Here is a 222,115-nt window from a genome sequence, read left to right as displayed (position 1 = left end):
CGGACGGACGTCCGATCTATGAAAGGAAAAACCCATGACGACCCTCTCCATCTCTCCCGCCCAATCCCGGCTTGCGTCCTTGCGCCGGCCCCTCCGGATCGCTGCCGCTGCGCTGACGGCCATTGCGCTGATTGCCGCCGCGCAGGAAGGAACGCGTCAGTGGACGCAGGCGCAGATGTCCCACGACGCGACCTTCGCCGGCACCGGAACGCATGATCTGCGGCTCCTCTGCACCGGTGCCGGTGAGACGACCTATGTCCTCGAGGCGGGCGCGACAGGTTTCGCCGAGACCTGGACCTGGGTTCAGGACGCGCTCGACGACGACGCGCGGGTCTGCTCCTACGACCGGGCCGGCATGGGGCTGAGCGAACCGTCGCCCGAGGGCTTCCAGCCCGGACAGACGGCGCGCGACCTGCACGCCGCCCTGACCGATGCCGGCGAGGCCGGCCCGTTCGTCGTGGTCGGCCACTCGCTGGGCGGGTTCTTCGTGCGCGATTTCGCGGCGCAGTTCCCGGCGGATACCGCCGCCGTCGTTCTGGTCGACTCGTCCCACGAGGACCAGCTTGCCGCCTTCAGCGACGACATGGTGTCAGAGTTCCGCGCTTTTCCCGGCCTTCTTTCCGTGCTCTCGGGGATTTCGATGACCGGGCTTTTGCACCTGTGGAACCCACTTGAAGCCGGAGCAACCGGGCTGGAGGGCCATGCGCTCATGGCGGCTCGCTCTTTTGCCGGCGACCGCGTTCACCTCGCGACCTCGGCCGAGGAACTGCGCCACTGGGACGCCATCACCGCTCGCGCCGAGGCGCAAGATTTGCCTGCGGATCTGCCGGTCCTCGCGGTAACGGCTGGCAGCGCTGTGCCCGGCTCTGAAGATTTTTCCGATCTCGTGGAACCGCTCCACCGGGAGATCGCACGCCGCTTCACGATAGGCGAGCAGGTCACGATCGAACGGGCCGACCACTTTTCAGTCCTGATGAACGAGGACCACGCCGGTATCCTCGCTTCGCTGATCCATGAGTATGTACAACGGGCTGGGGTGGCCGAATGATGGAGCCCGCAAGCATTCCTTGCAGCGCCCGCAGGTAGAGAAGCAATGGTTCGTCGTCCCGCGGCGGACCATCGGTCAAGATGAACGTCAATTCCAGCAACCGCAAAGAACAAGTGAGTGCCACTGCATTTGCCTAATGCGCAATCTGCATGACCTTCAGTGGGCGGAACTCGATGATCCGCTGATCAGTCGCAAGCCTCGCAATCGGTGTGGATGCGACCCTTCACCATCCCGCCACAGTACAGATCCTCGCTTGCTCGCGCATCACTGCGTAATCATTCAGCATCTCCGCGATCGCCGAACCCTCGAGCAACAGATCCAGCTCCTCTGCCGCGCGCGCGTGGAACTCCCTGCTGTACTCGACGACCGGCGGGCACGCCCCTGGCCCGCTACCGTCAGAACCGTCCGTCGCGCAGCCGCTCAGCAAGCTCGTTGCGATCACGAGGGCGGCGAGCTGCCGCCTTGAGTATCTGGCGCTGGACTTCATTGACCTTCTCCGTGGTTTCAAGGCGTTCGGCGAGGCGTCCCGCTCGCTCCCCGGAGCGCCGAAGCAAAAAACATGAACAGGAGCACTCGCGATGGCGCCGTAGCGCAGCGCCGCCCGCATCCATGGGCTCGTGGCGATCCCGGTGAGGCGCCCGCCGATCACCGCCGCCCCCGGCGCCAGTCATCGAGACGCGCGTAGATCGTGACCGCGATGCCACCGAGTGCCACGACGATGAACACCCAGCGGAGCGTATCGAGATACGGCACCAGCGGCAGGATCGCGGTCTGGGTCTCGGCCAACACGCTCTGCGCGACCTCAACGCCCGCAGCACCCAGTGTCGCTACTCCGGCCGCGCCACCGCCCTGCATGGTGCGGCTGTCGGCCAGAACTTCGCGCGCTGGTGGCGTTTCTTCGGCGAAGGCAGTCGCCCGGTCCGGGAACGGCTCGCCCCACTGCCGCGCGGGCCCAAGGTCGACATGAATGAAGCCCGAGCGCGGATAAAAGCCAAAGCCGATGAACCCGACCTCGCGCGCGTTCGACGGGTCGACGGTCCACCGGACCGTCGCCTACTCCGCCTCACCCTCGAAGGCCACCGGGTCGTGGTCCGTCATTGCGATGTCGAAGGCGGCGCCGTCGAGGTGCTTCGAGCGCGTGGCGCCGCCGACTGCGCGGTTGTGCGAAGAGTGCATCCCGATGGTGTGGAGACCATGCCCAACTCTGCCCGTTTGCATGCCGCCCACCCGTTTGATCTCGATCAGCGAAGACGCGGGCGAATTGAACGATGGTGCGGCCAATTCCAAAAATGACCGTCTCGAGAGGATTCACTTATGTCTTCCATCGCGATCAGACCGCAGTCGAGCCTCCCCTCCTACGCGCTCCTGTTCTTCGCCTTGCTCACCTTCGGCATCACATGGACCGTGATCGGCGGCTACATCTATTTCCCGCAACGGGCTGCCGCGATCTTCGGCGAGATCGGCGGCAGCCATCCCCTCTACTTCCTCGCCACCTGGGCGCCCGGCATCGCGGGCATCCTTCTGGTGCTGGCGTTCGGCGGGTTGCGGGGCCTGCGCGCCTTCTTTTCGCGTCTTTTCTACTGGCGCTGCGCCCCGGTCTGGTGGGCTTTCATCCTGATCGGCATCCCCGTCGTCTTTATGGTCGGGTCGCTGATCAAGGGCGGGCCGCTGCTTGCGCCGCTGCCACCCGAAGGCGTGGGCGCCATGGTCGCGCTCATGTTCATGATGCTGTTTCTCGGGCCGATGGAGGAATTCGGCTGGCGCGGCGTCGCGCAGCCGCTACTGCAGCGCCATGTTGCCCCGTTCTGGGCCGGGGCCATCATCGGCGCGGCCTGGGGGATCTGGCACCTGCCCGCCTTCTATCTGGCGGGTGTCGTCTACGAGAACTGGTCCTTCCTGCCCTTCTTCATCGGCAACGTCACCCTCGCGATCCTCGTGACGCCAATCTTCAACGCGTCGCGCGGCAGCCTGCTTCTGCCGATGCTGTTCCACTGGCAGCTGATCATCCCGTTCTGGCCCGATGCCCAGCCCTGGGACACCCGCATCCTGGTGGTGGTGGCCGTGGTCGTGGTCTGGCTGAACCGCAAGACGATATTCACCCGTGAAGGCGCGGTGACGGAGGTCATTCCGGGGGAGGTGCGGCCATGAAAGGCAAGCTTGTTGCAACTGCCGTCGCCACATCCCTCGCGCTGGCCGGCCCGGCGTTCGCCGAGCCGCAGCAAGACCGGCTACAGGGCCTGTTGGACAGCTTCCGGCAGGACTACGGCTTTCCCGGCGCGACGGCCGCCATGGCGCTTGCCGACGGCAGCGTCGTCATGGCGGAGACGGGTGTTGCCGATGACGAGACCGGCACGCCGATGGCATCCGACAGCCGGATGCTGGCCGCCAGCATCGGGAAAAGCTTCGTCGCGATGACGGCGTTGTCGCTGGAAAGCGACGGCGTCCTGTCCCAATCCGACCTTGTCTCCCGGCACCTTGGCGACCGCGACTGGTTCACGAGACTGCCGAACCACGGGACGATGACGGTGGGCGATCTGCTGCGCCACACGTCGGGCCTACCGGACCATGTCCACCTCGAGACTTTCCAGTCGGAGATGGCGGCGCGGATGGCCGGCGGCAGCGCTGCGTTCACGCCGGAAGAGGCCATCGCCTTCGTCCTCGACACGGATCCGTTGTTTCCCGCAGGGGAGTCATGGGGCTATTCCGACACAGGGTATCTGCTGCTCGGCCTCGTGATCGAACAAGCCAGTGGCGCGGCGTATTACGACCTCGTGGCGGAGCGCTTCCTGACGCCGCTCGGCTTGAGCGCCACGACCCCCTCGGATACGCCCATTCTGCCCGGTCTGGCGGCGGGATATGTGGGAGAGAATAACCCCTTCGGTCTGCCGCAGCGGACCATGGACGACGCGGGCCGTCTTCTGTGGGATCCGGCGATGGAATGGACGGGGGGCGGGCTCGCATCCAGTTCGCGCGATCTGGCGGTCTGGGGCCATGCTGTCTTCGGCGGTGCGGCCATGGCGGAGCCCTATCTCGACCGGCTGCTCGACGGCGTCCCCGTCTCGCCCGATGCACCGGGCATTCTCTATGGCGCCGGTGTTGCGATCTACGCCGACACACCGCGCGGTCCGGTCTACGGCCATGGCGGCTGGATTCCGGGATATGTCTCAAGCCTGCGCCACTATGCCGATCATGGCGTGACGGTGGCCTTCCAGATCAACACCGATGTCGGAATTGTGGACGACAGCACCGATCTTGTGCCGGCGCTGGAAGCAGCACTGGCGGATCTGGCGATCGGCCAAGGAAGTGGAGCGGGTCAGCCATGACAACCGATCGCAGAGCTTCTGCATGGTCCCTCTTGCAGGGTTCCGCCGTGGCTGGTCCCACTTTCAGGTTCACAGGGGGGTAGCCATGCGGCTCATGGGACGACGCAGGTTTCTGTTCGCGCTCGCCGGTATCGGCTTGGTCGCGTTGGGCATCAGAGGCGCGACACGGAGCCCCGCACTCATACTCATCACCTCCGCTTGCCAGGGAGACCCCCGCATGACCGACAGGATCCTCGTGGCCTACGCAACACGGACCGGCTCGACCGCCGAGGTCGCCGACGCCATCGCCGGTCGACTTTGCGAAGCCGGCCTTTCGGCCGAAGCACGATCCGTGAACGAGGTGACAAGCCTTGAGGGTTATCGCGGAGCCGTCCTCGGCAGCGCGGTGCGCTACGCGTCCTGGTTGCCGGAGATGACGGATTTCGTTTCGGCAAACCGCGACGCGCTGTCCGCCATGCCGGTAGCCTTCTTCACGATGCACATGCTCGCTCTCGGTGACGATCCCGCCGCCGTGGAAGAGCGCGCGAAATACACCGCGAAGGCGCGTGATCTGATCACACCTACCGACGAAGTCTTCTTCGAAGGCATGATCGACCCCGCACGCCTGTCTTTCCTCGACCGCCTCGCCGTGCGCCTCGTGAAATCCCCGGTCGGCGACAGGCGAGACTGGGAAAGGATCGCCGCCTGGACAGACGGGCTGGCGCCGCGGCTTGCGTCGGCACCGACATGACGACGCGGCGCACCCTTCTTCTGGGCCTCGGTGGGCTGGCGCTTGCCGGTGGCGGCTTTGCCGCGGGCGCTTTCCGCGAGGCGCGCATGCAGGCCGATAGCAGGCTGTTCGGGCAAGGCACCGTGATCGAGACAGGCGCGGGGCCGCTGGAATACGCGGTCGCCGGGGACGGCCCGCCCCTGATGATGATCCACGGAACCGGCGGCGGGTTCGACCAGGGGCTCCTCTTCGCGTCCGGGCTCCGCCGGAGCGGCTTCCGCATCGTTGCGCCCTCGCGCTTCGGCTACCTCGGCAGCGCCTTTCCCGAAGACGCCTCGCCCGTGCACCAGGCCGACACGTTGGTCACGTTGCTCGACCATCTGGGCATCGACCGGCTGCCCGTCGCCGGTGGCTCGGCCGGGGCGTTGACGGCGGCCGAGTTTGCGCTGCGCCATCCCGACCGGTGTTCGCATCTTGTCCTGATCGTCCCGGCTGCCAACCTGACGGATCGCGACCCGGTGGAGTTCACGGCACTGCAGCGGCTTGCCGTGGCCGCCGTGCTCGGCTCGGATTTCGCGTTCTGGTCCCTGTCGCGCCTCGCACCCGGCCAGATGATCCGCACGCTTCTGGCGACCGACCCAGACCTTCTCAACCGGGTCCCGGAGGCGGAGCGCCTGCGCGCCCGCACGATCCTCGACCAGATTTTCCCGATCAGCCGCAAGATCGACGGCCTGCGAACCGACGGCTTCTGGGCCGGAGCGCCATCGCCCACCGATTACGAGCGGATCACCGTGCCGACGCTGATCCTGTCCTGCGAGGATGACCTCTTCGGCACCGCGGACACCGCGCGCCTTCTTGCCGACCGCATCCCCGATGCGCGGCTGATCCTCTACCCCGACGGCGGTCACATCTGGCTGGGCCATGACGACGCCCTGACCCGAGAGATCGCCGATTTCGTGAGCCAGACGGGGCGGTCCTGACCCCGCAAGGAGAGACAAGATGCCCTATACCCGTGTCAGACTGAACGCCTTCGGCGGCCCCGAGGAACTGGAGCTTGAAACCGTCTCCGACCGGCCCGAGCCCGCGACGGGCGAGGTGCGCATCCGTGTGCTGGTGACCAGCGCCGCCTTCACCGACGTGATGATCCGCAAGGGGATGTATCCCGATGTGAAGGACAAGCCGCCCTTCACCCCGGGCTACGACATGGTGGGGATCGTCGACGCCACCGGCCCCGGCGCGCAGCGCTTCAAGCCGGGCGACCGGGTGGCGGACCTGACGACCATCGGCGCCTATGCTGAGTACATCTGTTTGCCCGAGGACAGGCTGACGCCGGTGCCAGAGGGCGTGTCGGATGTCGATGCGCTCGGCATGATCCTGTCGGCGGTCACGCCCTACCAGATGCTCACCCGCGTGGCGAAGATGCAGGCGGGCCAGAGCCTGCTCATCCACGGCGCGGGCGGCGCGGTCGGCACGGCCATGCTGCAACTGGCGCGCGATGCGGGGATCGCGGCCTTCGGCACCGATATTACCGCCAAGCACGACCTGATCCGCAGCCTTGGCGCGACGCCGCTGGATGCCGACGCGCCCGAGGCGGCAGTGCATGAGGCGACGGGCGGGGTTGATGTCGCCTTCGACCCGCTAGGCGGCGACAGTCTCGCGCGGTCGCTCCATGCGCTGAAGCCCGGCGGCATGCTGGTGGCGTTCGGCTTCCAGAACGAGGTGCTGGGCCGCGGCGGCTCGATCCCGATGGATTTCGTGAAGCTGAAACTCTGGGACTGGCTGCCGAACGGCCACGCGACCGCGTTCTATTCCATCGGCGCGATGCGGCGAAAGCACCCCGACTGGTTCCGCGACGACCTGACTAGGCTTTTCGAGATGCTCGCGACGGGCCGCATCGCCCCCGTGGTTGCCGAGGTGCTGCCGCTGGCCGAGGTGCGGCGCGCGCATGAACGGGTCGAGGCGGGTGAGGTTGCAGGGAAACTGCTTCTGAGGGTTACGGAGCAATGAAGTACGGTTTCAAGCTCCTTCTGGCATTGGCCCTGGCCGTCATCGTAGCGGCACAGGCACAGGCGCAATCCGAGACCCTGCTCCGCGACGTCACCATCGTTGACGTGATCGAGGGCACCCTCACCCCCGGCCAATCCGTGCTGATCCGCAACGGTCTGATCGCGGAGGTCGGCGAAGAAATCGCTTCGGACACGGCAACGCCCGTGAACGGTGCGGGCGGCTACCTGATCCCGGGCCTCTGGGATAGCCATGTGCACATCTTCTCTTCGACATCCGAACCCGAAACGGCGCTGCCGCTTTACCTGCTCAATGGCGTCACCGGCATCCGCGACATGGGCGCGCTTTGGCCCATCGCCGAGCAAAAGGCATTGCAGGCCCGGATCGAGGCGGGCGAGGTTCTGGGCCCGCGCCTGATCCTCGCCGGGGCCTGGGTTGATGCTCGCCCCGGGTCGTGGCCCGGCATGTTCTTGGCCGATACGCCAGACGAGGCACGGGGCGTCGTGGACCGGATCGCCGCAGAAGGCTGGGCCGCCGTCAAGGCCTATTCGATGCTGGACGAAGCGACCTATCTCGCGCTGGCCGAGGCGGCCCACGACGCTGGGCTGCCCTTCGTCGGGCACATTCCCGAACGGGTCGCGCTCGGCACCGCCATGGACGCCGGTCAGAACGGGATGGAACATTTCGGGCGGGTGGCCATGGCCTGCGCGACCGCAGAAGACGCTATGCTGGAGAGCTTGCGCACAGCCATGGCCGAGGGCGCGGAACTCGATCGTATCTTCGAGATCATGGCGGCGCGCAACCGGATGATCCTGGAAACCTGGGACGAAAGCCTGTGCGAGGCGGTGCTGGCGCGGATGGCGCAGGCCAAGATGCATGTCAGCCCGACGCTGGTCGTGGCCGATTTCTACACCGGCAACTGGCCCGCACCCGACGCGCCCCGGATGCGCATGATCCCGGCCGAGGTGCGCGCGGCCTGGGGTCGGCCCGACTTCAGACTGGAGGCGATGACCGACGAGGTGCGCGCTCTGGCCGGGGACAGCATCGCGCTCGACCGGCGGACGTTCCTCATGGCCCACAGGGCGGGCGTGCCGATCCTGGCCTCCACCGACGCCTCCTTCGCCAACCCCTACCTGTTCCACGGCTTCTCGCTGCTCGACGAACTGGACCTCTACGTTGCCATCGGCCTCACCCCCCGCGAAGCGCTCTACACCGCCACCGTGGCCCCGCCGCGCTTCTTCGGGCTGGACCATCAGGACGGCACCATTGCGCAGGGACGGCGGGCCGACCTCGTTCTGCTCGATGCCAACCCGCTGGAGGGCCTCTCGACGCTGCGCCGACCGCAAATGGTCATCGTCGGCGGACGGGTGCTGGATCGTGCGGCGCTGGACGGACTTGAAACCATGCTTCTGGACCGCGGACAGTAGGCATGGGATCTGTCGGGAAAGGCGCGCCGAGATGGCATCAAGAACCAGACGCCGGTCTCTCTTCAGCAGCTTCGGCCGGGCGATGACCGTTGCAGGGCTGATCCTTCTGACGGGCCTCGCCTTGGGCCTCGCCTGGCTCGTGGCCATCAGCCCCGGCCGACCGGACCCGCTGCGCGACGCAGGCGGAACCGTGATCCCCGGCAGCCTGTCGGAGCGTGTCACCATCGAGATCGGCGGCATCCCGCAAGGCATGATCATCCAGAGCACCGACCCCGCCAACCCGGTCCTGCTGTTCCTGCACGGCGGACCCGGCATGACCGAGATCTTCATGGACCTGGATTATCCGACAGGGTTGGAGCGTCATTTCACCATCGTCTGGTGGGAACAGCGCGGGGCCGGCATGTCCTTCTCGGCCGATATTCCGCCCGAGACCATGACCATGGAGCAGATGATTTCGGACACGATCGAAGTGGCGGACTACCTGCGCGACCGCTTCGATCAGGACCGTATCCTGCTTTTCGGTCATTCCTGGGGCAGCTACCTCGGCATACAGGTCGCCGCCGCAGCACCCGACCGGTTCCTCGCCTATGTCGGGATGGCCCAGATCGCCCATCAGCTGCGCTCGGAGGTCATGGCGCATGCCGAATTGCTCGACACCTACCGCGCACGCGGCGACACGGCCATGGTCGGCCGGCTGGAGGCCGCGCCGGTCAGCATGGAGGCGGGAACGTCGCCGGCATGGATGCGGCTGCGTGACGCGGCCATGCACCGGGCGGGCGTCGGGCATACCCGCGACATCGACTCCGTCATCACGGGCATCTTCCTGCCGGTCTGGCGGGTACGGGCCTATACGCTGATGGACAAGATCAACGTCTGGCGCGGCAAGCTCTGGTCGCGGCCCTTCTTCTGGGAGGACCTGCTGCGCGACGACTTGAGAACGCGGCTGACCCGGTTCGAACTGCCTGTCTATTTCTTCGTCGGCCGCCACGACCGGACCGCGCACCCGGACCTCGCGCGCGCCTATTTCGATGCGATCGAGGCGCCGGTGAAGGGGTTCTACGTCTTCGAGAACTCCGCCCACAGCCCGCTTTTCGAGGAACCCGAACGGGCCACGGACATCATGTTGAACGACGTGCTGCGCGGCAGCACGGAATTGGCGGATGCCGACGATTGACCCGGGATGACCTTCCGTGAAGTTGCCCGCCGCATACGCATCTCCGCGCGCCAAACCGAAGTGGTCTCTGATCTGCTCCGTGGTCGTTCTGGCGGGTCGGATCGGACGTCTTGTCGTCCTTCTGCTGGCAGCGATGCCCTCGCATCTGGCCGCGCAGGACGGGTCACCGCTGGCGCTCCGCCTGTCGCAGACTGTGCCCGAACGGATGGCCCGCGACGGTGTGCCAGGCGCGGTGATCGTGGTGATCGAGGGCGCCGCGCCGGTCTGGACCGGGTTCTTCGGCATGGCCGCCCCCGCAGCAGGCGCGCCGATGACTGCCGAGGCGCTGTTCCGGGTGGAATCGATCTCCAAGCCCGTCACCGCCTGGGGTGCGATGCGGCTGGCCGAGACCGGGCGGCTCGACCTCGACGCGCCCATCGACGATTGCCTGACGCGCTGGCGCTTGCCCGAAGGCGCGGATCCGATCACCCCCCGCGCGCTCCTGAGCCACAGCGCCGGTATCGGCCTCGGCGACTACGCCGCGCGCTTCCCGCCCCAAGGGCCGAAGCCCGGCTTGCCCGAACACATCGCGCAGGATTTCAGCCTGATCGCCACGCCGGGGTCCGGGTTTTCCTACTCCGATACCGGATACAACCTGCTCGAACTCGTGATCGAGGACTGCACAAGTGAGGATTTCGCCGCGCTCATGGTGCACGAGGTGCTTTCGCCCCTTGGCATGCCGGGGGCGAGCTTCGACTGGACCGGCGCGGACATGCCCGTGGGCCACGACCTGCGGGGACGACCCGTTTCCGCCTATGTCTATCCGGGGCGCGCCTCGGGTGGGCTGCATGCCACCGCAGCCGATATCGCGCGTTTCGCCATCGCCGGGATGGCGGGCGCGGAGCAATCTGTGCTTTCGCCCGAGGGCGTGGCCGGCCTTCACCGGGCCGAGGTCGCGGTCGGCGGACTGTTCGCCTTCGCCGCGGAAGGCTACGCGCTCGGGCACTTCACCGAAACGCTTTCCGACGGGCGGCATGCAGTCTGGCATGGCGGCCAGGGATACGGCTGGATGAGCCACATGCACCTCGTTCCGGAGACGGGCGACGGCATCGTGATCCTGTCGAACAGCCAGCGGGCCTGGCCGCTTTTCGCCGCGATCCTGCAGGACTGGTCGGACAGCCTCGGTGTTGAACCGGTCGGTATGTCGCGCGTCCTTCTGGCCGAGCGGGCGGCGCGTATCGGCATCGCACTCGGCCTCCTCGTCGGGGCGCTCGGCATCTGGATGGCGTCACGGACCGGAAGACGCCTCCGTTTTGCACGGCTCACGGCGGGCGGGGTCGGCGCAGCCCTGATCATCTGGCCCCTCTGGGCCACAGCGCAGGACTATCTCTTCCTGTTCTCGATCCTGCCGGGCCTCTGGCCCTGGCTTGGCGCGGCCTCGAGCCTTGCGGGGCTTGGCCTTTCCGCGTTGGCCCTCGCACCGGAGCGGCAGCGATGACCTTCCTGCGTCTTGTGCTGCTCGTCCTGATCGCGGCCGTTGCCGGCGGGCTGATCTGGAAATCCCTGCCGGCCCGCACCTCCTCCGTCGCCGGCCCCGACCCGATTGCAGAACTGGTCACGGCCGAGATCGGCGGCATGACGCAGTGGCTCCTGATCCGGGGCGCGGACCGCGCCAACCCGATCCTGCTTTGGCTGCATGGCGGGCCGGGCGCGGCGCAGATGCCGATCCATGGCCTGACGGGCGACCTGGAACGGGATTTCGTCGTCGTCCACTGGGACCAGCGCGGCGCGGGCAAGTCGAACCCGCCCGATTTCGACCCGGCGACCATGACGCTCGAGCGGTTCCTCATGGACGCGCGGGAGGTCACCGCGCTGTTGCGCGAACGCGTGGGCGAGCAGCCGGTGATCGTGCTCGGCCATTCCTGGGGCACGATGCTGGGCGCGCGCCTGGTGGCGCGCTGGCCCGAGGATTACGCTGGCTACATCGGGGTCGGCCAGCATGTGGACACGCTGCGCGGCGCGACCCTGACGCTCGACTGGCTACGCAAGGTTGCACCCTCCGATCTCTCGGGCATGGACGCGCAGGCCTTCCGCGATCACGATCTATACGTCCGTCTCATGCGGGAGGTCGAGGCCAATGGCGGCGGCATGAACGTCCCGCTCATCTCCATGTTGCCGCATGCGCTCGCCGCACCGGAATACCGCCTGCCCGACTACCGGCGCTGGTTCGACGGTGCCAACCGCGGCAGCGGGCCGATGTGGGACGCGTATCTCGCGCGCGACCTGATCGCCGAGGTGCCCCGAATGCCGGTGCCGATGCTGCTGATCGCGGGTGCGCAGGACTGGAATACGCCGGTCCCGCTGGTGCAGGAGTGGCTAGCAGTGGTCGAGGCCCCTCCGGGCACGCGGATGGAGGTTTTCGACGGATCGGGCCACGCGCCGTTCCTGACCGAGACCGATCGCTTCGTGGAGATGGTGCGCGGGTTCGCGGCCGACATCGAGGCGCGCCCTGAATGACCCTGCCATGGCTCACGATCTTCGGCGCCTCGCTGACGCTTTTGGCCGCGGCGACGAGCCTTGGCATGCTCCTGTTCCCCAAACGTTGGGGCATGCTCGAGGTCTGGGCCTATGGCGGCGCCCGGCGGCCGTGGCCGGTATGGGGTCTGGCGGCGCTGTTGCTCGCGCTCTGGGGACTTGGCGCGGTGGATTTCGCCTTGCGTTCTGACGCGGGCAGCACCCGGCCCGGCTGGGCGCTTGTCGCCGGTGTCCCGGCGCTCTGGGCAGTCAAGTCGGCCACGCTGGTCTTCAATCCGAGGGGGCGCGCGGCCGTGTCTTCCGTGTCCGACCCGAAGACATGGCGGCGGATCGGTCTGGCCCGGTTGCCGATCGTGCTGGTTTTGGCTGCCCTGACCTGGTTGTCCTGACCTGGTTGTCCTGCGGGACTGATCAGATCCGCGCGCCGGACAGACGATCGCCCCGCACCAGAAACCGGCCATCGATGCGAAGCCCAAGCGGATCGCCCGAGATCGGCGGCGCACCCTCGGGCGCAGGCCGTTGCGCGTGGATGTGCAGATGCGGCTCGGTCGAGGCGCCGGAATTACCGACCTCGCCCAGCCGGTCGCCCAGGGCCACCCTGTCGCCGGGCGTGACCGGGATGCTCCCTTGCCGCATGTGCGCCAGCACGATTTCGGCCGCGCCGCAGTGCAGGATCACATGGTTGCCGAGCCGGTTGACCGGGTCCTCCTGCGGCACCTCGAAATCGGGCCAATCGCCCTCGGCGGCGATCACCACGCCAGCGCAGGGCGCGCGCAATTTGGCCCCGAAGATCGCATAGGCCGCCGGATCGGCGGGCCGCCACCCGCGGGCCCGCAGGCCCCACGGGCCCAACCCGAAGAAATCCACCGCGTAGGATTGACCGCGCCAGGGCCGGAACCGCGCGACGCTGTCATCGAGCGTCCGCATATGCCCGTTTACCAGCGTATTGGAACCGCCATGGCCGACCAGATAGCGTCCGGGGCCGAATGGATTGGCGATATCCACGACCTCTACCGGCGGCAGACGCTGCCCCAGCATCGCCCGTGCCCCATAGCAGCCTCCGAGGCCGAGGAGCACAACCGACAAGGCGGCCACGACCCATCCGGCAGGCGCGTAGGGCAGCCAGGGCAGGCCGGAGACATCCTTGCGCAGGAGCGCGGCGCCGGTGAGCACGAGCCAGAGCGCACCATAGACCCACGGCAGCCACCAGACCGGAACCGCCCATTGCGCCACCCGCGCCAGCGCGAAGAGAAAGACAGCCGTCCCCGCAGCCTGAAGCAGGAGCCCGACCATGCTGCCGGCGGGCCAGAAGCCAAGCCAGGCCAACAGGGCCAGGGGCATCGCGACCTGTGTGAGCAGGATCAGCGCCGTCATGGCGAAGCCCTCCTTCCGAAACCGCGCGAGACGTGCATCAGATCGGCCCTCCGAAAGCGAGCCCCCAGCGCAGCAGGAGGCCCGCGAGAGCCGCCAGCGAAAGCGCGAAGAGCGTGTCGTGGAGGCGCCGCCAGGGGCTCCAGCCCGCGACGCACCAGACCGGGACAAGCGCCAGCAGGGCAAGGGCGGCCACGACCGCCACCACGTCGCCCATGGCAAGGAAAGCGTTGAGCGTCGGTTGCGGCTGGTCGAACAGGAACTGCGAGCCGAGTCGTGACGCCGCGAGGCCCGCCACAATGCCCGCTCCGATCAGCCCGATGACCGAGACCGCACCGGCCAGCGGAACGGCCGCGACCAGCGTGCCGGCGCTCGTGCCCCCGCGCAGACCATGCCGCCATGTGAGCCCAAGAAGGCTCGTCGCCGAGAGCAGCGCCGCCAGCCCCAGCCCCAGCCACAGCCAGACCGGATCGGCGAGGCCCCGCAGCCGTTCGTGGGTCTGCGCGCCCGTCCCGTCGGCGAGCCGCACGATCCGCCCTGTCTCATCCCGCAGAAAGGCCATCCGCGCGCCCTGCGCATCCTGCCAGATATCGGGCGCGAAGGGTTCGTGGCGCACGGGCCCCTGCGACAGAGGGGTCGGGATCAGGAGCGTGCCATCGGGCAGCGCGGTCACGGTCATGGGCGAAAGCGCCGCCAGAAGCTGACCTGGCCCCGAGAACGTCCGGCGGTTCGTCAGGTGGCGCCCCGCCGCCTCGGCGGCGCGGGCGGCGGCATCGGCCACAGGCTTTGGCGCGGCCGCCTCCAGCCCGGACCGCGCTGCCAGCACGCCGAGGATTTCCGTCGGCACCATTAGCGGCAGATCTGCGCCCTTGCCCCCGTTCTGCGAGAGGAACACTCCGGCGCCGATCTCGGGGATGAAAGCGAGGTTGGAGAGAAACTCGTTCACGCCGCCGCCATGGCCGTAAACCATGGTGCCGAACATGGGCCGCGCCTGAAACCCGTGCGCCATGTCCGCCGCCTGCGGCCGGTCGTCGAAGAGACGTGTGCGCAGGCGGACCATCGTCTCGGGTTGCAGGAGGCGCACCCCATCGAGCGCGCCGTCCCCCATGAGGAACCGCAGGAAGCGCGCCATGTCGGCAGCGGTGCTGGCGATGGCGCCGGCAGGTCCGAAGGCGCCGATATCGACCCGGAAGGCCGGATGCGCGACGCCGCCCTGCATGCGGTAGCTGCCGGCCAGCGGGGGCTGATCCGGCCGCCGCAGCCGCTCGGCCGTAGTCGTGTCGTCCATGCCGAGCGGACCCAGGATGCGCGCCTCGACGAAGCTCTCCCTCGGCTGCCCGGACACCTCCTCGACGACGTGCCCCGCCAGCGCCGCGCCCCAATTGGAATAGGAGGTGATCTCGCCGCGCGGAAAGACCTGGTCGGGCGCCGCGACCGACAGCGCCTCGGCACGGGGCAGCGTCGCCACGGCCGGATCGAAAATCGCGTAGCTCTCCTCGAAGCCGCCGCGGTGGCTCATCAGCTGCGTGAGCGTCAGCGGCTCGGTCCCCGGCACCTCCACCTCCGAAAGGTATTGCGCCACGTCCGACCCGAGGTCGAGACGCCCCTCCTCGACCAGCATCATGACCGCGATCCAGGTGAAGAGCTTGGTGATCGAGCCGATCTCGAAGCGTGTGTCGTCCGGACCGGCCGCAATCCCGCCGTCGAGATCGGCGATCCCATAGCCGCGCAGGATCACCGTGTCGCCGCTGACCACGGCTGCGATGGCGCCGGGCACCTGATCGGTCACCATTACAGCGTCGGCCAGCGCATCGAGCCGCGTGGCAATCTCCGCATCCTCGTCCGCGAGCGCTGCAACCGCGACGACCAGCCAGAGGGCCATAGCTGTGACGACAGACAGCGCGCGCCTTCGGGCCGTCCAGCTCATGGCTCCGCGCCGGGAAAGCTGATGGAGGTCACCTCGGCGCGGAAGAACGGGAAGTAGGCCTCCGTGCCATAGAGGTTGCCCGCCTCGACGCGGAACGGCAGGCGGTATCCGCCGACCTCGCGGAAGTCGGACATGGTCGCGCCGAAGGGCTGCAACCGGTGCTCCTTGTACGGATTGGCATTGCTCCAGCGTTGGAAGACGGCCGTGACGGGCCGGCCCTCGGCATCGACGGTGACATCCACGGCCTGTGCGAGGCCGCCATGCGCGACCGTTACGCGGGCGGTATCCTCGTCCATCGCCTCCCAGGTCACGCCGGGACCGGGCAGCACCGCGGCCGGTGACCAGATCACGGCCTCGCCCACATAGCGCCCATAGGCCGAACGCGTGTGGTCCGGATCGCCGCCGAGACGGGCCACCGGGATCAGTCCGAAGATGCGGAACCGGGTCCAGTGGCCGGAATCCGAGCCAGAGACGGGCATGCCGCCGGTCGTGCGCATGGCCCAGACGAAACCCTCCGGCGCCGCAAGGATCTGGCGCGCTTCCATGGGCTGGTAGTTCGGGGCCTCCTTCGTGCCAAGGCTGAACTGCCCGCGCATCTCGATCTGTGCCACCGGAAGGATCGATGTACCCGGTCGTATCGTGTAGGAGAAATAGCGCCGAGCCGGTTCGGGCAGGTCCGCCACCATCCGTGGATCGAATGGCTCGGGCGACGCGGGTTGAAGCGCGATCAGCCTTTCCCGCTCCAGGCGATCGGCGCGTCGATCCAGGAACAGCAGAAGCGCCAGCGAGAGGACGCCGAGACCGACGATCAGGACAAGAGCGATGAGGGCTTTCATGGCAGGTGTCGAGGTCCTTCTTCGTCTCCTGAGAGTCCGCTCGATGCGTGGAGCGAACAATCAGGTGAGAAGAATACCTCGAACGATATCCGAGGTCACAGGGGGTCTCCGGGTCCCGAGCGCGGGCATGTGCGACGGGATGTCTGACTGCAATCTGCCATGCCAAAAGGGGACGGCGGCGCGTGGCGTTTGGGAAGAGGCCGGGATCATGACGCGCCTCGTTGAAGGAGCAGGCGCAGGCAGAACGCCGTCTCGGCGAGGATCGTCAGTGCATAGGCCGGGACGAAAACAGCGGACCATTCCGGCACGAAGAACCGCAGGCCGCTGCCGATGAGATAGACCAGCCCGGCGATTGCGAGCCCCGCACCGAACACCTTCGCGAAGAGACCCGAGTGCCACACCAGCAAGCCAATGATCAGGCTGTTCACGCCGAAGAAGACAAGCCCGAGGTCGTAGCCGTGCGCGTGCAGATCGAGGAACACCAGTGCCAGCTTCGGAGCGTCAGACAGACCCTCGGCGCGGGACAGCACCAGCCAGGCGGTAAGCAGCGCCATTAGGCTGGCCGCGATCAGCACCGTCTGGATCAGGCGGAACACCATCGCCGACAGCGCGAGGCCTGGCGCCATGGTTCGGAAGATCAGGTAGAGCAGGATCGCAAGCCCGGCGTCGCTGAGCGCCATTACGATGTCCGCGGCGATGGCCAGGCGGAACTGGCCAGGAGAGCCAAGGATCGCGGCAGCGGTAGCCTCGGCATCGCCGAGGTCGATCAGCGGCGCCCGCAGGCCCAGTTCGGCACCGAGGCCGGTCACGATGATGATCAGGTATAGCAGGCCGGCAAGGCGTGCGTTCCGTCGAAGGTCCTGGGTCGGCGTCAAAGTGGTCATATTGAGAGTCCCTTCTTGAATGGCGATCAGGCGGTCGGCACAACCTTCGTGATCGGCCGTATCCCGGCGGATGGGCGGTTCGCCCGCTGCCCCATCCAAACCGATCCGAGGACAACGGCCGCGCCGAGCCCTTGCAATGGCGACAGGGATTGGCCCAAAACCACCCAGCCGAGCAGCACGGCAGTGAGCGGGCTCATCATGCCGAGCATCGAAACCGCGCCGGGCTCGATCCGGGCGACGCCCCGGAACCACAGCGCATAGCTGGCCGCCGCGCCTATGAGACCGAGCCACACGAGTCCGGCGAGGTTCATCGTCGTCAAAGGTGGCAGCGCAGGTTCCAGGATCAGCGCAAATGGTAGCAGTATCAACCCACCGGCGGTCAGTTGCCACGCGGTGAAGCTCAGCGCGGACACGGGCGGCTGCCATCGCCGGCTGAGCACCGTGCCGGCCGCCATGGACGCGGCACCTCCCAGTCCGGCCGCGACCCCCACCGAATCCAGAGCGGCATCGCGACCGATCAGCAGCAGCGCCACGCCCAAAGCGCCCGCCGCGGCCGCAGCGATCGCACCCGCCCGGATCGGCGTGCCGAGCCACCCGCGCGCCATGAGGATCACCATCATGGCCTGCAACGCGCCGAGCGTTGCCGCGACCCCGCCGGGAAGCCGGTAGGCGGCCACGAAGAGCAGCACCCAGAACAGCGCGAAGTTTAGACTACCAAGCAGGAAGGTGCGCCCGAGCCAGGCGCGGGGCGGCATGCAGCGCGTGAAGGCGAGCAGCAATAGCCCGGCCGGCAACGCACGCAGCGCCGCCATCGTGACGGGGTAGCCTGCGGGCAACGCCTCGGTGGTGACCAGATACGTGCTGCCCCAGACCGCCGGGGCGAGCGCCGTGAGAAGAATATCGGTGGTACGGGACATGGGTCATGCCTCCTGTCGGGGCTCACCAGAGCGGATGGAAGGGCAAGAGCGGGCGGTCCGGCCAGGGGTCGAGGCCGATGTCGCGCATCAGATGGGGCGGCAGATCGCGCGCCACGCCGCGCCGAATGCGGTGGCGGTGCAGGGCGGCGGTGCGGAGGAACGGGAGGTTCATGGCATTTTCTTTCAGGCGACGAGGCGGAGGGCGGCGCGCAGTTGCGCGGCCAGATCCTCGCGCGGTCCGTTGACAAGCCGGGCGCCGGTCTCGCGGACGATGAGGGTTGGAATGGACCGGACCTGGAGGGCACGGGCGTGGTGCCGGTCGGTCTCGACGACACGAAGGGTTTCCGGTTCCTCGAAGACCTTGGCGAAGGCGGCAGCCTCGAAGCCGAGATCCCGGGCGGCGTGCAGCACCGTTGCCGGATCGGCCACGTCCCGGGCCTCGGTCAGATGCGCGCGCTGCAGGCGGTCGAACATGTCCCAGTGGGCGGCCTGCCCGCCGAGCCGTTCCGCCGCCTTGCACCCCAGCGCGGCGGTCAGCCCGTGGGGATAGTCGAAGGGCGCGGCCCGCATCGCGTCGATATCGACCAACTCCGGCCGGTCGCTGACCCGCCGGCAGACCGCCCAGTGCCCGAGAATGGTCTCGCGGGCGTCCTCGGGCGTGCCCCAGCGCGCGGCCATCTCGGCGCGGCTGGCCTGCAGGACGAAGGTGCGGTGCCGGATGTCGAGCTCGAACTCCGCCGACAGGTCGCGCAGGCGCGACGAGATGTTGAAGCACCAGCAGCAGACCACGTCGTGGAAGAAATCGACGGTCAGGGCAGCCATCACGCGGCCTCCTCTGACAGGTTGCCGCCAGCCAGCCGCGCGGCGATCCGCGCGACATGCGCGCCCTGGAACCGCGCCCCGGCCAGGTCCGTCTCGGTGGGCGCGCGGGACCCGTCGGCGCCGGCGATCGTGCCCGCGCCATAGGGCGCGCCGCCGACGATGACCTCGGCCGTGGTCTGGCCGGCGAAGCTATAGGGCATGCCCGCGATCAGCATCCCGAAATGCTGCAGCGGGATCTGCGTGGACAGCAGCGTCGCCTCGTGCCCGCCATGCTGCGAGCCGGTGGAGGCGAAGACGCCAGCCACCTTGCCCACCAGCGCGTTGCGCGCCCAGAGCCCGCCCGCCTGGTCGAGGAAGGACTTCATCTGCCCGGCCATCATGCCGAACAGCGTCGGCGTGCCGAAGAGGATGGCGTCATAGGCTTCCAGATCGGCGGGGCTGGCGACGGGCGTGTCGTCGGCTGCGAAGCCGGCCTTCTGCCGCACCGCCTCGGGGACGGTCTCCGGCACGCGGCGCAGATCGACATGGGTGCCGGGGACGCTGCGGGCACCTTCGGCTTCGGCCTGCGCAAGAGCACGGACATGGCCGTAGCTTGAATAGTAGAGAACGAGAACGCGGGTCATGGGATCCTCTCTGGCGCTGGGTTTCGTTGCCGGAGAAGATCGAGGATCTGACGGGCCGGAATAACCAGCCCGCTGTCACTTCATTCTTTACGCCGGTTGATGAATGTCAGGGCCGGAGCGCGGCACGCAGGTGGTCGAGGAAGGCCGTAACCTTCGCGTCCATGCCCAGCCGCGAGGCCGTCACGGCGAAGATCTCCGGCGCGGGAAGCTCCCAGTCGGGCAGGACCCGGACAAGATCACCCCGCGACTCGGGCGCGTCCGAGACGAAGTCCGGCAAGGTGCCGACGCCCTGGCCCGCGATCAGAAGATCGCGCAGGACGAGGCTGTTGCCGACCCGGACCGGAGGGTCGAGGTCGACGACGATAGACCCGGAAGGGCCGCTCAGGGTCCATGAGGTAAGGTGGTCCGCAAGCAGGAAGCCGATGACCCGGTGGTGCGCGATGTCCTGCGGTGTCTGCAACTTGCCCGCCCTTTCCAGATAGGCAGGTGCCGCGAAGATTCGCTGCCGCATCGTCCCGATCCTGCGCGCCACCAGCGCCGAGTCCGGCATGGCGGGCCGGATGCGGATCGAGACGTCGAACCCGCCCTCGACCATATCCACGACCCGGTCGTCCATCGACAGCGTGAGGCGCAGATCGGGATGGGCCTCGAGAAACTCCGGCAGGGTTGGCGCGATGACAGTCTGTCCGAAGGAACTCGACGCGTTGACCTTCAGGTGCCCGCGCACGGCCCCGGCACCATCGCGGATGCGTGTCTCGACGTGGGTTACGGCATCCAGAATGCCTGTCGCCTCGTCGTAGTAGAGCCGCCCAGCATCAGTGAGCGACATGGAGCGGGTCGTCCGGGTGAGCAGCGTCGTGCCAAGACTCTCTTCGAGCAGTTTGATCTCGCGGCTCAGCAGCGCAGGCGACACGCCAAGATCCTCCGCCGCACGCGCGAAGCTGCCGCGTTCGACGATGCGGCGGAAGGCGTGCATGACGGAAAGCTTGTCCACTTGTCTCTCATTCCTTGCGGGCGCGATCCCGGCGGGTCGCCTGCGCCTCGACCCTATCACGGGTACGGCAAGGCGCGAACGGATTGCGTCCGCGCCCGCCGAAGGACCATGACCGCTGCCTAGGCCGCCTGCCGAACCGCAAGCCAGTTCAGCAATGCCGTATTGGTCTCAGCCGGTTTCTCCTGCTGGATCCAATGTCCGCACTCGAGGCTGAGCACCTCCACGTTCGGGACAAACTCCGCGAGGGTCTCGGATGGCGGGATCATGTCCTGCGCCCCGTAGATCATGAGTGCCGGCTGCCGGACGATGGGGTCCACATCCGCCAGAATGTGCCAATTGCGATCCATGTTCCTGTACCAGTTTATGCTTGCCGTGAACCCGGCTTCCTCGAAGGCCGCGATGAAGACCGCGAGATCCTCGTCGCTCATAACGGGATCGCCCAAGGGCGCCGCGGCCGTCGCGAGGTTGATCATCATCATGCCCGGCTCGGGCGGCTCAGCGGGCATGTTCTTGCGGAACAGGTTGCGCAGGAACCGGCCGGTGTTCGCATCGAGGACAGCGTCCGCGACACCGGGTCGGCGATTGAAATGGACGAAGTAGTTGTCGGGCCCGAACACGCCTTCCAAGAACTCGATCCACGGGATTGAGGTGCGGGGCTGGTAGGGCAGCGCCAGGTTGATGATCCGGTTCACGCGATCGGGATGCAGGAGCGCCATGCTCCAGACGACGTTCGCGCCCCAATCGTGGCCGACGAAGACGGCGTCCCGATACCCGAAATGATCGAGAAGCGCGGCCAGATCGCCCGTCAGGTGTGCGATGTCGTAGCCTTCCACCTTCGGCGGACGCGACGAATTCCCGTAGCCCCGCTGGTTGGGAACGATGACGTGGTAGCCCGCTGCCGCCAGCGCCGGCATCTGATGGCGCCAGGAATGGGCGTGCTCGGGCCAGCCGTGGCACAGCACGATCGGGTTTCCCCGGTTTTCCCGACCGGCCTCGAAGACCTCGAGTTGGATATCTCCGAGCGTGATCTTCGTCGGCGTGGCGAAATGAGCATTGATGGTCATGGCAGTCACTCCTTTTCTTGATTGCCTCGAGCTTCGCTTAGGCCAAAAACAATCCAAAAACTGACACCTTTGTGTGGTAGAGATCCACCATGAAGAGCCGCAATCGCCAAGACGCCATCGTGCGGACCCTGCGCCGCACCGGCACGACGACCATCGACGCGCTGGTCCGGGAGGTCGGTGCATCGCGAAGCACGATCCTGCGCGACCTCTCGGCTCTGCGCGACGAAGGTTACGTGATCCACGCCGAACAGGGCCGCGGCGGAGGGCTTTACCTGGATCCGGGATCGGTGCAGGCGACAGCCCGGCTGACGGTCGCCGAGGTGTTCGCGCTCATCATCGGCGTGTCGAGCATGCGTGCCGCCGGCACGCTTCCGTTCTCGAGTCTTGCGGATGCCGGGCTTGCGAAGATCGAGAAGGCCCTTCCACCGGACAAGCTCCGCGATTTGCGCCGCCTCCTGGACTGTCTCTATGTCGGGCCGCTGGCGCCTCAAGTCGATACGTCGACCCTAGGAGAGATGGACCCCGCCCTGTTGCCCGCGTTCGAGACGTCGTTTCTCGAGCGTTTGTTTCTTGGCTTCCGCTATCGCGACGCGAAGGGCGCCGAAACCGAGCGGCAGGTGGAACCCCAGGCCATGCTGATCCTGCCGCCGCTGTGGTACCTCGTCGCCTGGGACCCGGCGCGCGAGGATTTCCGCCATTTCCGCATGGACCGCATCAGCCGACCCGAGGTCGTCGAGGGAACGGCATTCCGATCGAGGCACGTCCGTTTCGAGGATGGCGTGCAACCCGTGCGATACGCTTGAGATCGATCAGTGTTGGCACGAGCCGGGTGCCGTCGCTCCCTCACGCCCTCCATTGCCGGCTCCGATTACCATTCAAAATCATGTTCTTATCGAGTTGATAAGCGTTGAGGACAGAGGGAACGTGTCTCCAGAAGGACGATGCAACTCACCACGGAGCCACCACGATGACCACGCGCCTGAACCCGATCACCACCCCGCGCCACGAACTCCGCGCCGAGAAGGCGCGCCGGAACAAGGAGGCCGCGCTCGCGGCCTTCATCGGCAAGAAGGCCGAGATCGACGAGATGCTCGCCCGCCTGCAGGCGCTCAGCGACGACCATTTCAACTGCGCCCCCGACGAGGCGGGCTGGGCCATGGTCGGCACCCTCGAACATTACGCCAGCCTCCTGAAGCGCATCACCGACAGCGCTTTGGGCGAGGGCGAGCACGCCCGCTGATTTCCGGTGCCGCCGGAACTCCTGCCGCGCCCACGCGCGGCTCGGGGTCGTAGGAGGGTCGCGACGGTCGCGGCTCCGAACACGGAGACCCCAGATGATCAAGCTTTCCGACACTCAGCTCGTAATCCTCAGCGCCGCCGCGCAGCGCGAGGACCGCATCGCCTTGCCGCTGCCCGAGAGCCTGCGGGGCGGCGCCGCTGCCAAGGTGGTCGGCACGATGCTCGCCAAGGGCTTCCTCGAAGAGATTGACGCCCACATGCGCAAGGGCGAGCCCGTCTGGCGCGAGACCGGCGACGGCCACGGCGTCACGCTGGTCGCCACCGACGCCGGCCTCGCCGCGATAGGGATCGAGCCCGAGAATACGAACCCCGAGCCGTCGGGCGCCAACGAAGCGCAGAGCAGCGCGCCGGCGACAGAGGCCACCGACCAGCCAAAACCCGTGACCATCCGCGCCGGCACGAAGCAGGCGCAGGTCATCGCGCTGCTGCAGCGGCCCGAGGGGGCGTCCGTCGCCGAGATTGTCGAGGCGACGTCGTGGCAACCGCACACTGCGAGGGGAATGATTTCAGGGGCGCTTAAGAAAAAGCTGGGGCTCCAGATCACGTCTGCGGCGGAGGAAGGTCGCGGAACAGTTCATCGGATCGGGTGACCGTCGAAAGGCATCGGAGGTGGACAGCAGTCTGCAAGCGGGATTGCCCGGGCCGCACCGTCAATGTGTGGCCCGAGCTTGAGTCAGGCCTCTTGCTCCAGACCGAATGCGGGATGATGGATCAGCTCGCCTTGAGGTTCGCTGCCATCGAACGGCAGGGCCTGCACGAACCGGGCCGGAACGTCACCCAGCCGCAGGCCCGGAAAGGCCCTGAACCCGAACCGCCCATAGTAGCCGGGATCGCCGACAAGGGTGGCCCCCTTGCAGCCTGCGCGCAACCGCTGGATCGCCTCAGTCATAAGGGCGCTGCCGATCCCTTCGCCGTGCCGCGATGGCAGAACGGCGACGGGACCGATCAGGCCCCAGCCGGTCACGTCCCCGATCCGGGCATCCGAGGCGGCCAGATAACCGACCACCTCGCCCCCGTCCTCGGCCACGAGCGACAGGCTCAGGGCGTTGTCTGCCCTCAACCTGTCGACAATGGCGGCCTCCGCTCCGCTGGATTGCGGTAGCAGCTTCATGGCCTCGGTTACCACCAAACGGATCGCGGCGGCATCACTTTCGATTTCATTACGGATCAACATGTCATGCTCCTTGATTGTCGAGTTGCGCCCGCACGGAAAGGCGGCCGCGTTTCGAAATGCGGTAGGGGCCGCCGGACCGGGATTCGATCAGCCGTTTGCGCTTGAGCTTGTTGAAGACGGTCATGTCCAGGTCGGACAGGATCATCCCTTCGCGCGTGACGCAGGTGACAGAGGTGATCTTGGGGCCATGCTCCCGCTCGTGCAGGATACGGCCACCAAGAGCCAAAACGTGCAGCGCACGTTGTTCGTTTCTTGAGATATTCATGGGAGTCTCGTGTGAAAGACGTGAAAAGATTACCAGGCGCAAACGCACCCAGCGACTTCGGTTTCACGTGGCTCTCTGAAACTCAGAGAGCCCTATCACACAAGCTCTGACATCCAGTCTCCGTTGACCGGGCTGCGCGCTCTGTCGCCGCCCGACCGTCGAGATAGACAATGCGGAGCGCGATCTCAACCCGGCAGAGCAGCGCGCATGCAACCATCCGCAGTGTGATGCAAAGCTGTTTCATCTCAACGCGCGCCGATGGCCTCGAAAAGCCTGCGCAGGGCGTAGCCGCCCGATCAGGGAGATCACGGTGAAGATCCCGCCCAGCGGCAGGTTTTGGCCACGGCTTGGGTGCAATCCGAACCATGGGAACACGATGATCGGCGGTGACCACCGCCAGCGCGTGGCCAATCGCGAGCCTGATGATGGCCTCGATCGGCAACACGCCGCGCGACTGCATCGTGCGCGCTTTCTCGATCCGCTCGCGGGTTTGCAGTCTTCTCGCAGCGTCATGGGCATGTGGTTTCCGATTTTGTATTGGATGCTCGCCGGTTGCCGCGCTGGATTCCATGCGGAGTCCAGCAGCCGCCCAGGTATCCGGCCCGAAGGCCAGCGTTTGTTGGTCTTTTTCATCATCCGCCGGACTCCGGATTCCGGGGTGGCTTCCCAAAAAATCGGCCCTGTCGCTGGCGATATCGCGCGCTGCGCCCTCCCGTATACACAATCGCCCAGAAGGAACCAAAAACTTCAACGGGTTGGCGGGTGGACCCCGTGTGGACCCCGGTGCGGAGTCCGGGGTCCAGTGGGGAGTCCGGTCACGATTTCTGCGCGTCGGGCGCGCTTTGCCGCGGCCCATACAGATTCTCGCCCAGTTGTCGGACGAGTTCACGCTCGGGCCAGCTCAGACGCTCGTCGTCGATGCAGACGGCGAGAACGCCCTGGTCGCGCCACCCGTCGCGTTTGACGCGGTCCGCGTCCCGACGTTCGCCACCATAGCCCGGAGGGTGCCAGCGCATCGTCTTCATGCCCGTCCCTCCCGCCGTTCCCGTTCGATGGCGGCCCGGGCCTGCTCGGCCCGGCGACGGTCGCGGTCGTTGGCGAGGTCGATCCGGCTCTCGCCGGTCTCGCGACCGATGTGGGTGCCCTTGCCGTGGCGGGCCCAGGCGATGAAGGCGTTGCCGATCCTGCCGTGGAGCGCGATCAGGGAGCTCTGGTTGGCAACCCCGATGAGCGGCGCGAGATGGCGGGAGAGGAAGGGCAGCCAGTCCGCGGGGTTTGGGACGACGATGTGCTCGACGAAGGAGAGCGGCGTCTCGATCAGCACGAAGACGCCGTGGATCTCGCTCGGCCAGAACCGTATCTCGAGGGCGCCGCCCAGCAGGCCCTCCTCGGTCAGGAGCGTGTGCTCGCAATCGAGCACGCGGTCGAAGGCCCGGTGGACATCCACACGCTCCGTCTCGCAGAGCCGTTCGGCCTCGCGGTACCAGTCGGGCAGTTCGCTGTCGTGGAAGCGGCCGGTGTCGTAGAGGCGGATCCTGTCGTAACTCATGCCTCGGTCTCCTCTTCTGGTTGGGGGTGATGGGGGCGCCGTAGGGCGGCGGGCATGGCGGCGTCCAGCCGGGCGGACAGCGCATCGAGCGCGCCCCGGCGCGCGGCGAGCACGGCCTGCATGCTGGCGGTCAGGCGGGATGCGAGCGCGTCGAGGCGCGCGGCGTCGGCGGGATCGGATGCGTCGGATCCGGCGCCCGCGATCGACCGCATCTCGAAGCTGGCGAGCGGCCCGAGCCGGTTGGTGAGCCAGGCTTCGGGATCGGGAATGAGGGAGAGATCGACGCGGGCGGACCGGGGGCGATGGCCGGCCCCCTCCGGGCGGTAGGTCACTTCCGCGGAGGATGGGGACAATCTGCTATTATAGAGGTCTCTATAATAGTCATTTGTCCCCTTCCTCTGGCCGTCCTTCTTCGCCGCCTCGCGGGTCGGCCATAGCTCCGGAAAGCAGGCCGCCATGTCGGCCGCGTTCTCGAGGACAATGCCCGAGAGCGCCATCAGGTCACGCCGGGTCGGGCGGAGATCAGACCACGGCACCAGCGCGTCGACGGTGACGGGCAGGACGACATCCGTGAGGAAGTCGATCTCGAGCGGTGTGGCGGCGGTGCGGTTGACGCCGCGCCCGCGGCCCATGGCCTGGATCAGCTCGCCCTCGCAGATGCTCCAGCGCACGGCCTCGGCGATGGGATCGGCGTGTTCCTCCATCGCGAGCGGCGCGGTGCGGTCGCCGGCGAGCCGGATGCGGCGTTCGACCATGGGATACCACCAGCCCGCATCCTCCGGGTTCGGCATGGACACGCGGCCGGTCAGCGCCGTGGCGATCATTTCGACCGTGCGGGGCGCGGGCAGTGTGCGGCCGAGCACGACCATGCCGCCGATCCCGCCCCAGCGGTCGAGACCGCTCAGTGCGTTGAAATGCACCGCCTCCACCCGCGGCGGCAGGCTGGCCGACCTTAGCGCATCGATCGCCGCCTTCTGACCCACCACGAGCAGATTGATGGCCTGGCCGAGGCGATGGCACTGGCGGGCTCGGAGGTCGATCCAGGCGCGGAGATCGCGCAGGCGGGTCGTTGCAGCCTTGCGGTCGCGCTCGGGCGCGTCGGGCGACGGCGTCAGCGCGCGGGCCGAGGTCGGACTGCCGGTCACCTGGCGGACGCGGACATGGGGCTGACGGGCGGCGACGGGTTTGCCGATGTCGATCCGCGGCAGGTAGGTCTGCACAAGTTCCGGCCGCAGCGTGGCGTCGAGATGCAGGATCGGCGCGTGGGCCGCCCAGCCTTTCCTCATGGTACTACGCCAGCGCAGGCGGAGCGCGCGGACCGAACCCGCCTCGGTCATCTCGTGCACGAGTTCGGCGCCGGCGGCATCGTGACCGTTCTCCAGTGCCTCGGCGAGGATCAGCCAGAGCGTGGCGCAGCGACCGGGCGGCGCCCATGGCTCGCCCGCGGGCGGCAGGACCGCCTCGATGCGCTTGCGCCGCTCGACGGGCGACATGCCGGGACGGAGGCCCGCGTCGCGCATGCGGCGGCGTTCCAGCGTCGCAGCGTGGCGGCAATCTTCCGGCGTAAGACCGACGGCTTCCAGCAAGCCCACACGCAGCGGACCGGGCTCCGTGACACGCAGCGCCTTGCAGAGCCGCTCCCGCGCAGCAATCAGGTCGGCCGTGGCGCCGACATCCATCTTGCCCTTGCCGGTGTAGCAGGTGAGCGATGTGCGGCCGGGTTCGAGCCCGTCCTGTGTCAGCGTCGCCTTGCCGTCGAGACCGCGCAGGCCCGATTGCCAGAAGGCCTCGTCGATGACGAGCAGCCCGACCTCGCCGATGGCCTGCGGCTTCATGTGAAAAAGGCTGTCATGGGCGCAGACGATGACCTGCGCCGCCTGCGCCAGTGGCTTCTGGCGCTGGTAGCCGCAGTCGTGGAACCAGGGGCAGAGCAGCAGCTCCGCTCCGTTCTTCACCTTGCAGCAGCTCTGCTCGACCGGGTGCTCGATCTCGAGCGCGTCGAAGGTGGCCTCGGTGTCGAGGCACATGAGCCGGTCGGGATTGTCGTCGTTGGGATCGGGGGCGGTGCGGCCCTTCCAGAGCATGGCGCTGAGACCCAATGCCTCGAAGGCCCTGACCTGTTCGGCCCCGAGATCGTGGCGCGGGACCGCATAGACGACCTTGCGTGGCCCAAGCCCACCCGAGCCGATCAGCTCGGCGATGGCGGCGCGCGCGCTCGAGGTCTTGCCAAGGCCCACATCGACCGGCAGGCCGAGGAGCGGCGGCAGCGCGGCCCGCGCCACGATGTTGAAGTCGAGAGGATCGCGATCGCCGTCGGCGGTCTTCGCCTCCTCCTGCGCGGCCTCGACGGCGGCCCAGTAGTCCGGGATCGCGGCCATGAAGCGGTCGATGGCCTCGGCCAGGCGGACGCGGGCCTCGTCGGGCGAAAGGACCGGTGCGGGATAGGTCGGCGGCGGCGGCGGGATCCGGACCGCGCCGGCCACAAGCGCGGCGACGGCATCCGACCCCTCGGCGCAGAAAAGGTCATTGGCGTCACCCGGGCTCTCCGGCACCGCCAGACGGCCGTCGACGGCGAGCGCCACCTTGCGCGCGGCTTCGACGCCGGGATTGGTGTCGCGGTCGGGCTTCGCGTCGTTGTCGGCGACGAGGACGAGATCGGCGTCCGGGAATCGGGCCCGCAGCGCTTCTGCGACCGGCATCAGGTTGCCCGCGTCCATCGCCGCAACGACCATGTGTCCGGTCGCCATGTGCAGGCTCGCACCGGTCGCCCAGCCTTCGCAGATCAGGAACGGGCCTTCGGGTTCAGCAATCGGCCCGGGCTCCGCGCCCACCACCGCGAAATGCCCCTTCTTGGCCCCACCGGCCAGGTAGCGCTTGGCCCCGTCCGGCGCGATGAACTCCACGCTGTGGATTCGGCCGGCGATGTCCTGCAGCGGCACGACGAGTCGGCGACCGGCGTCCATGCGCAGGGCGAGCGGCATGGCCCGTTTGGCGACGAGATAGGGATGGTCCTCCGCGGCGGCTCGGGCGCTGGCCCAGATCCGGGCCGCGCGCGCGGCGGCCGCGTCCGCCCGGGTTGGCGCGGGCGCCGCATCGTCATCAGTGCGCGTGTCGGGAGAGCCAATGCTCGGGGCAGATGGCGGCTCGGCCGGATCGTTCGCTGCCGTTGCACCTCGTGTCGACGACTGACGGATCGGCCGGGGCAGCGCCGCCATGCCGATCCGGTCGGCAATCCAGTCGGTGGCATCCTCGCGCGCCATGCCGAGGTCGCGGCCGACGAGGTCCGAGAACCAGCCGCCCCGGCCTTCCTCGTGGTCGAACCACATCCCCGCCCGCGCGCCGCCGACGACGACCGACAGACTGCCCTTGCGGCCCCAGCGCCATTCCTGCCCTGCACGAAAGGTCGGCTTGCCCAGAAGCTCCACCGCGAGTTCCGGCACGCGGGCACGCAGCTCGGCGTCGAAGGCCCGCCAGTCCCGCCCGCTCATCGCCGTCCCCGCGGGATGGGCGCATGCACGCCGGTCGGCAAAGGAGCCGCGGTGGCAGGGCGCGGGAGGGGGCGGAGACGGACGGACACGGGGGCTGCGGAACCGGAAGGAGGGCGTTATCAGCCCCGGTTCTGCCGCGCATCAGACCACCCTAGCGACGTCGAAACCGGTCCGCCCGGTCACGCGAAGTCTCAGCCGAAAGGGGTGACCCCTTTCGGCAAGGCATTGGAATCACGTCAGTTCATGGGTGGACACCTAGAGGCCGAAAAGCCCGTCCGGGGGGCCTATGGCCGCCGTGCCCGATTGGTGGGGTGACCCCTCGTCCGCGCGAACGGGGTGAACGGTTCAACCCTTCATCGGGGTGTGAACGATGTGGGTTCATCCCTCGGCGCGCGGCTTCGTCAGGGCTGCTCCCGGCCTTTCGGCGGGCCCAGAGCTGCCAACCGACGCGGCAGGTCCGAGCGGCTGTGCAGAACGTCGATGACAATCACTTGGTCCGGCATGTCCACGAACACGATGAAGTGCTGCCCCACCCGCGTGAAGCGAAGGTCTTCCGGCAAGTCGGGATCGATGAAGCGGCGGCAGTCCTGCGAATGCGCTTCGCCTGCGGCAATGGCAGCGCACCGCGCGATGAGGTCCGCCTCGTAGGCCTCGGCCTGGCGCGGCCCGAAGGTCTCCAGCGTCCAGCGCGCGATCTCGACGAGCGAGCGTTCCGCCTGCCGCGTCAGCCGCCACGGCTTCGGCATCAGGATGCAGTGCGCGCGGCGGCGAATGCCCTGCGGATCGCGTCCTCACCGGAGCCCTCGGCGAGCGTACCCGCGCGTGCCTCCTCGAGCCCCGCGGCGAGCCGGTCGCGCAAGGCGGTCATCTCGGCTTCCTCGCGCTCCAGCAGGCGAAGCCCGGCCCGCAGCGCCTCAGATGCATTCTGGTAGCGACCATCGGCGATCAGCCGGTCGATCAGGTCGGTCTGGCTATCGGTCAGGACGACATTGCGGGTCGGCATCGGCATCTCCCTTGGCGCATTGGCAATATATGCCAACGCTGCCCGCGTGTCGATCTTCAGCGATGCCACGCGTCACGCCGTCTGGCGCAGGTCTGGCCCCACAACTCGCTTCGCCCCACCACGCTGCGCCGAGGGCAGCCGGATCAGCGTTGCCATGGCGTCGGCAAGCTTGTTGGACACCGGTTCACCGTCGATCTGCTGCTCGAGAAACCAGTCCATCAGGCATTCCTTCTTGCACTGGTTCCCCGGCGAAATCTCAAAATGCGCGATCGCCGCCTGCATCAGGTCAAGGTAGGGCGTCGTGTAAATCGCATCTTCCGCGTCCTGTGCAGGCCGCACCGGTTCCGGGATGTAATCCAGCCAAATCGCCTTCACGAGAAAGCGCGGCATTCGGATGTCGATGAACTCCCAATCGCGCGCTGTCAGCCGGTCGGAGAGGTACTTGCCCTCCCGCCACTGCTCGGGTCGGATGCTGGTGTGATAGCCCGAATGGAGGCCAAACCCGCTGCTGTTGCCGTAGCCCCAGCCGTTCGGACGCTCCTCGGTGTAGCGGCCCTGCGCGATGAGATCGCCGTCCCGCAGCGCGACCAGCAACTCGTTTGCCGCCTCCGCCTTCCAGGCGATCGTCGGATCCTGCGGCGGGTTCCAGTGGTTGTGTGCGGGCACAGGCTTCGGCGGCGCCTTTGCCGCCTCCGTTGCACGCCGCGCGACGGTCACGGTCTGCACATGGGCCAGCGCCTCTGCATAACTCCATTGGGTACGGTCGAGCGTCTGCAGCGACATGGGCGGCCTCGTGAATCGATTGGGGACAGGTCGAACATAATGGGAACGCCCTGACCCCTCAACCCACCACGGTGTTGCAACACCGGAGGGGTTACCCCTATCAGAAGGGGCACGGGGTGACCCGTTCCGAGGTCGCGGTCATCTGCGCAATGCGGCACCGATGGATCATGATGTTCGATCCCGGTCCCATTCGCCGCCCCAACCCACTCGCCCCGTCGGCGATGACACCCGCTGAACGCCGCGCCGAACTGTGCAACCTGCTGGCGCTCGGGCTGGTCCGCCTGCAGCTGCGGGAACAGGGCGAACGTTCTGACGATACAGGAGAAATTCACCTACACTCTCCGGCCGACCGATGCCGTCATGCAACTCCAACTCACCGGAGACCCGCATGACGACCCACGATCCCATTCCCGCGCGGCTGGCTGCGCTGAAGACCGCTACGACGCCGGACCTGAAGGCGCAGTGGCGCAACCTGTTCGACAGCGAGCCGCCGCCGTTCAACCGCCGCTACCTGGAGAGCCGGCTCGCGTACCGCATCCAGGAACTGGCCTATGGCGGGCTGAAGCCGGAGACCATTCGGCGGCTGGAGCGTCTGGGCGAGGATCTCGACGGCGGCGACCGCAAGAAGAGCCAGATGCGCGCCGACGCCATGCCCATCGCCGGCACGCGGCTTATCCGCGAATGGCAAGGTGTCGAGCACGTCGTAACTGTCACCGCCGACGGCTTCGAATGGCAGAGGCGGCCCTACAAATCGCTGTCCGCCATCGCCCGCGCTATCACCGGCACCCGCTGGAACGGGTGGGTCTTCTTCGGGCTGAAGAACCGGAGGGCGCGGACATGACCAAGCGCATCGTCCAGAAACAGCGTTGCGCGATCTACACGCGCAAGTCGTCCGAGGAAGGGCTGGAGCAGGAGTTCAACTCGCTCCATGCCCAGCGGGAGGCTTGCGAGGCTTTCATCGCCAGCCAGCGCTCCGAGGGCTGGGTGCTGGTCCGCGATCAGTATGACGACGGCGGCATCTCCGGCGGCACGCTGGATCGTCCCGGCCTCCAGCGGCTGCTGGAAGACATCGAGGACGGGCTTGTCGATGTCGTCGTGGTCTACAAGATCGACCGCCTCAGCCGCTCGCTCGCCGACTTCGCGAAGCTGGTGGAGGTATTCGACCGAAACGGCGTGACCTTCGTCTCCGTCACGCAGTCCTTCAATACCACGACCTCAATGGGGCGGCTGACGCTCAACATCCTCCTCAGTTTCGCCCAGTTCGAGCGCGAGGTGACCGCCGAACGCATCCGCGACAAGGTCGCCGCGAGCCGCAAGAAGGGGATGTGGATGGGCGGGGTGCCGCCCTACGGATACCGGGTGGAGAACCGAAAGCTGGTGATCGACGAGGACACCGCCGAGCACGTCCGCTGGATCTTCGCCCGCTTCCTCGAGATCGGCTCGGGGACCGAACTGGCACGCGAGGTGGCCAAACGCGGCATCCGCACGCCGCGCGGCAACCGGATCGACAAGAAGTACCTCTACCGGATGCTGAACAACCGCGCCTATATCGGCGAGGCAGTCCACAAGGGCCAAAGCTATCCCGGCGAGCACGACGCGATCATCGACCGCCCGACATGGGACCGCGTCCATGCGATCCTGCAGGAGAGCCCCCGCAAGCGGGCGATGCGGACCCGAGCCGAGACGCCGGCGCTCCTGAAACGGCTGCTGTTCGGGCCGGATGGCGCGGCCTTCTCGCCGACGCATACCCGAAAGGGCGACAGGCTCTACCGCTACTATGTCAGCCAGACGGTGCTGAAGCATGGCGCCGGATCTTGTCCGGTCGGCCGGGTCCCCGCGGCCGAGATCGAGACCGCCGTCATCGACCAGCTCCGAGCCGTGTTCCGCCAACCCGAGATCGTGGCGGGCACGTGGAAGGCGGCGCGCGCCCACGCCGACGACATCGCCGAATCCGACGCCCGCGCGGCCCTGCAGCAGCTCGATCCACTGTGGGACGAACTGTTCCCCGCCGAGCAGGCGCGGATCGTCGCGTTGCTGGTCGAGCGTGTGGACATCGGCGCGGAAGGGCTCAACGTGCGCCTCCGCGTCGACGGCCTGAACGACCTTGCGCGCGAGATGCTGGCCGGCGGTATCGGAGAAGCTGCGTGACTCGCGCGACGCTGACGCCCGAGACCGTGACGCTCCATGTACCGTTCCGGATCGTGAAGCGCGGCGGACGGAAGGAGATGCAGATGCCCGAGGGCGCCACGCAACCGCGGCGGGCAGACAGCACCCTCGTCAAGGCGCTGGCCCGCGCGTTCCGGTGGAAACGGATGCTCGAGTCAGGGGATTTCGTCACAATCGCCGAACTGGCGGAGCGCGAGGGGATCGCGCCCTCCTACATGACCCGCGTCCTGCGCCTGACACTGCTCGCGCCGGACATCGTCGAGGCGATCCTGGACGGGAAGCAGGGACCGGAGGTGACGCTCGCGCGGGTGATGGAGCCTTTGCCGGTGGAATGGTCGAAGCAACGACTCCAACTTGACTGAGCGACGCGGCTATCTCAGAGCCGACCAAGCTCCCGATGGGCCCGCACAGGGCACACAGGAGCGCTAGACCTTGTTGCGCGGGGGCATCAAAGCCTCTACAGATTGTGGGGTTCGTCCCGAATATCGGCTATCTCATGACCATCGAGCACAACTACAATATCGGCTTCGTGGCTGCGCTTGCTCTCAAAGAGAAGCAAATCCAGCAGAACTACCGACCGATCATTGCTGTGCATAAATGGTTCGCGCGCAGGCCAGGGACGCTTTTTCGTGGGCTGACGCTCTCCGAGTTTGCGGACCGTCCGATTGCCGAAACGTTCTTCGAGGCCAACGATTTCAGCGACAAGACTGTGGCCGACCCGTTCATGGGTGGCGGCACACCTTTGATCGAGGCGAACCGCGTCGGTTGCGATGTGCAGGGCTACGACATCAACCCTATGGCCGCATGGATCGTCCGCGAAGAAATCGAACACCTTGATCTGTCCGCCTACCAGAAAACGGCAGGCGAACTTATGGACGCTTTGAAAGCGGACCTTGACCGCTTCTACAGGACCGATTGCCCGATCTACGGCGAGCAGGATGTTCCGGTTAAATACTTCATCTGGGTCAAGGAGGTTGACTGTTCGGCCTGCGGTGAATGCGTGCCGCTTTTCCCAGGATATCGGATCGCGGACGACACGCGCCATCCGGCCCATGTCATCGTGTGCAGCCAGTGCTACGCGCTCAACGAATGCGCCTCGGCAAGAGAGCCTGGTCGTTGCAAGACGTGTGATGCCGAACTGGTCCTTGAGGGGCCCGCCAAGCGCAGCCGCTGCGGTTGCCCCTCGTGCGGCCATATCAACAAATATCCCCGCCCCGAGGACGGGCCTCTGCGGCATCGGCTGGTCGCGATTGAATACTACAACCCCGAGCGCAAGAAAGACCACAAAGGCCGCTTCTTCAAAGCCCCCGATGCAAAGGACATCGAACGGGCTCAGGAGGTTGAACGGCTATGGGAGGCTCACGAGCCGCAATTCGTGCCGGAGCAGGAAATTTTGCCAGGCGATGAAACCGACCGCCTGCACCGTTGGGGCTATAAGCGCTACCGCGAACTATTCAACGCGCGGCAACTTTTCGGGCTGGAAAAGAGCGCGGCCTTCATCGCGTCGATTGAAAACGAGCGCATCCGGCACGCGCTTGCGACCAATCTCTCAGACCTTCTGCGCTACCAGAACATGCTTTGCCGCTACGATACGATGGCGCTAAAATCCCTCGACATATTCTCGCTGCATGGTTTTCCGGTGGGCCTGATGCCCGTCGAATCCAATCTACTCGGGATCGTCAATGGTGGCGGCACCAATGTTGGTTCGGGTGGATGGTCGAACATCATTGAGAAATATTCGCGCGCAAAACGCTACTGCGATGCGCCATTCGAAGTGCGGCGCGACGGAAAGAAGAAAGTTCAGGTTCCCATCGTCGGGGAATGGATCGGGGAACGGCTAAACGGTCATCGGCCCCGTAAGATCGCCATTCGGTGTGCCAGCTCAACCGACATCGACATCGAACCAGCGAGCCTTGACGCGGTGTTCACCGATCCGCCGTATTTCGGGAATGTCCAATACGGGGAACTGATGGACTTCTGCTATGTCTGGCTCCGCGCTCTTCTCGGTGAAGAGGCGGAAGGCTTCGAGCGCGTTTCCTCCCGTGACGCGGGCGAGCTGACGGGCAATCAGACATTGGGCCGCACGCTGGAGCATTTCACGAAGGGTCTTGCTGCCGTCTACTCGAAGATGGCGATAGCGCTGAAACCTGGCGCGCCTCTGGCCTTCACCTACCACCACAACAAACTAGAAGCCTATGAGGCTATCGGTGTTGCGATCCTTGATGCGGGCCTGACCTGTTCCGCCTCGCTCCCATGTCCGGCGGAAATGGGCGGCTCGATCCATATTCACGGCACAGGCTCGTCCATCGTTGATAGCGTCTTCGTTTGCCGTTCAACGGGAACCGCCCCCAAAGACACGCTTTGCCGGAATGCCGAAGAGCTTGCCGCGCTGGTGGCAAAGGAGCTTGCCGAACTGACCGAGGCGGGGATGACCCCGCGCAAGGGGGATATTCGCTGTATCACCTTCGGCCATCTGACCCGTCTTGCGATCTGGAGGCTGCGGGAAAGCTGGGACCGTGATCAGCCAACCGCAGCCAAGCTTGAGCGATTTGGCATGGCGCTTACGGCATTCGGTGAGCCGGACGACATCATCGCCCGCGCAGAAGCGCTTGAGGTCCAGCCGCAAGATTTTGGTTCATTATTCGAGCATTCAAGAAAGGACGAGCGCGAACAAGATGCCGTCGCCTTTTGAAGTTTCCTATCCCGAGATTGAAGCCGACATCGAGACCTACGTTGATGAGGTTTTCGCGACCCTGAAGTCAGGCTTCATGACCCTACCCAAAGGGGACGGGTTCATTGATTATCCGGTGTTTGAAGGCGGCTACGAAGCCCTGAAGAAGATCACGAAAGGCTTTTCGGATCTTGATCCCGAGACTGTGGTCATGCTCGCCTTCCAGACGCCGATCACGCTTATCGTGCTGCGCGCCATGCTGGGCTTTACCCCGTCCGAATGGGCGGAAGCCGCGACCGAGAACACGGATGTCGTGGTAACCCAAGGCGCGGCGCGCAGCATCGACCGGAATGTCAGGCTTTCTCCGACAAAACCGCTGAGACCAACGGGCAAGACGGGGGAGCGAGTACAGGCTCTTGTGCGCTCGGCCTGCAAACTCTTGACCGAAGGGGCGCAGGAGATTGATGCGGCCCTGATCCACCGTCTGAACAAGGCTGATACGGCAAGTGGCCTTGCCAGCATCGGCCCACTGGCCGACATGGGCGTTCCTTACTCCATGTTGCTCTACGAGCGCTACTTGGGCCGTCCTTTTGCTGGTCATCGGGATTCGGTCAGCGAACTTGTGGGCGATCTGGTCGAAACCGCTATCGAGAAGCTGCTAACGCGGCACGGGATCAGCTTCCGCAAGACCAAGCGCGCCGAGCGCATTGCCGGCTTCGAGCAAGCCCCCGATTTCATCATCCCTGATGAGTTCAATCCCCAGGTCATCATCGAGGCGAAGCTCGCCGAAGACGATGGTACGGCGCGAGACAAGGTAACGCGGGTTCAGCATCTTCATACGATGAGCGTGCGAGACCGCACGCCCGAAGAGGGGCCGCGTTATGAGGTGATTGCCTGCATCGCGGGGCGCGGCTTCAAGCAGCGGCGGCAGGACATGAAGAAGCTTCTTGAGGCCACGCAGGGCAAAGTCTTCACGCTCCAGACTATCCCCGAAATGGTTCAGCACTCGCGGTTGCGCGAATTCATCACTAAGCCCTGAGTCTATCCCCGAGGCGCGAGCGGCCAGACCTGAACGGCCTTTTCGGCAAGCGCGTTCTGACGGTCCTGAATCCGGTCCAGCGTCCAATCGGGTAGATCCGAGAGCGAGCGCGTTATCTCGATGCGCGACTGCGCATAGATCGCTTTCTTGTCGTCGAAGGGCGCATTTGCGGCAGCGACATTGAGCGCGCTGTCCATAATGGTCAAATTTCCCAGACGCTTGTGCCAACTCTTCGCATCTTCTGCCGAAATATGGTTCCAGTTATCGCCCGGCTCCTGCGGGAGAACATGCTCCAGGTTCACTTCGTCATGGTGCTGGCTGATCCGGTACTCACCATCGGGATTGTCGTGTGTCGCAATCGCGCGGAGATAATAACGCGCAAGGAAATTCTTCGAGACATTCGCCGCCGCGAAGGCATCGCGAAAGGCGGCATCGCTAGGGAGAGAGCCCCGCGTCGCCTCAAAAAGCTGCCGCGCGGTCGTTATTTCTCCTGCTGAGATTTTCTGCGCCGTTGTCGAGAACAGGTTTTCTAACGTACCGCTACCGCCCGATCCGCCAATCAGGAAGCGCACCGTCCAACACACGAGCATCGGAAGGGCGCGACGAACTTCACCGTCCTCGAAGTGGCGCAGGATCGCCAGAACAAGAGGACGGTTTTGGATGACCCGCAGCTCACCGAGCGCGTATATCGCGTCTTGCACAGCGGGGCCTAGAGCCCTCCATTTCGGATTCGCGGGGTTATACAGTGCCACGTAGTCGGCAGCGGCATTGTTCAGCTCAACGGCCAGATCGACGGCCTGCTGCCTGCCCGTTACACGCTCTTTGATGCGGTCATAAAGCTCGCGTTCGCGCGTGAGGCCATGCCGCGACGACCAGACATGGCGGATAAACGTCTTGATCGCTTGTTCGCGTTCAACGCTCTCAATCCGGCTGCGCATGCTTGTCCAAGCATCCTGAACGTCGCGCAGGCGGGTCTCGGCGATGCGGAATAGATAGTTCTTGAGAAGATCCGCAATCGACAGGTCGATCCCGCGATCATTCAGGACTTCGAAGATTGTGTAGGCATTGGCCTCGCTGCTGACATTGACGACGATGACCTTCGCCTTGTTGTCGATGTAGTCCAGCCAATCATTCAGAGCTTCGACGGGTTCGTGGGACTGCGCAGCGATACGCCCAACAAACTCGCTCGCGATGGTCTTTGCGTCTTGTATCCGGTTGTGGGCCTCGGTGACGGGTTCCATTCTGCCGTTCTCGACGATGGCCGCTTGAAAAAACGGGTTGTCGCTTTCGTTCAACACGACGTTTGCTTGTGTTTCCAGGGTTCGGCGGTCACGCTTGGCGATATAGCCGGACTGGATCGTCTCTGCGCGCTCAACGTCGCCGCGAGCGCGTAGGAAATTGCGCACTTCGGCAATAAACACCAACGTTGTGGCGATCCGCTGTTGACCGTCAATCACATGCGTCTTGTCGTTCGCGGCAGGCGTGAGAACAATCGTGCCAAGAAAATACTCTGGTGCGTTCGCGCGGATCGCATCATTAATATCTCGAAAAAGGTCCGTGACTTGATCCTTTTCCCAGGCAAATGACCGCTGATAAGCAGGCACTTCGATCTTTTTATCCGAAATCAGATGACCGATTCCGTCCAAATGGACATCTATCCGTTCGATGGGTTGGGGCATGTCGGCTCTCGAAAAGTTCTGAATTGCCTGATCGGCTGCGTTGGTTTCTGGTAGCAATAGTGTTGCTGTGCTGCATGGTCGAGAGCAAAGCGTTCGGCGTACTCCCGCGGCGCGGCCCTTCGTGAACCGAGCATGCTGCTGGCGGTCGTGACCATGCAGCTGCAACCCCTTTCCTGAAAACATCCCTCTCCGCCATCGCGCACGCTGCATGGCGAGTTTTGTATTCCAGTCCTATCTCGGGCGGCCACCACCGGGGTCGAAGTGTTTTGGCGGGGCCAAACAAAGCCACTTGTTTTCAAATACTTGCAAGAAATTCACCAAATCCGCGCAGTCATCAGGCTCAGAGAATAGCTACCGAGAGAGACGATGTTAGAGCCTCTTGGCGCCGGGGCCAGTGCTCAGCCCCACCCGCATAACCCTCGAAAACAACGGAAAAATCCTACCGCAGCCGGATCGGGAGAACGCTTTTGCAAGGGCAAGTGGCGGAGGGAACAGGACCGAGACCCAACGTTCTCCAAGTCTGACCCGTCGGCCGCAGCACCGGCACTATCCAGAAAAATTACTTCTGGACAGAGACTTACCCGAAACCCTCCTTGAAGCGGTCTATCTGATGCATCCGCTCGTGGAGGATCGTGACAATCCCGATGTCGCCATTTGAGAGCCGTCGCCAGTACACGAAATGCCGCTCGTACCGGAAGAAGTACCCTTCCACTCCGAACTCGGCCGGCACGGGCCTCGACATGACGCCGCGTGTCTCGATCTGCTCGAAGGCGACGAACAGACCGGTGATGTAGATCTCGGCTTGCGCCTCGCCCCAGCGGTCGCGGGTGTATCGGTAGATCTCGTCGAGGCGCAGTGAGGCCGCCTCCTGGACCCGGATCGCCATGGGCTCAGGTCCGGTTCCGGGCGATCACCTCAGCAGCGGTCAGCGGCTTGTAGCTGTCCTCGGGCGCGGCGAAGGCACGATTCAGTTCGGCCTTCAGACGATCGAACGCTTCGCGCTCCGCACGCTTCTTGTCGCGACGGATCAGGTCGCGGATATACTCGCTCACGTTCTCGTAGGCGCCGTCCTCGCCGACATTGGTCGCAACGAACTCACTGAGGGCGCCGCTCACGCGGACGGTCATGGTGGTGGTGCGAGGCATGGCGCTCTCCCTGCTCGGTGCGTATTCAAGATAACCAAAATCGAACACGATACAAGAGTAGCGAGGCCGCGCGACGGTGCTGTAAGACGAATTCGAACCAGTCTCTGTTCGCCCCACCCGTGCCGACCTCAGGCGGCAAGAGGTGGTGTCAGACGAATTCGAACTCGTCTCAGTTTACCCTACCCATGCCGGCCTCAGGCGGCAAGAAGCGCCCGCCACTCGGCAAGAGCGGCGGCCCGATTGGTCTTGAAATGATCCCGGCGGGAGAGGCTGCGGGCCTGATTGAAGTGGTTGTAAACGGACGAGTGGACGGCGGCGAACATCTGCAAACTTCGCATCCGCCGGAACCGGAGCATCGCGCGCTCACGTCGTCGGAATGGCAAGTGGGAATTCTCGATCCGGTTGTTGGCCCACCGGCCTGTCCGCTGCTTGTCGACACAACCAACGGCGCGCATCGCAGCGCGGTAGGACGGCAGCCGGTCCGTCACGATTTCTTCGGGGCCGCCATGGCGCCGCATCGCTTTCTTGAGGAATTTCAACGCGGCGCGCTTGTCGCGACGCTTGGTCACGAAGCTTTCGAGGACCTCGCCCTCGTGATCGATGGCGCGCCACAGGTAATGCCGCTTGCCGTTCACCTTCACGAAGACCTCGTCCAGGTGCCATCGCCACCGGCTGACCGAGCGCATTCCTTCAGACCGTTTCCGACGGATCTCGGCCGCGAACATCGGACCGAACCGGTTCCACCAGAAGCGGACCGTTTCGTGGCTGACGTCGATCCCGCGCTCGTGCAGCAGATCCTCGACGTTCCGCAGTGACAGCGGGAACCGGACGTAGAGCATCACTGCCAGCCGAATGATCTCGGGTGACGTCTTAAAGTACTTGAAGGGGCTGAGCTTGGTCATGCCAGAAGACTAAGTCGTCGCCCTGCCGCGCGGCAAGCCAAGTTGCTCTGACAGAACCAAAAAGGGGGCCAAGCTCTACCGCTACTATGTGTCCATGGACGTGATCCGGAACCGTGACACCGGCGGGGAGACCGCGCCCATGCGGCTCGCCGCCGGAATGGTCGAGGACGCGGTCGTGACCGAAATTCGCCGCATCCTGCAAACGCCAGAGGTGGTCACGCAGGTCTTGGCCGCCCTGAAACGAGACGGCGGCGGGGCGTCGGAGGCGGATGCCATTACGGCCCTGCGCGAGTTCAAGGCCCTCTGGTCGCAACTCTTCCCGGCCGAGCAGGCCCGCATCATCCAGCTTCTGGTGCGGCGGGTCACGGTCACCGCCGCCGGGCTCGAGGTCGACATTCGGCGAGAAGGCATCGCGGGGGTCGTCCGCGAGATGATGGTGCCGCGCCGGATGGAGGTTGCGGAATGACCAAACCCAACGACACGATCCGCGTTCTAATTCCCCTGACGGTGCGCAAGAAAAACGGCCGGCCCAAGATAATGCCGCCCGCCGACTACCGGCCCAGCGAGGATCAGACCCAAGATCCTCATATCCTGCGCGCCATCGGCCGGGCATGGGGATGGCGGCGACGCATGGAGGCCGGTGAGTTCACCACGATTCAGGAACTGGCCGAGGCCGTCGGATTGGCCGAGCGCCATGTCAGCCGCCAGTTACGGCTGGCCTATCTGGCCCCCGAGGTGCTGAAGCGGCTGACCTGCGGGCGGGAGGTGTCAGCAGTCAGCCTGTACGATCTGTGCTTTCTGGCGGGGGAGGCTTGGGGCGCACAGATTGGTCAGGTTCTAGATGTGAGTGATAGAGAGCGGCTCTAAGATCCCAAATCTGTTCAACACATTCTTCGTGATTTCAACTACCTGAGGATCACAACGCTGCAACCCGGCCACCCATTCGCAGGTCGCGGCGGTGAACACCTCGCCCTTGCCCTTCGGCCAGTGGATGATCATGCCATTGCCGCGCGCGCAGGCGTCAAGCGTTTCAGGCGTAGCCTTGCCATGAAGCGCCCTCGCTTTGAACGCCGCATCCGCACTGCCGATATAGAGCGTCTCGCCCCAGACACCGGTATCTGCCTCGATATTCGTGGCCAGCCCCATGGCAATGATCGTGATGTCCGACACCGCCCCGTCGGTGCAGGTGGGAAACGGCAGCCCATCCTCCATCCGATAGTCCAGCCCGTCGACCTCATAACCAAATATACGCGAGGATGCCCCCAGCACATCGCCATAACCCAGCCCGGCACCATCAAAGGCCCAGTGATCGGGGCGATAGACGGTAAACCCGCCCGGCCCGTTGCCCGCGCAACGCCCCAGCCCGGCATAGACCCCGCGCAACGCGTTGACGCCGAATGTCAGCGCGCCGGGGCGGTTTACCGGCGCGACCTCCCACGCGGCGGTGGTCAGGTGGGGGGTGCGGCTGGCGGCCATCGGGTCACGCTCGGCCACGTATTTGAAACAGGTCTGGGTGCGGCCCTCGTCACTCAGCCGCGTCTGCCACAGGAAATTGCCCGCAAAGCGCGCCACGCGCCCACCTGCATCGACGTAGGCATCCACCACGTCGCGCATGGCTGCGCTCCAGTATTCATCGTGCCCGACGAAGATCGCGCAGGCATGGCCGGTCAGGCGGTCGGGGTCGGCGTCCAGATCGTGCTGCGTGCAAAAGTCCAGATCATAGCCCGCGCTTTCCGCCCAGCGGGCGAAGGGACGTTCATAGCTGGCCCACCCGGCCGAGGCGTATTTCTTGGAATAGCCATAGGCATAGGCCCATTCCATGTAAGGATAGCGCGTCATCTCGCCATGCCGGGGCGGATGGTCGGCCAAGGCGCGTGGCGCACCAGCGGGCAGTTTGCAAAACCCCCGTGTCCACGGCCGCTGGGTAGAGACGACCGGGGAAAATTCATTGCCCTCGGGCCCGGTGATCCCTTCGTAATGGTTCGATCCGCCCCAGCAGTTATAAGCCAGCCACGTGCCGGTGGCGCAGACGAGCACATAGGGCGCACGCGGCAGATGCGGGGCGCGGCGGATCAGGATCAGGTGGTGTTCCTCGACCCGGTCGCCATCGCGTTCGGCGGTCAGGGTGATCAGGTAGCCACCGGGGCGCCAGCCCTCGGGCACGGTAAAGCGCGTGCTTTCCGGCCAGTTGCATCCGGAGACCGAACAGTCGGCGGGCGTGTCGTGATGCGTGCCCGGCAAGTCACCCACGCGCAGCAGAGGTTCATAGGTGGCACCATCCCGCCCCACCTCGAACGACCAGCGGTCGGCGGTGGTCGAGACATGCAGCACGACCTCGTCCCCCGGCGCATAGCTCATGCGCGGGGTATAGCCCCAGATTTCCAGCACCTGTGGATCGCGCGCCGGCCCGATATAGTAATGGTCCAGAATGTGCCGCGCGCGGGTGCGGGTGCGGGGGGTGATGGCGGCGCCGGGGCCTTCGGTCGTCATGCGGTTACTCCGGCAGGTATTTGTCGGACCAGCTCGTCGCGGCGGTGCCTTTGTCTAACATGGCGGTGATCTCGGCCTCTGTCAGCCCGATCTGCGACAGGATCGCCCGCGTCTGCGCGCCGGGTTTGGGGGCGTGGCCGGGGATGGTGATCGCGGCGCGGTCGGGGCGCACGGCATTGGGCGCGACCAGATCGACCCAGCGGCCCATCGGATGCCGGTCATGCCGGATCGCGCGATAGGTGGCGTGCCGGATATCGGCGGGGCCGTTGCTTTCAAGATGCAGGTTCGCATCGCGATTGTCCGAAAGCGAGCCAAGCGGCACCACGCTGGCCGAGCCACCCCCAAGACGCGTCTGCCAATGGGCGATGGGATGGGCGGCAAAGCGGTCGGCCAGCGCCTCGGCCAGCTTATCAATATCCAGCCCCGCCAGATCGGCCAGTTCCGGCACACGGGCCAGCGCAGCCGCGCGCTCGGTCGGCGCGGCAAAGAACATCCAGCCATCCGTGGCCCGGTAGCAGTGATAGAACGGCCCCCATCCGCGCGCCTGCCGCCCGGCGGGTTCGTCAAAGGGCGCGCGCCCGTCAAAATCATACATGAACTGCGCCTGGATCATCGCGCCACACCCGGCTAGCGCCGCGCGGGCCACGCCGCCCTTGCCGGTCAGGCGTCGCCGTTCCAGCGCCGCACCAAGCGCCACGCAGGCCGCATAACCCGTCAGCGCGTCGATCGTGCCGAAATGGGCGTGTTCCTCGGGCGTGTCCGGCCTGCCGCCAAAGCGCACCATTACGCCGGTCGCCGCCTGTGCCAGATCGTCATAGCCCAGATGATCCGATTTCGGCCCGCGCATCGGCCCGCCCCAGGCATCGAGCTGCACAAGGATCGCGCGCGGGTTCAGCGCCGCCAGCCGGTCAGACGACAGGCCAAGCGCGTCGCGCTGTTCATCGGTGCCGTTCATCGTGACCACATCGGCGCCCGCGATCAGCCGCTCCAGCGCCGCGCGCCCTGCGTCGCTGCCCAGGTCCAGCAGGACGCTCTCCTTGCCGCGATGGGCATGCAGGCCAAAGACGATGGCATTCCACGGATCGACCGAGGGGCTGACCGGCTGGACCGAGGTCACCTTTGCCCCGAACCGTGCCAAAGTCGCGCCGATGGTCGGCCCGGCGATGACGTTGGTCAGGTCCACCACCCTGAGACCGTCGAGCCAGCCGCCCGCGCCTTTGCCGGGCGGCACGTTGCGTGGCGCCTCGGACAGCATGGCGGGCAAATCGGCGCGGAACTCATCCGCCACCGGACCAGCCCGTTTGTCCATCGCACCTGCATCCCCCAGAAGCCACGCCAGATTGCCCATCTGCCGCATCGGCCCATGGCGCGGATCATTGACCGTCAGCACCAGCCCCGAGGCCAGGGCGTGCGGATCGGCCAGCCACTCGCGCGTGCTGCGCTGCGCGCTGGCGGGGGCCTTGGCAGTGCCAAAGATCGCCTCCCATTCCCACGAAGGCCGCGTCAGAAATGCCGTCTGCATCGCGTCTGACACGCGCTTGCGGTCGCGATCCCCCACCGGATAATTCCGCAACGCCCATTCATCCGGCCAGTCCTTCCGGTCCAGGTAAGCGTCGAAATCGGGCAGCGTATCGGCCAGATCGTCCAACCCCAGCGCCCTGAGCGCGCGGCGCTGATGGGTCTTGATCGAGCAGGACACGACATAGAATCCCCGCCCATCGGCGCAGGTATAGGTGCGATAGAAGGGATCAAGAAACGCGCCCAGATCTGCATAGCTCAGGTCCAGCGGCAGACCGGCCGCGCGACGCCGGTCCAGTTCCACCTCGCGCGGGGATTTGTAGCGGGCGGGGTAATCCTGCACCTGCTCGCAATTATAGACCAGCCCTTCGAACAGCGCCGAGGCCAGCGGCACCTCGATATGATCACCGCCCATCCGGTCGCGGGCACCCAGCGCAAACAGCAGCGCCATCGCGCCGAACGCCGCACCATACGCCGAGGCAAGACCCAGCGGCGTAAAGGACGGGTTGATCCCCATCAATTGCCGGTTCAGCCCCATATCGGTGAACTGCCCCGTGCGGGCCGCGACCACCGCCTCCCACGCGGCCAACCCGGCCAATTCGGGGTCGGTCGAGGCAAACCCAGGCAGCGACAGCGACACGATGCCGGGGTTCGCCGCGCGCAGATCGGCGGGGCCAATCCCCAGCCGCGCCATCACGCCGGGGCGGAAATTGTCGATCACCACATCAGCCCTCGCGACCATATCCAGCGCGGTTTGCCGCCCTGCATCGCTCTTGAGGTCAAGCGCCAAAGACCGCTTGCCGCGCGATAGCATGTCAAATGCAGGATCGTTCCAGCGCGGCCCGCCAGGCGGGTCGATCCGGATCACCTCGGCCCCCAGGTCAGCCAGCATCATACCGACCATCGGCCCGGCAAGGTAATGGCCGAAATCCAGCACGCGTATGTGGGACAGGGGGCGGTCGGTCATGGCGGCTCTCCAAAAGCGCATTTTGGTCAGAATGCGCCATCGCCATACGTCGCCAAATCACCGATAGTGCCAAACATGGAACAGATTCTGCCAAATACCTCACAGCCTCTGCGGATCAACATCCTTTTGTTCGAAGCGTTCTCGAATATGGTTCTCGCCTGCCTGTTGGAGCCCCTGCGTGTGGTTCGCGACGAACACGGAGCAGATATCACATGGAGCATCCTGACCCCGCAGGATGCTCCAATGCGGTCTTCCAGCGGGTTGACGCTGGCACCCGATTGCCCGCTGTCGCAGGCAAGGGGGTGCGACCTTCTTATCGTGGCAGGTGGGGACCGTTTCCGGAAAGAGGCCGGGCAACCCGCGACCCGCCGCGCATTGGCGATCGCCCAGAAGGCACGAACCGTCATCGCCGCCGATACAGGGGCGTGGCTATTGGCATCGGCGGGGTATCTGGATGGCCGGCGCGCGACCCTGCACTGGCAGTTGCTGGAGGAATTCACACAGACCTTCCCCAAGGTGGAGGCTTCGGCCGATCCGATGGCCACCGATGGCAAATGGCTGACTTGTGGCAGCGCTGCGGGGGCGATGGAACTGGTGCTCCAAGAGATCGCCCGCCGTTTCGGTCCTTCGGCCCGGTTCGATGCGGCGTCGATGTTCCTTAATGCCCCACGTCGTTCTAGCCCAACCGATGGTGGGTTTGGAGGCTTACCGTCCCACCCCAATCCGCGTATTCGCAAGGTGTTGGACCTCATGGCCACTACAATAGAAAACCCCCAAAGTTTGTCCCAGATCGCCGCCACCGCAGGGCTAACGCTGCGAACCATGGCGCGGCGGTTCGAGGCGGAAGTCGGTTTGTCGCCGGGAAGATGCTATCAACACATGCGCCTGGCCAGAGCGCGGGAACTTATGCTGCAACAAGGCATTTCGGCAGCGGATGCAGCAGCACTGTGCGGGTTTTCTTGTGCGGCGTCTTTGAAACGAGCCTTGCACGCACGAAAGTAGCATTTGCCTTTAGCCATAACGTTACGAGGCTGCTTTACGGGCGTCCAAGCAACACACTACGCATCAACGCGCACAACCACGCCGCCTTCGGGTGTCTCTGTTCGCACCGAGAGCAGACGAACCGGGGTCAACTGCGGCGTAGGTAGATTTCGTCAAATCACTGAAAAGACGTCACTTTTTGAATCCGTCTCGATTTCCATGAAGGGCGGGTGGAAAGAGACGCGGGGCGTTCAGAGACCGATTCCGGCGGAAATACCAGTCTCCGAAAGTCGGATTGCTCCGCTAAACCCCTTTGAACCAAAAAGAAAAAAGGCCCCGTCAGGGACCTCATCTCGGGTTTGCAATGTGCAAGTGGCGGAGGAGGTGGGATTCGAACCCACGGTGGACTTTCACCCACGTCGGTTTTCAAGACCGGTGCATTCAACCACTCTGCCACTCCTCCGACACCCGCCGCTTAACGCGCCAGAGCCGATTCTGAAAGGCGGTTCGACCGGTCCGGTTCGCGCCAAATTCTGCCGAGGGTCGGGCGCGGCCTTCCAATGCCACAAGCGAGCCGCTACTATGCGCCTCAAGCGCGGGAACAAGGCGCGATCGTTCGAGGTGAGGACAGGCAAGGGGCCATTGCGTATCCGCAACGGCAGTCCGGCCAGTCCGGCAGTCAAGCACGGCGTTCAGCGCGTGCGAAGGGGGCAAGGATGGCTAGGCTGAAGTACGGGCAACTCCCGCTCGCGTTTGGCGCTGCATTGCTTCTGGCAGCGTGTCAGGACGGGATGGCTCCCGGCGGCGGGACCGCGGATGCAGGTGCGGCCGCAGCCGCGCAGACGGCCCGGTCGGGCAAGCCGGTCGAGCGAGACGTGGAACGCCCCGATATCTTCAAGGTCACCGACAGGGGCCTCTGGGACGGGCGCCCATCACTGGGCGGTGTATGGGTGGCGCATCCCGACGTCAGGGATCCCGAGCGTGTGCTGATCCGCAATCCCGCCACGGGACTGTCCGTCGAGGGCGCGCTGTTCCGGCGGGAACGTGAAATGCCGGGCCCGCTGCTTCAGGTTTCGTCGGACGCGGCCGAGGCGCTTGGTCTCGTCGCCGGCCGGCCGACCGAGATTTCCGTGGTCGCCCTCCGTAGGGAGACGATCGAGCCGGAGCCGGAACCCGCTCCGGCCCCCGCGCCCAAGCCCAAGCCCGAGGACGAAGAGGCTGCAGCTGTGGCCGCGGCAGCGGTCAAGGCCACCGAGGCCGCTCCGGCGCCGAAGGCCGAAGAAGCGAAGCCCGCCGCGTCTGCGGCGCCAGCGGCTGCGGCGGCGGCCGCCGAGACCGCTGCCGAGGTGGTCACGCCCGAGCCCCAGCCGAAGCGCAAGTGGTGGCAGAGAAAGCCGAAGCCTGCAGAACAGGAAACGGCCTCCGACGTATCTCCGGTCACGACCGCGACCATCGAAGCCGCACCACTCGACGGCGACGGCACCAAGGTCGAGACGCCCGCCCCTGCCCCGTCACCGGCCGGCATCGCCGCCGGCGGCAACCTTTCGCTGCCCTATATCCAGATCGGGGCCTTCGGCACGGAGAGCAACGCGAAGGACGCCGCCGCGAAAATCTCCAATGCCGGGCTTGCGGTCGAGGTGAAATCCGGCACCTCGGGCGGCAAACCGGTCTGGCGCGTGATCGTGGGGCCGGCTGTCGACGTGAGCGCGAGGAACGAGATCCTGAAGAAGGTCACGGAACTCGGCTACAAGGACGCCTATCCCGTCAAGGGCTGAGCAAGGAGGAGCGAACTCATGAGCCATGCCTTTCGAAAAACGCTCCGACGCGTTCTTTCCATTGCAGTGCTTGTTCTCTTGGCCGCGCTCCCGGCGCGGGCCTTCGACACCCGCGCCACTTCGGCGTGGGTCTATGACGTCACCACCGATACCGTTCTTCTGGACAAGAACGCCGACGTGCCGCTTCCGCCGGCCTCGATGTCGAAGCTGATGACGATCAACATGCTGTTCGAGGCGCTGCGCGACGGTCGCGTCGCGCTGGATACGCAATTCAGCGTGTCCTCGCGCGCCAAGGCCATGGGTGGCTCGACCATGTTCCTGAACGAGACCGACCGGCCCACTGTCGAGGAACTGATCAAGGGCATCATCGTCCAGTCCGGAAACGACGCCTGCGTCGTCGTGGCCGAGGGCCTCGCCGGCAGCGAGGAGGCGTTCGCGAAGCTCATGACCGAGCGCGCCCGGCAACTCGGCATGACGAATTCGACCTTCGCCAATTCCAGCGGCTGGCCGGATCCGAACCAGCGCATGTCGATGCACGATCTGGGCCGCCTCGCGGTCCGTCTGATCCAGGAATTCCCCGAATACTACGGTTACTTCGCGGTCACGGAGTTCATCTATGACGGCCGCAGCCCCGACAACCGCAACAACCGCAACCCGCTCCTGAAACTCGGGATCGGCGCCGACGGGTTGAAGACCGGCCACACCAGCGAGGCAGGCTATGGCCTCGTCGGCTCCGCAGTGCAGGGCGGGCGGCGTATCGTTCTCGTCGTCAGCGGCCTCTCCAGCGACACCGAGCGCGCCGAGGAAGCCGAGCGGATCGTGAACTGGGCCTTCCGGCAATTCACCCAGAAGACCGTTGCAAAGGCCGGCGCCCGCATCGCAGAGGCCGACGTGTTCATGGGCAAGGCGCCGCGCGTCGGACTGACCGTCGCGGAGGATGCGACGCTCCTCCTTCCGGCTCTCGCTCAGGACAGCCTGAAGGCCGAGGTGGTCTTCCAGGGTCCGCTCGAGGCTCCGATCGCCGCTGGGCAGGAGGTCGGCGAACTCGTGATCGAGATCCCGGGGATGGAATCTGCCCGGGTGCCGCTCGTGGCCGAGACCGAGGTGCCGCGCGGAGGATTCGGGGTCAGGTTGAAGACGGCTGCCGGCATCCTCACGGACCGCCTGGTCGAAGCTGCGGGCAGTTGACGGCCGGGCTGCATGTTCATCACGTTCGAGGGGATCGACGGTTCAGGGAAATCCACACAGGCGCGGCGGCTTGCCGAGGCGCTGCGCGCCGAGGGCCGCGACGTGGTGCTGACGCGCGAACCGGGCGGAAGTCCGGGCGCGGAAGAGATCCGGCGCCTTCTCGTCGAAGGCGATCCTGAACGCTGGTCGGCCGAGACAGAGATCCTGCTCTTCACCGCCGCGCGCCGCGACCATCTGGAAAAGACGATCCTTCCGGCCCTCCACGCCGGACAGATCGTGATATCCGACCGCTTCGCCGACTCGACGCGGGTCTACCAGGGCGCCGCACGGGGCGAGCTGCGCCGCCTCGTCGATCGGCTCCATGACGAGATGATCGGCCGCGAACCGGACCTCACCTTCCTTATCGACATGGAGCCTGCCGAGGCTCTCGAACGCGGGCTGGCGCGCAACTCTGGCGAAGATCGTTTCGAGGACATGGGCGCCGGCTTTCAGGCGCTGCTGCGCGAGGGATTCCTTTCGCTTGCGGCCGAATACCCTGCCCGCTTCCGCGTGATCGACGGTGCCCGTTCTCCCGAGGCCGTTGCCGCCGAGGTGAAGCGTATCGCCGAAAGCGCGCTCCGGTGAGGCCGCCCGTGACCGATGATGCCCACCCCGAGGCTGACCGCGTCGAAGGTGCGCCCCATCCGCGCGACACGGCAGAGGTCTTCGGCCAGGAAGCGGCCGAGGCCGCTTTCCTTTCCGCATTTGCGTCGGGGAGGATGCACCACGGCTGGCTTCTCACGGGCGCCCGTGGCGTGGGCAAGGCCACCCTCGCCTGGCGGATCGCCCGGTTCCTCCTGACGAACGAGCAGCCAGGCGACCAGGGCGGCCTCTTCGGCGCCCCGCCACCACCGGAAAGCCTCGACGTCGCGCCCGACCACCCGGTTGCCCGCCGCCTCGCCGCGCTTTCCGAACCGCGCTTCTTCCTTCTCCGCCGTGCATGGGACGACGACCGGAAGCGGCTGAAGACCCAGATCACCGTGGACGAGGTTCGCCGCCTCAAGAGCTTCTTCCAGCTCTCCGCCGCCGACGGCGGGCAGCGCGTTGCGATCGTGGATGCCGCCGACGAAATGAACGTGAGCGCCGCCAATGCGCTTCTGAAACTCCTCGAGGAACCGCCCGCCGGGGTCACGTTCCTTCTTGTCAGCCACCAGCCTGCGAGGCTATTGCCGACGATCCGCTCGCGCTGCCGGGAACTGCGGCTCGCCCCGCTCGGCCCCGCCGACATGGAAGCCGCGCTGTCTCAGGCGGGCACCGAGGCGGTCGACCCCGCCGCGCTCGCGGCGCTTTCCGGCGGCTCCGTCGGCGAGGCGATACGGCTCGTCAATCTCGACGGGCTCCAGCTTTATGCGCGCCTTGTCGACCTGGCGGCGTCCCTCCCCCGCCTCGACCGCCAGAAGATGCTCGCGCTCGCGGAAGCAGCCGCCGCCCGAGGAGCGGAGGAACGGTTCGACCTTCTGCTCACCCTGTTCGATCTTTTCCTGGCCCGACTGGCCCGCGCGGGCGTCCAGGGCGCCCCCTCGCCAGAGGCCGCGGCAGGCGAGGCCGAGACCCTCGCCCGCCTTTCCCCCGACGCCTTCGCGGCACGGGCCTGGGCCGACCTCGCGCAGACACTCGGCGCCCGCGCGCGCCAGGGCAAGGCGGTCAACCTTGACCCCGCCGCGCTGGTGATTGATATGGTCCTGAAGATGGACGAGACGGCGGCCCGGATCACCGCGCCCGCCTGAGGAAGGCCCGGACGGCGCGATGACCAAGACCCCCGAGATCGTGGACAGCCATTGCCACCTCGACTTCCCCGACTTCGCGGAGGAACTCCCCGATGTCGTGGCCCGCGCACGCGCGGCCGGCGTCACCCGGATGGTGACGATCTGCACCCGGCTCCGGCAGGAACCAAAGGTCCGCGCCATCGCGGAGGCCCATGACGGCGTCTACTACGCTGCCGGCACACACCCGATGAGCGCGGCCGACGAACCGCTCGCCACCGTGGACGAACTGAAGGCGCTCGCACGGCATCCGAAATTCGTCGGCATCGGGGAAACCGGGCTCGACTACCACTACACCGCCGAAAGTGCCGAGGTGCAGCGGCAAAGCCTCCGGATCCATATCGATGCGGCGCGGGAAACCGGCCTGCCGCTCATCATCCATGCCCGCGACGCGGATGAGGACATGGCGGCGATCCTTGCCGAAGGCTATCGCAACGGCCCCTATTCCTGCGTGATGCACTGCTTCTCCTCGGGTGCGGGCCTCGCCCGCGCGGCACTCGACCTCGGCTTCTATCTGTCGATGTCGGGGATCGCGGCCTTCCCAAAATCGCAGGAGCTGCGCGACATCTTCGCGGCTGCCCCTCTTGACCGGATCCTCGTCGAGACCGACGCACCCTACCTCGCGCCGCCGCCCTACCGGGGCAAGCGCAACGAACCGGCCTATGTCGTGAACACCGCGAAGGTCGGCGCGGAAATCTTCGGCCTCTCCTACGCAGACTTTGCGACGACCACGTCAGAGAATTTCGACCGACTGTTCAGGAAGGCCGCCCGCGCGGCCAAGGCGGCCTGATCGTGGCGCGGCTTCGCTTTACCATCCTCGGCTGCGGCTCCTCCGGCGGCGTGCCGCGCATCGGCGGCCACTGGGGCGAATGCGACCCCGACAATCCGAGGAACCGGCGCAAGCGCTGCTCCCTTCTCGTCGAACGGATCGACGGCGAGGCAGTGACGCGCGTGCTGATCGACACCTCACCAGACATGCGCGAGCAGCTGATCGACGCGAATGTCGCGACGCTGGATGCGGTCGTCTACACGCATTCCCACGCCGATCACATGCACGGGCTCGACGATATCCGGCAGGTCGTCTTCAACACGCGGACAATCATGCCCGTCTGGGCGGACGGACCGACGCAGGAATCGCTTTTTTCCCGTTTCGGCTACGCCTTCGTCCAGCCCGAGGGCTCCTCCTACCCGCCGATCTGCGAGATGCACACGATCCGCGGGCATTTCTCCATCAGCGGCCCCGGGGGCGCCATCGACTTCACGCCGATCCGGGTCGCGCACGGCTCGATCGACGTTCTCGGGTTCCGCATCGGCGGTCTCGCCTATCTGCCCGACGTGTCGGACATCTACGCCGCCGCGTGGGAACAGCTCTACGGGCTCGATATCCTGATCATCGACGCCCTGCGGCGCACGCCGCACCCGACGCATGCCCATCTCGACCTGGCGCTCGAATGGATCGAAAGGGCCAAGCCCACGCGCGCGGTGCTGACCAACATGCATATCGACCTCGACTACGCGATTGTCGAGGGCGAGACGCCGGGACATGTCTGCGCCGCCTATGACGGGATGGTGCTGGAACTGGGGGCCTGAGGCCCGGTGGAAGCGCTTCTCGACGTCATCCTGCCGGTCTTCCTGGTCATCGGCTATGGCTACTTCGTCGCCTGGCGCGGCTGGATCTCCGAAGGCGCCGTCGATGGCCTGATGCGGTTCGCGCAGAACTTCGCTGTTCCCGTCCTCCTGTTCCGCTCGATCGCGCGGCTCGACCTGGCGGCGAACTTCGATCCGGGTCTGATGCTCGCGTTCTATATCGGTGCCTTCTCGGGCTTCGCGGCGGGCTTCGCCGGTGCGCGCCTGATCTTCAAGCGGCCGATGACCGACAGCGTCGCGATCGGCTTCTGCTGTCTCTTCTCGAACTCCCTGCTTCTGGGTCTTCCGATCACCGAGCGCGCCTACGGCCCCGAAGCTCTCGCGGGGAACTACGCGATCATCTCGATCCATGCGCCCATTCTTTACGCGTTCGGAATCGCCGCGATGGAACTTGCGCGGTCGCACGGCACGGCCCTCGCCCGCCGGACGCTCGCGCGGCAGATCCTTGCATCGATCGTGAAGAACCCTCTCGTCATCGGCATCGCCTTGGGTTTTGCGGTGAACCTCGGGGGGATCGAACCGCCCGAGTTTGCCTGGTCCGCGGTCCAGATGATGGCGAGCGCGGCACTGCCCGCGGCTCTCTTCGGCCTTGGCGGCACGCTCGTGCGCTACCGGCCCGAGGGCGACATGAAAGCCATCGCGATGGTTGCCGCGATCTCGCTCATCCTGCACCCGCTGATCACCTGGGGTCTGGGAAAGACGGTCTTCGGCCTCACGACGGATCAGCTCCGCTCCGCCGTCCTGACCGCGTCCATGGCGCCGGGCGCGAATGCCTATGTCTTCGCCAACATGTACGGCGCCGCCCGACGGGTCGCCGCCTCTTCCGTCTTGCTGGCGACAGGGCTGTCGATCCTGACCGTCTGGGTCTGGCTCGCGGTTCTTCCCTGAACCCCTCCTCAGGGCTCAAAGAAAAGCGAAAGGGAAACGGAAGAGTTCTTCCGTTTCCCTTGGTGTTTCAGCGCCCGAAGCGGATAGCCGCTCCAGGGAATTCTTACGTCACTGCGGCGCCATGCCCCGCAGCCGTTCGGACCGGCGGCGAAGAAGCTCGACCGTCGTCAGAAGCGCGATCGACACGATGACGAGGACCGTCGCGACCGAAAGGATCGCCGGGCTGATCTGTTCCCGGATACCGTTCCACATCTGCCGCGGGATCGTCTGCTGATCGAAGCCGGCGATGAAGAGCACGACCACAACCTCGTCGAACGAGGTCACGAAGGCGAAGAGCGCCCCCGAGATCACGCCCGGCAAGATCAGGGGCATGGTGATCTTGAAGAAAGCCGTCGTCGGCGATGCGCCGAGCGATGCCGCCGCGCGGGTCAACGAGTGGTCGAAGCCCACGAGCGTCGCCGTCACGGTGATGATCACGAACGGGATGCCCAGCGTGGCATGCGCGAGGACGATCCCGGTGTAGGTCCCTGCAAGGCCCGTCCAGGAATAGAAGAAGAACAGACCGGTCGCGGTGATGATGATCGGAACGATCATCGGCGAGATCAGGACCGCCATGATCGCCCGGCGGAAGGGCATCTCCGGACGCGAAAGGCCAAGCGCGGCGAGCGTGCCGAGCGCGGTCGCGAGGATCGTGGAGAAGAAGCCGATGATGACCGAGTTCTTGGCCACCTTGACCCAAGTCGCGTTCTGCCAGACGTCTGCCCACCACGCCGAGTCGCGCGTGGCGTCAGGCGCCTGCATCCCGAAGGTTAGCAGGAGATCGTACCAGCGCATCGAGTAGCCTTCGGGATCGAAGGCCAGCATCTTTTCGGTGAAGGTGAAGTACGGCTCGGCGTTGAACGAGAGCGGGATCACCACGAGGATCGGCGCGATCAGGAACAGGAAGATCAGCGCGCAGATGACCCGGTAGGTCCAGTACCAGAGCTTCTCGAGCGGAGTGGCGTAGCTGGGAAGGGCCATGGTGTTAACCGAGCTTGAGGTTGTCGATGCCGATCAGGCGGTCATAGAGCCAGTAGAGCAGCAGGACCGCGCCCAGAAGGATCGCCGCAAGGGCCGCCGCGAGCGACCAGTTCAACGAGTCCGTCATGTGATAGGCGATGAGGTTGGAGATGAGCTGCCCCGAGGCGCCACCGACGAGAGCCGGCGTGATGTAGTAGCCGACCGCGAGGATGAAGACGAGAAGCCCGCCGGCTGCCATGCCAGGCACGGTCAGCGGGAAGTATATCGAGCGGAACGCCTTCCACGAGGACGCTCCAAGCGAACGGGCCGCGCGAACGTAGGACGGCGGGATCGGCCGCATCACCGAGTAGAGCGGCAGCACCATGAACGGCAGCAGGATATGCGTCATCGCGATGATCGTGCCGGTCTGGTTGTAGATCAACGCCAGGCGTCCGTCGTCACCGATGATCCCGGAAGCGACGAGGGCGGAGTTGACCACGCCCTGCTGCTGTAGCAGCACGATCCAGGACGTCGTCCGCACCAGGAGCGAGGTCCAGAACGGCAGCAGCACGAAAATCATCAGGAGGTTCGAGTAGCGCAGCGGCAGGACCGCCAGAAGGTGCGCGATCGGGAACCCGAGAAGGAAGGTCAGGATCGTGATGAGCGCGGACAGGATGAACGTGCGCTCGAAGAGCTGCACGTAGATCTGGCGGTCGGCCTCCACCGAGGTGATGGAACCGGTCTGGTCGCGCACGAGATCCACCGCAGCGAGATAGAAGTTCATCGTATAGGCGGACGACGCATCGCGCATGACCTGCCAAAGCTGCGGATCATCCCATTCATCGTCGGCATCGAGGATCGCCTCCTTGAAGGGCGGCTCCAGCTTGTCGGCCTTGCGCGCGGTCGATGTGAAGAGCGATCGCGTCCCGGACAGTTCGTAGTTGACCCGCGTCCCGACTTCGCCGGCCGTGCGGTTCTCGCGCAGCAGCTTCAGGTCCGCGGCGAGCGCGGCATAGGCCGCCTCATCGGGCTCCGCGCCGGACTCGGTCGCATCGAACCATGCGACGAGGTTCGGCATGTTCGACGAAAACGCGTCGTTGTGCACCGAGCGGAACAGCATCTGCCCGATCGGGAACACGAAAGTCGCGAGGATGAACACCAGGAGCGGCATGACGAGGAAAAACGCGCGACGGCGCGAACGGGCCTGGGCCCGGGCGAGCGCGGCTTTCAGCGGCTTGCCGTCTGCCGTGGTCAGCCGGCCAGCATCGGCGGCGGGATCTTGAGTGGTGAGGACTGCCAATTCATGCCCCTCGAGAGAGATGGGTCGAGAATGAGAAAGGGGGCGGCGCGATGCGCCACCCCCAAGAGAGTCAGGCCTCAGTTGGCCGCGAGCCAGGCGTTGAAGCGCTCTTCCAGTTCCACGCTGTTGTCAGCCCAGAACTCGAAGTTGTTGACGAGCGCGTTGCCCATGTTCGCCTCAGCGGTCGGCATCTGCGGACCCATCTCGGTCTTGCCGTCCTGGTACAGGCCGACGAGCGGACCCGAGGACTTGCGCGCCGGACCGTAGCTGATCCACTTCGCCTGGTCGGCGAGGCGCTGCGTGTCGGTCGCGTAGGCGATGTATTCCATGGCGAGGTCCTTGTTCGGCGCGCCCTTCGGCACGACGAAGAGGTCGAAGTCCATGATCTGGCCGTCCCAGACGATCTCGAAGGGCTTGCCCTCGGACACGGCGGCGTTGAAGATCCGGCCGTTGTAGGCGGTGGTCATCGCCACTTCGCCGTCCGCCAGAAGCTGCGGCGGCTGAGCGCCGGCTTCCCACCAGACGACATCGTTCTTGATCGTGTCGAGCTTGGCGAAGGCACGCTGGATGCCCTCGTCGGTGTCGAGGACGTCGTAGACTTCCGCGGCGGGCACGCCGTCGGCCATCAGAGCCATTTCGAGGTTGGCCTTCGCGCCCTTGCGCAGGCCGCGCTTGCCCGGGAACTTCTCGGCATCGAAGAAGTCGGCCATCGTGGTCGGCGCTTCGCCGGAGAACTTCGTCGTGTCGTAGGCATAGACCGTCGACCAGACGATGTTCGCCACCGCGCATTCGGAAACGAGCGCGCCCTCGACGAAATCTTCTTCGGCCGGGGTCCCGTCCGGTGCGGGCGGCAGCGCCGAGTGGTCGATCACTTCGAGGAGGCCCTCGTCGCAAAGGCGCACGGCGTCCGAAAGCTCGACGTCGGCCACATCGACCGAAACGTTGCCCGCTTCGACCATCGCCTTGATCGGCGTGCCCGGGTTGTCGGCGTCCACCATGTTGACGGTCACGCCCTTCTCGGCCGCGAACGGCTTGTTGTAGGCTTCCACCTGGCTGACGCCGTAGGAGCCGCCCCAGGACATGACGGTGAGCTCCTGGGCCGACGCCGCAGAGGCGAAGCCGACAAGAGCCGTCGTCAGGATAAGGGTCTTCTTCATTCCGATTTACTCCCGTGTTGGTTCTTCGGTAGTTGCCCCCGTTGTTCGGGGGATTTCTTTACAGCGGATCGAGTGCGCGCGCGTCCTGCGGCGCCCATCCGATAGTGATCTTCTCGCCCGGCTTTAGGCGGCGCTGGCCGAGCGTGTTCCGGTTCTTCATCACGAAATCTTCCGAGCCGGCCACCCTGAGGCGAGTGCGATAGATGTCGCCCATGTAGATGAACTCGAGCACCTCGGCCTCGATCGTGTGCGCCCCGGGCGGGATCATCTCGGGCTTGAACTCGACGCGTTCGGGCCGGATCGAGACGAGCGTCTTCGCGCCCTTCTGGCTCACGTTGACCGGCGTGGCGTCGATCAGCTCGCCAGTGGCAAGCCGCACGGTGGCGCGCCCGCCTTCGATCGTCTCGATGGTGCCGGGCAGCTTGTTGTTCTCGCCGATGAACTGCGCGACGAAGCTGTTCTGCGGCCGCTCGTAGAGTTCATCGGGCGGCGCGAGCTGCTGGATGACGCCGTCGTTGAACACCGCCACGCGGTCCGACATCGTCAGCGCTTCGGACTGGTCGTGCGTCACGTAGACGACGGTGATTCCGAGGTTCTCATGCAGGTGCTTGATCTCGAACTGCATGTGTTCACGCAGCTGCTTGTCGAGCGCGCCGAGCGGTTCGTCCATGAGAACGAGGTCCGGCTCGAAGACGAGAGCGCGGGCCAGAGCGATCCGCTGCTGCTGGCCGCCGGACATCTGCGCCGGACGGCGGCTCCCGAAGGCGCCCATCTGCACCATCTCGAGCGCGCGCTTCACCTTCGCCTCGCGCTCGGACTTGCCCATGCCCCGGACCTGGAGCGGGAAGGCGAGGTTCTCGTTCACCGTCATGTGCGGGAAGAGGGCGTAGTTCTGGAACACCATGCCGATGCCGCGCTTGTGCGGAGGCACCTGGTTGATCGGGCGTCCCGCCAGGCGGATCTCTCCGTGAGTGGCGGTCTCGAAACCCGCCAGCATCATGAGGCAGGTTGTCTTGCCCGAACCCGACGGCCCGAGCATCGTGAGAAACTCGCCCTTCGGCATCGCGAGGTTGAGGTCTTTCACGACGAGCGTTTCGCCGTCGTAGCTCTTCTGCACGCGCTCGAATTCGACGAACGCTGTGTCTGCTGCAGCGGTCAAAGAAGGCTCCCCGATGTGCTTTTCTTGGTCTTTATACTTGGCAAACGGGCTTATCGGGATGCGGCTCGCATTTCAACTGCAAGATTCGCGACGGCGAAGAGATGCGGGCGCGTCGGTAATGCAACTCGATGCGCCGCTGACGGATTCCGGAGATGCCGATCGACGTCACGAATCACGTTCATGGCGCGGCAACGGACGCGAAAAGCGGAGAATCAGGCACGGAGATCCCGGAGGAACGGCGAATCAGTCTCTCTGAGACGAGGGCCCAGAAACGAGAAACCCCGGCATTTGCCGGGGCCTCACCGAACCGGGATCTTCCCGGCTTTTTCCGATTGGTGCGGTCGAGAAGACTCGAACTTCCACTCCGGTTAAGGAACAGCGACCTCAACGCTGCGCGTCTACCAATTCCGCCACGACCGCACGTCCCGGCTTGGTGCGGCGGTTCATAACGGAGCCCATTGGGGATGTGAAGGGGATTTTTCGCTTCTTGATGACGAAGTTTGAATGACGGGGGCAAGCGCGTCGAAACCCCTGCTTTTGTTGGGGTCGCGGGCATCCTCGATGCGGCGTGGGGATCGGAGTGACCGGCAAGAAGGTGCCCCGGAAGGCCGCCGACACGGCACCGCGCCTTCCTTTGTGCCGGTTGCGGCCCGTGAATCACTCTTCGCTGCGATCAGGCGCCGTGTGGTCTCCACGAGATCTGCCGTGCCGGCGCTCGGCGCGGCCCAAGGGCACAAATCGGGGAACGGCGGGAGCGGGCTGTTGCAATCCCCTCCCCGATCCCCCCATTTCTGCCTGAAGCGCGGGGCGGCGACCGCCGACTTGCCCCCGAACCCGGATTGCAGGACGGAAACCTCATGGAGTGGATCGAAAGCCGGGACCTCGTGCCCTACGAAGAGGCTCTCGCAGCGATGGAGGCGCGGGTCGCCGACATTTCCGCGGGTCGCGCGGGCGAGGTGGTCTGGCTTCTGGAGCATCCGCCCCTCTACACGGCCGGAACCTCGGCGCGCGCGGAAGACCTCGTGGAGCCGAATCGCTTCCCGGTTTACGCGGCGGGCCGCGGCGGGCAATACACCTATCACGGGCCCGGTCAGCGCGTCGCCTACGTCATGCTCGACCTGAACCGGCGCGGGCGGGACGTCCGGCGGTTCGTTGGCATGCTCGAGGACTGGGTGATCGCGACGCTTGCCGAGTTCAACGTCAGGGGAGAACGGCGCGAGGGGCGCGTCGGCGTCTGGGTCGTCAGGCCCGAAAAGGCGCCGGGGCCGGACGGAACCCCGCGCGAGGACAAGATCGCGGCGATTGGCGTGAAGCTCCGCCGCTGGGTCAGCTTTCACGGGATTTCCATCAACGTGGAGCCGGACCTGTCCCATTTCGAGGGAATCGTGCCCTGCGGGATCAGGGAACACGGTGTGACCTCGCTCGTTGATCTCGGCTTGCCGGTCACGATGGGCGATCTGGACGTGGCACTGAAGAAAACCTTCGGGGAGGTCTTCGGCAGGTGACATAAGCGGCTCATGGGTGGCGTTCCGCATGCCAGGCGGGGATCGCCGCACTTGCGACCTGCTCGCTTCCCCTGAACGAATGCGGGCCAGCCGCATTACAGCGGGGGAAGTGCCCTTGATGCAATTCACGGCCGCTTCATAAGAGATAGCGCCAGTGGAATCCTTCGGAACCTAGTTGCGAAGGTGGTCCTGAGCGCCTCGACATCGCCGGGCGCAAGGCGGCCGATCGCGTTCGGCACCGAAACGGGCGTGCACGAATTCGCCGACCAGGAACCCTCGAAGCTGTCGCGGATGAGCCTGATGAAGATGCGATGCGTTTCGATGGTGTCGAGGCGCTGGGGTCCTAGAGATGATCCGGACGCGCCTTCTCCAGCCTCGTCACGGGCGCCGGAACATCGAAGTGCCTAGGGCCTCGCGGATCGGTTCCATCGTGAACCCGCCACCCTCGATGTCCCTGATGCAGGTGGAAACGCCACCTCCGGAATTCGTTGCACGGGCCAATTCGGCGACCGCCTGCGACGGGTAATTCGTGAAGTCGATTGCGGGTGCCATCGCAGCCGCATCGGATTCGTCGCCTTCGAACGGAAAATCCTCTGGCCCGGCAAAGAGTATCCGCCACTCGGTGCACGGTCGACCGGCGCGCGCGGGCGGATCTCGCTCTTGACGATCGCCGCAGACATGCTCGACCGAGGGGCACTCCGGCGGCATTTCTGACGGACCGAAGTCACGGATCCAGCGGCGAGCCTTCAGGTCGGAAAACCTGCGCTTCGCGGCCCGGGAAACGCGAAGCGCTGGCTAAATCACCGAATTCCTGCGACAAAGCGCGCGTTGCGTGTCGGGCAATGCGCTTTATGTCGGCACGCTAGGTATGCAACCAGCAAAGGACTATTGTCATGAGACTGCTGCTTTCCGCTGCCCTTGCCGCCGCCGCGCTTGCCGGTCCGGCGCTGGCCGATGGCGATGCCGCCAAGGGCGAGAACGAGTTCAAGAAGTGCAAGGCCTGCCACGAGATCGTGGCCGATGACGGCACCGAGATCATGAAGGGCGGCAAGACCGGCCCGAACCTTTACGGTGTGATCGGCCGGGCCGTCGGCTCGACCGATTTCAATTACGGCGACTCGATCAAGGCCGCGGGCGAAGAACAAGGTCTCGTCTGGGACGAGGAAATGCTCGTCGCCTATCTCGCAGACCCGAAGGCGTGGCTTCAGGAAGTCACGGGCGACGCCGCCGCCAAGTCGAAGATGACCTTCAAGCTGACCAAGGGCGGCGAGGACGTGGCCGCCTACCTGGCCTCCGTGGCCCAATAAAACATCCGCACTGCACTAGCGGGCGAGGCGATTTTTTTCAGCTTTCGCGCCTCGCTTGAGGATTGCCGTTCCGGCAAGTGCGATTTAGAACAATCCTAGGACGCGGGGACCCGGACAGCGGGGACCCCGCGCAGGACTTTAGGGAGAGACACATGGCCGACGCAGCCGTTCATGGCCACGGTGAGCACGATACCCGCGGGTTCTTCACCCGCTGGTTCATGTCCACCAACCACAAGGATATCGGCATCCTCTATCTGTTCACGTCCGCGGTCGTGGGCTTCATCGCGGTGGCCTTCACGGTCTACATGCGCATGGAACTCATGGAGCCGGGCGTTCAATACATGTGCCTTGAGGGCGCGCGCTTCACGGCCGCCGCCGCGGGCGAATGCACCCCGAACGGGCATCTCTGGAACGTGATGATCACCTATCACGGCGTCCTGATGATGTTCTTCGTGGTGATCCCGGCTCTCTTCGGCGGCTTCGGCAACTACTTCATGCCGCTGCACATCGGCGCGCCGGACATGGCCTTCCCGCGGATGAACAACCTTTCGTACTGGATGTACGTCGCGGGCGTGTCTCTGGGCGTGGCCTCGCTGCTCGCTCCGGGCGGCAACGACCAGCTCGGCTCGGGCGTTGGCTGGGTGCTCTACCCACCGCTGTCGACGAACGAAGCCGGCATGTCGATGGACCTCGCGATCTTCGCGGTCCACGTCTCGGGCGCCTCGTCGATCCTCGGCGCGATCAACATGATCACGACTTTCCTGAACATGCGCGCTCCGGGCATGACGCTGCACAAGGTGCCGCTCTTCGCCTGGTCGATCTTCGTGACCGCGTGGCTCATCCTGCTGTCGCTCCCGGTTCTGGCCGGCGCGATCACGATGCTGCTGACGGACCGCAACTTCGGCACCACCTTCTTCCAGCCCTCGGGCGGCGGTGACCCGATCCTCTACCAGCACATCCTGTGGTTCTTCGGCCACCCGGAAGTGTACATCATCATCATCCCGGGCTTCGGCATCATCAGCCACGTCATCGCGACCTTCGCGAAGAAGCCGATCTTCGGCTACCTGCCGATGGTCTACGCGATGGTGGCGATCGGTGTACTGGGCTTCGTGGTCTGGGCGCACCACATGTACACGGTGGGCATGAGCCTGACGCAGCAGTCCTACTTCATGCTCGCGACGATGGTGATCGCGGTGCCCACAGGCATCAAGGTCTTCTCCTGGATCGCGACGATGTGGGGCGGCTCGGTCGAGTTCAAGACGCCGATGCTCTGGGCCTTCGGGTTCCTGTTCCTCTTCACCATCGGCGGCGTGACCGGCGTGGTGCTGTCGCAGGCACCGGTCGACCGGGTCTACCACGACACCTACTACGTCGTGGCGCACTTCCATTACGTGATGTCGCTGGGCGCGGTATTCGCGATCTTCGCCGGCGTCTACTATTGGATCGGCAAGATGTCGGGCCGGCAGTACCCGGAATGGGCGGGCAAGCTTCACTTCTGGCTGATGTTCATCGGCTCGAACCTGACCTTCTTCCCGCAGCACTTCCTGGGCCGCCAAGGCATGCCGCGCCGTTACATCGACTACCCTGAGGCATTCGCTCAGTGGAACTACGTCTCGTCGATCGGCGCCTTCATCGCCTTCGCCTCGTTCCTCTTCTTCCTCGGCGTCATCGCCTACACGCTCTTCGCCGGCAAGCGCGTGACCGAGAAGAACTACTGGAACGAGTACGCGGACACGCTCGAATGGACGCTGCCCTCGCCTCCGCCGGAGCACACCTTCGAGATCCTGCCGAAGCGCGAGGAGTGGGACCGGTCCCACGCGCACTGAGCGCGGAGATTCCATGCCCTACGAATGGGTAACGAAACCTGACGGGGCCCCGGAGAAATCCGGGGCCTCTTCGCTTGCGCCGGACGCACCGCTCGCCGAATTGCACCTTTGGCCCTACCGGTCCCTGTCGCGGCGGGGGTTCGTCTGGTTTGTCGGCGGCACGGCCGCGCTGCTTCTCTTGCCGCTCATCGGGGTGCTGGGGACGAAGATACTCTGGGGGCTCCTGCCCTTTCTGGTCGCGACGGTCGCGGGGATCTGGTGGGCGCTTTCACGCAGCTATCGAAGCGGCGAGTCGCTGGAGGAACTCAGGATCTGGCACGATCGGGCAGAACTGCTTCGCCACGACCCGGGCCGTCCTGTCCGGCGCTGGGAGGCGAATCCCTATTGGATCAGCGTGCAGCTGCATCCGACGGGCGGCCCGGTGCCGAACTACCTGACACTCAGAGGCGGCCCCAGGGAGGTCGAGATCGGGTCCTTCCTGACCGAGGAGGAGAGGGTCGAACTGCGCGGGGAATTGATGTCCGCCCTGAATGCGGTCCGCCGGATCAACTGAATTTTACTCAATACCCTCGATGCGCCAGATATACAGCGCAATTGGCCGGGAATATAAGGCAGTTGAGTAGTTTCTCGTTGGTGGAGTTCATCAAGTGCCCGTCGAGAGCATCACAGGTCCGACGCGCTTCGAATTTTCCACCGGTCAGTCGACGGCGACAGCCCAGTACGTCGCGTCCAAGTCTCCGGTCACGTGGTCGGTCACTGTCATCAACGACTACAGCCTCTCACCCGGCGACTACACGATAACCATCAGTTCCACGGGCCTTGTGACGGTCACCATCAAGGACGGCGTCGCGATCCCACCTGGTGGCATCCAGATCGACTTCGCCGTGCGCGCCACGCGATTGGGCGGCGGAGTGGGCAACACGGACACGCTCATCGTGACGGTGACGGGCTACCCAGGCGTGCCCTGCTTCACGCCGGGCACGATGATCCTCACGCCCGGCGGGGAACGTCCGATCGAAACCCTGTCCGTCGGCGACGAGGTGCTGACCCACACGGGCGGGCGAATGACCGTCCGTCACATCCTGACGCGCACGATCCCGGCGGAGCGTTTGCGGGCGGATCCGCGAAGCCGCCCCGTACGCATCCGGCGCGGTGCCTTCGGCGATGCGCCGCATTCCGACCTGCGCGTTTCGCCCTTTCATCGCATCCTTCTGTCGGGCTGGCGCGCGGAACTCTACTGCGGCACGGACGAAGTGCTCGCCCATGCGATCCACCTTGTCGGTGACGAGACGATCACACAGGACCCGCCCGGAGAGGACGTGACCTACATCCACCTCGTGCTGGACACGCATGCGGTGCTCGTCTCGAACGGGCTGCCGACGGAGTCCCTTCATCTTGGCGAGATGTCGCTGCGGTACCTCGACCGCGAAGACCGAAAGGAAATGGAGCGCATCTTCGGGGAAGAGGTTGTCGCGGCCGCCCATGCCGACAGCGTGACGGCCCTCACCTGCGCCACCCGGGCCGAGGCGGCGCTGCTACGGTAAGCCCGCAGGCTGCGTCACTGAAACTCGGCGCCCCCAGCCATGTGAAGGTTAGCAAGCCGCTTGCCGACGTCCCGTCAGCCGAGCTTGTCCTTCACCATCGGCCCCACGGCGGCGAAGTCCATCTGGCCGGTATACTTGGCCTTCAGGGTCCCCATGACCTTGCCCATGTCGCGGATCGAGGTCGCACCGATTTCCTCGATGGCCTTGCCGATCGCGGTTTCGATCTCTTCCGTCGAAAGTTGGCGCGGCAGGAACTCCTCGATGACCTTGATTTCGCCAAGCTCCTTCTCGGCGAGTTCCAGGCGGCCGCCTTCCTCGTAGGCTCGGGCGCTTTCCTGGCGCTGTTTTACCATCTTGCCGAGAATCGCGAGCACCTCGGCATCGCCGATACCTTCCTCGCCCTCGCCACGCTGGGCGATCTCGCGGTCCTTGATCGCCGCATTCACCAGGCGCAGCGTCGAAAGGCGCTCGCTGTCCTTCGATTTCATCGCGTCCTTGAGCGCGGTATTGATGCGCGTACGCAGGTCCATCGGCAGTCCCATCCCCATGGTTTTCCGAATTTCCGACAATAGCGGCAAGCCTCGCCGGGCACAACCGCGCCGTTTCCATCTAAACCCTTGATTTAGAAGACAATCGCATTTCAACCCCAACCTCTTGACCGCGCCGCGTCACGCCCTTAGGTTCCGCGGGATTTAAGCCGCCCCCGGGAGTCGCCCAAATGCCCGCATCGGAAAAACCGACCGCCTGTCTCGCGCTCGCCGACGGGACGATCTTCTACGGAAAAGGCTTCGGAGCCACTGGCGAAACGGTCGCCGAGCTCGTCTTCAACACCGCGATGACCGGTTACCAGGAGATCATGACGGACCCGTCCTATGCCGGGCAGGTCGTCACCTTCACCTTCCCCCATATCGGCAATGTCGGCGTGAACCCCGACGATGACGAGACCGGCGATCCGGTCGCGGCGGGCATGGTGGTGAAATGGGATCCCACCGAGCCGTCGAACTGGCGCGCCGTCGAAGACCTCGTGACCTGGCTCGGGAAGCGCGGACGGATCGGCATCGGCGGCGTCGATACGCGCCGACTGACGCGCGCCATCCGGCAGCAGGGCGCCCCGCACGTGGCGCTGGCCCATGACCCGGAGGGGAAATTCGACCTCGAGGCCCTGGTCGCCAAGGCGCGGGCCTGGTCGGGGCTCGTGGGGCTCGACCTCGCCAAAGAGGTCACCTGCGCGCAAAGCTACCGCTGGGACGAGATGCGTTGGGCTTGGCCGGACGGCTACAAGCGGCGCGAGGAGCCGGGGCTGCGCGTCGTGGCGATCGACTACGGCGCGAAGCGGAACATCCTTCGCTGCCTCGCCTCGGCGGGCTGCGAGGTGACGGTTCTGCCCGCCACCGCGACAGCGCAAGACGTTCTGGCGCTCAATCCGGAAGGCGTGTTCCTCTCGAACGGGCCGGGCGACCCCGCGGCCACGGGCGAATATGCCGTGCCGATGATCCGTGACGTTCTCGACCGGCAGCTTCCGGTCTTCGGTATCTGCCTCGGCCACCAGATGCTCGCTCTGGCGCTGGGCGCGAAGACGATCAAGATGAACCACGGCCATCACGGCGCGAACCATCCCGTGAAGGACCTCGAGACCGGCAAGGTCGAGATCACATCGATGAACCACGGCTTCACCGTGGACAGCCAGACGCTGCCCAAGGGCGTGATCGAAACGCATGTGAGCCTGTTCGACGGGTCGAACTGCGGCATCCGCATGGAAGACCGCCCTGTCTTCAGCGTGCAGCATCACCCGGAGGCGAGCCCCGGACCGCAGGACAGCTTCTATCTGTTCGAACGCTTCGCGGACGCCATGCGGAAAGCTCGCGCGGCCTGACACGGCACTGCCCCGCCTTGAGCCATAGCTCGTTAACCAAGGCTTAACCGGCTGCGAGGGAAGCTCCGGACAAACGTCCGGAGCCACAGCCCAATGCCGCCCGCGCAAATCCACCGCCTGCCGCCCGCCGCCGTTTCCCGGCCCTTGGCGCGGCCTGCGACGGAGACGAGCCCCGCGCCGCTGCGCGAGCGCAGGCCGCTCGGCCAGATCCTGGCCGAGATGGGAGCGGTCGAACCGGGAGACGTCCTCAAGGCCATTGCCATGCGGCAGCGGGAAGACGTGCGCATTGGCGACATCCTTCTCACGCATGGCTGGATCACCGAGGACGCGCTCATTGCCGCGCTCGAGCTGCAATGGGGCGTGAAGGCCATCGACCCGCTGGAATCCCCGCCGGATCCCAGGCTGATCGACGCCCTTGGTCCCGGCTTTTGCCTCAGGCACGGAATCCTGCCGTGGAAGCGGATGGCCGGCGCAACGGTCATCATGACCTCGCGCCCGGAGGAGTTCGGCCGCCTCCAGACGCGTCTACCACCATCTCTCGCCCCCTTCGTCATGGCGCTGGCGTCCGAGCGCGACTTGCATGCAGCGCTGCTCGGTACGCGGCGGACCGCCCTGATCCGGCAGGCGGAAACACAGGTCGAGGCGGCGCTGAGCTGCCGGCGGACTGGACCGCGCGATAGGCCGTGGCTTTTTCCGGCCATGGCGGCGTGTCTCCTCGCAGCGGCGATCTTCGCGCCTTTCGCACTCTTCACGGCCTTCTTCGTCTGGACACTCCTGACGCTCGTGTTGACGGCCGGGTTGAAGCTCGCCGCTTTCGTCAGCCATCTGCACGGCCTGCGACAGAAAGGAAGCTCCCGGCCCCACTCCCCTCCCCCCACGATCGCCCGGCTTCCGGTTGTCTCGATCCTCGTACCGCTCTACCGGGAACGCGACATCGCGCCCCGGCTGATCCGGCGACTCGGCCGGCTCACGTACCCACGCGAACTCCTCGACATCATCCTCGTTGCCGAGGAAGACGACCTCCTGACGCGCGAGGCACTATCGGAGACACGGCTGCCCCGCTGGATGCGCGTCGTGATCGTTCCGGGAGGCCCTATCAAGACGAAGCCGCGCGCATTGAACTTCGCGATGAACTTCGCGCGCGGGTCGATCATCGGCGTCTACGACGCGGAGGACGCGCCGGAGCCCGAACAGATCCACAGGATCGTGCGGCGGTTCCACGAACGCGGACCCGAGGTGGCCTGCCTTCAGGGCGTGCTGGACTACTACAACCCCCGCACCAACTGGCTTTCGCGGTGCTTCACCGCGGAATATGCGGCCTGGTTCCGGGTCATCCTGCCCGGTCTTGCGCGGCTCGGTTTCGTCGTGCCCCTGGGCGGCACGACGCTGTTCTTCCGTCGCGCGGCTCTGGAAACGCTCGGAGGCTGGGATTCCTACAACGTGACGGAGGATGCCGACCTGGGGCTCAGGCTCGCGCGCGCCGGATATCGGGCGGAACTTATCGACACGGTGACCGAGGAAGAGCCGAATTGCCGCACGATCCCTTGGATCAAACAACGTTCGCGCTGGCTCAAGGGCTACGCGATGACCTGGGCGGTCCACATGCGCGACCCCGCCCTGCTGTGGCGCCAACTCGGAGCCAAGCGGTTCCTTGGGGTCCAGATCCTGTTTCTCGGCACGCTGAGCCAGTTCCTGTTCGCCCCCCTCTTGTGGTCGCTCTGGCTCGTGCCGCTTGGCTTACCGCACCCCTTCGCGGACGCTCTCCGGGGCTCCATGCTTTCCGGCCTCACCGCGGTGTTCCTGTCGACGGAACTTCTGAACGTCGCGGTTCTGGCCTGGGCGGTTCGGGGACCGAAGCACCGCCACCTGCTGCCGTGGGTGCCGACGCTGCATGTCTATTTCCCGCTAGGGGCCCTGGCCGCCTGGAAAGGGATCGCGGAGGTGCTGACCCGGCCCTTCTACTGGGACAAGACCCAACACGGCGTCTTCGACCAAGGAGTTGCGAAGGTGTCCGTTCTCAGGGAGGTCCCGCTGAAGACTGGGGAGAGCCGCGTGCAGGGCTGACGCGCGACCGACGCTGTCCCGATCGACTGGGTGAGCAATCGTGGCCGCGCCGGGCGAACGCTCAATGAGCCCGGATGTCGCCGGCCTCGAGCTTGAGCCGCGTCTCAAAGGCTTTCGAAATATGCGCCCTCAGCGCCTCCTGCGCGGCATCCCCGTCACCGGCGGCGATCGCGTCAACGATCGCTTCATGTTCTGCGAGCGCCGCCGCCCCGCGACCCTCGGCGGCGAGCGACGTCGTGGCGAGAAGAGCCATGGAACGGTGAACGAGATCGAGCTGCTGAACCAGGTAGCGGTTGTGCGAAGCGAGGTGAATCTGCTTGTGGAACCGGCGGTTCGCGCGCGAAAGCGCCCCGGGATCGCCGAGATGCGCGCGGTCGGCCTCCACCATCTCGCGCAGGACGCGCACCTCCTCTTCAGTCGCGTGCTTCGCCGCGAGCTTCGCCGCGAGACCTTCAAGTTCGGCCCGGACGACGTAGAGCTCGGCGAGCTGGTTGTGGTCGAGCGAGGCGACGATGAGGCTGCGGCCGTCACGGGTCAGCATCGACTGCGTCTCGAGCCGCTGAAGCGCCTCGCGGATCGGCGTGCGGGACACCCCGAACCGTTCCGCGAGTTCGGATTCCACCAGCCGGTCGCCCGGACGATAGATGCCCTGATCGATCGCTTCGAGGATCAGCGAATAGGCGTCTTTCTGCATGCCTCTCCCTTGGCGCAATCAGAACAGGGCGCGAGACTAAGCGCAGGGGCATGCCTAGGCAAGCGCGAAGGCCGGAGCGTACGCGGTGGAATACGAGGGTTTCACAACATCCTCGCGCCCTTTGGAGAGACCCGGTTGCGGGCCCGCGGGGCGCGCCCTAGATTCCGCCCATGCGCGACACCGATTTCTCACATGTCCGGTCCTGGGTCTTCGACCTCGACAACACGCTCTACCCACCCGAGGCCCGGCTCTTCGACCAGATCGAGGTCCGGATGACGGCCTACGTGATGGAAACGCTCGGCGTCGCGCGTGACGAGGCGGACAGGCTGCGCAAGCACTACTGGGCGCTCTACGGCACGACGCTCGCGGGGCTGATGCACGAACACGGGGTGGACCCCGGGCCCTACCTGACCGATGTCCACGACATCTCGCTCGATCAGCTCGCGCCGGACCCTGCGCTGCGCGACGGAATCGCGGCGCTGCAAGGCCGGCGGATCGTCTACACGAACGGCTCGGCCTCCTATGCCGAACGGGTGGTCGAGAAGCGCGGTCTGGGCGGGCTGTTCGACGCGATCTATGGGGTGGAACACGCTGGATTCCGGCCGAAACCAGAGCGGCTGGCCTTCGAGACGGTCTTCGCACTGGACGGAATCGCGCCTGAAAAGGCAGCGATGTTCGAGGACGATCCGCGCAATCTCGCCGCCCCGCACGAGATGGGGATGCGCACCGTCCACGTCTCGCCAGAGCCTGAACCGGCGCCGCATATCCATCATCACACCGACGATCTCGCGGCCTTCCTCGCAAGGCTTCGGGGGTGATCGTCGCGAGGTTTGCGGCCCGTTGCCGCGCTGCGACAAAACCTCTCATTTCCGTTCCTGCCATCGCGCTCCATATGGCGCCGCACACGCGAACAGGAGATTGCGCATGACCGTCGAGACCACCCAGAACTACGCCACCTCGCCCGCCTCCCTGCCCCTCATCGGCGCGCTCCTCCGGGCGATCGGATCGACCGAGGGCAAGATCATGGCGGCGATGGCGCTTCTCGTCGCGTGCGTGGTCGCGGCTGTCGCCGTCTGGGGGATGCCAGCGCTCGGGATCGCCGCGCTCAGCGCCGTCCCGGTCATCATGACCACGCTCGTGCTCATCACCGTCGGCAAGTGACAGCTTGACGCTTGGAGCCGCCCTCGGGCCGGACTATGTTCCGCCCGGAGGTGGCGAAGATGACCCTTACTACGACTGACATCCTGATTTCCGGCGGTGGCGTCGCGGGCCTTTCCGCGGCCGCCGCCTTTGGCTCCGCCGGGTTCTCGGTGGTCTGCGTGGACCCCGCGCCGCCTGTCACCGAAGCGACGGCCGCCGGAGCGGACATGCGCACGACGGCGATCCTGAATCCCTCGGTCGCCGTTCTGGAGGCCGCAGGGCTTTGGGAGCGTCTGGCACCGCATGCGGCGCCACTTCAGGTGATGCGGATCGTGGACGCGGGTGGAGAAGTGCCCGAGCCGCGGATCGTGAAGGACTTCGACGCGGCAGAGATTTCGGACGCCCCCTTCGGGTGGAACCTGCCGAACTGGCTCTTGCGGCGCGAGATGGCCGCACGGCTCGCGGAACTCCCGAACGTCGATTTCCGGCCGGGGATCGGAACGAAGGGCGTCTTCACGCGCGAGGGCGAAGCCCGGGTGACGCTTTCTGACGGCGCGCGGATTACCGCGCGGCTCGTGGTCGCGGCGGACGGTCGGGGCAGCCCGGTGCGCGAGGCGGTGGGGATCTCGGTAAAGACCACTCGCTACGGCCAGAAGGCGCTGGCCTTCGCGGTGACACACCCGATCCCCCACAACAACGTCTCGACCGAGATCCACCGCTCCGGCGGCCCCTTCACGCTGGTGCCCCTGCCCGACCGTGACGGGAAACCCTGCTCGGCCATCGTCTGGATGGAACGGTCGGCGGAGGCGGACCGGCTTGCAGCGCTGCCCGTCGAGGCGTTCGAGGCGGCGATGAACGAACGGTCCTGCGCAATGTTCGGACCGCTGACGCTGGTCACGCGGCGATCGGTATGGCCTATCATCAGCCAGATCGCGGCGCGGATGACGGCGGAGCGCGTGGCGCTCGTCGCGGAGGCAGCGCATGTGGTGCCGCCGATCGGGGCGCAGGGGCTCAACATGTCGCTCGCCGATATCGGAACGCTGCTGGACCTGGCGCGGGCCGATCCCGGCGGTCTCGGCGAAGCGAAGATGCTCCAGGCCTATGAACGCCGCCGCCACCCGGAGGTCGCGGCGCGCGTCACGGGAATCGATCTTCTGAACCGCGCTTCTATGCTCGGCGCGCAGCCGCTCCGCGATCTGCGCGCCGGGGCGCTCAACGCGCTCTATTCGCTCGGCCCCGTCCGCAAGACGTTGATGCGCACAGGGCTCGGCCTGCGCTAGATCACCTTGTCGAGCACAGCCTTCAGGCGGCCGATCGTGCCATCGACGTCATAGAGCTTGTCGAGGCCGAAGAGCCCGATTCGAAAGGTGCGGAAGCCTTCCGCCTCGCCGACCTGAAGCGGCACGCCCGCCGCGATCTGCATGCCGAGCGCCGCGAACTTCTTGCCGTTCTGGATCTCGGGGTCGTCGGTATAGCTGACCACGACCCCCGGAGCAGCGAAGCCCGTGGCCGCGACGGAGAGGACGCCCTTCTCGGCCAGCATCGTCCGGACGCCGGTGCCGAGGCGCCACTGCGCCTCTTTCAGGCGCTCGAAACCGTGATCCTTCGCCTCCAGCATCGTGTCGCGGAAATCCCGCAGCGCGTCGGTGGGGAGTGTCGCGTGGTAGGCGTGCCCGCCCCCCTCGTAGGCGCGCATGATCTGCAGCCATTTCTTGAGGTCGAGCGCGAAGCTCGACGACGCCGTGTCCTCGATCCGCGCAAGTGCCGCGGGCGAGAACATCACCAGGCCGGCGGAGGGAGACGCGGACCAGCCCTTCTGCGGCGCAGAGATGAGGACGTCGACGCCGACTTCCTTCATGTCGACCCAGATGCAGCCCGACGCGATGCAGTCCAGCACGAAGAGCGCGCCAACCTCGTGCGCTGCGTCGGCGAGGGCCTTGAGATAGTCGTCGGGCAGGATCATGCCGGCGGAGGTCTCGACATGGGGCGCGAAGACGACGTCGGGCTTCGCCTCACGGATCTTCGCGGTCACCTCTTCGATGGGCGCCGGCGCATAGGGGGCCGTCGTGCCGTTACCGGTTTGCCGGGCCATGGCGACGGTTGTTTCGGCAGCGAAGCCGCCCGCCTCGAATATCTGGGTCCAGCGGTAGGAGAACCAGCCATTCCGGACGATGAGCGCGTGCGCCCCGCCCGCGAATTGCCGCGCGACCGCCTCCATTGCGCAGGTGCCGCCTCCGGGCACGAGGGCGACGCCCTCGGCGTTGTAGACCTCTCGCAGCGTAGCGGAGATGTCGCGCATGACCTTCTGGAAGGCCTGCGACATGTGGTTGAGCGAGCGGTCGGTGAAGACCACCGAGAATTCCTGGAGCCCGTCGGGGTCCACCTTGGAACGAAACGTGGTCATCTGGCCCTCCCTGATGTGTTTCCCAAGGGGTTAGCGCAGGCGCGGCGGGAAGGCAAAGTCTACGTCGGTATGCCGTGGAAACGGCACGTCGGCGGGTGCCTCCCCGGCAAATCCGCGGCCGGAGGAAAGGCGGCGATCACCCCAGGGGGCCAGGGCGCCGTTCCTCGGAGAGAAGCACGTTGGCCTCGACCTGACCCACGCCCGGCAGCGTCATGATGCGCCTGCGGAGGACGCGCTCGAAATCGGCAAGATCTCGGGCGGTGACGCGCAGACGATAATCGTAAAGACCGAGAACGTGCTGGACGATCTGTACCTCGGGGATGGCGGTCACGGCGCGCTCGAAGTCTTCGAGGCTGACGCGCCCCTTGGTCGCCAGCTTGACACCCAGGAACACCGTCACTCCGAAACCGAGCGCGGCCAGGTCGAGAACGACGCGGCGCCCTCTGAGCACGCCAGCCTCCTCCAGGCGGCGGATACGGCGCCAGGCGGCGGGCTGGGAAAGTCCGGTTCGGCGGCCCGCCTCGCCCGCGCTGATCGTCGCGTTGGCCGCCAGCAGGCGCAGCAGCGCGCGGTCGGTATCATCGAGGTCCGTCACAGCGGCAGGCTCCCTTCATCCTTGACGGTGGACACGAGCATCAGGGCCTCGATGTCGGCGATATGCGGAAGCGTCAGGATGCGGCTGCGGTAGATTTCCTGGTAATGCCCCATGTCGCGGGCGATGACGTTCAGCCGCACATCCACCCGACCAAGGAAGGTCTGGATCTCGATCACCTCGGGCACGGCGCGAGCGGCCTCGAGGAATTCGTCGAAGGCGCGGGGATTCGTCTTGTCGAGCGTGAAGCGGAGCGACACCTCGACCTCCCAGCCGAGCGCCCGCCAGTCGATCACGGCCTCCTCCCCCTTGAGGATACCCTGTGCGCGGAGCTTTTCGAGCCGCCGCCACGCGGTCGCCGGCGTCACGCCGGCGCGGGATGCCAACTCCGCCGTCGGAAGGCCCGGATCGGCGAGCAGCTGGCGGAGGAGGCGCCTGTCGGTATCGTCAAGCATGCTTGTTTCGTATCATCCTCGTTCTGAGAATGAAATTTCTCTCAAACTGGGGAATTAGTCAAACAATGCACGGGCATTCGCGACGGGGTGCGTATTGTGCGCACCGGAACATCAAAGAGAAGGAGCGCCCCGATGCGCGTCTATTACGATCGCGACTGCGATATCAACCTCATCAAGGACAAGAAGGTCGCCATCCTCGGCTATGGCTCGCAGGGCCACGCCCACGCGCTGAACCTGCGTGATTCGGGTGCGAAGAACGTCGTCGTCGCGCTCCGTGATGGCTCGCCGTCGGCGAAAAAGGCCGAAGCCGAAGGCCTCAAGGTCATGGGCATCGCGGAAGCCGCTGCCTGGTGCGACCTGATCATGTTCACCATGCCCGACGAACTTCAGGCCGAGACCTACAAGAAGTATGTCCACGACAACCTCCGCGAAGGCGCGGCGATCGCGTTCGCCCACGGCCTCAACGTCCACTTCGGCCTGATCGAGCCGAAGCCGGGCGTCGACGTCATCATGATGGCGCCGAAGGGCCCCGGCCATACGGTGCGCGGCGAATACGTCAAGGGCGGCGGCGTGCCCTGCCTCGTGGCGGTTCACAACGACGCCACGGGCAAGGCGCTCGAGATCGGCCTGTCCTACTGCTCCGCGATCGGCGGCGGCCGCTCGGGCATCATCGAGACGAACTTCCGCCAGGAATGCGAAACCGACCTGTTCGGCGAGCAGGCCGTGCTGTGCGGCGGCCTCGTCGAACTGATCCGCATGGGCTTCGAGACGCTCGTCGAAGCCGGCTACGAGCCGGAAATGGCCTATTTCGAGTGCCTGCACGAAGTGAAGCTGATCGTGGACCTGATCTACGAAGGCGGCATCGCGAACATGAACTACTCGATCTCGAACACCGCCGAATACGGCGAGTATGTCTCGGGCCCGCGCATCCTGCCTTACGACGAGACCAAGGCGCGGATGAAGGAGGTCCTCCGCGACATCCAGACCGGCAAGTTCGTGCGCGACTTCATGCAGGAAAACGCCGTTGGCCAACCGTTCTTCAAGGCGACCCGCCGCCTGAACGACGAGCACCAGATCGAACAGGTCGGTGAGAAGCTGCGCGCCATGATGCCCTGGATCTCCAAGGGCAAGATGGTCGACAAGTCGAAGAACTGATATTCGCGACAGACCAAGGAAGGGCGCCCCCTGCGGGCGCCCTTTTCGTTTGGCGCGGGCGGCTACCCCCGGTTGGTCTTGCCGAAAGCGATGGCGGCGCGGCGCACGTCCTCATCAACGACGACAGGGGCATCGAAGACCTGCGGGGTGCTGGGCACGCCCTCGCCCTGCCAGTAGTGCGCAGGATAGACCGGCTCGCCGGCTGGCAGGACCGTCCCGTCCTGTGCGCATTCCAGGAAGAAATGGAGCCGGGTTTCCGCCGTCCGCTCGAACCAGTTCGTGTCGTCGAAGGTGCCGGAGAAGACGCCGACGATTTCGGGGAAGCGTTCGAAGGTCAGGAACAGCTTCGTGCCGCAATCGGGGCAGAAATGGACATGGATGACCTTGCCGCTGCCTTCCGAGACATGGTCGTAGACCTTGGGGCTGCCGGCGATAACCGTGAGATCCGGCTTGTCGAACAGCGTTTCGACAAGGTAGGCGCCGCCAGTGGCCCGCTGGCAAAAGCGGCAATGGCAGTTGATCACGTCCTTCGGCTGGCCCCGCACACCATAGCGCAGCCGACCGCAGAGGCACCCGCCTTCATGCATTTCTCTTCCCCCACATCGGGGAAAGCCTAGTCTCCGGTCGGGGCTCTCGTCCACCCTGGCAACGGAACAGGGGGCAGCGTCCGCTGCCTCAGCCTGCCACGGAACCGACGGCTCCGATGATGTCATCGACGATGGAGAGAAGAAGCATCTCGTCCTCGCCCTCGGCCATGACCCGGATCAGAGGTTCCGTGCCAGACTTCCGGATCAGGAGCCGGCCAGAGCCGTTCAGCCGCGCCTCGGCACCGGCAATCGCGGCCTTCACCGTTTCGGCGGACAGCGGTTCCGTCCCGTGGGTGTAGCGGACATTCTTCAGGAGCTGCGGCACAGTTTCGAACTGATGCGTAAGCGCGCTCGCCGGCAGGCCGGTTTCGGCCATCGCGGCGAGGAACTGGAGCGCGGCGAGAATCCCGTCGCCGGTCGTGGCGTAGTCGGTCATCACGATATGACCGGACTGCTCGCCGCCAAGGTTGTAGCCGCCTTCGCGCATCCGCTCCACGACGTAGCGGTCGCCGACGGGTGTGCGTTCGAGGCGCAGGCCCTTCGCCTGCAGAAACCGCTCGAGACCGAGGTTCGACATCACCGTGGCCACGAGCGCCCCGCCGCGAAGACGGTCCGCCGCGGCCCAGCGCGCGGCCAGAAGCGCCATGATCTGATCGCCGTCAGCCACCCGGCCCTTCTCGTCGATAATGATGACGCGGTCGGCGTCACCGTCGAGGCTGATACCGAGGTCAGCGCCGTGCGCGACGACGGCTTCGGCCGCGGTCGTGGGATGCGTCGAGCCGCATTCGTCGTTGATGTTGAGCCCGTTCGGGTTGACGCCCAGGGGCACAACCTCTGCCCCGAGCTCCCACAGGACTTCGGGCGCGGCGCGGTATGATGCGCCGTTCGCGCAGTCGACGACGACCTTGAGCCCCGACAGCTGCCCGCGGCCCGGGAATGTCGTCTTGACGTATTCGACGTAGCGGCCGCGTGCGTCGTCGATCCGGCGCGCCCGGCCGATGTTCGAGGGCTGCGCCGGGGAGATTTCGCCTTCGACGATCGCCTCGATCTCCAGCTCGGCCTCATCGGAAAGCTTGAAGCCGTCAGGTCCAAAGAACTTGATGCCGTTGTCATGGGCCGGGTTGTGCGAGGCAGAGATCATGATGCCCAGATCGGCGCGCAGCGACCGGGTCAGGAAGCCCACCGCCGGCGTCGGCACCGGACCAAGGAGAAGGGCGTTCATTCCGGTGGAGGTAAGGCCCGCCGTCAGCGCGTTTTCCAGCATGTAGCAGGACAGGCGCGTGTCCTTGCCGATCACCACCCTGTGGCCATTGTCCCCGCCCGACCGGAAGTATCGCCCGGCCGCCGCACCGAGACGCAGAGCCATCTCCGCGGTCATCGGATGGACGTTTGCCGTGCCCCGCACGCCGTCGGTTCCGAAAAGTTTCCTGCTCATCTGCCCACTCCCGGCGCGATGGCAAGCGATAGCCTCACGCCTTGTACTATTGTCTCAATATCATGGACGCGGTGGATCTGCACCCCTTGCGCGATTCCAGCCAAAGTCACCGCCAGCGTGCCGGGCGCGCGGTCCTCGGCCCGTTCGGCCGCACCTATGGCGCCGATGAACCTCTTCCGCGAAGCTCCAAGGAGGATCGCGCAGCCAAGTCCGTGGAAAAGCGACAGCCCGCGCAGCAGCGCGAGATTGTGCTCGACCGTCTTGCCGAAGCCGATGCCGGGGTCGATGACGATGTGGTCGCGCGGAACTCCCGCTTCCTCCGCCAAGGCGACGCGATCGGCGAGGTAGTCGTAGACGTCCAGAAGAACGTCGTCGTAGCGCGGATCCGCCTGCATCGTCGCCGGTGTGCCCTGCGCATGCATCAGGCAAAGCGGCACGCCGCGCCGCGCCACAAGCGGTCCGAGCGCGGAATCGAAGCTCAGCGCGGCGACGTCGTTGACCATCGCGGCGCCGGAATCGAGCGCGGCGCGGGCAACCTCGGCCTTCCGCGTGTCTATGGAGACCGGGATGCCGGGAAGTGTATCACGCAACACCGCGATGACCGGCGCGGTGCGGGCGATTTCTTCCTGAACCTGCACTTCGTCGGCCCCGGGGCGCGTCGATTCCCCGCCGATGTCGAGTATTTCGGCCCCCGCCTCGGCCATGTTCCGGGCGTGGGTGATCGCCGCCTCGGGCGCCGAGAAACGGCCACCGTCGGAGAAACTGTCAGGCGTCACGTTGAGGATGCCCATGATCCGGGGGCGATTGAACGAAAGGCCCGCGATTGGCGCGCGGGGTGCGGTGAGGCGCGCCTTCACGTCGTCGGGCAGATCTGCAGCCGGTATCAGTCCGCGGCTGCCCTCGCGCATGAGATGCTCGACGCGGTCGAACCAGCACCAGCCCCCCGCGAGCGGCAGCGCGCCGGCGGGGCGGACCGGGTCGGTCATTGCTATGGGGCGGAAGTAGTCCATTGCGTGCTGATGAAGGCGTTCAGTGCCGCCTTTGCAAGAGGGGAGGATCAGTCCCGCGTAACTGGCACGCGGCTTCCCGCCGGAACCGTAACACTGCCGTGAGCGACAAGACGGTCGGCGGCCAGCGTTTCCGACAGCCAGAGCGCGAGCGCGACCGCGTCACGGGCCGGCGCCTGCGGTCCATCGGTCGCGTCGAGGATGATCTTCGAAGGCGCCCAGACAACCGTCTGGCCGTGCTTCATCGCCCAGTCGATCTCGGTCCGAGTGGAGACGACGACGCAGCGCGGGTCGCGCGCGGCGAGGACCCAGGCGTTCTGCTCGATGGCGAGAAGGTCGATCCGGCGCTGCGTGGCGGCATGGCCGGTCTCCGGGCGCGGCATGTCGGGAAGACCCACAGCGAGGATCAGGGGCAGGCCCTGCGCCTCGAGCGCGTCAAGGCGCGCGGACAGGTCCGGTGAGGCAATCTCGGCATTCGTCAGGAAGACGACGACCGGGTGAACAGCGGTTTCCGTCCCGTCGGCGTGAATGGCCCGCAGAGGCGCCTGGGCGCGCGAGCGGGCGACTTCCACGCCAAGCGCACCCGGCCCCCGGTCGAGTTTCTCGATCCGGATGAAGACGCGCATCGCTTGAGGTTCTGCGAGGATGCGTTCGGCGACACGCTCCGCGAGGGTTTCCAGCAGGTTTAGCCGTTCGGCGGCGAGTTCGGCCGCGATCGCCTCCGTGATCCGGTCGTAGGAAAGGATGCGGTCAACGTCATCCTCGAGCGGCGCGGGATGCGGGCGCACTTCCACCACCACGTCGAAACGCAGACGCTGCGTCTTGCCCCGCTCCTGCTGGAACGCACCGATATCGGCCTCGACGATATGATCGCGCAGAGAAATCCGGTCGCGCGGATCGGCGCCCGCAGAGGCTTCGGCCCTCTCCTCAGGGTGGGCGAAGGCAAGGCGGATGTCACTTGGCATAACGGCGCGGGGCTCCGGATCTGGACTGCCGCGGCAGTCTATCTGTGGGCGTGCCCCGCGGAAAGCCGCCAGCGACGCCTTGGGGCGCCACCGCGACGGGTATCAGTTTGACGCGGTTACGATGGGCTGACGGTAGAAGATGTGCGCGCCGATGCGGGTCGTCTGCGTGAAGCGCTGAGACCAGCCCGGGCGAACCGCGTTCGTGTGAAAATGCGTCGCGCCGTCGGTCAACTCGCGCGGAGCGCCGTCGAGCATGGCGCGGGCGATCTTGGCCGCACGGTCCCATGCGCCGCTTTCCGAGACTTTTTCCGCCAGGCCGTCGCACATGAAGGAGAACTGGCAGCTCCCGCCGCCCGACTGGTTCACGACGCCGCAGATCGAACCGGGATAGGAAGAGCTCTCGACACGGTTCAGGATCACTTCGGCAACCGCCGCCTGACCCTTGATGCTTTCCCCGCGAGCTTCGAAATAGAGTGCCTTCGCCAGGCACTGGAATTCGTCGTCGCCGGTCGCCTTCGGCTGGGCTGCAATCCAGGCTTCGTCGAAGGTTGCGTCCGACACGGGCTGCTTGCCGCGCTTCGCGGTCTTGCGGGCGGGCGGCGAGACGATTGCCTCGAGGCGCGCGCCGCTTACGCGGCCGAGCGCCGAGTGCTCCTGCCCGAGAAGAGCCGTCATGCTGGCGTCCAACGCATCCGTCGGATCGTTCGACTGGCTGATCGTCACCTCGGCATGCGCGCCAGCAGACAGCATAACCGACAGGATCAGGGTTCCTGTCCAAGTCTTCAGCAGTGGCATTAATCTCTTCCAGAGTTTCGCCCGCGGCCAAGGGCCCGGCGAGCAATCGCGGCGCACATAGCCGAAAACGGCTTTCCCGTCGAATCTCACAGGCGGAAATCCGCCGATGGACAAACAGTGCGGCCAATGAAGCCGCTGAAAAACAATGGACTTTTCTAGACTTGCTTCCGATCGCGCAGTGCGAAATGCGCCGCCGCGAGTCGAGCGACGGGCACGCGGAAAGGCGAGCAGGAGACGTAATCGAATCCCAACGCGCGGCAAAATTCGATCGACTCGGGGTTGCCGCCGTGTTCGCCGCAGACCGAGAGCGTCAGGTCGTCGCGCGCCGCCCTGCCCCGCGCGGCTCCGATGTTCAGGAGTTCCCCCACGCCATCGATGTCGAGAATGTGGAACGGATCTTCGCTGTAGACGCCCTGGTTCACATAGGTGCCCATGAAGCGGCCGGCATCGTCACGCGAAAGGCCGTAGGTCATCTGCGTGAGGTCATTGGTGCCGAAGGACAGGAATGCCGCGTGCTGCGCGATCTCACCGGCGCGCAGCGCGGCGCGCGGCGTTTCCACCATCACGCCGAGCCGGTAGGTGAAATCCGCCCCGGTTTCGTTGCGCACTGCGGCCGCAACCGCGTCCACCCGCGTCTTGACGAGTTCCACCTCGCGCTTCGCGGAGACGAGGGGGATCATGATTTCCGGCACGACGGGCGCGCCGCGGCGCGACGCCTCGACCGTCGCCTCGAAGATCGCGCGGGCCTGCATGTCGTAGATCTCAGGCACGGTGATGCCGAGCCTGACGCCCCGCATCCCGAGCATAGGGTTGAATTCCGACAATGCCTCCACGCGTCGCGTAACCTCGGAGAGCGGGCGGTCCAGCGCCTCCGCCAGTTCGCGCATCTCCTCGCGGTCGTGGGGCAGGAATTCGTGAAGCGGCGGGTCGAAGAGCCGGATGCAGACCGGCTGGCCGGCCATGATGTCGAAGAGCGCGATGAAGTCCGCCCGCTGCATCGGCAGGAGACGTTCAAGCGCGACGCGCCGGTCAGGTCCGGTATCGGCGAAGATCATCTCGCGCATCACCGTGAGGCGGTCTTCCTCGAAGAACATGTGTTCCGTGCGGCACAGGCCGATACCCTCTGCGGCGAAGTCGCGGGCCGTGCGGGCGTCGTCGGGCGTGTCGGCGTTCGCGCGCACGCCGATGTCACGCACCTCGTCGGCCCAGTCGAGAAGCGTCCGGAACCCACCGTCGAGGGCGGGCGCAAGCATCTCGGCCGCCCCGGCCAGGATCTCACCGTTGCTGCCGTCGACCGTGATCACGTCGCCCTCGCGGAAGCTCCGGCCGTTCGGCGCGTTCAGCCGGCGCTCCCTGAGGTCGATCCGGATGTCGGACGCGCCGACGATGCAGGGAAGACCGAGCCCGCGCGCGATCACCGCGGCGTGGGAGGTCATGCCGCCCCGCTCCGTCAGCACGGCGTGCGCCGCGTGCATGCCGCGAATGTCCTCCGGCGTGGTTTCCCGGCGGACGAGGATCGAGGCCTCGCCCCGCGCGGCGGCAGCCTGCGCCGCGGCGGAGGTGAAGACGATCCGGCCCGTCGCGGCGCCGGGGCTTGCGGCGATGCCGCGCGCGACGCGGTCACGGGGCGCGCGCGGGTCCACCTGGTGATGGAGAAGTTCGGAGAGCGCGCGCGGCTCCACCCTGAGAAGCGCGTCCTCCCGGCTGATGATGCCATCCTCGGCCAGCACCACGGCGATCTTGACGCCCGCGCGCGAAGACCGCGGCGTGCGGGTCGCGTCGATGATCCAGAGCTCCCCGCTTTCAAGCGCGAATTCGATCCGCATCTCTTCGCGCAAGCGCGCCCTGCAGGCCGCGCCGTGGCGGATGAGGGCTTCGACCACCTCGGGCGCGCGGTCCTCGAGCGAATCTCCGCGCGGGTCTTTCGTGAGGAAGAGCGTTTCGCCCGGCTTCTCGCCCGCGCCCTTGAGGCTCTGCAGGTGGACGCGGCCGCTGACCATCGCCGCTCCGGTCACGCTGTCAACGAACTGGATCGCGCCCGAGCCGGAAAGCCCGGGAGCGATGGCAAGCACCATGTCCTGGACCACTAGGCCGAGCGCAGCCTCGGCCGGCGCCCCCTTCGCCTCGCGCAGAAGCCGTGCGGTCGTGCCTTCCCAGGCGCGCGCCATGGAGCGCAGAACCTCGGAGAGCTGGCGCGCCGGGTCCTCGGGGAATGGCGTGTCGGTTTCGTCCTCGTAGGCCCTCAGCGCCGCCCGGAGTGCGCCTGGCCCTGGGGCCTCGGCGAACATGTCGGGATCGAGACGCGCAACGTGGATCGCATATGCCTGAACGAAGGCGAGGTAGAGAGCATCCGCGGCCTCTGCGCCGTGCGTTTCAGTCAGCGCGGCGTGGCGCGCGGCGTTCATGCCGACATTGAGCACGGTGCCCGGACCGCCCCATTCGGGGTCCTCGGGCGAGGGGCGAACCGACATCAGCGGCTCCGGCCCGAAAAGTCCGATGAGGCGCGCCGTGTCGGGCATCTGGCCCGCCGCGATGGCCCGGACCGTGTCGCAAGGAAGCGCGACCGTGCGCGGAACCGGTAGATCGATCCGGATCAGCCGCTGGAGGCATTTCGCACGCCAGCCGTGCCGCGCCTTGTCTATGGGCGCGGACGGGGTGATTTCCGTAAACTCTGCGAAATCAGAGTGTTTCTGCACTGCGGCATTCCTTCAAGTCCGCCGCAGCATACGCCGTTCCTGATTCGGAGCAAGGGATACAAATATCGCACCCCTCCGCGGGTCCGGGGATTTGCCCCCGGGGCCCCGCTCCATGCCCACCAGACTTGAACTGCCGCTCGGCTTCTATGCTCAGCCTTCGACGCGGGTGAGGTCTGCGACCGAGAGGCAGATCGACCGGATCCGTGAAAGAAGGTTCAGCCGGTTGCGGCGGACGATCTCGTTTTCGGTGTTGACCTGCACCGCCTCGAAGAAGGCGTCGATCGGGGCGCGCAGCGCGGCCATGGCCCCCATGGCCGCCGCGAAATCCTCGGCCTCGATGGCCGGGGAGATCGCGGCTTCCGCCCGGTCGAGGGCTTCGAAGAGTGCGGTTTCCTCGGGCGCTTCGGCGAATTTCGCGTCGGCTCCGAAGGAATACTCCACCCCGTCCTTTTCCTCGGCCTGGGTGAGGATGTTGTTGGCGCGCTTGAAGCCCTGGAGCAGGTTTTCACCGTCGTCCGTCTTCAGGAACGCCGCGAGCGCCTCTGCCCGCTTCACGAGCAGCGTAAGGTCGTCGTTGGCCGGCATCGCGAGGCAGGCATCGATCACGTCGTGGCGGATGCCCTCGTCGCGCAGGTGGACCTTGAGGCGGTCGTGGAAGAAGGCGAGGAGGTCGTGCGCCAAGGCATGACCCTTAGCTATGCGCTTGGGCACGAGCCTTGCAGGCTGGTCTTCAGCCCAATCCGGTCGAGATGACCGCAAAGCCTTTTCGATGTCCGTGCCGACGGGAAGCTCAAACGCCTCGTCTAGTCCCGCGTCGAACTCTTCATACATGTGCGCGCTGTCGGACGTGGCCCTTATGCGCGACCGAATAGGCTCCTTGAAGGAATTGATGAGAGAGAAACGAAGCCCGTTCCCGAGCATAAGCCGGATCACCCCCAGCGCTGCTCGGCGGAGTGCAAAAGGATCCTTGGACCCAGTTGGTTTTTCCTCGATATCCCAGAAGCCGATGAGCATATCAATCTTGTCGGCCAGAGCGACGGCGACCGAGATCGGATGCTTCGGCACTTCGTCGGAGGGGCCCAGCGGCTTGTAGTGCATCTCGCAGGCTTCCGGCACGCCGTCGTCGTGGCCCGCGGCCTCGGCGTAATAGCGGCCCATGATGCCCTGAAGTTCGGGGAATTCCCCGACCATCGCGGACTGGAGGTCGGCCTTGACGATCCGCGCGGCCTCGGCGGCAAGGTCGGGGCGCGCGCCGACCATCGGCGCGATTTCCCGGGCCAGCGCCTCGATGCGCTTGACCCGGTCGGCCTGTGAGCCGAGCTTGTTGTGGAAGGTGACGTTCTTCAGGCCCTCTGCCATGCCTTCGAGCCCCACGGCCTTCACGGTGCGGAGGTCGTTTTCCCAGAAGAACTTGGCGTCCGACAGGCGGGCGGAGAGGACCTTGAGGTTACCCGCGACGATGGTGGCGCCGTGGTCGGCGGTTTCGCGGTTGGCGACGGTGACGAAACCCTCGATCCGGCCGGTTCCGGGATTGCGGAGCGAGAAGAACTTCTGGTGCTCGCGCATCGAGGTTTGCAGAACCTCGGGCGGCAGGCCCAGGAACTCTTCGCCGATCGCGCCGGTCAGGACGACAGGGCATTCCACGAGCCCCGCGACCTCGGCCAAAAGCGCCTTGTCCTCGACGAGCCGCAGCCCGGCGGCGAAGGCGGCGTTCGTGGCGTCCGCGTGGATATGCGCCTCGCGCTCCTCGTGGTCGAGAATGACCTTCGCGCGCTTCAGCTTACCGGCGTAGTCCTCGAACGAACTCACCGTGAAGGCGTCAGGCGCCATGAACCGGTGGCCGCGGGTCGTGTTGCCGGCACGGATCCCGTCGATTTCCAGCGGAACGACCTCGGCCCCGGCTTCCGTCGTCAGGATGCAGAGGATCGAATGAAGCGGGCGCACCCAGCGCAGGCTCCCGGCGCCCCAGCGCATCGACTTCGGCCATGGGAAGTCGCGCACCGTCGCTTCGAGCACTTCGGCGACGATGTCGGCGGCCTGCCGGCCCGGTTTGGTGATCGTGGCGAAAAAGACCTGCCCCTTGCCCGCGTCGCGGAGTTCAAGCTGGTCGCGGGTGAGCCCCGTGGAGCGCAGGAAGCCCTCGATCGCGGCCTCGGGCGCGTCGGAGCGGGGACCCTTCCGTTCTTCGCGGAGCGTCGGTGAGGAGGCCGCCAGCCCCTCGATGGCCAGCGCGAGGCGGCGTGGCGTCGAGAAGGCCTTCGCGTGGGCGTAGGTGAGCCCCGCGGCAACGAGGCCATCGGTGACGAGCCGGCGCAAATCCTCGCGCGCCCGCGCCTGCATCCGCGCCGGAATTTCCTCGGAGAAGAGTTCGATCAGGAGATCGGGCATGGTAGCGTCCTGTCAGGTGGCGCGGCGGCCAAATGTGATCTTGCGACCGAGACGGGTTTCGTGCGTGACACTGAACCCGAGTTCGGCAAGGAGGCGTTCGACATCTGCGGATGTTTCCTGGCCCATCCGTTCAGGCCCGGTATCGAAGGCAACCTGGCGGGTGCGGGACAAGAGGTCGCGGCCGCCCTCGATCACCTCCGGTTCTGCACCTTCAGCGTCACACTTGAGCAGGGCAACGCTTTCGATCCCGTGACGCTCTGCAAACCGATCGAGGGTCGTCGCCGGCAAGGAGATTGCCTGGACTCCCTCGTCAGAGACGGGCTTGAAGATCGAACTGTCGGCCTTGTGCGGCACGGAGTAGAAGGTGAGGGTCTCTTCCGTGCGCCAGATCAGCGCTTGCTCGGGCGTGATCTCCTTCACGCCGGCGATATTCCGGGTGAGGCATTCGAAGACCTTCGGGTCGCCTTCTATCGCGAATACCCGAGCGCCGCGCGCGGCCACCGCCAGAGAGAATTCCCCGACGTTCGCGCCCACGTCTATCACGGTCTCGCCCGGCTCGACCGTCATCGGATCGCCAACACCGAATTGCCGGCGCAAACGGTCGAGGCGTTTGTTCCAGCCCCGACGATAGAATTTCCAGCGCATCGCGGACGGAACAATGACTTCGCGCCCCTCGGTCGTGACGATGTAGGAGTCACCCTCAAGGCGTACGGCCACGGGCTTCCGGTCACCGATGCCGAATCTGGCGGCAAGGTTGTGCAGGCGGAATTGAAGTTGGCGCCGGAAGTCGAGATCAAGCTTGGCCATTTGTTCCCCCTCGTCCGATCATTCCGTTGCACCCGGCGCCAACTGGTGCCAGGCAAAGGCGCGGCCGTCGGGATAGACGGCAACGACGCGGTCCACACCCGGATGAAGGTTTGCTTCGGACAGGAAGGCGACGGCGTCGCCGGTTTCGAGGTCGGTACCGATGCGCTCGGCGTCGAAGCAGGAGAACCAGGACGGCGCGACGAGCGGCGTAGGGTCCTCATATACGGCGTAGGTCTCGGTCAGGGTTGCGAGCGAGACCGAGGTCGAAAAGCAGCCGCGGAAGCGAAGCGGCGAACTCTCCGCGTCGATCCCTTCGAAATCCTCGGCCGGGATCATTTCGGGCAGGCCGGTCGCGACGGAAACGAGCCGGATCTGCGCGGCCGACGCCGAGGCCGGGATCGGTTCATAGTAGGCATAGACCTGGAGGTAATAGATCGCCGCCCCTGCGGCCAGCGCCGTCAGCACGATGAACCCCGCCGCCAGTTTGCCATGGCTCACGCCGTCGCCCCCCCGGCCTCGGTGGTCACGAAAGCGTCGGCGCATTTCTTCGCAAGCGCGCGGACGCGACCGATATAGGCTTGCCGCTCCGTCACCGAGATCACGCCCCTCGCGTCGAGGAGATTGAAGAGGTGCGAGGCCTTGATGCACTGGTCATAGGCCGGGTGCGCCATCGTGATCCTGCGGCCCGCGCCGTCCTCGGGCTGGGCCGACAGAATGCGTTCGCATTCCGCCTCGGCGTCCTCGAAGTGCTGCAACAGCATCGCGGTGTCGGCCTGGTCGAAGTTCCAGCGCGAGTATTCCTGTTCCGTCTGGCGGAACACGTCGCCATAGGTCAGCGGAATCGGCGCGTCCGGGTCGTTGAAGGGCATGTCCATCACGTGGCTGACGCCGAGGACATACATGGCGAGCCGTTCCAGACCATAGGTCAGTTCCCCGGAAACCGGGTGGCAGTCATGCCCGCCGACCTGCTGGAAATACGTGAACTGCGAAACTTCCATCCCGTCGCACCAGACTTCCCAGCCGAGCCCCCAGGCGCCGAGCGTCGGGCTTTCCCAGTCGTCCTCGACGAAACGGATGTCATGGAGCGACGTGTCGATCCCGATCGCGTCGAGCGAACCGAGGTAAAGCTCCTGCAGGTTCGGAGGCGAGGGTTTGATGAGGACCTGGTACTGGTAGTAGTGCTGCAGCCGGTTCGGGTTCTCGCCGTAGCGCCCGTCGGTCGGTCGGCGCGAGGGTTGCACATAGGCCGCCGCCCACGGGCGGGTGCCCAGCGCGCGAAGCGTCGTGGCCGGGTGGAAGGTGCCCGCGCCCACTTCCATGTCGTAGGGCTGAAGCACCGCGCAGCCATTCTCGGCCCAGTAGTTCTGGAGCCTGAGGATGATCTCCTGGAACGACCTCGGGGTGGCGTTCGGCATTCTTGGTCTCTCCTCGCGCGAAAGCGCGTTCTCAATAGGCAACAGGCGCGGGACGGTCAATCGCGCCTCAAGGGATTTTCAGGTGACGCCGGCGGCGATCCTGCTAGGTTCGGTGGCGGTCACGGCCCGGAAAGCACGGGCCGCGACGGACAGGCAAGGAATGAGCTTTGGAATGACGCGTGTTTTTTGGGTTTTTGCATTGACCTTCTGGTCGGTTTTCGCAGGCGCGGCAACGGCGCAGCAATCCTGGGTCCAGATCGAGGCATTATCCTCGCTGTCCGAAGCTGAAGAACGGGCGCGCGCCTATGCCGCGGTCTACCCGAACGTCAGCGGCTTCACCTTGCCGACGGGCTGGTACGCGATCGCGCTCGGCCCGTTCACACGGGCCGAAGCGACACAGCAGTTGCGTGTCCTGTCGGCGGAACGGCTCATCCCGCCGGACAGCTTCGTATCCGACGGAAGGCGTTACCAGCGCCAGTTCTGGCCAGCGGGCGCCACGCTGCCGCCCCCCGTCGCCGGACCGGCCATCGAAGCGGAACCGCCGCAGGAAGTGGTCGCCCAACCGGAGGAGACCGTGCTGGCCCCAGTCGAACTACCCGAGGAGACGCCAAGCGAGGCCCGCGCGAGCGAGGCGGCGCTGTCGGCCGAAGAGCGGATGATGATCCAGACGGCGCTGTCGTGGTTCGGCTACTACAACGCCGGGATCGACGGCGCATTCGGCCGCGGAACGCGGTTCAGCATGGCTGCCTGGCAAGAAGCGGAGGGGCTGGAGCCCACGGGCGTCCTGACCACACGCCAGCGGACGAAGCTCCTTGCGGACTACCGCACAGACCAGGCGGCGCTCGGACTTGAAACCTACCGAGACGACCTGGCCGGGATCGAAGTCCAGATCCCGATGGCGATGGTCCGGTTCGATCGGTACGAACCGCCCTTCGCCCATTTCACCGAAAAAGATGGCTCCGGCGTGCGCATCCTGCTGATTTCCCAGCATGGGGACGAGACCTCGCTCTACGCGCTCTACGACATCATGCAGACGCTCGAGATCGTGCCCCTGGAAGGGGCGCGGGAGCGTCAGACGACCTCGTTCACGCTCACCGGCCAGAACGACCGGCTGCAATCCTACACCCAGGCGGAACTCCGCGACGGGATGATCAAGGGCTTCACGCTGGTCTGGCGGCCTGAGGACACGCCCCGCGCCGACAAGGTGATGGCCGCGATGAAGTCGAGCTTCGCGCCGATCGGTGACAGAGCGCTTGGCGATGTCGCGAACACCGCCTCGGCGGAATCGCGGGCCGGGCTCCTGTCCGGACTGGAAGTGCGCGAGCCGGTCCTGTCGCGGACCGGGTTCTACGTGGATGCGGAGGGGACGGTCCTGACCACGTCGGAGGTTGTGGCGAAGTGCGGTCGGGTCACGATCGACGGCGTCGATGCCAACGTGGCGCTGACCGACCCCGCGCTTGGCCTTGCCGTCCTGAAACCGGCGGAGCCGCTCGCCCCGGCTTCGCACGCCACGCTTCGGATGGAGGCGCCCCGGCCGAATTCGGAAATCGCGGTCGCGGGCTATTCCTACGAAGGCGCGCTGACCGCGCCGGTGATGACCTTCGGCAGTTTCGCCGAGGCCAAGGGCCTTCAGGGAGAGGATACGCTGGCGCGTCTCGCTCTCGCCGCGTTGCCGGGGGATGCGGGCGGGCCGGTCTTCGACACGACCGGAGCGGTTCTCGGGATGCTCTTGCCGCGGAGCCAGTCCGGAGGGCGCGTACTGCCCGCAGGCGTGGGCTTCGCCGTGGATTCCGATGCGATCGCGGCCGCCCTGACGACGGCTGGAGTGACGGCGTCGCAGTCACAGGAGAACGGCTCGATGGCGCCGGAGGATCTGACGCAACTCGCGCTGGGGATGACCGTCCTCGTGTCGTGCTGGGAGTGAGCCGGCGTTCAGCCCGCAAGGTCCGGCGTCATGTGAATGAGCGTCGGACCATCGGCGCGGAGGGCCCGGAGCACGGCGTCGCATAGTCCCGAAAGCGACGCCGGCCGTTCTGCCCGCGCGCCATAGGCCCGGGCGAGCGCGAGGAAATCCGGATTGCGCGCGATCACCGCGTTGGGGGCGATCTGGGCGCGCTGCATGCTTTCCTCGATCTCCTTCAGCTTGCCATTGTCCCAAAGCAGAATGGGCAACGGCAAACCGAGTTCCACGGCCGTGCCGAGTTCCTGGATCGTGTACTGAAAGCCGTAATCGCCCGCGACGGCGATGACCGGGTTCTCGGGTCTGCCGATCTTGCCGCCGATCGCGGCGGGAAGCGCGTAGCCCAGGGTGCCGAAGCCGAAGGGGTGATGCCAGAGGCCGGGCGCGGGCATGTCCCAGACCTCCTTCGCGACATAGGCGAACTGCGTCATGTCGGAATAGACCGTCACGTCTTCCGGCAGCGCCGCGCGGAGGGCCTCGGCCATGGGCACGATGCCCGGACGTTCGGCATCGGTTTCTGCCCGGAAGCGCGCGCGGGCGGCGGCGACCTCGGCCGGGGTCCAGTCGGACCTGCCCTCAGGCAGGGCCTCTGCAAGCGCCCGAAGAACCTTCGCCGCATCGCCGAGGATCGGCAAATCCGCACCTGCAAGCTGCTCGGGGTCGACATCCACCCGGATCAGCTTGCAGGAATGGCCCGGCGAGGGACGCCAGAGGTCCACCTCCGCGATCTCGGTGCCGACCGCCACGACCAGATCGGCGCGCGTGAAAACGCCCGCGCTGTCGGGACGGGCCAGGAACGAACCGAAGGCCAGCGGATCGTCCGGGGCGACGATGCCGCGACCCGCATAGGTCGTGAAACTCGCCGCCTGCCGGCGTGCCAGTAGGGTGCGCGCCGCGCGGAAGCCCCCCTTCGCCCCGCCGCCGAAGAGGAAAAGCGGCCGCCGCGCGGCGGAGATCATCGAAACTGCCGCGGCTAGGTCGGGCGCCTCGGGGGTGCTCGGATCAGGAGACGGCGGCGGGGCCGGCTCCGCCAGAGTTCCAAGGGCGCCGATCGGCACCTGCACATGCTTCGGCCGTGGCCGGGTCGACGCGAATTCCGCGAAGGCCCGGTCGATCAGCGCATAGATCGCGCGCGCGTCGCGCGCCGTGTGTGACCAGTCGCACACCATCGCGGCCGCGCCTTCCTGATCGCGCATCTGGTGCAGCTGCCCGCGCCTGCCGGCGGTCTCATCAAGGCAGGACGAGATGGCCAGAACCGGCACGCTGTCCGAAAAGGCCTGGCCCAGCGGTGTCAGGATGTTCGTGAGCCCCGGCCCCGTGATGACATAGGCGACCCCTGGCCGGCCCGTCGCGCGGGCATAGCCGTCTGCCATGAAGCCTGCGCCCTGCTCGTGCCGAGCGAGGACGTGGCGTATGCCAGCCTCCTCGATGCCGCGGTAAAGCTCGATGTTGTGGACGCCGGGGATGCCGAAGATCACCTCGACCCCGCGCCCCCGCAACATGTGGGAGATCTGCGCGCCGAGGGGCCTGTGCATCATGCCCTCCAGAACCGGGGCAGGAACACGACCATCACCACCAGAAGCTCCAGCCGCCCGAGGAACATCGCCACGGTGAGCATCCACTTCGCCGGGTCGTTGATCGTGGTGAAGTTCCCGGCCGGCCCGATGATCTCGCCCAGCCCCGGCCCGATATTCGCGATCGCTGTCGCCGCGCCCGAGATCGAGGTCACGAGATCGAGCCCGGTCATGGACAGAAGCGCCGCGAAGACGCCGAGCGACAGGATGAAGATCACGAAAAAGGCCATGACCGAGGATATCACGTCTTCGGTCACGGGGCGTCCGTCGTAGCGGGGCACGAAGACCCCGTTCGGCGAGTGGATCTTGCGGATTTGGGCTCCGATCGCCGCGATGAGCAGCTGGTAGCGGAAGATCTTGACCGAACAGCAGGTCGAACCTGCGCAACCGCCGATCAGGCCGAGGAAGAAGAAGAGAACGACCGGGAAAGCCCCCCAGAGCTGGTAATCGACGCTGGCGTAGCCTGTTCCGGTGATGATCGAGGTCACGTTGAACAGCGCCTCTCGGAAGGCATGTTCGGCATGGTCGTCGTTGACGATGATCCGGAAGGCGGTGATCGCGCCCACGAGGGCGAGGATCGTCCAGAGGAAGCCCCTGACCTGAACGTCGCTGAGCAGCGGCTGTACCGTCCCCGACATCATCTGCACGTAGCGCACGAACGGAAGGCTCGCGAGCACCATGAAGATCGAGGCGAGGTATTCCGCCGGCCCCTGGAACCGCCCGAAGGAAGCGTCGTAGGTCGAGAAACCGCCCGTGGACATGGTCGTCAGCGAATGGTTGAGCGCCTCGAACCCATTCATGCCGACAGCTAGGTAGGACAGGTGGCAAGCGAGCGTCAGCCCGACATAGGCGGCGGAGATCCGCGCCGCGATCTGGGCGGCTCGGGGAAGCACCTTGCCGCTCGTTTCGAACGCCTCCGAGCGGAAGATCTGCATGCCGCCGACACGGAGTTCCGGCAGGAACACCATCGCCACCACGATGATCCCGATCCCCCCGAACCATTGCAGCATCGAACGCCAGAGCAGGAGGCCCTCAGGCAGATTGTCGAGCCCGCTGAAGACCGTCGATCCGGTTGTCGTCAGCCCGGACATCGCCTCGAAGACTGCGTCCACCGTCCGCGCTTCGGTGGCCCCGAGGACGAACGGAATCGCCCCGAATAGCGGGAGAGCGATCCATACGCTCGAGGCGAGAAGGAAATTCTGCTGGAGGGTCAGCCGACCGGAGGCCACGTTGGCGGTGGACAGTGCCATCAGGCCGCCCGCCACCGAGGTAATCACGGCGCTTTCGAAGAAGACCGGCCAGTGGCCGTTGTCGTAATAGAGGTCACAGGCGAGCGGGATCAGCATCGTCAGCCCAAGAACGGCGACGAGAAGGCCTATCACGTAACCGATTGGGCGCAGGTCCAGCATGGGCCAACGCTTGGCCTCGGCCCGCTGCGCTGTCAAGCGCGCTTAGCCTAGCCGTGCGTCCCATTTCTCCCGGCAAGACCGTAAAGCGGCCCAAGGGCCATACGCCCCCGGGACCCAGGCGATCTTGCGTCAGCCGACATGGTGGAGTGTCGCGAACAGCCGCGGATCGAGGCTTTCGGAGGCGAAGGTCGGGCCCTCGGTCAGGACGCTCACCGCGTCATGGCTGTGCAGGCTTTCCTGGTGAGAGGCTACGATGCGGAAGTCGCCCACGCGCGGATCGGCCAGAAGCCGTGCGGCGAAGCTCCGAGCGGCATCCTCGACGAAGATCGGGTTCGCGGCGTTGAGTTCCGCGAAGGCCTGTTCGTCCTCGCGCTTCACCATGACCTGCGTTTCGGTCGGCACGGCGGCACGCGCCATGTCGATGATGTCCTCGAACCAGAGGCAGCGCGGCCCCTCGGTGACCACCGAGATGCGCGCGACCGAGCGCTGCGAATGCGGCGTGGCCAGCTGGCCGCGCATCTCGCGGGCATGTTCCGACAGTTCGAGCGAGCAGGGGCAGGTCGAGGAGTAGACGTAGTCGAGGTGGATGATCTGCTTGCGGACGCCTGCGGCTTCGGCGAGTTCAAGCGCGATGTCGTAATACTGCCAGCCCGCGAGGCCGGACCGCAGCGAGGCGACCTTCACCGGGAACGAGAAGCGCATCTGCAGCCGCGCGTCGAAGCTTTCGAGGTCGGCCTTGTAGTCGTCGAGCGCGGCCTCCATCACGTCATAGCTGAAGGTCCGCTCGGCATGGGCATAGAAGGACCGCATGATGCGGCTCATGTTGATGCCCTTCTTCTCCGCCTCGAGGCTCACCGTGCCCGTCACCGAGGTTTCGAGCGTAACGTCGCCGTTGTCGCGGGTGTGGTAGCGGATCGGCAGGCGGAAGTTCGAGATGCCGACATGCTGGATCTGCGTGCGGGCGCCAACGATCAGGCTCGCAGGGCCGTTCTGCAGGTCAGGCATCGAGGCCTTGTACCGCTCGTCCGGCGTGAAATCCCCGGGATACTTGCGAGAGAGCGCGGGATAGTTCGACAGCTCGCGCCCGGGCAGCAGCCGGGAAATGGCCGGATCAAGCGCCGCGATCTCGGTCACGCTGGCACCCTCCGCCCAACGGCGGAGGGTCTCCAGAGCCTCCTCCGCTTCCTCGCGATGCGGAACACCGTCGGCGCTTTTCGGATGCATGTTCATCGGGCGTCTCCTCTCGCCGGTCACCCATTATGTGGGGACGGTCCATCTTCTGTCCAATACGCTCTGCGCAGCATTACGTTGCAGAACCGACATCAGATCACAGAAAGCGCCCCACGGATGTCTGCGAGGATATCTTCCAGATCTTCAATTCCGAGTGACAATCGCACGAGGCCCGGCGTGATTCCCAACAGTGCCTTCTGATCCTCCGGGAGCCGCTGATGCGTCGTCGTCGCCGGGTGCGTGATGATCGACTTCGCGTCACCGAGGTTGTTGGAGATCTTCACGATCTCGAGCGCGTTGAGGAACCGGAAGGCCGCTTCCTTGCCGCCTTCCAGGTCGAAGGAGACGACCGTCCCCCCTGCCCCCATCTGCTCCATCGCCAGCGCGTGCTGGGCGTGCGACTTCAGCCCCGGATAGAGCACCTGTGAAACCGCCGGATGGCCTTCCAGCGCCTCGGCGACCCCTTGCGCGTTCGCGGCTTGCGCGCGGACGCGGAGGTCGAGCGTCTCCATCCCCTTCAGCATGACCCAGGCGTTGAACGGGCTCATCGCGCCGCCCGTGTGCTTGAGGTAGGGCTCCACGACCTTGCGGATGTAGTCCGTCGTGCCGCAGATGACGCCGCCGAGGCAGCGGCCCGAACCGTCGATATGCTTCGTCGCGGAGTAGACGACGACATCGGCGCCCAGTTCCACCGCCCGGGAGAAAGTGGGCGTCGCGAAGACGTTGTCCACGATGACGAGCGCGCCCTTGGCGTGGGCGATGGCCGAAACCGATTTCAGGTCGATGACTTCGAGGGTAGGGTTCGAAACCGACTCGAGGAACACCGCCTTGGTGTCCTCGCGCACGGCGCCTTCCCATTGCGACAGGTCGGTGCCGTCGACCAACGTCACCTCGACACCGAAGCGGCCGAGAATCTCGAGGATGTATAGACAGGAGCCGAACAGAGCGCGTGCAGCGACGACGTGGTCGCCCGCCTTCACGAGAGAGGTCAGCGCGGCATTGACGGCGGCCATGCCGGAAGCCGTTGCGAAGGCGTCCTCGGTGCCCTCGATGGCGGCGATGCGATCCTCGAACATCCGGACGGTCGGATTGCCGTAGCGGGCATAGATGAATTCGTCCTCGCCCGTCTTGATGAACCGCGCCTCGGCCTGCTCTGCCGTATCGTAGACGAAGCCCTGGGTGAGGAAGATCGCTTCGCTCATCTCGCCGTACTGGCTGCGGCGGGCGCCCGTATGCACGAGTTTCGTGCGCGTCTTCCAGTCGGTCATCTTTGCCTCCGGCAACAAAAAGCCCCCACCGGAATCGGATGGGGGCTGTCACGCGACCTCCAACCTCTTTAGCGGCTTGTTTTACGTGGCCCGCAATCCGGTGAACAAATCGCCACGGCGCGCGAGGTAACGCAAAGCGCCCATCGGGTCAACTCTTCGTGGAAAGGACGTGAGGTCCGGGAATCGGCCCCCAGGGGCAGCCACGCGGGCAGATTCCCCTGGACCGCGCCCGATCTGGTTCTCACGCCCTCGATCCGGGCGCCTTGTAGCCACGCGGACGCAGCCCCATCGAGTATAGGACGAGCACCGTCACCGCATCCGAGATCAGGATGGCGACGATCGGCAGAAGCGCCGCGGCGATTACCCACACCGAGTCGGGAAGAACGGGGATCAGGAACTCGTTCGCGAGGAGGACAAGAGCATGCCCGAAAGCCCGAATCACGCCCGCGGTGCCGATCCCCTTCGGCAGCCCCGACCAGGGCCAGGCGTAGTAGTCGCGCAGGAAATCGGGAAAGGAGAAGGCCCACAGGTGGAAAGCGATGAGGCAGCCCGCCAGAACCGACAGGATATGCTTCGCTGCCGTGGCGCTGTTCGACACGATCAGGATGGCGTCGATGTTCACGGCGATCAGGAGCGACAGGATGACGATGGAGGCCATGACAAGCCGGTCACGCTGGCCCTTGTGACGCAGGAGATTGACGAGCGACACGACGAGCAGGAACGGCAGGTGCAGGACGACCGCCGCCACGAGTCGCGAAACGTGGTAGTCATCGAAGGACATGCCATCCGCCGGCAAAAAGAAGTAGAGGAGCGGCAACGCCGCCCAGGCAATGACCTTGGTCGGGGGCGGCGGCGGGCAGTATCTCAGGACGGACAGCACGTTTCGTATCACCGGGTCTGACACATTACCGTTATCCCGACGAATGCGGCGGAAGTTCGGAAAGCTCGGACATTTCTCACTTTTTTTCCGCCTCCTCCGCAGCGTAGCGGGACAGTAGCCCACCTTGCGCGATGAAGAAGACGAAGACACCGGCCGTTAGCCCGAAGGTCTTGAAGTAGACCCAGGCCTGTTCGGAAAAGCCGCGCCAGATCACCTCGTTCAGAATTGCGAGGCCCGCGAAGAACGCGGTCAGGCGGCGCGTCAGGATCATCCAGCCCTCGCGCTGCAGTGGCACCAAGTCCTCCATCACGAGGGCGAGGTAGGACTGGCCGCGCAACAGGCCGAAACCGAGCACGGCGGCGAAGAGCGTGTAGATGATCGTCACCTTGATCTTGAAGAAGTCGCCGTCATTGAGCCAGACGGTCAGACCACCGAAGAAGACGACGAGGACAAGGGTGACGACCTGCATCGTGGCGAGCTTTCCCGTCAGCCGCCAGAGCGCCAGCGTCGCCGCGACCATGACCGGCACGAAGCCGGCCGTCGCCAGGATGAAGCCCCGATACTCGGTGCCGGCAATCACGAAGGTCCGGTCCTTGAGCGCGACATAGGCTGCGAAGAAGGCCAGCACCGGGCCGAGTTCCAGCCCGAGCTTCACCCAGGGATTGATCTTTCTCTCTGCCATCATCCTATCCAGCAAATTCCACGATCACCGCACCCGCCGCAATCAGAGTCATCAGGGCAAGACGCCGCGGTCCCACCTTTTCGCCCAGCACGATCCAACCGATCGCCGCCGCGAAGACCGTCGAGGTCTCCCGCAGCACGGCCGCCTCGCCCACCTTGTCGAGCCGCGTGGCGAGCATGATCGCCCCGAAACTCAGAAAAGCCACTATCGCGCCGGTCATCCCCCGCGCCACGAGCGGCACGAACTCCGAAGAGGGAATCCGCCGCCAGCGGCGGAAGGTATAGACCGGCATGAACACACCGTCGATCATGAAGAACCACGCAAGGAAGGTGAAGGGGTCAGCCGTCGCCCGAATGCCATATGCGTCATAGGTCGTGTAGAGCGCGACGAAGCCGCCCGTGACGACGGCGAGTGCCAGCGCCGGAACCAGTCGATCGCGGTCCACCGTGACGTGGCGGAGGTTGTAGGCGGCAAGCCCGAAGATGCCCGAGAGAAGCACCGCCACCCCGAGCCACTGGCCGGGCGTGAAGTGTTCGCCGAAGATCAGGCCCGCGCCGATCACTGCGAAGAGGGGGCCGGTGCCGCGCACGACGGGGTAGACGACGGTGAAGGCACCGCGCGAATAAGTCATGGCCTGTGCAAGCTTGTAACCCACGTGGATCACGAAGGCCCCTGCAAAGATCGGCCACATGTGCGGCTCGGGCCAGGGCACGACGAAGAGCGCGAAGGGCATCGCCATGAGCCCGTAGGACGCATCGATCGCCGCCCTTGACAGCCAGGGGTCGTGCCGCCCCTTCTGCAACGCGCCGAAGAGAGCGTGAAGAAACGCCGCCATCAGCGCAAGGCCGAGGGCGAGATCGTGGCCGGCCTCCGTCCCTTCCAGGGAAACGAGCCAGGAACTCATCCCGCGCCCCCGACAGGAATGACAGGGGCGACGGAATTGTCACGGAATCGGGCAGTTGCCCCCGAAATGCCGGACACCGTCCTCGCCGATATCGTGGATCCGTTCCCGGCCCTGCCCTGTCCGGTCATTCTGTCGCGGATGGTCTTAACGGTGGTTCTCGCCGACGCGATCGGCATCGCCTGCGGGCCCGGCCCGCCATGGCTCGCGTTGCTTGCGGCGGGGCTCGTCGTCCATCGGCGCGTGCGCCCCTGGCCGCTGGCCATTGGCGTGGGCCGCGGCATCCATGGGCGTGGTTCGCACGACAAGCCGGAGGCCGGCGAATAAGGGTGGATCAAGCGGCAAGCCCCGTCAGCGCGCGGGCGAAATCCTCCGGTTCGAAGGGTTGGAGGTCGTCGATCTGCTCGCCAACGCCGATGGCGTGGATCGGCAGGCCGAACTTGTCCGCGAGCGCCACGAGAACGCCGCCCTTCGCCGTCCCGTCGAGCTTCGTCATGACAAGGCCCGAGACGTCGGCGAGTTTGCGGAAGATTTCCACCTGGCTCAGCGCGTTCTGGCCCGTCGTGGCGTCAAGGACGAGAAGCGTGTTGTGCGGGGCGTCGGGGTCCTTCTTGCGGATGACACGGACGATCTTCGCCAGTTCCTCCATCAGGTCCTGGCGGTTCTGGAGGCGTCCCGCGGTATCGATCAGCAGAAGGTCGGCGCCTTCGGCCTGCGCCTTCGTCATCGCGTCGAAGGCAAGGCTCGCCGGGTCGGTGCCCTGCGCGGCGGTCAGGACCGGAACACCTGCCCGCTCGCCCCAGACCTGAAGCTGTTCGACGGCGGCCGCGCGGAACGTGTCGCAGGCGGCGATGACCACCTTCTTGCCGGCAGCGCGGAACTGGCTGGCGAGCTTGCCGATCGTCGTGGTCTTGCCCGAACCGTTCACGCCGACGACGAGCACCACCTGCGGCTTGGTCGGGTAAAGCGGAAGGGGCCGCGCGACGGGCTCCATGATGCGTTCGATCTCGGTCGCGAGAAGACGCTTGATCTCGTCGACGGAGAGCTTCCGGCCCATTCGTCCCTCCGCGAGATTCGCGGTCACGCGGAGCGCGGTTTCGACGCCCATGTCGGACTGGATCAGAAGCTCCTCGAGGCTTTCGAGCATCGCGTCGTCAAGGACGCGCTTCGTCACTGTCCTCGCTTCGCCCCGGCCAAGGAGGCGGCCAAGGAGGCCGGACCGGCGCGCGGGCACCTCGGCCTTCATCGTCGGGATTTCGGGGGGCATGTCGCCCGGCACCTCGAAGGGGGCCTCGCCGGGGACTTCGGCCGGCGGCAAGGGCCGTTCCAGCGGCGCGGGCGGAGCCTGTTCGGGCCCCGGAGCGGGAACTTCCTCGGGCGCGCGCGGGGGCACCTCGCGCGTCGGCCGCGGGGGCTCCGGTTCCGGGATCGGCACCGGCTCCGGTTCGGGCAGCGGTTCGGGTTCTGTCTCGGGTTCAGGTTCGGGTTCCGGTACGGGTTCGGGCTCGGGCTCCGGTTCCTCTTCGGGCTCGGGCTGCACCTCGGGCGCGGGCTCGGGCTCCTGCGCGCGTCCTGGCCACTCGCGCGCGACAGCCCCTGCCGGGGCGGGGATCGCCGCGCCCTGCGGCTCCGCCGGTTCCTCCGCGCCGCCTTCCGACACGATCGCTTCCAACCCCTCCTCGAGCTTCGAGGAGGACTTGAAGAGCCTGTCCTTGAGTTTGCCGAAGAACGACATGGCGCTAGTCCCAACTGGTCCGGTTATTTCCCACGTAGTCCTTTCGGCCGTGCGATGGAAGGGCCAGAGGGGCACCGGATGCCGCGCTTGCCGGCGGAGCATCGCGCAATCGGGGCCGTGCAACGGCGATCGGCATTCAAAACGCGGGAAAGACATGATTTCCCGTTAAGGTCGTGTATTATCGGCTCGATGACGCCCGAGGACAGAAAATCGCGGCAGGCCGGACGCGACGGGGATGCACCCGCCGCGACGCCCAGCCTTGATGGCCTTTCCATCGAAGATGCCATCGCCGCCATCGTGGCGGAGGACCGGGCGGCGCGCCATGCGGACGAGACCGAGCCACAGCCTGAAAGCGGCGCGCAGAAGGCTCCTGCCCGGTCGCAGCCAATGACCGACTCGCAGCGGCGCTTCAGGGCGCTGTTCGAGGAGGAGGAGCCGGAGGCGGCCGAAGATGAGCCGGTCGTCCGGGAACCCGAGCCTGCGCAGGGAGCCGGGAAATCCGGAGCCGCTGCGCCCCCCGACACCGCAGAACCAGAACCGCGAGGAAAAGGCCTCCTCAGCGGACTGGTCGGCGGCATTCTCGGGTTCGGTCGCGGGTCGGCCCGGAAATCCGCTGAAGATAACGCCACCCGGTCGAGCGACGGCGATGATCTCAGTTCCGAGAAGCAGAGTCAGGACGACGCCGATCTTCTTGCGCGGGTGATGGAAGCCAACCCGGAAGAGGACGCTGAGGCCTCGGCGGAGCCGTCGGCCGAAGCGCCTGCCCATGACAATGCGGTCACGCCGGATACTCTGCCGATCGCGGAGCAGGATGCTCCGCCGATCGTCGAGGAAACGGTGGAACCGCCCCCGGAGACCGAGCCGGACGAGCCCTTTTTCGAATCTGCATCCGTCGCGTCCGAACCGACAGCCGAAAAGATCCCGGAGCCCGCCGCCCCGGCGATCGCGCCTGAACTTCCAACAAGCGCAACAAGCGGCCCGGATGAGGCGAAGGCCGTTGAAGACGAGGCGCCCACGCCAGAGGATTCGGAGGAGGAGCCGGATTTTTCGTGGCGCCTTCTGCTTGAATCCGGCGGCGCCAGTCTGGAATCGGAGAGTGAAGGCCGCGAAGAGAATGCCACTCCCGGGGCCGGAGCCGCCGCGGGCCAATCGCCAGAACCTCCCGCCGCCCCGCCGACGCTGCGGGTGGTCGAGGCACAGCAGGAGCCGCCCGCGCCGGAACCGGCGGGTCCGGACGGCGTAGAGGGTGAAGTCCACGAGACACCGGCCGATGCCGGATTGTCTGCCCCTGCGAAAGAAATCCGGACGGCCGAGGAAGGGAGCGGCCCTGAACGCGAAGGCGATCAGGGCTCCTTGGACGCGGCTTTCGAGGTCCCGGAAAGTCCCGGGCATGTCGCGCCGGAAGAAATGCCCCTTCCCGGTCCCCAAGACAGAGGAACCGGCGAGGGGGACGATGCGGCGGCCCGGGCCGTCGAGAGCCCCGATGAGGAAGGCGTCCGCGAGGCGGGCGGGGAAGCCTGCCGGGAAGCGGCCGTCCCCGAGCCGGAGAGCGTGAGCGCGCCCGTCACCGCAGAAGATCGCTTTGCACCTGAACCTCCGTCCGTCGAAACCGAACTTCGCGCATCGGATGAAGATGAAGCAGTGCTTGCCGCGCCGGCCGGTTCAGACGCCCTGGACGCTTCGGATACGGGAGCGGGGCAGACGACGGTAGAGCCCGAAGCATACGTTGAAGCCGCCGGCGATATGGGCACAACCGGACCGGAGGCCGAGAAGCCGTTGCCGACCTCGGGTCCGCCCATTTCGACCGAGGCTGAACCCGAAACCGAGGAGCCGAGTTGGACCGCCGCGCCTCCGCCCGATGCTTCAAGCGACACCTCGACCAGTCCGCCCCCTGCCCCTCTGACTTCGGCTGCCCCCGACGAAACGGAAGGGCCGACCCGCGCCGGATCGGAGCAGCCGGATTTCCAGGCTTTCGCGGAAGCTGGCGAGTTACCGACCGCCGAGCTTGAGCCGCAGGACGCCGACGACACGTCCGACGCGGCTGCAGTCCGGCACGACGTTGCGATACCGGCCGAGGCGCACGCCGACCAGCCACAGGAAGTGGCCGAGCCGCAGGCGTCCACCGCCTCCGAAGCCAGCACCGCATTGGTGCCTGCGACTGGAAAGGCGGCACAAGGACGACTGCGACAGCCGGCGGAGGTCTGGCCGGAGGTGGATCCGCTTGCCGATCTTGTTGCGAAGACAGTGGCGGCCGAGGTGACCAAACCCATCTCCGCGAAAGACGAGCGCCGTCGCGTCAAGGCGGACGATCAGCTTGGAGCGGACATGACCGCGCCAATGGCCATGGCCGGCCTGCCCATCCTTCTGGCGGTCCCGCTGCTCGCGCTCGGCGGAATTGCTGGTGGGGCCTTCGCGCTCATCGCGCTGATCTATCTGGTCGCCGTGTCACTCGGACCTGAAGACCTCTTCGCACGGGTGGCCGAAGCTGCGGAGGAAGGTGACCGGCGGGAAAGAGCGGAGCGCGCGGGTGCGGCCCTTTCCGCGCTGCATTTCCCGGTATTCGCGTTCGCCCTTTTCGCGCTCGGCGGAAAGTCGGGGCTGTCCTTCGGCGAATGGTGTGCAATGTTCGCGGCTTTCGCGCTGTATTTCGGTCAGGTCTCGCTCACGGCCGCCCATGAGCTCATCCACAGCAGGCGGCGCAAGCGGCAGAACCTTGGGCTTGCGGTCCATGTCTCGCTCCTCTGCGGACCTTACGCGCGGATCCATCGGTTGATCCACCACCGCTTCGCCGCGACGCCCTTCGACCCGATGACCGCCGAGGTGGACGAGGGTTTCTGGAACTTCGCCACGCGGTCCTGGAGCGAGGGTCTCGTCGCGGGGTGGGAGATCGAGCAGGTGCTGATGAAGCCGCGCCTCGGCCGGAAGCGGGCGACGTTGCATCCGTATTTCGTCCTGATCGGAGCCGGCGCCGGCGTCGTACTGGCGGCAGGCATCGTCTTCGGCCTTGGCGCTGCACTGGCGCTTCTTCTGCTCGCGGCCGTGGTGCGCGCCGGCGTCATGATCGGCGATTATGTCCGGCACTACGGGATGCAGCGACAGAAGCTCGACAGCGACAGGTTCGAGAGCCTGGGCCCGAGGCACGAATGGGTGCCGCCCAGGATCCTTCCGGCGGCACTACGGCCGCGCCAGCCGTGGCCCTCTGATCACGAGGCGCATCCGGTTCCGGCAAGCCGAAGCGACGAAGCCGAGGCGCCGGGCGGCGCCTCCCCCACCCTTCCGGCGCCGATGCCGCTTGTGGCGCTCGTCGCGCTCTTGCCGCCGATCTGGCGCAAGCTGATGCGGCGGCGAATGCAGGCGGTCGCGCAGAAGCGTCCGAGCACCTCCCTCCGCGCAGCCCGCACGGCAACGGGCGCGGACGGAGCCTAGGCGGCGTCCCGCCCGCCCGGGTGTCCGGGCTGGCCGGCGCCGCCGCACTCTGGCATCCTTGGCGACCGTACCCTACCGGGAGTGTTCCATGCGCCGATTGACCCCCTTCGTTCTCGCAGTTCTCGTGACCGTGCCCGCCGTCGGAGCGGACGCGCCGCTCACCGGGCCGGAGTTCGATGCGCTGTCGCAGGGCAAGACGCTTTTCTACAGCTCGGGGAGCGAGCCTTACGGGGTCGAGGAATACCTCCCCGGCCGGAAAGTGCGGTGGGCCTTCGTCGGCGATCAATGCATGGAAGGCTACTGGTATGAGGAGGCGGAGTTCATCTGCTTCGTCTACGACCGCCAGCCCATTCCGCAGTGCTGGACTTTCTACGACACGCCGCAAGGGCTGATGGCACGGTTCCGGGGCGACCCGGAGGGAATGCCTCTCGTCGCGGTGGAGGAAAGCCCCGAGCCCCTCGCCTGCGCGGGGCCGGACGTCGGCGTGTGACGCCATTCTCCGGCCTGCCTGACAGGAGAAACCTCAGAACAGGCTGCCCTGATCCGGCCGCGGCGGCTTTGACTTGCCCGCCTTCTGCGGGACGGCGGGCATGACCCGGAGCCGGCCGTCGCGGAATTCGATCTCCAGCGTCGTCTCCACCTCGGCCTCGGCCTTCGCCGTGACCAGGCCCGACTCGCCCCGGACCACGGCGAAGCCTCGACGCAGCGTTTCGGTGTAGCCGAGCGTCTGGCGCGTGCGGTCGAGCGCATCGAGCCTTTCCGAAAGCGCGGCAAGACGGGCCCGCGGCGCCGCGTCGAGGCGGCCGGACAGGGCCTCTAGGGTCTGACGCTGCCGCTTCGCGTCTCGGTCGGCGTCCCGGGCAAGGCGGACGAAGGCGGCCTGAAGGCTGCGGGCCCGGTCGCCAAGGGCGCGGCGCTCGTCGGCGATGAAGCGGGTGAGCAGCGAAGGGCGCACCAGCGCCGCCGAATGGCTGAACATCGCGCGCTTCCGGCTCGCGGCGGTGCGGAGCGCCGGACCAAGGAGCGACGACCACTGATCGAGCTGCTGGCGGGCCGGGGCAAGGAGCATTTCCGGCCGGCCCAGCGCGCGCGACAGGTCCGTGAGGCGCTGGCGTCGGATTTCGCCGCGATGACGGATCGCGCGGCCAAGCCGCGCGTCCTGGTCGGCGGTCCAGGCAATCAGGTCCGCGCGCACCGGCACCGCCATCTCGGCGGCGGCGGTGGGTGTCGGCGCCCGCTTGTCGGCCGCGTAGTCGATGAGCGTCGTGTCTGTTTCATGGCCGACCGCCGAGATCAGCGGGATCCGGGACGCGGCAGCGGCACGGACGACGATTTCCTCGTTGAAACCCCAGAGGTCCTCGATAGAGCCGCCACCGCGGGCGACGATGAGAAGATCGGGGCGCGGGACGGGGCCATCCTCGGGCAGCGCGTTGAAGCCCTTGATCGCGGCGGCGACCTCGGGCGCGCATTTCTCTCCCTGGACGGCCACGGGCCAGATCAGGACCCGGCGCGGAAATCGGTCGCGGAGGCGGTGCAGGATGTCCCGGATCACGGCGCCCGAGGGCGAGGTGACGACGCCGATCACCTCGGGCAGAAAGGGCACGGGCTTCTTGCGGGCCGCGTCGAAAAGGCCCTCGGCGGCAAGGGCCGCCTTGCGCTTCTCCAGCATCACCATGAGGGCGCCCGCGCCCGCGGGAACGATGTCTTCCACGATCAGCTGGTATTTCGACTGGCCGGGGAAGGTGGTGAGGCGCCCGACCGCGATCACCTCCATCCCCTCTTCGGGGCGAACGGTCATGCGCTGGACCTGGCCCTTCCAGCTGACGGCGGCGAGGACGGAGCGGTCGTCCTTCAGGTCGAAATAGAGATGGCCCGAGGCGGGGCGCGATACGCGGCTGATCTCGCCGCGAACGCGGACATGGCCGAACTCGCCCTCGATGACGCGTTTCACGGCGCCCGAGATCTCTGACACGGTGAATTCGTGGACGTTTCCGCCCAGACCGGGTTCTTCGAAGACTTCCATGGCGCTCCGCTTGTATCGCCTGCGTCATCACCTTAGAACGCGCCGCAGACGAGGCCAAGGGAGCGGGGCGCATGAACATTCTGGTCTTGGGCAGCGGCGGGCGCGAGCACAGCCTGGCTTGGGCGATCAAGCAGAACCCGAAATGCGACCGGCTGATCGTGGCGCCGGGCAACGCCGGGATCGCGACCATGGCCGAATGCGCCGACATAAACATCCTCGACGGCGCGGCAGTCGCGACCTTCTGCGAGGAGAACGCGATCGACTTCGTCGTGATCGGACCGGAGGCGCCGCTGGCCGCCGGAGTCGGCGACGCGCTGGCCGGTGCCGGCATCCTCGCCTTCGGCCCCTCGGCCGAGGCGGCACGGCTCGAAGCCTCGAAAAGCTTCACCAAGGAGGTCTGCGACGCCTGCAAGGCCCCAACGGCCGCCTGGGCGCGCTTCACCGAGGCCGGACCCGCGAAGGACTACATCCGCGCACAGGGCGCCCCGATCGTCGTGAAGGCGGACGGGCTCGCCGCCGGCAAGGGCGTTGTCGTCGCGATGACCGAAGCCGAGGCGCTTTCCGCGGTCGACGAGATGTTCGCCGGAGCCTTCGGCGCTGCGGGCGCCGAGGTCGTGATCGAGGAATTCATGGCCGGCGAGGAAGCCTCCTTCTTCGTCCTCTGCGACGGTGAGAACGTCCTGCCCGTCGGCACGGCACAGGACCACAAGCGCGTCGGCGACGGCGACACGGGGCCGAATACCGGGGGCATGGGCGCCTATTCGCCCGCACCGGTCCTGACCGACGAAATCGCCGCGCAGGCGCTGGAAGAGATCGTGAAACCTACCGTCGCCGAGATGGCGCGGCGGGGAACTCCCTTCCGGGGCGTGCTCTACGCCGGGCTGATGATCGAGAACGGGCGGGCGCGGCTCGTCGAATACAACGTGCGCTTCGGCGACCCGGAATGCCAGGTTCTGATGATGCGGCTCGGCGGGCAGGTGCTGGACCTTCTCCTCGCCTGCGCCGAGGGGCGGCTTCACGAGGTGGCGGCGAACTGGGCCGACGATCATGCGCTGACCGTGGTGATGGCGGCAAACGGGTATCCCGGCGACTACGCGAAGGGAACCGTGATCGGTGGGCTCGACGTTCTGCCGGAAGATTCGCACCACATGGTCTTCCACGCCGGAACCGCGGCACGTGATGGCCACATCGTCGCCAATGGCGGCCGGGTGCTGAACGTTACCGCGCGCGGGGCGACCCTGTCGGAGGCGCGCAACCGCGCTTATGCGATGGTCGACCGCATCGACTGGCCGGATGGCTTCTGCCGCAGGGACATCGGCTGGCGTGCCCTGAAGTGATCGTTCGCGACAAGACCGACATCTTTGCCCTCCTGTTCGCGACGCGCGGCTCGGTCCTTCCGAAGATCGCGCCGCGGATCATCGGGCTTTCGGCCATTGCGGCGGGCTATGTCTGGCTCGACACCACATATGGGCCGATGATGCACACAGGGGCTTCGGCCTTCGCGGTCTTCGGCGTGGCGCTGTCGCTTTTCCTCGGGTTCCGCAACAACGCGGCCTATGACCGGTGGTGGGAATCCCGCAAGCTCTGGGGTCAGCTGATCGCGGACCTGCGCTCGCTCGGGCGCGAAACGGACATCTTCGTCGGCAGCTCGAGCCGGCGGCAGGCGATCCTGCGCGGAGCGATCGGGTTCATGCACCTTCACCGCCTGAGCCTGCGTGGCCTGCCGCGCGATGCGGCGGCCGAGCGCTGGATCGAACCGCATTGGCACGACGCCGCGCATCCGCCCTGCGCCATGCTCGATCACCTGGCGTCGGAACTGACCGAGGCGCGGGCCGCTGGCGAGATCGATGGCTTCGGGGCCAAGGCGCTCACCGAACGGCTCGCCTCGATCACGCTGGCGCAGGCGGGGTGCGAGCGGATCGCGAACACGCCCCTGCCCTATGTCTACTCGCTTCTCGTCTTCCGGACGACCTGGCTCTACTGCCTCCTCCTCCCCGTGGGGATCGTCGACAGCGCGGGATGGCTGACCCCTGCCTTCACGGCCGTCGTGGCCTACGTGTTCTTCGGCCTGGCGGAAGTGACCGAGGAACTCGGCAAGCCCTTTGGCAAGACCGTGAACGGCCTGCCGCTGGACGCGATGTGCCGAACCGTGGAGATCAGCATCGCCCCGCATCTCGGAGAGGCGCCGCCCGAGAGGCTGAAACCCCAGAACTACTGCCTGAGCTGACGCGGGGCGTTGGCTTGCGGCTGCCCTGACGAGCCTCAACGGCAGGCGATCGACGGGTCGAGGCTGTCCGGTCCGGAGTAGGGACCGAGGTCTGTCGCGACGAGTTTGCCGCCCTCGAGCCGCGTCGCCATGACCCGGCGCCAGTCGGCATCGGCCGTGAGGATGACGGCGCGGCCACCGCATGAGGCGAAGCCGCCCTGGATGAACGCGTCACCGATCCGATGGCTGGTGAGCCCCGAAGCTGCCGCGACCTCCGTCAGGCGTCCGTTCACGTAGCGCCAGACGCGGAGGATCTTCGCGAGGTGAGGGCGATCGACATAGGCGATTTCGAGGATGCCGTCGCCATCCAGATCGGCCGCGCCAAGCGGGGCGAGCCAGCGGTGCGTCTGGCCAATTGGCGGCGTGGCGGCGAGTTTCTCCAGGCGCCCGGACCGCAGGCCATAGATCGCGAGAGAGGCACCCCTTGCGACATCCGTTTCGACGACGACGATCTCGTTGCGGCCATCGCCGTCAAGGTCCGCGATGCGGGGGGCGAGATCCTCGAACACCCGCGTATCGGGCAGGATCACGGAAAGCTCGCACCCGTCCTTGTCGGCCGTCGCGGCGCGGAGCCCGCCCGCCTCGATCCCATCGCCGAGGATCGCATGGTCATATCTTTGCGTGGCGTCGGAGAAAGCGGCCCACAGGATGTCTCCCGTGTCCGCCCTTGCCTCGCCAGCGTCCGGCGGGGGGCCCGGATAATCGCATGCCAGCGCCCCGCCAGCAGCGAGAGACGAGATCGCTGCGGCGGCGAGGATCCGCCTCAGCGCCATCAGATCTGCTTTTCGGGCATGAAGACCTTGAGCCCGTCCAGCGCCTCGTTGACGCGCAGTTGGCATGTCAGGCGCGAACGGACGGGATCGGGCTCGTAGGCGAAATCGAGCATGTCCTCCTCCATCGGGTCGCGAGGCGGAAGCTTCTCGACCCAGGCCTCGTCCACGTAGACGTGGCAGGTGGAACAGGCGCAGGCGCCGCCGCAGTCGGCCTCGATTCCGGGAATGCCATTGTCGCGGGCGCCTTCCATGACCGTCAGGCCCGTCGCCACTTCCACGACATGTTCCTTGCCGCCGTATTCCACGTAGGTGATCTTTGCCATCGACTCGTTCCATAGCATCGGTGTTTCGGGCTATCTAACGGGTCGCGAAGCGATGCTCCACCCCCCGCACATTTCCGTGTAACATAGTGAAAAATCTGCCAGGGGGGACCGATGCTGAAAGTGATCGGTACCGGGTTCGGACGGACGGGCACGGATTCCATGCGCGAGGCGTTGACGATCCTCGGTTTCGGCCCCTGCCATCACATGTTCGAAGTCAGCGCCAATCCCGTCATGAAGGCTCGCTGGCGGGCCTTCATGGACAGTGGCGAACCGGACTGGCGGGCGCTTTTCGAAGGATACAATTCCTGCGTCGACTGGCCTTCGGCGCACTACTGGCGCGAATTGATCGAGCTTTGCCCGGACGCCCGCGTGGTCCTCACCTGGCGCAGCCCGGAAAGCTGGTGGACCAGTTTCGAAGCGACCCTTCTGAAGCACTACCGTGAGGCCGAAGACCGTGCCGCCGTGGGCATACGGATCATGGAAAAGGTGTTCGGGGACCGGGCCGACGACCGTGACCACGCGATCGCGGTCTACGAGAAGAACGTTGCGGCCGTCCTGGAGACGGTGCCGAAGGACAGGCTTCTGGTGCACAAGCTTGGTGACGGATGGGGTCCGCTTTGCGCGCATCTGGGCGTGCCCGCGCCGGATCAGCCCTACCCGTCGAAGAACACGACCGCGGACATACAGGCGCGTTTCGGGAAACCCTGAAGCTTGTCAGTCGCGGGCGGTTGTTCCACATTTGTTCTCATGTTGAATCACTATGCTCCACCGATGGACTGGCCGCGGCCGCCCGCTGCGCTGCCTCATGGCCGGCTCGACGAGCCGCCGGAGGGAGCGCGGGTAACGGTCGCGGGCCTCGTGACGGTCCGGCAGCGGCCCGGGACGGCGAAGGGCGTGATCTTCCTCACGCTCGAGGACGAGACCGGGGTGGCCAACGTGGTCGTATGGGCCAAGGTCTACGAAAGGTTCCGCCGAGCGGTGATCGGCGGGCGACTCCTGCGGGTCACGGGGCGGCTTCAGCGCGAGGCCGGGGTCGTCCATGTCGTGGCCGAGCGGATCGAGGATATCTCGGACCTCCTCGACCGGCTGGTCGATCCGGAGTTCGGTGCGTGAAAGGAAGGACTCCTCACGCGCGAAAATGCTTCGACTTCCGGTATCCGACGGCCCCGCTTCACCAGGCCTCCGCCCCGCGGGAGCCCAGAACACGCCGTCGCACCAGGGGGCTCATGCCGAGAAACACGAGGCCGATGGAGAACAGGCACCAGATCGCCGGCATCTCGTTCGGATTGTCCGTGAGCACCGAAGCCAGCAGTGGGCCAAGCACCGCGTGGACAACAACAAGGCGCCAGGCCCCGTAGAAGAGCGGCAAAACGAACACGGCCAGCGTATAGGCCGGGAAGGGCATGATGTTCCGGAAAGCAGGACTGAGTTGTCCCCACATGTCGTTCAGCGGGATTTCCCATGCGATGTGCCAGTTCCCGTGGATGAGGCAGAATTCCGGTCCGCACAGGGGCTGGCCGGGCTGGCAACTGCCGGCCCATCCGAACGGCACGAGCCTGAGAAGCAGCAGAACCGAGGCCAGACCAGCGAGCGCGAAGATGATGCGCCGCGCCTTGTCGGACACCGGGCGCGGGATCACCGCCATCGCGAAGGCGTTGATGAAGAGTGGCTGGAATGCGATGTGGACGTATGAAGCAAGCGTAAGCGACTGGTTCGCCGGCGAGGAGCACTGGTCCACGACGGCATAGCCCCCGGCCTGAAGCGCCTCCATCAGGGTGAAATAACCGAGCGTCATCCAGATCGCCCGCGGCTCCCCACGTTGCGCAGTAATGACCGTTGCCGCCGCACCGATGCCGACCATGGCCACCGAGGCCGTCGCGCTCCAACACATCGGGTCGTCCTCCATCCATCCCCGAAACCGCGCGGACGGATGCCCGACGGGCGGGCGCGCCAATTCCCCGACAGTCGCTACCCTACGCGCCCACTCCACCTGCAATTGCGCCCCGAGTAAAGCCTCGCATGCTTCCTCAGCAGGAGGAGGGGCTTTCGGAAAGCGGTCGCCGGCCGATGGTTACGCGGCTGGAAAGGCCACGGACGTCGAAGCCGACGCCAAGCCCGAACGAAGGGGCTAGTCGCCGGCGCGCGATGTCGTACCGCGCCATGTGGCCTGAGCAGCAAATAAAGAAAAAGGAGCGCCCGAAGGCGCCCCTTTGCCCGATGCTTGAGACCTCACTCGATCCCGAGAGCGACGAAGCGGGGTTCGCCGCCGCGACGGATCAGAAGAAGGAGCGACTTCCGGCCGGCGTCCTTCGCCTCTTCGATGCGGGCCTCCAGGTCCGCTACCGTCGCGACCTTCTGCTGGCCGGCCTCGGTGATGAGATCGCCCGGCTGAAGGCCCTTGTCGAAGGCCTCGGAGGTTTCGTCGATCGACTTAACGACAAGGCCCTCGGTTCCGGGAGCGAGGTTCAGCTCGCCGATCTCCTTGTCCGTCACCGGTCCGAGCGTCATGCCGAGGATGTCCTTCTCGGCGGGCTCCATCTGTGCCGCAGCGGGAACAGCCTCGCCCTCGGCGAGTTCGCGCCGTCCGAGCGTGATTTCCAGCGTCTCGGTCTCGCCCTCGCGCAGGACGACCACGGGGACGGTCCTGCCGACCTCGGTGTCTCCCACGCGGCGGACGAGTTCGCGCGTGTCCTCGATCTCGACCCCATCGAAGGCGGTGATGACGTCGCCCGACTTCATGCCGCCGTCGGCCGCCGGACCTTCCGGCACGTCGGTGACCAGCGCGCCCCGCGTGTCGCCAAGGCCCATCGCCTCGGCAACGTCGGGGGTGATGTCCTGGATCCGGACGCCGAGCCAGCCGCGCCGCGTTTCGCCGTATTCGCGAAGCTGGTTCACGACCTTGGTCACGACGTTCGAAGCCATCGAGAAGCCGATACCGATCGATCCGCCGTTGGGCGAGAGGATCGCGGTGTTCACGCCGATCACGTCGCCGTCCATGTTGAAGAGCGGGCCGCCCGAGTTGCCGCGGTTGATGGCGGCGTCGGTCTGGATGTAGTCGTCATAGGTGCCGGAAAGCTCGCGGTTTCTGGCCGAGACGATACCCGCGGAAACCGAGAAGCCCTGGCCGAGCGGGTTGCCCATGGCCATGACCCAGTCGCCCACCCGCATCAGGTCGCTGTTGCCGAAGCTGACGAAGGTCAGGGGCTCGTCGCTTTCCACCTTGAGGAGCGCGATGTCGGTCTTGGGGTCGGTGCCGATCAGTTTCGCGTCAAGACGCTCGCCCGAGAAGAACTCGATCTCGATCTCGTCGGCGCCCTCGATGACGTGGTTGTTGGTGACGATGTAGCCGTCTTCCGAGATGACGAAGCCCGAGCCCAGCGCGTTCGAGCGGCGAGGCGCCTGGTCGGGCCCTTGACGGTTCTGGAAGTCGCGGAAGAAGTCCTCGAAGGGGGAGCCTTCGGGGACGTCGAAACCGGGACCCGTCGGAGCGGCCACGGTGGTCGAGGTGGTGATGTTGACGACGGCCGGGCTGACCTTCTCGGCCAGATCGGCGAAGCTTTCGGGCGCAGCGCGGCCGAAGGCGATACCGGCCTGCGCAAGCGCGAGCGCAAAGCCGAGCATCAGGACCCAGAGCAGCCTCAGGGCCGCGGGTCGTGCTTCGGGCACTGCGATGGCCTGTGATCTCATAATCCTTCTCCTTGATCCTGTCGGGGGCCGCGCGGGGTGCACGGGACCGCCGCTATATGTCGAGCTAGGCACAATGCTTCGGCAATTCAAAGCCTGTCGCATCGGCTCAAAAGGATGTGATGTTTCGTCAGGGAGTCTCTCAGCCCGCGAATGTTTCCGCAAGCCAGATGAGGAGAACGCCGAAAGCCATCGCGGCGAGGCCGAGCGCTCGGCGGGTTTCCAAGGGCAGGCTGCGGATGAACTCGAGGATGTCCTCGATGCGCGAAGGGGCCAGCGCAAGCACCAGCCCCTCCATCGTCAGGACCATACCGAGGCCAAGGAGGATCGTCGCCAAGGGCGCGTCACTCCGTGGCGGGCGTCTGCGCCGCCGGTCGGTCGGACTTCAGGTAGTCGAAGAACTCGCTGTCGGGCGCCATGACGAAGGTCGAGTTCTCGCCGAGGAGCGAGGCGCGATAGGCCGCGAGCGAGCGGTAGAACTCGAAGAACTCCGGGTCCGCACCGAATGCGTCGGCGAAGATTGCGTTGCGGCGGGCGTCGGCCTCGCCTCGGGTTATCTCGGCCTGGCGGTTTGCGTCGGAAACGATCTCAACCTGCGTGCGGTCAGCCTGGGCGCGGACGCGTTGCGCGGCTTCGTTACCGCGTGCGACCTCGTCGGCGGCCTCGCGTTCCCGTTCGGCGCGCATCCGGGCGAAGGTCGCGTCGAGGTTCTGCTCCGGCAGGTCCGACCGCTTCAGGCGCACGTCGATGATCTCCACGCCCAGCGAGGAAGCCTCGCGCCGGGCGGCATCGCGGATGCGCAGCGTAAGCGCCGCGCGGTCGGCCGAGAGGATCTCGGACGAGGTGACGGAACCGAGGACCTCGCGCATCTGCGCGCGCAGGATCGTGTCGATCCGGCTTTCGGCGAAGGGCACGCCGCCGGCACCGACGGCCTGGCGGAAGCGCTCGACGTCGACGATCCGGTAGCGCGCGAAGGCGTCCACGACGAGCCGGCGGTCGTCGAGGGGCGTCACCTCGATCGGGTCGATGTCGCGCGACAGGATCCGGTCGTCGTAGCGGACAACCTCCTGGATCAGCGGGATCTTGAAGGCGAGACCGGGGTCTTCCTTGATGGTCTTGATCTGGCCGAACTGCAGCACCAGCGCCTTCTCGCGTTCGTCCACGATGAAGATCGACGAGAGAGCGAGCGCTGCCGCGATGGCCGCGATGGGGAGAAGAAGCGTTGCGCGTTTCATCAGTTGCTGTCTCCGGTCGTCGTGGCCGGCCGGCGGCCGAGTTCGGTCAAGGGCAGGTAGGGCACGACGCCCTGCGTGCCAGGCTTCTCGTCGAGGATGACCTTGTTCACGCGGGACATCACCTCTTCCATCGTCTCGAGGTAAAGGCGTTTGCGCGTCACTTCCGGTGCCTTCTGGTACTCTGCGAGAACGGCAGTGAAGCGGCTGGCCTCACCCTCTGCCTCGTTCACGACCTGGGCACGGTAGGCTTCGGCCTCTTCGAGCACCTGCGCCGCCTCACCGCGCGCACCGGCGAGGACGCGGTTGGCGTAGGCGTCTGCCTCTTTCTCCAGCCGGTCGCGTTCCTGTTCGGCCGCCTGCACTTCGCGGAAGGCGTCGATCACCTCGCGCGGCGGGTCGGCACGGTCGAAGTTAACCCGCACGACGTTCATGCCGCTGTCGTAGCTGTCGAGCGTGGTCTGGATCAGGTCCTTGAGCCGCTCGGCGATGGGGCCGCGGTCCCGGTTAAGGATCGGGGCGAGCTGCGATTGGGCGATGATCTCGCGCATCGCGGATTCGGACACGGCGCGGATCGTGGTCTGCGGGTCGCGCAGGTTGAAGAGGTATTTCTGCGCGTCGGTGATGTTCCAGACGACCTGGAAGTCGATGTCGACGATGTTCTCGTCGCCGGTCAGCATCAGGCCCGCATCCCCGCCACCGCGGCCCACGCCGATATCCTCGATGCGTTCCGGCGTGACGGCGATCACCTCGGCGGTGATCACTGGCCAGGGAGCGAAGTTCAGGCCCGGATGACCGACGGCATGGAACTCACCCAGGAAAAGCTCGACCGACTGTTCTTCGGGCCGGACGGTGTAGAAGCTGGCGAACGCCCAGAGGCCGATCGCGGCGAGGACGCCAAGGCCGATCGTGCCGCGGGTGAAGGCCGGACCGCCGGGACCACCGCCGCCGCCGCCAGGCCCGCGCGGGCCGCGCCCGCCCATGAGCACGCGCAGCTGCTCCTGCCCCTTCTTCACGATCTCTTCGATCTCAGGAATCTGCGGCCCTTCGCCCGGGCGCCGTCCGCCACGTCCCGGCTCCTGCCGGTCGTCGCCGTCATCCCCGCCGTTGCCACCCCCCCAGGGGCCACGATTGCCTGCCATTGCGCGTCCTATCCTTGCCGTTGAATTTCACGGGTCTTTTCTGCCAATTGGGCATTGTCGAGCAGAAATCAAGCCGTTCGGACCGGTTTCCGCATCGTCACCAATTCCTCCGCCATCGTGGGGTGTACCGCCACCGTGCGGTCGAAATCCTCCTTCGTCGCCCCCATGCGGATCGCAACCGCGGCAAGCTGTATCATCTCGCCCGCCTGGGGCGCGACGATGTGGCAGCCGAGCACCTTCCGCGTCTCCGCGCAGACGATGAGCTTCATCATCACCCGGTCGGGACGACCGGCGAAGAGCGTCTGCATCGGGCGGAACGACGTCGAGTAGACCTCGATCGGTCGTTCGTCGCGCGCCTCCTCCTCGGTCATGCCCACGCTTCCGAGTTCCGGCTGCGTGAACACGGCGGAGGCGACGAGGTCGTGTTCGGCCTTCGTCGGCTTCGATCCGAAGACAGTGTCGGCGAAGGCATGGCCCTCGCGGATCGCGACGGGGGTCAGGTTCACCCGGTCGGTAACGTCGCCCACCGCGTAGACCGAGGGAACGGCCGTCTGGCTCCATTCGTCCACCACGATCTCGCCGCGTCGCCCGAGTTCGACGCCAAGCTCCTCGAGCCCGAGGCCCTCGGTGTTGGGCACCCGGCCCGTGGCGAACAGGACCTTCTCGTAGACCTTCTCGCGTCCGTCGGTGGACTTGACCCAGGTTCCGCCATCGACCGGCTTCATCTCCAGCACGTCGGTGCCGACATGAAGATTCACTCCGCCCTCGCGGATCAGTTCGGCCACGTGGCCGCGCGCCTCGTCGTCGAAGCCGCGCAGGATCTGGGCGCCCCGGTAGTACTGCGTCACCTCGACGCCCAGCCCGTTCAGGATGCAGGCGAATTCGCAGGCGATGAACCCGCCGCCGACGACGAGGATCGACTTCGGCAGCGCGTCGAGCTTGAAGACGTCGTTGGAGGTCATGGCGCCCGCCTCCTCCGCGATCGGGGGAAGGAAGGGCCGGCCGCCGGTGGCGATCAGGATATGGCGTGCGCGGAACGTCTCGCCGGTCGAGAGGCGGACGGTGTGGGCATCCTCGAGGACGGCCCGGGCGTCGTGAACCGTTACACCGGCATTCTCGAGGCCGCGGCGGTAGGCCGCTTCGAGCCGGTCGAGCTCGGCGTCGAGTCTGGGGCGGAAGGTCGACCAGTCGAAGCCCTTTTCCGCCACGTCCCAACCATAGACGCGAGCGTCGTCCATCTGCGCGCGGTATCCGGATGCGAAGACCATGAGCTTCTTCGGCACGCAGCCGCGGATGACGCAGGTGCCGCCCATCCTGTCCTCTTCGGCCAGGCCGACGCGCGCGCCATGTTCCCCAGCGGCGATCCGCGCGGCACGGACGCCGCCGGACCCCCCGCCGATCACGAAGAGGTCATAGTCGAACACCACTTCAGCTCCCGATATCGGTGAAGATGTTGTCGGGCTCGGGGAAGTCGATCCGGCCCTTCTCCACGTCGCCGGTGCTGTAGTCGCGCACTTCGACCCGCCCGTCGCCGTGGCCGATGACGACCATGTCACAGATGTCGATGAAGAGCCCGTTCTCCACAACGCCGGGGATCTGGTTCAGCATGTGGCCAAGCTGGCGGGCATCCGCGATGCGGCCGAGATGGAGGTCGAGGATGTGGTTGCCGTTGTCGGTGATGAAGGCGCGGTCCCCGCTCATCCGGAGCGTGACCTCGCGGCCGAGCACGTCGAGGGGGTCGAGAGCCTCTTCCACGAGGAGCTTCGTGGTCTTCCAGCCGAAGGGCACGACCTCGATCGGCAGCGGGAAGGCGCCAAGGCAGGCGACTTCCTTGGCGAGGTCGGCGATGACGATCATGCGGTCCGAGGCCGTGGCCACGATCTTTTCCTGAAGAAGCGCGCCCCCGCCGCCCTTGATGAGGTTCAGGTCGCCGTCGAATTCGTCGGCCCCGTCGATCGTGAGGTCGAGCCATTTCGCCTCGTCCAGTGCCACGACGCGGATACCCTCCTGCCGTGCGAGCTCCGCGGTCTGGCTGGAGGTCGGCACGCCGGTGATGTTCAGGCCTTCCTTGCGCACCCTTTCGCCCAGCGCACGAACCATGAATGCGGCCGTCGAGCCGGTGCCGAGCCCGACGCGCATGCCGTCCTCGATGAAGTCGACCGAGCGCCTCCCTGCGGCTGCCTTGGCGGTTTCGACGGGGGAGAGTTCACGGGTCATGGCGGGGCTCCTTCGCTGGCTCGCCACGGGTTATAGGCAAGATGGCGCGACGGTGCGAGGGGCAATCGCCCCCGCGGAGCACGGCGACCGGAGGCAGACTGCCGCGGCCGGTGAACAGGGCCCGCCAGCGTGCTAGTCTGGCTCCGTTCACGACCGGAGCCGCCCCGATGCCAATGCCCTGGGCCTACCGCCACGCCACGAAGGACTGGCAGGCATTCCTCGCCGACGCGAAGGAGTTTCTCGGGCTCGAAAGCGACAACGCGGCCTACACCGCGGTCGACGCCGTTTTCCGGGTGTTCCGGCGGCGCCTGACGCCCGAACAGGCCATCGCCTTCGCGAACCTCCTGCCGGCCGTTCCGCGCGCGATCTTCGTGCAGGACTGGGACATCTCCGCGCCTCCCCTGCCCTTTGCCCCTCGCGAGGCCCTGACACGGGAGGCGCAGGCCGTCCGGCCTCACCACAACCTGACGCCCGATCACGCGATCGAGGCGGTCGCCCGCGCGCTTCGGCGGCACATGCACCAGGCGGACCTCGACCGGCTTCTCGCGCGACTGCCGGAGGGCGCCGCGGAGTTCTGGGACCCCGGCGACGTGGACCCTCGGGAATTGGAGCGCCGGATCACCTGACCGGCGCGGCACGGACGGTTTGCGCGGCAAAGCGTCGCTTTCCGCCTCGCCCGTGACTTGCCGCCGGAAGATAAGTGCCCGAAACCGCGGAGCGCCAGCGATGTACGTCCTCCACTACGCACCAGACAATGCCTCGCTGATCGTGCGGCTGGCGCTCGAGGAGCTCGGCCAACCGTACGAGACGAAGCTCGTTGACCGCCGTATCCGCCAGCAGGACAGCGCCGAATACCGCCGCCTCAGCCCGACCGGGCTGATCCCGGTGATCGAGACGACCGACGGGCCGATCTCCGAAACCGGCGCTATCCTGCTCTGGCTCTCCGAACGCCACGGCGCACTCGCGCCGCAGCCGGGTTCGCCTGACCGGGCGGCTTTTCTGAAGTGGCTCTTCTTCACATCGAACACGCTGCACGCCGACATCCGCCTGCACTTCTATCCCGACCGCCATGCCGGCGCTCCCGAATGCGTCACGGCCTTCGCGGTCGCCACGCAGGACCGGATCGTCTGCCACCTCGGACTTGTCGAGGCGATGGCCTCCACAAGCCCGGCCTGGTTCCGCCCCGATGCGCCATCGATCCTTACACACTACATAAGCTGCCTGCTGCGCTGGCTGGCTCTCTTCCCGAAGGGCCGCGCGGACTGGTTCGACCTCTCTGCCTACCCCGCGCTCGAGGCGGTGGCCGCCGCCATGGAAAGCCGCCCGGCCGCAGGGGCCGCAGCGCTTGCGGAAGGCCTCGGCACGACCATTTTCACGAAACCCTCCCATGCCTGCCCGCCCGAGGGCAGCGCGACCTGAAGGACCCAAGATGTTCCTTTCCGTCTTCGACATGTTCAAGGTGGGGATTGGCCCCTCCTCCTCCCACACGATGGGGCCCATGGTTGCCGGTGCGCGTTTCCTCGAAACGCTCAAGGCATCGCCTTTCCACCCCGTGGGGCTACGCGCATCACTCCACGGCTCTCTTGCCTTCACCGGGAAGGGTCACGCGACCGACCGCGCCACGATCCTGGGCCTCGCGGGCTTCGCGCCCGACAGCTATGACGCGGAAAAGGCCGAAGCGACGCTGAAGTCGATCGCCGAAACCGGGATGGTCACGCCCCCGGGCCTCCCGGCGCTGCGGTTCAACCCGGAATCCGACCTGGTCTTCGACTTCGGGCCCTCGCTGCCCGGCCACGCCAACGGCATGATCCTCATGGCCACCGACGCGCAGGGCGACGTGATCCTGCAGGAGACCTACTATTCCATCGGCGGCGGCTTCGTGCTGACCGAGGCCGAGCATGCGGCGGTGGACGACAAGGTTCTGTCCGAACGTTCGCCCGTCCCCTACCCGTTCCGTTCGGCGGTCGAGATGCTGGAGATGGCGGCGGCCTCGGGCCTCACGATTGCCCAGATGAAGCGCGCGAACGAAAAGGTCTTCCGCTCCGAGGCGGAAATCGCGTCGGGTCTCAGCCGGATCTGGACCGTGATGAACGACTGCATGGACAGGGGGCTCGCCACGGACGGCATCCTGCCCGGCGGGCTCAAGGTGCGCCGGCGCGCCAAGTCCATCCACGAGGCGCTCCTGGCGGAACGCGGACGCAACCTGACGGCGCCCCATGTCATCAACGACTGGATGTCGGCCTACGCGATGGCCGTGAACGAGGAAAACGCGGCAGGCGGCCAAGTCGTGACGGCGCCGACGAACGGCGCCGCGGGCGTCGTGCCGGCGGTGATCCGGTACTGGCTCGACCACGTTCCCGGGGCGAGCGCGTCACAGGTCGGCGAGTTCCTCCTCACGGCGGCGGCCATCGGCGGGCTCATCAAGCACAACGCCTCGATCTCGGGCGCGGAATGCGGCTGCCAGGCAGAGGTCGGATCGGCCGCGGCCATGGCTGCAGCGGGCCTCTGCGCGGTCATGGGCGGAACGCCCGAACAGGTCGAGAACGCGGCGGAAATCGCGCTCGAACACCATCTCGGCATGACCTGCGACCCGGTGAAGGGCCTCGTCCAGGTGCCCTGCATCGAGCGGAACGGCCTCGGCGCGATCAAGGCCGTCTCGGCCGCCTCGCTGTCGCTCAGGGGCGATGGTCAGCACTTCGTGCCTCTCGATGCGGCGATCGAGACGATGCGCCAGACCGGGCAGGACATGCACGAAAGGTACAAGGAAACCTCACTCGGCGGGCTCGCGGTCAACATTCCGAACTGCTGAGGCCCTTGCCCCCGTCCGGATCCTTTCCCCGGATCACGGAAATCCCGGCCTCCGCGCCCCAGGCGCGGGGGCGAGGGGAAGGGAATGGCCCGGAACTGGCCGCATTTCCGCAACCCTCCTTCACCCATGTCGTTTTCGGGATGGACGCGGCGCGGGCGGCAGGGTAGCCCGCATCGCCATGGACCGCGAAGACCGTATCCTTCCCGGCGTCGGGCTGATGCTCGCCTTCTGTGCCATCGCGCCCCTGATCGACGTCGCCTCGAAACTCGCCGCGCAGGAAGTGCCGGTGGGCGTGGTGACGCTTGGCCGCTTCGTCGTGCAGGGCATTCTGATGCTGCCGATCGTGCTGTTCATGGGCCTGCCCATGGCGATCCTGCCGCGCGCCTTCTGGCTGACGATCTCGCGCGCGGCCGTCGCGATCCTGTCTACCTATTTCTTCGTTGCTGCGGTCCGTGTCATGCCGATCGCCGACGCGCTCGCCATCGCCTTCGTCGAGCCGTTCATCATCCTCCTGATCGGGAAGATCGTGCTGTCCGAACAGGTCGGGCCGCGCCGCCTCGGCGCGTCCGTCGTCGGGTTCACGGGGTCGCTCCTCGTCATCCAGCCCTCCTTCGCCGAGTTCGGCCCGGTCGCGTTTTATCCCTTGGGAACAGCGCTTTCCTTCGCGCTCTACATGCTGATCACGCGGCATCTGTCGCGGCTCATGCATCCGGTGACGATGCAGCTTCACACCGCTTTCTTCGCGAGCGTCCTCTGCCTGCCCCTCCTCGCGGTCGGCCATGCGTTGGGCGAACCCTCCCTGTCCTTCGTTCTTCCGCAGGGCGTCTTCTGGATCTGGGTCTTCTGCGTCGGCCTCGCCGCCACGATCAGTCACATGGCCATGACCTACGCGCTGATGTTCGCGCCCTCCTCCACGCTGGCGCCACTCCACTACCTCGAGATCGTCGGGGCCTCGCTCTACGGCTACCTCGTCTTCAGCGATTTCCCGGACGCGATGACCTGGACGGGCATCGCGGTGATCGTCGCCTCCGGCCTCTACATCATCCACCGCGAGCATCAGGTCGTGCGGGCGGCACGGGTCGTCACGCCTCTAGAAGCGCCCCGATAGCCGCGCGCAGGCAATTCCTCGGCAGGATGACCAGCATTCCGGCCGCATCGAATTCGACCTCGACCGGCCCATCCGCTATGTTCGACGTCCCGACGCGCCCATCGGGCGCGAAAGACAGCCCGGCGATGGGCCAGCGAAGGCCCGTGGACCTGCCCGCGACGCGCGCCATCGGAAATAGCGAGACCCGCGCGCCGGCCTTCAACGCCAGCGCAAGGCGGCGGCGGGGCGGGGCGGCAAAGACCACGTCCTTTTCGCCGACGATCAGGCAGGGCGGCACAGAAAGCCGCGCGATCGTGTTCCATGCCGCGAGCGTGTGGTCGAGCCGCGGCCCCGCAAAGCCGAGCGCCAGAACGAAGGGCGCGTCGATCCGGAGGAGGGATTTCTCGAAGTCGGTCGTTTCCTGCTCGTTCACCCGGAAAAGCCGCGCCTCTCCGAGCCTCTCACGCGCCTCCCCGCCGATCGAATCAAGGTCGCCGATCACGGCCTCGGGAATCAGCCCCAGCGCGATGGCCCTGTTCGCGCCGCCGTCCGCCGCCACGAGACGAGGCGCGATGGCCACGGCCTGCGCTGCCGCAGACCGCGCGACGCGCCCTCCGCCAATCAGCGTTACCCCTTGAGATGAGTGAACAATCGCGCGCATGATGCCATAATTAGTCGCCAAAATTGCAACAATTCACAATTGTGAGGCGATCTAGGTCCAGAAAAATCCTTTGATTTACCTATTTATGTCCAAGGTGGCGCACCAATTGGGGATGAGAGTAACGAGGTACGTAGTGGGAGATCGCGGCGGGTTATGGCCGGCAGGAACAGCAAATTAACCGTCTCCTATGGGACGTTCAATTGCACCCTGGAGGGATTCGACAATCCGATCCAGGTCATGAAGGTCATTGCCGACTACTTCCGCGACCTCGCCGCCGAAGACCGGTTCTTTGGCGCGGTTCCGCCCACCCCTGAGACCGATACGCTGCACGGCCTCGCAGAACGCGAGATCAGGCAGCGCGTCGAGGCGAAGATCAGGGAGAATGGCATCACCCTGAGGCCGAGCGCAGCGGCGCCGGCGGAGCGGCCCGCTCCTCGCGTGCAGGAACCGGAAGACCTCGAAGAGGAGGAGGTCGGCATCGCCGAGCCGCCGAGCGCCGGGATCACCGCGTTGGCCTCCGCTCTCGCTGCCCGCCGCGAGCGCGCGGAAACGGCGGCGCCCCCGGTGCCGCGGCCGATGCCGGAGGCCGAAATCACGGAGTTTGAGGAAGAGGAGGAAGCGCCGGCGCCCGTAACGGCCGGCACGACCGTCACCGAAGCGGCGGAAGAGCCCGCGCCGGCGGAAGAGCCCGCGCCGGTGGAAGTCACTCCTCCGCCGGCCGAAGCGGAAACGTCCGCCGACCTGGAAATGGTCGAGGAAGAGCCGGAAGAAGCCCCCGTAGCAGAGCCCGAGCCCGAAAGGCCTCGCGCCGAAGCCGCGCAGCCTAGCGTCGCCGAAACGCTGCTGCGCATTCGCGCGGCGGCCGCGGCAGGAAAGGCAAAGCCCGCCGAGCCTGCGGCAGGGATCTACCGATACCAAGGCCCGGCACCCGAGGCCGGCGCCGAGGAGCGCGAGGAGGAGGAGAAGGCGGCCGAGGAAGAGGTCGCGCCTTTCGTTCCCCCGGTGCCGGAGAAAGCCGAGGACGAGGAAGTAGCGGCCGCGCTGCCTGCGGAGGAACCCGCGCCGGAAGTGGAAGAGCCCGCGGAGCGCGCCGAAGCCGAACCTGCCGAGCCCCCGGCGGAAGAAGCGCCCGCACCGCAGGCGGCAGAAGAACCCGCCGCCCCGGAACCTGGGGAAACCCTTGGGGAGGTCCCGCCGGAACGGCGCGGAAAGCCGCTCCTGCTTCTCCATGCCAAGCGGGGAACCGGCCGCACGCCCGCAGCCGAACCCAAGGACAGCGAGTCACCGGCGGGTGCCGGCGCGAAGGATTCGGAAGCTTCCGGCAACGGCGAGTCGACGGCAGGCCATCTTCAACCCGTTATCCCGGCCGGCAAGGAGGCGGGCGAAGCTCCGGATCAAGAGGACATCGCAAAACGGTGGACCGGCGCGGAATGGTTCGAAGTCAAGAACGACACCGAAGAAGATGCGGATCAGACCGAGGAGGAAGGGTCGACCTCCTCCGGCCCGGCAGCCGGGACGGTGGAAGCACAGTCTGGCTTCCTGAAGCGCCTGGGCGGATGGATCGTGGGCCAGGGACGCAAGCCCGAAGAAGTTCCAAAGGAAGAACCGGCGAAAAGGCCGGAGCCGAGCCCGCCGCGCGCCGAAGTTCAACCCGCCGAACCGGAGGCACCCGCCGCGATCGAGCCGCCGAAGGACGTCTCGGACGCCGACCATGCGCGCACGGCCGGAGTGAAACGCCGCCCGGGGCCCGGCGCGTTCCATGTCGAACCCGAAGTGACCGAGGAAAAGGCCGGGCCGGAGGAGCGTGCCGGCGAGGAAACCGGCGCCGCCGAAGTCACCCGGCTGGAGACCGGCCGGGGCGAGAAGCCCTCGGCCGAGGAAGCCACTTCGGAGGCCGAAGAAACCGGCGTAGAGCCGCCCGCGGAGCCCCGCCGCGAGGACGCCGACACCACTGACGCCGCGATACGGGCGATCCTTGCACTGACCGGCGAAACGACTGGCCGGAGGGACTTCAGCAGTTTCGAGAACCGAGATGACATCCGGAAGGCCCTTCTGGAGGAGATCGCGCAAAGCGAGGGAAAGCGTGGGGGGGCCTCGGAAGAGGACGACCTCCTGGAACGGCTGGCCGAGCTCCGCCGCGATTCCTACGACCTGTTCGCGCCCGAAGAACCCGGCCCGGACCTCGAGGACATGCGGCCAAGCCGGCGCGCCCGGCAGCGCCTCATCCAGCGCGAGGACGACAATTCCGTTTCGCGGCTCATCGAGGAGGCCAACACGAAGCTGAAGGACGCGGAGAGCCGGCGGCGGCTGGATGCGATCTCGGCCATGAAAGCGGCCGTGGCCGCGACCGAAGCGGAGCGCCAGTTGAAGGACAGCTCCAAGGAACTGTCCTCAGAGCAGCAGACCGAGATGGAGCGCTACCGCGAGGACCTGTCGAAGGTCGTGGGCCCGGTTCCGAACCCGGCCGACGTGGCGGACATGGATGACGGCGAAGAGCACGAGGATCCGCCGACGGAGGAGCGCGACGGTGAATCCGGCGAGGCGGAGGACGCATCGCAGGACGATGGCGCTTCGGAATCCGGAGACGTCGGCGAGGCTGATGACGACGATGAGGCCGGGCCTCTCCCCCCGGAAACCGCCGAGCGCTTCGAGGAGTTCCTCGAACTCGTTGGCGCGCGGTCGGTCAGCGACGTCATCGAGGCGGCGGCGGCATTCTGCCTGACGGAGGAGCAGCGTCCGCACGTGACGCGGCCGCATCTTCTGCAACTGGCCGCGACCGTTCCGGGTTATTCGCGCGAAGAAGGGCTGCGGGCCCTGGGCGCCCTGCTGCTGCGGGGCACGATGCGAACTGTCCTGCGCGGGAAGTTCACGCTGAGCGAGCGGTCACAGATCCTCGCGCGGGCGCGCGGCACCAAGCGTTGAGGGCGCTCAGCGCCCGCCGCGGTCCTCGGGTCCGCGTGATTCCGTGCCCGGCTCCGCCTGGCCGATGCCGCGGAAGACGCGCTTGAACGGCAGCGCCCAGAGGAAGCCGAGGACGACATAGACCGCCACCTCCGCGAGGATCGGCAGCCGGCCGAAGGTCCGGTCGGCCCAGTTCACCAGCGTGACGGCAACGACGATATAGGCCGGAAGCCCGACGAGCAGGATCAGGAGCGAGAGCCTCCGCCGGGCCTTCCAGGACATCGCCATCGGGCTTAGTCCGCGAAAGGATCGGTGACGAGGATCGTGTCGTCGCGCTCGGGGCTCGTCGACAGCATCGCCACCGGGCACTGGATCAGTTCCTCGATCCGGCGGACATACTTGATCGCAGCGGCCGGAAGCTCGGCCCAGGAGCGGGCGCCCTGGGTGCTTTCGCTCCAGCCTTCCATCTCCTCGTAAATGGGCTTCACCTTGGCCTGGAGCGCCGCCGCCGTCGGCAGGTAGTCATAGCGCACGCCGTCGATTTCGTAGCCGACGCAGATCTTCAGCGTCTCGAACCCGTCGAGAACGTCGAGCTTCGTCAGCGCGATGCCATTGACGCCGGAGATCGCGCAGGTCTGGCGCACCAGCACGGCGTCGAACCAGCCGCAGCGGCGCTTGCGGCCCGTCACGGTGCCGAATTCATGCCCGCGCTCGCCGAGGCGCTGGCCGTCCTCGTCCTCGAGTTCCGTCGGGAACGGTCCCTCGCCCACGCGGGTGGTATAGGCCTTCACGATTCCGAGGACGAAGCCGATCGCGGAAGGCCCCATGCCGGTCCCGGTGGCGGCCATGCCTGACATAGTGGTCGAGGACGTCACATAGGGATAGGTGCCGAAGTCGATGTCGAGGAGCGAGCCCTGCGCGCCCTCGAATAGGATGCGCTTGCCGCCCCGGCGCATCTCGGACATGACCTTCCAGACCGGCTGGGCGTAGGGAAGGAGTTTCGGCGCCATTTCCTTGAGCTTCGCGGTCAGTTCTGCCCGGTCGATCGCCGGTGCGCCCAGCCCCGCCCGAAGCGCATCGTGGTGTGCGAGAAGCCGGTCGATCCGCGCCTCCAGCGTTTCGTCGTCGCCGAGGTCAGACACGCGGATCGTGCGGCGGCCGACCTTGTCCTCGTAGGCGGGGCCGATGCCGCGGCCGGTGGTGCCGATCTTCGCCTTGCCGGCGGCTTCCTCGCGGAGCCGGTCCAGGTCCTGGTGCAAGGGAAGGATCAGCGGCGTGTTTTCGGCGATCATCAGGTTTTCGGTCGAAATCTCGACGCCCTGCCCGGACAGCTTGTCGATCTCCGCAAACAGCGCCCAGGGATCGAGCACGACCCCGTTGCCGATCACGGCGAGCTTGCCGGGACGGACGATGCCCGAAGGCAGCAGCGACAGCTTGAATACCTTCTCGCCGATCACCAGCGTATGGCCGGCATTGTGCCCGCCCTGAAAGCGCGCGATCACATCGGCGCGCTCGGACAGCCAGTCGACGATCTTGCCCTTGCCCTCGTCGCCCCACTGGGCCCCGACCACCACGACGTTAGCCATCATCACGCTCCTTCGAAGCAAACCCGGCACCGTATAGCGGGGCCGCGCGCCGGACGAAACCGGTTTTCCACCTGATCTGGGCAGATGCCAAGAGGCGAACCGGTGCATCGGCCCGCGGCTGCGGATGCCAGGCTCTCCTGTAGAGGCGATGGCGTCTTTGCGCACCTTGCACATGGCGAACGGCGCGGGCCGCCAACCTGCCGGAACACGGCGGCGGGCAATCTTCCGCAAACGGATCGGGCAAAACGCCTTGCGCGCAGTCGCCCATGCGCCTAGATAGGCGCGTCAATGCGTCAGCGTTCCCGGGGACCATGGAAAACGTAATTCTCACCGTCCACCTCATCCTCGCGCTGCTCCTGATCGGAGTGGTGCTTCTGCAGCGCAACGAAGGCGGCGCCCTCCTGTCGAGCGGCGGTGCGGTCTCTGCGCGGGGTGCGGCGAACGCCCTGACCAAGCTGACATGGATCCTCGCGGCGGCCTTCATCGTGACGTCGAGCGCGCTGACGATCCTGGCCGCGCGCGACGCGGATTCGGCTTCCGTGGTCGACCGGCCGGCCGCCGAGGCTCCGGCGACCGACGCGGCACCGGCGCCTGCCCTTCCGGCAGGCGACCTGACGCCGCCGCCGGCCGCGGACGCTCCTGTCGCTCCTCCGGCTGCCGACTGACAAGCACACAACCACTTGGCGCTGGTTTTTCGCGCCACACCACAATTTGCGGTCCGGTTGCGGGGGGCCAGCGAATCTGTTAGACGTTAAATCCCGTGATGCTGAGACTAATTCGGTCTTCGGCGCTCCAATAAACCGAGGCAAATCACGGGGGTCACCGGCATGGCGCGTTACGTATTCATCACCGGTGGCGTCGTTTCATCTCTTGGCAAGGGTCTGGCATCGGCGGCGCTCGGCGCGCTCCTGCAGGCGCGCGGCTTTTCGGTGCGGTTGAGGAAGCTCGACCCCTACCTCAACGTCGATCCGGGCACGATGAGCCCCTTCGAACACGGCGAGGTCTTCGTGACCGACGACGGGGCCGAAACCGACCTCGACCTTGGTCACTATGAACGCTTCACCGGCGTCCATGCCCGCAAGACCGACTCGATCTCTTCGGGCCGCATCTATTCGAACGTGCTGGAGAAGGAGCGCCGGGGCGACTACCTCGGCAAGACGATCCAGGTCATTCCGCACGTCACCAACGAGATCAAGGATTTCCTGAGGATCGGCGAATCGGAAGTCGATTTCATGCTGTGCGAGATCGGCGGCACGGTGGGCGACATCGAGGGCCTGCCGTTCTTCGAGGCGATCCGGCAGTTCATCCACGAACGTCCCCGTGGCCAGTCGATCCTTATGCACCTGACGCTCTTGCCCTATCTCGCGGCATCGGGCGAGTTGAAGACCAAGCCTACCCAGCACTCGGTCAAGGAACTTCAATCCATCGGCCTCGCGCCCGACGTGCTCGTCTGTCGCTCCGAACATCCGATTCCGGAAAAGGAACGCGCCAAGATTGCACTCTTCTGCAACGTCCGGCCCGAGGCGGTGATCCCGGCCTATGACCTCAAGACGATCTACGAAGCCCCTCTCGCCTACCACCGCGAGGGGCTGGACCAGGCGGTGCTGGACGCGTTCGGGATATCCCCGGCGCCGAAGCCCAACCTCGAACGCTGGATCGACGTTATGGACCGGCTGGACAACGCCGAGGGCGAGGTCCGGGTGGCGATCGTGGGGAAATACACGCAGCTCGAGGATGCCTACAAATCCATCGCCGAGGCCCTGACGCATGGCGGAATGGCGAACCGCGTTCGGGTGAAATCGGAGTGGATCGACGCCGAGATCTTCGAACGGGAAGACCCCGCGCCCTACCTCGAAGGCTTCCACGCGATCCTCGTTCCGGGCGGCTTCGGCGAGCGCGGAACGGAAGGCAAGATCAAGGCTGCCCAGTTCGCTCGGGAACGGAAGGTTCCCTATCTCGGCATCTGTCTCGGGATGCAGATGGCGGTGATCGAGTCGGCGCGGAACCTCGTCGGCCTGAAGGACGCGGGCTCGGAGGAATTCGACCACGAGGCGGGCGCGAAGCGTTTCACGCCGGTCGTCTACCACCTGAAGGAATGGATTCAGGGCAACCACATGGTTGCCCGCAAGGTCGAGGACGACAAGGGCGGGACGATGCGGCTTGGCGCCTACACGGCCGCCCTGACACCGGGCTCCCGGGTTGCCGAGGTCTACGGCGAGACGACGATCGAGGAGCGTCACCGCCACCGCTACGAGGTCGACGTCAAGTATCGCGAAAAGCTCGAGAAATGCGGGCTGATCTTCTCGGGCATGAGCCCGGACGGGCGCCTGCCCGAGATCGTCGAGGTGAAGGACCACCCTTGGTTCATCGGCGTGCAGTTCCACCCCGAACTGAAGTCCAAGCCCTTCCAGCCTCACCCGCTGTTCGCCGATTTCGTGCGCGCGGCGGTCGAGCAGGAGCGCCTGGTCTGAAACGCGCGACCGTCGCGCGGATTTTCGACACTTCATCTTTCCGATGACTTCCCTGGCCTGTTAGGCAGGTCCGGAAAGGCGCGGTCAAATTCGCGCCGGTGTGTCAGGGGAGGACAGGATGAGCGACAAGACGCAGCCCAAGGGCTATTGGATCGGGCATGTGACCGTGGACAACCCGGAAGCCTATGCCAGATACCGGGAAGCCAACGCCGTCGCCTTCGCGAAATACGGCGCGCGGTTCCTCGTTCGGGGCGGCGCTCAGGAGGTCGTCGAGGGTGAGATGCGGCCGCGCGCCGTCGTGATCGAGTTCCCGAGCCTCGAAGCGGCGCGCGCCTGCTACGCGTCGCCGGAATACGAGGCGGCGAAAGCGATCCGCGAACCGGTGTCAATTGCCGATCTCTGCATCGTCGAGGGCTACGTGGAATAGACCTCCGCCGGCCTTCTTCGGGCTGGCAGGTCTTCAGGAGAAAGCCGGGGCCCCGCAGTCCGGGAAAGGAGCGGACAGCCGCCCAAGCGGACACCCTTCCGCGCCGCATTCCCATTTCGCGAGACCCGGACTATATCCCTGCCATGATCAAGAGACTCCTCACCTCGCTCCTCGCGCCCGTTCCCGCACCCCTGCCCGCACCCGAAGCGCGGCTGGCGCTCGCGGCTCTCCTTGTCCGGCTTGCGCGTGCCGATGGCCGCTATGACGACGAGGAGACCAGGCGGATCGACCTCGTCATCGCCACCCGGTATGGCCTCTCGCCTTTCGAGGCGGCGGCCGTGCGTCGCGAGGCCGAGGAGATCGAGGCGGAGGCACCCGACACGGTGCGATTCACGCGGGCTCTGAAGGACGCGGTGCCCCACGAGGAGCGGATGGGAATCATGACGGCGCTTTGGCGGGTCGCTCTCGCCGACGGGGAGCGCGACGCCGAGGAGGACGCGTTGATCCGGCTGGTTGCGAACCTTCTCGGGATTTCGGACCGCGACAGCGCCATCGCCCGCCAGAGAGTGGAGAGCCAGGAATGATTGCCGCGTTGCCCATGTATGACTGGCCCGAGGTGCAGGATGTCTGGGACCGTTTCTGGGCGCTGATCCGCGACGGGTTCCGAGAGGAAGGGATCGACGCGCCCGACACGCTCGATCGGGAGGTCGGAATGTGGGAGGCGTGGGAAAGCCCGGATCTCCTTCTCGGCCAGACCTGCGGCCTGCCCTACCGGACGCGGCTGCACGGCAAGGTCGCAGTTCTTGGAACTCCAGATTTCGGTCTGCCGGACGCGCCGGGTGGCTACTACTACAGCCAGGTCGTGACCCGGATCGATGAACCCGGAGACTTCGCCGATTTCGCGGACAAGGTCCTGGCCATCAATGGGTTCGACAGCCAGTCGGGCTGGGGGTCCATGCAGAATACGGCTGCGGCAGAAGGCTTCGGCTTCTCCCGCATCTTCGTGTCCGGCGCGCATATCGAAAGCGCGCGAGCCGTGGCCGAGGGTCGGGCGGACATCGCGGCGATCGACGGGGTGAGCTGGCGGCTTCTCGAAGAGCACCGGCCCGAGATCGCGTCCCGGCTGAGGATCATCAGACGAACCGAGACGACGCCGGGCCTGCCCATGATCACGGCGCCTGGCAATGACGCCGCCCGGATGGCCCACGCCGTCGAACACGCCATCGCCGCACTCGCCCCGGCGGATCGCGCGAGAATCGGGCTGAGGGGCTTCGAGACGATTCCCGCCGAGGCTTACCTTGCCGTCCGAACCCCGCCCTTGCCTGACCAGATCGATCAACACGGCTGAGCGATCTGGATGACATTGCGTCAGCCAGAGCAGAAAGAACGTTGAAACGCGGCGAATTTTGCGCCCTACTCCCTCACCGGGGAATGAGAAGACCAAGACGTGACAGAAACCGAACCACCCGTTCTGGAAATCCGGGACCTGCACAAGGCTTATGGCCCGCTCGAAGTGCTCAAGGGCGTCTCGATCGCTGCCCGCAAGGGGCAGGTCGTATCGCTCATTGGTTCCTCGGGTTCGGGGAAGTCCACGCTCCTGCGTTGCTGCAACCTTCTGGAGGACAGCCAGCAGGGCGAGATCCTGTTCAAGGGCGAAGCGGTCCGCTGGCGCGGTCATGGCGCGCACCGGCACCCGGCTGACAAGGCGCAGGTGATCCGGATCCGCACCAACCTGTCGATGGTGTTCCAGCAGTTCAACCTCTGGTCCCACATGACGATCCTCGAGAACATCATGGAGGCGCCGCTCACCGTGCTTGGCCGCCCCCGCGACGAGGTCGAGGCCTCGGCGCGACGCTACCTCGACAAGGTGGGCATCGGCGACAAGGCCGACGCCTGGCCGGCGCAGCTTTCGGGCGGTCAGCAGCAGCGCGCGGCCATCGCCCGGGCGCTCTGCATGGAACCGACCGCGCTCCTCTTCGACGAACCCACCTCGGCGCTCGACCCCGAGCTCGAACAGGAGGTCGTGAAGGTCATCAAGGCCCTTGCCGAGGAAGGGCGCACGATGCTTCTCGTCACGCATGACATGCGGCTCGCAGCGGATGTTTCCGATCACGTCGTCTTCCTCCACCTCGGCAGAATCGAGGAAGAGGGCACGCCGGACCGTGTCTTCGGCGATCCAGAAACCGAACGCCTGCGGCAGTTTCTGAGAGCGACCGCCCCAGAGTGAGAACAAGAATGACCAACCAACAGGAGAGAAAAATGAAAAGACTGATGCTTGCAACCGCGGCGCTGGCGCTGACCGCCGGCATCGCCTCGGCCCAGACCGTGCGGCTGGGCACCGAGGGCGCCTACCCTCCCTACAACTTCATCAACGACGCGGGAGAGGTCGACGGGTTCGAGCGTGAGATGGGCGACGAACTGTGCACGCGCGCCGAATTGACCTGCGAATGGGTGACGAACGAGTGGGATTCGATCATCCCGAACCTCGTCTCGGGCAACTATGACGTGATCATCGCGGGCATGAGCATCACCGAAGAGCGCGATCAGGTCATCGACTTCACCCAAGGCTACATCCCGCCCGCGGCTTCGGCCTATGCGGCGACCTCGGCCGACATCGACGTGAAGACCGGCGTGATCGCGGCGCAGGCGGCGACGATCCAGGCGGGCTATGTCGCCGAAACCGGCGCGACGCTTCTGGAATTCGCGACCCCTGACGAAACCGTCGCCGCCGTTCGGAACGGCGAGGCAGACGCTGTCTTCGCCGACAAGGATTACCTCGTGCCGATCGTCGAGGAATCGGGCGGCGAACTCGTCTGGGCCGGCGAGGACGTGCAACTCGGCGGCGGCGTCGGCCTCGGCATTCGCGAAAGCGACGCGGAACTGCGCGACAAGCTCGATGCGGCGATCGCCTCGATGAAGGAAGACGGCACGCTGAACGCCATGATCGTCAAGTGGTTCGGCGAAGGCGCGGCCGTCTGGGGCGAAGAAGACGAAGGCGGCAAGTGACCGTCGGAGGCACGGGGGCGCGCGCTGCGCACCCCCTGCCAATCTGAAACGAACGGGCCCGCGAAATCCGCGGGCCCTCCCCGATCCGGAGAGCCGCCATTTTCTCCAGCTGCGCCGATCCCGCGAGCCTCGAAGGTTTCGCCTGGCTCCTGTGCTACCTGACCACGGGCAAGCACATCCTGTTCTATTGGTCCTTCGTCGTCGTGCTCGTCCTGCTGGCGATCACCGCGCCGGTGGCCCTGACATTTGGCTTCTTCGGCGCGGTGGCGGCCCGGTCGCAGTTCGCCGCCCTGCGCTGGCTCGGAAAAACTTACATCGCGATGGTCCGCGGCGTGCCGGATATCGCGTTCTTCATGTTCTTCGTCATCGCGCTCGACCAATCGCTGGAATGGATCCGGCACCAGGTGAAATGCCCCGAGTGGACCGAACCGATACGCCGGGGGGCCGATTTCGTGGTCTGCCCCGAGGCGAAGCTTCCGCTGTCGACGAGCCCTCAGGTCTGGCACGAGGTCTACAACTTCTCGCTCGCCGTGTTCACTTTCGGCCTCGTCTTCGGCGCCTTCGCGGCGAACGTCCTTTACGGCGCGATGCGCGCCGTGCCGAAGGCGCAGCTTGAAACGGCAGAGGCCTACGGCATGACGCCGCGCCAGATATTTCGGCGTGTCCTCGTGCCGCAAATGTGGGTCTACGCGCTGCCGGGCCTGTCGAACCTGTGGATGATCCTCATCAAGGCGACACCGCTGCTGTTCCTCCTCGGGGTCGAGGACATCGTCTACTGGGCACGGGAACTGGGCGGCGCCAAGACGTCCGCCTACGCCTATCCGCATCCGGACTGGCGGGTTTGGTACTTCGTTGGCCTCCTCCTCTTCTACCTCGGCATGACCAAGGGCTCCGAAGTCGTGCTGTCACGCGTCACGGCGCGGCTGTCGCACGGGCAGGCGACGCTTGCCGGAGAGGCGATGAGAAAGGCCGGCCGATGACCTGCGTCGAGACGATCCAGTCCTACGCCCTGCGGTCCCTGGGGATCGGCGAAAGGCTACTGCCGCGCGAGGGCTTCACGCTCTGCGAGCATTTCACGCTGATCGGCTCGGGGCTGATCTGGAACATCTATTTCGGGACGCTCGCGCTGCTTCTGGGCTTCTTCATCGCCAACGCGGTCGCGATGGCGAAGATCAGCCCGCACCGCGTCATCCGCAAGCCCGCGGAATGGTTCGTCTTCGTCTTCCGCGGCTCGCCCCTGTTCATCCAGTTCTTCCTGGCCTACGAAGCCTTCGTGCTTCTGCCGAAGGCCGGCATCAACATTCCGCTCGGCATCACGACGATAACTGTCGCGACAAGCTGGCTCACGAAGGCACAGGCGGGGGCGCTCATCGTCCTCATCCTCAACACGGCCGCCTATTCGGGCGAGATCTTCTACGGCGCGCTGCGCTCTGTCCCGAAGGGCGACATAGAGGCTGCCGACGCCTATGGAATGAGCGGCTGGAAGCGGTTCCGGCGGATCGTCTGGCCCACGATGATGCGGCTTGGCTGGCCCGCCTACACGAACGAGGCGATCTTCCTCTTCCACGCGACGACACTCGTCTTCTTCTCGGGCTTCCCGGCCTGGCAGCAGCGGGGCGACGCGCTCTACTATGCGAACTACTTTGCGGACAAGACCTTCAATCCCTTCATTCCCTATCCGATCGTGGCCTTCTATTTCATTCTTCTGACGCTCGTCATCATCGGCCTCTTCGGATTGGCGAACCGGCGGCTGAACCGCCACATACCGGCACAGACCCGGACCCGGTTGAGGATCAGGCCGCAGATCATCAGGTGAGATCATGGACTGGCTGAGAGAGCACCTCGAGGTGCGCACGATCCGCGTGGCCGCGGCAGATCTGAACGGTGTGGCCCGTGGCAAGAGAGTACCGGCGCGTTTCGCGCAGAAACTCATGACCGACGGGACGCGGTTCCCGTTCTCGGTCCTGAACCTCGACATCTGGGGCGAGGACATCGAGGACAGCCCGCTCGTCTTCGAAAGCGGCGACGTGGACGGCGTCCTGATGCCGACGGAGAGGGGCTTCCTGCCGATGCCCTGGCTCGAGGCGCCGACCGCGCTTCTGCCGATCTGGATGTTCCACGAGGACGGCCGCCCCTACGACGGCGACCCCCGGCAGGCGCTGGCCCGCGTTGCGGATCGCTACAAGGCGGCGGGGCTCACGCCGGTCGTGGCCACGGAACTCGAATTCTTCCTGATCGACGATTCCGGGAACCGCCCGCGAGTCCCACCGTCGCCCCGTTCGGGCAAACGGCGGACGGGGGGCGAGATACTGTCGCTGCGCGCGCTCGACGCCTTCGACGCCTTCTTCACCGCGCTCTACGACGCCTGCGAGGAGATGGACATTCCCGCCGACACCACGATTTCGGAAGCGGGTCCGGGGCAGTTCGAGATCAACCTGATGCACCAGTCCGATCCGCTCAAGGCAGCGGACGATACCTGGCTCTTCAAGATGCTGGTGAAGGGGCTTGCGCGGACCCACGGCTTCGCCGCGAGCTTCATGGCCAAGCCTTACGAGGCGTGGTCGGGGAACGGGCTCCATACGCACTTTTCTCTCCTGGACGCTTCGGGCCGCAACGTCTTCGACAACGGCGGGCCGGAAGGGACAGAGGTCCTGCACCATGCGATCGGCGGGCTGCTCAAGGCCCTGTCGGGCTCGACGCTGCTCTTCGCGCCGCACGCGAACAGCTATGACCGGCTGGTTCCAGACGCCCACGCCCCGACGGGTATCGCCTGGGCCTACGAGAACCGTACGTCGGCGATCCGCGTTCCCTCCGGAAACCCTGTGGCGCGCCGGATCGAGCATCGCGTCGCGGGCGGCGACGTGAACCCCTATCTCTCGCTCGCCGCCATCCTCGGCGCGGCGCTGCAGGGGATCGAGGGGAAGATCGCTCCTCCCCCACCGATCACGGGCAACGCCTATGCGCAGGAGCTTCCGCAGTTGCCGACGACCTGGAAGGACGCGGTCGCGGCCTTCGAGAAAAGCCCGGAGATCGCGGACATTTTCCCCAAGGAACTTGTCGCGAACTACGTGCTGACCAAGCGGCAGGAACTCCACTACATGTCCGAGCTTTCCCCGGAACAGCAGATCGAGCTCTACCTCGACACGGTTTGACGCTGCCCTTGCGGAAGCCGCCACTGCCCCTCTTGCCGGTCAGCGTGGCGGCGATTACCTTGGGCAAAACCCTTAAAAAGAGCATTTCATGCTTATCGGTATCCTGCAGACGGGACAGGCCCCCGAGTCGCTTCGGGGCCAGTCCGGTGACTATCCCGACATGTTCGTGCGGCTTCTTTCCGGAAAGGGCTTCGACTTCCGCAACTGGCATGTCGAGGCGATGGACTTCCCCGAGGGCGTCCGCGACGCCGACGGCTGGATCATCACCGGCTCGCGCCACGGCGCCTACGAGGATCACGACTTCATCCCCAAGCTCGAGGATTTCATCCGGCAGGCCTATGCGGAAGCAGTGCCGGTCGTGGGGATCTGCTTCGGCCACCAGATCATCGCGAAGGCGCTCGGCGGCAAGGTCGAAAGGTTCGCAGGCGGATGGGCGGTCGGCCCGCAGGACTACGATTTCGGCGGCGAGACGGTGAGGCTCAACGCCTGGCACCGCGACCAGGTAACCGCGCTGCCGGAGGGCGCGTCGGTCGTCGCAACGCATCCGTTCTGCGAGAACGCGGCGCTCGTCTATGGCGAGCGCGCATACACCGTGCAGGCGCATCCTGAATTCTCTGACGATTTCATCGACGGGCTGATGAAGACGCGCGGAAAGGGCCTCGTCCCCGACGCGCTTCTGGCCGAGGCGGAAGAACGCCTCGGCCAGCCCAATTCCTCTGCCGCGATCGCGGATCGCATCGCGGATTTCTTTAAACAAAGCAAAGTGTGACCCATGACGGACTGGACCGACCAGCTCCCCGAAGCGGCCCGCAGCTATATCGCGGGCAGGAGGCTCGACGAAGTAGAGTGCATCGTTTCCGATATTGCGGGCGTGGCGCGCGGCAAGGCGATGCCTGCATCGAAATTCGGTCGCCAAGAGCGTTTCTTCCTGCCGAATTCGATCTTCCTGCAGACCATCACAGGTGAATGGGCCGACGATCCCGGCGGAGCCTTCACCGAACCCGACATGATCCTGACGCCGGATTTCTCCACCGCCACGGCCGCGCCCTGGACGGCAGACGTGACGCTGCAGGTGATCCATGATGTGAAGGATCAGCAGGGCCGCCCCGTCCCGATCGCGCCCAGGAACGTCCTGAAACGCGTGATCGAGCTTTACAATGCCGAGGGCTGGACGCCGATCGTCGCGCCGGAGATGGAGTTCTTCCTCGTTGCCCGCAACCTCGACCCGAACATGCCGGTCGAGCCGCCGATGGGCCGCTCAGGCCGCCGGGCCGCGCAGAAGCAGGCCTATTCGATGTCGGCCGTCGACGAATACGGCAAGGTTATCGACGACATCTACGACTTCGCCGAAGCGCAGGGGTTCGAGATCGACGGGATCGTTCAGGAAGGCGGTGCGGGGCAGATCGAGATCAACCTGAACCACGGCAACCCAGTGCACCTTGCCGACGAGATCTTCTTCTTCAAGCGGCTGATCCGCGAGGCGGCGCTGCGTCACGACTGCTTCGCGACCTTCATGGCCAAGCCCATCGAGGGCGAGCCGGGAAGCGCGATGCACATCCACCACTCGGTCGTGGACGTGGAGACCGGGAACAACATCTTCTCCGATGACAAGGGCGGGGAGACGCCGGCCTTCATGCATTTCATCGCGGGGATGCAGAACCACCTGCCTGCCGTGATCGCGCTGCTTGCGCCCTACGTGAACAGCTACCGCCGCTACGTCCCGGACTTCGCCGCGCCGATCAATCTTGAATGGGGGCGCGACAACCGGACGACGGGCCTCAGGGTGCCGATATCGGACCCGCACGCGCGCCGGTTGGAGAACCGGCTGGCGGGGATGGACTGCAACCCGTACCTCGGCCTCGCCGCGTCGCTGGCCTGCGGTTATCTCGGCCTCAAGGAAAAGCAGATGCCGCGCGCGGAATGCCTCGGCGACGCCTACATGAGCGAGGACGAGCTGCCCTACAACCTCGGCGACGCGCTCGACCTCTTCACCGAGAGCAACGCGATCCGGGACGTGCTGGGGCATGACTTCTGCAAAGTCTACGAGTCGGTGAAGCGCAATGAATACAAGGAGTTCCTGCAGGTCATCAGCCCATGGGAACGCGAGCATCTGCTGCTGAACGTATGAACCTTCTCTTCGCCAACGACCGGCGAGGGGAATACCCGAAAAGCTGGTATGCCGAGACGGCGGCGCCGTTCGAGCGGTTCGCTCCGCTCAAGGGTGCGACGCGCGCCGACGTCTGCATCGTTGGCGGGGGCTACACCGGGCTGTCGGCGGCGCTGCATCTCGCGGAACGCGGGTTCGACGTCGCACTTCTGGAGGCGCACCGGGTCGGTTTCGGTGCCTCGGGACGGAACGGAGGGCAGGTCGGGTCAGGACAGCGGCTGGAGCAGGACGCGCTGGAGCGGATGGCCGGACGCGACGCGGCGCGGGCGCTTTGGGACCTGTCGGAAGAGGCCAAGGCGCTCGTCCGGGACCTGATCGCAGCGCATGGAATGTCGCTGACATTCCACCCTGGGATCGTCCATGCCTGCCGGACGCAAGCCGAGGTGGACCATGCCCGTGCCCATGCGGAGATGCTGGCGCGAGACTACAGCTATGACGCGGTGGAGCCACTGGACCGCGACGGCCTCAGGGAGATCCTGCCGTCGGAAGCCTATGTCGGAGGCGACATCGACCGGGGCGCGGGGCATGTCCATCCCCTGAACTTCGCGATCGGGCTCGCCAAGGCGGCTGCCGCGGCTGGCGTGCGCATCCACGAGGGCGCGCATGTGCACCACATCGAAAAAGGCTCCAAGGCGGTCGTGCAGACGGGCGAGGGCCGCGTCGAATGCGACCACGTCATCCTCGCCTGCAATGGATATCTGGGCGGGCTCGACGGACAGGTCGCCTCGCGGGTCATGCCGATCAACAACTTCATCGTCGCGACCGAACCCCTCGGCGCGCGTGCAGCCGAAGTCCTGCGCGAGAATGTTGCCGTCGCCGACACGCGCTTCGTAGTCAACTACTGGCGCCTGAGCGAGGACGGGCGGCTCCTGTTCGGTGGCGGAGAAAGCTACGGCTACCGCTTCCCGGACATCGTGAAGACGGTCCGCAAGCCGATGCTTCAGGTCTATCCCGGACTCAGGGACGTCAGGATCACCCACGCCTGGGGCGGGACGCTGGCGATCACCGTGAACCGGATGCCCTACTTCGCGCGGGTCGCGCCCAACGTGCTGTCGGCCTCGGGCTATTCGGGGCACGGGGTCGCGATGGCGACGATGGCGGGCAAGATCCTTGCCGAGGCGGTTGCCGGTCAGGCGGAGCGGTTCGACCTCATGGCGAGGCTTCCCGCGCGACGGTTCCCGGGGGGCGCGGGTCTGCGCTGGCCGCTCCTCGTGCTGGCGATGAGCTGGTATTCGATGCGGGACCGTCTCGGCATCTGAAACCGCTGCACGGCTGCGGCGGAATGGCCGACGAAAGGCCTTGGGTCACGGCGAAATGCCGGTCCCGTCAGGCAAACTGCCGTAACCGTGAGCGCCCGATTGCAAGCCTCATGCCGCCCGGCTAGCCTTTGCGCAAGAGACACACCAGAAGGACGATCATCATGCGCGACGACGCGCCGAACAGCTGGGAAAGCCGGGCCGACCGGTCCTCTCTATACGGGTTCACCGACCTGCCATCGGTCCATCAGCGCGGGGCCGTAGTGCTCACGCATGGCGAGGGGCCCTATGTCTTCGACGTGCATGGCCGCAAGTACTTCGACGCGAACTCCGGCCTGTGGAACATGGTGGCGGGCTTCGACCACAAGGGGCTGATCGAGGCGGCGCAGGCGCAATACGCGCGCTTCCCCGGCTACCACGCCTTCTTCGGCCGCATGAGCGACCAGACGGTGATGCTGTCGGAAAAGCTCGTCGAGGTTTCGCCGTTCGAAAAGGGCCGTGTGTTCTACACGAACTCGGGCTCGGAAGCGAACGACACGATGGTGAAGATTCTATGGTTCCTGCACGCCGCCGAGGGCAAGCCGCAGCGCCGCAAGATCCTGACCCGCGTCAACGCCTACCACGGGGTGACCGCAGTCTCGGCCTCCATGACCGGCAAGCCCTACAACTCGGTCTTCGGGCTGCCGCTGCCCGGCTTCATCCACCTCACCTGCCCGCACTACTGGCGGAACGGCAAGGAGGGCGAGAGCGAGGCCGAGTTCACGAACCGCATGGCGGCCGAACTGGAGGCCACGATCATCAAGGAAGGCCCCGACACGATCGCGGGCTTCTTCGCCGAGCCGGTCATGGGTGCGGGCGGCGTGATCACGCCGTCCAAGGGATATTTCCAGGCGGTGGTGCCGATTCTCAGGAAATACGGCATCCCGATCATCTCGGACGAGGTCATCTGTGGCTTCGGAAGGACCGGGAACACCTGGGGCTGTGAGACCTACGACTTCATGCCGGATGCGATCATCTCATCGAAGAACCTCACGGCGGGCTTCTTCCCGATGGGCGCCGTGATCCTCGGGCCCGAGCTTTCGGACCGCGTCCAGGCCGCCGCCGAGGCGATCGAGGAATTCCCGCACGGCTTCACGGCCTCAGGCCACCCGGTCGGCTGCGCCATCGCGCTGAAGGCCATCGACGTGGTGATGAACGAGGGGCTGGCGGAGAATGTCCGCAAGCTGGCGCCGCGTTTCGAGGCCGGGATGAAGCGGCTGGCCGAGAACCCGAATATCGGGGAATGGCGCGGCATCGGGCTGATGGGGGCTTTGGAAGCTGTCCAGGACAAGGAGACCAAGACGCCCTTCGACAGCAAGCTGTCCGTCTCGGAGCGTATCGCGAACACCTGCACGGACTTGGGGCTGATCTGCCGCCCTCTTGGCCAGGCGATCGTCCTCTGCCCGCCCTTCATCACGACCGAAGCACAGATCGACGAGATGTTCGAGACGCTCGAGAAGGCTCTGAAAAAGGTCTTCACCGAAGTAGCGTGACGAATGAAACGCCGGCCCTTCGGGGCCGGCGTGCAACCCGGGTCACTTTCCCATCTTCGACAGCTTCGTCTGCAACGCTTCGAGCTGCTTCTTGATCTCGTCGAGTTCCTGATCCTTCGCCGCGGCCTTGGGCTTCGCCTTCGGAGCGGGTTCTTCCTCCGTTTCCTCGGCTTCTCCCTCGGGACCCGAAGAGCCGCCCCATCCAGACATCATCGACTTGAGGAAAGCCTGCTGCTGGCGCGTCATCGCGTCGAAGCCTGGCATGGCCGACATCGGGTTGGGGAAGTTCGACAGGTTCTCCATCATCTTCGACTGGCCCTCGCGCAGCATCTCGAAGGACGCGGCGAGGAACTGCGGCACAACGCTTTGCGCGCTGGTTGCGTAGCTGCGAACGAGTTCGGTCAGGACATCGACGGGAAGCACGTTCTCGCCGCGGCTTTCATGCTCGGCAATGATCTGCAGGAGATACTGCCGGGTCAGGTCATCGCCGGTCTTGAGGTCGACGATCTGGACGTCCCGGCCTTCGCGGATGAAGGCGGCGATGTCCTCGAGCGTGACGTAGTCGCTGGTTTCGGTGTTGTAGAGCCGCCTGCTCGCATATCGCTTGATCAGCAGCGGCTTTCCTTCATCGGCCATCGTATCCTCCCCAACATTTTGCCGCCGCAGCATGATTGCGCCGCAGAAGCAAAAAAACAAACAAAAAGAAAGGCGGGCCATTGGCCCGCCCAGCATCGTTCGAACCGGCAGGGAGGAGGACGCCGGCGAACGGTATTCCTGGTCGCGATTACTTCGCGGCCGCAGCGGCTTTCTTCGCCGCGGTGGTCACTTCGGCAGTCGCCTTCTTGACCGCAGCGGTCGCGTCTTCCGAGAAGTCCTTGCCAGCGGCGAGCATCAGCTCGACGGTTTCCATCTGGACCTTCTTCGCCACTTCAGCAAACGCGGCGAGGTTCTCGGCAGCCATCTCGGCGGAGGCGGAAGCGAAGTCCGTGACCGCTTTCGAGTAGTCGGTCGGGTCTTCCTTGGCCTTCGCGAGCATCGAAGCCTTCGCGATGGTGTCTTTCGTCCACTTGGACGAGATCTCGTTCGACTTCTCGGCGGCTTCGAGAGCCACTTTCGCGAGCTTCTCGCCGATCGCGGCCGAGGTCTTGAACGCGTTCTGCATAGCACCGGCATCAACCGGGAACGCGCCCATCATGTCCTGCATGACTTTGGTGAAATCCTGCGTCTTCGCCATTTCATTGTCTCCATTGTGCCCGGGGCCATCCCCGTTCTGCGTCTGCACAATAGATACGCGCCGCAGTGCAGCATTTCAAGAAAAAATGCTGCACTGCAGAAAAAATATCGGAACCTGAAGGAAATCAGCGGGTTGGCTCTTCCAGAACGTAGGTTCCGGGGGCCGGAGCCAGCACCGGATGCGACGAATCGCCCGGTTCGCGCGCCGCGACCTTCTTGCCAGAGCGGCCCGCCAGCCACTCGCCCCAGTGCGGCCACCAGCTGCCCTTGTGGTGTTCCGCGCCGGCCTTCCAGGTCTCCGCGTTCTCCAGCGGGCCGTGGTTGAGGTAGTGGCCGTACTTGTCCTTCGTCGGCGGGTTCACGATGCCTGCGATGTGGCCGGATTCGGAGAGGATGAAGGTCTTGTCCTTCGATCCGAACCGCTTGAACCCGTTAAAGGAGGACCGCCATGCGGCGATGTGGTCGGTCTCGCAGGCGATGGCGCAGACCGGGATGGTGATGTCGTCAAGCGCCACCGCCTCTCCGCAGATCCGGAATACCCCGCGCGCGAGTTCGTCGCGCTGGCACAGGCCGCGCAGGTATTCGACCGACATGCGGGCGGGCAGGTTCGTGCCGTCACCGTTCCAGAAAAGCAGATCGAATGCGGGCGGTGCCTCGCCCAGCATGTAGCTCTTGATGGCCGGACCGTAGATCAGGTCGTTCGATCGCAGGAACGAGAAAGTCCTCGTCATGAAGAACTTGTCGAGGATGCCCTTTTCCTCCACCTCGCGCTCGATCCCATCGACGAAATCGTCGTCGAGGAAGACGCCGATCTCCCCCTGGTCGGAGAAGTCCGTGAGGGTCGTGAAGAAGGTCGCGGAGTTGATGGACTTGTCGCCATGCTTCTTCATCAGCGCGAGCGTCAGCGAAAGCGTCGTGCCGGCGATGCAGTAGCCGACCGCGTTCACCTTCTTCTGACCCGTGATCTTCTTCACCTCCTCGATCGCGGTCAGGTATCCCTCCTCGACATAGGTATCCATGCCGACGTCCCGATAGGACGGGTCCGGGTTCTTCCAGGACACGACGAAAAGCGTGAACCCCTGGTCCACGATCCACTTGATGAGCGAGTTCTGGGGTTTCAGGTCGAGGATGTAGAACTTGTTGATCCACGGAGGGAAGATCAGCAGCGGGATTTCATGCGCCTTTTCCGTGGTCGGCGCGTACTGGATCAGTTCGAACATCCGGTTCCGGAACACGACCGAGCCAGGCGTCGTGCCGATGTTGCCGCCCACTTCGAAGGCGTCCCGGTCGGCGAGCGTGACGAGAAGCTCGCCATCGTTCCGTTCCAGGTCGTGCACGAGGTTTTCGAGCCCCTTGACGAGGCTCTCGCCCTCGGTCGCCACGGCCTTTTCCAGCGCGTCGGGGTTCGTCGAAAGGAAGTTCGTCGGCGCCAGCATGTCGACGATCTGACGCGCGAAGTACTCGATCCGCTGCTTTTCGCGCGGCTCCAGGTTCTCGATCGAGGAAACCGCATTGTGGACCGCCTGCGCCTGCAGGAGGTACTGCTGCTTGATGAAATTGAAATAGGGATGCGTGTCCCAGAGCGGATTCGCAAAGCGGCGATCCTTGGGGCCACTGTCCTCGGGCACCGCGAAGGCCCCCTTAGCAAGCGCCTGCTGCGCGTCGAGGTAATGCTTCAGCGACTTGCCCCAAAGAGCGGCCTGCGCCTCGATCAGCTTGCCGGGATTGGTCATCGCCTCGGTCCACCAGGCGGTTCCGGCCTTCAGCATCAGGTCGGGGCCGGGCGCCTGAAGGCTCTGGTCGATGGTGCGCTTCTTCGCCATCGCCTGGACGAGCCGTTGCGACAGCGCCTCGATCCGCTCAAGGTTTTCCTTGAGCCTGGGGGATTCCGGGGGAGACGTGTCGTTAGTTGTCATATAAACAATTCCCGAATATGTTGCGATGCAGCATAACGCCTATGGCCTCGGGGCGAAACCCGGCGATTCCACCCGATATGGGAAGGATATAGCATGAAAGGTATGGTCACCTACGACCTGATGGAAAGCGCCCGCAACACGAACGAGTGGTTGGGGGCGACAGCGCGTGCTATGGCCTCCTACCCGATCTTCGGGCTGGCGCCGCACCCGGTATTCAATGTCATCTCGGCCTGGGGCGAGGTGACCGAACGGACCTTCTCGCGGATGGTCGCGAAACCTGACTGGGGCATCCGCACCTTCACCGCAGAGGACGGCCGCGACCACCTCGTCTCCATCGAGACGCTCGTCTCCCGACCCTTCGGCGACCTGATCCACTTCAAGGTCCAGGGTCGACGTCCCCGCGGGCGCCGCATCCTTCTGGTCGCGCCCATGTCCGGCCACTACGCGACGCTTCTGCGGTCCACGGTGAAAAGCCTCATCGTGGACAACGAGGTCTACATCACCGACTGGCACAACGCCCGCGACATCCCGGTGAGCGAGGGCAAATTCGACATCGAGGATTACACGCTCTACCTCGTCGATTTCATGCGCCACCTCGGCCCCGACATCAACGTCATCGCGGTCTGCCAGCCGGCGCCCCTGACGCTGGCGGCGACGGCCTACCTGGCGGAGGTCGACCCCGATGCGCAGCCCCGCACGCTGACGCTGATCGGCGGTCCGATCGATCCGGACGCGGCGCCGACGGAAGTGACCGACTTCGGGCGGCGGGTGACGATGGGGCAGCTTGAACACCTGATCATCCAGCGCGTGGGCTTCAAGTACAAGGGTGCCGGACGCCTCGTGTATCCCGGCCTGCTGCAGCTTCAGAGCTTCATGTCGATGAACGCCGAACGCCACGGCTCGGCCTTCTTCGAACAGATCATGAGGGCCGCGCGGGGCGAGGCTTCGGACCACGACCATCACAACCGCTTCTATGACGAATACCTCGCGGTCATGGACATGACCGCGGAATTCTACCTTTCGACGGTGGAGCGGATCTTCAAACGCCGCGTCGTCGCAAGGAACGTCTTCACCGTGGGCGACCGGCAGGTGGACATCGGCAAGATCACGCGGGTCGCGGTCAAGACCGTGGAAGGCGCGAAGGACGACATCAGCGCTCCGGGGCAATGCGTCGCCGCACTGAAGCTGCTCACCGGTCTTCCGGAAGAGAAGAAGGCGTCGCATCTCGAGCCCGACGCGGGCCATTACGGCATCTTCGCGGGCAAGTCTTGGCGCAACAACATCCGGCCGCTGGTTCTGGACTTCATCGACCGGAATGCCGGCGGCGGGGAACCTTCGAAGAAGCAGGCAGTGATCCGCGCCGTCTGAGGCCCGTCAGAACCTCGTCGTCCTGCGCAGCAGATAGGGGGTGGAGAGCCACCCCCTGAGCGCATTGGTCACCGCCTCGGGCTGTTCGAGGGTCGGAACGTGACCGGCTCCCTCCACCACGCACAGCGTCGCGCGCGGCATCAGCGCCGCCAGAAACTCGTGACGGCGCACGGGGCAGAGAGTGTCATGCGCGCCGCAAAGGACGAGCGCCTGGACCATCGCGTTGCTGAGCGTCTTTTGCTGGTTCGGCCGGCGCATCAGCGCGCGGGATTGACGTGCGAATGCCTCAGGCCCGAGGCTCTCAGCCATCTCGCGCAAGCGGGACTGGAGGTCCGCGCGGCCCGCCCCGGGCGCCAGCGCCGCAGCGGGGATTTCCTGCTCCAAAGCCTCGGCCAGCCGCCCGGCACGGGCCATCGCGATGCGAGGCTCACGCTCCGCGGCCGCGTTCGGCGTCTCGGTCAATGTCAGGACGTCGAGGAACGCTATGCGGCTCACCCGTTCGGGCGCGCGGCGCAGGATCTCCATCGCGACAAGGCCGCCGATCCAATGCCCCGCAAGCGCAAAGAAGGGCGGCGCGGACGCAAGCACCTCGCCGGCCATGTCCTCGATCGTGTCGCCCTCGCCAAGGGAGGCCACCTGAATGGTGCGGCCGGCCGAAAGCGCCGCGACCTGCGGCAGGAACATGCGGGCGTCTGCCATGAAGCCGGGGATCAGGAGAAGAGGTTCTGCCATCACGGCCCCTGCGAGATGAAAAGGTTCGAAATTGGATATTCCAGCCAAAAGCGGGGCATCACGATGGATCTGCCAGGTTCGAAACAGACAAGAGATTTCTTCTGGCAGGGCATCGCTTCAGCCCCGTTTCACGCTCCGCCTATGCGCGCCAGGACCTCGGCCACAGATGCCTCGACCAGCCGCAGACAGTCGGGCGTGGAGAAACGGTGGTCCGCGTCCTTGACGATCGTCAGCCGCATGTCCGGTCCCTCGGCATGATCGAGAAGGCGCATCGCCACGGAGACCGGCACGTCTGTATCCGCCGTGCCCTGAAGGAAGCGCACCGGCATCGGAAGCCGCAGGGGATCACGCAGGACGAGGCGCGTGCGCCCCTCCTCGATCAGTCGGCGGGAGATGATGTAGGGCTCGTCGGAGTAGTCGGACGGCAGAGCAACCTGGCCCTCGGTCACCAGCTGGCGGCGCTGCTCCTCGGAGAACTCGGACCACATGCCGTCCTCGGTGAAATCCGGAGCGGCCGCGATCGTGACTAGTCCCACGACGTTTTCAGGCATCGCGCGCGAGACAAGAAGCGAGACCCATCCCCCCATCGAGGAACCGACGAGGACTTGCGGCCCGTCGGTCAGCGCGGTGATCGCTGCGACGGCATCCTCGAACCAGTCGCCAATGGCGCCCTCCTCGAAACGGCCGGAAGACTGGCCGTGGCCGGAATAGTCGAAGCGGAGAAAGGCTCGGCCCTCTTTCTTCGCCCAGGCTTCGAGGGCGATGGCCTTCGTTCCCTCCATGTCCGAACGCAGGCCGCCGAGGAACACCACCCCCGGCCCCTTCCCGGCGCTGCGGTTGAATGCGATCCTGCGCCCCGTGGGCGTGTCGAGATACTCGGGCATTGGCTGTCTCCTTCGAGCGGGGAAGCTAAAGGAGCGGACGGGGGATGCAAGGCTCAGGCCTCCGCCTCGGCAAGGCCCCGCGCGACCCACGCCCCTGCAACGCTCATGACGGCGAAGAGTCCGAGCGTGACGCCGGCGCCGAAACTCGACGCGAGCGCCCCGAAGACCCCGGCGGCAAGGAGGAGTATCCCGATCGCGGTGTTGGCGAGTGCCGCATATGCGGCACGCGCCTCGGGTGGGGCCGTGTCGACAAGATAGGTGGAGCGTCCCTGACGGACCCCGTGGTAGGCGATCATCAGGACGAAGAGACTGAGCGGAAGCGCCCAGGGCGTATCGAGCAGACCGACGGCGGGAAGGACGGGCGCGAGGGCCAGCGGCAGCGCGGCAAGAAGCCCCGCACGGATCAGGACAAGGCGCGAGGAACGATCGGCAAGGCGGCCCCAGACGTATGAGGACAGAAGAGACGCCAAGGCGGAGGCGAGGACAAGCGCGCCAAGCGTTTCGAGCGCCGTATCGCCGGCACCGAGCAGGACCAGGTAGGGTGGCGCAAGCGCGGTCGCGACGAGTAGGCCACGCGCCGCGATGAAGCGGCGGAGTTGGGCATCCTCGCGCAGGAGGCCCAGCTGGGCAAGCGCGCCGGACCTCTGCCCCGGCTGTGCGGGCTCCCGGAGCGTCGCGAAGAGGGCGGAGGCTGCGAGCCACAGAATCGATGCGACGACGAGCGCCGCGAGGACCAGCGCGAAGCGCGCCTCGGGCCGCAGGATCAAGGCGAGCGCGAAAACAAGGACGGCGGCGGAGGCCGCGGAGCTGGCAAGGCCGGTCGCCGCGCCACGCCTCGACTTGCCCACGGTCTTTCCAAGAACGTCCTTGTAGCTCACCGATGCTGCGGATCGGGCCAGCGCCAGGGCGGCCAAGGCCAGCGTGACGGCAATGCCCGCGGCGGCGCCATCGAGGGAAATCGCCGACAGCCCGATCGCCGCCGCCGCGAGGCCCTGCACGAGGGATGCCCCGGCCCAGACCCATTTGCGGCGGGGCAGAGAGCGGATCCGCGCGGCCGTCACGAGTTGGGGCAAAAGCGCACCCGCCTCGCGGATCGGCACGAGAAGGCCGACGAGGAACGCCGGCGAGCCGAGATGCGTGAGGAGCCAGGCAAGGACAAGTTTGGGGTCGATCAGCCCGTCGGCCACCTTGGTCGCGGCGAGCGAAGCGGCATGGCGAAGGAAATTCCCAGCCTCGGCCTCGCGCGCTTCCGGCTGAAGATCCCCGGCCTCCTCCTCCGCATCCGCGAGGAGCGCGAATGCCTCCTCCGACCAGTTCATCGTATGCCCTTCCCCGTTGACTTCCCCCGGCCCCACAGCCAGATAGGGCGCCGGACATAACCCGCAACCGGGCGTTCCGTGGGCGCCAAACCGACGAGGAGAACGGCAATGGCCGAGATCACCCTTACATTTCCCGATGGCAACAGCCGCAATTTCTCCGAGGGGGTGACCCCGGCGGAAGTGGCCGCGTCGATCGCGCCGTCGCTCGCCAAGGCCGCGATTTCGGCCACGATCGACGGGAAGCATTTCGACCTGCAATGGCCGATCGACAGGTCATCGCATATCGCCATTCACACCATGAAGGACGATGCGCAGGCGCTTGAACTCATCCGGCACGACTTCGCGCATGTGATGGCGCGCGCCGTGCAGGAACTCTGGCCCGAGGTGAAGGTCACCATCGGTCCGGTCATCGAGAACGGCTGGTATTACGACTTCGACCGCGAGGAGCCCTTCACGCCGGAGGACCTCGGCCAGATCGAGGCGAAGATGAAGGAAATCATCAACCGCCGCGACCCGGTGACGACCGAGGTCTGGGACCGCGACCGTGCGATCCGCTTCTACGAGGCCAACAACGAGCCCTACAAGGTCGAACTGGTCGAGGCGATCCCGAACGGAGAGCCGATCCGGATGTACTGGCATGGCCACTGGCAGGACCTCTGCCGGGGACCGCACCTTCAGCATACCGGGCAGCTGCCGGCCGATGCCTTCAAGCTGATGAACGTCGCCGGAGCGTACTGGCGCGGCGATTCCTCGCGCCAGATGCTCCAGCGTATCTATGGCGTCGCGTTCCGGAACCGTGAGGACCTGAAGGCCTACCTGACCATGCTCGAGGAGGCCGCCAAGCGCGACCACCGCCGGCTTGGGCGCGAGATGGACCTCTTCCATATGCAGGAAGAGGCGCCGGGGCAGATCTTCTGGCACCCCAACGGCTGGACGATCTACACCGAATTGCAGGACTACATGCGGCGGCGGCAGCGCATCGGCGGCTATGTCGAGGTGAACACCCCTCAGGTCGTGAACCGAGTGCTGTGGGAGAAATCCGGCCACTGGGCGAACTACCAGGAACACATGTTCATCGTCGAGGTGGACGAGGAGCACGCGCGCGAAAAGACCGTCAACGCGCTGAAGCCAATGAACTGCCCCTGCCACGTGCAGATCTTCAACGTCGGACTGAAGAGCTACCGAGACCTGCCTCTGCGCATGGCGGAATTCGGCTCCTGCAACCGGTACGAGCCCTCGGGCGCGCTGCACGGGATCATGCGGGTCCGGGGCTTCACCCAGGACGACGCGCATATCTTCTGCCGCGAGGACCAGATCGAAAGCGAGACGCGCCGGTTCATCGAGTTCCTGGACGCCATCTATGGGGACCTCGGCTTCGAGACCTTCAAGATCAAGTTCTCCGACCGGCCGGAGCTTCGGGCCGGCAGCGACGAAACTTGGGACAAGGCCGAGGCCGCGCTCATGTCCGCGACGCGGGCGGCTGGCTACGAATTCACGCTGAACCCCGGCGAAGGCGCCTTCTACGGGCCGAAGCTTGAATTCGTCCTCACGGACGCGATCGGGCGGGACTGGCAGTGCGGCACGCTGCAGGTGGACTTCGTCCTGCCCGAGCGGCTGGACGCCAACTACATCGGCGAGGACGGGGCGAAGCACCGCCCGGTCATGCTCCACCGCGCGACGCTCGGTTCTTTCGAGCGGTTCATCGGTATCCTGATCGAGAACCACGCAGGGAAGCTGCCCTTCTGGCTCGCCCCCCGGCAAGTGGTGGTCGCCTCCATCGTCTCGGACGCGGATGCCTATGTCGAGGAAGTGGTCGCCGCGCTCCGCGCGAAGGGCGTCCGGGCAGAGGCCGACGTCCGCAACGAGAAGATCAACTACAAGGTCCGCGAGCATTCCGTCGGTAAAGTGCCGGTGATCCTGGCCGTCGGCATGCGCGAAGTGGAAGAGAGAAGTGTTTCAGTTCGCCGCCTCGGAGAGACGCGGACCGAAACACTTGCGCTGGACGAGGTCGTGGCATCCCTGGCAGCTGAAGCGACCCCGCCAGACCTTCGCTAAACTCTTGATTTGCAGTCGAAAAAGAGGCGCGGGCGCCCCCCCCGCGCCTCTTGCCTTTTTGCTGCGACAGCTTGCCGCAGTTTTGTTTCAGATCGTCACGGAGGCGTGGGCCACGGCTCCGTGAATGGCGTGTGAGCGGACGCCTCCCCTAGCCTTTCCTTGTCGCGAACAGACGACGCTTGAACGAACAAAACAAGGGAAGAAGAAATGTCTCATAACGTGAAGACTCTCGCCGTGGCCTCCGCACTGGCTGCCGCATTTTCCGCGCACATCGCCACGCCGGCCGCCGCTCAGGAAATGGAGAAGTGCTTCGGCGTCGCCCTCGCCGGGGAGAACGACTGCGCCGCGGGTCCGGGAACGACCTGCGCGGGCACCTCGAAGGTGGACTATCAGGGTAACTCCTGGAAGCTCGTTCCGGCCGGGACCTGCGAGACCATGGAGCTGCCCGAGATGGCAGACGGCACGGCCCGCATGGGCTCTCTCGAAGCGCTCGAGCGCGACATCCCGCAGAGCTGAAGAACCGGCGCCCCCGGTTCCCGCCGGGGGCGCCCCAGTCCGGGAGGCTGACATGTTCGACCAATCCCCTAAGGCAACGCTGCCCGCTGGTCCGGGCGTGGGCTACAAGCCCCAGCATTTTTCGAACATACTGGAGGCGCCAGCCCCGGTCGAATGGCTGGAAATCCATGCAGAAAACTACATGGGTGATGGCGGCCGGCCGATCGCCCAGCTGCGCCATCTCGCCGAAAGGTTCCCGATCTCCGTCCACGGGGTCGGCCTGTCGATCGGCGGCGAAGGCCCGCTCGACAGGGATCACCTGTCCCGGCTGAAGCACCTCGTGGCCTGGCTGCAACCGGCGAGTTTCTCCGAACACCTCGCCTGGTCAACGCACGAGGGCGCCTTCCTGAACGACCTTCTGCCGCTGCCCTACACCCGCAAGACTCTGGCCCGCGTCAGCGAGCATATCGAAGAGGTGCAGGAGGCCCTGGGCCGCGCGATGCTTCTTGAAAACCCCTCGACCTATCTCGCCTTCGCGGAGACCGAGATGGACGAGATCGAATTCCTGACCGGGATCGCCCGTCGGACCGGCTGCGGGCTTCTCCTCGACGTGAACAACGTCTTCGTCGCCTGCACAAACCGTCAGGCCGATCCCGTCGATTACATCGACCGTTTCCCGATGGACCTCGTCGGAGAGATCCATCTTGGCGGACATGACGAACAGGCGGACGACGCTGGCCTGCCGCTCCTGATCGACAGCCACGGCTGCGAGGTCGTGGACCCGGTCTGGGCGCTCTACGCCCATACTCTGGCGCGGGGCGGCGCCAAGCCCACGCTGATCGAGTGGGACAACGACGTCCCCGAATGGCCCGTGCTGGCCGAAGAGGCGGCGCGCGCGGCACGCGTGCTCGAAAGGGTGACGGCATGAACCAGTCGGCCTTTACCGAAGCACTCTTGGACCCCGACCATGCGGTGCCGCACGGCCTTCAGGGCCCGGGCGGCGCACCTGCGGGGCGCCGGTTTGCAGTCTACCGCAATAACGTGGCTGTGAGCCTGACCGAGGCCTTGCGAACGGCCTTTCCGGTCGTCAGGAAGATCGTCGGCGAAGAGTTCTTCGACGCGATGGCGGGCATCTACCTGCGCGCGCATCCTCCGGCCACTCCCATCCTGATGTTCTACGGGGCCGAGATGCCGGCCTTCCTCGAAACCTTCCCGCCGGTCGCCCACCTCGGATACCTGCCCGACGTCGCACGGCTGGAGCTGGCGCTGCGGCGGGCCTACCACGCGGCCGACGCGAAAGCCCTGACCGCGGTCGACATGCTGCCCGAACGCCTTCTGGCGGCACGGGTCGTCTTCGCCCCCGCCGTGACCCTTCTCCGGTCGCGTTGGCCTCTTCACGCGATCTGGAGCGCGAATGCCGAGGAAGGAGCCCCCTCGCCCGCTATGCGCGCCGAAGACGTCCTGGTGACCCGGCCGGGCTTCGACCCGAGCCCGCGGCTTCTTCCGCCGGGCGGCGGCGAGGCCGTCGCTCGGCTTCAGGACGGGGAACCTCTCGGTCCGGCGCTGGACGCTGCCGGGGTCGATCCGGCGGCGATCTTCGCGGTGCTGATCGGCAGTGGCGCGATAGCTGAGATTAAGGAGGAAGCGCCATGAACACGGTCATTGCGATCCACGACGCAATCGCGCGCCGCCTGATGGCTCTGGCCCCGGCAGTCCTGCCGACGTTGGCGAGGGCGGTCTTCGCCGCCGTGCTGCTAATGTATTTCTGGCGCTCCGCCGCAACGAAGCTCGGGGACGGAGTTTTCGGCTTCATCTCCCCATCAAGCGGCGCCTACATCCAGATCTTCCCGAAGGCGGCCGAGGCCGCGGGCTACGATGTCTCGCAACTCGGCCTCTTCCACTGGGCCGTCGTGACGGCGGGCATGTGGGCGGAGTTCCTGCTGCCGGCGCTCATCGTGGCGGGGCTGTTCACGCGGCTCGCCTGCCTCGGGATGATCGGCTTCGTGACCGTGCAGAGCCTGACGGATATCTACGGCCACGGCGTCACGGGCGGCGATCTCGGCGCGTGGTTCGACGGGGCGTCCGGGGCGCTGATCCTCGACCAGCGGGCGTTCTGGATCGTGGTCCTTCTCGTGCCGGTTTTCCTCGGCGGCGGCCCCCTGTCAGCCGATCGATTCCTGACCGCGCAACGTCACAATCGGGCCACAACTCTGCCCACTTGATTTTTTACCGGGTTTTGCCATGCTCCTTCTCGCGTGACTGCGGACTTTCCTACCGCCTCCCTCGTTTCGGGGCAGCCGGAAGACCCGAAAGACCTGGCTGCACGGCCCCGGCATGGTGCCGGGGAGTACTTGAGATGGAGGAAGCGGATGGCCACTGGCACCGTGAAATGGTTCAATACGACGAAGGGTTATGGGTTCATCGCGCCCGATGACGGCGGGAAGGATGTGTTCGTCCATATCTCTGCCGTGGAGCGGGCGGGTCTGAAGAGCCTGAACGACAATCAGAAGATCAGCTACGAACTGCAGGCGGGCCGCGACGGCCGGTCCTCGGCATCGGACCTGAAGCTGCTCTGAACGTCGCTCAAGCGGCTACTGTGGCCCGCGCCCGGCGCGGGCCTTTGTATTTGGAACTAGGCCTTTAGAACCCTCGCCCTGGTGTCGGGTTTCCACCCAAGATGCAGGCTTTCACCTTCGCGGATCACCGGACGCTTCATCAGCGTCGGGTTCGCCGCAAGAAGAGCACCGGCGTCCCCGGCCCGCTCTTCCTCCGACAATCCGCGCCAGGTGGTCGAGGCGCGGTTGATCAGCGCGTCTCCGAAGGCGTCGAGGAACTCGCCCCGCTCGGCCTCGGTCAGCGGCTCGGTGCGGATGTCGCGGAACTCCACCTCCTGCCCGGCAGCGCGGATTTCCTTCAGGGCCTTGCGGCAGCTGTCGCAGCTGGGGATGCCGTAGAGGATCATGCCTCGCCTCCTTCGATGGGTTGGAAGGGGTTAATCAGGCCCCGCGCCGGGGTGCAAGTTCGGCGAGCGTGAGGGGGCAGGCCTCGCCGCCGTAGAAGACGTCGAGGATGGCCTGGAACTCCGGCCCGCCGCCCGCCTCGCGGAAGAGCGTGGCGGAGGAGCGGAGCTTCAGCGCGTCGATGGGCCCGAGGATCGCCTCGGCGGTTTGGCCCCGATGGGCGAGGAGGGCGCGGGCGGCCTCGGTCAGACGTTCGCCGAGCACCGGGTGGGCGAGGTAGTCCCGCGCCTCGGACAGGTCCTCGATGCCGAAATGCTGAGCGGTGGCCGAGCGGCCAAGAGATTTCAGTTGCGGAAAGATGAACCACATCCAGTGCGTGGTCTTGCGCTCCTCCTTCAACTCGGCCAGCGCCGCGGGCCAGGTGGAGAACTGCGCGTCGAGGAAGCGGGTGAGGTCGGACATGGCGGGGCACCCTGCAAGGGTTTGTTTACCAGGATCGGTTGATCCTGGGGCATGTCAAACTATCGACGCCCCAAGCTGCCCGGTGCAACCGTGTTCTTCACGGTCACACTTGCCACGCGCGGATCGGACTTGCTGACGCGCGAGATAGAGACGTTGCGCCAGTCCGTTCGGCAGACACGCGCGGAAAGACCCTTCTTCATCGACGCCTGGGTCGTATTGCCGGATCACATGCACTGCGTCTGGACCTTGCCGGACGGAGATTCGGATTTCTCGACACGGTGGAGCGTGATCAAGGCGCGGTTCTCGCGCGCCATGCCGCATGTCGAGCGGCGGCCAAGCCATGCGGTGCGGCGCGAGCACGGCATCTGGCAGAGGCGGTTCTGGGAACATCATATCCGCGACGAGGACGACCTTCGCGCCCATGTGCGCTATTGCTGGATCAATCCGGTGAAGCATGGATTGGTGGAGGACCCGGCCGATTGGCCGTTCTCATCCTATCACCGCGATGCCTCCGGGGCTCCGGCGATGGCGTAGGATGCGCATTCATTGCGCATCATGGTTTGGCACGCGAGTGGAGTGGTGCGCAATGAATGCGCACCCTACTGATTACGGAGTGGGCACTTTGTTTGCCTTGGCCCAGATTTCCTCGTAGATTTCTAGTTTTTTCGCAACAAGTGCTGGCTGCACAGGCATAATATAGGTTGGCTTTTTTCCGCCATCCTTCACGGATCCACCGATCAACCAACACTCGCTCTTGTCGATAAATAACAGCCGGTCGTGTATCGATTTAGACGTCCGCACATCCACACTCACGCCCGTCTCGGCAGTGTATCTTCGGCTAACCTCTCTCACTCCGTCGGCACCTTTTCCCATGAGTATTCGCACTGTCGCGGAGACTACTTCTACTTCCGAAAAGACTAGCGTAAATGCAGACGGAGCGAAGTATGGATCGACAACGAAGATCTCAGAATCTGCGTTTTCCACTATCGCCAGAAGGTCTTTTGCGAACCTATACTCTTGTCCGACATCGTAGATCGTCCCAATCTGATCATTCTGAAAGAGTTCAAGTTCGAGCTTCAGGTCTTCGATCGCACTGCGAACTGCAATTTGAAGCGCGGCCATTGCTGGCACCCAACATTGAGATGAAGTAGACAATGCTGCACCAAACTCAATTGAACGCTTAATGCTAACTCGGTCTACCAATGACTGGGTACGGGCAATCCAAAGGCGAATCGGCCCATCCGGATCGTTGTTATATTGTCGGCCAAAAGCTGGACGTCGCTCCATCTCGTGAAGGAGCTTCATTAATAGTATCTGCCTTTGAAGAGGGCCTTCAATCAAAGGGGGCACAATCACAATCTCACCCCCAAACCTCCTCGAACTCCCTCCACTCGCCCTTCGACATGCCGGAGGTCTCCTGCGTGACGGTCTCACCTTTGAGGCGACGTTTCAAGACTTCGATCGCCCTTTGGGAGAGCTGGGCGCCGCCCATGCGGTAGTCCTCGAACGCGCCATAGGCGAGCGGGACCCAGTCCTTCACGATGCCGCACATCGTCTCGGCATAGGCGCGGATCTCGTACTGGGCGTGGGAGTCGGCGCGCAGGCGCAGGAAGTGGAAGAGGTTGTGGAGGTCGATCTTCCAGTACCACTGGGTGTAGATGTTGGCGGGCAGGTTCATCCGGGCAAGCTCGCGCGCGAGGCCCTTCTGGCCCTCCTGGCTCAGCATTTCCTCGTAGTGGTCGTAGGCGCGGGTCGCGTCGTCGCGGAGCCAGTCGAGGACGCGCTGCGCCTCCTCCCCCTCCAGCAGTTCGCCGCGGCCCTGCGCGTTCGCGGTGGACTGGGCGGCGAGGTGTTCGGGCGCGGGGATGTAGAACTCCCGGTCCAGGATCGAGTAGCGGGCGGAGTATTCGTTGACGTTCGCGGTGCGGTGGCGAATCCACTGGCGGGCGACGAAGACCGGCAGTTTGACGTGGAACTTGACCTCGCACATCTCGAACGGGGTCGAGTGCCAGTGGCGCATGAGGTAGCGGATGAGGCCCTCATCGTTCGACACGGCCTTTGTGCCCCGGCCGTAGGAAACCCGCGCCGCCTGGCAGATCGCGGCGTCGTCGCCCATGTAGTCGATGACGCGGACGAGGCCATGGTCGAGGACCTCGTGGGCATTGTAGAGGTGCTTCTCCATCCCCTCCGAGACGGCGCGCAGGGTCTGGCGCGTGTGGGACCGGGCCTCCTCGATTTCGGCCTTCTGTTCGGGGGTCAGCGTCATGGGGGCCTCCTTCGCCGGGAATCGCGTTGAGGTGACTTTATATTGGGGGAGGCTCTGGTGGAACCGCCATATGAAGTGGAGCGAAGGGGCTTCGCCGGGGCGCGGCGATAGGATAGGGTTTCCGTCGAGGAGAAAGGAGGCGGGGATGAAGATAAGGTATCTCCACACGATGGTCCGGGTGCTGGACCTCGAGAAGTCGATGGCGTTCTACGAGCTTCTGGGGCTCAAGGAGACGCGGCGCCACGAGAACGAGACGGGGCGCTTCACGCTTGTGTTCATGGCGCCGCCCGGGCAGGAGGAATGCCCGGTGGAGCTGACCTACAACTGGGACGGGGATGACGGGCTGCCTTCCGACAGCCGGCATTTCGGCCACCTCGCCTACGAGGTCGAGAACATCTACGACATGTGCCAGCACCTGATGGACAACGGGGTGGTCATCAACCGGCCGCCGCGGGACGGGAGGATGGCCTTCGTGCGTTCGCCCGACAACGTGTCGATCGAGCTTCTCCAGATGGGCGAGGCGCTGACGCCGCACGAACCCTGGGCCAGCATGGGCAATACCGGGCACTGGTAATGGTCAGGGCGGGTCTCCTCGCGGTGCTGGCGGGTATTCCGCTGCCTGCGGAGGGGGCCTGCCGGCTGGCGCTGGAACTTGCCTTCGACGTGTCCCGGTCGGTGGATGCGGCCGACTATTCGGTGCAGCGGAAGGGTCTGGTGCTGGCGCTTCAGGACCCGGAGATCCGCGCCGCGTTCCTGGGCCCCGAGGACCACGTGGCGATCGCCGTCTACGAATGGAGCGGGCGGCGGCATCAGGAGGTCGTCGTCGGCTGGACGGAGGTGACAAGCGAGGCGGACCTAGACCATGTCGCCGGGGTGATCGCGGCGCGTGAGGGCTGGGGCTACGGCCTCCCCACGGCCATCGGCTATGCGCTGGAATTCGGGCGCCAGCTGTTCGACGAGGCGCCGGACTGCGTCGCGCGGGTCATCGACGTTTCGGGCGATGGGCGCAACAACGAGGGGATGAGCCCGGCGGACGCCTACCGCCGGAAGGATTTCGGCGACATCCTCGTCAACGCGCTCGCCATCGGAGGGCATGAGGCGGATATCGTCGCCTATTACCGGGGCGAGGTGATCCGGGGCCGTGGGGCATTCGTCGAAGTGGCACCGCAGCATACCGACTTCCCTCGCGCGATCCGGCGAAAACTGATGCGGGAACTGGCGGAGCAGGTTCTGGGCCAGGCCGAAAACGTGGAGCGGGGCGGATGAGGGGGATTGCGTTCCTCCTCGCGCTGTGGCCCTCGCTTCTCTGGGCCGAATGCCGTCAGGCGCTGGCGGTCGGGCTCGACGTCTCCGGTTCGGTCGACGATGCGGAATACGCGCTTCAGATGGGCGGCCTCGCGGGCGCGATCGACCACCCGGAGGTGCGGGCAGCCCTGTTGCAGATGCCGGAACTGCCGGTGTGGCTCGCCGTCTACGACTGGAGCGGGCCGGAGGATATCCGGCTGATCCTACCCTGGACCGAGGTATCGGGACCACTTGCGCTCGACCGGATCGTGGCGGAGTTGCGTGCGCGCCCCCGGATGCCGGGCGCGCCGCAGACCGCCGTGGGGGCAGCCCTTCGCTACGGCGCGGACCTGCTTGCGGACCGGGACGACTGCCCGCGGATGACGCTCGACCTGACGGGGGATGGTCTGAACAACGCCGGCCCCCGGCCGCGCGATATCGGTCTTCCGCCCTGGGTCACGGTGAATGCTCTCGTGATCGGCGCCGACCGCGACCCCTCGTGGGATGGCGGCGAACCCGGCATGGCGGAACTGTCCGCATGGTTCCGGGCCGACGTGATCCGCGGACCCGACGCCTTCGTCGAAACGGCGCTGGGTTTCGAGGATTTCGAGCGGGCGATGGTGCGGAAACTGCTGAAAGAGCTGGAGGGGATGAGGATTGGCGCAGCCCCTGTCCCCAGGGACGAAAAGGGATAAGCCCAGTTTCGTCCGGGTGGCCGAGTGGCACAAGGGGCCCTTCCCGGCACCCGCGAAACCGTGCCCCGGATGCGGGTCCGGACCGAGCCAAAGCCCGCCGCCGCGCGACCTCAGTAGATATAGCGGATCTGGTCGGTCCAGTAGCGTTCCATCCGCCGCAGCATCGTGTTGACGTCATCGAGCCCGGCCGCGCCGAGGACGCCCCGCGTCTCCATTCCCTGAGCGTGGCGCGCGAAGAGCGCTTCGACGGCGTCGCGCACCTTGCGGCCCTTGTCGGTCAGCCTCACACGCACCGAGCGGCGATCGATTTCGGACCGCTGGTGGTGCATGTAGCCCGCCTCCACCAGCTTCTTGAGGTTGTAGCTGACATTCGAGCCCTGGTAGTAGCCCCGGCTCTTCAGTTCCCCGGCCGTCACCTCGTTCTCGCCGATGTTGAACAGGAGAAGCGCCTGCACCGCGTTGATCTCAAGAAACCCGAGGCGTTCGAATTCGTCCTTGATCACATCCAGAAGCAACCGGTGGAGCCGTTCCACCAGCGAGAGGCTTTCGAGGTAACAGAGCATGAAGCCCTGTTTCGGCGCCTCCTGCATATGAGCATGCATCGTCATCAAACCAATCTCCGCCGTTCGCTGCCCGAAACGGAGACTGGGGCCAAATCCCGAAATTTCGGTTAAGCCGCGCCAGACGCGAACCAGAACCGGGTCGTCAGGGTTCGGGAGTATGACGGCTTCGCGCGAAATCCGCGATTTCGGCCAGGAGTGGGGCAAAACGGTCCGGCGCCGGAGCGGCACCAGTGACCCAGGGGTAGAGGTCCTGGTCGTTCTCTTCGAGAAGCGCGTCGTAGAGCTCCAGGGCGTCCGGCGAAAGCGCAGCCAGACGCGCATCCGCGAACGGGCCGAGGATCAGGTCCATCTCCTTGGTGCCGCGCCGCCAGGACCGCATGGCGAGACGCTTGAGGCGAACCTCGACAGCCTCTGTCATGGCGCGCGCTCGGCAAGAACCAGGCGGAGGCGCTTCTCGAGCCGCCCCAGTCGTTCCGAGGCTTTGCCGATCTCGGTCCTCAGCGCCCGCATCTCGGAGAGCATCGCGGAGGCGTCAGCGTCCGGACGGCGCTCGTCGGGACTTTCGATCCCTTCGCCCTCACCCGTAAGAAGCCACATGAGTGACACGCCGAGGAGGCCCGCCAGCATCTGGAGCTTGTTGGAACGAGGCTCGGAGAGGTCGTTCTCCCAGGCGACGAGGGTCTTTTGACGCACGCCAAGGCGATTGGCGACTTCCTTCTGCGAAAGCCCGATCGACTCGCGCGCGCCGGCCAACCGGTCGCCGAAGGTCGCGGTGTCCGCGCTGAACCAGCCTTTGCCGGCCTCCTGAGCCACTTCCGTATCCTGGACTGTCTCCGTCACCGGTCTTTCCTCCTTTAGTGCTTGATGAGCGTTGGGCGCGACCCTAAAGGAGATGCCCGGAAACTTCAAACCGGAGCCCCCTCATGGCCTTCCTTTCGGACACGCTCGCCCGCGTGAAGCCCTCGCCCACCATCGCAGTCACGCAAAAGGCCGCGGAGCTGAAGGCAGCGGGCAAGGACGTTATCGGCCTTGGCGCCGGCGAGCCGGATTTCGACACGCCGCAGAACATCAAGGACGCCGGCAAGCGGGCGATCGACGAAGGCAAGACGAAATACACCACCGTCGACGGGATCCCGGAACTCAAGGCGGCGATCTGCGCGAAGTTCAAGCGCGAGAACGGCCTCGAATATACGCCGAAGCAGGTGACGGTCGGCACCGGCGGCAAGCAGGTCCTCTACAACGCGCTGATGGCGACGCTGAACCCCGGCGACGAGGTCATCATCCCGGCGCCCTATTGGGTGAGCTACCCTGACATGGTGCTGCTGGCAGGCGGCACGCCGGTGCCGGTCGCTGCCGGGATCGAGACGCAGTTCAAGCTGACGCCGGCGCTCCTGGAAGCCGCGATCACGCCGAAGACCAAGTGGTTCATCTTCAACTCGCCCTCGAACCCGACGGGCGCGGGCTACACGCGCGAGGAACTCAAGGCGCTCACTGACGTCCTGATGCGCCACCCGCACATCTGGATCATGTCGGACGACATGTATGAGCACCTGACCTTCGACGGGTTCGAATTCGTGACGCCCGCCCAGGTGGAGCCGGGCCTTTATGACCGGACGCTGACCTGCAACGGCGTGTCGAAGGCCTATGCGATGACGGGCTGGCGGATCGGCTACGCGGCGGGGCCGGTGGAACTGATCCGCGCGATGAGCACGATCCAGTCGCAGTCGACCTCCAACCCCTGCTCGATCGCGCAATGGGCGGCGGTCGAGGCGCTCAATGGTCCGCAGGATTTCCTCGCGGCGAACCGGCTTCTGTTCCAGAAGCGGCGCGATCTCGTGGTGTCGATGCTGAACCAGGCCAAGGGCTTGACCTGCCCGCGACCCGAAGGCGCTTTCTACGTCTATCCCGACATCTCGGGCTGCATCGGCAAGACCTCGGCCGGGGGCACGAAGATCACCGACGACGAGGCCTTTGCCACGGCACTTCTCGATGAGACTGGCGTCGCGGTCGTGTTCGGCGCGGCCTTCGGGCTTTCGCCGAACTTCCGCGTCAGCTACGCTACCTCCGAGGCAGCGTTGACGGAGGCCTGCAGCCGCATCCAGGCCTTCTGCGCGGGATTGAGCTGAGGAGCGACATGGCGGGCGATCTGCCGGACTATTACTTCCGCGTCCGTGAGAACGGGGCCGCGGTGTTCCGTGTGGACACGGAAAACCGCAACCGCCGGATCGAGATGGACCAGATCGCCGTCGTCAACGTGAAGAACGGCGATATCAAGCCGCATGGCGAGCGGTCGCTGTCCGAGGGCGATCTGAAGGCGATCCATGACTGGATGGCCGCCCGCATCGGGCAGCTGCAGCGACGCGAGGTGGACGACATCCTGAGGACCGTCGACCACCTCAACCTGACCACCCAATGGGCGCAGTCGAAAGCCAGCGACGCGCAGCTCGAAGACGTCACTGACGCCCTGCTCCTCGCGATGCACGACCTCAGGTCGGTCCTGGTGCGGAAGAAGGCGGATCGCATCATGAAAGATCAGCCGGCCGGACCGGCCGGAGCTTGAGACGGTGGGCGCGCACGGGGACCGTCGCGCGTCCGCCAAGGCGCTGAAATACCGCCCCGAAATCGACGGCCTGCGTGCCATCGCCGTTGCCTCGGTGATCCTCTTCCACGCGGGCTTTTCCGGGTTCGGCGGCGGCTACGTCGGGGTCGACATCTTCTTCGTCATCTCGGGCTATCTGATCACCACGATCATCGCCGGCGAACTCGAGGCGGGGCGGTTTTCGATAGCTGCCTTCTACGAACGCCGCGCCCGGCGGATCCTGCCGGCGCTCGTCTTCGTCGTGCTGGCGACGTGGCCGTTCGCCTGGGCGCTCATGCTCCCTGCGGAACGGGCGGCTTACAGCGAGACGATCGCGACTGTCGCGCTCTTCGTGTCGAACATCCTGTTCGGCCAGCAATTCGACTACTTCGCGCCAAGCGAAGCCGAACAGCCTCTCCTTCACACCTGGAGCCTGTCGGTCGAAGAGCAATTCTACGTCCTGTTCCCGTTGATGCTGCTCCTCGCCTGGCGCATGGGTCAACGTGGTCCGCTCTTCGCCGTCATGGCGCTCGCGACGGTCAGCCTCGCGCTGGCGGAATACGGCTGGCGGACCGATCCCGACACGAACTTCTTCTTCACCGGCTCGCGGGCCTGGGAGCTGATGATCGGCGCACTCTGCGCATTCGCGGAACGGCATTGGGGCACCCGCGCCTCCGGTCTTCTTGCGGCGGCGGGGATGGCCATGATGGGCTTGGCGATCCTTCTCTATACCAGCGCGACGCCGATGCCTTCGGTCTACACGGCGCTGCCGGTCCTGGGCGCGGCGCTGGTCATACTCTTCGCGCGGGAGAGCGGGCCAGTGGCGCGGCTCCTGTCGCTGCGTCCGGTCGTGGCGCTCGGGCTTGTCAGCTATTCCGCCTATCTTTGGCACCAGCCACTATTCGCGCTGGCGCGGGTCCGAAGCATCGGGGCGCCGCCGGAGTGGTTGATGGCGGCACTCGTCGTGCTGACCCTCGCGCTCGCCTGGGCAAGCTGGCGCTATGTCGAGACGCCGTTCCGAAGACGGTCAGTGCCCGCTCTTCCGCGCCGGAGCCAGGTCTTTTCCTGGTCCGCGCTGAGCCTTGTCGGGCTGTTGGCGCTGGGTGTGGGCGGACTGGCGACCGATGGCGGCAACACGTCCTGGATGCGCGCGAACCCCGAGATGGCGCGGACCTACGAGTTGCTGCAGGCCGCGCTGCAGGCGCATCGGGAGCCTGAGGACGCCGGGCCCTGCCGTTTCAACCTGAAGGCTCTCGACGCCAACGCCGTCGCGCGCATCGAGGACTGCGCGGCCAGGCACGGACCGGGCGTCGCGGTCCTGGGCGACAGCCACGGAATCGACGTCTTCTCGGCCTTGCAGACCTTGGCGCGGCGGGACTTCGTCATGGGGCTCGCGATTGGCGGCTGCCCGCTTTCCGAACCTGAACTAAGATGCAAATACGAAGAATTCGCCGAACTCGCCGAACGGCGGAGCGATCTTTTCTCGCTGGTGATCTATGCGCAGTCGGGCTCCTATCTGCTGCTGAGCGAAGAAGGCGCGGTCGGCTCGCGCCAGATCTTCCTGCGCAGCGCCTGGGACGTGCCGCTGCCCCGGTTCGAGCCCGATCAGCAACGGATAGCAAGGGCGGCTGACTACCTTGGTGAGCTTGCGCGGCGCGTTCCGGTGGTCTGGCTCGCGCCACGGATCGAACCGCATGTGTCGCCCAACCTCCTTCTTCGGCACGGCTGCGATCACGGCTACGACCTGCGCCCCAACCAGCGTGACGCCTTCGAAAGGCTCGACCGCGCGATCGAAGCCACCGTGGCCGAACGCGCACCGAACGTCACCTACGCCGCGCTGGGACGGTTTCCACCGCTCGACATGGGGCACGATTTCATGACCTGCGACGTCCTCTACTGGAGCGACGGGGACCACTGGAGCCCGGAGGGCGAGGCGCTTTTCGGCAGTCGGATCATCGCTGCGGGATTGCCAGGGATGGACGGGTTCTGAGCCCCCGCCCCCACCAGAACCGCGTCATGAGAAGCGCGGCGGCCACGGCGAGACCTGCCGTCAGCCCGAGCCAGAGGCCGGGTCCGCCGAAGCCCATCGGGAAGGCAAGCGCATAGCTGACCGGAACGCCGACGATCCAGTAGCTGAAGGCCGCGATCCACATTGGGATTCGCGTGTCCTGCACGCCCCGGAGGAATCCGAGCGCCATCGCCTGCATCGCATCGAAAAGCTGAAACAGAGCCGCCGTCGCGAGGAGAACGATGCCGAAGGCGAGAACGTCGGGCGCGCTCGGGTTCGTCGCGTCGAGGAAAAGGCCGACGATCTGGGCGGGCACCGTGAGGAACAGCGTGACCATGACGAGGCCCACGAGGAAAGAAAGCGCGATCGCCGCGATCGCTCCGTCGCGCAGGGCTTCCGCGTTCCCTGACCCGGCGGCGCGGCCGGCCCTGACGGTGGCGGCGTTGGACAGGCCGAGATGGACCATGAACGCGACGGAGGCCACCTGAAGCGCAATGCCATGGGCGGCGAGTTCCACCGTGCCGACCCATCCCATCATGATCGATGAGGCGGAGAAGAGACCGCCCTCGGCAAGTCCGGTCAGGCCGATCGGCCAGCCGAGGCGGAACACCTGGGCGAAGGCCGGCCAGTCGGCGCGCCAGAAGCGCGCGAAGAGGGTGAAGCGGCGCAGGTCCCTGTGGGCCGCCGCATAGGCGGCGAGGAGAGCGACCGTCAGGAGTTGTGTTGCCAGCGTCGCGATGGCCGCGCCCCGGACGCCGAGCTCGGGCGCGCCCCAGTTCCCGAAGATGAGAGCCCAGTTCAGGGCAACGTTCAGCGCGACCCCGGCCAGCGTGCCCCAGAGAACGAAGCCGGCATGTTCCAGCGCAGAAAGATAACTCTTCAGGACCATGACCAGAAGCGCAGGGATCATCCCGAAGCCCGCGATCCGCAGATAGTCCTGTGCTAGAGCGGCGATCTCCGGCTCCTGTCCCATCGCCTCCAGAATCGGGCGCGACCACCAGAGAACCGGCAGGACAACCGCGCCGTAAAGGATCGACAGCCACAGCCCCATCCGCGTGTCTCGGCGGACCTGCACCTCGTCCCCGCGCCCCAGCGCATTCGCGACCATCGGCATCACGGCTATGGCGAAGCCCGCGCCCAGGACGAAAAGGGTGAAGAACGTGCTGGAGCCCAGGACCACGGCCGCGAGGGGCGCGACCCCATACCATCCGAGCATCACCGTGTCGCTGACATGAAGCGCCGCCTGCGCCAGGTGCGAGCCGACGAGCGGCACGCCCAGCGCAAGAAGCGCCCTCGCATGGGCGGCATATGTGATCCGCGACCGGGTCATTGGCGAGCCTTAGACGCGGCGAAGCTCCGGGTCCAGAGGACTCAGCCGGCTGGGAGCCTTCCTCCCCCCACGTCATCGCGGCGTGCGCGAATTCGCTAGCGCTTCAGATGCCCGGGCCAGTTCCATTCCGGCGCGAAGCCCAGCATCTCCCTTGCCTTTGCGTTCGAGTAGAAGCTTTCCCGCTTGTGCATCTCGCGCTTGAGGGGGACGTCGGCGTAGAACTGCTGGACGATCTCGGAGGTGTCCATGTCCACCGAGTGGTCATCGTTCGCGACGTTGAAGACCTGGTAGCCAAGCCCGTCCTTCATCAGGCAGCGATGCACCATCTGGCCGAGGTCGCGGGCGTCGATATAGGCGAAGAAATTCCTCCGCCGCACCGCTGGGCGCTGGAAGTAACCCGGGAAATTCTCCTCGTATTCGTGCGGCTCGATGACGTTGTTGATCCTGAGCGCGTAGATGTCGAAGCCGGAGCGTTCCTGGAAGCTGCGCGCGGTCGCCTCGTTGACGACCTTGGACATGGCGTAGCTGTCCTCGGGCACGGTCGGGTGTTCCTCGTCCACGGGCAGGTAGATCGGCTTCTTCTCGCCATCGGCGAAACACACGCCATACGTCGTTTCGGACGAGGCGATGATGATCTTGCGGATGCCGAGCTTAACCGCCGCCTCGATCACGTTGTAGGTGGAGACGGCATTGATGCGGAAGCATTCGTTGTCCGGGCGCAGGAACATCGCGGGCACCGCGGCGAAATGCACGACCGCGTCGAAGCGCGGAGGCGCGCCCGCGCCGGCATCGATCTCGTCCGGGATGTAGGCGGTCATGGCGTTGAAGACCTGCCCTGCGTCGGTTACGTCGACCTTCAGGTTCGCCACGCCCGGATGATTCAGGGGCAAGAGATCGGCGTTGAGGACCTTGTGACCCTTGGCGATCAGATAGTCGACGGAGTGCCGCCCCGCCTTGCCGCTGCCGCCCGTGAAGAAAATACGCATCCTTACCCCCCTATGATTGCCCCGGCTTCAGGGCCACGAAATCGATGAGCGCCGAGCGCCCGGAATGGCCGCGTCCTTCCGAAATGTCGGCGTCGTAGTCCGCCGCGTTCAGAACCTCGAACCCCGCGAAAGCCTCGCGAAGCATGGGCAGGGTGTACAGGTTCTCCTCCTTGCCCGGCCCGCCAGTGCCGTATCCGACCTGCCGCGGCGCGTAGCCGTGAAGAAGCAGCAGCCCGCCTGGCCGCAGCGTGCGCGCGATGCCCGCGAAGATCTTGTCGCGCAGTGCGGGCGGCGCGAACTGGATGAAGACGGCGAGCACGGCGTCGAAGGCCGCCTCCTCCCAGTGCCAGTCGGCGATGTCGGAATGGCGGAAATCCACGTCGACGCCTTCGCGGGCAGCGAAGCGTCGTGCCTTCTCAAGCGCGACCACAGAGGAATCCATCGCCGTTACGAAAGCCCCCTGCCTCCCCAGGAACACGGAGTTCCGTCCCTCCCCGTCGGCCACGGAAAGAACGCGCGCACCGACCGCAATTCGGCGCGCCTCGCGGCGCAGGAAGTCCGCAGGCTCCGTGCCGAAGAGGAATTCCTCTCCGGCGAAGCGTTCATCCCACAGGCTCGTCATCGCACTCTCCGGCGCGGAACTGTCGCGCTGCGTATCGGCGCGGCAAGCGGCCGCGGCGCACTCAGTTCGCCGGCTCTGATCCGGCGGGCTTCTTCGCTACCTCGGCAGCAGCCCGCTTCGCTGACTTCGCCCGCCGCTGATCGGGATGAAGCGAGGTGCCAAGGATGTGGTCGGAGTGGTGGACGACGTGGCTCGCACGGCCGACGATCAGCGGATCGGGGGGCGTAGCCACGGTCGGATCCTTGTCCGGGTAATCGAGCGTCGAGAGGAAGTGCCGCATGCAGTTGAGGCGCGCACGCTTCTTGTCGTTCGACTTGACGATCACCCAGGGCGCGTCCGCCGTATCGGTGTAGAAGAACATCGCCTCCTTCGCCTCGGTGTAGTCGTCCCACTTGTCGAGGCTCGCCTTGTCGATGGGCGACAGCTTCCAGCGCTTCAGCGGATCGGTCTCGCGCGCCTTGAAGCGGCGGCGCTGTTCAGCCTGCGTGACGGAGAACCAGTACTTGTAGAGCCGGATGCCGGACCGGACCAGCATGCGTTCGAACTCGGGGGCCTGGCGCATGAATTCGAGATACTCGGTCGGCGTGCAGAAGCCCATGACGCGCTCCACGCCCGCGCGGTTGTACCAGGAGCGGTCGTAGAAGACCATTTCGCCCGCAGTCGGCAGATGCTCGATATAGCGCTGGAAGAACCACTGGCCCTTCTCTCGGTCCGAAGGTTTCTGCAAGGCCACGACGCGGGCGAAGCGGGGGTTCAGGTGCTCCATGAAGCGCTTGATCGTTCCCCCCTTCCCGGCGGCATCACGACCTTCGAACAGGATGACGAACTTCTGCCCCGTCTCCTGCGCCCAGAGCTGCACCTTCAGGAGTTCGGCCTGGAGCTGGGCCTTTTCCTCTTCGTAGGCGGAGCGGGCCATCTTGCGCGCATATGGATACTTGCCGGATTCGAAGGCATGCCGGATTGCGCTGGCATCGACCTTGGGGAAAGTCTTCGGCCCCTCTGCGCTTCGCGCGGGCGCCTCTTCATTGCGCGGGGGCGCGTCCCCCTGCTCCGCCGCCTGCGCCACGACCACCTCTTCCGCCGCGCCGTTCGCCTTCGCGTTCACCGTTTCTGCCATGCGTCGTCTCCTCTATTTTCAGCCTGAGTCCTTTATCCGAAAACCGCTTCGAACGCCTTGATACCGGTCAAAAACAGCCTTCTCCCCCGCGCCCCCTTCCCTGCCCGGATTACCCGCGCTACGCGTTGCATGACGAATTCCCGAGAGCGGAGGACAGGGATGATCACGATCTACGGCGTCTACAGGAGCCGCGCGTCGCGCAACTTCTGGCTGGCAAACGAACTGGGGATCGAGCTCAGGCAGGTTCCGGTGATCCAGGCCTACCGGCTCAAGGACGCCTCGGCGCCGGACGCGCCGATGAACACGCTTTCGCCCGAGTTCCTGAAGATCACCGCGACGGGCGCGATCCCGGCGATGGAGGACGATGGCTTCGTCCTCACGGAGTCGCTCGCGATCAACATGTATATCGTGAAGAAGCACGGCGGGCCGCTCGCCCCGAAGGACGATCGGGAGGAAGCGGCCATGCTGCAGTGGGCGCTCTATGGCGCGACGTCGGTCGAGGCGCCGGCTCTGGCAATCCTGTATGCCCATGTCGAGGGGCGCGCCGCGACGCCCGAGGGCGAGGCCGAGGTGGCGCGCGAGGCGGAGAAGCTGCGCCGACCACTGAAGGTCATCGACGCGCATCTTGCCACCGAGGGGCACATGATCGGCGGCCGCTTCACGGTCGCCGACATCAACATGGCCGAAATCGTGCGCTATGCGCAGGCCCATGCCACGCTCATCGGGGAATTCCCGGCACTGGAGAAATGGCTGAAGGCTTGCCAGTCGCGCCCCGCATTCCAAGCGATGTGGGAAAAGCGCATGGCCGAGCCCGCCTGAGAACCGGAGCGAGAGGAGGCAGCAGATGGGGACGGAACGCCATTCGGCAGACGGCGGGCGGGTCTTCGACGCCGAAGGGCTCTGGTGGTCGCTGCCGCCCGGGCCGCTCAACGCGATCACGGACGTTCCCGGCGTCAAGGTCGGCCATGCCACGATACGCGAAGGCAGCGCGCGGACCGGCGTGACGGCGATCCTCCCTCATGCCGGGGACCTCTTCCGCCGCAAGGTCGTGGCCGGCGCGGCCACGCTGAACGGCTTCGGCAAGAGCGCGGGGCTCATGCAGCTCGAGGAATTGGGCGAGATCGAAACGCCGATCCTCCTGACCAACACGATGGCCGTTCCCGCCTGCGCCGCGGCGCTGACCCGGATGGCAATCGAAGCCAATCCCGGCATCGGTCGCGGCGCGCCATCCCTGAACGCGCTCGTCATGGAGTGCAACGACGGCATCCTGAACGACATGCAGGCACTGCCCGTGACCGAGGCGCATGTACGCGCCGCAGTCGGTGCCGCGGGCGTCGAGGTCGCGCAGGGAACCGTCGGCGCGGGCACCGGGATGCGGACCTTCGGGATGGCGGGCGGCATCGGAACCGCCTCGCGCATCGTGCGCACGATGGGGGCCGAATTCTCGCTTGGTGCGCTGGTCCTGTCGAATTTCGGCGCGCGGGAGGAACTGCGCGTCCTGGGCCGCCGCATCGCCCCGCCGGGCGGCGCGGAGGGCGGGACCGACAAGGGCTCGATCATCATCGTGATGGCGACCGACGCGCCGATGGGATCGCGCCAGCTGAACCGGCTCGCGCGCCGTGCCTCGGCGGGGCTCGGGCGGCTGGGCAGCTTCCTCGCCCATGGTAGCGGAGACGTCGCGGTGGCCTTCACGACGGCAAACCAGATCGACGCCGCCTCGGAGCGGGCGGTGGAGCCCATCCGGCGCCTTTCCGAATCCGCAATGGACGCCTTCTTCCTCGCGGCCGTCGAGGCGGTGGAGGAATCGGTCCTCCACGCGCTCTGGTTCGCGGAGGCCGCGCCGGGCTACGACGGCACGATCCTGCCCGCATTGCGCGACATTTTGGGGGAGTAGCGGAGACCACACCCAGCACTTGCGCCTCCCCCGCTCCGCATGGTCTAATCGCCGGCCTAAGAAAACGAGCAGAGTTGTCCATGAGCGCGCATGATCTTCTGGCCGGCCAGGCCGAGACCTATGATGCTTCCTCGATCGAGGTTCTGGAGGGTCTTGAACCCGTCCGAAAGCGGCCGGGCATGTATATCGGCGGGACCGACGAACGGGCTTTGCACCACCTCGTGGCCGAGATCCTCGACAACGCCATGGACGAGGCGGTCGCGGGTCACGCGAACCGTATCGAGGTCGAGCTTGTCGACGAGCTGACCGTGACGGTCCGTGACAACGGCCGCGGCATCCCGGTCGATCCGCATCCGAAGTTCCCGGACAAGTCGGCGCTTGAGGTCATCCTCTGCACGCTGCACGCGGGCGGCAAGTTCTCCGGCAAGGCATACCAGACCTCGGGCGGTCTACACGGGGTCGGCGCCTCGGTCGTGAACGCGCTCTCGGAATCGATGATCGTCGAGGTCGCCCGAAACCGCGAACTCTTCGAGCAGAAGTTCTCCCGCGGCATCCCGCTTGGCCCCGTGGCCAAGCTCGGCGCCACGTCGAACCGGCGGGGAACCACCGTGACGTTCCGCGCCGACGAGCAGATCTTCGGCCACAACCGCTTCAAGCCCGCGCGGCTTTTCAAGATGGTGCGCTCGAAGGCCTACCTGTTCTCGGGCGTCGAGATCCGCTGGAAGAGCGAGGTCGAGGATGGGGAAACGCCGGCGGAGGCCGTGTTCCACTTCCCAGGCGGCCTCGCGGACTACCTCAACGAACAACTCACCGGCGCCGCGACCTATGCCGACCGTCCCTTTGCCGGGAAAGTGGGCTTCCAGGAGAAGTTCGGCCAGCCCGGTTCCGTCGAATGGGCGATCAACTGGACGCCCTCGCGCGACGGGTTCATCCAGTCCTACTGCAACACCGTGCCGACACCCGAGGGCGGCACGCACGAGGCGGGCTTCTGGGCGGCGATCCTGAAGGGCATCCGCGCCTATGGCGAACTCGTCAGCAACCGCAAGGCCCAGCAGATCACGCGCGACGACCTGACCGCGGGTGGCTGCGCGCTCGTGTCGACCTTCATCCGCGAGCCGGAATTCGTCGGCCAGACCAAGGACCGGCTGGCCACCGCTGAAGCCGCCCGGATGGTCGAGGGCGCGGTGCGTGACCATTTCGACAACTGGCTTGCCTCCGATACGAAGAGCGCCGGCGCGATCCTCGATTTCCTCGTGCTCCGCGCCGAGGAGCGGCTGCGGCGGCGGCAGGAAAAGGAGACGCAGCGCAAGAGCGCCACGAAGAAACTGCGCCTTCCCGGCAAGCTCGTCGACTGCTCAGCGACGAACCGCGATGGGACGGAACTTTTCATCGTCGAGGGCGACTCGGCCGGCGGCTCGGCCAAGATGGCGCGGGACCGGGCGACGCAGGCGCTTCTGCCACTCAGGGGCAAGATCCTGAACGTCCTCGGCGCGGCCTCGTCCAAGATGGGGCAGAACGCGGAGCTTTCCGACCTCTGCCAGGCGCTCGGCACCGGCATGGGCACGAAGTTCAACGTCGAGGATCTGCGCTACGACAAGATCATCATCATGACGGACGCGGACGTCGACGGCGCGCATATCGCGTCGCTCCTGATGACGTTCTTCTTCACGCAGATGCGGCCCCTGATCGACAAGGGGCACCTCTACCTCGCCTGCCCGCCGCTCTACCGCCTGACGCAGGGCGCGCGGCGGATCTACGTCTCCGACGACGCGGAGAAGGAGCGGATGCTGGCCCAGGGCCTGGGCGGCAAGGGCAAGATCGACGTGCAGCGATTCAAGGGCCTCGGAGAGATGGACGCCAAGGACCTGAAGGACACGACGATGAACCCCGCGACGCGGAAGCTGATCCGGGTGTCGATCGACGAGGACGCGCCGGGCGAGACCGGGGACCTGGTCGAGCGGCTGATGGGGAAGAAGCCGGAATTGCGCTTCCAGTATATCCAGGAGAATGCGAGGTTTGTTGAGGAGCTGGATGTGTGAGGCGGCAAGAAGGTAGCGCACTTGGCAAGCATGGCGTTGTCGTAACGCTTATCTACCTCCTCATGGTCTTTGGCCTTGTTTGCGTGTTTTGGGAGAAGTTTGCCACGCTTCCCCCGAATGCATGGGGCGACTTCCTTGCCGGAAGCGTCGGTCCGCTCGCGTTGGCTTGGGTCGTATTGGGATTCTTTCTTCAGGGGCAAGAACTGAGAAACAGTGTGGAAGCACTCAAACTTCAAACCCAAGAACTGAGAGCCTCCGTCGAAGCGCAAAAAGAGGTGGCCGAAGCCAACCGGAACCAGCTTTCTCTGAATGAGAGATCAAGGAGTGAGGCCCTTTGGCTAGAGACGCGGAAAGCCGAACTGGACGCGCGCAATTTTCTAGACGAAATCGGACGCCTGCTACCGAAGGCTCTGACATCCCGCAAAGCGATACTTGCAGCCGTAAGCTCGGTAAATAGCGGTGCGATGGCTGAGTATGAACTGCGACTGGGGTCGCTCACTCAAGAGTCCGACCAAATCAGAGGCATCCTAGAAAAGGAATTCTCTAACAACGTCGCCCCCAAACCGGAGCCCGACGTGCGACTTTCCGCGTTGGCCTATGACCTTCGCTACCAAACGCTTCGAATAAAGAACGAGATAATAGCCGACCTCGAGGCGGACGACGAGCGAAGATCCGTCGTCCGCGCCAAACAAGGCAAGGGGCTCCCTCGCGAGCGGTAGTTTCAGTTGTGGCTGGCAATGAAATTCCTTGGCAGTCCGCCATCCTTCCCGCCCGGTTTGCCTCGCGGGGGCGGGTGAGTGCGGCTCAGGGCCTATCCGTCACAGCGCGCCTTGCACACTCTCCAACCACGTCACCAGATCCACGATCGGCCGAGAGGTCATGATCGGCTGGCCGGTCTCGGACTTGATCGGGGCGTCCATGCCCTCGAAGTGGCGGCCGAAGACCGGCATCTCGCCGCCGTGGGCGAGCAGAGGGTGGCGGCCGTCGATGCGGTGGACGACGAAGCTGACCGGGAAGGTGCCGCCGTTCCGTTCGGAAAGGCGGGTCAGGTCCGGCGTCTCGACCGACAGGATCTCGGCCACGGGGCCGGTGCCGCGGGCGTCCGCGCCGTGGCAGCCGGCGCAGTATTCGTAGAAAAGCTCTCCCCCCGTTTCGGCGTCCTGCGCGGCGGCGGGAAGGGGCGCGGCAGCGAGGGCGGCAAGGGCGAGTGCGGAAATTGTGCGGAACATGGCGGGGCTCCTTCGCGTGTCGCGGGGAGTGTTACGCCATGCGGATACGCGCGCATTGACCGGGGTCAAACCGGCGGGCGCCGGCCCTCGGCCAAGGACCTCTGCCGTCTCACTCCTGAATGGTTTCGAGATAGGCCGCGAGCGCGACGAGCCGGCGGGGCGTCGGCGTCATGATCCCGTCGCCAGTCTCGACGAGGATGAGGTCGCCCTCTTCGAGGAGCGGCCCGAATTCCGGCATGCGCGATCCGTGCTGGTCCACCCTCGTGTAGCCGTCGATCACCGACATGACGCGCACGCGGGGAAACGTGCCGCCGTTCCGGGCGGAAATCGTGGTCAGATCGGCGGGCCGCTTGCCGAGAAGCTCGGCCGCCTCGCCGTCGCCCTTGCCGGAGGGGCCGTGGCAGGAGGCGCAGAAGGTCAGGTAGTCGGCGCGGCCGGAAACCTCGGGCCGCGTGCAGGAGGCAAGCGCGGCGATGCCACCAGCGACCAGCACCGCAATCGAAATTCCCTTGAACATGTGCATTGTCAGCCTCCCACCCTGTGTCTTCTAGCCGTAGCCGCTTGCGGAGCGCGGTGCAATCGGGTTGGACGTGGACAAAGAAGGCAGGCGGCGAGGGAGGCGAGGATGCCGGAGTGGATACGTTATGGTGTGGTGATGCTGGCGGCAGGGATCGGGATCCCGGTGCTGGCGGCGCTCAACGCGCAACTGGGCGGGCGGCTGGGCTCGCCGGCCGCCGCCGCGACGATCCTCTTCGTCGTGGCCTTCGTCGGGGCGGCAACTGTTCTTTTCGCGACCGGGCGGCCGGCCGCGCTGGCGGCGCTGCCCGGGCAGCCCAAGCACCTGTTCCTCGCCGGGCTCCTCGTCGCGTTCTACGTCCTGTCGATCACCTGGGTCGCGCCACGCTTCGGGGTCGGGAACGCGGTGTTCTTCGTGCTTCTGGGACAACTGATCTCCGCCGCCGCGATCGACCATTTCGGGCTGATGGGCGCGATGGTGAAACCCCTGACCCTCTCGCGCGGCGGCGGAATCCTCTTGATGGCGGCGGGTGTGCTGCTCACGCAACGGGCCTAGGGCTGCTGGAGCGTCTCGAGGTAGTCCACAACGGCGAGGACGCGGGCCGAGGTGATGACGGGCGTGCCGTCCGGGGCATCGGCCGCGACCTTGTCGCCTTCGAAGACGGCACCGAAAATCGGCATCGGGCCGCCGTGGGCACGCAGCCCGGTGCGGCCATCAACGACGTGGACGACGCGGAGCCAGGGGAAAGTGCCCTCGTTCCTGGCAGACAGCGTGGTCAGATCGGGAACGGTGACGGTCAGGATCTCCGTCATCGGGCCGTCGCCGTCGGCATTCTCGCCGTGGCAGCCACCGCAATGTTCGAAGAAGGTCGTTTCGCCCAGGCCGGGTTCGTCTGCCGCCACAGGGGTGGCCAGCACTGCGAGAATGGCAAGGGAAAGTAGGGCGCGCATTTCGAAACTCCGTCCGTCCGCGCCACTATAGCGCCGCGCGCCCGCCGTGCATTTGATCCGTGTCAGGCCCCGGCGAGGTCTGTCGTCAGCTGCCAGAGCGCGTCCGGAACCTCGACTTCCTCGGCCGGCACGCGGTTGGCGCCGGGCATCCGGGCGCCCTCATCCGCCGCGATGGCTTCGGCGAGGCGGGACAGGCGTTCGGCGAAGGCCGGGGAAAGCGCCGGATCGATGAGGATGTAGAACTGACCGAGGTCATGCGGCGTTCCCTCGGGCGCCTTCAGGGGCTTCACGTCGAGCGAGTTCACTCCGCCCGTCATGCCGGCGGCGAGAATTTCCACCATGAGGCCGAGGCCCCAGCCCTTGTAGCCCGCGGCCGAGACGAGCGCGCCCTTGAGCGCCTCCTCGGGGTCGGTCGTGGTGTTCCCCTCGGCGTCCACCGCCCAGCCGGGCGGGATCGAACGGCCCGCGGCCTTGGCCATCGTGATCTTCCCGAGCGCGACGGCGGCGGTGGAGAAGTCGAACTGCATGGCGAGCCCCCCTGCCCCGTCCGGTGCCGAGAAGGCGAAGGGGTTGGTGCCGAGAATGCGGGATTTGCCGCCGGGCGGCGCGACGATGGCGGAGGCGTTGGTGAAGCCCATCCCGATGAGGCCCGCCTGCGCGATCTGCTCGGTGAAGTAGCCAAGAGAGGTGCAGGTATGGGCATGCCCCACGGCTAGACAGGCCGTGCCGCACTCGCGCGCGGCCTCGAGAGCGAGGGGAAGACCGCGGGTGAAAGCGGGCTGGGCGAAGCCGAAGTTCGCATCGACCCGGACAAAGCCAGGGCGCGGGCGTTCCACGACGGGCTCCACGTCGCCGCGGACACGGCCCGAGCGGAGCTGGAGGCAGTAGCTTTCGAGGTAGTAGAGGCCGCAGATCACGTTGCCCAGTGCCTCGGCCTTGGCGACGGCGCGGGCGACCTCCGCCGCGATCCAGGGCGCGGCGCCGTGAGCGCGGAGCGCCTGGGCGCTGGTTTCCTCGATATCGCTGACGGCGACTTTGGGCATGTTGTTTTCCTTCCAGTTGCGTCGAGGATTTCCTGAACCTTGCGGAGGTCCGGCCGGTCTATGGAGTCATGGCGATGCGGCCTGCGTCCAGATGCACGGTGCGGTCCATGCGCGCGGCGAGGTCCAGGTTGTGGGTCGCTATGAGGGCCGACAGGCCGGTCGAGCGGACGAGGTCCATCAGCGTTTCGAAGACCCGGTCGGAGGTGGCGGGGTCCAGGTTGCCAGTGGGTTCGTCGGCAAGGAGGAGCTTCGGCGCGTTGGCGAGCGCCCGGCAGAAGGCCACGCGCTGCTGTTCGCCACCCGAAAGCGCCGCCGGACGATGATCGGCCCGCTCCGCCACGCCTACGCGCCCGAGAAGGTCGCGCGCGCGCGCTTCGGCGGCCTGCCTGCTCGAGCCGTTCGCAAGCTGGGGAAGCACGATGTTCTCGAGCGCGGTAAATTCGGGCAGCAGGTGGTGGAACTGGTAGATGAAGCCCACGTCGCTGCGCCGCGTCTCGGTCCGACGCCGGTCCGAAAGGCCGGTCATCCGGGCACCAGCGATCGCGACCTCGCCCCCGTCGGGCGTGTCGAGCAGCCCCGCGATGTGAAGAAGCGTCGACTTGCCCGCGCCGGAGGGCGCGACGAGCGCCACGACCTCGCCACGCTTGACGGAGAGGTCGACACCGCGCAGCACGTTCACTTCCGACGGCAGACCCCTGTTGTAGACCTTCGTGATTCCCGTGAGGGCGAGGACAGTTTCACTCATAACGCAGGGCCTCGACCGGGTTCATCCGCGCCGCGCGCCGGGCGGGGAAGATGGTGACGACGAAGGAAAGCGAGAGCGAGAGCCCCACCGCCTTGACCACGTCCCAGGCCTGGAGCTTGGCGGGCAGCCGGTAGAGGCCCCGGATCGACGGGTCCCAGGCATTCCCGCCGGTCATCCAGTTCACGAAGGACATGATCTGGTCGATGTATACCGCGATGAGGCAGCCGAGGATCAGGCCGAGGATGGTGCCGATCACGCCCGTGAAGGCGCCGCAGAGGAAAAAGACGCGCAGGACCGAGCCTTCGGTCAGGCCCATCGTCCGGAGAATGCCGATGTCGCGGCCCTTGTTCTTCACCAGCATGATGAGCCCCGAGGTGATGTTCATCGCCGCGATCAGGACGAGGATCGAGAGGATCACGAACATCACGTCGTCCTCGATGTCGAGGGCAGAGAGGAAGGCGCCGGAGGAATCGCGCCAGGTCCAGACGAAGCTGCCCTCGCCCGCGGCGGCGATGATCTCGGGGGTGATATCGTCCACCCCTTCCGGGTCCTCGACATGGACCTCGATCTGGTCGACCTGCTCTTCGCGGTTGAAGTAGCTCTGCGCTTCGGGAAGCGGCATGTATACGCGCGTCCGGTCGATGTCCCACCGCCCCGCGGTGAAGATGTAGACAACGTCATAGGCGTTGACGCGCGGGGAGGTACCGAAGGCGGTCTTTGCGCCGGAGGGCGAGATGAGTTTGACCATGTCGCCAACGGAAAGGCCAAGCTGGCGGGCGATGCCCGACCCGATCGCGATGCCCCGGTCGAAATCCCCGATCTCTCCGATGGCCTCGGCGTCTTCGCCCCCGATCCGCGGGATCGTGCGCAGGTCGTCGAGCGTGATCCCGTAGACCTCGGCCACGGTGGCACGGTCACCGAGCGTCGCCATGACCTGACCGTAGACGACGGGCGCGGCGCGGGTGACGCCGGGAACCTCGCGGATGCGTTCCGTGGCTGCGTCGTAGTCCCGCCACGTGTTCTGGAGAACGCCGTATTCGTCGACCGAACGCGGCGCGTAGACGGTGACATGGGCGTTCGCTCCGAGGATCGTGTCGACGAACTCCGCGCGGAAACCCGCGCGAACCGCCAGCGTCGCGATGAGCGCCATGACGCCGAGCGTGATGCCGATGAGCGAGATCCAGGTCATCACGCTCACGCCGCCCTCGGCCCTGCGGGCGCGCAGGTAACGCCAGGCGATCATGAATTCGAATGGTGCGAAGGGCGCGGTGCGGCTGGCCATCGTGGCTCCGGATCGGAAGTGGCGGGCAAAGTGGCCGCGACGGCCGCAAAGGTCAAGGCCGGGGCAGCGCGCGAAGGGCCATTTGCCGGCCCCGTGGCGATATTCGCCCGGAGCCGGGTCGGATCAGGCGGGACTCTGCCGGACGGACGGTCCATGCGCGGGCGATCGCGGCGGCGCCGGGGACGCGGCGCCTCCCTTCACGCGCCCGAGCCATCCATCCGTGCGATCAGGTCCGGCCGTAGATCTGCGCGATGCGGGCGACGGCGGCCTCGGGGCTCATCTCCTCGCTCTCGCCGGTGCGGCGGGAGGTGAGTTCCACGGCATGCTTGGCAATGCCGCGCGGGCCCACGGTGATCCGCCAGGGAAGACCGACCAGGTCCATCGTCGCGAACTTCGCCCCGGCCCTCTCGTCGCGGTCGTCGTAAAGGGGCGCGAGGCCCTTCTTCGCCAGTGCGGCGTAAAGCGCCTCGCAGGCGGAATCGGTCGAGGTGTCGCCCTGCTTGAGATTGACGATACCGCAGTGGAAGGGCGTCACGCCCTCGGGCCAGATGATCCCGTTGTCGTCGTGGCTCGCCTCGATGATCGCGCCGAGAAGCCGCGAGACGCCGATGCCGTGCGAGCCCATGTGGACCGGCACGCGTTCGCCCTTGTCGGTGGTCACGACCGCGCCCATCGGTTCGGAATACTTCGTGCCGAAGTAGAAGATCTGGCCGACCTCGATGCCGCGGCCGACCTTGCGGCGCTCCTCCGGGATCTTGTCGAATATCTCGGGATCGTGGGTCTCGTCGGTTCGGGCATAGGGTGCGGTGAATTCCTCGCAGATCGCCTTCACCTGATCCCGGTCGCTGTAGTTCACGTCGCGGTTGCCGAGCGTGAGGTCGGTCACGGCGCTGTCGTAGAAGACCTCGCTCTCGCCGGTCGAGGCGAGCACGAGGAACTCGTGCGTATTGTCGCCGCCGATCGGGCCGGAGGCCGCGCGCATCGGGATCGCCTTCAGGCCCATCCGCTCGTAGGTCCTGAGGTAGCTGACCATGTGGCGGTTGTAGGCGTGGATCGCAGCGTCCTTGTCGACGTCGAAGTTGTAGCCGTCCTTCATCAGGAACTCGCGGCCGCGCATGACGCCGAAGCGGGGGCGGATCTCGTCGCGGAACTTCCACTGGATGTGGTAGAGCGTCAGCGGCAGGTCCTTGTAGCTCGACACGTGCGAGCGGAAGATGTCGGTGATCATCTCCTCGTTCGTCGGGCCGTAAAGCATGTCGCGGCCGTGGCGGTCCTTGATGCGCAGCATTTCTTCGCCGTAGTCGTCATAGCGTCCGCTCTCGCGCCAGAGGTCGGCGGGCTGGAGCGTCGGCATGAGCATCGGGATATGGCCCGCGCGGATCTGCTCCTCGTGCACGATCTCCTCGATCCGGCGCAGCACGCGGTAGCCCAGCGGCAGCCAGGAATAGATGCCGGCGGCCTGCTGGCGGATCATGCCGGCGCGCAGCATCAGCCGGTGGCTGACGATCTGCGCCTCGGCGGGGTTTTCCTTGAGGACGGGGAGGAAGTAGGAGGAAAGGCGCATCGCGAAAGGACCTTGAAAGGTTTCCGGGTTCGCAACTCGTCTATGCGATAGGTCCAGCACAGGCAAGGGAATGCGGGGACTCGGGCCGGACCGGCCCGTGCCGACGGACATTTCCGGCCGCGAGGCGGGGCGCGCGCTTGCAACGATAGCCCGCTTCGGCGATGAACGGAGGCAGACGAAGGAAAGGCCCGTCATGGCTCTGCCGGCTCGGCAACAAGTGAAATACTGGGGGATCGCGGCGGCGGTCTTCCTGCTCGCCCTGTGGGGGCTGGGCAATGTCATCCTGCCGTTCCTCGTAGGCGGCGCGGTGGCCTATTTCCTTGACCCGGTGGCCGACCGGCTAGAGAGGATGGGCATGTCGCGGGCGGCGGCCACGGCCTTCATCTCGCTGGTTGCGCTGATGATCTTCATCATCGCGGCGCTCCTCGTGATTCCCTCCCTTATCCGCCAGCTCGTCCAGCTCGTGAACGCGGCGCCCACGATCGTCGGCGAGTTACAGGGGTTCCTGACGACCAAGTTCCCATCGATCATGGACAACGAGAGCGTGCTGCGCGACACGCTTCAGGGGATCGGCGAGACGATCAAGGCGCGGGGCGGAGAGCTTGCGAGCGGGATCCTCTCGTCGGCGCTGGGTTTCCTCAACTTCATCATCTTCCTGATCGTCGTGCCGGTCGTGGCCTTCTACCTCCTTCTCGACTGGGACCGGATGGTGGCCAAGGTCGACAGCTGGCTCCCCCTCGACCACGCGCCGGCGGTCCGCCGGCTGGCGCGTGAGGTCGACAAGGTCCTCGCGGGGTTCGTGCGCGGGCAAGTGTCCGTCTGCATCATTCTTGGGACCTTCTATTCCGTCAGCCTGATGCTGGCCGGGCTGGAATTTGGGCTGATCGTCGGGGCGATCGCCGGGCTCATCACCTTCATCCCCTACGTCGGCGCGCTGGTGGGCGGCGCGCTGGCGATCGGGCTTGGGCTGTTCCAGTTCTGGGGCGAATGGGTGCAGATCGGCGCGATCGCGGCGATCTTCGCGGCCGGGCAGTTCATCGAGGGCAATATCCTGACACCAAAGCTCGTGGGCGGATCGGTGGGGCTCCATCCCGTCTGGCTGCTCTTCGCGCTCTCGGCCTTCGGGACGCTCTTCGGCTTCGTCGGCATGCTCGCGGCCGTCCCCGTGGCGGCCGCGCTGGGCGTGCTGGCGCGGTTCGCTGTATCGCAGTATCTCGACAGCCGGCTCTACAAGGGCATCTCCTGGCGGAGCGAAGGCGAGGAATAGATGGCCCGTCAGCTAGCTTTCGACCTGCCCGTGCGACCGGCGCTGGGGCGAGACGATTTCCTCGTCGCGCCCTCGAACGCACTCGCGCTGAAGGCAATAGACGCGGATGGTGACTGGCCGCAGGGCAAGCTCGCCCTCGTCGGACCCGCCGGCGCGGGGAAGACGCATCTGGTCCACGTCTGGGCGGCAGCGACCGGCGCCGACGTCGTCAGGGGAATTGACCTGCCGGACGCGGACATACCCGCCATCGCAGCCGCGGGCCGCGTGGCGGTGGAGGACGCGGACCGGATCGCGGGGAACCCGGCGGCGGAAGCGGCGCTGTTCCATCTGCACAATCTCGTCCTGGCCGAGGGCGGGCGGCTTCTGATGACCGCGCGGACGGCACCACGGCGTTGGGGCCTGACACTGCCCGACCTTGCGAGCCGGGTGGAGGCAGCTTCGGTCGCGGCCATCGAGGCGCCGGACGACGCGCTTCTGGCCGCAGTTCTGGTCAAGCTCTTCGCGGACCGGCAGCTGACCGTGGCGCCGACGCTCGTCCCCTACCTCGTTACGCGGATGGAACGATCCTTCGACGCCGCGCGCAAGCTCGTCGCGGCGCTGGACGCGGCGGCGCTTGCGCAGGGGCGGCCCGTGACGCGCGCGCTCGCGGCGGATGTGCTGGACAGCGCCAGCGGGGGCGCGCAATGATGGGGCCGCGCCCGAAGCGCTAAGAAGGCACGGTAACCCGTCATGACGCAGGCAGATTTCCTGAAGGCTCCCTTCCCCGATCCCGTCACTCTTCCCGAAAGCCAGATCCGGGGGCCGAGGCGGTTCTTCAACCGGGAGCTTTCCTGGCTCGCCTTCAACTGGCGGGTCCTGGACGAGGCGGGGAACCCGCGCGTGCCTCTGCTGGAGCGGCTCCGGTTCCTGTCGATCTCGGCCACGAACCTCGACGAATTCTACACGGTACGCGTCGCGGGCCTGCGCGAACTCGCGCGGGAAGGCAATGCCACGCCTTCCGACGACGGCCTGACCCCGCGCGAGCAGCTGGTGCTGATCAACGAGGATGCGCGGCGCCTGATGCACACCCAGCAAAGCTGCTGGAACAAGCTCAGGCGCGAGATGGAGGCGGCCGGGATCATCCTTCTGACGCGCGGCAAGGTCACGAAGCGCGACGCGGCATTCCTTCAGGACTACTTCCTGAACAAGGTCTTCCCGATCCTGTCGCCCCTCGCCATCGACCCCGCGCACCCCTTCCCGTTCATTCCGAACACGGGTTTCTGCCTTGCGCTGGAACTGGAGCGCATCTCGGACAAGCGGCACCTTCAGGCGCTGCTTCCGATTCCCCAACAGATCGAGCGCTTCGTGGCGCTGCCGAGCAAGCCCGGCGAGGCGCGGTTCCTGCCGCTGGAGGAACTTCTCCTTCTCCACCTCGGCTCGCTCTTCCCCGGCTACCGGGACGTGGGCCACTGTGCCTTCCGGGTGCTGCGTGACAGCGATATCGAGGTCGAGGACGAGGCCGAAGACCTTGTACGGGAATTCGAGACCGCGCTGAAGCGCCGCCGCCGGGGTCAGGTGATCCGGATGAAAGTCACCGCCGGCGCGCCCGAGACCATCCGCGCTCTCATCATGGAAGAACTGGACGTCACGCCGGACGAGGTCGTGGAGGTCAGGGGGCTCGTGGGTATCGCGGACCTGAAGGAGCTGGTCCTGTCGACACGCCCGGACCTCTTGTGGCCGCCCTTCACTCCGCGCGTGCCGGAACGGGTCCAGGATCACGACGGCGACCTGTTCGCCGCGATCAAGCAGAAGGACATGCTTCTGCATCACCCATACGAAACCTTCGACATGGTGATCCGTTTCCTGCAGCAGGCGGCGACGGACCCGAATGTTCTGGCGATCAAGCAGACGCTCTACCGAACCTCCTACGACAGCCCCGTCGTGTCCGCGCTCTGCGAGGCGGCGGAGGCCGGCAAGTCGGTCACGGCGCTCGTGGAGCTCAAGGCACGCTTCGACGAGGCGGCCAACATCCGGCAGTCACGGCGGCTGGAGCGGGCGGGTGCGCATGTCGTCTACGGCTTCATCAACTACAAGACACACGCGAAGATCTCGACCGTGGTGCGCCGCGAGGGCGACAGCCTCGTGACCTACACCCATTACGGCACGGGGAACTACCACCCGATCACCGCGCGGATCTACACGGACCTGTCGTTCTTCACCTGCGATCCCGCGCTCGGTCGCGACGCGTCGAAGGTCTTCAACTACTTGTCGGGCTATGCGCAGCCCGAGGGGCTGGAGAACCTGGCGATTTCTCCCCTGACGCTGAAACCCCGGCTTCTGGATCTCATCGCCACGGAGGCGGACCATGCCCGTGCCGGCCGTCCGGCCGAGATCTGGGCGAAGATGAACAGCCTCATCGAATCCGAGGTCATCGACGCTCTCTACGCGGCGAGCCAGGCGGGCGTGAAGATCAACCTCGTCGTCCGCGGCATTTGCGGGCTCCGGCCCGGCATCAAGGGCCTGTCGGAAAACATACGGGTCAAATCCATCGTCGGGCGGTTCCTCGAACACAGCCGGATCGTCTGCTTCGGGAACGGACAAGGTCTGCCCTCAAAGCGCTCGCGGGTCTTCATCTCTTCGGCGGACTGGATGGGGCGGAACCTGTCGCGGCGCGTCGAAACGCTGGTCGAGACGAAGAACGACACCGTGAAGGCGCAGATCGTGCGCCAGATCATGGCGGCGAACCTCGCCGACGAGGCGCAAAGCTGGATCCTGCAGCCCGATGGCAAGTTCGTCCGCCACCTGCCCGAGGGCCGGACGGACCTGTTCAACTGCCACCGGTTCTTCATGGAAAACCCGTCACTCTCCGGGCGCGGCTCGGCAGGAGCGAGCGACGTGCCGGAACTAGCCCATGGAAGGGATTGAATTTTCCCGCCGTGCCGGGGCAGTTTGAGACCACTGCGAGTCACACCGGGGGGCGTGAACAATGGATGCGAAGCACAGGGCGCCCGCGGACGACGGGGGGCCGTTCGGCCGCCCGCTGTTCGAAGATTCGTCGGCGCGGGCCCTGTCGCGCGTGGGCGTGGTGGACGTGGGCTCGAACTCCGTGCGCCTCGTGGTTTTCGACGGCGCGGCGCGCAGCCCCGCCTATTATTACAACGAAAAGATCATGTGCGGCCTCGGCCAGGGCCTGGCCGAGACGGGCAAGCTCAATCCGGAGGGGCGGAAGCGGGCCCTCGCCGCGCTGAAGCGTTTCGCGCTTCTGGCGAAAGGAATGGAGATGGCGCCGCTGAGCTGCGTCGCCACCGCGGCGGTGCGCGAAGCCTCGGACGGGCCGGAGTTCCGCAAGGAGGTCGAGCGGGAGACCGGGCTGAAGCTCCACGTCATTGACGGCGATGAAGAGGCGCGGCTGTCGGCGCAGGGGGTTCTGCTCGGGTGGCCGGACGCCGAAGGGCTGGTCTGCGACATCGGCGGCTCGTCGATGGAACTCGCGGAGGTTTCGGGCGGCAAGGTAGGGCGGCGCGTGACTTCGCCGCTTGGGCCGTTCCGGCTTCAGCAGGTCACGGGTGGCAAGAAGGGACTGAGAAAGCACATCAAGGACGTGCTCGAGAAACTCGCCGCAGAAATGGGCACACATCACAAGCGGATCTATCTCGTCGGCGGTTCATGGCGAGCGATCGCGCGACTGGACATGGAGCGGCGGGGCTACCCGATGACGGTTCTCCACGAATACCGGATGACACCGCAGTCCGTGCTTCAGACGATCTCCTGGATCGGGGAAAGCGATCTTGCGACCCTGCGCGCCCGCACCGGAACCGGGGCTGAGCGTATGGCGCTGGTGCCGCTCGCCTCGGAGGTCCTTCAGGGCATCGTTCGGGTGTTCAGGCCGAAGGAGATCGACGTTTCGGCCTACGGGATCCGCGAGGGGCTCCTTTACGAGCAGATGCCGGAGAAACTCAGGAAGCGCGACCCGCTGATCGAAGCGGCCAGAGTGGCGGAACAGGCCTCGGCGCGGATGCCGGGCTTCGGCAAGAAGCTCTACCACTTCCTCCTTCCGCTCTTCCAGGACGCGCCTCCCGAAAAGCTCAGGCTCGTGAAAGCCGCGTGTCTTCTGCACGACACGACCTGGCGCGCGCACCCCGACTACCGGGCGGAAGCCTGCTTCGACAACGTCACGCGGGCGAACCTCGGCGCGCTCAGCCATCCGGAGCGGGTGTTCCTTGGGCTCACGCTTCTGCACCGCTACAAGAACTCGCGCACCGGATCGCGGCTCGCGCCCCTGTTCGCTCTCCTCTCGGCGAAACAGATCCAGGAGGCCGAAGTTCTTGGGAAAGCCATGCGGTTCGGGGCGATGTTCTCGATCCGCTCGCCCTCTGACGCAGGCGAACTGCGTTACGACCGCGAGAAGCGCCTCCTGGAACTGGTGCTGCACCCCAAGAAGGAAGCGCTCTTCGGCGAGGTTGCGGAGGCACGCTTCGCATCCCTCGCGGCGTCCCTGAAAGTGAAGACAAAGATTACGCGGGCGAAGGCCTGATCGGCCCCCTCAGAGCTCGATCTCGCCCTCTGGCGGCAGCGGCGGCGGCGGAACGTTGCGCCGGCGGATGATGATGTCGCCGTTCGGCAGCATCTCCGGCGGGTCGTAGTTGCGGATGTCGTCGATCATTTCGGAAAGATCCCGCAGCGCCGGCTCGATCTCGCTCAGCGCGGTTCCAAGTTCGAGTTGCAGATCGTCGAGCGCCGGCTTCATCTCGTTCAGCATGCTGCGCATGATGATCTTCGCCCCCTCCTCGAGGAGGGAGAAGCCTTCCTCGACGCCCGCTTTGGGTTCGGCATCAGTTTCCTGAGCCGATACGGGAAACGCGGCGAGGCACAGGGCCAGAAGGGCGGGCGCGAGACGTGTCATGCCTACAATTTAAGGCAAGTCGCGCCCTTTTTTGAGTCAAAGATCGAGGTCGATCGTCACGGGGTAGTGATCGGACGCGGTCAGGAGCGCCTCGCGCAGTTCCGGAACGGCGTAGCAGCCGGGGTCGTCGAAGGGGTGCCAGATGCGCCACTTCGGGCCTGTCGCGCGGATGTCCGGTGAAACCATGATGTAGTCGAGAAGAGCCGAGAAATACTGCCCCTCGGAGTCGAGATAGAAGCGCGCCGTCGCGGGGTGGGCGCCGAGTTTCTTTCCGATCACCGCGCGCGCGTGCGGATCGAAGAGCCGCGTGGGCTTCGGTTCGTCCCATCCAAGGACGATCTCGACGCCGGAACGGCCGAACAGCTTCTCGAAGTCGTCGAGTCCCGGACCGTCATTGAAATCGCCCATGACGATGAGGCTGTCGCCGTTGGCGAGGTGTTCCAGCACTCGGGCGCGCAGCCAAAGGCATTGCGCAAGCTGCTTGCGCCGGTTCTCGATCGCGATGCGCTGAAGGTGGGCGGGGCCGTTCACCCCATGCGGGGCCTTGGACTTGATGTGGACGCCAATCATCCGGAACTCTCGGCCAGACGCGGACGTGGCGGCGATCTCGAGCGGCGGCTTCGAGAAGGACACGAGGTCGAGCGAGCCGTCAATGTTGAGGTCGATGCGGAACTGTCGGTCGAAGCGGGGCGCAGGGGCGCCGTCTTCCTGGTGGTTCCCCTTCGGATCGTGCACGGCGGTGAGCCGGTCGGGATCGTAGAGCAGCGCGATTTCCTGCTGCGTGTCGTTCGAGAAGCCGATGAGCGCCCGGCGCGTACGCAGATCGTAGTGGGCAGCGAAAGTTTCCAGCATCTCGACCGTCTGGCGACGGCGGTTGTTGTCGGGCGCCTCCACGATCATCACCGCGTCGGCGTCCATCGCGGTGAACACGATGCCCAGCGAGCCCAGCTGATCCGCGCGCGTGACGTTGTGGCGGGCGGACCAACCGTTGTCCTCAAGAAGGTTGCCTCGCGCATCGAACAGGTTCGCGAACCATTCGACGTTGTATGTGGCGATGCGCATCGTTTCCCCTCAGGCGGCGCGGGCGTGGCTGATCTCCTCCCAGGCGCGGTTGACGGCGATGAGCCGCGCCTCGGCCAGTTTCACGGCCTCCTCGGGAAGGCCGCGGGCGGCCATGCGGTCGGGATGCGTTTCCCTGACAGCGGCGCGCCAGGCGGCGCGGACTTCGTCCAGGGCGGCTCCGTGGTCGACGCCGAGGACGGCGTAAGGGTCGGGCGGCGCGTCCGGAACATGGCGGCCGACAAGACTGCGGAAGCAGCGTTCGCCAAGTCCGAAGATCTCGGCCACGCGACGCAGGAAAGCGTCTTCCGCGTCGTGGTATTCGCCGTCGGCGGTGGCGATGCAGAAAAGCCCTTCCATCAGGTCGATCAGCACCTCGTCGCCCGCGCCGAACATGCCGGCGATCTTTCGCGCGTAGGCTTCGAAGCCGGCGACGTCCTGGCGTGCAAGGTTGAAGACGCGCGCGGCGTTTGCCTCCTCGCCGGGCTGGATGGTGAAGACCTTGCGGAAGGCGGTGACTTCGTCGCGCGTCACCCGTCCGTCGGCCTTGGCCATCTTCGCGCCGAGCGCGATCACCGCGATGGTGAAGGCGACAGAACGTTCCGGAGGCGTGCGCAGGCGGTCGAAGACGGCGGCAAGACCGTCGCCCTTCGCGAGCACCGACAAGGCTTCGGTTATGCGTGTCCAGACAGACATGTAGGAAGCATAGACCTCCGTGAGGGCGGTGTCAGGCCCGCGCGCCGATCCGTGTCACAGAAATTTCTGCATGAGCACGAGATCCAGCCAGCGGTCGAACTTGTAGCCCACGTCGCGAAGCACCGCCGTTTCCCGGTAACCGAGCGCGGCGTGAAAGGCGCGGCCCTCGGGGTTCGCGGCGCTCACGCCCGCGAAGACCGAACGGGCCCCTCCCGCGCGGGCATGATCCTCGACCGCGGCCATGAGCGCCCGGCCGACGCCCCTGCCCCGGCAGTCGGGCGCCAGGACCACCGTGTGCTCCATGGTGCGGGCATAGCCCGGGCCGGCGCGGAACTGCCCGTAGGTCGCAAAGCCGAGGATGCGCCCGTCCTCCTCGGCGACGAGGAAGGCGTAGCCCGCCGCTTCCTTCTCGGCCAGCGTGGCGGCGAGGCCCTCGGGCGTCTTTTCGGCGGTCGTGAAGGTGATGAGCGTGTCGCGGATGACTGGGTTCCAGATCGCGGCGATCGCAGGGCAATCGTCGGGCGTAGCGGGTCGGATCATGCAAGCAGCCTTGGACCGAGAGGTGTGGCGATTTCGGCCATCAGGGCCGCGTCCGGGCCCGGTACGATACTGACGCGGGTGTCGGCAAGGGGGAGCGCCGCGCGAAGCGCCTCGGCGCGGGGATGCGTGACGGTAAGGCGCGTCAGCCGGCAGCCCACATCGGGCAACCGCGCGGAGGGATGCGCTTCGCCTTCCCATTCGATGAACGCGGGGAACGCGTCGTCGAAGGGGAGCCGGCCCGTCTCCGTGACACCCATGCGCCAGCGCAGGTCGCCGCGTTCCAGCGCGACGGGGCGGCCGGCGCCCTTCGGCGCGGCCGCGAGTGCCGCATCCAGATCGGGAACGCGGACGACCCAGTTCGCGAGTCGCGGCGGGCCATCGAATTCGTCAAGCCTGAACCAGCGTGGATGGGCGGGCTTCGCCGCCTCCGGGTCGATGGCGATGACTTCCAGATACAACCCCGGGCCGAGGGACAGCAGCCTGTTGTGCGTGCCCATGAGGGGATGCCGGCCACCCGGCGCGAGGGAGATGCCAAGCACCTCCTCTACCGCCCGCGTGCCCTCTTCCAGAGTTCGCGCGGCAATCGCGATGTGATCGAGTTCCATCGACGCCTCCGATTTGTCGGCGCATCCTATGGTTTGCGGCCTCTGTGCCACAAGAGGCACGAAAGCTGCCTCCAAGTCGTTGACTTCGTGACATTCGACACCATGTCCGATGAGAACAGGCCCTACACACGAACAGGATTTCCGATGTCTCTTGTCCGCGCGCTCGACCGGTTCTTCGCTCATGAAGCCGCCGGTGGCGTCCTTCTGATGCTTTCCGCAGCCCTTGCACTGATCGTCGCGAATTCGGGGCTCTCATCCGTCTATCACGGCATTCTCGACCTGAAGTTCTCTGTGCTGTTGGGCGGCGAGGGCCTCTCGAAGCCCCTGATCCTCTGGATCAACGACGGCCTCATGGCCGTTTTCTTCTTCCTGATCGGCCTGGAATTGAAACGCGAGATGGTCGAGGGAAAACTCAAGAACCCCCGCGACGTGATGCTGCCGGGCATGGCGGCGCTCGGCGGGATGGTGGCGCCTGCCATTGTCTACCTCGCGTTCACATGGGGTAATCCCGCGCTGACCGGCGGCTGGGCAATCCCGGCAGCGACGGACATCGCCTTCGCGGTCGGCGTGCTCGCGCTGCTCGGTTCCCGCGTTCCAGCGGCTCTGAAGGTGTTCCTCCTGACGCTCGCGATCCTCGACGACCTTGGCGCGATCGTCATAATCGCCCTCTTCTACACCGCGGAACTGAAGATCGACTTCCTCTGGCTGTCGCTCATCCCGCTCGCCGGGCTCTGGTGGATGAACTACAAGGGCCTGCACCGGATCGCGCCGATCATCCTGATGGGCGTCGTCCTGTGGGTGCTGGTGCTGAAGTCCGGGGTTCACGCGACGCTCGCGGGTGTGGTCACGGCCTTCTTCGTGCCGATGACCGACCGCTACGGCAAATCCCCCCTCCACTCGCTGGAGCACGGGCTGTCGCCGTATGTCCTGTTCCTGATCGTTCCGATCTTCGCCTTCGCGAACGCGGGGGTGGTGCTGCAGGGCCTGACGCTTTCCGACCTCTTCGCGCCCCTTCCCCTTGGCATCGCCTTGGGGCTCGTGATCGGCAAGCAGGCGGGCGTCTTCGGCGTGACCTGGCTTGTGGTGAAGGCCGGTTGGGCAAGTCTGCCCCATGCCGTCACATGGGCGCATGTCTACGGCCTCGCATGCCTTGCCGGCATCGGCTTCACCATGTCGCTGTTCATCGGATCGCTGAGCTTTTCCGATCCCGCGCTGATGAACGCGGTCCGGCTTGGCGTTCTGGCGGGTTCGGCGATCTCCGCCATCATCGGCTTCTCGGTGCTCCGCTTCACCCCCACCGCCGAAACGAAGCACGAGGAGCCCGCCACGCAGCCGGCGCAGTGACCTGACGGGCGGCGCAGGTCACGCCCCCGCCGCTCCGTTCTTCCAGGGTGCCAGCAGCGCGGCGACGGCGGCGCTGTTCGGTGTCTCGACACCAAGCTCTCGCCCCATCCGCGCCACGGCTCCGCAGATCCGGTCGACTTCCAGCGGCTTCCCCTGTTCGAGGTCATGCGCAGTGGAGGACCTCGCCTCGTCCGGCAGGCGCGCGAACAGGGACATGGTCCGTTCGACCGCGTCCTCTGGAAGCGAAACCCCGCGGGCCCGCCCCACGGCTTCGGCCTCGGCAACCAGACCATGGAAGAAATCCAGTAGATCGGGGTTCCCCCGGATGTCGCGGAAACGGCAACGCGCGCCGGCGGTCGCGCCGCTCACAGCGTTGAAGAGCAGGAACTTCATCCAGAGGTCGACGGTGACATCGTCGCAGTCCGGCGTCGCGATCCCGGCAGCGCGGAACGCCGCGATGATTCGGCTCACCCCGGGGGAGGATTGGCCGCCACTCCGATCGCCGAGCGTGAAGCTGCTCATGTCGCCGTACTGGGTAACCTCACCCGGCGCCGTGATGTTCGAGAATATCCGCGCGACACCGATGAGCGTATTGCCCTCACCGCAGGCCGCAGCGAGCAGGTCCGGCGCATCGACGCCATTCTGGAAGGGCAGCACGAGCGTTTCCGGCCCCATGTGCGGGCGTGCGGCGTCGATCATCCCGGGCAGGTCCTGCCCCTTGACCGCGAAGATCATCAGCTCCGCCCGCGGAAACTCCGCAATCCGATCGCTGATCGCTTCCGGGCGCACGACGGTTTCCCGGCCATCCTCGATCAGCCGCAGGCCGGTGGAGCGGATCGCGTCGAGATGCGCCCCGCGGGCGAGGAGCGAAACCGAGTGACCGGCCGGTGCGAGCTTCGCCGCGAGGAAGCCGCCGATGCCGCCGACCCCCAGGATAGTGATTTTCATCCCCGTCCCTCCCGGTCATTTCCCCGAGAGCGTAGCAGCCCCCGGGGAAATTGAAAGACGAAGGTCTCAGGCGGCCCGAGCCTCGCGGATGAGCCGAAGGATATCCTTCGCGGCCGAGGGGATGTTCGTCCCCGGCCCGAAGATCGCCTTGACGCCGGCCTTCTTCAGGAAGTCGTAGTCCTGCTGCGGGATAACGCCGCCACAGATCACGATGATGTCCTCCGCGTTCTTATCCTTCAGCGCCTCGATCAGTTTCGGCGCGAGCGTCTTGTGCCCCGCCGCCTGCGAGGAGATCCCGACCACGTGGACGTCGTTGTCCACCGCGTCCTGCGCGGCCTCCTCGGGCGTCTGGAACAGCGGCCCCACGTCGACGTCAAAGCCGATATCGGCGAAGGCCGTGGCGATGACCTTGGCGCCGCGGTCATGGCCGTCCTGACCCATCTTCACCACGAGCATTCGAGGCCTGCGGCCTTCTTCCTCCGCGAAGTTCTCGACGTCCTTCTGGATCGCCGCGAAGCCCTCGTCGCCTTCGTAGGCCGAACCGTAGACCCCCGCGAGGGTCTTAACCTCGGCCCTGTGACGGCCGAAGACCTTTTCCATCGCCATGCTGATCTCTCCTACGGATGCCCTTGCCCGCGCGGCCTCGACGGCCGCCTCCAGAAGGTTCCCGCCCTCGCGCGCACGGCGTTCGAGTTCGGCAAGCGCCGCCTCGCAGGCCGCCGCGTCGCGGGTGCCACGAACCTTCTCCAGCCGCGCGATCTGCGCCGCGCGGACCTTCTGGTTGTCGATGTCGAGGATGTCGATCGGCTCCTCTTTCGAGAGGCGATACTTGTTCACCCCGACGATCACTTCCCCGCCCCGGTCGATCATGGCCTGCCGTCGGGCGGCGGATTCCTCGATCCTGAGCTTCGGCATGCCCGAGATGACAGCCTTCGTCATGCCGCCCATCGCCTCGACCTCCTCGATCAGCGCCCAGGCCTTTTCGGCGAGCTCCGCCGTGAGGCTTTCGACGTAGTAGGAGCCCGCCAGCGGATCGACGACCTTCGTCACGCCCGTCTCCTCCTGGAGGATGAGCTGGGTGTTCCTCGCGATACGTGCCGAGAATTCGGTCGGCAGCGCGATCGCCTCGTCGAGAGCGTTCGTATGGAGCGACTGGGTGCCACCAAGCACGGCCGCCAGCGCCTCGTAGGCGGTGCGGACGACGTTGTTATAGGGGTCCTGCTCCTGAAGGCTCACGCCCGAGGTCTGGCAATGGGTGCGCAACATGAGGGAGGACGGCTTCTTCGGATTGAACTCGGACATGATCCGGTGCCAGAGGAGCCGTGCCGCGCGGAGCTTCGCGGCCTCCATGAAGAAGTTCATGCCGATGGCGAAGAAGAACGACAGCCGCCCGGCGAAGGCATCCACGTCCATGCCGCGGGCGAGCGCGGCGCGTACGTATTCGCGCCCGTCGGCGAGCGTGAAGGCAAGCTCCTGCACCAGGTTCGCGCCCGCCTCCTGCATGTGGTAGCCGGAGATCGAGATCGAGTTGAACTTCGGCATCTCGGCGGCCGTGTATTCGATGATGTCTGCGACGATCCGCATCGAAGGCTCGGGCGGATAGACGTAGGTGTTCCGCACCATGAATTCCTTCAGGATGTCGTTCTGGATCGTGCCCGACAGCGCGGCGCGGTCCACGCCCTGTTCCTCGCCGGTGACGATGAAGTTCGCAAGGATCGGGATCACCGCGCCGTTCATCGTCATCGAGACGGAGATCTTCTCGAGCGGGATGCCGTCGAAGAGGATCTTCATGTCCTCGACGCTGTCGATGGCGACGCCGGCCTTGCCCACGTCACCCACGACGCGGGGATGGTCGCTGTCGTAGCCACGGTGCGTCGCGAGGTCGAAGGCGACGGAGACGCCCTGTTGCCCGGCGGCGAGAGCCTTGCGGTAGAAGGCGTTCGATTCCTCCGCCGTGGAGAAGCCCGCGTACTGGCGGATGGTCCAGGGGCGGCCCGCGTACATCGTCGCACGGGGGCCGCGCGTGAAGGGCGCGAGGCCCGGAAGCGAGCCCATATGGCCGAGACCCGCCGTGTCGGCCTCCGTGTAGAGAGGCTTCACGTCGATACCCTCGAGCGTGTTCCAGGTCAGGGAAGCGAGCGGGCGGTCCCGCAGTTCCTTCCCGGCGAGCTTGACCCAGTCCGCGTGTTTGTCCGTCATCACCTTGTCCTTCCTACTCTCCGGTCATGCCGCAAGGGGCTGCGCCCATGCTCCCGGTAACTTCACTTTCGATGAAACTCATTCCCGGCAGGGTTCCAGAACGGAACCAGGCCAGATCTTCGGCATAGTGTTGGCCGAGCGTCGCGCGCTCGGATTCCGAAAAGGGCATCCAGCGCCCTTCGCCCGCCCCGATGGCGGCCGCAGCCCCCGGCTCTCCGCGCCGCGCAAGGCGGCGGCGAAGCGTCGGCCGGTCGGGCGAGGCGTTGCGCGGCGCGAGGTCGGGGGAGACGCCGGAGGGCAGCGGCGCGCCTTCCGTGAGCGCGTGGAACTGGCGAGTGGCGTAGCCGCCGAGGCTCTCGAAGGGCCAGACCGTGAGTGTCGCCTCGGGGAAGGCCCTGCGCGTGGCGCGGGCGACGTCGGTCCAGCCGTGCCGATTGCGCAAAAGCGCCTGCAGTCTGCTCGCGTCGGGCATCGCGCCGCCGCGACCGACCGCAAATGCGAGGGTAGAGGACCACCAGTCCCCGTACCCACGGATCGACAGGGCCACGCGGGTCACGCGTCCACCGAACGCCTCGGCGATGCGGACGAGGCGCGGCGCGGCGTCGGGATAGAGGCTCGCCGTGAGGAGGTTGTTGCGGATCGAGCCGGGCATGTTCTCCTCGGACACGATGAGGCGGGTCATGCCGGAAGCCTCCAGCAGCCGGATCTCTTCCGCGATCCGCGCCGCCGACAGATCGGCCGCCCTCTCCACATCGCGGGTGACCTTGGCCGGGTTCTTGATGAGCCCCTCGAAGAGCCCGACGCGCGTGCGTTTCGGCCCCCAGACCGCCGTGCCCGCCGCCGCAAGCGGTCCGGCGTTGGCCGCCATCCAGTGCTGGAGCGACGAGGTGCCGGTGCGATGCGCGCCGATATGGAGGATGATCTCCACCGGGGTCACCTCCCCCCCGGTCGATCGGTCGCGGCAACCCGGAGTGATTTCTCCGCGATTCCGGGCTTTTGCTGTTTGGCCCCGGCCCGCCGCTGTCCTATATCGGGATCGAAAGGGAGGACGATGACAAGGTTCATGTTGTTCGCGGCACTGGCTTTATGGCCCTTTGCCGCCATCGCACAGGAAGCCGGAGCCGACGCCCCGGCGGACCCGGCTGCGGAAGAGCAGCCGGCAGGTTTCCAGCCCATAGTCGCAGACGGCGTGAACCTCGACGATTTCCTGTGGCGCAACCGCGTCGTCGTCGTCTTCGCGCAGAGCGAATTCGACCCCGCCTTCGGCGAGCAGATGCGCAATTTCGAGGCCCGCTGGCCCGAGATGGAGGAGCGCGACGTCGTGGTCATCACCGACACCGACCCGGCCGCGATGTCCTCCGTTCGCCAGAAGTTGCGCCCGCGGGGGTTCCAGCTCGTCCTCATCAGCAAGGACGGGGTCGTGGTCCTGAGGAAGCCGTTCCCCTGGGACGTGCGCGAATTGTCCCGTGCGATCGACAAGCTGCCCCTCCGACAGGAGGAGATCAGGCTGAAACGCTCCGGCTTGCAGTGACGGGTCATCCGCGCGGCTCCGCGAACGTGAAGACGGAACGGTCAGGCAGCGTCGGCGCGAATTCGCGGAGCGCCTCGGTCAGTTCCGGAACGAGTTCGGGGCTTGTGGCGTAGAAGGTCACGACCCAGCCCCCGAGAACCGCGCGCGGGATCCTGAGGTCGAGCGAGCCGAGCTTCACCCAATCCTCGCCGACATAATCGCCGACCCAGCTGTCGTAGACCATCGCGACACCTACGCCATGTTCGGCGGCAAGCGTCCCAACCCAGCGCGGGTCGTCTCCGGTCAGGCGCAGTTGACGCGCCTCGTCAGAGGCCAGCCCCCAGAGATCGAGGACATAGTGCGGATTGCCCCAGGCCACCCGACCGATATCGTTCACGGCCACGGGACGGTGGGCGAAATCCTGCGCGAAACGCGCCATCTGGCCCTGCTGCAGATGGATGCCCAGAGATGCCCAGCGCCCGCTCTGGAGAGCCGTCACGAGGTAGTAGCTGCCGCCCGCGAGGGTGAGGACGGCAAAGATGGCCGCAATCGGTCGGCAACCACGCGCGTTCGCCCCGGCAAGCCCGAGGATCGCGGCAAGGCCAAGGACCAGCGCGCCGAGAATGTAGATCTCGTACCGGTTGAGCCAGCCGACGAGGCCGAGCCCCATATGCGCGAGCCCGGAAAAGCCGATCGCATAGCAGAAGAGCCTCAGGTCGTTCCGCCCCCCGGCACCGAGGAGCGGCGCGGAGGCGAGCGAAAGGAGCGACAGCCCGAGGATGATCCAGCCCGGGAACTCGGTCAGGTTGAGTAGCATCGTCGCCAGAAAGCGCGCGGGCAGGCCATATTCCTCCGTCCCGGGAAGTGCGAGCTTCGCATTGACGGAGTTCGGCAGCGGGTCGAGGCCCAGCGAGAGCAGAAAACCCACGAAAGCCAGAGCCGGGATCAGCGCCGCGAACCCGAGGAGGAAGCCCGCCCGCCAGCGGCCCAGCACCGCGACCATGCCCGCCGCCGACAGCGCGAGCGCGAGCCCCTCGAGCCGGAACGCCGGGGAGAAGAAGACCCCGAGTAGGAGCGCGGGGCCGATCCGCCCCTCGATCACGAAGCGGGTGAGGCCGCAGACGATCGCCAGCGTCGCGGCGAGGTGCAGCGTATGCTCCATCCCCGTATAGGCAAGGCCGTAGGCGTTGACCGCCAGGGGCCCCAGCGCCGCGAGCGCGATCCCGGGCCATGCCTGCGTCATCCGGCCATACCCCGCGAGCGCAAGCGTCCGGCCCCAGAGGAAGGCGGCGAGGATCAGCCCGACCGCGTTCCAGGCGACGGGCAGGAAACGGTGCGCTTCGGTCCCCGCGAAGGGCGTGAGCAGGAACGGATAGAGCGGCGAAGACGCGGCCGAGGCGAATTCGCCTTCATTGATACCGTACCCGCCGCGCGCGATTTCCTCGGCCATCGAAAGATGGATGTAGACGTCGTCCAACGGGTATTCGAAATATCCGCCGGTCGAAAGAAAGGCCGTTACCTCCATCCCCAGGAAAGCGAGAAGCGCCGCCGCCACCGCGATGAGCGGCAGGCTGACCGAAGTCCCCCGCGTGCCGGTGCTGCCCATCGTCATTTCTGTCATCTGCCTGCTCCAGTTTCTTTTTCGAGAGCGCCGAGCCATGCGAGCCGTCGTGTCGACCCAAGCCCTGCCTCGTCCAGTTTCACCTCTCCTTCGTACCGGAATTCCACGCCTTCGGGCAAAGTCGGCCGGAACCGCTCGAGAGCCTCGAGAAGCGCGGGAACCTCGTCGGGCGAGGTTGCGTAGAAAGATATCGACCAGTCCCCGAGGCGGGACGGCTCTGTCGCGACCGCAAGCTCGCCCAGCCGGACCCAGTCTTCGCCGGTGTGCTGTCCGATCCAGCTGTCCAGAACCATCGCCAGCCCGACCTCCGCCCGCGCCGCCAGCGTTCCCGCCCAGCGCGGGTCTTCGCCTTCCAGGCGAAGATGTCTCGCCTCGTCGGAGGCAAGACCCCAGAGGTCGAGGACGTAGTTCGGGTTGCGCCAGCTGACGTGCCCGATGTCATTCACGGCAACGGGCGCCTCGACGTATTCCCGCGTGAAGCGCGCCATCTGCGCGTGCAACTGCCACAACAGTTGCGGCGCCCATACGACCCTCGTTGCCGCATCATGTGCATAGAACCCGCCGGCCAGTGCCGTCATTACGGCCAGAGGAAGCGCAATGGCCGCCCTTCCGCGCGACGACACGCCGCTGCCTTGCCCGGCCAGCCCGAGGATCGCGGCGAGCCCGAGAACCAGCGCGGCGAAGATGTAGATCTCGTAGCGGTTCAGCCAGCCCACGTGGCCAAGGCCCATGTGCGCGAGCCCGGAAAAGCCGATCACGTAGCAGTACAGCCGCAGATCGGCCCGCCCCTCGCGACCGAGGATCGGCGCGGCGGCAATCGACAGAATAGAGAGACCGAGGACGACCCAGCCCTGGAGCTTTTCCAGGTTCAGCATCAGCGTGGCGACGATGCGCGTCGAGAGGCCGTAATCTTCACCGGCGGCCACCGCAAGCTTCGCGGCCACGGAATTCGGCAGCGGCTCGAGGCCCAGCGCGACAAGAAAACCCGCGAAGGTAGCCACCGGGAGCAGCGCTGCGAATCCCAGCAGGAGGCCCGCCCGCCATCGGCCGAGCAACGCGACCATGCCCGCCGCAGAGAGCGCGAGCGCGAGCCCCTCGAGCCGGAAAGCCGGGGAGAGGAGGACCCCGAGAACGAGCGCCGCGCCGATCCGCCCCTCGACCACGAAGCGGGTGAGGCCACAGATGATCGCCAGTGCCGCCGCGAGATGCAGCGTGTGCGCCATCCCCGCATAGGCGAGACCGTAGGCATTCACCGCCAGCGGCCCCAGCGCCGCGAGCAAGATGCCGGGCCAGATCCGCGTCATCCGGTCGTACCCGGAGAGCACGAGCGTCCGTCCCCAGAGAAAGGCGGCGAGGATCAGCGCGAGCGTGTTCCAGAGAAGCGGCAGGAAACGCTGCGCCTCGGTCCCGGCGAAGGGCGTGAGGAGGAACGGATAAAGCGGCGACGATGCCGCCGAGGCATATTCGCCCGTGTTGATCCCGTAGCCGCCAAGCGTGATCTGCTCGGCGATCGAAAGATGGATGTAGACATCATCCAGCGGGTACTCGAAATGACCGCCGGTAGAGACGAAAGCCGTTACCTCCATCCCCAGGAAGGCGAGGAGTGCCGCCGCCACCGCGATGAGCGGCAGGCTGACCGAGGCGCCCTGCGTTCCGGTTCTGCCCATCGTCATATCCGCCATCTGGCCGCTCCCACCGGCTCCCGATGCCCTTTGTTGCCACCGTCCGCGACGAAGTCCCTCCCCCCTCATCACGCCTCTCCCTCGAAGTGGAAGACCACGCCGTCGGGCAGTGTCGGCACGAATGCGTGGAGCGCCGCCGTCAACTCGGGCACGAGCACGGGCTCCGTGGCGTAGAAACTCACCTCCCAGTCACCGAGAATGCCGCGACGGTTCATGAGTTCGAGCTTGCCGAGCCGAACCCAATCCTCGCCCACGACATCGCCGAACCATTTGTCGTAAATCATCGCGAATCGAACGCCGGCTCCGCTCGCCAGCGTGCCCGCCCAACGCGGATCAGTCCCCGAAAACCCCATCTCCAGAGCCTCGTCCGAGGCGAGGCCGAAGAGGTCGAGCACGTAGTCCGGGTTGCCCCAGGAGACGCGGCCAATGTCGTTCACCGCCACCGGCCCGCCGACATAGTCCTGCGCGAAGCGGGCCATCTGCGCCTGCTGAAGATGGATCGCCAGCGGAGCCCAGCGACCATTGCGGGCCGCCTGGTCGCCGTAGAAGCCGCCGCTTGCGACCAGGAGGAGCGCGAGCGCGGCTCCGGCAAGGATGCGCGGGAAAGCCCGCGTTTCCGAAAGACCGATGATGGCTGCAATACCCAGCGCCAGGGTGGCGAGAATGTAGACCTCGTAGCGGAACGGCCAGCCGACACGGCCGCCGGCGAGCTGGGCAAGGCCGGACAACGCAAGGGCGTAGGCGATCAGGCGAAGCCCCGCGCCATAGCGTTCGCCCCGTCCCACAAGCGGGGCGACGATGAACGCCAGGACCGAGAGTGCAAGCAGTATCTGGCCAGGCACCTCGGCCAGGTTGATCCGGATCCAAGCCAATACGCGGGTCACCGCGTCGGCGTCCGTTTGAATCTGAAGGCCCAGCTTCGCCTCGATCGAATTCGACACCGGACTGAGTCCGATCGATACGAGGTAGGCCGAAAAGACCACCGCCGGGATCAGCGCAAGAAAAACAAGGAGAATGCCCGCCCGCCGGCGCCCCAGAAAGAAGACCACGCCGGCCGCCGAAAGCGCGAACGCGAGGCCCTCCAGCCGGAGCGCGGGGGATAGAAAGACACCAACGACAAGCGCAGGACCGATCTGGCCCTCGGTCACGAAGCGAACGAGGCCCATGAGGATCGCGAGGCTGGCCGCGAGGTGGAGCGTGTGTTCCATCCCCATGAAGGCAAGGCTGGGGGCGTTGACCGCGAGAAGGCCGAGCGCCGCGAGCACGAGGCCCGGCCACGAGGGCCGGTCGTCGAGCGCATACCCCGAAAGTTCGAGCGTACGCCCCCAAATCCATGCGGCGAGGATCAGGGCGAAAGTGTTCCAGAGAAGCGGCAGGAAACGCTGCGCCTCGGTTCCGGCGAACGGGGTCAGCAGGTAGGGGTAGAGCGGCGAGGAGGCGGCCGAGGCATATTCACCCGTATTGATTCCGTAACCGCCCTTTGCGATCTGCTCGGCCATTGAGAGGTGGATATAGACGTCGTCGAGCGGATATTCGAACACTCCGCGCGTCGAGATCAGGGACACGATCTGCAGCAGCAGGAAGCCCGCCAGAGTGGCCAGGATCGACAGCGCAGGCAGGCTGGGGATCCTCACCCCGGCGCGCATTCCACCCTCCCCTTTTCGAGGAGCCGGACACGCCCGCTCAGCGCGGCTATCCGGGCGAGGTCGTCGCGATATCGCGCCTCCATCGCCGTCGACTCGCTGGAGGAGAACCGCGGCGGTGCCGCCGGAACCGTCCCGCGCAGTGCCTCCAGGCGCTCCTTGAGCGCTTCGGGGGAGATGCCGGGTTCACCTTCGCGGATCCGGTGGATCAACTCGCAATCGGCCCCGTCGCCCGCGGTGTTGATGCGGCGCGCGATTGGGTGGAGGCCCTCCGTCGTCGCGCGGCCGAGAAGCGCCGCCGCGATTCCGGGCATGTCGTCTTCGAGGTCTTCCTGCCGCCATAACAGGATTTCGGCCTTGGGGAAGACAGTCATTATATCCCCGACCACGTCCACCCAGCCGCGGGGTGCCGCCGCCAGGGCCGGCGCGAGGTCGGAAAACCGCGGTAACGGGTGGCGTCGAAGGACGTAGACGTAGGACGAAAGCCAATAACCCGCGTAGCCGCGCAGAGCGAGGCCGATCCGTCGAGGTTCGAAAGGGAGGACCGATGCATAGGCGGTCAGCCGGTCGGCGACGACCGGATAGAGAGACGCCTCCATCAGGCATTCGCGCATTGGTCCGAGCATGTTCTCCTCGGACAGGAGAAGGCGCTTCGCCCCGGCCTCCTCCGCCGAGGCGAAGCGGCGCGCGACCTCGGCCCTGATCCGGTCGAGCCGCTTTCCCGCGCCCGCATCGTCCATGAGCGAGAGGGCGTAGAGAAGCGGCGTCGAGGCGAGCCCTTTCAGCGCGCGCTGTGTCTTGTGCGGCCAGATCGACAGACCCTCGGCGGCGAGCATCCGCTCGCCGCGCATCAGGCAGCGGATCAGGGCGGTCGACCCCGTGCGATGCGCGCCAAGATGGAGGATCAGATCCAAACCGTCGTCTCTCCGCTTATTCGAACTCCATGATCACGTCGTCGACCTTGAGGCTCTGGCCCGCGATCGCGGCGATGCGCCGAACGACGGCTTTCTTCTCCGCGCGCAGGATGTTTTCCATCTTCATCGCCTCGACCGTGCACAGTGCCTGGCCCTCCTGCACCTCCTGCCCCTCTTCCACGTTGATGCGAACGATGAGGCCCGGCATCGGGCAGAGTAGGAAACGCGAGGTGTCCGGCGGCAGCTTCTCGGGCATGAGGCCAGCGAGTTCTGCCTGACGCGGCGTGCGGACGTGGACCTTGAGGTCGGCGCCGCGGATGCGAAGCCGGAAGCCCGAGGGGATCTTGCCCACCTTGAGCACGACGCGCGTTCCGTTCACGTCTAGCCGCGCGAGGCTCTGCCCCGGAACCCAGTCGGACGACACGCGGTATTCGCCGCCGTCCCCAAAGCGGACGGTGGCACCCTCGCGGTCGGCCTCGATGGTCAGGGGGAAGCTCTGCCCCTGCAGCGATACGACCCAATCCTCGCCGACATGCCTTTCGTGGTTGTCCATCCGCCCCGAGATGCGGGCGCGGCGGATTTCGGCCACGCGGTGCATCGCGGCGGCGGAGGCGGCGACCCGGCGAAGGATGTCCTCGCCCAGTTCGACGCCCGCGAAGCCCTCGGGATATTCCTCGGCGATGAAGGCCGTGGTCATCGCCCCCTCGACGAAGCGGGGATGATCCATCACCGCGGAGAGGAAGGGAAGATTGTGGCCGATGCCCTCCACCTCGAACTCGTCGAGTGCCTGGCGCATGCCCTCGATGGACTGCGCCCGCGTCGGAGCCCAGGTGCAGAGCTTCGCGATCATCGGATCATAGTACATGGAGATCTCGCCGCCCTCGTAGACGCCCGTGTCGTTGCGCACGACGCCGCGCGTGTCGGCCGCCTCCGCCGGCGGGCGGTACCGGGAGAGCCGGCCGATCGAGGGAAGGAAGCCGCGATAGGGGTCCTCGGCGTAGAGCCGGCTTTCGATCGCCCAACCGTTGATCTTCAGGTCCTTCTGCGCGAACGGGAGCTTCTCGCCCGCCGCGACGCGGATCATCTGCTCCACCAGGTCGACGCCGGTGATCAGTTCCGTAACCGGGTGCTCCACCTGCAGGCGGGTGTTCATCTCGAGGAAGTAGAAGTTCTTCTGCCCGTCCACGATGAACTCGACAGTGCCCGCCGAGGTGTATCCGACGGCGCGCGCCAGCGCGCATGCCTGTTCGCCCATGGCCTTGCGCGTGGCCTCGTCGAGGAAAGGCGAGGGCGCCTCCTCGATGACCTTCTGGTTCCTGCGCTGGATCGAGCATTCCCGTTCGTGCAGATAGACGCAGTTTCCATGCTTGTCGGCCAGAACCTGGATCTCAATGTGACGCGGCTGTGTCACGAATTTCTCGATGAATATCCGGTCGTCGCCGAAGGAGGACGCCGCCTCGTTCTTCGAGGACTGGAAGCCCTCGGCCGCCTCCTCGTCGTTCCAGGCGATCCGCATGCCCTTGCCGCCGCCGCCGGCGGAAGCCTTGATCATCACGGGATAGCCGATCTCGCGGCTGATCTTCACCGCCTCCTCGGCGTCCGCGATGAGACCCATGTAGCCCGGCACCGTGTTGACGCCCGCTTCCATCGCGATCTTCTTCGAGGTGATCTTGTCGCCCATCGCCTCGATCGCCGGCGACGGCGGGCCGACAAAGGTCACGCCCTCCTTCTCGAGAGCTTCGGCGAACTTCATGTTCTCCGAAAGAAAGCCGTAGCCGGGGTGCACCGCCTCCGCGCCGGTGTGGCGGATCGCGGCCATGATCTTGTCGATGACGATATAGGACTGGTTCGCGGGCGGCGGGCCGATATGGACCGCCTCGTCCGCCATCTGGACATGCAGCGCGTTGCGGTCAGCGTCGGAATAGACGGCGACCGTCCCGATACCCATCTTGCGGGCCGTCTTGATGACACGGCAGGCGATTTCGCCGCGGTTGGCGATCAGGATCTTCTTGAACATGCTGTCCCCTTGCGGAAATCGCGCCGGGGTTCGCCCCCGGTCGCGGAAACGAAAACGCCACCGGAGCGGCGAGCTCCGGTGGCGTCATGAAGATTGGCCTGGGGCCGAAGCCCGGCCGGATCAGCGGCAGAGTCGGACGTCGTCGCAGAGCGCGCCGCCAGCAGCGCCGGCAGCAGCGCCGGCGAGAACGTTGGCGTCGAAAGCGTCGGCGACGACCGCGCCGGCAGCCGCGCCGGCGAGAGCGCGCTCGCTATCGGTTTCGAGGCAACCGGAAAGACCGGTCGCGATGGCGAGGGCGAGAACGAGTTTCGTGATCCGCATGATAAGCTGCCTCCAGCAAGGGTTGTTATGCGCGGGAGTTTTACTGCATTCGCGGCGGACGAAAACAAGATTCGACACGCTTCGCCGCCATAGGCGGCGCTTTGCCGACCGCGCCGGCTACCCGGAAAAGGCGGCCTGACCCGAAAGGGGCCAGGCCTTAGGGAAGGGGAAGGGTAACGGTTTTTGCAAACCAAGGCGGGGTCGTTGCTGGAGGAACCCGCCCCACAGCCAGAATGGCCGTGGAAGCCTTCGCGATCAAAGACGAATTCGCGACCCGCGAAGCATCCGGCAGGAAGCTGCCGTTTCTCCGGCGGGGTCAGCGGATTCATGCCCAATCCTCGTCGTCTTCGTCCCATTCCTCCTCGGATTCGAAAACCTCCGGGAAGGCGGCCTGTGCGCGCGGCAGGTCGATTCTCAGCAGAGCGTCATAGCTTTCGGCGTCGAAGTCCGGCCCGGCCGGCACCACTTCGCGGCCGAAGAGCCACGACAGTCGGCCCGCGTCCAGGTTGCCGCGCTCGAACGGCTCCTCTCCGAAATGGTCCCACAGAGCGGCCATGAAGGCAGCATCCGCGCGCCGGTCGGCGGGACTCCGGTCCTTGAAACGCTCACGGGCGAAGATCCGTGTGGCGCCCTTCGGGTTCGCCCGCCGGATGGTGAACTGGTAATCAGTCCCGGGCAGCCTGCCCGGGAACCCACGATGCTTCAGCATGGCCCCCCTCCTTGGGAGAAAAGGGCCGGGCCGATATCAGCGGGCTGCCCCAGTCGGTTGTCTGGCCGGAATGGGCCGGTCGTTGCCGTCTTCATCGCGGGGCGGTGGTTGCGGGCAGATGAACGGCGGAATTCCGGGGATTTTTCCGTTGATCTCGGGCCGGCCTGCTTCGCGGAAGAGATCCTCGCAGATCGGCGGTTCTTCCAGAGAGATGCTGGAAAGCGGCTGCCGGAGCAGTCGCGACTCGGCAATGGCTTCGCCGAACGCAATGCCAGCGGGGCTAGGCACGATTGACTCGGGAGCGAATGACTCGGGCGCGAACGGAGCAGCGGCGTTGCGAATGCGCCCGATCTCAGGCAGTCGGAAGACTCCCCGGGGCGAACGTCAATACCGGGCGACTGAGCGACGCCCGACGCACAGACCAACCTGCACGTGGTGAATGGGGCGGGCTGTCCGGCCCGCCCCAGCCGGGTATCAGTACTTGCCGGTCTGAACAGGCTCGACCGTGACCGGCTCCGGAGCCGGCTCGGGCTGCTGGGCGCAGGCGGCAACAAACGCGACGAGCGCGACGGCAAGGAGGGCTTTTTTCGACATTTTGAACTCCATTCAAGTTTCTTGGCGCACCACGATGGATTGGCACGCCGCCTCAGGTCTGATCTTCTCGCAACCGGAGCGCCGTTCCACGGAATCATATCCACCAAGTATAGTAAAGGGTATCCCGCAAGCACCGCGTAGAATTCCGTGTTGCCGATCATCAGAATGCCTCCCATACGCAGATGCCATCGACGGGGCGGAATGCCTCGAAGAACTGCGTCGCTTCCGGGTCGGCCTCTCCGAACGGAACGGGCCGGTCGGAGAGCGAAATGATGACTTGCTCGGGCTGCGGACCGGGATTTGCGATCCGCGGCAGCGCATAGGTATCGCATAGGAATGCCATGTCGGCGAGAGCATCCTCCGCGCTCACGGTGCCGCCGTCACGCGCGATCGCCGGAGCCAGGAAGCGGAAGCGGATCGTGAACCCTTCAGGCCCCGGCGCGGTGTTCACCGTGTCGACGTAGGTCACAGCCTGCCCGGAAGGAACCTCGATGAGGTCCTCCGCGTGGGCTGGCGCCGACGCGAGCGTCAGCGCGGCCAGGCTGCGTCCGAGACGGTGCATCGATCAGAGCGGGATGTTGTCGTGCTTCTTCCAGGGGTTCGAAAGCTTCTTGTTGCGCAGCGACGCGAAGGCGCGGGCGACGCGCTTGCGGGTCGAATGCGGCATGATGACCTCGTCGATGAACCCTTTCTCTGCGGCGACGAAGGGATTGGCGAAGCGGTCCTCGTAATTCTTCGTCCGCTGCGCGATCTTGTGGGCGTCGCCGAGTTCGGAGCGGTAGAGGATCTCCACCGCGCCCTTTGCGCCCATCACCGCGATCTCCGCCGTCGGCCAGGCGTAGTTGAAGTCACCCCTGAGGTGCTTCGAGGCCATGACGTCGTAGGCCCCGCCGTAAGCCTTGCGGGTGATGACCGTTACCTTCGGAACCGTCGCCTCGCCGTAGGCGAAGAGAAGCTTCGCGCCATGCTTGATGACGCCGCCGTATTCCTGGCCCGTGCCCGGCAGGAAGCCCGGCACGTCTACGAAGGTCAGGATCGGGATTTCGAACGCATCGCAGAAGCGCACGAAGCGCGCGGCCTTGCGTGAGGCGTCGATGTCGAGGCAACCCGCCAGCACCATCGGCTGGTTCGCGACCACGCCGACGGAACGCCCTTCGATCCGGATGAAGCCGGTAACGATGTTGGCGGCGAAGTCTTTCTGGATCTCGTAGAAGTCGCTCTCGTCCGCGACCTTCAGGATCAGCTCCTTCATGTCGTAGGGCTGGTTGGGGTTATCCGGGATCAGGCTGTCGAGGCTCATCTCGAGCCGCGCAGGATCGTCGAAGAACGGCCGGACAGGGATCGGGCTGCGGTTCGACAGCGGCAGGAAATCGATCAGGCGACGGATTTCGGAAAGCGCCTCGACGTCGTTCTCGAAGGCGCCATCGGCGACGGAGGACTTCCTCGTGTGCGTCGACGCACCGCCAAGCTCCTCCGCCGTCACGATCTCGTTCGTCACGGTCTTCACGACGTCGGGGCCGGTGACGAACATGTAGGACGTGTCCTTCACCATGAAGATGAAGTCGGTCATCGCTGGCGAATAGACCGCGCCGCCCGCGCAGGGGCCCATGATGACGCTGATCTGGGGGACGACGCCGGAAGCCATGATGTTGCGCTGGAACACCTCGGCATAGCCCGCGAGCGAGGCGACGCCCTCCTGGATCCGCGCCCCGCCGGAATCGTTGATGCCGATCACCGGGGCCCCGTTCTGCATCGCCATGTCCATGATCTTGCAGATCTTCTGGGCATGGGTTTCGGAAAGCGAGCCCCCGAAGACCGTGAAGTCCTGGGAGAAGACATACACCTGCCGGCCGTTAACGGTGCCCCAGCCCGTGACCACGCCGTCGCCCGCGGGGCGGTCCGCCTCCATCCCGAAATCGGTGCAGCGGTGCGCCACGAACATGTCGAACTCCTCGAAGGAGCCCTCGTCGAGCAGAAGCTCGATCCGTTCGCGTGCCGTCAGCTTGCCCTTGGAGTGCTGCGCCTCGATCCGGCGCTGGCCGCCACCCATACGTGCGGTCGTGCGGCGGTCTTCCAGCTGTTGCAGGATGTCCTTCATGGTCCCTCCCGAGAATTTCGGGGCAGACTATATCCTTGCAGCCGCGCGGCAAAGCGGTTTTGGGAAAATTTGCATAGTATTGGCAAGAGGTTTGCTGCGAATTGCAAATCCGCAAATTCAACCCTCTGGCGAAGCGCCGCAGCATGCCGTAGCAAATCGGAATTCTCCACGCGTAGAGGCCATCCGTGTCGCTTCCCGTTCCGCTCCTCACCATCGGGCTCCTCCTCGCCTCGAACGTATTCATGACCTTCGCCTGGTATGGCCATCTGAAGTTCAAGGCCGCACCACTCCTCGTCGTGATCGTCCTGAGCTGGGGCATCGCCTTCTTCGAGTATGTCCTTCAGGTGCCCGCGAACCGCATCGGGCACGGGCATTTCTCGGCCGCGCAACTGAAGACTATCCAGGAAGTCATCACCCTGTCGGTTTTCGCCATCTTTTCATGGACCTACCTCGGCGAGCGCATCACCTGGCAGCACGGCGTCGGCTTCACCCTGATCGCGGGTGGCGCCTGGTTCATCTTCCACGACTGGGGCTGAAGCGTTTCCTGGTGGACAATGCGCGGGCCCGGGTCTAGCTGTCGGCAATGACCACGCTTCCGCAGGCGCGGATATTCGACCGCGCGACGCCACCGCACATCATGACGCTGGTGCTCCTCGCAGGGCTGTCGGCGCTGTCGATGAACGTCTTCCTGCCGTCGCTGCCCGGAATGGCGCGTTACTTCGGCGCGGATTACGCGGTCATGCAGCTGTCGGTGTCGGCCTACCTTGCCGTCAGCGCGGCGCTGCAGCTTGGGATCGGCCCCGTGTCGGACCGCTACGGCAGGCGGCCCGTGATCCTTGGCTCACTTGTGCTCTTTGCGCTCGCGACGATCGGCACGTTGTTCGCCCCGACGGCGGGCTGGTTCCTCGCGTTCCGCATGGCACAGGCCGTCGTCGTCGCCGGGATGGTCCTGTCACGCGCCGTCGTTCGGGACATGGTACCGGGGGCGCAGGCGGCCTCGATGATCGGCTATGTCACGATGGGAATGTCGCTCGTCCCGATGATCGGCCCGATCATCGGCGGCGCGCTAGACGAGACCTTCGGCTGGCAGGCCAACTTCTCCCTGCTTCTGGTTCTCGCCGTCGCCGTCGGCGCGCTGGTCTGGAGCGACCTTGGCGAGACCTCGCAGCGGTCCGGCGCCTCCTTCGCCACCCAGATGCGGCAATACCCGGAACTCATTGCGTCGCCCCGATTCTGGGGTTACTGCCTTGCCGCGACGTTCTCCTCCGGAGCCTTCTTCGCCTATCTCGGGGGAGCGCCCTTCGTGGGCGACTCGGTCTTCCACCTCTCCCCGTCCGAGGTTGGCTATTACTTCGCCGCGCCGGCGATCGGCTACGCCTTGGGGAACTTCATCTCCGGCCGGTTCTCCGTTCGCATCGGGCTCGACCGGATGGTCCTCGTGGGTTCGGTGATCTGCTCGGCCGCCCTGGCCCTCGCAATGATCGCAGACCTCGCGTTTCCGCCGCATCCGCTGCTGTTCTTCCCCTTTGTCGGGATCATGGCCATAGGAAATGGCCTCACGTTGCCGAACTCGAATGCCGGGATGCTGTCGGTCCGGCCGGCGCTCGCGGGCTCCGCCTCCGGCCTCGGCGGCGCCATGACGATCGGCGGCGGCGCGGCGCTGTCGGCCCTCGCCGGCGCGCTGCTGAAACCCGGCTCGGGCGCGATGCCGCTTCTGGTCATCATGACCGCCTCCGCGGCCGCCTCCGTTGCGGCGATCCTCCTGGTGATCCGGCGCAATCGGCGGCTCGGCCTCTGAGGCTTGCGGGCACGGGTTTGCAAAGCTAGCTTTGCAGCGGCAAACCGGAGGCGCACATGGCCACGCAGAAACTCTACGCCGGGGCCAAGCTGCGCGAGACGCGGCAGAGGCTCGGCCTGACGCAGAAGGCCTTCGCCGAGAAGCTCGGCGTTTCGCTCCCCTATCTCAACCAGATGGAAAACAACCACCGCCCGGTCTCGGCCGCGGTTCTGCTGGCGCTGGCGGGAGAGTTCGGGCTGGACGTGACCGAGCTTTCGACCGGCGACGCCGAAAGGCTGGTCTCCGACATGCGCGAGGCGCTGGCGGACCCGGTCTTCGCCGACGCCGCGCCACCTCTCGCGGACCTGAGGCTCGCCGCCTCGAACGCTCCGGCACTCGCCCGGGCGTTCCTCGAACTCCATCGCGCCTACCGGCAGACGCATGAACGCCTCGCCTCGCTCGACGAGGCGCTCGGTCGCGAGGACGCGGCCACCATCGCTTCCCCCTGGGAAGAGGTGCGCGACTTCTTTCACTATTGCGACAACTACATCGACGCGGTCGACCGCGCAGCGGAACGTTTCGCAGCGCCCGACGGCGACCGCCTCGACCCGGAGGGACGGGCGCGGGACGTCCTGGCGGTGAAAGGGGTGGACTTGCAGTTTTCGAACGATCCGACGCTCCGGAAGTTCGACAAGATCAACGGAATTCTCACGATTTCTGCAAATGCCTCGCCCGCGACGCGGCGCTTCCAGATCCTGCACCAGGTCGCCCTCATGACCCAGAACGATCTTCTGGAGGCGACGCTGGACCTTGCGCGGTTCCAGTCCGACACGGCGCGCGGCATCGCCAAGATCGGCCTGGCGAACTACTTCGCCGGGGCGGCGCTCTTGCCCTATCGTGCGTTCCTGGAAGCCGCGCGGGAAACCAGGCACGACCTCGAGCGCCTTGCCGACCGCTTCGGCGCCTCGATCGAGCAGGTCGCGCACCGGCTGTCTACGCTCCAGCGCCCGGGCGCCAAGGGCATCCCCTTCTTCTTCGTGCGCGTCGATCAGGCCGGAACGATCACGAAGCGCCACTCCGCGACACGGCTCCAGTTCGCCCGCTTCGGCGGGGCCTGCCCGCTCTGGAACGTTCACCAGGCATTCGAGACCCCGACGCGCTTCCTCCGCCAACTGGCCGAGACCCCGGACGGCGTGCGCTATCTCTGCCTCGCCCGGGACGTATCGAAACCCGGTGGAGCGTTCCGCGCCCCGGTGCGCCGATACGCGATAGGACTTGGATGCGAGGTGAGCCACGCGCGCGACCTCGTCTATGCGGACGACCTCGACCTGACGAAGGCGGCCGCCTTCGAGCCGATCGGGATTTCGTGTCGGATCTGCGAACGGAAGGATTGCCACCAGCGATCGGTGCCGCCTCTCGAACGGCGGCTCGACGTGAACCCAGATCGGCGCGGACTCCTGCCCTACGGGATCGCCTGACCCCGCAAGCCTTCCTCACTGTTGGCGGAAAATCTTCTGGGTGTGCGGGGGGCAGACAGCCCCCCGCGGCTCCGGTCAGGCCTCTGCCAGCATCCGGGCGATTTCATCCTTCAGCGCTGCGCGGCGCTTGCGCATCTCGACCTCTGCGAGCTGCTCCACGGGCTCCACGTTGGTCTCGGCCCGATGCACCTCCCGGTTGATCCTGTGGTACTCTTCCATCAGTTCCGCGAAGTGGTTGTTCGACACCTTCAGCTCGTGGATCTTGTCGACCTGGTTCGGAAAATCCTCGGCCAGTTCATGCGGGACGTGTGACATCGCGTGTCTCCTTCAGTCGTGTTCCGAACCGACGCTATCCGCACGCGCGTGCGCGGACTTTGACACGCATCAAACGGGAATGATTGTTCGACGGCTCCGGAACCGCGCCGGTGTCTCGACTGCACGCCGAAGTGACGGAACCGGGCTTGCCTCCCGGCCACCCGAGGCAGAGATTGCGCCGCGAATCCCTCGGCAGCGGAATTTGCGCGCCGGCCCCTTGTTCGAAAACAGACCGACCACGAATCCGATGATCCTTGTCGAACACGGCCCCGGCGGCCGGCCCGCGCTGTTCAACGATCCCGTCGAGGTGATCCGCGCCGACGACCCAGAAGAGGTCGGCGCGGCGCTTTCGGCGCTCGAAGCCGCTCTCGGGCGGGGCGCCTTCGTGGCGGGATTCGGCAGCTATGAACTGGGCTATGTCTTCGAACCCCGGCTCCTGCCGCTCCTCCCGGCGTCGCGCCGTCTGCCGCTTCTCCACTTCGGCGTCTACGACGCTCCCGAGGCCGCCGATCCGGCACTCGATCGGGCCGAGACCGAGGCGGGCGCGGCCGGGCTCTCAACTCCCGAGCCGATCTGGGATGCGGCGGCGCACGCCACCGCGATGGCGCGGCTTCTGGCCTATGTCCGCGCGGGCGACCTCTATCAGGCGAACCTCACGATGCCGATGCGCGCCCGATGGTGGGGAACTCCGATTGGCCTTTACGGCGCGCTCAGGCGGCGGCAGGCGGTGGGCCACGGCGCCTGCCTCGTGCTGCCGGGCCTGCCCGCCATCGTCTCGCGCTCGCCGGAACTCTTCTACTCGACCGACGCGCTGGGGCGGATCGAGACGCGGCCCATGAAGGGCACAGCCCCCCGCGGCCGGGACGGGTCGGAGGACGAGGCCCTTCGCGCGGGTCTCTCCGCAAGCGAGAAGAACCGGGCCGAGAACCTGATGATCGTCGATCTCTTGCGCAACGACATCTCGCGGATCAGCCGCGTTGGCTCCGTGCGCGTGCCTGGCCTCTTCGAGGTCGAGACCTATGCGACGGTCCATCAGATGACCTCGCGCGTCACCGGCCACCTGCTGCCCGGCACCGGCCCCGCAGAACTCATCCCGGCGCTCTTCCCCTGCGGCTCCGTGACCGGCGCACCCAAGATCCGCGCGATGCAGATCATCCAGGAACTCGAAGCCGGGCCGCGCGACATCTACTGTGGCGCCATCGGCTGGATCGGTCCGGATCGATCTTCGAGCTTCAACGTCGCGATCCGGACCCTGACGCTCTGGCCCGACGGAAAGGCCGATCTTGGCGTCGGCGGGGGCGTCGTGGCGGATTCGACGGCCGAAGGCGAATACGAGGAGGCACTGTGGAAATCCCGCTTCGCCCAGACGGCGTAAGGCTGATCGAAACCTTCGGCTGGGATGGCACCCGCTTTGCCCGGCTCGACCGCCACCTCGCCCGCGCGCGGGCCGGGGCCGCGCGGCTCGGTTTCGCGTGGAATGACGACGCGGTGACCTCCGCGCTTTCCGGGATCGGTGGCCCCGAACCCCTCCGCGTTCGGCTGACGGTCGGCGCCTCCGGCGATGCCGAAGCGACGGTGGCGACGTTGGCACCCGCCGCTTCGCTCTGGCGCGTCGCCGTGGCTGCCGACAGGCTTTCTTCGGACGACCCCTGGCTTCGTCTCAAGACGACGCGGCGCGCACTCTACGACCGGTCGCGCGCGGCGCTGCCAACAGGTATCGACGAGTTCCTTTTCCTCAACGAACGCGACGAGCTCTGCGAGGGAACGATAACGAACATCTTCTTCGACCTCGGAGAAGGCCTCATGACGCCGCCCCTCGCCTCGGGATGCCTGCCCGGCATCCTCCGCGCCGAGCTTGTTGAAACCGGCCGGTGCCGCGAGGCGGCGCTTCACGCGAAAGATATGCCAAGGGCCCGCCTCTGGGTCGGCAACGCTCTGCGAGGCCTCATCGCGGCGGAACTTTCAGGCTAACGCTGCGCCTCACGCCAGCGCGGATTGATCCAGGGCTCGAGGTTGTCGGGCGGAAGCATTCCCTTCCCGAGGATGTGGTCCGCCACCTTCTCGCCCACCATGATCGAGGGCGCGTTGAGGTTGCCGTTCGTGATGCGCGGAAAGACCGAACTGTCGGCGACCCTCAGGCCCTCGACCCCGATCACCCGAGCTTCCGGGTCCACGACGGCCATCGGATCGTCGCGCTGGCCCATCCGGGCAGTGCCGCAAGGGTGATAGGCGCTTTCGGCATGCTCTCGGATGAAGGCGTCGATCTCATCGTCCGTTTCGACACCTTTCCCGGGCTGGATCTCGTTCCTGACGAAGGGTTCCATCGCTTGCTGGGCGAATATCTCTCGCGTGAGGCGGATGCAGGCGCGGAACTCTTCCCAGTCGTCGGGATGCGACATGTAGTTGAACCGGATCGACGGGGGCGCCTTCGGGTCCGGCGAGCGCAGCGTCACCCAGCCGCGCGATTTCGACCGCATCGGCCCGACATGGGCCTGGAACCCGTGCCCCTCGGCCGCGGCCCTGCCATCGTATCGGACCGCGATCGGCAGGAAGTGATACTGGATGTCCGGATAGTCCACGCCGGCGGCGGACCTGATGAAGCCCGCGCTTTCAAACTGGTTCGAGGCGCCGAGCCCGGTTTTCGTGAAGAGCCACTGGGCGCCGATCAGCGCCTTCCCCCAGAGGTTCCAGTATCTGTAAAGCGTGACCGGCTGGCGCGAAGCGAACTGCATGTAGACTTCCAGATGGTCCTGCAGGTTCCCTCCGACGCCCGGCCGATCCGCCACCACCTCGATCCCGTGTCCGGCCAACTGGGCGCCGGGGCCGATGCCAGACAGCATCAGGAGCTTCGGCGTGTTGATCGAAGAGGCCGACAGGACCACCTCCGCTCGGGCGCGAATGACCTCGACCCGCCCGCCGCGTTCCACCTCGACGCCAGTCGCCCGGCCGTTCTCGATCACCACGCGAAGAGCGAGCGCGCGGACGAGGCGGCAATTCGGACGCTTCAGCGCCGGGCGGAGGTAGGCGTTTGCCGCCGACCAGCGGCGGCCGCGCCAGATCGTCGCCTCCATCGGCCCGAAGCCTTCCTGCTTCTCGCCGTTGTAGTCCGCGGTCAGCTGGTAGCCCGCCTGCCGGCCGGCCTCGACGAAGGCGCGGAACAGCGGGTTCCTGCGGGGGCCGCGCGTGACATGCAGCGGCCCGTCCGTCCCGCGCCACCCGCTTTCGCCACCCCCGTGCCAGGTCTCCATCCGCCGGAAATAGGGTAGAACGTCGGCGTAGGACCAGCCGGCCGCGCCCGCCTCGGCCCAATGGTCGAAATCGCGCGCATGGCCCCGGACAAAGACCATGCCGTTGATGGAGGAGGAGCCGCCGATCACCTTGCCGCGCGGCGTTACAAGGACCCGGCCGTCAAGATGCGGCTCCGGTTCGGTCTTCAGGCCCCAGTCGTAGAGACCCATGTTCATCGGGTAGGACAGCGCAGCCGGCATCTGGATGAAGGGTCCCGCGTCCGAGCCGCCATGTTCGACGACGATGACCTGCCTACCAGCCTCCGAAAGCCGGTAGGCCAGCGCGCAACCCGCCGATCCCGCGCCGATGATGACATAATCCGCGTCCATTCCCGCCTCTTCCGGCCGGGCCTTCCGCCCCGCCCCGTTCAACTTCCATGCGCCCGGCCGCCCCTCGCCCGACCGCCGCCGAAGGCGGCCCGGCCCAACCCGAGGCGGCGCGTCAGCGCCAACGAGGGGCGGGAGAACCCCGCCCCGGCTTGACGCCTCAGTAGGGCGCCTCGATCGGGCCCATGCCCACGTAGACCGACTTCACCTGCGTGTAGTGTTCGACCGCCGCGCGTGAATTCTCGCGCCCGACGCCGGAAAGCTTCACGCCCCCGAAGGGCGCCTCGACCGGTGTCAGGTTGTAGGCGTTGATCCAGGTCGTCCCGGCCTGCAGCGCGCCCGCCACCCGGTGGGCGCGGGCCATGTCCGCCGTGAAGACGCCGCCCGCGAGGCCAAATTCCGTGGCATTGGCCCGGGCCACGGCCTCTTCCTCGCCATCGAAGTCGAGAACGGCCATCACGGGACCGAAGACTTCCTCCCGCGCTATGGTCATTTCGTCGGTGACGTCGGCGAAGACCGTCGGCTCGACAAAGAAGCCGCTGTTCATCGGCCCCCGCCCGCCGCCGGTGACGAGACGCGCGCCCTCGCTTCGGGCGGTCGCGATGTATCTCATGACTTTCTCAAGCTGGGCCTCGCTCGCAAGGGGCCCGAGTTGCGTGGCTTCGTCCATTGGATCGCCCATTCGGATCGCCGCTGCCCGAGCCTTGAGGCGGTCGAGAAAACGGTGCTTGATGGCCCGCTGGACAAAGACGCGCGTACCGTTCGAGCAGACCTGCCCGGCCGAGTAGAAGTTGCCGAGCATCGCCGCACCGACCGCGTCCTCGATGCTTGCGTCCTCGAAGACGATCAGCGGCGACTTGCCGCCCAGTTCCATCGTCACGTGCCTTATGCCCTCCGCCGCAGCCGCGTAGACCTTCTGGCCGGTCGGCACGGATCCCGTCAGCGAGACCTTGGCGACGCGCGGGTCCGTCACCAGCCGGGCACCGACGCCTCCCCTGCCCTGCACCACGTTGAAGAGCCCGGGCGGAAGACCCGCCTCCGTCAGGATCTCCGCGAGCTTGAGGGCTCCGAGGGGCGTGACCTCCGATGGCTTGAAGACCATCGCGTTGCCAAGCGCCAGGGCGGGCGCGGCCTTCCAGCAGGCGATCTGGCTTGGGTAATTCCATGCGCCGATCCCGACACAAAGGCCCAGCGGCTCGCGCCGCGTGTAGACGAAGTCGCGGCCGAGGGGGATCGTCTCGCCCGTCACCGTCGGGGCAAGCCCCGCGAAGTATTCGATCGCCTCCGCGCCCGAAGGCCAGTCGGCGACAAGTGTTTCCTGGATGGGCTTGCCGGTGTCGAGCGTCTCGAGTTCGGCAAGCTCGCGCCCCCGCTCGCGGATGATATGGGCGGCGCGGGACAGGATCCGCCCGCGCTCGACCGGGCGCAGCGCCGCCCAGTCCTCCTGTGCGCGACGGGCCGAGGCGATCGCGGCCTCGACGATGCCGGGGGTGGCCTCGTGGACCTGCGCGATGACCCCGCCCGTGGCCGGGTAGATCACGTCGATCTTGGAGCCGGCGCGATCCTCGACATAGTCGCCGTCGATGTAGTGACTGGCCTTGGGTTGCGCCTTCATTGCGTCCCCCCAAGCTCTCTTTCGAGGTAGTCCATCACCCTCTCCGCCGCCGCCTTCCCGTCGGGCGTGCCTTCTCCCAACGCCTGGCGGATGTAGACTCCATCGATCAGCGCGCCCGTACCCTCGGCCAGCGCCTCCGCACGATCGCCGACCAGCGGGCGCAAGGCGAAGAGCAGGTTCGACCGCAGCCGGCGCTGGTACACGGACAGAAGCCGCCGCGCCTCGGGCACAGTCTGCGCGAGGACGTAGAAGTTCAGCCAGGCGCCGATCACTTCGCGCCGGAAGCTGCCGGGCGCGAAGCTTGCCCGCACGATGGCGCGTACGCGCTCCTTCGGGCCCTGCGCCGCGGCGAGCGCGCCCCGGACCTCGGCACCGTAGAGCGTGAGGATGTGGCGCATCGCGGCGAGGAATATCTGCTCCTTCGAGCCGAAATAGTGGTGGGCGAGCGCCGAGGACATCCCCGCCCGCCGGGCGATCTGCGCCACCGTGACGTCAAGGGACCCGGCGCGCCCGATCTCCGCGATCGTGGCCTTCACGAGCGCGGCCTTCCGGATTGGCTCCATCCCGATTTTCGGCATCGTAACTTCCCTGCGATTCCCAGGATTCAGGGCTACGAAAGGTTTATTGATGCGTCAATCAATAAAACAGCTCGCCTACGGCCTTTGCCTCGGCGCGTTGATCGTCTACGCTGGCGCGGACTGGCCGCAAGGCATCGGAAAAAAACCTTGCCAGAGCGGCTTACCCGCGTTTATTGACTAGCCAATCAACAAAACAGGGAGCCCCGCAATGACACTCCGTTCCACCCTTCTCGCCGCAACCGCCGGCATCGCCCTCGCCGCGCCGGTCCATGCGGCGGGCTGCGACACGGTGACTTTCTCGGACGTCGGCTGGACCGACATCACGGCGACGACGGCTGTGACATCGCTGATCGTCGAGGCTTTGGGCTATGGCGCCGAAACGAAGGTCCTGTCGGTCCCCGTCACCTACACCTCGCTCGCGGAAGGTGACATCGACGTGTTCCTCGGCAACTGGATGCCGACGATGGAAGGCGACATCGCGCCCTACCGCGAAGCCGGGACCGTCGACACCGTGCGCGAAAACCTCGAGGGCGCGAAATACACGCTGGCGACGAACGGCAAGGGCGCCGAGATCGGCATCACCGATTTTGGCAACATCGCGGATCACGCGGACGCGCTCGACGGCAAGATCTACGGCATCGAAGCCGGCAACGACGGCAACCGCCTGATCCTCGACATGATCGCGGCCAATGCATTCGGGCTCGAAGGGTTCGAAGTCGTGGAAAGCTCCGAACAGGGGATGCTTGCCCAGGTCGCCCGCGCCGACGAGCGGGGCGAGCCGGTGGTGTTCCTCGGTTGGGAACCGCATCCGATGAACTCCAACTTCGAGGTGACCTACCTCACCGGCGGGGACGACTATTTCGGCCCCGACCTCGGCGGCGCGACGGTCTACACCAACACGCGGGCCGGCTACGTGGAGGAGTGCCCGAACGTCGGGAAGCTCCTGCAGAACCTGAAGTTCACGCTGGCCATGGAGAACGAGATCATGGGCGCCATCCTGAACGACGGTGCGCAGCCCGAGGCGGCCGCCAAGGCATGGCTTGCCGCGAACGCCGACACCCTCGGTCCCTGGCTCGAAGGCGTGACGACCAAGGATGGCGGCGACGCCATGGCCGCGGTGACCGCGGCGCTGCAGTAAGCACGATGACCGCGCGGCGCCGGGGATCGACCCCGGCGCCACGCGCGGGAGATGCGGCCCTCGACGGGCCGCGTCTTCCGGACCCTGCCGGAGACGCTCGCTATGGACTGGACGCAGATCCCGAAGATCCCGGTCGGGCAGACGGCCGATCAGGCCTTCAGCTGGCTCAAGGCGAACGCGCGCTGGTTCTTCGACGCGCTCACCTGGGTCATGGAAGTGCTCATCGACGCACTGCTGTGGCTGTTGCAGACACCCCATCCTCTCATCGTGACCCTGGCCTTCGTCGCCCTCACCTGGGCCCTCCAGCGGTCCTGGAAGGTCTGCCTGCTGGTGCTTCTCGGGTTCCTTTTCATCCTGAACCAGGGCTACTGGGAAGAGACGACGGAAAGCCTCGCGCTCGTCATTTCGGCTTGCATGGTCTGCATGGGGATCGGCGTGCCGGTCGGCATCTGGCTCGCTCACCGCCCGCGCGTCTACCAGTTCACGAGCCCGGTGCTCGACCTGATGCAGACGCTCCCCACCTTCGTCTATCTGATCCCCGCGATCATCTTCTTCGGCCTCGGCATGGTGCCGGGCCTCATCGCGACGGTGATCTTCGTCCTGCCCGCTCCGATCCGGCTGACCTACCTTGGCGTCGCCGCAACGCCGCAGACGCTGCTGGAGGCCGCGACCGCCTTTGGCGCCACGCCGCGTCAGCGGCTCTGGAAGGTGGAGCTTCCTTACGCCCTGCCGCAGATCATGGCGGGGCTCAACCAGACGATCATGCTGTCGCTGTCGATGGTCGTCATCGCGGCCTATGTCGGCGCCGATGGTCTCGGGAAGCCGGTCGTCCAGGCGCTCGCCCGCGTTTCCACCTCGCTCGGGTTCGAGAGCGGCTTCGTCATCGTCGTGGTCGCGGTCCTTCTTGACCGGATGCTGCGTTGGGGAAAAACGAAATGAGCGTAGCCGTCGAATTCGACAAGGTCTCCATCGTCTTCGGGGACAAGCCATCGCGCGCGCTGCCGCTCATGGACGAGGGCAAGACGCGCGCCGAGATCCAGGAGGCGACCGGGCAGGTCCTCGGCGTCCACGACTGTTCCCTTTCCGTCGAGACCGGGGAAATCCTCGTCCTGATGGGGCTTTCGGGCTCGGGCAAATCCACCCTGCTGAGGGCGGTGAACGGCCTCAACCCCGTCGTGCGGGGAGATGTCAGGGTCGACGACGGTTCGGGCATGGTGAGCGTGACCCACGCCAATCCCGCGAAACTGCGGGAACTGCGGCTCTCGCGCATCGCCATGGTGTTCCAGCAGTTCGGCCTCCTGCCCTGGCGGACGGTCGAGGAAAACGTGGGGCTGGGCCTCGAACTCGCCGGGATGTCGGCATCCGAGCGGGCCGGGCGGATCGCCGGGCAGCTCGACCTCGTGGGCCTTTCCGACTGGGCCGACCGCAAGGTTGGGGAGTTGTCGGGCGGCATGCAGCAGCGCGTGGGTCTCGCCCGCGCCTTCGCGACCGAAGCCCCCATCCTCCTGATGGACGAACCGTTCTCGGCCCTGGACCCACTGATCCGGACGCACCTGCAGGACGAACTCCTCGACCTCCAGAAGTCGCTGAAGCGCACGATCATCTTCGTCTCCCACGACCTCGACGAGGCGTTCAAGATCGGCAACCGCATCGCGCTGATGGAGGGGGGCCGCATCGTCCAGTGCGGCACCGCGCGCGAGATATTCTCCTCTCCGGCGTCCGACTATGTCGCGGACTTCGTCGCGCACATGAACCCGATGGGGGTCCTGACGGCCCGCGACGTGATGGAGCCCGGCGAGGCTCCCTCCGGAGCCGGGATCGGCGCGGAGATGACGGTTCGGGACGTGATGGAACGGCTGAGGGATATCGAGGCGCTCACCGTGACCGAGAACGGCACCGCCGTGGGCCGGGTCACGCGCGAGGGCGTGATCCGGAAGCTTCTCGACCCGCGGAGCTGACCTATAGCTTGGTCGCGCCGACCGGCGGCGTCACGCCGAGGCGCCTGAGCCGGGCCTCGCGCCAGGTGATGTAGGTGATCGCGGCGATGATCATGCCGCCGCCCAGAAGAACGAACGGATCCACGATTTCCCCGAATGCCAGCGCGCCAAGGAGCGTCGCCCAGACGAGCTGGAGGAACGTGACGGGCTGGGTGACCGTCAGCGGTGCCAAGGCAAAGGCCCGGGTCATGGCGTAATGGCCCGTCGTCGCGAAGACCGCGACAAGCGCGAGCCAGCCGACCTGAGCGGGCTCCGGCGGCACCCAGACCAGAAGGGCAAACGGCAGGAGACCGACCGTCACGACAAGCGACATCATCGCGACCACGACACTTGCCGGCGCGATTGCCGAAAGCCGCTTGGCGATGAGGTATGAGAGCCCGAAGCTCGTCGCCGCGCCGAGCTGGGCGAAATGGCCGGGCAGAACCTCGCGCAGGCCGGGCCGCAGGATCACGACCGCGCCCGCGAAGGCGACGACGATGGCCAGGATCCGGCGGACGGCCAGTCTCTCTCCGAAGACGAGTGCGGCGCCAATCGTCACCACGATCGGGTTCAGGTAGCCGATCGCCGTCACCTCGGCGACCGGGATGCGGGCCATGGCAAAGAACCAGAGCGTCACCGCGAGCGTGTGAAGCGCACCCCGGGCCGCGAAAAGACGCATCGCGCCCGGCGCGAAACCCGCCCGCAGCGCGGGCAGGAGCGTGGGGACGAGGAACAGGAGCCCGAAGGCGAAGCGGATGAATGCGCTTTCGACGGCGGGGAGCGCCGTGCCGAGGTGCCGCACGATCCCGGTGACGCCGACGAAGCTCAGGCCGGAGGCGAGCATCCAGAGAATGCCGCGGAGAGGATTGGGAGGGGCCTCGGAAGTCATGCCGACACATGATCCCAACGCCGCGCCGCGTGCAAGGCTCAGCCCAGCGCAAGGCGCGCTGCGATCGACCACATGGTGATCCCGATCACGGTATCGAGGATCCGCCAGGCCAGCGGGCGCGCGAAGAGGGGCGCCGCGAGCCGGGCGCCGAACCCGAGCGACGAGAAGAACAGGAAGGACCCCGTGGCCGCGCCCATGCCGAACATCGCCTCCCGGCCCGGGTATTGCGACGAGATCGTGCCCAGAAAGACGACCGTGTCCAGGTAGACATGCGGATTGCCCCAGGTCAGGGCGGCAATCGTCCCGAGCGTCGGCAGAAGCGCGGCCTTCGCGCCGTTCGCCGCGGCCAGTGCCTCGCCACCGCGCCACGCGGAACGGAAAGCCCGCGCGCCATACCAGAGAAGAAATGCGATGCCGCCCCAAAGGAGGCCCTTCATGAGCCACGGGGCAGCATTGGAGGCCACAGCGAAGCCCGATACCCCGACGGCGATCAGGAATGCGTCGGACGCCGCGCAGAAGAGAACGACCGGCAACACATGCTCACGCCGAAGCCCCTGGCGCAGCACGAAGGCGTTCTGCGCCCCGATCGCCGCGATCAGGCCGAGTGACAGCAGCATCCCGTCCAGGAAGGAAGACGTCATCGGGCTCTCCGGTGTCTCGGGGACCGACTTGAGGCAGAGAGCGATCAGGTCGCGTCCTGGTGATCACTCCCGCCGAAATCCGCCGGAGCACCGCGGTTCGACGGCGCGCAGTCCACGCGCCGTCGGTTTCGCGTTCAGAGCTGCGCCGCGACCTCGTCGGGAATGTCAAAGTTCCCGGTCACATTCTGGACGTCGTCATCCTCTTCGAGCGCGTCGATGAGTTTCATCAGCTTCTGCGCCCCTTCGAGGTCGAGCTCCGTCCGGGTCTGCGGCCGCCAGATGAGTTTCGCCGTCTCGCTTTCGCCGAGATCGGCTTCGAGCGCGGTCGAGACCTCGTTCAGCGCGGTGTCGGCGCAGGTGATCCAGTAGCCTTCCTCGTCGGCCTCGAAATCATCGGCCCCGGCTTCCAGCGCGGCCATCATCACCATGTCGGCGTCGCCCACGGAGGTCGGATACTTGATTTCCCCCACCCGGTCGAACATGAACGAGACAGACCCCGTCTCGCCGAGGTTCCCGCCGAACTTCGTGAAGTAGCTGCGGACGTTCGACGCGGTGCGGTTGCGGTTGTCGGTCATCGCCTCGACGATGATCGCGATGCCGTTCGGGCCATAGCCCTCATAGCGGATCTCGTCATAGTTCTCGGCATCGCCGCCCTGCGACTTCTTGATCGCGCGGTCGATCACGTCCTTCGGCACCGAGTTGGACTTCGCTTCCTTCACCGCAAGGCGCAGGCGCGGGTTCTTGTCGGGATCGGGGTCGCCCATCTTGGCGGCGACGGTGATCTCCTTCGCGAGCTTCGAGAAGAGCTTCGAGCGCAACGCATCCTGCTTGCCCTTGCGGTGCTGGATGTTCGCCCACTTTGAGTGGCCTGCCATGACCTTCGTTCCATCACTGATGTCGGGTTTCGGCGCTTCTATATGCTACCGCGGCGCAGGGCTTCAACCCCCGCGCGCCTTGCGTCCGGCGTCCGGGCCGGCGCAGAGTGGGGCCAATCGGAGATCGCGCAATGCCCCAGGACCAGATCATCCTCTTCTCGCTCTTCGGAATCGTCTTCGCGCTCCTGATCTGGGGCCGCTGGCGTTATGACCTCGTCGCGTTCGCCGCGTTGATGGCGGGCGTGGTGCTCGGGACGGTACCGGTGGATGTCGCGTTCACAGGATTCGGGCATCCCGCCACGATGGTCGTCGCGCTCGTCCTGATCGTCTCGGCCGGCCTCGTGCGGTCGGGGGCGGTCTATCTCATCACCCGCACGCTCGTGGACGCGGGCCGGTCCCTTGGCGGGCATATTGCGGTGATGGGGGTCGTCGGGGGCGTTCTTTCGGCCTTCATGAACAATGTGGCTGCGCTTGCGCTCCTGATGCCGGTCGACGTCCAGACTTCGCGCAAGGCGGGGCGCGCGCCGGGGCTGTCGCTGATGCCGCTGTCCTTCGCCACGATCCTCGGGGGCATGGCAACGCTGATCGGCACGCCGCCGAACATCATCATCGCGACCTACCGCGAAAGCGCGCTTGGCCAATCCTACGAGATGTTCGACTTCGCGCCGGTCGGGGCGCTCGTCGCGCTGATCGGGCTTCTTTTCGTCGCGACGGTCGGCTGGCGGCTGATCCCCGTCCGGGCCGAGGCAGTGGCCGGCGGGGCGCCTATGGGTGAGATCGCGCACTATATCGCGGAACTCACCGTTCCGGAGGACTCTCGCCTGATCGGGCGGGCGCTTGCCGATCTCGACGAGGAAGCCGACACCGCCGGGGTGGAGATCGTGGGGCTCGTCCGCAACGGGCGACGACGCCTTGGGGCGGCGGCTCGGGTGCGGGTACTGGAAGCGGGCGACGGGATCGTGCTGGAGGCCGAGCCGGGCGCGCTGGACGAATTCCGGGCGGCGCTGTCCCTGGATTTCGCCGATGAAAAACGCCTCGCCGCGCTCCGCAGCGAGTCCGGAGGCGATGGCCTGACCGTGGTCGAGGCCGTGGTGCCGGAGGGCGCGCGCATCGCGGGGCGCTCCGCTGCCGCGATCGGGCTCGGATGGCGGCGCCGGACGGTGCTGGTGGGGATCGCGCGGCAGGGGCGCCGGATCACGTCCCATGTCCGGCGCGAGATCGTGCGGCCGGGGGACATCCTCCTTCTGGTCGCGCCGGCGGAGACGGCCGGGGAGGTCGTCAAGTGGCTGGGCTGCCTGCCGCTGGCGGAGCGAGGCCTCGCCGTGACGGTCGAGACCAAGACCTGGGCCGCGATTGGCATCTTCGCCGCCGCGGTGGCGCTCGCGAGCCTCGGCTTCCTCTACCTGCCGATCGCCCTCGGCTGCGTCGTCGTCCTTTACGTCGTCCTCGGGATATTGCCGCTTTCGGAGCTTTACGACCAAGTGGAATGGCCGGTCATCGTGCTCCTCGGCTCGATGATCCCGCTCGGCGCGGCGCTGGAGACATCGGGCGGCACGCAACTGATCGTCGAGGGGCTCACCTGGCTTGCGGGCGACCTGCCGCCCTGGGTTGCGCTGACCCTCCTGATGGCCGTGACGATGACGCTGTCGGACGTCCTGAACAACACGGCGACCGCGATCGTCGCGGCGCCGATCGGCCTTGGCATGGCCCAAAGCTACGGCGTCGCCCCGGACCCTTTCCTGATGGCCGTCGCGGTCGCGGCTTCCTGCGCCTTCCTCACGCCCATCGGGCACAAGAACAACACGCTGATCCTCGGCCCCGGAGGCTACGGCTTCGGGGATTACTGGCGCATGGGCCTTCCGCTGGAGATCATCGTCGTGGCGGCCGGGGTGCCGCTGATCCTGTTCTTCTGGCCGCTATATCCCTAGGCGTACCGTCAGACCGGCCACAGCACCGGGATCAGAAGGCATCCAACCAGCGCCGTGACAATGTTCAGAGGCAGGCCGAGGCGCATGTAATCGGTGAAGCGGTAGCCGCCCGGACCGAAGACCATCATGTTCGTCTGGTACCCGATCGGCGTCGCGAAGGCGACGGAGGCGGAGAACATCACCGCCACCGCGAATGGTCGCGGGTCCAGTCCTAGTGACAGGCCGAGTTCGATGGCGATGGGTGTGAAGATGACCGCGACCGCGTTGTTCGACAGGAACTCCGTCAGCGTCAGGCCGAGGATGTAGACCGCCGCGATGGCCGCCCACGGCGGCAGGCCCTTGAGATGCGGCGCGACGACGCCCACGATCATGTCGACCGCGCCAGAGGCATCCAGCGCCGCACCCACGGCGAGCATTCCGAAGATCAGGGCGAGCAGCCGGCCCTCGATGAAGCTGAACGCCTCGTCGGCATCGACGCAGCGCAGGACGAGGATCACGGCCACCGCGAGGAAGGACAGAACGAGGATCGGCGCGACGTCGAATGCCGCCAGGATCACGATCCCCGCCAGGGCGCCGATCGCCACGGGCGCGTGCGCCCGACGGTAAGGCCGCGCCTTGGGATGGGTGATGTCGACAAGCTCCTGGTCGTCGGCCAGACGCCGGATGTCGGCCGGCGCGCCTTCGAGGAGGAGCGTGTCGCCCACCGTGATCACGAGATCATCGAGTTGGCGGCCGATGTTCTGGTTCCGCCGGTGCACGGCAAGCGGATAGACGCCATAACGGCGGCGCAGGCGAAGCTCGCCAAGCGAACGGCCGATCATGCGGCAGCCGGGCGTGATCAGAACCTCGACCGTCTCGGTCTGGACCGAGGACAGCTTGTCCACCATCCGCACGTCGCGGTGCTGCTGAAGGCCCAGAAGTTCCGCCATCTCGGTTCGCAGAACCACCCGGTCGCCGGCCTCGAGAACGACGGGCGCGAGATCGCGGCGGAGCGAGGCATCGCCGCGAAGGACGTCGATGACCCGGACACCGTCGCGGCGGAAGACGTCGACCTCGAGCACCTTCTGGCCGATCAGCGCGGAATCCTCCGGCACCGCGACCTCGGTGAAGAACTTCATCCGCGCCCTGTCGGACATGAGCATCCCGAGAGAGGCGCGAACCGGCAGAAGCCTCGGCCCGGCGATCGCCATCAGAGTCGCCCCCGCGACCGTCATGGCGAGCCCGAGTGGCGCGATCTCGAAAATTCCGAAGGGCTCGAGCCCCTTGTGGCGCGCGACACCGTCGACGAGGAGGTTCGTCGAGGTGCCGATGAGCGTGATCATCCCGCCAAGAATGGTGCAGTAGGACAGCGGGATCAGGAGTTTCGAGGGTGTCGAGCCGATCCGGCGCGCGATCTGGATC

216 protein-coding genes, 2 tRNA genes, 1 pseudogene and 1 riboswitch (1 of these 220 running past the window's edge) are annotated in these 222,115 nt (G+C 66.2%); of the genes and pseudogenes, 101 read left to right on the top strand and 118 right to left on the bottom strand.

Features of this window, described 5'->3' with window-relative positions:
- The first annotated feature begins 34 nt into the window (after positions 1 to 34).
- On the top strand, positions 35 to 1,048 hold the full coding sequence (locus ABCN56_RS13915; RefSeq protein ID WP_343081392.1) for an alpha/beta fold hydrolase: 1,014 nt from the start codon (positions 35 to 37) through the stop codon (positions 1,046 to 1,048).
- Positions 1,049 to 1,271: 223 nt separating this feature from the next.
- Here the strand turns inward: ABCN56_RS13915 and ABCN56_RS13910 are convergent, their stop codons facing one another.
- Positions 1,272 to 1,535 carry a hypothetical protein gene (locus ABCN56_RS13910; RefSeq protein ID WP_343081391.1) on the bottom strand — a complete coding sequence of 88 codons (264 nt, stop codon included), beginning with the start codon at positions 1,533 to 1,535 and terminating at the stop codon, positions 1,272 to 1,274.
- Between the two features lie 158 nt (positions 1,536 to 1,693).
- Positions 1,694 to 2,212, bottom strand: a pseudogene (locus ABCN56_RS13905) (YcbK family protein); the annotation flags it as partial.
- A 150-nt stretch (positions 2,213 to 2,362) separates the two neighbouring features.
- On the opposite strand from ABCN56_RS13905, the gene ABCN56_RS13900 reads away from it, so the two are divergent.
- The 10 genes from ABCN56_RS13900 to ABCN56_RS13855 all read left to right on the top strand — a co-directional run bounded on the left by ABCN56_RS13900 (position 2,363) and on the right by ABCN56_RS13855 (position 12,588).
- Positions 2,363 to 3,196, top strand: coding sequence for a CPBP family intramembrane glutamic endopeptidase (locus tag ABCN56_RS13900; RefSeq protein ID WP_343081390.1), 834 nt, complete (start codon positions 2,363 to 2,365; stop codon positions 3,194 to 3,196).
- On the top strand, positions 3,193 to 4,371 hold the full coding sequence (locus ABCN56_RS13895) for a serine hydrolase domain-containing protein (protein ID WP_343081389.1): 1,179 nt from the start codon (positions 3,193 to 3,195) through the stop codon (positions 4,369 to 4,371). Before ABCN56_RS13900 ends, ABCN56_RS13895 begins: the two co-directional genes overlap by 4 nt.
- 217 nt (positions 4,372 to 4,588) lie before the next feature.
- Positions 4,589 to 5,101 (top strand): flavodoxin domain-containing protein, encoded by a 513-nt coding sequence (locus tag ABCN56_RS13890; RefSeq protein WP_343081388.1) that lies wholly within the window; start codon positions 4,589 to 4,591, stop codon positions 5,099 to 5,101.
- Positions 5,098 to 6,060, top strand: coding sequence for an alpha/beta fold hydrolase (locus ABCN56_RS13885; RefSeq protein ID WP_343081387.1), 963 nt, complete (start codon positions 5,098 to 5,100; stop codon positions 6,058 to 6,060). The genes ABCN56_RS13890 and ABCN56_RS13885 overlap by 4 nt, the downstream gene beginning before the upstream one ends.
- Before the next feature lie 19 nt (positions 6,061 to 6,079).
- Positions 6,080 to 7,087, top strand: coding sequence for a medium chain dehydrogenase/reductase family protein (locus tag ABCN56_RS13880; RefSeq protein WP_343081386.1), 1,008 nt, complete (start codon positions 6,080 to 6,082; stop codon positions 7,085 to 7,087).
- Positions 7,084 to 8,511: an amidohydrolase family protein gene (locus ABCN56_RS13875; protein WP_343081385.1), complete on the top strand. Its 1,428-nt coding sequence runs from the start codon at positions 7,084 to 7,086 to the stop codon at positions 8,509 to 8,511. Before ABCN56_RS13880 ends, ABCN56_RS13875 begins: the two co-directional genes overlap by 4 nt.
- Positions 8,512 to 8,593: 82 nt before the next feature.
- Positions 8,594 to 9,685, top strand: a complete 1,092-nt coding sequence (locus ABCN56_RS13870) for an alpha/beta fold hydrolase (RefSeq protein WP_343081384.1) — start codon at positions 8,594 to 8,596, stop codon at positions 9,683 to 9,685.
- A gap of 22 nt (positions 9,686 to 9,707) precedes the next feature.
- A complete protein-coding gene (locus tag ABCN56_RS13865; RefSeq protein WP_343081383.1) occupies positions 9,708 to 11,162 on the top strand; it encodes a serine hydrolase domain-containing protein in 1,455 nt (484 codons plus the stop codon).
- Positions 11,159 to 12,181: an alpha/beta fold hydrolase gene (locus ABCN56_RS13860; protein ID WP_343081382.1), complete on the top strand. Its 1,023-nt coding sequence runs from the start codon at positions 11,159 to 11,161 to the stop codon at positions 12,179 to 12,181. Before ABCN56_RS13865 ends, ABCN56_RS13860 begins: the two co-directional genes overlap by 4 nt.
- Positions 12,178 to 12,588 carry a hypothetical protein gene (locus ABCN56_RS13855; protein ID WP_343081381.1) on the top strand — a complete coding sequence of 137 codons (411 nt, stop codon included), beginning with the start codon at positions 12,178 to 12,180 and terminating at the stop codon, positions 12,586 to 12,588. The genes ABCN56_RS13860 and ABCN56_RS13855 overlap by 4 nt, the downstream gene beginning before the upstream one ends.
- 22 nt (positions 12,589 to 12,610) lie before the next feature.
- Here the strand turns inward: ABCN56_RS13855 and ABCN56_RS13850 are convergent, their stop codons facing one another.
- From ABCN56_RS13850 to ABCN56_RS13805, 10 genes are all read right to left on the bottom strand, one after another.
- Entirely contained in the window at positions 12,611 to 13,573 is a 963-nt protein-coding gene (locus tag ABCN56_RS13850; protein ID WP_343081380.1) for a peptidoglycan DD-metalloendopeptidase family protein, read from the bottom strand.
- Positions 13,574 to 13,610: 37 nt separating this feature from the next.
- On the bottom strand, positions 13,611 to 15,497 hold the full coding sequence (locus tag ABCN56_RS13845) for a serine hydrolase domain-containing protein (RefSeq protein ID WP_343081379.1): 1,887 nt from the start codon (positions 15,495 to 15,497) through the stop codon (positions 13,611 to 13,613).
- The gene (locus ABCN56_RS13840; RefSeq protein ID WP_343081378.1) at positions 15,494 to 16,333 is read right to left on the bottom strand and encodes a DUF6544 family protein; all 840 of its coding nucleotides are present in this window, start codon (positions 16,331 to 16,333) and stop codon (positions 15,494 to 15,496) included. The genes ABCN56_RS13845 and ABCN56_RS13840 overlap by 4 nt, the downstream gene beginning before the upstream one ends.
- Before the next feature lie 206 nt (positions 16,334 to 16,539).
- Positions 16,540 to 17,217 (bottom strand): DUF4386 domain-containing protein, encoded by a 678-nt coding sequence (locus tag ABCN56_RS13835; RefSeq protein ID WP_343081377.1) that lies wholly within the window; start codon positions 17,215 to 17,217, stop codon positions 16,540 to 16,542.
- A gap of 26 nt (positions 17,218 to 17,243) precedes the next feature.
- Positions 17,244 to 18,134 (bottom strand): EamA family transporter, encoded by an 891-nt coding sequence (locus ABCN56_RS13830; RefSeq protein ID WP_343081376.1) that lies wholly within the window; start codon positions 18,132 to 18,134, stop codon positions 17,244 to 17,246.
- A gap of 22 nt (positions 18,135 to 18,156) precedes the next feature.
- Positions 18,157 to 18,306, bottom strand: coding sequence for a hypothetical protein (locus ABCN56_RS13825; protein WP_343081375.1), 150 nt, complete (start codon positions 18,304 to 18,306; stop codon positions 18,157 to 18,159).
- An 11-nt stretch (positions 18,307 to 18,317) separates the two neighbouring features.
- On the bottom strand, positions 18,318 to 18,956 hold the full coding sequence (locus tag ABCN56_RS13820) for a DsbA family oxidoreductase (RefSeq protein ID WP_343081374.1): 639 nt from the start codon (positions 18,954 to 18,956) through the stop codon (positions 18,318 to 18,320).
- On the bottom strand, positions 18,956 to 19,579 hold the full coding sequence (wrbA, locus tag ABCN56_RS13815) for an NAD(P)H:quinone oxidoreductase (protein WP_343081373.1): 624 nt from the start codon (positions 19,577 to 19,579) through the stop codon (positions 18,956 to 18,958). The genes ABCN56_RS13820 and wrbA overlap by 1 nt, the downstream gene beginning before the upstream one ends.
- Before the next feature lie 106 nt (positions 19,580 to 19,685).
- Positions 19,686 to 20,573 carry a LysR family transcriptional regulator gene (locus ABCN56_RS13810; protein WP_343081372.1) on the bottom strand — a complete coding sequence of 296 codons (888 nt, stop codon included), beginning with the start codon at positions 20,571 to 20,573 and terminating at the stop codon, positions 19,686 to 19,688.
- A 119-nt stretch (positions 20,574 to 20,692) separates the two neighbouring features.
- Complete coding sequence (locus tag ABCN56_RS13805) at positions 20,693 to 21,637, bottom strand: alpha/beta fold hydrolase (protein WP_343081371.1); 945 nt, start codon at positions 21,635 to 21,637, stop codon at positions 20,693 to 20,695.
- Between the two features lie 89 nt (positions 21,638 to 21,726).
- Here ABCN56_RS13805 and ABCN56_RS13800 point away from each other — a divergent pair, with 89 nt between their 5' ends.
- From ABCN56_RS13800 to ABCN56_RS13790, 3 genes are all read left to right on the top strand, one after another.
- Positions 21,727 to 22,440 carry a helix-turn-helix transcriptional regulator gene (locus ABCN56_RS13800; protein WP_343081370.1) on the top strand — a complete coding sequence of 238 codons (714 nt, stop codon included), beginning with the start codon at positions 21,727 to 21,729 and terminating at the stop codon, positions 22,438 to 22,440.
- A 164-nt stretch (positions 22,441 to 22,604) separates the two neighbouring features.
- On the top strand, positions 22,605 to 22,877 hold the full coding sequence (locus ABCN56_RS13795; protein WP_343081369.1) for a hypothetical protein: 273 nt from the start codon (positions 22,605 to 22,607) through the stop codon (positions 22,875 to 22,877).
- A 94-nt stretch (positions 22,878 to 22,971) separates the two neighbouring features.
- Positions 22,972 to 23,526, top strand: coding sequence for a DUF3489 domain-containing protein (locus ABCN56_RS13790; protein WP_343081368.1), 555 nt, complete (start codon positions 22,972 to 22,974; stop codon positions 23,524 to 23,526).
- A gap of 83 nt (positions 23,527 to 23,609) precedes the next feature.
- Here the strand turns inward: ABCN56_RS13790 and ABCN56_RS13785 are convergent, their stop codons facing one another.
- The 8 genes from ABCN56_RS13785 to ABCN56_RS13750 form a co-directional block, all read right to left on the bottom strand.
- Positions 23,610 to 24,110 carry a GNAT family N-acetyltransferase gene (locus ABCN56_RS13785; RefSeq protein WP_343081367.1) on the bottom strand — a complete coding sequence of 167 codons (501 nt, stop codon included), beginning with the start codon at positions 24,108 to 24,110 and terminating at the stop codon, positions 23,610 to 23,612.
- Position 24,111: 1 nt separating this feature from the next.
- Positions 24,112 to 24,375: a YjhX family toxin gene (locus ABCN56_RS13780; RefSeq protein WP_343081366.1), complete on the bottom strand. Its 264-nt coding sequence runs from the start codon at positions 24,373 to 24,375 to the stop codon at positions 24,112 to 24,114.
- Between the two features lie 815 nt (positions 24,376 to 25,190).
- On the bottom strand, positions 25,191 to 25,400 hold the full coding sequence (locus ABCN56_RS13775) for a hypothetical protein (RefSeq protein WP_425466101.1): 210 nt from the start codon (positions 25,398 to 25,400) through the stop codon (positions 25,191 to 25,193).
- Positions 25,397 to 25,924, bottom strand: coding sequence for a hypothetical protein (locus tag ABCN56_RS13770; RefSeq protein ID WP_343081365.1), 528 nt, complete (start codon positions 25,922 to 25,924; stop codon positions 25,397 to 25,399). The genes ABCN56_RS13775 and ABCN56_RS13770 overlap by 4 nt, the downstream gene beginning before the upstream one ends.
- Positions 25,921 to 29,412, bottom strand: a complete 3,492-nt coding sequence (locus ABCN56_RS13765; RefSeq protein ID WP_343081364.1) for a toprim domain-containing protein — start codon at positions 29,410 to 29,412, stop codon at positions 25,921 to 25,923. The genes ABCN56_RS13770 and ABCN56_RS13765 overlap by 4 nt, the downstream gene beginning before the upstream one ends.
- Before the next feature lie 401 nt (positions 29,413 to 29,813).
- The gene (locus ABCN56_RS13760; RefSeq protein ID WP_343081363.1) at positions 29,814 to 30,158 is read right to left on the bottom strand and encodes a type II toxin-antitoxin system RelE/ParE family toxin; all 345 of its coding nucleotides are present in this window, start codon (positions 30,156 to 30,158) and stop codon (positions 29,814 to 29,816) included.
- Positions 30,158 to 30,415, bottom strand: coding sequence for a type II toxin-antitoxin system ParD family antitoxin (locus tag ABCN56_RS13755; protein ID WP_343081362.1), 258 nt, complete (start codon positions 30,413 to 30,415; stop codon positions 30,158 to 30,160). Before ABCN56_RS13755 ends, ABCN56_RS13760 begins: the two co-directional genes overlap by 1 nt.
- 72 nt (positions 30,416 to 30,487) lie before the next feature.
- Complete coding sequence (locus ABCN56_RS13750) at positions 30,488 to 31,198, bottom strand: hypothetical protein (protein WP_343081361.1); 711 nt, start codon at positions 31,196 to 31,198, stop codon at positions 30,488 to 30,490.
- 388 nt (positions 31,199 to 31,586) lie between these two features.
- Here ABCN56_RS13750 and ABCN56_RS13745 point away from each other — a divergent pair, with 388 nt between their 5' ends.
- The 5 genes from ABCN56_RS13745 (at position 31,587) to ABCN56_RS13725 (ending at position 37,074) form a co-directional block, all read left to right on the top strand.
- Entirely contained in the window at positions 31,587 to 32,039 is a 453-nt protein-coding gene (locus ABCN56_RS13745) for a DUF2924 domain-containing protein (RefSeq protein ID WP_343081360.1), read from the top strand.
- Positions 32,036 to 33,346 carry a recombinase family protein gene (locus tag ABCN56_RS13740; protein ID WP_343081359.1) on the top strand — a complete coding sequence of 437 codons (1,311 nt, stop codon included), beginning with the start codon at positions 32,036 to 32,038 and terminating at the stop codon, positions 33,344 to 33,346. Before ABCN56_RS13745 ends, ABCN56_RS13740 begins: the two co-directional genes overlap by 4 nt.
- Positions 33,343 to 33,726, top strand: a complete 384-nt coding sequence (locus tag ABCN56_RS13735; protein ID WP_343081358.1) for a hypothetical protein — start codon at positions 33,343 to 33,345, stop codon at positions 33,724 to 33,726. The genes ABCN56_RS13740 and ABCN56_RS13735 overlap by 4 nt, the downstream gene beginning before the upstream one ends.
- A gap of 134 nt (positions 33,727 to 33,860) precedes the next feature.
- Positions 33,861 to 36,056, top strand: coding sequence for a DUF1156 domain-containing protein (locus tag ABCN56_RS13730; RefSeq protein WP_343081357.1), 2,196 nt, complete (start codon positions 33,861 to 33,863; stop codon positions 36,054 to 36,056).
- Positions 36,040 to 37,074, top strand: a complete 1,035-nt coding sequence (locus ABCN56_RS13725; protein WP_343081356.1) for a hypothetical protein — start codon at positions 36,040 to 36,042, stop codon at positions 37,072 to 37,074. Before ABCN56_RS13730 ends, ABCN56_RS13725 begins: the two co-directional genes overlap by 17 nt.
- Positions 37,075 to 37,076: 2 nt before the next feature.
- On the opposite strand, the gene ABCN56_RS13720 is transcribed toward ABCN56_RS13725, so the two are convergent.
- From ABCN56_RS13720 to ABCN56_RS13705, 4 genes are all read right to left on the bottom strand, one after another.
- Positions 37,077 to 38,753, bottom strand: a complete 1,677-nt coding sequence (locus ABCN56_RS13720) for a DUF262 domain-containing protein (RefSeq protein WP_343081355.1) — start codon at positions 38,751 to 38,753, stop codon at positions 37,077 to 37,079.
- A gap of 577 nt (positions 38,754 to 39,330) precedes the next feature.
- Positions 39,331 to 39,639: a type II toxin-antitoxin system RelE/ParE family toxin gene (locus ABCN56_RS13715; protein ID WP_343081354.1), complete on the bottom strand. Its 309-nt coding sequence runs from the start codon at positions 39,637 to 39,639 to the stop codon at positions 39,331 to 39,333.
- Positions 39,640 to 39,643: 4 nt separating this feature from the next.
- The gene (locus ABCN56_RS13710) at positions 39,644 to 39,898 is read right to left on the bottom strand and encodes a ribbon-helix-helix domain-containing protein (RefSeq protein ID WP_343081353.1); all 255 of its coding nucleotides are present in this window, start codon (positions 39,896 to 39,898) and stop codon (positions 39,644 to 39,646) included.
- A gap of 194 nt (positions 39,899 to 40,092) precedes the next feature.
- Positions 40,093 to 40,800 (bottom strand): IS6 family transposase, encoded by a 708-nt coding sequence (locus ABCN56_RS13705; protein ID WP_343081352.1) that lies wholly within the window; start codon positions 40,798 to 40,800, stop codon positions 40,093 to 40,095.
- Positions 40,801 to 40,894: 94 nt separating this feature from the next.
- On the opposite strand from ABCN56_RS13705, the gene ABCN56_RS13700 reads away from it, so the two are divergent.
- Positions 40,895 to 41,266: a site-specific recombinase gene (locus ABCN56_RS13700; RefSeq protein WP_343081351.1), complete on the top strand. Its 372-nt coding sequence runs from the start codon at positions 40,895 to 40,897 to the stop codon at positions 41,264 to 41,266.
- Positions 41,263 to 41,667, top strand: coding sequence for a hypothetical protein (locus tag ABCN56_RS13695; protein ID WP_343081350.1), 405 nt, complete (start codon positions 41,263 to 41,265; stop codon positions 41,665 to 41,667). Before ABCN56_RS13700 ends, ABCN56_RS13695 begins: the two co-directional genes overlap by 4 nt.
- Here ABCN56_RS13695 and ABCN56_RS13690 read toward each other — a convergent pair.
- On the bottom strand, positions 41,638 to 43,290 hold the full coding sequence (locus ABCN56_RS13690; protein WP_343081349.1) for a N,N-dimethylformamidase beta subunit family domain-containing protein: 1,653 nt from the start codon (positions 43,288 to 43,290) through the stop codon (positions 41,638 to 41,640). The two genes, ABCN56_RS13695 and ABCN56_RS13690, sit on opposite strands and share 30 nt — an antisense overlap.
- A 4-nt stretch (positions 43,291 to 43,294) precedes the next feature.
- Positions 43,295 to 45,775 (bottom strand): CoA transferase, encoded by a 2,481-nt coding sequence (locus ABCN56_RS13685; protein WP_343081348.1) that lies wholly within the window; start codon positions 45,773 to 45,775, stop codon positions 43,295 to 43,297.
- Here ABCN56_RS13685 and ABCN56_RS13680 point away from each other — a divergent pair.
- Positions 45,728 to 46,777, top strand: coding sequence for a GlxA family transcriptional regulator (locus ABCN56_RS13680; RefSeq protein WP_343081347.1), 1,050 nt, complete (start codon positions 45,728 to 45,730; stop codon positions 46,775 to 46,777). The genes ABCN56_RS13685 and ABCN56_RS13680 overlap by 48 nt on opposite strands.
- 352 nt (positions 46,778 to 47,129) lie before the next feature.
- Here ABCN56_RS13680 and ABCN56_RS13675 read toward each other — a convergent pair.
- Positions 47,130 to 47,219, bottom strand: a tRNA-Ser gene (locus ABCN56_RS13675).
- Positions 47,220 to 47,472: 253 nt separating this feature from the next.
- Between ABCN56_RS13675 and ABCN56_RS13670 the strand changes: the two genes are divergently transcribed.
- From ABCN56_RS13670 to ABCN56_RS13640, 7 genes are read left to right on the top strand one after another with little or no spacing between them, the layout of a single operon-like run.
- On the top strand, positions 47,473 to 48,531 hold the full coding sequence (locus ABCN56_RS13670) for an SPOR domain-containing protein (protein ID WP_343081346.1): 1,059 nt from the start codon (positions 47,473 to 47,475) through the stop codon (positions 48,529 to 48,531).
- An 18-nt stretch (positions 48,532 to 48,549) separates the two neighbouring features.
- Positions 48,550 to 49,719, top strand: coding sequence for a D-alanyl-D-alanine carboxypeptidase family protein (locus ABCN56_RS13665; RefSeq protein WP_343081345.1), 1,170 nt, complete (start codon positions 48,550 to 48,552; stop codon positions 49,717 to 49,719).
- A 12-nt stretch (positions 49,720 to 49,731) separates the two neighbouring features.
- Positions 49,732 to 50,343, top strand: a complete 612-nt coding sequence (tmk, locus tag ABCN56_RS13660) for a dTMP kinase (RefSeq protein ID WP_343081344.1) — start codon at positions 49,732 to 49,734, stop codon at positions 50,341 to 50,343.
- 8 nt (positions 50,344 to 50,351) lie between these two features.
- Positions 50,352 to 51,485 (top strand): DNA polymerase III subunit delta', encoded by a 1,134-nt coding sequence (locus ABCN56_RS13655; RefSeq protein WP_343081343.1) that lies wholly within the window; start codon positions 50,352 to 50,354, stop codon positions 51,483 to 51,485.
- A 19-nt stretch (positions 51,486 to 51,504) separates the two neighbouring features.
- Positions 51,505 to 52,311, top strand: coding sequence for a TatD family hydrolase (locus ABCN56_RS13650; RefSeq protein WP_343081342.1), 807 nt, complete (start codon positions 51,505 to 51,507; stop codon positions 52,309 to 52,311).
- Between the two features lie 2 nt (positions 52,312 to 52,313).
- The gene (locus ABCN56_RS13645) at positions 52,314 to 53,111 is read left to right on the top strand and encodes an MBL fold metallo-hydrolase (protein WP_343081341.1); all 798 of its coding nucleotides are present in this window, start codon (positions 52,314 to 52,316) and stop codon (positions 53,109 to 53,111) included.
- A gap of 6 nt (positions 53,112 to 53,117) precedes the next feature.
- Positions 53,118 to 54,056, top strand: coding sequence for an AEC family transporter (locus ABCN56_RS13640; RefSeq protein WP_343081340.1), 939 nt, complete (start codon positions 53,118 to 53,120; stop codon positions 54,054 to 54,056).
- Positions 54,057 to 54,164: 108 nt separating this feature from the next.
- On the opposite strand, the gene ABCN56_RS13635 is transcribed toward ABCN56_RS13640, so the two are convergent.
- The 5 genes from ABCN56_RS13635 to ABCN56_RS13615 all read right to left on the bottom strand — a co-directional run bounded on the left by ABCN56_RS13635 (position 54,165) and on the right by ABCN56_RS13615 (position 59,091).
- Complete coding sequence (locus tag ABCN56_RS13635) at positions 54,165 to 55,076, bottom strand: ABC transporter permease (RefSeq protein ID WP_343081339.1); 912 nt, start codon at positions 55,074 to 55,076, stop codon at positions 54,165 to 54,167.
- A 4-nt stretch (positions 55,077 to 55,080) separates the two neighbouring features.
- The gene (locus ABCN56_RS13630) at positions 55,081 to 56,355 is read right to left on the bottom strand and encodes an ABC transporter permease (protein ID WP_343081338.1); all 1,275 of its coding nucleotides are present in this window, start codon (positions 56,353 to 56,355) and stop codon (positions 55,081 to 55,083) included.
- Positions 56,356 to 56,432: 77 nt separating this feature from the next.
- Positions 56,433 to 57,512: an ABC transporter substrate-binding protein gene (locus ABCN56_RS13625; RefSeq protein WP_343081337.1), complete on the bottom strand. Its 1,080-nt coding sequence runs from the start codon at positions 57,510 to 57,512 to the stop codon at positions 56,433 to 56,435.
- 58 nt (positions 57,513 to 57,570) lie between these two features.
- Positions 57,571 to 58,671 (bottom strand): ABC transporter ATP-binding protein, encoded by a 1,101-nt coding sequence (locus ABCN56_RS13620; protein WP_343081336.1) that lies wholly within the window; start codon positions 58,669 to 58,671, stop codon positions 57,571 to 57,573.
- 333 nt (positions 58,672 to 59,004) lie between these two features.
- Positions 59,005 to 59,091: transfer RNA gene (locus ABCN56_RS13615), tRNA-Leu, on the bottom strand.
- A 437-nt stretch (positions 59,092 to 59,528) separates the two neighbouring features.
- Between ABCN56_RS13615 and lipB the strand changes: the two genes are divergently transcribed.
- The gene (lipB, locus tag ABCN56_RS13610) at positions 59,529 to 60,176 is read left to right on the top strand and encodes a lipoyl(octanoyl) transferase LipB (protein ID WP_343081335.1); all 648 of its coding nucleotides are present in this window, start codon (positions 59,529 to 59,531) and stop codon (positions 60,174 to 60,176) included.
- A gap of 378 nt (positions 60,177 to 60,554) precedes the next feature.
- Here the strand turns inward: lipB and ABCN56_RS13605 are convergent, their stop codons facing one another.
- Positions 60,555 to 60,728, bottom strand: a complete 174-nt coding sequence (locus ABCN56_RS13605; RefSeq protein ID WP_343081334.1) for a hypothetical protein — start codon at positions 60,726 to 60,728, stop codon at positions 60,555 to 60,557.
- Between the two features lie 341 nt (positions 60,729 to 61,069).
- Between ABCN56_RS13605 and ABCN56_RS13600 the strand changes: the two genes are divergently transcribed.
- The 4 genes from ABCN56_RS13600 to ABCN56_RS13585 all read left to right on the top strand — a co-directional run bounded on the left by ABCN56_RS13600 (position 61,070) and on the right by ABCN56_RS13585 (position 64,853).
- Positions 61,070 to 61,483, top strand: coding sequence for a c-type cytochrome (locus tag ABCN56_RS13600; protein ID WP_343081333.1), 414 nt, complete (start codon positions 61,070 to 61,072; stop codon positions 61,481 to 61,483).
- Between the two features lie 152 nt (positions 61,484 to 61,635).
- Positions 61,636 to 63,309: a cytochrome c oxidase subunit I gene (gene ctaD, locus ABCN56_RS13595; protein WP_343081332.1), complete on the top strand. Its 1,674-nt coding sequence runs from the start codon at positions 61,636 to 61,638 to the stop codon at positions 63,307 to 63,309.
- Positions 63,310 to 63,322: 13 nt separating this feature from the next.
- Complete coding sequence (locus ABCN56_RS13590) at positions 63,323 to 63,862, top strand: DUF2244 domain-containing protein (RefSeq protein WP_343081331.1); 540 nt, start codon at positions 63,323 to 63,325, stop codon at positions 63,860 to 63,862.
- 94 nt (positions 63,863 to 63,956) lie between these two features.
- Positions 63,957 to 64,853, top strand: coding sequence for a Hint domain-containing protein (locus ABCN56_RS13585; protein WP_343081330.1), 897 nt, complete (start codon positions 63,957 to 63,959; stop codon positions 64,851 to 64,853).
- 74 nt (positions 64,854 to 64,927) lie between these two features.
- On the opposite strand, the gene ABCN56_RS13580 is transcribed toward ABCN56_RS13585, so the two are convergent.
- Complete coding sequence (locus ABCN56_RS13580) at positions 64,928 to 65,383, bottom strand: GatB/YqeY domain-containing protein (RefSeq protein ID WP_343081498.1); 456 nt, start codon at positions 65,381 to 65,383, stop codon at positions 64,928 to 64,930.
- Between the two features lie 188 nt (positions 65,384 to 65,571).
- Here ABCN56_RS13580 and carA point away from each other — a divergent pair, with 188 nt between their 5' ends.
- Both carA and ABCN56_RS13570 read left to right on the top strand, forming a co-directional pair.
- Positions 65,572 to 66,726, top strand: coding sequence for a glutamine-hydrolyzing carbamoyl-phosphate synthase small subunit (gene carA, locus ABCN56_RS13575; protein ID WP_343081329.1), 1,155 nt, complete (start codon positions 65,572 to 65,574; stop codon positions 66,724 to 66,726).
- A 93-nt stretch (positions 66,727 to 66,819) separates the two neighbouring features.
- Positions 66,820 to 68,790, top strand: coding sequence for a glycosyltransferase family 2 protein (locus ABCN56_RS13570; protein WP_343081328.1), 1,971 nt, complete (start codon positions 66,820 to 66,822; stop codon positions 68,788 to 68,790).
- 61 nt (positions 68,791 to 68,851) lie between these two features.
- On the opposite strand, the gene ABCN56_RS13565 is transcribed toward ABCN56_RS13570, so the two are convergent.
- The gene (locus ABCN56_RS13565) at positions 68,852 to 69,484 is read right to left on the bottom strand and encodes a GntR family transcriptional regulator (RefSeq protein WP_343081327.1); all 633 of its coding nucleotides are present in this window, start codon (positions 69,482 to 69,484) and stop codon (positions 68,852 to 68,854) included.
- Positions 69,485 to 69,654: 170 nt separating this feature from the next.
- On the opposite strand from ABCN56_RS13565, the gene ABCN56_RS13560 reads away from it, so the two are divergent.
- From ABCN56_RS13560 to ABCN56_RS13550, 3 genes are all read left to right on the top strand, one after another.
- Positions 69,655 to 70,302: a pyrimidine 5'-nucleotidase gene (locus ABCN56_RS13560; protein ID WP_343081326.1), complete on the top strand. Its 648-nt coding sequence runs from the start codon at positions 69,655 to 69,657 to the stop codon at positions 70,300 to 70,302.
- A 106-nt stretch (positions 70,303 to 70,408) separates the two neighbouring features.
- Positions 70,409 to 70,645 carry a hypothetical protein gene (locus ABCN56_RS13555; protein ID WP_343081325.1) on the top strand — a complete coding sequence of 79 codons (237 nt, stop codon included), beginning with the start codon at positions 70,409 to 70,411 and terminating at the stop codon, positions 70,643 to 70,645.
- 59 nt (positions 70,646 to 70,704) lie between these two features.
- Entirely contained in the window at positions 70,705 to 71,904 is a 1,200-nt protein-coding gene (locus tag ABCN56_RS13550) for a UbiH/UbiF family hydroxylase (RefSeq protein ID WP_343081324.1), read from the top strand.
- Here the strand turns inward: ABCN56_RS13550 and ABCN56_RS13545 are convergent.
- From ABCN56_RS13545 to ABCN56_RS13535, 3 genes are all read right to left on the bottom strand, one after another.
- The gene (locus ABCN56_RS13545) at positions 71,901 to 73,028 is read right to left on the bottom strand and encodes an aminotransferase class V-fold PLP-dependent enzyme (RefSeq protein WP_343081323.1); all 1,128 of its coding nucleotides are present in this window, start codon (positions 73,026 to 73,028) and stop codon (positions 71,901 to 71,903) included. The two genes, ABCN56_RS13550 and ABCN56_RS13545, sit on opposite strands and share 4 nt — an antisense overlap.
- Before the next feature lie 136 nt (positions 73,029 to 73,164).
- Positions 73,165 to 73,623, bottom strand: coding sequence for an Lrp/AsnC family transcriptional regulator (locus tag ABCN56_RS13540; protein WP_343081322.1), 459 nt, complete (start codon positions 73,621 to 73,623; stop codon positions 73,165 to 73,167).
- Positions 73,620 to 74,075 carry an Lrp/AsnC family transcriptional regulator gene (locus ABCN56_RS13535; RefSeq protein ID WP_343081321.1) on the bottom strand — a complete coding sequence of 152 codons (456 nt, stop codon included), beginning with the start codon at positions 74,073 to 74,075 and terminating at the stop codon, positions 73,620 to 73,622. Before ABCN56_RS13535 ends, ABCN56_RS13540 begins: the two co-directional genes overlap by 4 nt.
- 132 nt (positions 74,076 to 74,207) lie before the next feature.
- Here ABCN56_RS13535 and ilvC point away from each other — a divergent pair, with 132 nt between their 5' ends.
- Positions 74,208 to 75,230: a ketol-acid reductoisomerase gene (gene ilvC, locus ABCN56_RS13530; RefSeq protein WP_343081320.1), complete on the top strand. Its 1,023-nt coding sequence runs from the start codon at positions 74,208 to 74,210 to the stop codon at positions 75,228 to 75,230.
- A 62-nt stretch (positions 75,231 to 75,292) separates the two neighbouring features.
- Here the strand turns inward: ilvC and ABCN56_RS13525 are convergent, their stop codons facing one another.
- The 10 genes from ABCN56_RS13525 to ABCN56_RS13480 all read right to left on the bottom strand — a co-directional run bounded on the left by ABCN56_RS13525 (position 75,293) and on the right by ABCN56_RS13480 (position 87,325).
- Positions 75,293 to 75,817 (bottom strand): GFA family protein, encoded by a 525-nt coding sequence (locus tag ABCN56_RS13525; protein WP_343081319.1) that lies wholly within the window; start codon positions 75,815 to 75,817, stop codon positions 75,293 to 75,295.
- Between the two features lie 88 nt (positions 75,818 to 75,905).
- Positions 75,906 to 77,252, bottom strand: coding sequence for a phosphoglucosamine mutase (gene glmM, locus ABCN56_RS13520; RefSeq protein WP_343081318.1), 1,347 nt, complete (start codon positions 77,250 to 77,252; stop codon positions 75,906 to 75,908).
- A complete protein-coding gene (folP, locus tag ABCN56_RS13515; protein ID WP_343081317.1) occupies positions 77,249 to 78,262 on the bottom strand; it encodes a dihydropteroate synthase in 1,014 nt (337 codons plus the stop codon). The genes glmM and folP overlap by 4 nt, the downstream gene beginning before the upstream one ends.
- A gap of 47 nt (positions 78,263 to 78,309) precedes the next feature.
- Complete coding sequence (locus ABCN56_RS13510; RefSeq protein WP_343081316.1) at positions 78,310 to 79,224, bottom strand: dihydroneopterin aldolase; 915 nt, start codon at positions 79,222 to 79,224, stop codon at positions 78,310 to 78,312.
- A 102-nt stretch (positions 79,225 to 79,326) separates the two neighbouring features.
- Complete coding sequence (locus ABCN56_RS13505; RefSeq protein WP_343081315.1) at positions 79,327 to 80,019, bottom strand: cell wall hydrolase; 693 nt, start codon at positions 80,017 to 80,019, stop codon at positions 79,327 to 79,329.
- Between the two features lie 155 nt (positions 80,020 to 80,174).
- Positions 80,175 to 82,715, bottom strand: a complete 2,541-nt coding sequence (locus ABCN56_RS13500) for a putative PEP-binding protein (RefSeq protein ID WP_343081314.1) — start codon at positions 82,713 to 82,715, stop codon at positions 80,175 to 80,177.
- A gap of 150 nt (positions 82,716 to 82,865) precedes the next feature.
- Complete coding sequence (gene glyS / locus ABCN56_RS13495) at positions 82,866 to 85,103, bottom strand: glycine--tRNA ligase subunit beta (protein WP_343081313.1); 2,238 nt, start codon at positions 85,101 to 85,103, stop codon at positions 82,866 to 82,868.
- Positions 85,104 to 85,115: 12 nt separating this feature from the next.
- A complete protein-coding gene (locus ABCN56_RS13490; protein WP_343081312.1) occupies positions 85,116 to 85,910 on the bottom strand; it encodes an FkbM family methyltransferase in 795 nt (264 codons plus the stop codon).
- A gap of 18 nt (positions 85,911 to 85,928) precedes the next feature.
- A complete protein-coding gene (locus ABCN56_RS13485; protein WP_343081311.1) occupies positions 85,929 to 86,408 on the bottom strand; it encodes a DUF6446 family protein in 480 nt (159 codons plus the stop codon).
- On the bottom strand, positions 86,405 to 87,325 hold the full coding sequence (locus ABCN56_RS13480) for a glycine--tRNA ligase subunit alpha (protein WP_343081310.1): 921 nt from the start codon (positions 87,323 to 87,325) through the stop codon (positions 86,405 to 86,407). Before ABCN56_RS13480 ends, ABCN56_RS13485 begins: the two co-directional genes overlap by 4 nt.
- 172 nt (positions 87,326 to 87,497) lie before the next feature.
- On the opposite strand from ABCN56_RS13480, the gene ABCN56_RS13475 reads away from it, so the two are divergent.
- Complete coding sequence (locus ABCN56_RS13475) at positions 87,498 to 89,249, top strand: serine protease (protein WP_343081309.1); 1,752 nt, start codon at positions 87,498 to 87,500, stop codon at positions 89,247 to 89,249.
- Between the two features lie 8 nt (positions 89,250 to 89,257).
- Here ABCN56_RS13475 and ABCN56_RS13470 read toward each other — a convergent pair whose 3' ends face one another.
- From ABCN56_RS13470 to ABCN56_RS13440, 7 genes are all read right to left on the bottom strand, one after another.
- Positions 89,258 to 90,820, bottom strand: coding sequence for a 5-guanidino-2-oxopentanoate decarboxylase (locus ABCN56_RS13470; protein ID WP_343081308.1), 1,563 nt, complete (start codon positions 90,818 to 90,820; stop codon positions 89,258 to 89,260).
- Positions 90,820 to 92,268, bottom strand: coding sequence for a TrkH family potassium uptake protein (locus tag ABCN56_RS13465; RefSeq protein ID WP_343081307.1), 1,449 nt, complete (start codon positions 92,266 to 92,268; stop codon positions 90,820 to 90,822). Before ABCN56_RS13465 ends, ABCN56_RS13470 begins: the two co-directional genes overlap by 1 nt.
- 129 nt (positions 92,269 to 92,397) lie before the next feature.
- Positions 92,398 to 93,498 (bottom strand): GTP cyclohydrolase FolE2, encoded by a 1,101-nt coding sequence (gene folE2, locus ABCN56_RS13460; RefSeq protein WP_343081306.1) that lies wholly within the window; start codon positions 93,496 to 93,498, stop codon positions 92,398 to 92,400.
- 92 nt (positions 93,499 to 93,590) lie between these two features.
- A complete protein-coding gene (metZ, locus tag ABCN56_RS13455; RefSeq protein WP_343081305.1) occupies positions 93,591 to 94,766 on the bottom strand; it encodes an O-succinylhomoserine sulfhydrylase in 1,176 nt (391 codons plus the stop codon).
- 47 nt (positions 94,767 to 94,813) lie between these two features.
- Positions 94,814 to 94,892: riboswitch (SAM riboswitch) on the bottom strand.
- A 115-nt stretch (positions 94,893 to 95,007) separates the two neighbouring features.
- Positions 95,008 to 95,670, bottom strand: coding sequence for a hypothetical protein (locus tag ABCN56_RS13450; RefSeq protein ID WP_343081304.1), 663 nt, complete (start codon positions 95,668 to 95,670; stop codon positions 95,008 to 95,010).
- A gap of 52 nt (positions 95,671 to 95,722) precedes the next feature.
- Complete coding sequence (locus ABCN56_RS13445; RefSeq protein ID WP_343081303.1) at positions 95,723 to 96,328, bottom strand: inner membrane-spanning protein YciB; 606 nt, start codon at positions 96,326 to 96,328, stop codon at positions 95,723 to 95,725.
- 4 nt (positions 96,329 to 96,332) lie between these two features.
- The gene (locus ABCN56_RS13440; protein ID WP_343081302.1) at positions 96,333 to 97,232 is read right to left on the bottom strand and encodes an EamA family transporter; all 900 of its coding nucleotides are present in this window, start codon (positions 97,230 to 97,232) and stop codon (positions 96,333 to 96,335) included.
- Positions 97,233 to 97,298: 66 nt separating this feature from the next.
- Here ABCN56_RS13440 and ABCN56_RS13435 point away from each other — a divergent pair, with 66 nt between their 5' ends.
- The gene (locus tag ABCN56_RS13435) at positions 97,299 to 97,556 is read left to right on the top strand and encodes a hypothetical protein (protein WP_343081301.1); all 258 of its coding nucleotides are present in this window, start codon (positions 97,299 to 97,301) and stop codon (positions 97,554 to 97,556) included.
- Between the two features lie 7 nt (positions 97,557 to 97,563).
- Here ABCN56_RS13435 and ftsY read toward each other — a convergent pair whose 3' ends face one another.
- Positions 97,564 to 98,964, bottom strand: coding sequence for a signal recognition particle-docking protein FtsY (ftsY, locus tag ABCN56_RS13430; protein ID WP_343081300.1), 1,401 nt, complete (start codon positions 98,962 to 98,964; stop codon positions 97,564 to 97,566).
- A 189-nt stretch (positions 98,965 to 99,153) separates the two neighbouring features.
- On the opposite strand from ftsY, the gene ABCN56_RS13425 reads away from it, so the two are divergent.
- Both ABCN56_RS13425 and ABCN56_RS13420 read left to right on the top strand, forming a co-directional pair.
- Positions 99,154 to 102,390, top strand: a complete 3,237-nt coding sequence (locus tag ABCN56_RS13425; RefSeq protein ID WP_343081299.1) for a fatty acid desaturase — start codon at positions 99,154 to 99,156, stop codon at positions 102,388 to 102,390.
- A gap of 88 nt (positions 102,391 to 102,478) precedes the next feature.
- Positions 102,479 to 102,880, top strand: coding sequence for a hypothetical protein (locus tag ABCN56_RS13420; RefSeq protein WP_343081298.1), 402 nt, complete (start codon positions 102,479 to 102,481; stop codon positions 102,878 to 102,880).
- A 33-nt stretch (positions 102,881 to 102,913) separates the two neighbouring features.
- Here ABCN56_RS13420 and xseA read toward each other — a convergent pair whose 3' ends face one another.
- Positions 102,914 to 104,413 carry an exodeoxyribonuclease VII large subunit gene (gene xseA / locus ABCN56_RS13415; RefSeq protein WP_343081297.1) on the bottom strand — a complete coding sequence of 500 codons (1,500 nt, stop codon included), beginning with the start codon at positions 104,411 to 104,413 and terminating at the stop codon, positions 102,914 to 102,916.
- A 71-nt stretch (positions 104,414 to 104,484) separates the two neighbouring features.
- On the opposite strand from xseA, the gene purD reads away from it, so the two are divergent.
- Both purD and ABCN56_RS13405 read left to right on the top strand, forming a co-directional pair.
- Entirely contained in the window at positions 104,485 to 105,750 is a 1,266-nt protein-coding gene (gene purD, locus ABCN56_RS13410) for a phosphoribosylamine--glycine ligase (RefSeq protein ID WP_343081296.1), read from the top strand.
- Complete coding sequence (locus ABCN56_RS13405) at positions 105,747 to 106,640, top strand: bestrophin family protein (protein WP_343081295.1); 894 nt, start codon at positions 105,747 to 105,749, stop codon at positions 106,638 to 106,640. The genes purD and ABCN56_RS13405 overlap by 4 nt, the downstream gene beginning before the upstream one ends.
- Positions 106,641 to 106,675: 35 nt before the next feature.
- On the opposite strand, the gene ABCN56_RS13400 is transcribed toward ABCN56_RS13405, so the two are convergent.
- Both ABCN56_RS13400 and ABCN56_RS13395 read right to left on the bottom strand, forming a co-directional pair.
- Positions 106,676 to 107,452, bottom strand: coding sequence for an FG-GAP repeat domain-containing protein (locus tag ABCN56_RS13400; protein WP_343081294.1), 777 nt, complete (start codon positions 107,450 to 107,452; stop codon positions 106,676 to 106,678).
- On the bottom strand, positions 107,452 to 107,775 hold the full coding sequence (locus ABCN56_RS13395; protein ID WP_343081293.1) for a 2Fe-2S iron-sulfur cluster-binding protein: 324 nt from the start codon (positions 107,773 to 107,775) through the stop codon (positions 107,452 to 107,454). Before ABCN56_RS13395 ends, ABCN56_RS13400 begins: the two co-directional genes overlap by 1 nt.
- A gap of 111 nt (positions 107,776 to 107,886) precedes the next feature.
- Between ABCN56_RS13395 and ABCN56_RS13390 the strand changes: the two genes are divergently transcribed.
- The gene (locus tag ABCN56_RS13390) at positions 107,887 to 108,483 is read left to right on the top strand and encodes a sulfotransferase family protein (protein WP_343081292.1); all 597 of its coding nucleotides are present in this window, start codon (positions 107,887 to 107,889) and stop codon (positions 108,481 to 108,483) included.
- A gap of 63 nt (positions 108,484 to 108,546) precedes the next feature.
- The gene (locus ABCN56_RS13385) at positions 108,547 to 108,888 is read left to right on the top strand and encodes an OB-fold nucleic acid binding domain-containing protein (RefSeq protein WP_343081291.1); all 342 of its coding nucleotides are present in this window, start codon (positions 108,547 to 108,549) and stop codon (positions 108,886 to 108,888) included.
- A 58-nt stretch (positions 108,889 to 108,946) separates the two neighbouring features.
- Here ABCN56_RS13385 and ABCN56_RS13380 read toward each other — a convergent pair whose 3' ends face one another.
- The 7 genes from ABCN56_RS13380 to rpiA form a co-directional block, all read right to left on the bottom strand.
- Entirely contained in the window at positions 108,947 to 109,666 is a 720-nt protein-coding gene (locus ABCN56_RS13380; RefSeq protein ID WP_343081290.1) for a DUF5765 domain-containing protein, read from the bottom strand.
- Positions 109,667 to 110,004: 338 nt separating this feature from the next.
- Positions 110,005 to 111,462 carry a DegQ family serine endoprotease gene (locus ABCN56_RS13375; RefSeq protein WP_343081289.1) on the bottom strand — a complete coding sequence of 486 codons (1,458 nt, stop codon included), beginning with the start codon at positions 111,460 to 111,462 and terminating at the stop codon, positions 110,005 to 110,007.
- 139 nt (positions 111,463 to 111,601) lie between these two features.
- Positions 111,602 to 111,796, bottom strand: a complete 195-nt coding sequence (locus ABCN56_RS13370) for a DUF2065 domain-containing protein (RefSeq protein ID WP_343081288.1) — start codon at positions 111,794 to 111,796, stop codon at positions 111,602 to 111,604.
- Positions 111,797 to 111,803: 7 nt separating this feature from the next.
- On the bottom strand, positions 111,804 to 112,694 hold the full coding sequence (hflC, locus tag ABCN56_RS13365) for a protease modulator HflC (RefSeq protein WP_343081287.1): 891 nt from the start codon (positions 112,692 to 112,694) through the stop codon (positions 111,804 to 111,806).
- On the bottom strand, positions 112,694 to 113,833 hold the full coding sequence (gene hflK / locus ABCN56_RS13360; RefSeq protein ID WP_343081286.1) for an FtsH protease activity modulator HflK: 1,140 nt from the start codon (positions 113,831 to 113,833) through the stop codon (positions 112,694 to 112,696). Before hflK ends, hflC begins: the two co-directional genes overlap by 1 nt.
- Positions 113,834 to 113,901: 68 nt before the next feature.
- Positions 113,902 to 115,260: a glutathione-disulfide reductase gene (gene gorA / locus ABCN56_RS13355; protein ID WP_343081285.1), complete on the bottom strand. Its 1,359-nt coding sequence runs from the start codon at positions 115,258 to 115,260 to the stop codon at positions 113,902 to 113,904.
- Between the two features lies 1 nt (position 115,261).
- Positions 115,262 to 116,050 carry a ribose-5-phosphate isomerase RpiA gene (rpiA, locus tag ABCN56_RS13350; RefSeq protein ID WP_343081284.1) on the bottom strand — a complete coding sequence of 263 codons (789 nt, stop codon included), beginning with the start codon at positions 116,048 to 116,050 and terminating at the stop codon, positions 115,262 to 115,264.
- A 167-nt stretch (positions 116,051 to 116,217) separates the two neighbouring features.
- Here rpiA and ABCN56_RS13345 point away from each other — a divergent pair, with 167 nt between their 5' ends.
- The 4 genes from ABCN56_RS13345 to ABCN56_RS13330 all read left to right on the top strand — a co-directional run bounded on the left by ABCN56_RS13345 (position 116,218) and on the right by ABCN56_RS13330 (position 119,967).
- Positions 116,218 to 116,676, top strand: coding sequence for a DUF2267 domain-containing protein (locus ABCN56_RS13345; RefSeq protein ID WP_343081283.1), 459 nt, complete (start codon positions 116,218 to 116,220; stop codon positions 116,674 to 116,676).
- 100 nt (positions 116,677 to 116,776) lie between these two features.
- Positions 116,777 to 117,469 carry a glutathione S-transferase family protein gene (locus tag ABCN56_RS13340; protein ID WP_343081282.1) on the top strand — a complete coding sequence of 231 codons (693 nt, stop codon included), beginning with the start codon at positions 116,777 to 116,779 and terminating at the stop codon, positions 117,467 to 117,469.
- Positions 117,470 to 117,479: 10 nt separating this feature from the next.
- Positions 117,480 to 118,859 carry an L-serine ammonia-lyase gene (locus tag ABCN56_RS13335; protein WP_343081281.1) on the top strand — a complete coding sequence of 460 codons (1,380 nt, stop codon included), beginning with the start codon at positions 117,480 to 117,482 and terminating at the stop codon, positions 118,857 to 118,859.
- A 178-nt stretch (positions 118,860 to 119,037) separates the two neighbouring features.
- Positions 119,038 to 119,967 (top strand): DMT family transporter, encoded by a 930-nt coding sequence (locus ABCN56_RS13330; protein WP_343081280.1) that lies wholly within the window; start codon positions 119,038 to 119,040, stop codon positions 119,965 to 119,967.
- Here the strand turns inward: ABCN56_RS13330 and ABCN56_RS13325 are convergent.
- The gene (locus ABCN56_RS13325; RefSeq protein WP_343081279.1) at positions 119,942 to 120,607 is read right to left on the bottom strand and encodes a thiamine diphosphokinase; all 666 of its coding nucleotides are present in this window, start codon (positions 120,605 to 120,607) and stop codon (positions 119,942 to 119,944) included. The two genes, ABCN56_RS13330 and ABCN56_RS13325, sit on opposite strands and share 26 nt — an antisense overlap.
- Positions 120,608 to 120,844: 237 nt before the next feature.
- On the opposite strand from ABCN56_RS13325, the gene ABCN56_RS13320 reads away from it, so the two are divergent.
- A complete protein-coding gene (locus ABCN56_RS13320) occupies positions 120,845 to 123,529 on the top strand; it encodes a hypothetical protein (RefSeq protein WP_343081278.1) in 2,685 nt (894 codons plus the stop codon).
- Positions 123,530 to 123,535: 6 nt separating this feature from the next.
- Here ABCN56_RS13320 and ABCN56_RS13315 read toward each other — a convergent pair whose 3' ends face one another.
- Positions 123,536 to 123,790 carry a DUF2842 domain-containing protein gene (locus tag ABCN56_RS13315; protein WP_425466100.1) on the bottom strand — a complete coding sequence of 85 codons (255 nt, stop codon included), beginning with the start codon at positions 123,788 to 123,790 and terminating at the stop codon, positions 123,536 to 123,538.
- Between the two features lie 11 nt (positions 123,791 to 123,801).
- Positions 123,802 to 125,094, bottom strand: a complete 1,293-nt coding sequence (locus tag ABCN56_RS13310) for an adenylosuccinate synthase (RefSeq protein WP_343081276.1) — start codon at positions 125,092 to 125,094, stop codon at positions 123,802 to 123,804.
- 311 nt (positions 125,095 to 125,405) lie between these two features.
- Here ABCN56_RS13310 and secG point away from each other — a divergent pair, with 311 nt between their 5' ends.
- From secG to ABCN56_RS13240, 14 genes are all read left to right on the top strand, one after another.
- Positions 125,406 to 125,759, top strand: a complete 354-nt coding sequence (gene secG / locus ABCN56_RS13305; RefSeq protein ID WP_343081275.1) for a preprotein translocase subunit SecG — start codon at positions 125,406 to 125,408, stop codon at positions 125,757 to 125,759.
- Positions 125,760 to 125,921: 162 nt separating this feature from the next.
- Complete coding sequence (locus ABCN56_RS13300) at positions 125,922 to 127,565, top strand: CTP synthase (protein WP_343081274.1); 1,644 nt, start codon at positions 125,922 to 125,924, stop codon at positions 127,563 to 127,565.
- Positions 127,566 to 127,683: 118 nt separating this feature from the next.
- Complete coding sequence (locus ABCN56_RS13295; protein ID WP_343081273.1) at positions 127,684 to 127,992, top strand: DUF1330 domain-containing protein; 309 nt, start codon at positions 127,684 to 127,686, stop codon at positions 127,990 to 127,992.
- A gap of 143 nt (positions 127,993 to 128,135) precedes the next feature.
- Positions 128,136 to 128,576, top strand: a complete 441-nt coding sequence (locus ABCN56_RS13290) for a tellurite resistance TerB family protein (RefSeq protein WP_343081272.1) — start codon at positions 128,136 to 128,138, stop codon at positions 128,574 to 128,576.
- Positions 128,573 to 129,340 carry a phosphate/phosphite/phosphonate ABC transporter substrate-binding protein gene (locus ABCN56_RS13285; protein WP_343081271.1) on the top strand — a complete coding sequence of 256 codons (768 nt, stop codon included), beginning with the start codon at positions 128,573 to 128,575 and terminating at the stop codon, positions 129,338 to 129,340. The genes ABCN56_RS13290 and ABCN56_RS13285 overlap by 4 nt, the downstream gene beginning before the upstream one ends.
- Positions 129,341 to 129,439: 99 nt before the next feature.
- Entirely contained in the window at positions 129,440 to 130,219 is a 780-nt protein-coding gene (locus tag ABCN56_RS13280; protein ID WP_343081270.1) for an ABC transporter ATP-binding protein, read from the top strand.
- 32 nt (positions 130,220 to 130,251) lie between these two features.
- On the top strand, positions 130,252 to 130,998 hold the full coding sequence (locus ABCN56_RS13275; RefSeq protein WP_343081269.1) for a transporter substrate-binding domain-containing protein: 747 nt from the start codon (positions 130,252 to 130,254) through the stop codon (positions 130,996 to 130,998).
- 98 nt (positions 130,999 to 131,096) lie between these two features.
- Positions 131,097 to 131,978, top strand: coding sequence for an ABC transporter permease (locus tag ABCN56_RS13270; protein WP_343081497.1), 882 nt, complete (start codon positions 131,097 to 131,099; stop codon positions 131,976 to 131,978).
- Positions 131,975 to 132,814, top strand: coding sequence for an ABC transporter permease (locus ABCN56_RS13265; protein WP_343081268.1), 840 nt, complete (start codon positions 131,975 to 131,977; stop codon positions 132,812 to 132,814). The genes ABCN56_RS13270 and ABCN56_RS13265 overlap by 4 nt, the downstream gene beginning before the upstream one ends.
- A 1-nt stretch (position 132,815) precedes the next feature.
- The gene (locus ABCN56_RS13260; protein WP_343081496.1) at positions 132,816 to 134,150 is read left to right on the top strand and encodes a glutamine synthetase family protein; all 1,335 of its coding nucleotides are present in this window, start codon (positions 132,816 to 132,818) and stop codon (positions 134,148 to 134,150) included.
- A gap of 88 nt (positions 134,151 to 134,238) precedes the next feature.
- Positions 134,239 to 134,919: a type 1 glutamine amidotransferase gene (locus ABCN56_RS13255; RefSeq protein WP_343081267.1), complete on the top strand. Its 681-nt coding sequence runs from the start codon at positions 134,239 to 134,241 to the stop codon at positions 134,917 to 134,919.
- A 3-nt stretch (positions 134,920 to 134,922) separates the two neighbouring features.
- Positions 134,923 to 136,278: a glutamine synthetase family protein gene (locus ABCN56_RS13250; RefSeq protein WP_343081266.1), complete on the top strand. Its 1,356-nt coding sequence runs from the start codon at positions 134,923 to 134,925 to the stop codon at positions 136,276 to 136,278.
- On the top strand, positions 136,275 to 137,576 hold the full coding sequence (locus ABCN56_RS13245) for an NAD(P)/FAD-dependent oxidoreductase (RefSeq protein ID WP_343081265.1): 1,302 nt from the start codon (positions 136,275 to 136,277) through the stop codon (positions 137,574 to 137,576). The genes ABCN56_RS13250 and ABCN56_RS13245 overlap by 4 nt, the downstream gene beginning before the upstream one ends.
- A 161-nt stretch (positions 137,577 to 137,737) precedes the next feature.
- Positions 137,738 to 139,105 carry an aminotransferase gene (locus ABCN56_RS13240; protein WP_343081264.1) on the top strand — a complete coding sequence of 456 codons (1,368 nt, stop codon included), beginning with the start codon at positions 137,738 to 137,740 and terminating at the stop codon, positions 139,103 to 139,105.
- Between the two features lie 42 nt (positions 139,106 to 139,147).
- Here ABCN56_RS13240 and phaR read toward each other — a convergent pair whose 3' ends face one another.
- From phaR to ABCN56_RS13225, 3 genes are all read right to left on the bottom strand, one after another.
- Positions 139,148 to 139,741 (bottom strand): polyhydroxyalkanoate synthesis repressor PhaR, encoded by a 594-nt coding sequence (gene phaR, locus ABCN56_RS13235; RefSeq protein WP_343081263.1) that lies wholly within the window; start codon positions 139,739 to 139,741, stop codon positions 139,148 to 139,150.
- Positions 139,742 to 139,889: 148 nt separating this feature from the next.
- A complete protein-coding gene (locus tag ABCN56_RS13230; protein ID WP_343081262.1) occupies positions 139,890 to 140,339 on the bottom strand; it encodes a phasin family protein in 450 nt (149 codons plus the stop codon).
- A gap of 124 nt (positions 140,340 to 140,463) precedes the next feature.
- The gene (locus ABCN56_RS13225; protein ID WP_343081261.1) at positions 140,464 to 142,254 is read right to left on the bottom strand and encodes a PHA/PHB synthase family protein; all 1,791 of its coding nucleotides are present in this window, start codon (positions 142,252 to 142,254) and stop codon (positions 140,464 to 140,466) included.
- Positions 142,255 to 142,347: 93 nt separating this feature from the next.
- Here ABCN56_RS13225 and phaZ point away from each other — a divergent pair, with 93 nt between their 5' ends.
- Positions 142,348 to 143,622 carry a polyhydroxyalkanoate depolymerase gene (phaZ, locus tag ABCN56_RS13220; protein WP_343081260.1) on the top strand — a complete coding sequence of 425 codons (1,275 nt, stop codon included), beginning with the start codon at positions 142,348 to 142,350 and terminating at the stop codon, positions 143,620 to 143,622.
- Positions 143,623 to 143,628: 6 nt separating this feature from the next.
- Here phaZ and ABCN56_RS13215 read toward each other — a convergent pair whose 3' ends face one another.
- From ABCN56_RS13215 to ABCN56_RS13205, 3 genes are all read right to left on the bottom strand, one after another.
- Positions 143,629 to 144,354, bottom strand: a complete 726-nt coding sequence (locus ABCN56_RS13215) for an alpha/beta fold hydrolase (RefSeq protein ID WP_343081259.1) — start codon at positions 144,352 to 144,354, stop codon at positions 143,629 to 143,631.
- A gap of 128 nt (positions 144,355 to 144,482) precedes the next feature.
- Positions 144,483 to 145,238 carry an alpha/beta fold hydrolase gene (locus ABCN56_RS13210; protein ID WP_343081258.1) on the bottom strand — a complete coding sequence of 252 codons (756 nt, stop codon included), beginning with the start codon at positions 145,236 to 145,238 and terminating at the stop codon, positions 144,483 to 144,485.
- A 53-nt stretch (positions 145,239 to 145,291) separates the two neighbouring features.
- Complete coding sequence (locus ABCN56_RS13205) at positions 145,292 to 146,557, bottom strand: MFS transporter (protein ID WP_343081257.1); 1,266 nt, start codon at positions 146,555 to 146,557, stop codon at positions 145,292 to 145,294.
- 108 nt (positions 146,558 to 146,665) lie between these two features.
- Here ABCN56_RS13205 and thrS point away from each other — a divergent pair, with 108 nt between their 5' ends.
- From thrS to ABCN56_RS13175, 6 genes are all read left to right on the top strand, one after another.
- Positions 146,666 to 148,612, top strand: a complete 1,947-nt coding sequence (gene thrS, locus ABCN56_RS13200; RefSeq protein WP_343081256.1) for a threonine--tRNA ligase — start codon at positions 146,666 to 146,668, stop codon at positions 148,610 to 148,612.
- A 207-nt stretch (positions 148,613 to 148,819) separates the two neighbouring features.
- Entirely contained in the window at positions 148,820 to 149,128 is a 309-nt protein-coding gene (locus ABCN56_RS13195) for a BufA1 family periplasmic bufferin-type metallophore (protein WP_343081255.1), read from the top strand.
- A gap of 52 nt (positions 149,129 to 149,180) precedes the next feature.
- Positions 149,181 to 150,035, top strand: a complete 855-nt coding sequence (gene bufB, locus ABCN56_RS13190; RefSeq protein ID WP_343081254.1) for an MNIO family bufferin maturase — start codon at positions 149,181 to 149,183, stop codon at positions 150,033 to 150,035.
- Complete coding sequence (locus ABCN56_RS13185) at positions 150,032 to 150,760, top strand: HvfC/BufC N-terminal domain-containing protein (protein ID WP_343081253.1); 729 nt, start codon at positions 150,032 to 150,034, stop codon at positions 150,758 to 150,760. Before bufB ends, ABCN56_RS13185 begins: the two co-directional genes overlap by 4 nt.
- Positions 150,757 to 151,329 (top strand): hypothetical protein, encoded by a 573-nt coding sequence (locus tag ABCN56_RS13180; protein ID WP_343081252.1) that lies wholly within the window; start codon positions 150,757 to 150,759, stop codon positions 151,327 to 151,329. Before ABCN56_RS13185 ends, ABCN56_RS13180 begins: the two co-directional genes overlap by 4 nt.
- A 147-nt stretch (positions 151,330 to 151,476) precedes the next feature.
- Positions 151,477 to 151,683: a cold-shock protein gene (locus ABCN56_RS13175; protein WP_343081251.1), complete on the top strand. Its 207-nt coding sequence runs from the start codon at positions 151,477 to 151,479 to the stop codon at positions 151,681 to 151,683.
- Positions 151,684 to 151,739: 56 nt separating this feature from the next.
- On the opposite strand, the gene ABCN56_RS13170 is transcribed toward ABCN56_RS13175, so the two are convergent.
- A complete protein-coding gene (locus ABCN56_RS13170) occupies positions 151,740 to 152,069 on the bottom strand; it encodes an arsenate reductase family protein (RefSeq protein WP_343081250.1) in 330 nt (109 codons plus the stop codon).
- 34 nt (positions 152,070 to 152,103) lie between these two features.
- Positions 152,104 to 152,529 (bottom strand): DUF1810 domain-containing protein, encoded by a 426-nt coding sequence (locus tag ABCN56_RS13165; RefSeq protein ID WP_343081249.1) that lies wholly within the window; start codon positions 152,527 to 152,529, stop codon positions 152,104 to 152,106.
- Positions 152,530 to 152,580: 51 nt separating this feature from the next.
- Here ABCN56_RS13165 and ABCN56_RS13160 point away from each other — a divergent pair, with 51 nt between their 5' ends.
- Positions 152,581 to 153,063, top strand: coding sequence for an REP-associated tyrosine transposase (locus ABCN56_RS13160; protein ID WP_343081248.1), 483 nt, complete (start codon positions 152,581 to 152,583; stop codon positions 153,061 to 153,063).
- 72 nt (positions 153,064 to 153,135) lie between these two features.
- Here the strand turns inward: ABCN56_RS13160 and ABCN56_RS13155 are convergent, their stop codons facing one another.
- The gene (locus ABCN56_RS13155) at positions 153,136 to 153,834 is read right to left on the bottom strand and encodes a hypothetical protein (RefSeq protein WP_343081247.1); all 699 of its coding nucleotides are present in this window, start codon (positions 153,832 to 153,834) and stop codon (positions 153,136 to 153,138) included.
- Positions 153,835 to 153,889: 55 nt separating this feature from the next.
- Complete coding sequence (gene thyX, locus ABCN56_RS13150) at positions 153,890 to 154,795, bottom strand: FAD-dependent thymidylate synthase (protein ID WP_343081246.1); 906 nt, start codon at positions 154,793 to 154,795, stop codon at positions 153,890 to 153,892.
- A 145-nt stretch (positions 154,796 to 154,940) separates the two neighbouring features.
- Between thyX and ABCN56_RS13145 the strand changes: the two genes are divergently transcribed.
- The 3 genes from ABCN56_RS13145 to ABCN56_RS13135 are packed head-to-tail and all read left to right on the top strand — an operon-like array spanning position 154,941 to position 156,774.
- Positions 154,941 to 155,369: a VOC family protein gene (locus ABCN56_RS13145; protein WP_343081245.1), complete on the top strand. Its 429-nt coding sequence runs from the start codon at positions 154,941 to 154,943 to the stop codon at positions 155,367 to 155,369.
- Positions 155,369 to 156,061 carry a DUF1194 domain-containing protein gene (locus ABCN56_RS13140; RefSeq protein ID WP_343081244.1) on the top strand — a complete coding sequence of 231 codons (693 nt, stop codon included), beginning with the start codon at positions 155,369 to 155,371 and terminating at the stop codon, positions 156,059 to 156,061. Before ABCN56_RS13145 ends, ABCN56_RS13140 begins: the two co-directional genes overlap by 1 nt.
- Positions 156,058 to 156,774, top strand: a complete 717-nt coding sequence (locus tag ABCN56_RS13135) for a DUF1194 domain-containing protein (RefSeq protein WP_343081243.1) — start codon at positions 156,058 to 156,060, stop codon at positions 156,772 to 156,774. Before ABCN56_RS13140 ends, ABCN56_RS13135 begins: the two co-directional genes overlap by 4 nt.
- A gap of 110 nt (positions 156,775 to 156,884) precedes the next feature.
- Here the strand turns inward: ABCN56_RS13135 and ABCN56_RS13130 are convergent, their stop codons facing one another.
- The 3 genes from ABCN56_RS13130 to ABCN56_RS13120 all read right to left on the bottom strand — a co-directional run bounded on the left by ABCN56_RS13130 (position 156,885) and on the right by ABCN56_RS13120 (position 158,177).
- Positions 156,885 to 157,382, bottom strand: a complete 498-nt coding sequence (locus ABCN56_RS13130) for a MarR family winged helix-turn-helix transcriptional regulator (RefSeq protein WP_343081242.1) — start codon at positions 157,380 to 157,382, stop codon at positions 156,885 to 156,887.
- A gap of 97 nt (positions 157,383 to 157,479) precedes the next feature.
- On the bottom strand, positions 157,480 to 157,755 hold the full coding sequence (locus ABCN56_RS13125) for an FAD assembly factor SdhE (RefSeq protein WP_343081241.1): 276 nt from the start codon (positions 157,753 to 157,755) through the stop codon (positions 157,480 to 157,482).
- Positions 157,752 to 158,177 (bottom strand): helix-turn-helix domain-containing protein, encoded by a 426-nt coding sequence (locus ABCN56_RS13120; RefSeq protein ID WP_343081240.1) that lies wholly within the window; start codon positions 158,175 to 158,177, stop codon positions 157,752 to 157,754. Before ABCN56_RS13120 ends, ABCN56_RS13125 begins: the two co-directional genes overlap by 4 nt.
- Positions 158,178 to 158,260: 83 nt before the next feature.
- Here ABCN56_RS13120 and ABCN56_RS13115 point away from each other — a divergent pair, with 83 nt between their 5' ends.
- Genes ABCN56_RS13115 through ABCN56_RS13105 form a run of 3 tightly spaced genes read left to right on the top strand, consistent with a single transcriptional unit; the run spans position 158,261 to position 161,905 of the window.
- Positions 158,261 to 159,463: a pyridoxal phosphate-dependent aminotransferase gene (locus ABCN56_RS13115; RefSeq protein WP_343081239.1), complete on the top strand. Its 1,203-nt coding sequence runs from the start codon at positions 158,261 to 158,263 to the stop codon at positions 159,461 to 159,463.
- A gap of 8 nt (positions 159,464 to 159,471) precedes the next feature.
- Complete coding sequence (locus ABCN56_RS13110; protein ID WP_343081238.1) at positions 159,472 to 159,897, top strand: hypothetical protein; 426 nt, start codon at positions 159,472 to 159,474, stop codon at positions 159,895 to 159,897.
- Between the two features lie 4 nt (positions 159,898 to 159,901).
- A complete protein-coding gene (locus ABCN56_RS13105; RefSeq protein WP_343081237.1) occupies positions 159,902 to 161,905 on the top strand; it encodes an acyltransferase family protein in 2,004 nt (667 codons plus the stop codon).
- On the opposite strand, the gene ABCN56_RS13100 is transcribed toward ABCN56_RS13105, so the two are convergent.
- The 4 genes from ABCN56_RS13100 to ppk2 form a co-directional block, all read right to left on the bottom strand.
- The gene (locus tag ABCN56_RS13100; RefSeq protein ID WP_343081236.1) at positions 161,868 to 163,253 is read right to left on the bottom strand and encodes an MATE family efflux transporter; all 1,386 of its coding nucleotides are present in this window, start codon (positions 163,251 to 163,253) and stop codon (positions 161,868 to 161,870) included. The genes ABCN56_RS13105 and ABCN56_RS13100 overlap by 38 nt on opposite strands.
- 95 nt (positions 163,254 to 163,348) lie before the next feature.
- Complete coding sequence (locus ABCN56_RS13095) at positions 163,349 to 164,239, bottom strand: NAD-dependent epimerase/dehydratase family protein (protein ID WP_343081235.1); 891 nt, start codon at positions 164,237 to 164,239, stop codon at positions 163,349 to 163,351.
- Between the two features lie 10 nt (positions 164,240 to 164,249).
- On the bottom strand, positions 164,250 to 164,861 hold the full coding sequence (locus ABCN56_RS13090) for an SAM-dependent methyltransferase (RefSeq protein WP_343081234.1): 612 nt from the start codon (positions 164,859 to 164,861) through the stop codon (positions 164,250 to 164,252).
- 61 nt (positions 164,862 to 164,922) lie between these two features.
- Entirely contained in the window at positions 164,923 to 165,978 is a 1,056-nt protein-coding gene (gene ppk2, locus ABCN56_RS13085; RefSeq protein ID WP_343081233.1) for a polyphosphate kinase 2, read from the bottom strand.
- Positions 165,979 to 166,137: 159 nt separating this feature from the next.
- Between ppk2 and ABCN56_RS13080 the strand changes: the two genes are divergently transcribed.
- From ABCN56_RS13080 to ABCN56_RS13065, 4 genes are all read left to right on the top strand, one after another.
- Positions 166,138 to 166,797 carry a glutathione S-transferase family protein gene (locus ABCN56_RS13080; RefSeq protein ID WP_343081232.1) on the top strand — a complete coding sequence of 220 codons (660 nt, stop codon included), beginning with the start codon at positions 166,138 to 166,140 and terminating at the stop codon, positions 166,795 to 166,797.
- A gap of 25 nt (positions 166,798 to 166,822) precedes the next feature.
- Positions 166,823 to 167,872 (top strand): DmpA family aminopeptidase, encoded by a 1,050-nt coding sequence (locus ABCN56_RS13075; RefSeq protein ID WP_343081231.1) that lies wholly within the window; start codon positions 166,823 to 166,825, stop codon positions 167,870 to 167,872.
- A gap of 80 nt (positions 167,873 to 167,952) precedes the next feature.
- On the top strand, positions 167,953 to 169,911 hold the full coding sequence (gene parE / locus ABCN56_RS13070; RefSeq protein WP_343081230.1) for a DNA topoisomerase IV subunit B: 1,959 nt from the start codon (positions 167,953 to 167,955) through the stop codon (positions 169,909 to 169,911).
- On the top strand, positions 169,908 to 170,630 hold the full coding sequence (locus tag ABCN56_RS13065; protein WP_343081229.1) for a hypothetical protein: 723 nt from the start codon (positions 169,908 to 169,910) through the stop codon (positions 170,628 to 170,630). Before parE ends, ABCN56_RS13065 begins: the two co-directional genes overlap by 4 nt.
- 99 nt (positions 170,631 to 170,729) lie before the next feature.
- Here the strand turns inward: ABCN56_RS13065 and ABCN56_RS13060 are convergent, their stop codons facing one another.
- Both ABCN56_RS13060 and ABCN56_RS13055 read right to left on the bottom strand, forming a co-directional pair.
- Positions 170,730 to 171,140 (bottom strand): c-type cytochrome, encoded by a 411-nt coding sequence (locus ABCN56_RS13060; RefSeq protein ID WP_343081228.1) that lies wholly within the window; start codon positions 171,138 to 171,140, stop codon positions 170,730 to 170,732.
- A gap of 109 nt (positions 171,141 to 171,249) precedes the next feature.
- Positions 171,250 to 171,663 (bottom strand): c-type cytochrome, encoded by a 414-nt coding sequence (locus ABCN56_RS13055; protein ID WP_343081227.1) that lies wholly within the window; start codon positions 171,661 to 171,663, stop codon positions 171,250 to 171,252.
- A 102-nt stretch (positions 171,664 to 171,765) separates the two neighbouring features.
- Here ABCN56_RS13055 and ABCN56_RS13050 point away from each other — a divergent pair, with 102 nt between their 5' ends.
- On the top strand, positions 171,766 to 172,212 hold the full coding sequence (locus tag ABCN56_RS13050; RefSeq protein ID WP_343081226.1) for a DMT family transporter: 447 nt from the start codon (positions 171,766 to 171,768) through the stop codon (positions 172,210 to 172,212).
- On the opposite strand, the gene ABCN56_RS13045 is transcribed toward ABCN56_RS13050, so the two are convergent.
- The 5 genes from ABCN56_RS13045 to proS all read right to left on the bottom strand — a co-directional run bounded on the left by ABCN56_RS13045 (position 172,209) and on the right by proS (position 177,241).
- Positions 172,209 to 172,607, bottom strand: coding sequence for a c-type cytochrome (locus ABCN56_RS13045; protein WP_343081225.1), 399 nt, complete (start codon positions 172,605 to 172,607; stop codon positions 172,209 to 172,211). The genes ABCN56_RS13050 and ABCN56_RS13045 overlap by 4 nt on opposite strands.
- A gap of 62 nt (positions 172,608 to 172,669) precedes the next feature.
- The gene (locus ABCN56_RS13040; protein ID WP_343081224.1) at positions 172,670 to 173,650 is read right to left on the bottom strand and encodes an Ldh family oxidoreductase; all 981 of its coding nucleotides are present in this window, start codon (positions 173,648 to 173,650) and stop codon (positions 172,670 to 172,672) included.
- Positions 173,651 to 173,708: 58 nt separating this feature from the next.
- Positions 173,709 to 174,395, bottom strand: coding sequence for an ABC transporter ATP-binding protein (locus tag ABCN56_RS13035; protein WP_343081223.1), 687 nt, complete (start codon positions 174,393 to 174,395; stop codon positions 173,709 to 173,711).
- Positions 174,388 to 175,677 carry a lipoprotein-releasing ABC transporter permease subunit gene (locus tag ABCN56_RS13030; RefSeq protein ID WP_343081222.1) on the bottom strand — a complete coding sequence of 430 codons (1,290 nt, stop codon included), beginning with the start codon at positions 175,675 to 175,677 and terminating at the stop codon, positions 174,388 to 174,390. The genes ABCN56_RS13035 and ABCN56_RS13030 overlap by 8 nt, the downstream gene beginning before the upstream one ends.
- 226 nt (positions 175,678 to 175,903) lie before the next feature.
- Positions 175,904 to 177,241 carry a proline--tRNA ligase gene (gene proS, locus ABCN56_RS13025; RefSeq protein ID WP_343081221.1) on the bottom strand — a complete coding sequence of 446 codons (1,338 nt, stop codon included), beginning with the start codon at positions 177,239 to 177,241 and terminating at the stop codon, positions 175,904 to 175,906.
- A gap of 193 nt (positions 177,242 to 177,434) precedes the next feature.
- Here proS and ABCN56_RS13020 point away from each other — a divergent pair, with 193 nt between their 5' ends.
- The 4 genes from ABCN56_RS13020 (at position 177,435) to ABCN56_RS13005 (ending at position 183,021) form a co-directional block, all read left to right on the top strand.
- Complete coding sequence (locus ABCN56_RS13020) at positions 177,435 to 178,508, top strand: AI-2E family transporter (RefSeq protein ID WP_343081220.1); 1,074 nt, start codon at positions 177,435 to 177,437, stop codon at positions 178,506 to 178,508.
- On the top strand, positions 178,509 to 179,195 hold the full coding sequence (locus tag ABCN56_RS13015; RefSeq protein ID WP_343081219.1) for a P-loop NTPase family protein: 687 nt from the start codon (positions 178,509 to 178,511) through the stop codon (positions 179,193 to 179,195). It begins immediately after the preceding gene.
- A gap of 42 nt (positions 179,196 to 179,237) precedes the next feature.
- A complete protein-coding gene (locus ABCN56_RS13010; protein WP_343081218.1) occupies positions 179,238 to 181,412 on the top strand; it encodes an RNA degradosome polyphosphate kinase in 2,175 nt (724 codons plus the stop codon).
- A 61-nt stretch (positions 181,413 to 181,473) separates the two neighbouring features.
- Complete coding sequence (locus tag ABCN56_RS13005) at positions 181,474 to 183,021, top strand: Ppx/GppA family phosphatase (protein WP_343081217.1); 1,548 nt, start codon at positions 181,474 to 181,476, stop codon at positions 183,019 to 183,021.
- 9 nt (positions 183,022 to 183,030) lie between these two features.
- Here the strand turns inward: ABCN56_RS13005 and ABCN56_RS13000 are convergent, their stop codons facing one another.
- Genes ABCN56_RS13000 through ABCN56_RS12980 form a run of 5 tightly spaced genes read right to left on the bottom strand, consistent with a single transcriptional unit; the run spans position 183,031 to position 186,290 of the window.
- Complete coding sequence (locus ABCN56_RS13000; RefSeq protein ID WP_343081216.1) at positions 183,031 to 183,390, bottom strand: AAA+ family ATPase; 360 nt, start codon at positions 183,388 to 183,390, stop codon at positions 183,031 to 183,033.
- A gap of 36 nt (positions 183,391 to 183,426) precedes the next feature.
- A complete protein-coding gene (locus tag ABCN56_RS12995) occupies positions 183,427 to 184,452 on the bottom strand; it encodes an endonuclease/exonuclease/phosphatase family protein (protein ID WP_343081215.1) in 1,026 nt (341 codons plus the stop codon).
- Between the two features lie 9 nt (positions 184,453 to 184,461).
- The gene (locus ABCN56_RS12990) at positions 184,462 to 185,145 is read right to left on the bottom strand and encodes a TerB family tellurite resistance protein (RefSeq protein WP_343081214.1); all 684 of its coding nucleotides are present in this window, start codon (positions 185,143 to 185,145) and stop codon (positions 184,462 to 184,464) included.
- Positions 185,146 to 185,199: 54 nt separating this feature from the next.
- Positions 185,200 to 185,685, bottom strand: a complete 486-nt coding sequence (locus tag ABCN56_RS12985; protein ID WP_343081213.1) for a GNAT family N-acetyltransferase — start codon at positions 185,683 to 185,685, stop codon at positions 185,200 to 185,202.
- Positions 185,682 to 186,290, bottom strand: a complete 609-nt coding sequence (locus ABCN56_RS12980; protein ID WP_343081212.1) for a VOC family protein — start codon at positions 186,288 to 186,290, stop codon at positions 185,682 to 185,684. The genes ABCN56_RS12985 and ABCN56_RS12980 overlap by 4 nt, the downstream gene beginning before the upstream one ends.
- A gap of 144 nt (positions 186,291 to 186,434) precedes the next feature.
- Here ABCN56_RS12980 and nhaA point away from each other — a divergent pair, with 144 nt between their 5' ends.
- Complete coding sequence (gene nhaA, locus ABCN56_RS12975) at positions 186,435 to 187,634, top strand: Na+/H+ antiporter NhaA (RefSeq protein ID WP_343081211.1); 1,200 nt, start codon at positions 186,435 to 186,437, stop codon at positions 187,632 to 187,634.
- Between the two features lie 18 nt (positions 187,635 to 187,652).
- Here the strand turns inward: nhaA and ABCN56_RS12970 are convergent, their stop codons facing one another.
- The 3 genes from ABCN56_RS12970 to ABCN56_RS12960 form a co-directional block, all read right to left on the bottom strand.
- Positions 187,653 to 188,582 carry a ketopantoate reductase family protein gene (locus ABCN56_RS12970; RefSeq protein ID WP_343081210.1) on the bottom strand — a complete coding sequence of 310 codons (930 nt, stop codon included), beginning with the start codon at positions 188,580 to 188,582 and terminating at the stop codon, positions 187,653 to 187,655.
- Between the two features lie 66 nt (positions 188,583 to 188,648).
- Positions 188,649 to 190,781 carry a methylmalonyl-CoA mutase gene (gene scpA / locus ABCN56_RS12965; protein ID WP_343081209.1) on the bottom strand — a complete coding sequence of 711 codons (2,133 nt, stop codon included), beginning with the start codon at positions 190,779 to 190,781 and terminating at the stop codon, positions 188,649 to 188,651.
- A gap of 13 nt (positions 190,782 to 190,794) precedes the next feature.
- Positions 190,795 to 191,709 (bottom strand): hypothetical protein, encoded by a 915-nt coding sequence (locus ABCN56_RS12960; protein ID WP_343081208.1) that lies wholly within the window; start codon positions 191,707 to 191,709, stop codon positions 190,795 to 190,797.
- A gap of 123 nt (positions 191,710 to 191,832) precedes the next feature.
- Between ABCN56_RS12960 and ABCN56_RS12955 the strand changes: the two genes are divergently transcribed.
- Complete coding sequence (locus ABCN56_RS12955) at positions 191,833 to 192,312, top strand: DUF4174 domain-containing protein (protein WP_343081207.1); 480 nt, start codon at positions 191,833 to 191,835, stop codon at positions 192,310 to 192,312.
- Between the two features lie 4 nt (positions 192,313 to 192,316).
- Here ABCN56_RS12955 and ABCN56_RS12950 read toward each other — a convergent pair whose 3' ends face one another.
- From ABCN56_RS12950 to ABCN56_RS12910, 9 genes are all read right to left on the bottom strand, one after another.
- Positions 192,317 to 193,912 (bottom strand): hypothetical protein, encoded by a 1,596-nt coding sequence (locus ABCN56_RS12950; RefSeq protein ID WP_343081206.1) that lies wholly within the window; start codon positions 193,910 to 193,912, stop codon positions 192,317 to 192,319.
- Positions 193,909 to 195,594 carry a hypothetical protein gene (locus ABCN56_RS12945; RefSeq protein WP_343081205.1) on the bottom strand — a complete coding sequence of 562 codons (1,686 nt, stop codon included), beginning with the start codon at positions 195,592 to 195,594 and terminating at the stop codon, positions 193,909 to 193,911. The genes ABCN56_RS12950 and ABCN56_RS12945 overlap by 4 nt, the downstream gene beginning before the upstream one ends.
- Positions 195,595 to 195,662: 68 nt before the next feature.
- Positions 195,663 to 197,240: a hypothetical protein gene (locus tag ABCN56_RS12940; RefSeq protein ID WP_343081204.1), complete on the bottom strand. Its 1,578-nt coding sequence runs from the start codon at positions 197,238 to 197,240 to the stop codon at positions 195,663 to 195,665.
- Positions 197,225 to 198,151 (bottom strand): hypothetical protein, encoded by a 927-nt coding sequence (locus ABCN56_RS12935; protein ID WP_343081203.1) that lies wholly within the window; start codon positions 198,149 to 198,151, stop codon positions 197,225 to 197,227. Before ABCN56_RS12935 ends, ABCN56_RS12940 begins: the two co-directional genes overlap by 16 nt.
- 16 nt (positions 198,152 to 198,167) lie before the next feature.
- On the bottom strand, positions 198,168 to 200,168 hold the full coding sequence (locus tag ABCN56_RS12930) for an acetyl-CoA carboxylase biotin carboxylase subunit (protein ID WP_343081202.1): 2,001 nt from the start codon (positions 200,166 to 200,168) through the stop codon (positions 198,168 to 198,170).
- A 120-nt stretch (positions 200,169 to 200,288) separates the two neighbouring features.
- Positions 200,289 to 200,489 carry a hypothetical protein gene (locus ABCN56_RS12925; RefSeq protein ID WP_343081201.1) on the bottom strand — a complete coding sequence of 67 codons (201 nt, stop codon included), beginning with the start codon at positions 200,487 to 200,489 and terminating at the stop codon, positions 200,289 to 200,291.
- Between the two features lie 325 nt (positions 200,490 to 200,814).
- Complete coding sequence (locus ABCN56_RS12920) at positions 200,815 to 201,198, bottom strand: hypothetical protein (RefSeq protein WP_343081200.1); 384 nt, start codon at positions 201,196 to 201,198, stop codon at positions 200,815 to 200,817.
- A 754-nt stretch (positions 201,199 to 201,952) separates the two neighbouring features.
- A complete protein-coding gene (locus ABCN56_RS12915) occupies positions 201,953 to 202,354 on the bottom strand; it encodes a DUF6497 family protein (protein WP_343081199.1) in 402 nt (133 codons plus the stop codon).
- Positions 202,355 to 202,357: 3 nt separating this feature from the next.
- Positions 202,358 to 203,890, bottom strand: a complete 1,533-nt coding sequence (locus ABCN56_RS12910; RefSeq protein WP_343081198.1) for an acyl-CoA carboxylase subunit beta — start codon at positions 203,888 to 203,890, stop codon at positions 202,358 to 202,360.
- Between the two features lie 185 nt (positions 203,891 to 204,075).
- Here ABCN56_RS12910 and ABCN56_RS12905 point away from each other — a divergent pair, with 185 nt between their 5' ends.
- The 3 genes from ABCN56_RS12905 to ABCN56_RS12895 are packed head-to-tail and all read left to right on the top strand — an operon-like array spanning position 204,076 to position 207,145.
- Positions 204,076 to 204,426 carry a DMT family protein gene (locus ABCN56_RS12905; protein ID WP_343081197.1) on the top strand — a complete coding sequence of 117 codons (351 nt, stop codon included), beginning with the start codon at positions 204,076 to 204,078 and terminating at the stop codon, positions 204,424 to 204,426.
- 47 nt (positions 204,427 to 204,473) lie between these two features.
- Entirely contained in the window at positions 204,474 to 205,688 is a 1,215-nt protein-coding gene (locus ABCN56_RS12900) for a multidrug effflux MFS transporter (RefSeq protein ID WP_343081196.1), read from the top strand.
- 56 nt (positions 205,689 to 205,744) lie between these two features.
- Positions 205,745 to 207,145 (top strand): helix-turn-helix domain-containing protein, encoded by a 1,401-nt coding sequence (locus tag ABCN56_RS12895; RefSeq protein WP_343081195.1) that lies wholly within the window; start codon positions 205,745 to 205,747, stop codon positions 207,143 to 207,145.
- A 75-nt stretch (positions 207,146 to 207,220) separates the two neighbouring features.
- On the opposite strand, the gene ABCN56_RS12890 is transcribed toward ABCN56_RS12895, so the two are convergent.
- Positions 207,221 to 207,460 (bottom strand): HP1242/YdcH family protein, encoded by a 240-nt coding sequence (locus ABCN56_RS12890; protein WP_343081194.1) that lies wholly within the window; start codon positions 207,458 to 207,460, stop codon positions 207,221 to 207,223.
- A 247-nt stretch (positions 207,461 to 207,707) separates the two neighbouring features.
- Here ABCN56_RS12890 and ABCN56_RS12885 point away from each other — a divergent pair, with 247 nt between their 5' ends.
- Both ABCN56_RS12885 and ABCN56_RS12880 read left to right on the top strand, forming a co-directional pair.
- Positions 207,708 to 208,835, top strand: a complete 1,128-nt coding sequence (locus ABCN56_RS12885; protein WP_343081193.1) for an aminodeoxychorismate synthase component I — start codon at positions 207,708 to 207,710, stop codon at positions 208,833 to 208,835.
- Entirely contained in the window at positions 208,805 to 209,431 is a 627-nt protein-coding gene (locus ABCN56_RS12880) for an aminotransferase class IV family protein (protein ID WP_343081192.1), read from the top strand. The genes ABCN56_RS12885 and ABCN56_RS12880 overlap by 31 nt, the downstream gene beginning before the upstream one ends.
- Here the strand turns inward: ABCN56_RS12880 and betA are convergent.
- The 3 genes from betA to betI all read right to left on the bottom strand — a co-directional run bounded on the left by betA (position 209,428) and on the right by betI (position 213,267).
- Positions 209,428 to 211,077 (bottom strand): choline dehydrogenase, encoded by a 1,650-nt coding sequence (gene betA / locus ABCN56_RS12875; RefSeq protein ID WP_343081191.1) that lies wholly within the window; start codon positions 211,075 to 211,077, stop codon positions 209,428 to 209,430. The genes ABCN56_RS12880 and betA overlap by 4 nt on opposite strands.
- A 157-nt stretch (positions 211,078 to 211,234) precedes the next feature.
- A complete protein-coding gene (gene betB / locus ABCN56_RS12870; RefSeq protein ID WP_343081190.1) occupies positions 211,235 to 212,689 on the bottom strand; it encodes a betaine-aldehyde dehydrogenase in 1,455 nt (484 codons plus the stop codon).
- Complete coding sequence (betI, locus tag ABCN56_RS12865) at positions 212,686 to 213,267, bottom strand: choline-binding transcriptional repressor BetI (protein ID WP_343081189.1); 582 nt, start codon at positions 213,265 to 213,267, stop codon at positions 212,686 to 212,688. The genes betB and betI overlap by 4 nt, the downstream gene beginning before the upstream one ends.
- Before the next feature lie 208 nt (positions 213,268 to 213,475).
- Between betI and choX the strand changes: the two genes are divergently transcribed.
- From choX to choV, 3 genes are all read left to right on the top strand, one after another.
- Positions 213,476 to 214,405, top strand: coding sequence for a choline ABC transporter substrate-binding protein (choX, locus tag ABCN56_RS12860; RefSeq protein ID WP_343081188.1), 930 nt, complete (start codon positions 213,476 to 213,478; stop codon positions 214,403 to 214,405).
- A 102-nt stretch (positions 214,406 to 214,507) separates the two neighbouring features.
- Positions 214,508 to 215,344 carry a choline ABC transporter permease subunit gene (gene choW / locus ABCN56_RS12855; RefSeq protein ID WP_343081187.1) on the top strand — a complete coding sequence of 279 codons (837 nt, stop codon included), beginning with the start codon at positions 214,508 to 214,510 and terminating at the stop codon, positions 215,342 to 215,344.
- Positions 215,341 to 216,363 carry a choline ABC transporter ATP-binding protein gene (choV, locus tag ABCN56_RS12850; protein WP_343081186.1) on the top strand — a complete coding sequence of 341 codons (1,023 nt, stop codon included), beginning with the start codon at positions 215,341 to 215,343 and terminating at the stop codon, positions 216,361 to 216,363. The genes choW and choV overlap by 4 nt, the downstream gene beginning before the upstream one ends.
- Before the next feature lies 1 nt (position 216,364).
- Here choV and ABCN56_RS12845 read toward each other — a convergent pair whose 3' ends face one another.
- The 3 genes from ABCN56_RS12845 to ABCN56_RS12835 form a co-directional block, all read right to left on the bottom strand.
- Positions 216,365 to 217,270: a DMT family transporter gene (locus tag ABCN56_RS12845; RefSeq protein WP_343081185.1), complete on the bottom strand. Its 906-nt coding sequence runs from the start codon at positions 217,268 to 217,270 to the stop codon at positions 216,365 to 216,367.
- Between the two features lie 38 nt (positions 217,271 to 217,308).
- On the bottom strand, positions 217,309 to 217,911 hold the full coding sequence (locus ABCN56_RS12840; protein ID WP_343081184.1) for a LysE/ArgO family amino acid transporter: 603 nt from the start codon (positions 217,909 to 217,911) through the stop codon (positions 217,309 to 217,311).
- 134 nt (positions 217,912 to 218,045) lie between these two features.
- Positions 218,046 to 218,786, bottom strand: coding sequence for a YebC/PmpR family DNA-binding transcriptional regulator (locus ABCN56_RS12835; RefSeq protein WP_343081183.1), 741 nt, complete (start codon positions 218,784 to 218,786; stop codon positions 218,046 to 218,048).
- 131 nt (positions 218,787 to 218,917) lie between these two features.
- Here ABCN56_RS12835 and ABCN56_RS12830 point away from each other — a divergent pair, with 131 nt between their 5' ends.
- Positions 218,918 to 220,714 (top strand): SLC13 family permease, encoded by a 1,797-nt coding sequence (locus ABCN56_RS12830; protein WP_343081182.1) that lies wholly within the window; start codon positions 218,918 to 218,920, stop codon positions 220,712 to 220,714.
- 8 nt (positions 220,715 to 220,722) lie between these two features.
- Here the strand turns inward: ABCN56_RS12830 and ABCN56_RS12825 are convergent, their stop codons facing one another.
- Positions 220,723 to 222,115, bottom strand: partial view of an SLC13 family permease gene (locus ABCN56_RS12825; protein ID WP_343081181.1) — the 3' portion only. 386 nt of this gene lie beyond the right edge of the window; the window shows 1,393 of its 1,779 coding nt (coding positions 387–1,779); its start codon lies beyond the right edge, outside the window — the gene reads right to left on this strand; it ends in the stop codon at positions 220,723 to 220,725.

The organism is Ostreiculturibacter nitratireducens (genome assembly GCF_032670585.1).
GTDB lineage: Bacteria > Pseudomonadota > Alphaproteobacteria > Rhodobacterales > Rhodobacteraceae > Ostreiculturibacter > Ostreiculturibacter nitratireducens.
Note: the sequence above shows the minus strand (reverse complement) of the source record. Positions and strands in the feature narration are given on the sequence as shown.

Bases quoted from the DNA above. Each gene is read 5' to 3' on its own strand.
- ABCN56_RS13915 (WP_343081392.1), top strand. From the start codon at position 35: ATGACGACCCTCTCCATCTCTCCCGCCCAATCCCGGCTTGCGTCCTTG.
- ABCN56_RS13910 (WP_343081391.1), bottom strand. From the start codon at position 1,535: ATGAAGTCCAGCGCCAGATACTCAAGGCGGCAGCTCGCCGCCCTCGTG.
- ABCN56_RS13900 (WP_343081390.1), top strand. From the start codon at position 2,363: ATGTCTTCCATCGCGATCAGACCGCAGTCGAGCCTCCCCTCCTACGCG.
- ABCN56_RS13895 (WP_343081389.1), top strand. From the start codon at position 3,193: ATGAAAGGCAAGCTTGTTGCAACTGCCGTCGCCACATCCCTCGCGCTG.
- ABCN56_RS13890 (WP_343081388.1), top strand. From the start codon at position 4,589: ATGACCGACAGGATCCTCGTGGCCTACGCAACACGGACCGGCTCGACC.
- ABCN56_RS13885 (WP_343081387.1), top strand. From the start codon at position 5,098: ATGACGACGCGGCGCACCCTTCTTCTGGGCCTCGGTGGGCTGGCGCTT.
- ABCN56_RS13880 (WP_343081386.1), top strand. From the start codon at position 6,080: ATGCCCTATACCCGTGTCAGACTGAACGCCTTCGGCGGCCCCGAGGAA.
- ABCN56_RS13875 (WP_343081385.1), top strand. From the start codon at position 7,084: ATGAAGTACGGTTTCAAGCTCCTTCTGGCATTGGCCCTGGCCGTCATC.
- ABCN56_RS13870 (WP_343081384.1), top strand. From the start codon at position 8,594: ATGACCGTTGCAGGGCTGATCCTTCTGACGGGCCTCGCCTTGGGCCTC.
- ABCN56_RS13860 (WP_343081382.1), top strand. From the start codon at position 11,159: ATGACCTTCCTGCGTCTTGTGCTGCTCGTCCTGATCGCGGCCGTTGCC.
- ABCN56_RS13855 (WP_343081381.1), top strand. From the start codon at position 12,178: ATGACCCTGCCATGGCTCACGATCTTCGGCGCCTCGCTGACGCTTTTG.
- ABCN56_RS13850 (WP_343081380.1), bottom strand. From the start codon at position 13,573: ATGACGGCGCTGATCCTGCTCACACAGGTCGCGATGCCCCTGGCCCTG.
- ABCN56_RS13845 (WP_343081379.1), bottom strand. From the start codon at position 15,497: ATGAGCTGGACGGCCCGAAGGCGCGCGCTGTCTGTCGTCACAGCTATG.
- ABCN56_RS13840 (WP_343081378.1), bottom strand. From the start codon at position 16,333: ATGAAAGCCCTCATCGCTCTTGTCCTGATCGTCGGTCTCGGCGTCCTC.
- ABCN56_RS13835 (WP_343081377.1), bottom strand. From the start codon at position 17,217: ATGACCACTTTGACGCCGACCCAGGACCTTCGACGGAACGCACGCCTT.
- ABCN56_RS13830 (WP_343081376.1), bottom strand. From the start codon at position 18,134: ATGTCCCGTACCACCGATATTCTTCTCACGGCGCTCGCCCCGGCGGTC.
- ABCN56_RS13825 (WP_343081375.1), bottom strand. From the start codon at position 18,306: ATGAACCTCCCGTTCCTCCGCACCGCCGCCCTGCACCGCCACCGCATT.
- ABCN56_RS13820 (WP_343081374.1), bottom strand. From the start codon at position 18,956: ATGGCTGCCCTGACCGTCGATTTCTTCCACGACGTGGTCTGCTGCTGG.
- wrbA (WP_343081373.1), bottom strand. From the start codon at position 19,579: ATGACCCGCGTTCTCGTTCTCTACTATTCAAGCTACGGCCATGTCCGT.
- ABCN56_RS13805 (WP_343081371.1), bottom strand. From the start codon at position 21,637: ATGACCATCAATGCTCATTTCGCCACGCCGACGAAGATCACGCTCGGA.
- ABCN56_RS13800 (WP_343081370.1), top strand. From the start codon at position 21,727: ATGAAGAGCCGCAATCGCCAAGACGCCATCGTGCGGACCCTGCGCCGC.
- ABCN56_RS13795 (WP_343081369.1), top strand. From the start codon at position 22,605: ATGACCACGCGCCTGAACCCGATCACCACCCCGCGCCACGAACTCCGC.
- ABCN56_RS13790 (WP_343081368.1), top strand. From the start codon at position 22,972: ATGATCAAGCTTTCCGACACTCAGCTCGTAATCCTCAGCGCCGCCGCG.
- ABCN56_RS13785 (WP_343081367.1), bottom strand. From the start codon at position 24,110: ATGTTGATCCGTAATGAAATCGAAAGTGATGCCGCCGCGATCCGTTTG.
- ABCN56_RS13780 (WP_343081366.1), bottom strand. From the start codon at position 24,375: ATGAATATCTCAAGAAACGAACAACGTGCGCTGCACGTTTTGGCTCTT.
- ABCN56_RS13775 (WP_425466101.1), bottom strand. From the start codon at position 25,400: ATGAAGACGATGCGCTGGCACCCTCCGGGCTATGGTGGCGAACGTCGG.
- ABCN56_RS13770 (WP_343081365.1), bottom strand. From the start codon at position 25,924: ATGAGTTACGACAGGATCCGCCTCTACGACACCGGCCGCTTCCACGAC.
- ABCN56_RS13765 (WP_343081364.1), bottom strand. From the start codon at position 29,412: ATGAGCGGGCGGGACTGGCGGGCCTTCGACGCCGAGCTGCGTGCCCGC.
- ABCN56_RS13760 (WP_343081363.1), bottom strand. From the start codon at position 30,158: ATGCCGAAGCCGTGGCGGCTGACGCGGCAGGCGGAACGCTCGCTCGTC.
- ABCN56_RS13755 (WP_343081362.1), bottom strand. From the start codon at position 30,415: ATGCCGACCCGCAATGTCGTCCTGACCGATAGCCAGACCGACCTGATC.
- ABCN56_RS13750 (WP_343081361.1), bottom strand. From the start codon at position 31,198: ATGTCGCTGCAGACGCTCGACCGTACCCAATGGAGTTATGCAGAGGCG.
- ABCN56_RS13745 (WP_343081360.1), top strand. From the start codon at position 31,587: ATGACGACCCACGATCCCATTCCCGCGCGGCTGGCTGCGCTGAAGACC.
- ABCN56_RS13740 (WP_343081359.1), top strand. From the start codon at position 32,036: ATGACCAAGCGCATCGTCCAGAAACAGCGTTGCGCGATCTACACGCGC.
- ABCN56_RS13730 (WP_343081357.1), top strand. From the start codon at position 33,861: ATGACCATCGAGCACAACTACAATATCGGCTTCGTGGCTGCGCTTGCT.
- ABCN56_RS13725 (WP_343081356.1), top strand. From the start codon at position 36,040: ATGCCGTCGCCTTTTGAAGTTTCCTATCCCGAGATTGAAGCCGACATC.
- ABCN56_RS13720 (WP_343081355.1), bottom strand. From the start codon at position 38,753: ATGCCCCAACCCATCGAACGGATAGATGTCCATTTGGACGGAATCGGT.
- ABCN56_RS13715 (WP_343081354.1), bottom strand. From the start codon at position 39,639: ATGGCGATCCGGGTCCAGGAGGCGGCCTCACTGCGCCTCGACGAGATC.
- ABCN56_RS13710 (WP_343081353.1), bottom strand. From the start codon at position 39,898: ATGCCTCGCACCACCACCATGACCGTCCGCGTGAGCGGCGCCCTCAGT.
- ABCN56_RS13705 (WP_343081352.1), bottom strand. From the start codon at position 40,800: ATGACCAAGCTCAGCCCCTTCAAGTACTTTAAGACGTCACCCGAGATC.
- ABCN56_RS13700 (WP_343081351.1), top strand. From the start codon at position 40,895: ATGGACGTGATCCGGAACCGTGACACCGGCGGGGAGACCGCGCCCATG.
- ABCN56_RS13695 (WP_343081350.1), top strand. From the start codon at position 41,263: ATGACCAAACCCAACGACACGATCCGCGTTCTAATTCCCCTGACGGTG.
- ABCN56_RS13690 (WP_343081349.1), bottom strand. From the start codon at position 43,290: ATGACGACCGAAGGCCCCGGCGCCGCCATCACCCCCCGCACCCGCACC.
- ABCN56_RS13680 (WP_343081347.1), top strand. From the start codon at position 45,728: ATGGCCGAAATCCAGCACGCGTATGTGGGACAGGGGGCGGTCGGTCAT.
- ABCN56_RS13685 (WP_343081348.1), bottom strand. From the start codon at position 45,775: ATGACCGACCGCCCCCTGTCCCACATACGCGTGCTGGATTTCGGCCAT.
- ABCN56_RS13670 (WP_343081346.1), top strand. From the start codon at position 47,473: ATGGCTAGGCTGAAGTACGGGCAACTCCCGCTCGCGTTTGGCGCTGCA.
- ABCN56_RS13665 (WP_343081345.1), top strand. From the start codon at position 48,550: ATGAGCCATGCCTTTCGAAAAACGCTCCGACGCGTTCTTTCCATTGCA.
- tmk (WP_343081344.1), top strand. From the start codon at position 49,732: ATGTTCATCACGTTCGAGGGGATCGACGGTTCAGGGAAATCCACACAG.
- ABCN56_RS13650 (WP_343081342.1), top strand. From the start codon at position 51,505: ATGACCAAGACCCCCGAGATCGTGGACAGCCATTGCCACCTCGACTTC.
- ABCN56_RS13635 (WP_343081339.1), bottom strand. From the start codon at position 55,076: ATGGCCCTTCCCAGCTACGCCACTCCGCTCGAGAAGCTCTGGTACTGG.
- ABCN56_RS13625 (WP_343081337.1), bottom strand. From the start codon at position 57,512: ATGAAGAAGACCCTTATCCTGACGACGGCTCTTGTCGGCTTCGCCTCT.
- lipB (WP_343081335.1), top strand. From the start codon at position 59,529: ATGGAGTGGATCGAAAGCCGGGACCTCGTGCCCTACGAAGAGGCTCTC.
- ABCN56_RS13605 (WP_343081334.1), bottom strand. From the start codon at position 60,728: ATGGCACCCGCAATCGACTTCACGAATTACCCGTCGCAGGCGGTCGCC.
- ABCN56_RS13600 (WP_343081333.1), top strand. From the start codon at position 61,070: ATGAGACTGCTGCTTTCCGCTGCCCTTGCCGCCGCCGCGCTTGCCGGT.
- ctaD (WP_343081332.1), top strand. From the start codon at position 61,636: ATGGCCGACGCAGCCGTTCATGGCCACGGTGAGCACGATACCCGCGGG.
- ABCN56_RS13590 (WP_343081331.1), top strand. From the start codon at position 63,323: ATGCCCTACGAATGGGTAACGAAACCTGACGGGGCCCCGGAGAAATCC.
- ABCN56_RS13580 (WP_343081498.1), bottom strand. From the start codon at position 65,383: ATGGACCTGCGTACGCGCATCAATACCGCGCTCAAGGACGCGATGAAA.
- carA (WP_343081329.1), top strand. From the start codon at position 65,572: ATGCCCGCATCGGAAAAACCGACCGCCTGTCTCGCGCTCGCCGACGGG.
- ABCN56_RS13570 (WP_343081328.1), top strand. From the start codon at position 66,820: ATGCCGCCCGCGCAAATCCACCGCCTGCCGCCCGCCGCCGTTTCCCGG.
- ABCN56_RS13565 (WP_343081327.1), bottom strand. From the start codon at position 69,484: ATGCAGAAAGACGCCTATTCGCTGATCCTCGAAGCGATCGATCAGGGC.
- ABCN56_RS13560 (WP_343081326.1), top strand. From the start codon at position 69,655: ATGCGCGACACCGATTTCTCACATGTCCGGTCCTGGGTCTTCGACCTC.
- ABCN56_RS13555 (WP_343081325.1), top strand. From the start codon at position 70,409: ATGACCGTCGAGACCACCCAGAACTACGCCACCTCGCCCGCCTCCCTG.
- ABCN56_RS13550 (WP_343081324.1), top strand. From the start codon at position 70,705: ATGACCCTTACTACGACTGACATCCTGATTTCCGGCGGTGGCGTCGCG.
- ABCN56_RS13545 (WP_343081323.1), bottom strand. From the start codon at position 73,028: ATGACCACGTTTCGTTCCAAGGTGGACCCCGACGGGCTCCAGGAATTC.
- ABCN56_RS13535 (WP_343081321.1), bottom strand. From the start codon at position 74,075: ATGCTTGACGATACCGACAGGCGCCTCCTCCGCCAGCTGCTCGCCGAT.
- ilvC (WP_343081320.1), top strand. From the start codon at position 74,208: ATGCGCGTCTATTACGATCGCGACTGCGATATCAACCTCATCAAGGAC.
- ABCN56_RS13525 (WP_343081319.1), bottom strand. From the start codon at position 75,817: ATGCATGAAGGCGGGTGCCTCTGCGGTCGGCTGCGCTATGGTGTGCGG.
- glmM (WP_343081318.1), bottom strand. From the start codon at position 77,252: ATGAGCAGGAAACTTTTCGGAACCGACGGCGTGCGGGGCACGGCAAAC.
- folP (WP_343081317.1), bottom strand. From the start codon at position 78,262: ATGGACTACTTCCGCCCCATAGCAATGACCGACCCGGTCCGCCCCGCC.
- ABCN56_RS13510 (WP_343081316.1), bottom strand. From the start codon at position 79,224: ATGCCAAGTGACATCCGCCTTGCCTTCGCCCACCCTGAGGAGAGGGCC.
- ABCN56_RS13505 (WP_343081315.1), bottom strand. From the start codon at position 80,019: ATGCCACTGCTGAAGACTTGGACAGGAACCCTGATCCTGTCGGTTATG.
- glyS (WP_343081313.1), bottom strand. From the start codon at position 85,103: ATGCCCGATCTCCTGATCGAACTCTTCTCCGAGGAAATTCCGGCGCGG.
- ABCN56_RS13490 (WP_343081312.1), bottom strand. From the start codon at position 85,910: ATGGCCAAGCTTGATCTCGACTTCCGGCGCCAACTTCAATTCCGCCTG.
- ABCN56_RS13480 (WP_343081310.1), bottom strand. From the start codon at position 87,325: ATGCCGAACGCCACCCCGAGGTCGTTCCAGGAGATCATCCTCAGGCTC.
- ABCN56_RS13475 (WP_343081309.1), top strand. From the start codon at position 87,498: ATGACGCGTGTTTTTTGGGTTTTTGCATTGACCTTCTGGTCGGTTTTC.
- ABCN56_RS13470 (WP_343081308.1), bottom strand. From the start codon at position 90,820: ATGCACAGGCCCCTCGGCGCGCAGATCTCCCACATGTTGCGGGGGCGC.
- ABCN56_RS13465 (WP_343081307.1), bottom strand. From the start codon at position 92,268: ATGCTGGACCTGCGCCCAATCGGTTACGTGATAGGCCTTCTCGTCGCC.
- folE2 (WP_343081306.1), bottom strand. From the start codon at position 93,498: ATGAACATGCATCCGAAAAGCGCCGACGGTGTTCCGCATCGCGAGGAA.
- metZ (WP_343081305.1), bottom strand. From the start codon at position 94,766: ATGACCGACTGGAAGACGCGCACGAAACTCGTGCATACGGGCGCCCGC.
- ABCN56_RS13445 (WP_343081303.1), bottom strand. From the start codon at position 96,328: ATGGCAGAGAGAAAGATCAATCCCTGGGTGAAGCTCGGGCTGGAACTC.
- ABCN56_RS13440 (WP_343081302.1), bottom strand. From the start codon at position 97,232: ATGAGTTCCTGGCTCGTTTCCCTGGAAGGGACGGAGGCCGGCCACGAT.
- ABCN56_RS13435 (WP_343081301.1), top strand. From the start codon at position 97,299: ATGCCGGACACCGTCCTCGCCGATATCGTGGATCCGTTCCCGGCCCTG.
- ftsY (WP_343081300.1), bottom strand. From the start codon at position 98,964: ATGTCGTTCTTCGGCAAACTCAAGGACAGGCTCTTCAAGTCCTCCTCG.
- ABCN56_RS13425 (WP_343081299.1), top strand. From the start codon at position 99,154: ATGACGCCCGAGGACAGAAAATCGCGGCAGGCCGGACGCGACGGGGAT.
- ABCN56_RS13420 (WP_343081298.1), top strand. From the start codon at position 102,479: ATGCGCCGATTGACCCCCTTCGTTCTCGCAGTTCTCGTGACCGTGCCC.
- xseA (WP_343081297.1), bottom strand. From the start codon at position 104,413: ATGGAAGTCTTCGAAGAACCCGGTCTGGGCGGAAACGTCCACGAATTC.
- purD (WP_343081296.1), top strand. From the start codon at position 104,485: ATGAACATTCTGGTCTTGGGCAGCGGCGGGCGCGAGCACAGCCTGGCT.
- ABCN56_RS13400 (WP_343081294.1), bottom strand. From the start codon at position 107,452: ATGGCGCTGAGGCGGATCCTCGCCGCCGCAGCGATCTCGTCTCTCGCT.
- ABCN56_RS13395 (WP_343081293.1), bottom strand. From the start codon at position 107,775: ATGGCAAAGATCACCTACGTGGAATACGGCGGCAAGGAACATGTCGTG.
- ABCN56_RS13390 (WP_343081292.1), top strand. From the start codon at position 107,887: ATGCTGAAAGTGATCGGTACCGGGTTCGGACGGACGGGCACGGATTCC.
- ABCN56_RS13385 (WP_343081291.1), top strand. From the start codon at position 108,547: ATGGACTGGCCGCGGCCGCCCGCTGCGCTGCCTCATGGCCGGCTCGAC.
- ABCN56_RS13380 (WP_343081290.1), bottom strand. From the start codon at position 109,666: ATGTGTTGGAGCGCGACGGCCTCGGTGGCCATGGTCGGCATCGGTGCG.
- ABCN56_RS13375 (WP_343081289.1), bottom strand. From the start codon at position 111,462: ATGAGATCACAGGCCATCGCAGTGCCCGAAGCACGACCCGCGGCCCTG.
- hflC (WP_343081287.1), bottom strand. From the start codon at position 112,694: ATGAAACGCGCAACGCTTCTTCTCCCCATCGCGGCCATCGCGGCAGCG.
- hflK (WP_343081286.1), bottom strand. From the start codon at position 113,833: ATGGCAGGCAATCGTGGCCCCTGGGGGGGTGGCAACGGCGGGGATGAC.
- rpiA (WP_343081284.1), bottom strand. From the start codon at position 116,050: ATGACCCGTGAACTCTCCCCCGTCGAAACCGCCAAGGCAGCCGCAGGG.
- ABCN56_RS13345 (WP_343081283.1), top strand. From the start codon at position 116,218: ATGCCAATGCCCTGGGCCTACCGCCACGCCACGAAGGACTGGCAGGCA.
- ABCN56_RS13340 (WP_343081282.1), top strand. From the start codon at position 116,777: ATGTACGTCCTCCACTACGCACCAGACAATGCCTCGCTGATCGTGCGG.
- ABCN56_RS13335 (WP_343081281.1), top strand. From the start codon at position 117,480: ATGTTCCTTTCCGTCTTCGACATGTTCAAGGTGGGGATTGGCCCCTCC.
- ABCN56_RS13330 (WP_343081280.1), top strand. From the start codon at position 119,038: ATGGACCGCGAAGACCGTATCCTTCCCGGCGTCGGGCTGATGCTCGCC.
- ABCN56_RS13325 (WP_343081279.1), bottom strand. From the start codon at position 120,607: ATGCGCGCGATTGTTCACTCATCTCAAGGGGTAACGCTGATTGGCGGA.
- ABCN56_RS13320 (WP_343081278.1), top strand. From the start codon at position 120,845: ATGAAGGTCATTGCCGACTACTTCCGCGACCTCGCCGCCGAAGACCGG.
- ABCN56_RS13315 (WP_425466100.1), bottom strand. From the start codon at position 123,790: ATGTCCTGGAAGGCCCGGCGGAGGCTCTCGCTCCTGATCCTGCTCGTC.
- ABCN56_RS13310 (WP_343081276.1), bottom strand. From the start codon at position 125,094: ATGGCTAACGTCGTGGTGGTCGGGGCCCAGTGGGGCGACGAGGGCAAG.
- secG (WP_343081275.1), top strand. From the start codon at position 125,406: ATGGAAAACGTAATTCTCACCGTCCACCTCATCCTCGCGCTGCTCCTG.
- ABCN56_RS13300 (WP_343081274.1), top strand. From the start codon at position 125,922: ATGGCGCGTTACGTATTCATCACCGGTGGCGTCGTTTCATCTCTTGGC.
- ABCN56_RS13295 (WP_343081273.1), top strand. From the start codon at position 127,684: ATGAGCGACAAGACGCAGCCCAAGGGCTATTGGATCGGGCATGTGACC.
- ABCN56_RS13290 (WP_343081272.1), top strand. From the start codon at position 128,136: ATGATCAAGAGACTCCTCACCTCGCTCCTCGCGCCCGTTCCCGCACCC.
- ABCN56_RS13285 (WP_343081271.1), top strand. From the start codon at position 128,573: ATGATTGCCGCGTTGCCCATGTATGACTGGCCCGAGGTGCAGGATGTC.
- ABCN56_RS13275 (WP_343081269.1), top strand. From the start codon at position 130,252: ATGAAAAGACTGATGCTTGCAACCGCGGCGCTGGCGCTGACCGCCGGC.
- ABCN56_RS13265 (WP_343081268.1), top strand. From the start codon at position 131,975: ATGACCTGCGTCGAGACGATCCAGTCCTACGCCCTGCGGTCCCTGGGG.
- ABCN56_RS13255 (WP_343081267.1), top strand. From the start codon at position 134,239: ATGCTTATCGGTATCCTGCAGACGGGACAGGCCCCCGAGTCGCTTCGG.
- ABCN56_RS13250 (WP_343081266.1), top strand. From the start codon at position 134,923: ATGACGGACTGGACCGACCAGCTCCCCGAAGCGGCCCGCAGCTATATC.
- ABCN56_RS13245 (WP_343081265.1), top strand. From the start codon at position 136,275: ATGAACCTTCTCTTCGCCAACGACCGGCGAGGGGAATACCCGAAAAGC.
- ABCN56_RS13240 (WP_343081264.1), top strand. From the start codon at position 137,738: ATGCGCGACGACGCGCCGAACAGCTGGGAAAGCCGGGCCGACCGGTCC.
- phaR (WP_343081263.1), bottom strand. From the start codon at position 139,741: ATGGCCGATGAAGGAAAGCCGCTGCTGATCAAGCGATATGCGAGCAGG.
- ABCN56_RS13230 (WP_343081262.1), bottom strand. From the start codon at position 140,339: ATGGCGAAGACGCAGGATTTCACCAAAGTCATGCAGGACATGATGGGC.
- ABCN56_RS13225 (WP_343081261.1), bottom strand. From the start codon at position 142,254: ATGACAACTAACGACACGTCTCCCCCGGAATCCCCCAGGCTCAAGGAA.
- phaZ (WP_343081260.1), top strand. From the start codon at position 142,348: ATGAAAGGTATGGTCACCTACGACCTGATGGAAAGCGCCCGCAACACG.
- ABCN56_RS13215 (WP_343081259.1), bottom strand. From the start codon at position 144,354: ATGGCAGAACCTCTTCTCCTGATCCCCGGCTTCATGGCAGACGCCCGC.
- ABCN56_RS13210 (WP_343081258.1), bottom strand. From the start codon at position 145,238: ATGCCCGAGTATCTCGACACGCCCACGGGGCGCAGGATCGCATTCAAC.
- ABCN56_RS13205 (WP_343081257.1), bottom strand. From the start codon at position 146,557: ATGAACTGGTCGGAGGAGGCATTCGCGCTCCTCGCGGATGCGGAGGAG.
- thrS (WP_343081256.1), top strand. From the start codon at position 146,666: ATGGCCGAGATCACCCTTACATTTCCCGATGGCAACAGCCGCAATTTC.
- ABCN56_RS13195 (WP_343081255.1), top strand. From the start codon at position 148,820: ATGTCTCATAACGTGAAGACTCTCGCCGTGGCCTCCGCACTGGCTGCC.
- bufB (WP_343081254.1), top strand. From the start codon at position 149,181: ATGTTCGACCAATCCCCTAAGGCAACGCTGCCCGCTGGTCCGGGCGTG.
- ABCN56_RS13185 (WP_343081253.1), top strand. From the start codon at position 150,032: ATGAACCAGTCGGCCTTTACCGAAGCACTCTTGGACCCCGACCATGCG.
- ABCN56_RS13180 (WP_343081252.1), top strand. From the start codon at position 150,757: ATGAACACGGTCATTGCGATCCACGACGCAATCGCGCGCCGCCTGATG.
- ABCN56_RS13175 (WP_343081251.1), top strand. From the start codon at position 151,477: ATGGCCACTGGCACCGTGAAATGGTTCAATACGACGAAGGGTTATGGG.
- ABCN56_RS13170 (WP_343081250.1), bottom strand. From the start codon at position 152,069: ATGATCCTCTACGGCATCCCCAGCTGCGACAGCTGCCGCAAGGCCCTG.
- ABCN56_RS13165 (WP_343081249.1), bottom strand. From the start codon at position 152,529: ATGTCCGACCTCACCCGCTTCCTCGACGCGCAGTTCTCCACCTGGCCC.
- ABCN56_RS13160 (WP_343081248.1), top strand. From the start codon at position 152,581: ATGTCAAACTATCGACGCCCCAAGCTGCCCGGTGCAACCGTGTTCTTC.
- ABCN56_RS13155 (WP_343081247.1), bottom strand. From the start codon at position 153,834: ATGAAGCTCCTTCACGAGATGGAGCGACGTCCAGCTTTTGGCCGACAA.
- thyX (WP_343081246.1), bottom strand. From the start codon at position 154,795: ATGACGCTGACCCCCGAACAGAAGGCCGAAATCGAGGAGGCCCGGTCC.
- ABCN56_RS13145 (WP_343081245.1), top strand. From the start codon at position 154,941: ATGAAGATAAGGTATCTCCACACGATGGTCCGGGTGCTGGACCTCGAG.
- ABCN56_RS13140 (WP_343081244.1), top strand. From the start codon at position 155,369: ATGGTCAGGGCGGGTCTCCTCGCGGTGCTGGCGGGTATTCCGCTGCCT.
- ABCN56_RS13135 (WP_343081243.1), top strand. From the start codon at position 156,058: ATGAGGGGGATTGCGTTCCTCCTCGCGCTGTGGCCCTCGCTTCTCTGG.
- ABCN56_RS13130 (WP_343081242.1), bottom strand. From the start codon at position 157,382: ATGACGATGCATGCTCATATGCAGGAGGCGCCGAAACAGGGCTTCATG.
- ABCN56_RS13125 (WP_343081241.1), bottom strand. From the start codon at position 157,755: ATGACAGAGGCTGTCGAGGTTCGCCTCAAGCGTCTCGCCATGCGGTCC.
- ABCN56_RS13115 (WP_343081239.1), top strand. From the start codon at position 158,261: ATGGCCTTCCTTTCGGACACGCTCGCCCGCGTGAAGCCCTCGCCCACC.
- ABCN56_RS13110 (WP_343081238.1), top strand. From the start codon at position 159,472: ATGGCGGGCGATCTGCCGGACTATTACTTCCGCGTCCGTGAGAACGGG.
- ABCN56_RS13100 (WP_343081236.1), bottom strand. From the start codon at position 163,253: ATGACCCGGTCGCGGATCACATATGCCGCCCATGCGAGGGCGCTTCTT.
- ABCN56_RS13095 (WP_343081235.1), bottom strand. From the start codon at position 164,239: ATGCGTATTTTCTTCACGGGCGGCAGCGGCAAGGCGGGGCGGCACTCC.
- ABCN56_RS13090 (WP_343081234.1), bottom strand. From the start codon at position 164,861: ATGACGAGCCTGTGGGATGAACGCTTCGCCGGAGAGGAATTCCTCTTC.
- ppk2 (WP_343081233.1), bottom strand. From the start codon at position 165,978: ATGGCAGAAACGGTGAACGCGAAGGCGAACGGCGCGGCGGAAGAGGTG.
- ABCN56_RS13080 (WP_343081232.1), top strand. From the start codon at position 166,138: ATGATCACGATCTACGGCGTCTACAGGAGCCGCGCGTCGCGCAACTTC.
- ABCN56_RS13075 (WP_343081231.1), top strand. From the start codon at position 166,823: ATGGGGACGGAACGCCATTCGGCAGACGGCGGGCGGGTCTTCGACGCC.
- parE (WP_343081230.1), top strand. From the start codon at position 167,953: ATGAGCGCGCATGATCTTCTGGCCGGCCAGGCCGAGACCTATGATGCT.
- ABCN56_RS13060 (WP_343081228.1), bottom strand. From the start codon at position 171,140: ATGTTCCGCACAATTTCCGCACTCGCCCTTGCCGCCCTCGCTGCCGCG.
- ABCN56_RS13055 (WP_343081227.1), bottom strand. From the start codon at position 171,663: ATGCACATGTTCAAGGGAATTTCGATTGCGGTGCTGGTCGCTGGTGGC.
- ABCN56_RS13050 (WP_343081226.1), top strand. From the start codon at position 171,766: ATGCCGGAGTGGATACGTTATGGTGTGGTGATGCTGGCGGCAGGGATC.
- ABCN56_RS13045 (WP_343081225.1), bottom strand. From the start codon at position 172,607: ATGCGCGCCCTACTTTCCCTTGCCATTCTCGCAGTGCTGGCCACCCCT.
- ABCN56_RS13040 (WP_343081224.1), bottom strand. From the start codon at position 173,650: ATGCCCAAAGTCGCCGTCAGCGATATCGAGGAAACCAGCGCCCAGGCG.
- ABCN56_RS13035 (WP_343081223.1), bottom strand. From the start codon at position 174,395: ATGAGTGAAACTGTCCTCGCCCTCACGGGAATCACGAAGGTCTACAAC.
- ABCN56_RS13030 (WP_343081222.1), bottom strand. From the start codon at position 175,677: ATGGCCAGCCGCACCGCGCCCTTCGCACCATTCGAATTCATGATCGCC.
- proS (WP_343081221.1), bottom strand. From the start codon at position 177,241: ATGCGCCTTTCCTCCTACTTCCTCCCCGTCCTCAAGGAAAACCCCGCC.
- ABCN56_RS13020 (WP_343081220.1), top strand. From the start codon at position 177,435: ATGGCTCTGCCGGCTCGGCAACAAGTGAAATACTGGGGGATCGCGGCG.
- ABCN56_RS13015 (WP_343081219.1), top strand. From the start codon at position 178,509: ATGGCCCGTCAGCTAGCTTTCGACCTGCCCGTGCGACCGGCGCTGGGG.
- ABCN56_RS13010 (WP_343081218.1), top strand. From the start codon at position 179,238: ATGACGCAGGCAGATTTCCTGAAGGCTCCCTTCCCCGATCCCGTCACT.
- ABCN56_RS13005 (WP_343081217.1), top strand. From the start codon at position 181,474: ATGGATGCGAAGCACAGGGCGCCCGCGGACGACGGGGGGCCGTTCGGC.
- ABCN56_RS13000 (WP_343081216.1), bottom strand. From the start codon at position 183,390: ATGACACGTCTCGCGCCCGCCCTTCTGGCCCTGTGCCTCGCCGCGTTT.
- ABCN56_RS12995 (WP_343081215.1), bottom strand. From the start codon at position 184,452: ATGCGCATCGCCACATACAACGTCGAATGGTTCGCGAACCTGTTCGAT.
- ABCN56_RS12990 (WP_343081214.1), bottom strand. From the start codon at position 185,145: ATGTCTGTCTGGACACGCATAACCGAAGCCTTGTCGGTGCTCGCGAAG.
- ABCN56_RS12985 (WP_343081213.1), bottom strand. From the start codon at position 185,685: ATGATCCGACCCGCTACGCCCGACGATTGCCCTGCGATCGCCGCGATC.
- ABCN56_RS12980 (WP_343081212.1), bottom strand. From the start codon at position 186,290: ATGGAACTCGATCACATCGCGATTGCCGCGCGAACTCTGGAAGAGGGC.
- nhaA (WP_343081211.1), top strand. From the start codon at position 186,435: ATGTCTCTTGTCCGCGCGCTCGACCGGTTCTTCGCTCATGAAGCCGCC.
- ABCN56_RS12970 (WP_343081210.1), bottom strand. From the start codon at position 188,582: ATGAAAATCACTATCCTGGGGGTCGGCGGCATCGGCGGCTTCCTCGCG.
- scpA (WP_343081209.1), bottom strand. From the start codon at position 190,781: ATGACGGACAAACACGCGGACTGGGTCAAGCTCGCCGGGAAGGAACTG.
- ABCN56_RS12955 (WP_343081207.1), top strand. From the start codon at position 191,833: ATGACAAGGTTCATGTTGTTCGCGGCACTGGCTTTATGGCCCTTTGCC.
- ABCN56_RS12950 (WP_343081206.1), bottom strand. From the start codon at position 193,912: ATGACAGAAATGACGATGGGCAGCACCGGCACGCGGGGGACTTCGGTC.
- ABCN56_RS12945 (WP_343081205.1), bottom strand. From the start codon at position 195,594: ATGGCGGATATGACGATGGGCAGAACCGGAACGCAGGGCGCCTCGGTC.
- ABCN56_RS12940 (WP_343081204.1), bottom strand. From the start codon at position 197,240: ATGCGCGCCGGGGTGAGGATCCCCAGCCTGCCTGCGCTGTCGATCCTG.
- ABCN56_RS12930 (WP_343081202.1), bottom strand. From the start codon at position 200,168: ATGTTCAAGAAGATCCTGATCGCCAACCGCGGCGAAATCGCCTGCCGT.
- ABCN56_RS12925 (WP_343081201.1), bottom strand. From the start codon at position 200,489: ATGCGGATCACGAAACTCGTTCTCGCCCTCGCCATCGCGACCGGTCTT.
- ABCN56_RS12920 (WP_343081200.1), bottom strand. From the start codon at position 201,198: ATGCTGAAGCATCGTGGGTTCCCGGGCAGGCTGCCCGGGACTGATTAC.
- ABCN56_RS12915 (WP_343081199.1), bottom strand. From the start codon at position 202,354: ATGCACCGTCTCGGACGCAGCCTGGCCGCGCTGACGCTCGCGTCGGCG.
- ABCN56_RS12910 (WP_343081198.1), bottom strand. From the start codon at position 203,890: ATGAAGGACATCCTGCAACAGCTGGAAGACCGCCGCACGACCGCACGT.
- ABCN56_RS12900 (WP_343081196.1), top strand. From the start codon at position 204,474: ATGACCACGCTTCCGCAGGCGCGGATATTCGACCGCGCGACGCCACCG.
- ABCN56_RS12895 (WP_343081195.1), top strand. From the start codon at position 205,745: ATGGCCACGCAGAAACTCTACGCCGGGGCCAAGCTGCGCGAGACGCGG.
- ABCN56_RS12890 (WP_343081194.1), bottom strand. From the start codon at position 207,460: ATGTCACACGTCCCGCATGAACTGGCCGAGGATTTTCCGAACCAGGTC.
- ABCN56_RS12885 (WP_343081193.1), top strand. From the start codon at position 207,708: ATGATCCTTGTCGAACACGGCCCCGGCGGCCGGCCCGCGCTGTTCAAC.
- betA (WP_343081191.1), bottom strand. From the start codon at position 211,077: ATGGACGCGGATTATGTCATCATCGGCGCGGGATCGGCGGGTTGCGCG.
- betB (WP_343081190.1), bottom strand. From the start codon at position 212,689: ATGAAGGCGCAACCCAAGGCCAGTCACTACATCGACGGCGACTATGTC.
- betI (WP_343081189.1), bottom strand. From the start codon at position 213,267: ATGCCGAAAATCGGGATGGAGCCAATCCGGAAGGCCGCGCTCGTGAAG.
- choX (WP_343081188.1), top strand. From the start codon at position 213,476: ATGACACTCCGTTCCACCCTTCTCGCCGCAACCGCCGGCATCGCCCTC.
- choW (WP_343081187.1), top strand. From the start codon at position 214,508: ATGGACTGGACGCAGATCCCGAAGATCCCGGTCGGGCAGACGGCCGAT.
- choV (WP_343081186.1), top strand. From the start codon at position 215,341: ATGAGCGTAGCCGTCGAATTCGACAAGGTCTCCATCGTCTTCGGGGAC.
- ABCN56_RS12845 (WP_343081185.1), bottom strand. From the start codon at position 217,270: ATGACTTCCGAGGCCCCTCCCAATCCTCTCCGCGGCATTCTCTGGATG.
- ABCN56_RS12840 (WP_343081184.1), bottom strand. From the start codon at position 217,911: ATGACGTCTTCCTTCCTGGACGGGATGCTGCTGTCACTCGGCCTGATC.
- ABCN56_RS12835 (WP_343081183.1), bottom strand. From the start codon at position 218,786: ATGGCAGGCCACTCAAAGTGGGCGAACATCCAGCACCGCAAGGGCAAG.
- ABCN56_RS12830 (WP_343081182.1), top strand. From the start codon at position 218,918: ATGCCCCAGGACCAGATCATCCTCTTCTCGCTCTTCGGAATCGTCTTC.